The organism is Arthrobacter sp. BF1 (assembly GCF_056680215.1).
In genome coordinates this window covers 1131768-1360243 of sequence record NZ_CM155271.1, presented here as the reverse complement: position 1 = coordinate 1360243, position 228476 = coordinate 1131768, and the positions used below count along the sequence as shown (strand labels likewise).

204 protein-coding genes, 2 tRNA genes, 2 pseudogenes and 1 riboswitch (2 of these 209 cut by a window edge) are annotated in these 228476 nt (G+C 65.1%); of the genes and pseudogenes, 93 read left to right on the top strand and 115 right to left on the bottom strand.

Translation table 11 applies throughout. From position 1 onward, the window contains the following. A protein-coding gene (locus AC1MCD_RS06465; protein WP_498676936.1) for an FAD-dependent oxidoreductase crosses the window boundary here: on the top strand, nt 1–584 show its final stretch. It extends 979 nt beyond the left edge of the window; the window shows 584 of its 1563 coding nt (coding positions 980–1563); the start codon falls outside the window, past its left edge; its stop codon occupies nt 582–584. A 158-nt stretch (nt 585–742) separates the two neighbouring features. Here the strand turns inward: AC1MCD_RS06465 and AC1MCD_RS06460 are convergent, their stop codons facing one another. After that, nucleotides 743–1921 carry a toll/interleukin-1 receptor domain-containing protein gene (locus AC1MCD_RS06460; protein WP_498676934.1) on the bottom strand — a complete coding sequence of 393 codons (1179 nt, stop codon included), beginning with the start codon at nt 1919–1921 and terminating at the stop codon, nt 743–745. 170 nt (nt 1922–2091) lie between these two features. On the opposite strand from AC1MCD_RS06460, the gene AC1MCD_RS06455 reads away from it, so the two are divergent. Next, nucleotides 2092–2787: a hypothetical protein gene (locus AC1MCD_RS06455; protein WP_498676932.1), complete on the top strand. Its 696-nt coding sequence runs from the start codon at nt 2092–2094 to the stop codon at nt 2785–2787. An 18-nt stretch (nt 2788–2805) separates the two neighbouring features. Here the strand turns inward: AC1MCD_RS06455 and AC1MCD_RS06450 are convergent, their stop codons facing one another. Together AC1MCD_RS06450 and AC1MCD_RS06445 are read right to left on the bottom strand one after the other, a co-directional pair. Next, nucleotides 2806–3345, bottom strand: a complete 540-nt coding sequence (locus tag AC1MCD_RS06450; RefSeq protein ID WP_498676930.1) for a flavodoxin domain-containing protein — start codon at nt 3343–3345, stop codon at nt 2806–2808. An 87-nt stretch (nt 3346–3432) separates the two neighbouring features. Then, nucleotides 3433–4851: an NAD(P)H-quinone dehydrogenase gene (locus tag AC1MCD_RS06445; protein ID WP_498676928.1), complete on the bottom strand. Its 1419-nt coding sequence runs from the start codon at nt 4849–4851 to the stop codon at nt 3433–3435. Between the two features lie 116 nt (nt 4852–4967). On the opposite strand from AC1MCD_RS06445, the gene AC1MCD_RS06440 reads away from it, so the two are divergent. Both AC1MCD_RS06440 and AC1MCD_RS06435 read left to right on the top strand, forming a co-directional pair. Then, nucleotides 4968–5786, top strand: coding sequence for a purine-nucleoside phosphorylase (locus tag AC1MCD_RS06440; protein WP_498676927.1), 819 nt, complete (start codon nt 4968–4970; stop codon nt 5784–5786). Nucleotides 5787–5849: 63 nt separating this feature from the next. Further along, entirely contained in the window at nt 5850–7664 is a 1815-nt protein-coding gene (locus tag AC1MCD_RS06435) for a phospho-sugar mutase (RefSeq protein WP_498676925.1), read from the top strand. A gap of 9 nt (nt 7665–7673) precedes the next feature. Here the strand turns inward: AC1MCD_RS06435 and nirD are convergent, their stop codons facing one another. After that, a complete protein-coding gene (nirD, locus tag AC1MCD_RS06430) occupies nt 7674–8048 on the bottom strand; it encodes a nitrite reductase small subunit NirD (protein WP_498676923.1) in 375 nt (124 codons plus the stop codon). A 294-nt stretch (nt 8049–8342) separates the two neighbouring features. Between nirD and nirB the strand changes: the two genes are divergently transcribed. The 6 genes from nirB (at nt 8343) to AC1MCD_RS06400 (ending at nt 15310) form a co-directional block, all read left to right on the top strand. Continuing rightward, nucleotides 8343–10973, top strand: a complete 2631-nt coding sequence (gene nirB, locus AC1MCD_RS06425; protein ID WP_498676922.1) for a nitrite reductase large subunit NirB — start codon at nt 8343–8345, stop codon at nt 10971–10973. Nucleotides 10974–10975: 2 nt separating this feature from the next. After that, nucleotides 10976–12010 (top strand): uroporphyrinogen-III C-methyltransferase, encoded by a 1035-nt coding sequence (gene cobA, locus AC1MCD_RS06420; protein ID WP_498676920.1) that lies wholly within the window; start codon nt 10976–10978, stop codon nt 12008–12010. 14 nt (nt 12011–12024) lie between these two features. After that, on the top strand, nt 12025–13170 hold the full coding sequence (locus AC1MCD_RS06415; protein WP_498676918.1) for a uroporphyrinogen-III synthase: 1146 nt from the start codon (nt 12025–12027) through the stop codon (nt 13168–13170). A 148-nt stretch (nt 13171–13318) separates the two neighbouring features. Continuing rightward, a complete protein-coding gene (locus AC1MCD_RS06410) occupies nt 13319–14179 on the top strand; it encodes an FAD-dependent oxidoreductase (RefSeq protein ID WP_498676916.1) in 861 nt (286 codons plus the stop codon). 109 nt (nt 14180–14288) lie between these two features. Continuing rightward, nucleotides 14289–15014 (top strand): deoxyribose-phosphate aldolase, encoded by a 726-nt coding sequence (gene deoC / locus AC1MCD_RS06405; protein WP_498676914.1) that lies wholly within the window; start codon nt 14289–14291, stop codon nt 15012–15014. A gap of 50 nt (nt 15015–15064) precedes the next feature. Next, nucleotides 15065–15310 carry a hypothetical protein gene (locus AC1MCD_RS06400; RefSeq protein ID WP_498676911.1) on the top strand — a complete coding sequence of 82 codons (246 nt, stop codon included), beginning with the start codon at nt 15065–15067 and terminating at the stop codon, nt 15308–15310. Between the two features lie 80 nt (nt 15311–15390). Here the strand turns inward: AC1MCD_RS06400 and AC1MCD_RS06395 are convergent, their stop codons facing one another. Beyond that, nucleotides 15391–16212 carry a metal-dependent hydrolase gene (locus tag AC1MCD_RS06395; RefSeq protein WP_498676910.1) on the bottom strand — a complete coding sequence of 274 codons (822 nt, stop codon included), beginning with the start codon at nt 16210–16212 and terminating at the stop codon, nt 15391–15393. A gap of 6 nt (nt 16213–16218) precedes the next feature. Continuing rightward, a complete protein-coding gene (gene mfd, locus AC1MCD_RS06390) occupies nt 16219–19899 on the bottom strand; it encodes a transcription-repair coupling factor (protein ID WP_498676908.1) in 3681 nt (1226 codons plus the stop codon). Nucleotides 19900–20117: 218 nt separating this feature from the next. Here mfd and AC1MCD_RS06385 point away from each other — a divergent pair, with 218 nt between their 5' ends. From AC1MCD_RS06385 to AC1MCD_RS06375, 3 genes are read left to right on the top strand one after another with little or no spacing between them, the layout of a single operon-like run. Beyond that, nucleotides 20118–21653 carry an SDR family oxidoreductase gene (locus tag AC1MCD_RS06385; RefSeq protein ID WP_498676906.1) on the top strand — a complete coding sequence of 512 codons (1536 nt, stop codon included), beginning with the start codon at nt 20118–20120 and terminating at the stop codon, nt 21651–21653. A gap of 47 nt (nt 21654–21700) precedes the next feature. After that, nucleotides 21701–22198 carry a DUF2505 domain-containing protein gene (locus tag AC1MCD_RS06380; RefSeq protein WP_498676904.1) on the top strand — a complete coding sequence of 166 codons (498 nt, stop codon included), beginning with the start codon at nt 21701–21703 and terminating at the stop codon, nt 22196–22198. A gap of 4 nt (nt 22199–22202) precedes the next feature. Beyond that, on the top strand, nt 22203–22424 hold the full coding sequence (locus tag AC1MCD_RS06375) for an SCO4848 family membrane protein (protein WP_498676902.1): 222 nt from the start codon (nt 22203–22205) through the stop codon (nt 22422–22424). A gap of 142 nt (nt 22425–22566) precedes the next feature. Here the strand turns inward: AC1MCD_RS06375 and sufU are convergent, their stop codons facing one another. The 9 genes from sufU to AC1MCD_RS06330 form a co-directional block, all read right to left on the bottom strand. Then, nucleotides 22567–23016 carry a Fe-S cluster assembly sulfur transfer protein SufU gene (gene sufU, locus AC1MCD_RS06370; RefSeq protein ID WP_498676901.1) on the bottom strand — a complete coding sequence of 150 codons (450 nt, stop codon included), beginning with the start codon at nt 23014–23016 and terminating at the stop codon, nt 22567–22569. Nucleotides 23017–23041: 25 nt separating this feature from the next. Further along, nucleotides 23042–24367, bottom strand: a complete 1326-nt coding sequence (locus AC1MCD_RS06365) for a SufS family cysteine desulfurase (RefSeq protein WP_498676899.1) — start codon at nt 24365–24367, stop codon at nt 23042–23044. Between the two features lie 445 nt (nt 24368–24812). Continuing rightward, nucleotides 24813–27401, bottom strand: a complete 2589-nt coding sequence (locus tag AC1MCD_RS06360) for a LuxR C-terminal-related transcriptional regulator (protein WP_498678212.1) — start codon at nt 27399–27401, stop codon at nt 24813–24815. A 70-nt stretch (nt 27402–27471) separates the two neighbouring features. Then, nucleotides 27472–30207 (bottom strand): helix-turn-helix transcriptional regulator, encoded by a 2736-nt coding sequence (locus AC1MCD_RS06355; RefSeq protein ID WP_498676898.1) that lies wholly within the window; start codon nt 30205–30207, stop codon nt 27472–27474. A gap of 118 nt (nt 30208–30325) precedes the next feature. Next, the gene (gene pth, locus AC1MCD_RS06350; protein ID WP_498676896.1) at nt 30326–30916 is read right to left on the bottom strand and encodes an aminoacyl-tRNA hydrolase; all 591 of its coding nucleotides are present in this window, start codon (nt 30914–30916) and stop codon (nt 30326–30328) included. Nucleotides 30917–30996: 80 nt separating this feature from the next. Further along, entirely contained in the window at nt 30997–31581 is a 585-nt protein-coding gene (locus AC1MCD_RS06345) for a 50S ribosomal protein L25/general stress protein Ctc (RefSeq protein ID WP_498676894.1), read from the bottom strand. Nucleotides 31582–31798: 217 nt separating this feature from the next. Next, the gene (locus tag AC1MCD_RS06340; protein WP_190988511.1) at nt 31799–32779 is read right to left on the bottom strand and encodes a ribose-phosphate diphosphokinase; all 981 of its coding nucleotides are present in this window, start codon (nt 32777–32779) and stop codon (nt 31799–31801) included. Nucleotides 32780–32782: 3 nt separating this feature from the next. After that, nucleotides 32783–34261: a bifunctional UDP-N-acetylglucosamine diphosphorylase/glucosamine-1-phosphate N-acetyltransferase GlmU gene (glmU, locus tag AC1MCD_RS06335; protein WP_498676893.1), complete on the bottom strand. Its 1479-nt coding sequence runs from the start codon at nt 34259–34261 to the stop codon at nt 32783–32785. Between the two features lie 109 nt (nt 34262–34370). Next, a tRNA-Gln gene (locus AC1MCD_RS06330) sits at nt 34371–34442 on the bottom strand. Nucleotides 34443–34603: 161 nt separating this feature from the next. Here AC1MCD_RS06330 and AC1MCD_RS06325 point away from each other — a divergent pair. Further along, on the top strand, nt 34604–35230 hold the full coding sequence (locus tag AC1MCD_RS06325) for a TetR/AcrR family transcriptional regulator (RefSeq protein ID WP_498676892.1): 627 nt from the start codon (nt 34604–34606) through the stop codon (nt 35228–35230). 295 nt (nt 35231–35525) lie between these two features. On the opposite strand, the gene AC1MCD_RS06320 is transcribed toward AC1MCD_RS06325, so the two are convergent. The 5 genes from AC1MCD_RS06320 to AC1MCD_RS06300 form a co-directional block, all read right to left on the bottom strand. Continuing rightward, nucleotides 35526–37352, bottom strand: a complete 1827-nt coding sequence (locus AC1MCD_RS06320; protein WP_498676891.1) for an ABC-F family ATP-binding cassette domain-containing protein — start codon at nt 37350–37352, stop codon at nt 35526–35528. Nucleotides 37353–37390: 38 nt separating this feature from the next. Next, nucleotides 37391–38353 carry a 4-(cytidine 5'-diphospho)-2-C-methyl-D-erythritol kinase gene (locus AC1MCD_RS06315; protein WP_498676889.1) on the bottom strand — a complete coding sequence of 321 codons (963 nt, stop codon included), beginning with the start codon at nt 38351–38353 and terminating at the stop codon, nt 37391–37393. Then, nucleotides 38350–39222, bottom strand: coding sequence for a 16S rRNA (adenine(1518)-N(6)/adenine(1519)-N(6))-dimethyltransferase RsmA (gene rsmA, locus AC1MCD_RS06310; protein ID WP_498676887.1), 873 nt, complete (start codon nt 39220–39222; stop codon nt 38350–38352). The genes AC1MCD_RS06315 and rsmA overlap by 4 nt, the downstream gene beginning before the upstream one ends. A 184-nt stretch (nt 39223–39406) precedes the next feature. Next, nucleotides 39407–40594 (bottom strand): resuscitation-promoting factor, encoded by a 1188-nt coding sequence (locus AC1MCD_RS06305; RefSeq protein WP_498676886.1) that lies wholly within the window; start codon nt 40592–40594, stop codon nt 39407–39409. A 256-nt stretch (nt 40595–40850) separates the two neighbouring features. Further along, the gene (locus AC1MCD_RS06300; RefSeq protein ID WP_498676885.1) at nt 40851–41756 is read right to left on the bottom strand and encodes a TatD family hydrolase; all 906 of its coding nucleotides are present in this window, start codon (nt 41754–41756) and stop codon (nt 40851–40853) included. Nucleotides 41757–41920: 164 nt separating this feature from the next. Here AC1MCD_RS06300 and AC1MCD_RS06295 point away from each other — a divergent pair, with 164 nt between their 5' ends. The 3 genes from AC1MCD_RS06295 to AC1MCD_RS06285 are packed head-to-tail and all read left to right on the top strand — an operon-like array spanning nt 41921 to nt 46983. Next, nucleotides 41921–43030, top strand: a complete 1110-nt coding sequence (locus AC1MCD_RS06295) for an AAA family ATPase (protein WP_498676883.1) — start codon at nt 41921–41923, stop codon at nt 43028–43030. A 13-nt stretch (nt 43031–43043) separates the two neighbouring features. Then, nucleotides 43044–44513, top strand: a complete 1470-nt coding sequence (locus AC1MCD_RS06290) for a DUF58 domain-containing protein (protein WP_498676882.1) — start codon at nt 43044–43046, stop codon at nt 44511–44513. Continuing rightward, nucleotides 44479–46983 (top strand): transglutaminase TgpA family protein, encoded by a 2505-nt coding sequence (locus AC1MCD_RS06285; protein ID WP_498676881.1) that lies wholly within the window; start codon nt 44479–44481, stop codon nt 46981–46983. The genes AC1MCD_RS06290 and AC1MCD_RS06285 overlap by 35 nt, the downstream gene beginning before the upstream one ends. A gap of 39 nt (nt 46984–47022) precedes the next feature. On the opposite strand, the gene AC1MCD_RS06280 is transcribed toward AC1MCD_RS06285, so the two are convergent. Together AC1MCD_RS06280 and rsmI are read right to left on the bottom strand one after the other, a co-directional pair. After that, a complete protein-coding gene (locus AC1MCD_RS06280) occupies nt 47023–48522 on the bottom strand; it encodes an NAD-dependent succinate-semialdehyde dehydrogenase (protein WP_498676879.1) in 1500 nt (499 codons plus the stop codon). 236 nt (nt 48523–48758) lie between these two features. Further along, nucleotides 48759–49616, bottom strand: a complete 858-nt coding sequence (rsmI, locus tag AC1MCD_RS06275; protein ID WP_498678209.1) for a 16S rRNA (cytidine(1402)-2'-O)-methyltransferase — start codon at nt 49614–49616, stop codon at nt 48759–48761. Nucleotides 49617–49764: 148 nt separating this feature from the next. On the opposite strand from rsmI, the gene AC1MCD_RS06270 reads away from it, so the two are divergent. Further along, the gene (locus AC1MCD_RS06270; RefSeq protein ID WP_498676877.1) at nt 49765–51447 is read left to right on the top strand and encodes a dolichyl-phosphate-mannose--protein mannosyltransferase; all 1683 of its coding nucleotides are present in this window, start codon (nt 49765–49767) and stop codon (nt 51445–51447) included. A 68-nt stretch (nt 51448–51515) separates the two neighbouring features. Then, entirely contained in the window at nt 51516–53348 is a 1833-nt protein-coding gene (locus AC1MCD_RS06265; protein WP_498676876.1) for an AMP-dependent synthetase/ligase, read from the top strand. Here AC1MCD_RS06265 and AC1MCD_RS06260 read toward each other — a convergent pair. The 5 genes from AC1MCD_RS06260 to AC1MCD_RS06240 form a co-directional block, all read right to left on the bottom strand. Then, nucleotides 53345–54577 carry a TIGR01906 family membrane protein gene (locus AC1MCD_RS06260; protein ID WP_498676874.1) on the bottom strand — a complete coding sequence of 411 codons (1233 nt, stop codon included), beginning with the start codon at nt 54575–54577 and terminating at the stop codon, nt 53345–53347. The two genes, AC1MCD_RS06265 and AC1MCD_RS06260, sit on opposite strands and share 4 nt — an antisense overlap. Before the next feature lie 81 nt (nt 54578–54658). Further along, the gene (locus AC1MCD_RS06255) at nt 54659–55897 is read right to left on the bottom strand and encodes a L,D-transpeptidase (RefSeq protein ID WP_498676873.1); all 1239 of its coding nucleotides are present in this window, start codon (nt 55895–55897) and stop codon (nt 54659–54661) included. Nucleotides 55898–55960: 63 nt separating this feature from the next. Continuing rightward, nucleotides 55961–57439, bottom strand: a complete 1479-nt coding sequence (gene ahcY, locus AC1MCD_RS06250) for an adenosylhomocysteinase (protein ID WP_498676872.1) — start codon at nt 57437–57439, stop codon at nt 55961–55963. A gap of 227 nt (nt 57440–57666) precedes the next feature. After that, nucleotides 57667–57942 (bottom strand): Trm112 family protein, encoded by a 276-nt coding sequence (locus tag AC1MCD_RS06245; protein WP_498676871.1) that lies wholly within the window; start codon nt 57940–57942, stop codon nt 57667–57669. Nucleotides 57943–58053: 111 nt separating this feature from the next. Next, on the bottom strand, nt 58054–58443 hold the full coding sequence (locus tag AC1MCD_RS06240) for a DUF3499 domain-containing protein (RefSeq protein ID WP_498676870.1): 390 nt from the start codon (nt 58441–58443) through the stop codon (nt 58054–58056). Nucleotides 58444–58564: 121 nt separating this feature from the next. Here AC1MCD_RS06240 and AC1MCD_RS06235 point away from each other — a divergent pair, with 121 nt between their 5' ends. Beyond that, a complete protein-coding gene (locus tag AC1MCD_RS06235) occupies nt 58565–59080 on the top strand; it encodes a metallopeptidase family protein (protein WP_498676869.1) in 516 nt (171 codons plus the stop codon). A 19-nt stretch (nt 59081–59099) separates the two neighbouring features. Here AC1MCD_RS06235 and AC1MCD_RS06230 read toward each other — a convergent pair whose 3' ends face one another. From AC1MCD_RS06230 to AC1MCD_RS06220, 3 genes are read right to left on the bottom strand one after another with little or no spacing between them, the layout of a single operon-like run. Next, nucleotides 59100–60803, bottom strand: coding sequence for a DUF5719 family protein (locus AC1MCD_RS06230; protein WP_498676867.1), 1704 nt, complete (start codon nt 60801–60803; stop codon nt 59100–59102). Then, entirely contained in the window at nt 60796–64128 is a 3333-nt protein-coding gene (locus tag AC1MCD_RS06225; RefSeq protein WP_498676865.1) for a glycosyltransferase family 2 protein, read from the bottom strand. The genes AC1MCD_RS06230 and AC1MCD_RS06225 overlap by 8 nt, the downstream gene beginning before the upstream one ends. Before the next feature lie 29 nt (nt 64129–64157). Further along, the gene (locus AC1MCD_RS06220; protein WP_498676863.1) at nt 64158–64697 is read right to left on the bottom strand and encodes a WhiB family transcriptional regulator; all 540 of its coding nucleotides are present in this window, start codon (nt 64695–64697) and stop codon (nt 64158–64160) included. A gap of 415 nt (nt 64698–65112) precedes the next feature. Between AC1MCD_RS06220 and AC1MCD_RS06215 the strand changes: the two genes are divergently transcribed. Beyond that, a complete protein-coding gene (locus AC1MCD_RS06215; protein ID WP_498676861.1) occupies nt 65113–65811 on the top strand; it encodes a TIGR03089 family protein in 699 nt (232 codons plus the stop codon). An 87-nt stretch (nt 65812–65898) separates the two neighbouring features. Here AC1MCD_RS06215 and AC1MCD_RS06210 read toward each other — a convergent pair whose 3' ends face one another. Further along, nucleotides 65899–66501: a GtrA family protein gene (locus AC1MCD_RS06210; RefSeq protein ID WP_498676859.1), complete on the bottom strand. Its 603-nt coding sequence runs from the start codon at nt 66499–66501 to the stop codon at nt 65899–65901. A gap of 220 nt (nt 66502–66721) precedes the next feature. On the opposite strand from AC1MCD_RS06210, the gene AC1MCD_RS06205 reads away from it, so the two are divergent. The 4 genes from AC1MCD_RS06205 to manA all read left to right on the top strand — a co-directional run bounded on the left by AC1MCD_RS06205 (nt 66722) and on the right by manA (nt 71443). Further along, nucleotides 66722–67870 carry a 5-(carboxyamino)imidazole ribonucleotide synthase gene (locus tag AC1MCD_RS06205; protein WP_498678205.1) on the top strand — a complete coding sequence of 383 codons (1149 nt, stop codon included), beginning with the start codon at nt 66722–66724 and terminating at the stop codon, nt 67868–67870. Beyond that, a complete protein-coding gene (gene purE, locus AC1MCD_RS06200) occupies nt 67867–68460 on the top strand; it encodes a 5-(carboxyamino)imidazole ribonucleotide mutase (RefSeq protein WP_498676857.1) in 594 nt (197 codons plus the stop codon). Before AC1MCD_RS06205 ends, purE begins: the two co-directional genes overlap by 4 nt. A 9-nt stretch (nt 68461–68469) precedes the next feature. After that, nucleotides 68470–70116: an LCP family protein gene (locus AC1MCD_RS06195; RefSeq protein ID WP_498676855.1), complete on the top strand. Its 1647-nt coding sequence runs from the start codon at nt 68470–68472 to the stop codon at nt 70114–70116. A 70-nt stretch (nt 70117–70186) separates the two neighbouring features. Beyond that, nucleotides 70187–71443, top strand: a complete 1257-nt coding sequence (gene manA, locus AC1MCD_RS06190) for a mannose-6-phosphate isomerase, class I (protein WP_498676853.1) — start codon at nt 70187–70189, stop codon at nt 71441–71443. On the opposite strand, the gene AC1MCD_RS06185 is transcribed toward manA, so the two are convergent. After that, nucleotides 71430–72515 (bottom strand): lipid II:glycine glycyltransferase FemX, encoded by a 1086-nt coding sequence (locus AC1MCD_RS06185; protein WP_498676851.1) that lies wholly within the window; start codon nt 72513–72515, stop codon nt 71430–71432. The genes manA and AC1MCD_RS06185 overlap by 14 nt on opposite strands. Nucleotides 72516–72650: 135 nt before the next feature. After that, nucleotides 72651–73673 (bottom strand): class II fructose-bisphosphatase, encoded by a 1023-nt coding sequence (gene glpX, locus AC1MCD_RS06180; RefSeq protein ID WP_498678204.1) that lies wholly within the window; start codon nt 73671–73673, stop codon nt 72651–72653. Nucleotides 73674–73891: 218 nt separating this feature from the next. Between glpX and AC1MCD_RS06175 the strand changes: the two genes are divergently transcribed. The 5 genes from AC1MCD_RS06175 (at nt 73892) to AC1MCD_RS06155 (ending at nt 79168) form a co-directional block, all read left to right on the top strand. After that, nucleotides 73892–74572 carry a DUF4245 domain-containing protein gene (locus tag AC1MCD_RS06175; RefSeq protein WP_498678202.1) on the top strand — a complete coding sequence of 227 codons (681 nt, stop codon included), beginning with the start codon at nt 73892–73894 and terminating at the stop codon, nt 74570–74572. A 9-nt stretch (nt 74573–74581) separates the two neighbouring features. Further along, on the top strand, nt 74582–75196 hold the full coding sequence (locus AC1MCD_RS06170; protein ID WP_498676849.1) for a carbonic anhydrase: 615 nt from the start codon (nt 74582–74584) through the stop codon (nt 75194–75196). A gap of 76 nt (nt 75197–75272) precedes the next feature. Then, a complete protein-coding gene (locus AC1MCD_RS06165; protein WP_498676846.1) occupies nt 75273–76694 on the top strand; it encodes a class II fumarate hydratase in 1422 nt (473 codons plus the stop codon). A gap of 135 nt (nt 76695–76829) precedes the next feature. Further along, nucleotides 76830–77495, top strand: coding sequence for a TetR/AcrR family transcriptional regulator (locus tag AC1MCD_RS06160; protein WP_498676844.1), 666 nt, complete (start codon nt 76830–76832; stop codon nt 77493–77495). Next, nucleotides 77492–79168 (top strand): MDR family MFS transporter, encoded by a 1677-nt coding sequence (locus tag AC1MCD_RS06155; protein ID WP_498676842.1) that lies wholly within the window; start codon nt 77492–77494, stop codon nt 79166–79168. Before AC1MCD_RS06160 ends, AC1MCD_RS06155 begins: the two co-directional genes overlap by 4 nt. A gap of 78 nt (nt 79169–79246) precedes the next feature. Here the strand turns inward: AC1MCD_RS06155 and AC1MCD_RS06150 are convergent, their stop codons facing one another. Continuing rightward, a complete protein-coding gene (locus AC1MCD_RS06150) occupies nt 79247–79804 on the bottom strand; it encodes a prepilin peptidase (RefSeq protein ID WP_498676840.1) in 558 nt (185 codons plus the stop codon). Nucleotides 79805–79863: 59 nt separating this feature from the next. Here AC1MCD_RS06150 and AC1MCD_RS06145 point away from each other — a divergent pair, with 59 nt between their 5' ends. Beyond that, nucleotides 79864–80658 carry a hypothetical protein gene (locus tag AC1MCD_RS06145; RefSeq protein ID WP_498676839.1) on the top strand — a complete coding sequence of 265 codons (795 nt, stop codon included), beginning with the start codon at nt 79864–79866 and terminating at the stop codon, nt 80656–80658. 50 nt (nt 80659–80708) lie between these two features. After that, the gene (locus AC1MCD_RS06140) at nt 80709–81362 is read left to right on the top strand and encodes a GNAT family N-acetyltransferase (protein WP_498676836.1); all 654 of its coding nucleotides are present in this window, start codon (nt 80709–80711) and stop codon (nt 81360–81362) included. A gap of 335 nt (nt 81363–81697) precedes the next feature. On the opposite strand, the gene phoH2 is transcribed toward AC1MCD_RS06140, so the two are convergent. Next, the gene (phoH2, locus tag AC1MCD_RS06135; protein ID WP_498676833.1) at nt 81698–83122 is read right to left on the bottom strand and encodes an RNA 5'-3' helicase PhoH2; all 1425 of its coding nucleotides are present in this window, start codon (nt 83120–83122) and stop codon (nt 81698–81700) included. 236 nt (nt 83123–83358) lie between these two features. Continuing rightward, nucleotides 83359–84120, bottom strand: a complete 762-nt coding sequence (locus AC1MCD_RS06130) for an isoprenyl transferase (RefSeq protein WP_498678200.1) — start codon at nt 84118–84120, stop codon at nt 83359–83361. 154 nt (nt 84121–84274) lie between these two features. Between AC1MCD_RS06130 and trhA the strand changes: the two genes are divergently transcribed. Continuing rightward, complete coding sequence (gene trhA, locus AC1MCD_RS06125) at nt 84275–84994, top strand: PAQR family membrane homeostasis protein TrhA (RefSeq protein WP_498676831.1); 720 nt, start codon at nt 84275–84277, stop codon at nt 84992–84994. Here the strand turns inward: trhA and AC1MCD_RS06120 are convergent. The 3 genes from AC1MCD_RS06120 to mca all read right to left on the bottom strand — a co-directional run bounded on the left by AC1MCD_RS06120 (nt 84987) and on the right by mca (nt 88645). Then, entirely contained in the window at nt 84987–87197 is a 2211-nt protein-coding gene (locus tag AC1MCD_RS06120; RefSeq protein ID WP_498676829.1) for a thioredoxin domain-containing protein, read from the bottom strand. The two genes, trhA and AC1MCD_RS06120, sit on opposite strands and share 8 nt — an antisense overlap. Nucleotides 87198–87295: 98 nt before the next feature. Continuing rightward, nucleotides 87296–87625 (bottom strand): hypothetical protein, encoded by a 330-nt coding sequence (locus tag AC1MCD_RS06115; RefSeq protein ID WP_498676827.1) that lies wholly within the window; start codon nt 87623–87625, stop codon nt 87296–87298. Nucleotides 87626–87739: 114 nt separating this feature from the next. Further along, nucleotides 87740–88645, bottom strand: a complete 906-nt coding sequence (mca, locus tag AC1MCD_RS06110) for a mycothiol conjugate amidase Mca (protein ID WP_498676825.1) — start codon at nt 88643–88645, stop codon at nt 87740–87742. Between the two features lie 183 nt (nt 88646–88828). Here mca and AC1MCD_RS06105 point away from each other — a divergent pair, with 183 nt between their 5' ends. Both AC1MCD_RS06105 and greA read left to right on the top strand, forming a co-directional pair. After that, complete coding sequence (locus tag AC1MCD_RS06105) at nt 88829–89287, top strand: DUF4307 domain-containing protein (RefSeq protein ID WP_498676823.1); 459 nt, start codon at nt 88829–88831, stop codon at nt 89285–89287. 152 nt (nt 89288–89439) lie between these two features. Beyond that, nucleotides 89440–89934 carry a transcription elongation factor GreA gene (greA, locus tag AC1MCD_RS06100; protein WP_498676821.1) on the top strand — a complete coding sequence of 165 codons (495 nt, stop codon included), beginning with the start codon at nt 89440–89442 and terminating at the stop codon, nt 89932–89934. Nucleotides 89935–89968: 34 nt separating this feature from the next. On the opposite strand, the gene AC1MCD_RS06095 is transcribed toward greA, so the two are convergent. From AC1MCD_RS06095 to AC1MCD_RS06080, 4 genes are read right to left on the bottom strand one after another with little or no spacing between them, the layout of a single operon-like run. Further along, complete coding sequence (locus tag AC1MCD_RS06095; protein ID WP_498676819.1) at nt 89969–90586, bottom strand: rhomboid family intramembrane serine protease; 618 nt, start codon at nt 90584–90586, stop codon at nt 89969–89971. Between the two features lie 8 nt (nt 90587–90594). Continuing rightward, nucleotides 90595–91833 carry a threonine ammonia-lyase gene (ilvA, locus tag AC1MCD_RS06090; protein ID WP_498676816.1) on the bottom strand — a complete coding sequence of 413 codons (1239 nt, stop codon included), beginning with the start codon at nt 91831–91833 and terminating at the stop codon, nt 90595–90597. Between the two features lie 47 nt (nt 91834–91880). After that, nucleotides 91881–93194, bottom strand: coding sequence for an AI-2E family transporter (locus AC1MCD_RS06085; RefSeq protein WP_498676813.1), 1314 nt, complete (start codon nt 93192–93194; stop codon nt 91881–91883). A 40-nt stretch (nt 93195–93234) separates the two neighbouring features. Beyond that, a complete protein-coding gene (locus AC1MCD_RS06080; RefSeq protein WP_498676812.1) occupies nt 93235–94194 on the bottom strand; it encodes an aldose 1-epimerase family protein in 960 nt (319 codons plus the stop codon). Nucleotides 94195–94322: 128 nt separating this feature from the next. Here AC1MCD_RS06080 and galT point away from each other — a divergent pair, with 128 nt between their 5' ends. Together galT and galK are read left to right on the top strand one after the other, a co-directional pair. Next, the gene (gene galT, locus AC1MCD_RS06075) at nt 94323–95486 is read left to right on the top strand and encodes a galactose-1-phosphate uridylyltransferase (RefSeq protein WP_498676810.1); all 1164 of its coding nucleotides are present in this window, start codon (nt 94323–94325) and stop codon (nt 95484–95486) included. After that, nucleotides 95483–96670, top strand: a complete 1188-nt coding sequence (gene galK, locus AC1MCD_RS06070) for a galactokinase (protein ID WP_498676809.1) — start codon at nt 95483–95485, stop codon at nt 96668–96670. The genes galT and galK overlap by 4 nt, the downstream gene beginning before the upstream one ends. Nucleotides 96671–96782: 112 nt before the next feature. On the opposite strand, the gene AC1MCD_RS06065 is transcribed toward galK, so the two are convergent. The 29 genes from AC1MCD_RS06065 to AC1MCD_RS05925 all read right to left on the bottom strand — a co-directional run bounded on the left by AC1MCD_RS06065 (nt 96783) and on the right by AC1MCD_RS05925 (nt 126645). Then, nucleotides 96783–97682, bottom strand: coding sequence for a Bax inhibitor-1/YccA family protein (locus AC1MCD_RS06065; RefSeq protein WP_498676807.1), 900 nt, complete (start codon nt 97680–97682; stop codon nt 96783–96785). A gap of 129 nt (nt 97683–97811) precedes the next feature. Continuing rightward, nucleotides 97812–98525 carry an ABC transporter ATP-binding protein gene (locus tag AC1MCD_RS06060; RefSeq protein ID WP_498676805.1) on the bottom strand — a complete coding sequence of 238 codons (714 nt, stop codon included), beginning with the start codon at nt 98523–98525 and terminating at the stop codon, nt 97812–97814. After that, nucleotides 98512–99444, bottom strand: a complete 933-nt coding sequence (locus AC1MCD_RS06055; protein ID WP_498676803.1) for an ABC transporter ATP-binding protein — start codon at nt 99442–99444, stop codon at nt 98512–98514. The genes AC1MCD_RS06060 and AC1MCD_RS06055 overlap by 14 nt, the downstream gene beginning before the upstream one ends. Beyond that, nucleotides 99441–100685 carry a branched-chain amino acid ABC transporter permease gene (locus AC1MCD_RS06050; RefSeq protein ID WP_498676801.1) on the bottom strand — a complete coding sequence of 415 codons (1245 nt, stop codon included), beginning with the start codon at nt 100683–100685 and terminating at the stop codon, nt 99441–99443. The genes AC1MCD_RS06055 and AC1MCD_RS06050 overlap by 4 nt, the downstream gene beginning before the upstream one ends. Beyond that, nucleotides 100682–101686, bottom strand: coding sequence for a branched-chain amino acid ABC transporter permease (locus AC1MCD_RS06045; protein WP_498676798.1), 1005 nt, complete (start codon nt 101684–101686; stop codon nt 100682–100684). Before AC1MCD_RS06045 ends, AC1MCD_RS06050 begins: the two co-directional genes overlap by 4 nt. Nucleotides 101687–101774: 88 nt before the next feature. After that, nucleotides 101775–103007 (bottom strand): branched-chain amino acid ABC transporter substrate-binding protein, encoded by a 1233-nt coding sequence (locus AC1MCD_RS06040; protein WP_498676795.1) that lies wholly within the window; start codon nt 103005–103007, stop codon nt 101775–101777. 357 nt (nt 103008–103364) lie between these two features. Beyond that, a tRNA-Leu gene (locus AC1MCD_RS06035) sits at nt 103365–103438 on the bottom strand. Between the two features lie 23 nt (nt 103439–103461). After that, the gene (locus tag AC1MCD_RS06030) at nt 103462–104403 is read right to left on the bottom strand and encodes an N-acetyltransferase (RefSeq protein WP_498676792.1); all 942 of its coding nucleotides are present in this window, start codon (nt 104401–104403) and stop codon (nt 103462–103464) included. Between the two features lie 121 nt (nt 104404–104524). After that, the gene (locus AC1MCD_RS06025; RefSeq protein WP_498676790.1) at nt 104525–106015 is read right to left on the bottom strand and encodes an NAD(P)/FAD-dependent oxidoreductase; all 1491 of its coding nucleotides are present in this window, start codon (nt 106013–106015) and stop codon (nt 104525–104527) included. 34 nt (nt 106016–106049) lie between these two features. After that, nucleotides 106050–107426 (bottom strand): S8 family serine peptidase, encoded by a 1377-nt coding sequence (locus AC1MCD_RS06020; RefSeq protein WP_498676788.1) that lies wholly within the window; start codon nt 107424–107426, stop codon nt 106050–106052. A gap of 35 nt (nt 107427–107461) precedes the next feature. Continuing rightward, nucleotides 107462–108409: a Ppx/GppA phosphatase family protein gene (locus AC1MCD_RS06015; RefSeq protein WP_498676786.1), complete on the bottom strand. Its 948-nt coding sequence runs from the start codon at nt 108407–108409 to the stop codon at nt 107462–107464. After that, nucleotides 108406–109089, bottom strand: coding sequence for a DUF501 domain-containing protein (locus AC1MCD_RS06010; RefSeq protein ID WP_498676783.1), 684 nt, complete (start codon nt 109087–109089; stop codon nt 108406–108408). Before AC1MCD_RS06010 ends, AC1MCD_RS06015 begins: the two co-directional genes overlap by 4 nt. Nucleotides 109090–109104: 15 nt before the next feature. Beyond that, on the bottom strand, nt 109105–109800 hold the full coding sequence (locus AC1MCD_RS06005) for an FtsB family cell division protein (protein WP_498676781.1): 696 nt from the start codon (nt 109798–109800) through the stop codon (nt 109105–109107). Nucleotides 109801–109944: 144 nt separating this feature from the next. After that, nucleotides 109945–111225 carry a phosphopyruvate hydratase gene (gene eno, locus AC1MCD_RS06000; RefSeq protein ID WP_190987737.1) on the bottom strand — a complete coding sequence of 427 codons (1281 nt, stop codon included), beginning with the start codon at nt 111223–111225 and terminating at the stop codon, nt 109945–109947. Nucleotides 111226–111358: 133 nt separating this feature from the next. Further along, entirely contained in the window at nt 111359–111937 is a 579-nt protein-coding gene (locus AC1MCD_RS05995; protein WP_498678197.1) for a MazG nucleotide pyrophosphohydrolase domain-containing protein, read from the bottom strand. Nucleotides 111938–111998: 61 nt separating this feature from the next. Continuing rightward, a complete protein-coding gene (locus tag AC1MCD_RS05990; RefSeq protein ID WP_498676776.1) occupies nt 111999–113153 on the bottom strand; it encodes an adenosine deaminase in 1155 nt (384 codons plus the stop codon). Between the two features lie 39 nt (nt 113154–113192). Continuing rightward, a complete protein-coding gene (locus AC1MCD_RS05985) occupies nt 113193–113918 on the bottom strand; it encodes a DedA family protein (protein WP_498676774.1) in 726 nt (241 codons plus the stop codon). Between the two features lie 99 nt (nt 113919–114017). Beyond that, nucleotides 114018–114653: a DedA family protein gene (locus AC1MCD_RS05980; protein WP_498676771.1), complete on the bottom strand. Its 636-nt coding sequence runs from the start codon at nt 114651–114653 to the stop codon at nt 114018–114020. A gap of 5 nt (nt 114654–114658) precedes the next feature. After that, entirely contained in the window at nt 114659–115972 is a 1314-nt protein-coding gene (locus AC1MCD_RS05975) for a thymidine phosphorylase (protein WP_498676770.1), read from the bottom strand. Then, nucleotides 115956–116372, bottom strand: coding sequence for a cytidine deaminase (locus AC1MCD_RS05970; RefSeq protein ID WP_498676768.1), 417 nt, complete (start codon nt 116370–116372; stop codon nt 115956–115958). The genes AC1MCD_RS05975 and AC1MCD_RS05970 overlap by 17 nt, the downstream gene beginning before the upstream one ends. 5 nt (nt 116373–116377) lie before the next feature. Beyond that, on the bottom strand, nt 116378–117703 hold the full coding sequence (locus tag AC1MCD_RS05965; protein WP_498676767.1) for an ABC transporter permease: 1326 nt from the start codon (nt 117701–117703) through the stop codon (nt 116378–116380). Then, the gene (locus tag AC1MCD_RS05960; protein WP_498676765.1) at nt 117700–119067 is read right to left on the bottom strand and encodes an ABC transporter permease; all 1368 of its coding nucleotides are present in this window, start codon (nt 119065–119067) and stop codon (nt 117700–117702) included. The genes AC1MCD_RS05965 and AC1MCD_RS05960 overlap by 4 nt, the downstream gene beginning before the upstream one ends. Further along, a complete protein-coding gene (locus AC1MCD_RS05955) occupies nt 119060–120667 on the bottom strand; it encodes an ABC transporter ATP-binding protein (RefSeq protein WP_498676764.1) in 1608 nt (535 codons plus the stop codon). The genes AC1MCD_RS05960 and AC1MCD_RS05955 overlap by 8 nt, the downstream gene beginning before the upstream one ends. A gap of 175 nt (nt 120668–120842) precedes the next feature. Continuing rightward, entirely contained in the window at nt 120843–121952 is a 1110-nt protein-coding gene (locus AC1MCD_RS05950; protein ID WP_498676762.1) for a BMP family lipoprotein, read from the bottom strand. Between the two features lie 218 nt (nt 121953–122170). Next, nucleotides 122171–123193: an NADP-dependent oxidoreductase gene (locus AC1MCD_RS05945; RefSeq protein ID WP_498676761.1), complete on the bottom strand. Its 1023-nt coding sequence runs from the start codon at nt 123191–123193 to the stop codon at nt 122171–122173. Further along, complete coding sequence (locus tag AC1MCD_RS05940) at nt 123190–123621, bottom strand: organic hydroperoxide resistance protein (protein ID WP_498676759.1); 432 nt, start codon at nt 123619–123621, stop codon at nt 123190–123192. The genes AC1MCD_RS05945 and AC1MCD_RS05940 overlap by 4 nt, the downstream gene beginning before the upstream one ends. A gap of 43 nt (nt 123622–123664) precedes the next feature. Continuing rightward, on the bottom strand, nt 123665–124099 hold the full coding sequence (locus AC1MCD_RS05935; RefSeq protein WP_498676756.1) for a MarR family winged helix-turn-helix transcriptional regulator: 435 nt from the start codon (nt 124097–124099) through the stop codon (nt 123665–123667). Nucleotides 124100–124225: 126 nt separating this feature from the next. After that, nucleotides 124226–125425 carry an amidohydrolase gene (locus tag AC1MCD_RS05930; protein WP_498676755.1) on the bottom strand — a complete coding sequence of 400 codons (1200 nt, stop codon included), beginning with the start codon at nt 125423–125425 and terminating at the stop codon, nt 124226–124228. An 86-nt stretch (nt 125426–125511) separates the two neighbouring features. Further along, nucleotides 125512–126645 (bottom strand): mannose-1-phosphate guanylyltransferase, encoded by a 1134-nt coding sequence (locus AC1MCD_RS05925; RefSeq protein WP_498676753.1) that lies wholly within the window; start codon nt 126643–126645, stop codon nt 125512–125514. 302 nt (nt 126646–126947) lie between these two features. Here AC1MCD_RS05925 and sdhC point away from each other — a divergent pair, with 302 nt between their 5' ends. The 5 genes from sdhC (at nt 126948) to AC1MCD_RS05900 (ending at nt 131303) form a co-directional block, all read left to right on the top strand. Further along, nucleotides 126948–127283, top strand: coding sequence for a succinate dehydrogenase, cytochrome b556 subunit (sdhC, locus tag AC1MCD_RS05920; protein WP_056347392.1), 336 nt, complete (start codon nt 126948–126950; stop codon nt 127281–127283). A 3-nt stretch (nt 127284–127286) separates the two neighbouring features. Beyond that, nucleotides 127287–127748: a succinate dehydrogenase hydrophobic membrane anchor subunit gene (locus AC1MCD_RS05915; RefSeq protein ID WP_498676752.1), complete on the top strand. Its 462-nt coding sequence runs from the start codon at nt 127287–127289 to the stop codon at nt 127746–127748. Nucleotides 127749–127851: 103 nt separating this feature from the next. Beyond that, nucleotides 127852–129651, top strand: a complete 1800-nt coding sequence (gene sdhA / locus AC1MCD_RS05910; protein ID WP_498676751.1) for a succinate dehydrogenase flavoprotein subunit — start codon at nt 127852–127854, stop codon at nt 129649–129651. A 1-nt stretch (nt 129652) separates the two neighbouring features. After that, nucleotides 129653–130435 (top strand): succinate dehydrogenase iron-sulfur subunit, encoded by a 783-nt coding sequence (locus AC1MCD_RS05905; RefSeq protein ID WP_498676749.1) that lies wholly within the window; start codon nt 129653–129655, stop codon nt 130433–130435. Nucleotides 130436–130529: 94 nt separating this feature from the next. Continuing rightward, nucleotides 130530–131303 (top strand): alpha/beta hydrolase family protein, encoded by a 774-nt coding sequence (locus AC1MCD_RS05900; protein WP_498676748.1) that lies wholly within the window; start codon nt 130530–130532, stop codon nt 131301–131303. Here the strand turns inward: AC1MCD_RS05900 and AC1MCD_RS05895 are convergent. The 10 genes from AC1MCD_RS05895 to glyA form a co-directional block, all read right to left on the bottom strand. Then, nucleotides 131257–132306: a YihY/virulence factor BrkB family protein gene (locus AC1MCD_RS05895; RefSeq protein WP_498676745.1), complete on the bottom strand. Its 1050-nt coding sequence runs from the start codon at nt 132304–132306 to the stop codon at nt 131257–131259. The genes AC1MCD_RS05900 and AC1MCD_RS05895 overlap by 47 nt on opposite strands. 37 nt (nt 132307–132343) lie before the next feature. Next, entirely contained in the window at nt 132344–132949 is a 606-nt protein-coding gene (locus tag AC1MCD_RS05890) for a 2'-5' RNA ligase family protein (RefSeq protein WP_498676740.1), read from the bottom strand. A gap of 4 nt (nt 132950–132953) precedes the next feature. Further along, a complete protein-coding gene (trpS, locus tag AC1MCD_RS05885) occupies nt 132954–133994 on the bottom strand; it encodes a tryptophan--tRNA ligase (protein ID WP_498676739.1) in 1041 nt (346 codons plus the stop codon). 18 nt (nt 133995–134012) lie between these two features. Next, nucleotides 134013–134846: an exodeoxyribonuclease III gene (locus AC1MCD_RS05880; protein ID WP_498676738.1), complete on the bottom strand. Its 834-nt coding sequence runs from the start codon at nt 134844–134846 to the stop codon at nt 134013–134015. 10 nt (nt 134847–134856) lie between these two features. Next, nucleotides 134857–135420, bottom strand: coding sequence for a hypothetical protein (locus AC1MCD_RS05875; protein ID WP_498676736.1), 564 nt, complete (start codon nt 135418–135420; stop codon nt 134857–134859). Nucleotides 135421–135501: 81 nt separating this feature from the next. Beyond that, a complete protein-coding gene (locus AC1MCD_RS05870; RefSeq protein ID WP_498676735.1) occupies nt 135502–136332 on the bottom strand; it encodes an ABC transporter permease in 831 nt (276 codons plus the stop codon). Continuing rightward, entirely contained in the window at nt 136329–137153 is an 825-nt protein-coding gene (locus AC1MCD_RS05865) for an ABC transporter permease (RefSeq protein ID WP_498676733.1), read from the bottom strand. Before AC1MCD_RS05865 ends, AC1MCD_RS05870 begins: the two co-directional genes overlap by 4 nt. Further along, on the bottom strand, nt 137146–138105 hold the full coding sequence (locus tag AC1MCD_RS05860; RefSeq protein ID WP_498678193.1) for an ABC transporter ATP-binding protein: 960 nt from the start codon (nt 138103–138105) through the stop codon (nt 137146–137148). The genes AC1MCD_RS05865 and AC1MCD_RS05860 overlap by 8 nt, the downstream gene beginning before the upstream one ends. 150 nt (nt 138106–138255) lie before the next feature. After that, the gene (locus AC1MCD_RS05855; protein WP_498676730.1) at nt 138256–139173 is read right to left on the bottom strand and encodes a bifunctional methylenetetrahydrofolate dehydrogenase/methenyltetrahydrofolate cyclohydrolase; all 918 of its coding nucleotides are present in this window, start codon (nt 139171–139173) and stop codon (nt 138256–138258) included. 3 nt (nt 139174–139176) lie between these two features. Beyond that, nucleotides 139177–140475: a serine hydroxymethyltransferase gene (gene glyA / locus AC1MCD_RS05850; protein WP_498676728.1), complete on the bottom strand. Its 1299-nt coding sequence runs from the start codon at nt 140473–140475 to the stop codon at nt 139177–139179. A 144-nt stretch (nt 140476–140619) separates the two neighbouring features. Beyond that, nucleotides 140620–140706: riboswitch (ZMP/ZTP riboswitch) on the bottom strand. Between the two features lie 42 nt (nt 140707–140748). Here glyA and purU point away from each other — a divergent pair. From purU to AC1MCD_RS05780, 14 genes are all read left to right on the top strand, one after another. Then, a complete protein-coding gene (gene purU, locus AC1MCD_RS05845; RefSeq protein ID WP_498676723.1) occupies nt 140749–141609 on the top strand; it encodes a formyltetrahydrofolate deformylase in 861 nt (286 codons plus the stop codon). A 33-nt stretch (nt 141610–141642) separates the two neighbouring features. Continuing rightward, nucleotides 141643–142089 carry a class I SAM-dependent methyltransferase gene (locus tag AC1MCD_RS05840; protein ID WP_498676722.1) on the top strand — a complete coding sequence of 149 codons (447 nt, stop codon included), beginning with the start codon at nt 141643–141645 and terminating at the stop codon, nt 142087–142089. Nucleotides 142090–142176: 87 nt separating this feature from the next. Then, on the top strand, nt 142177–142695 hold the full coding sequence (locus AC1MCD_RS05835; RefSeq protein ID WP_498676721.1) for a gamma carbonic anhydrase family protein: 519 nt from the start codon (nt 142177–142179) through the stop codon (nt 142693–142695). A 61-nt stretch (nt 142696–142756) separates the two neighbouring features. Further along, on the top strand, nt 142757–143947 hold the full coding sequence (locus AC1MCD_RS05830) for an ROK family transcriptional regulator (RefSeq protein WP_498676719.1): 1191 nt from the start codon (nt 142757–142759) through the stop codon (nt 143945–143947). 133 nt (nt 143948–144080) lie between these two features. After that, nucleotides 144081–145637 carry a multiple monosaccharide ABC transporter ATP-binding protein gene (mmsA, locus tag AC1MCD_RS05825; protein WP_498676718.1) on the top strand — a complete coding sequence of 519 codons (1557 nt, stop codon included), beginning with the start codon at nt 144081–144083 and terminating at the stop codon, nt 145635–145637. 46 nt (nt 145638–145683) lie between these two features. Then, nucleotides 145684–146967 (top strand): multiple monosaccharide ABC transporter permease, encoded by a 1284-nt coding sequence (gene mmsB / locus AC1MCD_RS05820; RefSeq protein ID WP_498676716.1) that lies wholly within the window; start codon nt 145684–145686, stop codon nt 146965–146967. Nucleotides 146968–147015: 48 nt separating this feature from the next. Beyond that, nucleotides 147016–148119 carry a substrate-binding domain-containing protein gene (locus AC1MCD_RS05815; protein WP_498676715.1) on the top strand — a complete coding sequence of 368 codons (1104 nt, stop codon included), beginning with the start codon at nt 147016–147018 and terminating at the stop codon, nt 148117–148119. 279 nt (nt 148120–148398) lie between these two features. Beyond that, entirely contained in the window at nt 148399–149895 is a 1497-nt protein-coding gene (locus AC1MCD_RS05810; protein WP_498676714.1) for an ABC transporter permease, read from the top strand. A 2-nt stretch (nt 149896–149897) separates the two neighbouring features. Then, nucleotides 149898–150587: an ABC transporter ATP-binding protein gene (locus AC1MCD_RS05805; protein WP_498676712.1), complete on the top strand. Its 690-nt coding sequence runs from the start codon at nt 149898–149900 to the stop codon at nt 150585–150587. Between the two features lie 34 nt (nt 150588–150621). Then, a complete protein-coding gene (locus AC1MCD_RS05800) occupies nt 150622–151692 on the top strand; it encodes a Gfo/Idh/MocA family protein (RefSeq protein ID WP_498676710.1) in 1071 nt (356 codons plus the stop codon). A gap of 136 nt (nt 151693–151828) precedes the next feature. After that, on the top strand, nt 151829–152785 hold the full coding sequence (locus tag AC1MCD_RS05795; protein WP_498676709.1) for a hypothetical protein: 957 nt from the start codon (nt 151829–151831) through the stop codon (nt 152783–152785). A gap of 88 nt (nt 152786–152873) precedes the next feature. Then, nucleotides 152874–154325: a beta strand repeat-containing protein gene (locus AC1MCD_RS05790; protein ID WP_498676707.1), complete on the top strand. Its 1452-nt coding sequence runs from the start codon at nt 152874–152876 to the stop codon at nt 154323–154325. 293 nt (nt 154326–154618) lie between these two features. Continuing rightward, the gene (locus AC1MCD_RS05785; protein WP_498676703.1) at nt 154619–155758 is read left to right on the top strand and encodes a serine/threonine-protein kinase; all 1140 of its coding nucleotides are present in this window, start codon (nt 154619–154621) and stop codon (nt 155756–155758) included. Then, nucleotides 155755–156276, top strand: a complete 522-nt coding sequence (locus AC1MCD_RS05780) for a hypothetical protein (protein WP_498676699.1) — start codon at nt 155755–155757, stop codon at nt 156274–156276. The genes AC1MCD_RS05785 and AC1MCD_RS05780 overlap by 4 nt, the downstream gene beginning before the upstream one ends. Nucleotides 156277–156388: 112 nt before the next feature. Here AC1MCD_RS05780 and AC1MCD_RS05775 read toward each other — a convergent pair whose 3' ends face one another. The 3 genes from AC1MCD_RS05775 to AC1MCD_RS05765 form a co-directional block, all read right to left on the bottom strand. Then, entirely contained in the window at nt 156389–158599 is a 2211-nt protein-coding gene (locus tag AC1MCD_RS05775; RefSeq protein ID WP_498676697.1) for a catalase, read from the bottom strand. A gap of 246 nt (nt 158600–158845) precedes the next feature. Next, nucleotides 158846–161065: an NADP-dependent isocitrate dehydrogenase gene (locus AC1MCD_RS05770; protein WP_498676694.1), complete on the bottom strand. Its 2220-nt coding sequence runs from the start codon at nt 161063–161065 to the stop codon at nt 158846–158848. A 224-nt stretch (nt 161066–161289) separates the two neighbouring features. After that, a complete protein-coding gene (locus AC1MCD_RS05765; RefSeq protein WP_498676690.1) occupies nt 161290–161568 on the bottom strand; it encodes a hypothetical protein in 279 nt (92 codons plus the stop codon). Nucleotides 161569–161726: 158 nt separating this feature from the next. On the opposite strand from AC1MCD_RS05765, the gene AC1MCD_RS05760 reads away from it, so the two are divergent. Together AC1MCD_RS05760 and AC1MCD_RS05755 are read left to right on the top strand one after the other, a co-directional pair. Beyond that, the gene (locus AC1MCD_RS05760; RefSeq protein ID WP_498676688.1) at nt 161727–162701 is read left to right on the top strand and encodes a trypsin-like serine peptidase; all 975 of its coding nucleotides are present in this window, start codon (nt 161727–161729) and stop codon (nt 162699–162701) included. Further along, the gene (locus AC1MCD_RS05755; protein ID WP_498676684.1) at nt 162685–162909 is read left to right on the top strand and encodes a hypothetical protein; all 225 of its coding nucleotides are present in this window, start codon (nt 162685–162687) and stop codon (nt 162907–162909) included. The genes AC1MCD_RS05760 and AC1MCD_RS05755 overlap by 17 nt, the downstream gene beginning before the upstream one ends. A 181-nt stretch (nt 162910–163090) precedes the next feature. Here the strand turns inward: AC1MCD_RS05755 and purH are convergent, their stop codons facing one another. Then, on the bottom strand, nt 163091–164791 hold the full coding sequence (gene purH / locus AC1MCD_RS05750) for a bifunctional phosphoribosylaminoimidazolecarboxamide formyltransferase/IMP cyclohydrolase (RefSeq protein WP_498676682.1): 1701 nt from the start codon (nt 164789–164791) through the stop codon (nt 163091–163093). A 182-nt stretch (nt 164792–164973) separates the two neighbouring features. Between purH and AC1MCD_RS05745 the strand changes: the two genes are divergently transcribed. After that, a complete protein-coding gene (locus tag AC1MCD_RS05745; protein WP_498676681.1) occupies nt 164974–166326 on the top strand; it encodes an MFS transporter in 1353 nt (450 codons plus the stop codon). 72 nt (nt 166327–166398) lie between these two features. Here AC1MCD_RS05745 and AC1MCD_RS05740 read toward each other — a convergent pair whose 3' ends face one another. Beyond that, nucleotides 166399–167340: a putative endonuclease domain-containing protein gene (locus tag AC1MCD_RS05740; protein WP_498676679.1), complete on the bottom strand. Its 942-nt coding sequence runs from the start codon at nt 167338–167340 to the stop codon at nt 166399–166401. A 148-nt stretch (nt 167341–167488) separates the two neighbouring features. Further along, entirely contained in the window at nt 167489–168061 is a 573-nt protein-coding gene (gene purN / locus AC1MCD_RS05735) for a phosphoribosylglycinamide formyltransferase (protein ID WP_498676678.1), read from the bottom strand. A gap of 39 nt (nt 168062–168100) precedes the next feature. On the opposite strand from purN, the gene AC1MCD_RS05730 reads away from it, so the two are divergent. Then, a complete protein-coding gene (locus tag AC1MCD_RS05730; protein WP_498676677.1) occupies nt 168101–168529 on the top strand; it encodes a hypothetical protein in 429 nt (142 codons plus the stop codon). 43 nt (nt 168530–168572) lie between these two features. On the opposite strand, the gene AC1MCD_RS05725 is transcribed toward AC1MCD_RS05730, so the two are convergent. The 3 genes from AC1MCD_RS05725 to AC1MCD_RS05715 form a co-directional block, all read right to left on the bottom strand. Next, nucleotides 168573–169067 (bottom strand): hypothetical protein, encoded by a 495-nt coding sequence (locus AC1MCD_RS05725; protein WP_498676675.1) that lies wholly within the window; start codon nt 169065–169067, stop codon nt 168573–168575. Between the two features lie 146 nt (nt 169068–169213). After that, the gene (locus AC1MCD_RS05720; RefSeq protein WP_498676673.1) at nt 169214–170524 is read right to left on the bottom strand and encodes a cell division protein PerM; all 1311 of its coding nucleotides are present in this window, start codon (nt 170522–170524) and stop codon (nt 169214–169216) included. Nucleotides 170525–170595: 71 nt separating this feature from the next. Beyond that, the gene (locus AC1MCD_RS05715) at nt 170596–171294 is read right to left on the bottom strand and encodes a hypothetical protein (protein ID WP_498676671.1); all 699 of its coding nucleotides are present in this window, start codon (nt 171292–171294) and stop codon (nt 170596–170598) included. 132 nt (nt 171295–171426) lie between these two features. On the opposite strand from AC1MCD_RS05715, the gene AC1MCD_RS05710 reads away from it, so the two are divergent. Both AC1MCD_RS05710 and AC1MCD_RS05705 read left to right on the top strand, forming a co-directional pair. Further along, on the top strand, nt 171427–171888 hold the full coding sequence (locus tag AC1MCD_RS05710) for a DUF4383 domain-containing protein (protein ID WP_498676668.1): 462 nt from the start codon (nt 171427–171429) through the stop codon (nt 171886–171888). A 258-nt stretch (nt 171889–172146) separates the two neighbouring features. Then, nucleotides 172147–172992: an HNH endonuclease gene (locus AC1MCD_RS05705; protein WP_498676665.1), complete on the top strand. Its 846-nt coding sequence runs from the start codon at nt 172147–172149 to the stop codon at nt 172990–172992. Between the two features lie 88 nt (nt 172993–173080). On the opposite strand, the gene AC1MCD_RS05700 is transcribed toward AC1MCD_RS05705, so the two are convergent. Continuing rightward, on the bottom strand, nt 173081–173932 hold the full coding sequence (locus tag AC1MCD_RS05700) for a DUF2382 domain-containing protein (RefSeq protein ID WP_498676664.1): 852 nt from the start codon (nt 173930–173932) through the stop codon (nt 173081–173083). 260 nt (nt 173933–174192) lie between these two features. Between AC1MCD_RS05700 and AC1MCD_RS05695 the strand changes: the two genes are divergently transcribed. The 3 genes from AC1MCD_RS05695 to AC1MCD_RS05685 all read left to right on the top strand — a co-directional run bounded on the left by AC1MCD_RS05695 (nt 174193) and on the right by AC1MCD_RS05685 (nt 178999). Continuing rightward, on the top strand, nt 174193–175374 hold the full coding sequence (locus tag AC1MCD_RS05695) for a glycosyltransferase family 4 protein (RefSeq protein WP_498676662.1): 1182 nt from the start codon (nt 174193–174195) through the stop codon (nt 175372–175374). Further along, nucleotides 175371–176762 (top strand): UDP-glucose dehydrogenase family protein, encoded by a 1392-nt coding sequence (locus AC1MCD_RS05690; RefSeq protein WP_498676661.1) that lies wholly within the window; start codon nt 175371–175373, stop codon nt 176760–176762. Before AC1MCD_RS05695 ends, AC1MCD_RS05690 begins: the two co-directional genes overlap by 4 nt. Nucleotides 176763–176836: 74 nt before the next feature. Next, the gene (locus tag AC1MCD_RS05685; protein ID WP_498676659.1) at nt 176837–178999 is read left to right on the top strand and encodes an EAL domain-containing protein; all 2163 of its coding nucleotides are present in this window, start codon (nt 176837–176839) and stop codon (nt 178997–178999) included. Here AC1MCD_RS05685 and AC1MCD_RS05680 read toward each other — a convergent pair. Next, on the bottom strand, nt 178996–179532 hold the full coding sequence (locus AC1MCD_RS05680) for a hypothetical protein (protein ID WP_498676658.1): 537 nt from the start codon (nt 179530–179532) through the stop codon (nt 178996–178998). The two genes, AC1MCD_RS05685 and AC1MCD_RS05680, sit on opposite strands and share 4 nt — an antisense overlap. A gap of 219 nt (nt 179533–179751) precedes the next feature. Here AC1MCD_RS05680 and AC1MCD_RS05675 point away from each other — a divergent pair, with 219 nt between their 5' ends. Continuing rightward, entirely contained in the window at nt 179752–180303 is a 552-nt protein-coding gene (locus AC1MCD_RS05675; RefSeq protein WP_498676657.1) for a dihydrofolate reductase family protein, read from the top strand. A 127-nt stretch (nt 180304–180430) separates the two neighbouring features. Here the strand turns inward: AC1MCD_RS05675 and AC1MCD_RS05670 are convergent, their stop codons facing one another. Beyond that, the gene (locus AC1MCD_RS05670) at nt 180431–181249 is read right to left on the bottom strand and encodes an SDR family NAD(P)-dependent oxidoreductase (protein ID WP_498676655.1); all 819 of its coding nucleotides are present in this window, start codon (nt 181247–181249) and stop codon (nt 180431–180433) included. A 210-nt stretch (nt 181250–181459) separates the two neighbouring features. On the opposite strand from AC1MCD_RS05670, the gene AC1MCD_RS05665 reads away from it, so the two are divergent. Continuing rightward, nucleotides 181460–181861, top strand: a complete 402-nt coding sequence (locus AC1MCD_RS05665; RefSeq protein WP_498676653.1) for a TfoX/Sxy family protein — start codon at nt 181460–181462, stop codon at nt 181859–181861. A gap of 2 nt (nt 181862–181863) precedes the next feature. Then, a complete protein-coding gene (locus AC1MCD_RS05660; protein WP_498676651.1) occupies nt 181864–183132 on the top strand; it encodes a flavin-containing monooxygenase in 1269 nt (422 codons plus the stop codon). On the opposite strand, the gene AC1MCD_RS05655 is transcribed toward AC1MCD_RS05660, so the two are convergent. After that, on the bottom strand, nt 183129–183659 hold the full coding sequence (locus AC1MCD_RS05655) for a gluconokinase (protein ID WP_498676650.1): 531 nt from the start codon (nt 183657–183659) through the stop codon (nt 183129–183131). The genes AC1MCD_RS05660 and AC1MCD_RS05655 overlap by 4 nt on opposite strands. Nucleotides 183660–183780: 121 nt before the next feature. Between AC1MCD_RS05655 and AC1MCD_RS05650 the strand changes: the two genes are divergently transcribed. Continuing rightward, nucleotides 183781–184530 carry a FadR/GntR family transcriptional regulator gene (locus AC1MCD_RS05650; protein ID WP_498676648.1) on the top strand — a complete coding sequence of 250 codons (750 nt, stop codon included), beginning with the start codon at nt 183781–183783 and terminating at the stop codon, nt 184528–184530. Nucleotides 184531–184653: 123 nt separating this feature from the next. Continuing rightward, nucleotides 184654–186399 (top strand): aa3-type cytochrome oxidase subunit I, encoded by a 1746-nt coding sequence (gene ctaD / locus AC1MCD_RS05645; protein ID WP_498676645.1) that lies wholly within the window; start codon nt 184654–184656, stop codon nt 186397–186399. Between the two features lie 8 nt (nt 186400–186407). On the opposite strand, the gene AC1MCD_RS05640 is transcribed toward ctaD, so the two are convergent. From AC1MCD_RS05640 to AC1MCD_RS05630, 3 genes and pseudogenes are all read right to left on the bottom strand, one after another. Beyond that, nucleotides 186408–186995: a hypothetical protein gene (locus AC1MCD_RS05640; protein WP_498676643.1), complete on the bottom strand. Its 588-nt coding sequence runs from the start codon at nt 186993–186995 to the stop codon at nt 186408–186410. Next, nucleotides 186995–187660: pseudogene (locus AC1MCD_RS05635) on the bottom strand (plasmid pRiA4b ORF-3 family protein). The gene AC1MCD_RS05640 and the pseudogene AC1MCD_RS05635 overlap by 1 nt, the downstream one beginning before the upstream one ends. Before the next feature lie 127 nt (nt 187661–187787). Beyond that, nucleotides 187788–187991: a cold-shock protein gene (locus AC1MCD_RS05630; RefSeq protein WP_066274236.1), complete on the bottom strand. Its 204-nt coding sequence runs from the start codon at nt 187989–187991 to the stop codon at nt 187788–187790. A 280-nt stretch (nt 187992–188271) separates the two neighbouring features. Here AC1MCD_RS05630 and AC1MCD_RS05625 point away from each other — a divergent pair, with 280 nt between their 5' ends. The 8 genes from AC1MCD_RS05625 to AC1MCD_RS05590 all read left to right on the top strand — a co-directional run bounded on the left by AC1MCD_RS05625 (nt 188272) and on the right by AC1MCD_RS05590 (nt 197409). After that, nucleotides 188272–189039 carry an alpha/beta fold hydrolase gene (locus tag AC1MCD_RS05625; protein WP_498676640.1) on the top strand — a complete coding sequence of 256 codons (768 nt, stop codon included), beginning with the start codon at nt 188272–188274 and terminating at the stop codon, nt 189037–189039. Between the two features lie 48 nt (nt 189040–189087). Further along, complete coding sequence (locus tag AC1MCD_RS05620; RefSeq protein ID WP_498676639.1) at nt 189088–189354, top strand: type II toxin-antitoxin system Phd/YefM family antitoxin; 267 nt, start codon at nt 189088–189090, stop codon at nt 189352–189354. Continuing rightward, on the top strand, nt 189351–189536 hold the full coding sequence (locus AC1MCD_RS05615) for a hypothetical protein (protein ID WP_498676637.1): 186 nt from the start codon (nt 189351–189353) through the stop codon (nt 189534–189536). Before AC1MCD_RS05620 ends, AC1MCD_RS05615 begins: the two co-directional genes overlap by 4 nt. A gap of 119 nt (nt 189537–189655) precedes the next feature. Further along, nucleotides 189656–191125: a DUF3375 domain-containing protein gene (locus tag AC1MCD_RS05610; RefSeq protein ID WP_498676635.1), complete on the top strand. Its 1470-nt coding sequence runs from the start codon at nt 189656–189658 to the stop codon at nt 191123–191125. Continuing rightward, nucleotides 191122–191751, top strand: coding sequence for a DUF4194 domain-containing protein (locus tag AC1MCD_RS05605; RefSeq protein WP_498676633.1), 630 nt, complete (start codon nt 191122–191124; stop codon nt 191749–191751). The genes AC1MCD_RS05610 and AC1MCD_RS05605 overlap by 4 nt, the downstream gene beginning before the upstream one ends. Next, nucleotides 191748–195152: an ATP-binding protein gene (locus AC1MCD_RS05600; RefSeq protein ID WP_498676632.1), complete on the top strand. Its 3405-nt coding sequence runs from the start codon at nt 191748–191750 to the stop codon at nt 195150–195152. The genes AC1MCD_RS05605 and AC1MCD_RS05600 overlap by 4 nt, the downstream gene beginning before the upstream one ends. Continuing rightward, on the top strand, nt 195145–196449 hold the full coding sequence (locus tag AC1MCD_RS05595; RefSeq protein ID WP_498676630.1) for a Wadjet anti-phage system protein JetD domain-containing protein: 1305 nt from the start codon (nt 195145–195147) through the stop codon (nt 196447–196449). The genes AC1MCD_RS05600 and AC1MCD_RS05595 overlap by 8 nt, the downstream gene beginning before the upstream one ends. A gap of 333 nt (nt 196450–196782) precedes the next feature. After that, nucleotides 196783–197409, top strand: a complete 627-nt coding sequence (locus AC1MCD_RS05590) for a hypothetical protein (protein ID WP_498676629.1) — start codon at nt 196783–196785, stop codon at nt 197407–197409. Between the two features lie 186 nt (nt 197410–197595). Here the strand turns inward: AC1MCD_RS05590 and mgtA are convergent, their stop codons facing one another. The 3 genes from mgtA to AC1MCD_RS05575 form a co-directional block, all read right to left on the bottom strand. Beyond that, nucleotides 197596–200280, bottom strand: a complete 2685-nt coding sequence (gene mgtA / locus AC1MCD_RS05585) for a magnesium-translocating P-type ATPase (RefSeq protein ID WP_498676628.1) — start codon at nt 200278–200280, stop codon at nt 197596–197598. A gap of 50 nt (nt 200281–200330) precedes the next feature. Further along, entirely contained in the window at nt 200331–201032 is a 702-nt protein-coding gene (locus AC1MCD_RS05580; RefSeq protein WP_498676626.1) for a hypothetical protein, read from the bottom strand. Nucleotides 201033–201225: 193 nt separating this feature from the next. After that, nucleotides 201226–201939, bottom strand: coding sequence for a TetR/AcrR family transcriptional regulator (locus AC1MCD_RS05575; protein ID WP_498676622.1), 714 nt, complete (start codon nt 201937–201939; stop codon nt 201226–201228). Nucleotides 201940–202037: 98 nt separating this feature from the next. Between AC1MCD_RS05575 and AC1MCD_RS05570 the strand changes: the two genes are divergently transcribed. Together AC1MCD_RS05570 and AC1MCD_RS05565 are read left to right on the top strand one after the other, a co-directional pair. Next, a complete protein-coding gene (locus AC1MCD_RS05570) occupies nt 202038–202826 on the top strand; it encodes a DUF4386 domain-containing protein (RefSeq protein ID WP_498676619.1) in 789 nt (262 codons plus the stop codon). Between the two features lie 31 nt (nt 202827–202857). Then, nucleotides 202858–203802 carry an NAD-dependent epimerase/dehydratase family protein gene (locus AC1MCD_RS05565; RefSeq protein ID WP_498676617.1) on the top strand — a complete coding sequence of 315 codons (945 nt, stop codon included), beginning with the start codon at nt 202858–202860 and terminating at the stop codon, nt 203800–203802. A gap of 47 nt (nt 203803–203849) precedes the next feature. Here AC1MCD_RS05565 and AC1MCD_RS05560 read toward each other — a convergent pair whose 3' ends face one another. After that, the gene (locus AC1MCD_RS05560) at nt 203850–204212 is read right to left on the bottom strand and encodes a cupin domain-containing protein (protein WP_498676615.1); all 363 of its coding nucleotides are present in this window, start codon (nt 204210–204212) and stop codon (nt 203850–203852) included. Between the two features lie 162 nt (nt 204213–204374). Beyond that, on the bottom strand, nt 204375–205430 hold the full coding sequence (locus AC1MCD_RS05555) for a 2,3-butanediol dehydrogenase (protein ID WP_498676612.1): 1056 nt from the start codon (nt 205428–205430) through the stop codon (nt 204375–204377). Between the two features lie 218 nt (nt 205431–205648). On the opposite strand from AC1MCD_RS05555, the gene AC1MCD_RS05550 reads away from it, so the two are divergent. Together AC1MCD_RS05550 and AC1MCD_RS05545 are read left to right on the top strand one after the other, a co-directional pair. Continuing rightward, nucleotides 205649–206158: a prevent-host-death protein gene (locus AC1MCD_RS05550; protein WP_498676610.1), complete on the top strand. Its 510-nt coding sequence runs from the start codon at nt 205649–205651 to the stop codon at nt 206156–206158. A 124-nt stretch (nt 206159–206282) separates the two neighbouring features. Next, entirely contained in the window at nt 206283–206507 is a 225-nt protein-coding gene (locus AC1MCD_RS05545) for a hypothetical protein (protein WP_498676609.1), read from the top strand. Nucleotides 206508–206582: 75 nt separating this feature from the next. On the opposite strand, the gene AC1MCD_RS05540 is transcribed toward AC1MCD_RS05545, so the two are convergent. Then, the gene (locus tag AC1MCD_RS05540) at nt 206583–207320 is read right to left on the bottom strand and encodes a hypothetical protein (protein ID WP_498676607.1); all 738 of its coding nucleotides are present in this window, start codon (nt 207318–207320) and stop codon (nt 206583–206585) included. A 270-nt stretch (nt 207321–207590) separates the two neighbouring features. Between AC1MCD_RS05540 and AC1MCD_RS05535 the strand changes: the two genes are divergently transcribed. From AC1MCD_RS05535 to AC1MCD_RS05515, 5 genes are all read left to right on the top strand, one after another. After that, nucleotides 207591–209177 (top strand): alkaline phosphatase D family protein, encoded by a 1587-nt coding sequence (locus AC1MCD_RS05535; RefSeq protein ID WP_498676605.1) that lies wholly within the window; start codon nt 207591–207593, stop codon nt 209175–209177. Nucleotides 209178–209522: 345 nt separating this feature from the next. Further along, entirely contained in the window at nt 209523–210257 is a 735-nt protein-coding gene (locus AC1MCD_RS05530) for a DUF5058 family protein (RefSeq protein WP_498676603.1), read from the top strand. Nucleotides 210258–210273: 16 nt separating this feature from the next. Next, the gene (locus tag AC1MCD_RS05525; RefSeq protein ID WP_498676601.1) at nt 210274–211005 is read left to right on the top strand and encodes a hypothetical protein; all 732 of its coding nucleotides are present in this window, start codon (nt 210274–210276) and stop codon (nt 211003–211005) included. 48 nt (nt 211006–211053) lie between these two features. Beyond that, nucleotides 211054–212301 carry an amidohydrolase gene (locus AC1MCD_RS05520; RefSeq protein WP_498676598.1) on the top strand — a complete coding sequence of 416 codons (1248 nt, stop codon included), beginning with the start codon at nt 211054–211056 and terminating at the stop codon, nt 212299–212301. Between the two features lie 98 nt (nt 212302–212399). Further along, a complete protein-coding gene (locus AC1MCD_RS05515) occupies nt 212400–213422 on the top strand; it encodes an Lrp/AsnC family transcriptional regulator (protein ID WP_498676596.1) in 1023 nt (340 codons plus the stop codon). A 3-nt stretch (nt 213423–213425) separates the two neighbouring features. Here the strand turns inward: AC1MCD_RS05515 and AC1MCD_RS05510 are convergent, their stop codons facing one another. The 7 genes from AC1MCD_RS05510 to AC1MCD_RS05480 all read right to left on the bottom strand — a co-directional run bounded on the left by AC1MCD_RS05510 (nt 213426) and on the right by AC1MCD_RS05480 (nt 220926). Then, nucleotides 213426–213875 carry a DUF2231 domain-containing protein gene (locus tag AC1MCD_RS05510; RefSeq protein WP_498676594.1) on the bottom strand — a complete coding sequence of 150 codons (450 nt, stop codon included), beginning with the start codon at nt 213873–213875 and terminating at the stop codon, nt 213426–213428. 301 nt (nt 213876–214176) lie between these two features. After that, the gene (locus AC1MCD_RS05505; RefSeq protein WP_498676592.1) at nt 214177–215406 is read right to left on the bottom strand and encodes a fumarylacetoacetate hydrolase family protein; all 1230 of its coding nucleotides are present in this window, start codon (nt 215404–215406) and stop codon (nt 214177–214179) included. Beyond that, entirely contained in the window at nt 215403–216866 is a 1464-nt protein-coding gene (locus AC1MCD_RS05500; protein ID WP_498676588.1) for an aldehyde dehydrogenase (NADP(+)), read from the bottom strand. The genes AC1MCD_RS05505 and AC1MCD_RS05500 overlap by 4 nt, the downstream gene beginning before the upstream one ends. Continuing rightward, nucleotides 216856–217947: a 2-hydroxyacid dehydrogenase gene (locus AC1MCD_RS05495; RefSeq protein ID WP_498676586.1), complete on the bottom strand. Its 1092-nt coding sequence runs from the start codon at nt 217945–217947 to the stop codon at nt 216856–216858. Before AC1MCD_RS05495 ends, AC1MCD_RS05500 begins: the two co-directional genes overlap by 11 nt. Further along, nucleotides 217944–219212, bottom strand: a complete 1269-nt coding sequence (locus tag AC1MCD_RS05490) for an MFS transporter (protein WP_498676584.1) — start codon at nt 219210–219212, stop codon at nt 217944–217946. Before AC1MCD_RS05490 ends, AC1MCD_RS05495 begins: the two co-directional genes overlap by 4 nt. A gap of 188 nt (nt 219213–219400) precedes the next feature. Further along, nucleotides 219401–220456, bottom strand: coding sequence for a zinc-dependent alcohol dehydrogenase family protein (locus AC1MCD_RS05485; protein WP_498676582.1), 1056 nt, complete (start codon nt 220454–220456; stop codon nt 219401–219403). A gap of 170 nt (nt 220457–220626) precedes the next feature. Beyond that, on the bottom strand, nt 220627–220926 hold the full coding sequence (locus tag AC1MCD_RS05480) for an SDR family oxidoreductase (RefSeq protein WP_498676579.1): 300 nt from the start codon (nt 220924–220926) through the stop codon (nt 220627–220629). Between AC1MCD_RS05480 and AC1MCD_RS05475 the strand changes: the two genes are divergently transcribed. Beyond that, nucleotides 220883–221590, top strand: coding sequence for a DeoR/GlpR family DNA-binding transcription regulator (locus tag AC1MCD_RS05475; RefSeq protein ID WP_498676577.1), 708 nt, complete (start codon nt 220883–220885; stop codon nt 221588–221590). The two genes, AC1MCD_RS05480 and AC1MCD_RS05475, sit on opposite strands and share 44 nt — an antisense overlap. Before the next feature lie 150 nt (nt 221591–221740). Here the strand turns inward: AC1MCD_RS05475 and AC1MCD_RS05470 are convergent, their stop codons facing one another. Continuing rightward, nucleotides 221741–221935 (bottom strand): hypothetical protein, encoded by a 195-nt coding sequence (locus tag AC1MCD_RS05470; RefSeq protein WP_498676575.1) that lies wholly within the window; start codon nt 221933–221935, stop codon nt 221741–221743. Between the two features lie 201 nt (nt 221936–222136). On the opposite strand from AC1MCD_RS05470, the gene AC1MCD_RS05465 reads away from it, so the two are divergent. Further along, complete coding sequence (locus AC1MCD_RS05465; protein WP_498676573.1) at nt 222137–222304, top strand: hypothetical protein; 168 nt, start codon at nt 222137–222139, stop codon at nt 222302–222304. A 232-nt stretch (nt 222305–222536) separates the two neighbouring features. On the opposite strand, the gene AC1MCD_RS05460 is transcribed toward AC1MCD_RS05465, so the two are convergent. Further along, nucleotides 222537–223046 (bottom strand): hypothetical protein, encoded by a 510-nt coding sequence (locus AC1MCD_RS05460; RefSeq protein WP_498676570.1) that lies wholly within the window; start codon nt 223044–223046, stop codon nt 222537–222539. 323 nt (nt 223047–223369) lie between these two features. On the opposite strand from AC1MCD_RS05460, the gene AC1MCD_RS05455 reads away from it, so the two are divergent. The 3 genes from AC1MCD_RS05455 to AC1MCD_RS05445 all read left to right on the top strand — a co-directional run bounded on the left by AC1MCD_RS05455 (nt 223370) and on the right by AC1MCD_RS05445 (nt 226964). Next, nucleotides 223370–224782: an ABC transporter substrate-binding protein gene (locus tag AC1MCD_RS05455; RefSeq protein ID WP_498676569.1), complete on the top strand. Its 1413-nt coding sequence runs from the start codon at nt 223370–223372 to the stop codon at nt 224780–224782. A 153-nt stretch (nt 224783–224935) separates the two neighbouring features. After that, entirely contained in the window at nt 224936–225310 is a 375-nt protein-coding gene (locus AC1MCD_RS05450) for a hypothetical protein (RefSeq protein WP_498676567.1), read from the top strand. Continuing rightward, complete coding sequence (locus AC1MCD_RS05445; RefSeq protein WP_498676566.1) at nt 225294–226964, top strand: caspase family protein; 1671 nt, start codon at nt 225294–225296, stop codon at nt 226962–226964. The genes AC1MCD_RS05450 and AC1MCD_RS05445 overlap by 17 nt, the downstream gene beginning before the upstream one ends. Nucleotides 226965–227046: 82 nt before the next feature. Here AC1MCD_RS05445 and AC1MCD_RS05440 read toward each other — a convergent pair whose 3' ends face one another. Next, entirely contained in the window at nt 227047–227424 is a 378-nt protein-coding gene (locus AC1MCD_RS05440) for a G1 family glutamic endopeptidase (protein ID WP_498676565.1), read from the bottom strand. A 154-nt stretch (nt 227425–227578) separates the two neighbouring features. Between AC1MCD_RS05440 and AC1MCD_RS05435 the strand changes: the two are divergent. Continuing rightward, a pseudogene (locus tag AC1MCD_RS05435) lies at nt 227579–227806 on the top strand (transposase); the annotation flags it as partial. 224 nt (nt 227807–228030) lie between these two features. Here the strand turns inward: AC1MCD_RS05435 and AC1MCD_RS05430 are convergent. Beyond that, nucleotides 228031–228476 carry the 3' portion of a DoxX family protein gene (locus AC1MCD_RS05430; RefSeq protein WP_498676563.1) on the bottom strand. The gene runs 118 nt beyond the window's last position, so 446 of the gene's 564 nt are visible here — the last part of the coding sequence; the start codon falls outside the window, past its right edge; the stop codon is at nt 228031–228033.

The window sequence follows — 228476 nt, the reverse complement described above, 5'->3', positions numbered from 1 at the left end:
TGACGCTGCTGGCCACCGGCACGCAGGACGAAGCCGACGCGCTGGCGGAACTGGCCCAGGAGCAGGCCGGCGTCATTGTCCTCAAGGCCCGTGGCATGAACATGGCAGTGGCCGGGAACAACGCCGCGGATCCGTGGGACGAGGAAGCCCTGACGGCCGGCGCCGTCAACGGCCGCCCCCGCCTGCAGATCGCCCAGTGGGCGGACCCCGAGCACGGCCGCTACGTCAAGATGACCACCCGCGGCGGGGTGCTGGAAGGCCTGGTAGCGGTGGGCATGCCGCGGACCGCTGCCGAGCTGGTGGGCCTGTTCGAACGCGGTGCGGAACTTCCGGCGGACAGGTCCCTGCTGCTTCGGCTCGACGGCCCGGACCAGCTGGCGTCCTCGGGACCGGTCGATCCAGCAGGCACGGTGTGCCGCTGCGCCGGAGTCAGCGGCGCCAAGATCCAGGGCGTCGTGGAGGGCGGCTGCTCCACCGTGGCCGACGTATCCAAGGCAACCCGCGCCGGCACCGGCTGCGGCGGCTGCCACGAGGACATCAAGGGCATGATCGAGAAACACTTCCAGGCGGCCCCCGCCGCCTAAGCTGTGCTGAAGACCGGAAGCCCTGAGATTGCTCAGACACAGCCCAGAAACGCTACGAGCGCTTGGAACACATGTGCCGGTCTACCCCTTTCGTTCCAATCACCAGATGTAGACAGGTTTGCGGGGGTGCGCCCCAAATTTAGCGACCGCTTGATGAGCTATGCCGTCTTATCAGGGATTGTTGGGCTCACCCGGCTCGCCTGCTCTTTCCCCAGCCCGTCTAGGCTCCTCTTCCATCCCGTCACGACTTCGTTAGCCTCAGTTACGAACAGACTCGCCTCGTCCATGACTGCTGCGGCGCGTCTCAAGTTCGGACCGTACTCCTTCCAATCGCGTCCAACTAGGAAGCCAGTGTCAGTGTCAGTCCGCTTCCCGTGGTGGGGGTTTTTGACACCGTCGGCGGGAACATTTTTGCCGACGATAATCTGCAGCATGGCCTCCGAAATCCAACCTCGGGCTTCGTCCAGCAACTCGGATAACCAGGGTTTCTGCGAAATCATTCTGACAGCAGACGCAATATATGGATCAAGCTCAATAGTAAGGCGGTGGTATGTCTGTGCGTCCTCCAGATGCTTGGCCGCCAGCGGCTCTATTTGTACGCCAAGCTTCGTATATACGGACAACAGCGATCCTTTGCGTCCCGGCGCCATAGCAGCCCGCTCTGCGCGCTTTTCAGCTTGCACTACTGCACCATTCCACTGTGCGTGACGGAGGCCGTCCGACTCTACGGCGTCTGCCCAGGCTGGCATCCGATCGTGAATAACGCCGAAGACTTCTTCCAAGGTTGCTGACTCTTTTTCTTCCACGCGCTTCTCAACGGCCAGCATCGACTCGTCAGCTTCCTCTTGCAGTTGCATGATACGTAGTGCAAGGGTATTCACCGCCGTGCGTACTTCTGACGAATCCTCAGCGAGAAGCCGGAGCCGCGTCCATGGCACATACTGCGTCCTGGCTAGAATTGCAAGTACTTCGTCCGGGTTGTTTTCATTAAGGCCAGGGACATCAATGAAAAGTATTGGCAAAAGGAGACGGCTGAAACCACGACTTTCGGCCTGACCGATGAAACTAAGGAGTTCGCGCCGACACTCCGCACTCTTGACAAACTTCGGAGTCACGATTGCAATAAATAGAGGGGCCGTTCCAAGGGCCGCGTCAATTTTCTGCCTCCAGGCGTCTCCCCAATCCAGACTTTGCCGGTCTAGAAACAGGTCGAGGTCGTCACCGCTGGACACTGCATATTCGTTGCCCAGCCGCTTGGCGAGCCTTGTGATGGCGCCGCCCAATCGCTCATCATCCTCATGCGTATAGCTCCAAAACGCACTAGCGGTACTTTCCATTCGGTAAGGATATAGGCTTCATGAAGAGAAACGACCTGTTTTGGTTGTACTTCAAGAGACCCGGTATGACTTGCTCCATTTTGGGCAGGCCGGGCATGTACACGCCCACCGTGGACATGGATGCGTAACGCGAATCGGTATGCCGGCAGGCGGGCGGTAGCATCGGGGCCATGAATGCCGACGACGAAGACGACATCACCGAAGAACTGCTGGCTGACGCGGGCAACCTGACCGGACTGAGCCTGGAACTGCTAGGCCTTGATCCGCACCCGGACGACATGACCGCGGAACAGCTGCTCGAGTTCGCCCCGGAAGACCTGGCCGAAATGGCTGAGGTCACGGCCGAGGACCGGCACAAGGCCGTAAGCCAGACCCGCCTGTTGGCAGGCCTCCTCTGGAACTCGTCTGGCGTTCTGCTCGACCAGCTCTTCCGCGATCTCGAAACCCTGGGCGGGCTGGATGCCGTCACACCGTCCGGCATCGCCAAGTCTTATGTGTTGTCCTCGCTGCCGCCGCAGTTCTCGTCCAGTTACGACGCCGGATTCACGCGGAAGTTCCTGGTCGTCGCCTCCGATGTCGCTGCCTCACTTGGCCGCGGTTGGGCCGCTCCCGGCTGCATCGCTGCCGAACTCGCCGTCCGCTGCCTGCTCGACCAGGCGGAAATCACAGAGGACATCTACGAACTGGACCTGCCGGAGGAATGGCGGGCCCAGGTTGAGGAGGTCCTTCTCGAAGACGCGGACAGCGCAGCGTTGTACGCGGACGGCCCCGACGCTGCCGAAATAGACACCGACAACCTGGGCTTCGAGCAGTGGTTCAAGCCCTTTGCGCCCGGAGACGTGGTGCCGGCCTACGCCCGGTCCTAGACGGTTTACTCCCGGGTCCTAACTGGACGGCCCGGTGACTCCTGCCAGGAAATCCTCGGTGAAACGCTTCACGCCGTCCCACTCCGTGTAGACGTAGTCTCGGGACGTGTCCAGATCCGTGGAGCCCTTGTCCTTGGTGATTCTCTTCATCAGCTGGCGCTTGAGGAAGTTGTACTGCGTATAGAGCAGCGCGCCCGGGAAAATCCCCACGTGGGCGGGATGCCAGCCGGACTGCTCCTCGAACTCCGCCACATAACCCTCGGCGTCGTGTTCGTCTCCGTGGGCGGCCAGGCTCACGGAGATCAGGGCGGACGGGAGCCGCTCGAGGTCCGGCCGGTTCTTGCGGGCAAAGTCGAGTACAAACTTCTCGTGCTTGCCCATGTGCACGGACGCCGCCACGATGTCGGCGTCCTGACCGTCCGGGATGGTGTCTGCGGAGTGCTTGAGGTCCACGGTTTCCGCTTCGTGCCCGTGGGCGCGGATCACGTCGGCAACGTACTCCACAATCTGGGCGGTCTGTCCTTCAACGCTCCCGTAAGGGATGTAGATCTTGGCCATGCTTCAGTGTGTCCGCGCCGTTCCGTAAGGAAGTAGGGCCGAACGTCCCCCGTCCCAGGTGCTGGACGGACACGCCCGGCAGACGGGCTACATATGCACGTGCAGGCGCCTGGCGGCTTCCGAGATGGAGCCGCTCAGGGACGGGTACACGGTGAACGTGCTGGCGACGTCGTCCACGTGGAGTTTCTGCTTCACCGCGATGGAGATAGCGAAGATCAGTTCGGAGGCGTTCGGTCCCACCACCACACCGCCAATCACGGTGCCGGAGCCCTTGCGGGCAAAGATCTTGACGAAGCCGTCCTTGGCATTGCGCATTTTGGCGCGCGCGTTGCTCTTGAGCGACAGCTTGATGACGTCAGCCTGGTACTTGCCGGACTGGATCTCTGCCTCCGAGACACCGACGTTGGCGATTTCCGGGGACGTGAAAATGTTGGACGCCACCTGGTGCAGCTTAATGGGCGTCACGGCGTCGCCCAGGAAGTGGGCAATCGCGATCCGGCCCTGCATGGCGGCCACCGAAGCCAACGCCAGGACACCGGTGCAGTCACCGGCGGCGTAGATGTTCGGCGCGGTGGTGCGGGAGACGCCGTCGACCTTTATATGGCCGCTCTCGCTGAGTTCCACGCCGGCCTCTTCGAGGCCGATGCCGGCGGTGTTGGGGATGGAGCCCACGCAGACCAGGCAGTGGCTGCCGGTGACCTTCGACCCGTCTCCAAGGGTGACCACCACGCCGTCGTCGGTCCGCTCCACGGTTTCGGCGCGGGCGCGGGACAGGACCCGCACCCCTCGGCGTTCGAAGACTTCCTCAAGAACCACTGCGGCGTCGGTGTCCGACCCTGGCAGCACACGGTCGCGGCTGGAAATCAGCGTCACCTTGGAGCCAAGGCCGTTGTAGGCGGAGGCGAATTCCGCACCGGTCACACCGGAGCCCACCACAATCAGTTCCTCGGGAAGCTCATCGAGGTTGTAGATCTGCGCCCAGTTCAGGATGCGTTCACCATCGGGCCGGGCCGTGGGCAGCTCCCGCGGGTGTGCACCCACGGCGAGCAGGATGGTGTCGGCCTCCACAGTTTGCGTGCCGTCCGCTGTCAGGACCTCGATGGTGTGGCTATCCACCAGCTTGCCGGATCCGATCAGGATGCGGATGTTCTGGTGCTGTTGCAGCCCGGAGGTGATGTCCTGTGACTGCTGGCGGGCCAGGCCAAGAAGGCGGTCGTTGATGTGTTTGAGATCAGCGTGCATCACCGGCACAAAGTCGCCGCCGTCGACGTCGAACTTCACTCCCAGCTCCCCCGCCTCCCCAACGCGGGTCATCAGGTCCGCAGTCGCGATGAGCGTTTTGGAGGGAACGACGTCGGTGAGCACGGCCGAACCGCCCAGTCCGGCACGTTCAATGATGGTGACCTGCGCCCCCAGGGAGGCCGCGACCATGGCAGCTTCATATCCGCCGGGGCCACCTCCCAGGATTGCGATCCGGGGTGAGCTGAAATCTGGATGCGTAGTCACAATCAACCATTCTCTCTCCATCTCGCCGGGACACCAACAAAAAGCCCGGATCATGGTGCATGTCACCGGCACCCGTGACGCTGTGCACAAGGGCGGCAGCACGATAACTTGTACCAGTGAGTAATACAGACTTCCTGAACACTGACCCCTTCGACGCCGCGCGCTCCGCCGCTGACTACATTGCCGAGAAGACCGGAGTGGCCAGCCACGACGTCGCGCTGGTTTTGGGGTCAGGCTGGGCCGAGGCCGCCGATCTGATCGGCGAAACCACTGCCACCCTGGCCGCGGACGAGGTCCCCGGCTTCCACGCCCCGGCCGTGGTGGGGCATGTGGGTACCATCCGCTCCGTGCTGACCAAGGAAGGCAAGCGCGCGCTGGTCCTGGGCGCGCGGACACACTTCTACGAAGGCAAGGGGGTCCGTGCTGTAGTCCACGGCATCCGCGCCGCGGCGGCCGCCGGCTGCAAAACCCTGGTCCTTACCAACGGCTGCGGCGGCATCAACGATAGCTGGACTCCGGGCACGCCCGTACTCATCAAAGATCACATCAATCTCACCGGCACATCCCCCCTTGAGGGTGCCACCTTCGTTGATCTGACAGATCTTTACAGCTCCCGCATCCGGGACCTCGCCCGTGAAGTGGATCCTTCGCTGGATGAGGGCGTGTACGTCCAGTTTTCCGGACCGCACTACGAAACTCCGGCCGAGGTGCAGTTTGCCAAGCGGATCGGCGCGGACCTGGTGGGCATGTCCACGGCCCTGGAAGCCATCGCGGGCCGTCATGCGGGCATGGAGGTGTTCGGCATTTCCCTGGTGACCAACCTCGCTGCCGGCATCAGCGCCATGCCGCTGAGCCACCAGGAAGTCCTCGAGTCAGGCCAGGAAGCCGGGCCGCGCATCTCTAAACTGCTGGCCGGGATCATCGCGAAGCTTTAGAACAGCGCACTTGCGGCGAGTGTCCGGGACCGTTCCGCGAGCAATGACGATAGCGTTGACCCCATGACGTCCACCGATGCCGCCTCCTTGCTCAGCCACGCCCGGGAATGGGCGGCCAAAGATCCGGATCCAGCCACGGCCGCCGCGCTCAAAGAGCTGCTGCAACTGGCGGAGGACGGCTCCGCCGCCGCCAACCAGGAACTCGCCGACAGCTTCAGCGGCACCCTTCAGTTCGGCACCGCCGGCCTCCGCGCCGCCCTCGGACCCGGGCCAAACCGGATGAACCGCGTGGTGGTGCGCCGCGCCGCCGCCGGACTCGCCGCCTTCCTGACCGACGCCGTCGGTGAGGCTGCGCCGGGAACCCGGCCGCGCGCCGTCGTCGGCTACGACGCCCGCCATAACTCGGACATCTTCGCCGAGGAGACGGCGGCCATCTTCACCGCTGCCGGGATTGACACCTTCCTGATGCCCGCCGCACTGCCCACTCCCCTGCTCGCCTTCGCCGTGCGTTCCCTCGATTGCGACGGCGGCGTGATGGTCACCGCCAGCCACAACCCGCCGCAGGACAACGGCTACAAGGTGTACCTGGGCCGCCATACCGTGGAGGAAAGCGGACGCGGAGCGCAGGTCGTGGCGCCCTACGACGTACGGATTGCCGCGCGGATTGAGGCCGTGGGGGCGCTGGATTCCATCGCCCTCGCCGCGGACGGCTGGACGGTGCTGGACCCTTCCGTGGCCGCTGACTATGAACGCGCCACGGCGGCACTCGCGGATCCTGTCCTTTTCCCCTCCCGCGACCTGCGCATCGTCCTGACCCCCATGCACGGCGTCGGCGGTGAAACGGCCGTGACAGTGTTGACGGCCGCCGGCTTTGCCGACGTCACGCTGGTGGCTGAACAGGCCGAGCCCGATCCGGATTTCCCCACGGTGAGTTTTCCCAATCCGGAGGAGCCGGGCGCCCTGGACCTGGCACTCGAGACCGCCGCCCGCCTCGACGCCGACATTGTCCTGGCCAACGATCCCGACGCAGACCGTGCCGCGGTGGCAGCAAAGGACCCGGACACCGGCGCCTGGCGCATGCTGCGCGGGGATGAGGTCGGGGCGTTGCTGGGGGCTCATATCGTGGCCCGTCTCGCGGCGGCCCACGGTCTTGCGGCGGGCAGCGCTGGACTTGACGGTGCTGGAGTAGCCGGGGCCGAAACGCCCGACGGCGGCGAATCAGCGGGCGCCGGACCAGCCGGCGTGTTCGCTAATTCCATCGTGTCCTCGCGGCTGCTCGCCCGCATCGCCGCGGCAGCCGGCTACGCCCATGAGGAAACACTGACCGGCTTTAAGTGGATTTCCCGGGTACCCGGGCTGCTGTACGGCTATGAGGAAGCCTTGGGCTATTGTGTGGCGCCGGACCTGGTCCGGGACAAGGACGGCATCTCGGCGGCGGTCCTCATCGCCGAGATGGCTGCCGCCGCCAAGGCTGCCGGCAAGACCATCTTCGACACGCTGGATGAGCTCTACCTCCAGCATGGCCTGCACGCCAGTGATCAGCTGAGCATCCGGGTGGCTGACCTGGGCCTGCTGGACGCCATGATGAACCGCCTGCGCGTCACCCCGCCTGAGTCGTTCGGCGCTTCCGCCGTGGAGACATTTGTGGACCTGGCCGAAGGGAGCGAACACTTGCCGCCCACCGATGGCCTGCTGTACCTGACCCGTGACCAGACCCGGGTGATCATCCGGCCCAGCGGCACGGAACCGAAGCTCAAGTGCTACCTGGAGGTCCTCCATCCGGTGGAGTCAGCAGCCGAACTTCCGGAGGCCAGGCAGGCCGCTCGGCTCGCCCTGGATGCCGTGATCGGCGATGTCCGCGAGGCCCTCGGCCTTTAGCGGTGCCTGCTAGACCTCGACTTCGATAAAGCCGTCAGAAATGCGGGTCCGGAACGTTTCCAGGCGCACGGCCGCGGTACCGAAGCAATCACCGGTTTCCAGGTCGTAAACCTCTTTGTGCAGCGGCGAAGCGATGGTCGGCCTGGTGCCGCGGGATCCCAGGATGCCCCGGGCCATCACGTGGGCGCCGGTTGCCGGGTCCTCGTGTGCCACCGCAAAAACCTCACTGGGGCCGGTCCTGAAGAGGGCTACCTGGCGGCCGGCGATGAGTGCTGCCTCGCCCCAGGCGAGCTCGAGTTCAGCCACAGCGCAAACCCGGTGCCAGCCAATACCGATCTCGATGGTGTCGGCGGCGAGTGCCCCTAATTCCAGTGTTGCCGTCATATCCGGTTCAACTCCCCGTGCTTGTCAGTCTGATTGTCGGGGCCACGTTTGTGTGACCTCATGACCTTCGCGGCCGTACTAACAACGTAGGCACCGGGTGTTTCAACGGCGTGCAGTGAATGTGTCCGATGGGTAAAAGAGAACTCACCCGATCGGAAATGCGTTCGTGATGCAGAAGTTAAGCCCACGAAACAATTGGGAAACTGAAGCGAAACTGCGTCTCCGTAGTCTGAATGGACACCTCGTCAGAGAAGGTCGCAGAATACCGTCTGCGGCCCATGCGAAAGGCCCACAGTGACCGAACAGACTTCAAGCACAGAGAACACGCGCCGCGTCGTCGTCGCCGGTGGCGGCCCTGCTGCCCACCGCTTCGCCGATGCCATGCATTCCCGTGGCCTCGAAGGCTGGCATGTCACGGTCCTCACTGAGGAAGCCCACCTGCCCTACGACCGCGTGGCCCTCTCCAAAGCCCTCACGGACACCGACGTGGACCTGACACTGGGATCAGCTTCCATGTGGGACCACACTTCCCTGGAGCTGAAGACCGGCGAGCGCGTCGTGAAAATCAATCCCGAAGCCAGGACGGTGGAAACCGTAGCCGGCAGCACCTTCGAATACGACCACCTGGTGGTCGCCACCGGCTCGAATGCGGCCCGCCTGCCCATCCCCGGCAACGAACTCACGCACGTCTACCGCACGCTTGAAGACGTGTGGGCCATTAACAAGGCCGTCACCGAGCTCACCGAAAAGCTGGGCCGCAAAGTCAACGCCGTCACCATCGGTGGCGGCCTCCTCGGGCTCGAATCGGCCGCCGGCACGGAACAGCTCGGCGCCAACCCGATCGTCATCGACGGTTCGCAGTGGCTGATGGGCACGCAGCTCGACGAAGGAGCAGGCCAGGCAATGGGCCGGCTCATCAAGGCCAAAGGCTTTGAAGTACACGGCGGCGTCTACCCGTCGGAAGTCCTGTCCGACGACGAGGGCCAGGTCACGGGCGTCCTGATGGCCGACGGCCGCATCATCGATGCAGACATGGTCATCGTGGCCATCGGCGTCCGGCCCCGCGACGAACTCTTCCGCGCCGCCGAGGGCGACGAACAGGTCTTCAGCCTGGGCCAGCGTGGCGGTGTGGTCATCAACGACTACTGCGCCACCGAGGTACCCGGCATCTGGGCCATCGGTGAAGTGGCCAACTTCGAGGGCATGTGCCTGGGCCTGGTTGCCCCCGCGAACACCATGGCAGAGATCGTGGCCGACCGCCTGCACGGCGGCGAGGCCACCTTCCCCGGCTTCGACACCGCCACCAAGCTCAAGCTCTCCGGCGTGGACGTGGCCAGCTTCGGTGACGGCTTCGCCAGGACCGAGCACTCACTCGAGATCGTCTACGCCGACCCCGCCCGTGGGGTCTACCAAAAGATCGTCACCACCGATGATGCCAAGACCCTCCTGGGCGGTATCTTTGTGGGCGACGCCAGCCCCTACACCAGCCTCCGCCCGCTCCTGGGCCGCGAACTGAGCGCCGAGCCCGGCGCGTACCTTACGGCGGCCGGCGGCGGCGACGCCCCGGACACTGAACTGCCGGACGACGCCATCCTGTGCTCCTGCAACAATGTCTCCGCCGGCACCATCCGCGACACCGTCAACGGCTGCGGCGCCTGCGACGGCAACGCCCCCGTCCAGGAACTCGGCGAGCTTAAGGGCTGCACCCGCGCCGGCACCAGCTGCGGGTCCTGCGTGCCGATGCTCAAGAAGCTGCTGGAAACCGAGCTGACCAAGTCCGGCGTCGAAGTTTCCAAGGCCCTCTGCGAGCACATCGAACTCTCCCGCCAGGAACTCTTCGATGCCATCCGCGTCCTGGAACTGACTTCCTTCGAGGAGATCATGGCCAAGTACGGCAGCGGGGCCGGCTGCGACATCTGCAAGCCGACCATCGCCAACATCCTGGCCAGCCAGAACAGTGCCTACGTCCTGGACGCCGGCCGCGGCACCCTGCAGGACACCAACGACCGCGCCCTTGCGAACATGCAGAAGGACGGCACCTACTCGGTGGTCCCCCGCATCGCCGGCGGCGAGATCACCCCCAAAAAGCTCGGCGTCATCGCCGCCGTGGCCGAGAAGTACAACCTGTACACCAAGATCACCGGCGGCCAGCGGATCGACATGTTCGGTGCCCGTCTGGAGGAACTTCCGGAAATCTGGAAGGAACTGGTGGACGCCGGCTTCGAATCCGGCCAGGCCTACGGCAAGAGCCTGCGGACGGTGAAGTCCTGTGTGGGTTCAACCTGGTGCCGCTTCGGTGTGCAGGACTCGGTGGCCATGGCCATCCAGCTCGAACTCCGCTACCGCGGCCTCCGCAGCCCGCACAAGCTCAAGATGGGCGTCTCCGGCTGCGCCCGTGAATGCGCCGAAGCCCGCGGCAAGGATGTGGGCGTTATCGCCACCGCCGACGGCTGGAACCTGTACGTCGGCGGCAACGGCGGTGCCACCCCGGCACACGCCCAGCTGCTCGCCAAGGACCTGGACGATGAGACGCTGATCAAGTACATCGACCGGTACTTCATGTACTACATCCGCACCGCCGACCGCCTGCAGCGCACCGCGCGCTGGCAGGAAGAGCTCGACGGGGGCATCAAGCATGTCGAGGATGTGGTGGTCAAGGACACTCTGGGGATCGCCGAGGAACTCGAAGCCGCCATGGAAAAGCACGTCGACACCTACGTGGACGAGTGGGCCGACACCCTGAAGGACCCCGAGCGCCTGCGCCGGTTCCGTTCCTTCGTCAACGCCCCGGACCAGAAGGACGATTCCATCACGTTCGTCTCCGACGAGCGCGGCCAGATGCGGCCTGCAACGGCGGAGGAGAAGGGCAAGGTCCTGATCGGCGCCTCCATCCCCATGCGACCCCGCGACGAGAACGAGGTATAGCCATGCAGCTCAGCATTGATCTCACCGGCCGTGAAGTCCTGGTCACCGGCTCCGACCACGCCGCCCGCCAGGCGGTCCGCCGCTACGAAGCCGCGGGCGCGGTCGTCTACCGCCTCAGCACCCCGCAGGGTGCCGCGCATGACGGCCCGGTCCCCGAGCGGCCCTTCCTGGTCGCCGCGGTCGACGACGGCCAGCCGGGCTGGGAGGCCCTGCTCGGCCGGTGCCGCGCAACAGGAATCCCGGTAGCGGCCGAACCGGCCGCCGGGCCCGTGGGCCAGGTCACCCTGGTGGGTGGCGGACCCGGCACCACCGAGCTGCTGACCGTCGCCGCCGTCAACGCCCTCCGCGACGCCGATGTGGTGTTCTACGACCGGCTGGCCCCGTGCCAGGACCTGCCGATCCTTACCTCGGCCGAACTCGTGGACGTGGGCAAGAAGCCCGGCCACCACAAGGTCAGCCAGGCTGACATCGAAAAGCTGATGGTGGCTTCCGCCCTGGAAGGCAACAACGTGGTCCGGCTGAAAGGCGGCGATCCCTACGTCTTCGGCCGCGGCGGCGAGGAAGTGGCCTCCTGCGTCGCGGCAGGCGTCCCCGTCCGCGTCATCTCGGGTGTCACCAGCGCGATCTCAGTCCCGGCAGCCGCGGGCATCCCGGTCACGCACCGCGAGGTCAGCCACATGTTTACCGTGGTCTCCGGCCACGCGCCGCTGACCGAGAAAGAGCACACTCACCTGGCAGGCCTGGGCGGCACCATCGTGGTCCTGATGGGCATCGGCACCCTGCACCAGCTCGCAGCCGGGCTCCGCAAAGCCGGCATGCGCCCCGACATGCGCATGGCCGTCGTCGAACGCGGCTACCGCCCCGGCCAGCGCACCACCATCGCTGACCTGGGCACCATCACCTCCGCCGCTGCCGGGTGCAGCAACCCCGCTGTGCTGGTTATCGGCGAGGTGGTCCGGGTGGCCGAAGCCAACCGGGGCCATGCCGAGGCTGCCGCCGACCTCGACAGGCTGGCGGCCTCGCTGCTGGGTTCGTGAAAGGATTGACCCCCATGAACGCACTGGCACCGGCAGAACCTGAGGCAGACGAAGCATCGGACGCCGGAAGCTCTCCGCTGGAGGGTTTCCGCATCGGCGTCACCTCGCACCGGCGCTCCCGGGACCTCATCGAGGCTCTGGAACGCCGCGGCGCGGAAGTGCTGCACGCCCCGGCGCTGAAAATCGCGCCCGTGCAGGAGGACATCCGCCTCATCGAGGACACCAAGGCCATCATCGCCGCCCGCCCGGACATCTGCATCGCCACCACGGCGTACGGAATGCGCCGCTGGTGCGAGGCGGCCGATTCCTTCGGGATCGGGGAGGAACTGCTGGAGACGCTCGGCTCGTGCCGGATGTTCGTCCGCGGCCCCAAAGCACGTGGTGCCGTCCGCGCGGCCGGTCTCGCCGACGTCGGCATCAGCAGCGACGAAACCACTGCAACACTGGTGGACATGCTGCTTACAGAAGGGGTGCGGGGCAAGACTGTGGCCGTGCAGCTCCACGGCTACACGGATGTGCGGCAGCTGGAACGCCTGCGCATGTCCGGTGCCACCGTCCTGACCGTGACCCCTTACCGCTGGGTGAAGCCCGACGGCGAAGACCGGCTTCCGCGCCTCATCGAGGCAGCGTGCAGCGGGAACCTTGATGTACTCACCTTCACGAGCGCGCCCGCCGTTGACGCCATGTGGAGCACCGCGCACGAAATGGGCGTCTATAAGGAGCTGATCCACAGCCTCAAGACCAACGTCACCACGGCTGTAGTTGGCCCCGTGACTGCACAGCCGCTGCTTGACGCCGGTGTCACCCCGCTCATTCCCGAGCGGTTCCGGATGGGTGCCCTCATCCGGCTGGTGTGCGAGCACCTCGCCCTGAACCACGTCCGGCGCCTGAACACCGGCTCCGGCAACATCGAGTTGCGCGGCCGAAGCCTCCGGGTGGACGGGCAGCTTGTTGAGCTGGCCCCGGCGCCGCTGCTGCTGCTGCGCGCCCTGTTGGGGGCCGGCGGGGCGGTACTCTCCCGGGAAGCGCTCTCGGACCTGCTTGAACTGCGGGGCTCAGTCCATGCCCTGGACATGACCGTCAGCCGGCTCCGCTCCTCGCTGCCGGACGGCCGGCTCGTGGAAACAGTGGTCAAGCGGGGCTACCGGATCCGGGTGTGACCCACGCCATTACTGGCGCGTAAACATTGGCGAACGCGCCCCGTTGAACCTGCAATGACGGCGAAACACGCCGGAAAAACGAGCCGCCTACGCTGGCACCATCACGAAGTTCCGGCCGTTCCGCGGCCGCCAGCGAAAGGGCCAGCACATGTCCGCTCCGGCTCCCTCCACATCCACCTCCACCGGTACCCGCATTGTCATCGCAGGCGCGGGGCCCGCCGCCCAGGCGCTCGTCAGCCAGCTGGACCGGGCCCGGTTCACCGGCACGATCACCGTCCTCAGCAACCGCGACGACGTCTCGGCGGAACTCCTGGAACTCGCAGCCCACCCCCAGGTGTCACTCCGGTGCGGCCAGCCCGCCAGCTACATCGAGGCGGAAACACGGACGGTGACCACGGCCGACGGCATGGAATTCGGCTACGACCACCTGGTAATCGCCACCGGTTCGGCACCCGAGCAAGCCCCCGTGGAGGGTTCGGACCACTGCCTGAGCTACTCCACCATCGACGACGCCGCCCGCATTGGATCAGCCGTCAAGGACCTGAGTGCGGAACTGGGCAGGCGGCCGCTGGGAATCCTGGTGGGCACCGGCGCCGCGGCAGGACAGGCAGAGGCTGTGCTGCGCTCCCGCGGCGTCCGGCCCGTCCGCACCACCATGCGACCCGCCGCGGTGACGCCCCGGACGCCCGGCCCGGGACTGCAGTCCGCCGGGATTGTCTTTCCGGACGGCAGCACCATGAACGGCGACCTCGTGGTCCTGGCCGAGGAACGGGTTTCCCTCGACGGACTCGCCGCCACCGCCGGGCTGCGGACAGCGCCCGGCGGCGGGATCGCCATCACCCAGGATTTCCGCACTTCGGTGCCCGGGATCTGGGCAATCGGTGACGCCGCAACGTTCGACGGCGTCAGGCTGGGACTGCTGGTCGCCGCGGCTTCAGCGGCCGGTGCCTGTGCCGCGCAGCTGATGACCGCGTCCTCGGCTGATGCTGCCCTCCAGGCAGCCGCCTGACCGCCTTCCTGCTGGCTGATTGCGGGTGCTGCTATGACAAGATGGTCATCTGAATGGCCACGCACTCCGTGGCTCCAGCGGCCCGCAAGGCCACGAGGAAAGGACCATCATGAGCAACGAAGCCACTTCTGCCGGCCAGCGCGGAGCCGGTACTGACTCAACGCCGGGCAACATCGCGTCCTATATCGACCACACGCTGCTCAAGCCTGAAGCCAGCGAAGCGGACATCCTCAAGGTGTGTGCCGAGGCCGCCGAATATCACTTCAAGTCTGTCTGCGTGAACCCCGTGTGGGTCAAGACGGTCAAGACCGCACTCAAGGGTTCCGGGGTGCTGACGTGCTCGGTGATCGGCTTTCCCTTGGGGGCGACTCCTACGGATGTAAAGACCTTTGAAGCCCGCGGTGCCGTGCTCGACGGTGCCGATGAAATCGACATGGTCATCAACATCGCGGCCGCGCGGGCCGGGGACAAGGGCGCCTTGGTGGATGATATCTCCGCCGTCGCCGAAGCCGTCCACGCCAGCGGCGCCATCTTGAAGGTCATCATCGAGACGGTGTTTCTCTCCGACGACCAGAAGGTCTTGGCCTGCCAGGCGGCAGTTGAAGCGGGGGCGGACTTCGTTAAGACCTCCACGGGGTTCAACGGCGGGGGCGCCACTGCGAAAGACATCACCCTGATGCGCCGGACTGTCGGTCCTGAGCTGGGCGTCAAGGCCTCCGGCGGGGTGCGTTCCCTGGCAGACGCTCAGGCTATGATTGCTGCAGGTGCAACACGTATTGGTGCCAGCTCCGGCATTGCGATCGTCAAGGGTGAACAGGGTTCAGCCGGCTACTAACGCCCCCGGAGCCGCCACAGATTGAGCCCCGCGGGGCCGAGGAGGAACGAATGTCCAGCAAGACCACAGCGTCAGGCAGTGCCAAGGTGCAGACCCCGGAGAACGAAAACAACCTGGCGGGCAGCATCGTCCTGTTCGTGGTCATGATGGCCCTGTTCTTCGGCGCCCTCTACTCGCTCTCCTTCCTCACACTGGGCAACGCATGGCCGATGGCCGTCTGCCTGGTCCTGTTCGCCTTGGCGTTCTGGATCCCGCAGACCGTCACGGGCCGCTCTGACACCGCCGGAGAGAAGTAACAAACGCTTGAGTCTGTCTCGAACGTAAAGGCTGTGGCCCCGGATCAATCCGGGGCCACAGCCTTTTCTTCGGAAACCGGTCAGCCCGTACCCAGCAGGCGGCTGACCGCTGTCTTTCCCAGCGCAGTGGCGGCGGGAAGAGTTGCTTTGGCCACTGCCCAGGCGGCAACGCACATCCCCACCATGGCGTAGGCGCTCACGGGGATCAGCACCAGCCACTCCCGCCGCGACCCGGCGCGGCCCAGCAGCGGCAGGGAAAACGCCCCGTTCGCTTTCCAGACGTCGTTGAGCACCGGCAGCTTGCGCAGGAATCGTGGCGGTTTAATGACGATGGGCCAGAGCAGCGGCACGCCCCCGCTGGTGATCATGTCCCCCACAATGTGGACCACAACACCGGTCAGCATGGACACCGGCAGCCAGGTCCACTGGTGCGGGGCAAACCACGTCACCAAGCCGGCCATCGTCAGGGCGAAGATCCAGTTGGTGATGAATCCCGACTTGGGGAAGAGCTTCAGCGCCTTGGCCGCAATGTTGATCATGAACATGCACAGCAGGCCGGCGCCGATGGACAGCAGGCCCCAGTCGGTCTTCAGCTGGATCTGCCCGGCCATCATGGCGAGCACCACAAAGAATGCCGCCCCCAGGATGGAGTGGGTGCCCTGCCGGTGCCCGCCGCTGGCGTTCTCGATCCCCCGGGCAATGACGTTGGACAGCGGCGGCAGCGAGTTGGCCACGGTGCTGTGGCGGTGGTCCCAGTCGCACACCAGGGCTGTACCCGCCGTCGCCATGCCGCCGATCAGGATTCCGGTGGCATCCAGCGGATACCAGCCCAGGGCGTTGGGGCCGGTCGAGGCAATGGCTACCCACGCCGCGGCTCCCGACGCGGCGTGATGTCCTCCCATCAACGGTCAGCTCACCGCCAGCGGTGCGTCGGAGAAGATGTTGCGGATGACCCCGTTGGCCCATTCCAGGATTTCGGCGTCCTGCAGGTCCCGGCCGCCGATCCTGGCGGTCTTGGGCTTCGGTATCAGCACCGCGTCCAGCGCGGGCTTGGACTGGGAGCCGGGGTACATCCGGGTCAGCCGCATGAGCTTGGACTCCGGCAGTTGTGCCGGCGAGAACTTGATGAAGTTTCCCTGCAGCGCGACATCGGACAGGCTGGCTTCGCGGGCGCCTACCCGGAAGCGGGCCACGGCGATCAGGTTCTGGGCCGGCAGCGGCGGTTCCCCATAGCGGTCCACCAGTTCGGCCAGGACTTCCTCGATGGCTTCGGTGGTCAGCGCGGAAGCCAGCTTTCGGTAGGCTTCCAGTCGCAGGCGCTCCCCCGGCACATAGTCGTGCGGCAGGTGGGCGTTCACCGGCAGTTCGATCTTCATCTCGGCAGCCTTTTCCTCAGCGTCGCCGCGGTAGTCAGCCACGGCCTCGCCCACCAGCCGGATGTACAGGTCAAAGCCCACACCCTGGATGTGGCCGGACTGCTCGCCCCCGAGCAGGTTGCCCGCGCCGCGAATTTCGAGGTCCTTCATGGCCAGCTGCATGCCGGCACCAAGTTCGTTGTGTGTGGCCACGGCCTTGAGGCGTTCCAGCGCCACCTCGCCCAGCGGCTTCTCGGACGGGTAGAGGAAGTAGGCGTAGGCGCGTTCGCGGCCACGGCCCACCCGGCCACGGAGCTGGTGCAGCTGGGAGAGCCCGTACTTGTCCGCGCCGTCCACGATCAGCGTGTTGGCATTGGAGATGTCCAGGCCGGTTTCGATGATGGTGGTGCACACCAGCACGTCGAAGCGCTTCTCCCAGAAGTCCACGATGATCTGCTCCAGCCTGCTCTCGGACATCTGCCCGTGCGCCACCTCCACGCGCGCCTCCGGAACAAGTTCACGGACCTTGGCCGCGGTCCGTTCAATGGTGGACACGCGGTTGTGCACAAGGAACACCTGGCCTTCGCGCATCAGCTCACGCCGGATGGCGGCCGAGGTCTGCTTGTCCGTGTACGGGCCCACGTAGGTCAGCACGGGGTGGCGTTCCTCCGGCGGAGTGGCCAGGGTCGACGTTTCGCGGATGCCCGTCAGGGACATCTCCAGCGTGCGCGGGATGGGCGTGGCACTCATGGCCAGCACGTCCACGTTGGTGCGCATCTTCTTCAGCGCCTCCTTGTGCTCCACACCGAAGCGCTGCTCCTCGTCCACGATCACCAGGCCAAGGTCCTTGAACGCGAAGTCCTTGGACAGCAGCCTGTGTGTGCCGATGACTACGTCCACCGATCCGGTCTTGACGCCCTCCACGGTTTCCTTGGATTCCTTGGCGCCCTGGAAGCGTGACAGGGCCTTGACGCGCAGCGGGAAGCCGGAGAAGCGCTCGGTGAACGTCTCGTAGTGCTGCTGGGCGAGGAGGGTGGTAGGCACCAGGACCGCCACCTGCTTGCCGTCCTGGACCGCCTTGAACGCGGCGCGGACGGCGATCTCCGTCTTGCCGTAGCCCACGTCACCGGAGACCAGGCGGTCCATGGGGATCTCGCGTTCCATGTCCGCTTTGACCTCGTTGATGGTGGTCAGCTGGTCCGGCGTCTCCACGTACGGGAAGGCTTCCTCCAGCTCGCGCTGCCAGGGCGTGTCAGGGCCGAAGGCGTGGCCGCGGGAGGCCATCCGTGCTGAGTAGAGCCGGATGAGTTCGCCGGCGATCTCCTTGACCGCCTTGCGGGCCTTGGACTTGGTGCTGGCCCAGTCCGAGCCGCCCATCTTGCTGAGCACCGGGGTATCGCCGCCCACGTACCGGGTCACCTGGTCCAGCTGGTCGGTGGGGACAAAAAGCCGGTCCCCCGGGGCGCCGCGCTTGGACGGGGCATATTCCAGGACCAGGTACTCCCGGACGCCGTCACCGCCGCCGGCGACCTTGCGCTGGATGAGTTCGATGAACCGGCCAATGCCGTGCTGTTCGTGCACCACGTGGTCACCGGCCACCAGCTGCAGCGGGTCCACGGCGTTGCGCCGCTTGGACGGCATGCGCCGCATGTCCTTGGTGGAACCTGCTGAAGTCCGTCCGAGCAGATCGGCCTCTGTGAGTAGCCCCAGTTTGAGGCTGTCGAGGACAAAACCGCGTCCGACGGCGGCAGTGGTCACCTCGATGATGCCCGCCTGTGGTTCCTTGTCCAGGGTGTCCACGCGGGCACACGGGATATCGGCGTCGTGGAACAGTTCCGCCAGGCGCTGCGCCGGACCGGGCCCCTCGGTGACCACCACAATCCGCCACTGGTCGCGGACGTGCGAGCCGATGAAGTCCATCATTTCGGCGACGTCGCCCTGGTAGCCGCGGGGTTCCCGGGCGTGCAGGTTCAGGACGTCGATCTCGGGCAGGAGCTCCTCGTCGGTGGCCAGTGACGTGATGGACCACCAGGAGACACTGTGGTCCAGGGCAAAGCTGCGCGTCTCGGCGAGGGAGCGGAAGCTGGCGGAGTGCAAAGCCTCGGATGCCTGCGAGCTGAGGTCCAGCGGTGCCGTGCCCCCGTCCGACGCCGTGGACCAGGCAGCCTCCAGGAACTCTTCGTTGGTTGCCGCGAGGTCGTGCGCACGGGTGCGGACCTTCTCGGGTTCGATGACCACGGAAATCGAGCCGGCGGGCAACTGCTCCACAAAGGGAACCATGGCGTCCACCAGCACCGGCGCGAGGGATTCCATGCCTTCCACGGCGATTCCTCCGGCGATCTTCTCCAGCATGTCGGCCGCTGCCGGAAGCTGTGTCTTCAGCGTGGCGGCCCGTGACATCACCGACGGTGTGATGAGGATTTCGCGGCACGGCGGCGCGTGCAGTTCGGTGGGGTGGTGGATGCCGGGGGCTGAGAGCGAGCGCTGGTCCGCCACGGCGAACCAGCGCATCTGGTCCACCTCGTCGCCGAAGAACTCCACCCGGATGGGGTGGTCCTCCGTGGGCGGAAAGACGTCGATGATGCCGCCGCGGACGGCAAACTCGCCGCGGTGGGTGACCATGTCCACTCGCGCGTAGGCGGCATCGGCCAGCCGGCGCACAACGTCAGTGAAAGGGATGTCCTGGCCAACCTTCAGGGTGACCGGAACCAGCTCCCCCAACCCGGCCACGATCGGCTGGACCACCGCGCGGACGGGAGCCACCACCACCCGGAGCGGGGCCGCCGTCGAGCTTTCCGGGTGCGCCAGCCGGCGCAGGACAGACAGCCGTCGGCCCACCGTGTCCGAGCGGGGTGAGAGCCGCTCGTGCGGCAGGGTTTCCCAGCTGGGGAATTCGGCCACTGAGTCGGCCGGCAGGTAGGCGCGCAGCGCGGCGGTCAGGTCTTCGGCTTCACGTCCGGTGGCGGTGACGGCGAGCACCATTGCGGGGATCCCGCCGTCGGGCGTTCCCTCTGCGGCGTCGGCGGCGGCCAGGCCGTCGGCCATTTCGGCGAGCAAGGCGGCCCGGAGTCCTGCCGGTGCGCTGATCTGGTAATCCTGGCCGCGGACCTCGAATCCCCGTTCTGCCTCGGCTTTGACCCTGGCGAAGGTCCGGTCTTCGGCCAGGACCCGGCGGAGTCCAGCAAGCGACGGGCCGGGCTGGGGGGTGCCGGTGCGGGAGGCGCTCGGGCTCATGGCAGAAACTCCTGGGGTGTTCAAGGCCTGTGGGTTCAAGGGGAGCGCAGGCAACACGAAAGCCCGAGATTCACATCGAATCCCGGGTCATCCCAGCCTACTCCTGCCGCGCCGCGCGGCGGACTAAGCTTTCAGGATCCACGGCCGTCCGGATGCTTTGCCGCTCCGAATGGCATAGTGACAGCCACCCCGTATCGGGATGACTGGAAGGAGACAGCATGACCGGCACAACCGAATCCTCACCGCGCACCGAAGCCCGCACCGTCCTGGTAACGGGCGCCACCGGCTACATCGGCGGCCGGCTCGTTCCGCGACTGCTCGAGGCAGGGCACACCGTGAAGGTCCTGGTCCGGACACCGGCCAAAATCGCCGGCGTGCCCTGGCTGGCGGATGTGGAGGTGGTGCAGAGCAGCCTGGACGACGACGGTGCCCTCCGCGACGCGCTTGCCGGCGTCGACGTGCTCTACTATCTGGTCCACTCCATGGCCGCCGGGTCGGGTTTTGAGTCCAAGGAAAAGGCCATGGCCCGGACCGCCGCGAAGGCGGCCGCCGACGCCGGCGTGGACAGGATTGTCTACCTCGGCGGCCTGCACCCCGCCAATGTGGAACTGTCCACTCACATGCGGTCCCGCGAGGCAGTGGGCAAGGTGTTCCTGGACAGCCCGGTGGACGCGGTGGTCTTCCAGGCCGGCGTGGTGATCGGGTCCGGGTCTGCGTCCTTCGAAATGATCCGGCACCTCTCCGAAACCCTCCCGCTGATGCCGGCGCCGAGTTGGGTGCGGAACAAGATCGAGGCGATCGCTGTCCGGGACGTGCTGTATTACCTCGTCAGCGCAGCATCCCTCACCGGACACATTAACCGCACGTTCGATATCGGCTGCCGCCAGGTCCTGACGTACGCGGGCATGATGAAGGAGTATGCGGCCGAGGCCGGACTGCCGTACCGGGTGGTTCTGGCACTGCCGGTTCCCGCGCCCAAACTTGCAGGGTTGTGGGTGGCCCTCACTACGCCCATCCCCCTGTCCATGTCGTTGCCGCTGGTCCAGTCGCTGCAGCACGACGCCGTGTCCCGGGAGCGCGACGTTGACGCCGTCATTCCCGTGCCTGAGGGCGGGCTGACCCCGTACCGGCGGGCAGTTGCCCTGGCCCTGGGCAAGGAGCGGGACGGCCAGGTGGAGACCACTTGGGCCAGCGCCGGCGCCGATGCCGATCCCCTGCCCAGCGACCCGGAGTGGGCCGGCCACACGGTTTTCGTGGACGAGCGCACTTTCCACGGGGACGTTGACCCGGCACACGTGTGGACAGTCATCGAGGGAATCGGTGGCCGCAACGGCTGGTATTCGCTGCCGCTGGCCTGGCGGGTCCGTGGCTGGCTGGACAAGCTCACCGGCGGCGCCGGGCTCCTGCGGGGACGCCGGCACCCCGGCAACCTGGCTCCGGGCGAGGTGGTGGACTGGTGGCGCGTGGAGCGGATAGACCGCGGCAAACTACTCCGCTTGCGTGCAGAAATGCGCGCGCCGGGACGCGCCTGGCTCGAGTTGTCAGTAGAGCCCGACGGCGGCGGCAGCCGCTACCGGCAGCGCGCCATTTTCTTCCCCAAAGGCCTCAGCGGCAGACTCTACTGGCTGGCCGTCCTGCCCTTCCACAGCCTCATTTTTCCGGCCATGGCAAGGAACATCACCACGGCGGCGCGGAAGATCGCCGACGCTGAGCGGGCAGAGGCCGGTTCAAAGAACACGCCTGGTGCCCCGTAGGATGTGGGGAGGAAAAAGCGTATAGACCCCGTATCACTGGAGGATTCATGGCACTGAGTGCAACCACCACCCTTCCGCACGCCGTTGACAGTGTCGCTGCTGTTTTCATCAACGAGGACTTCCAGCGGCACACCAGCGAATACGTCGGCGGCACACTGGAGTCATTTTCCGTGGATGGCGACGTTGCCGGCGCGTTCAGCACCACCTCCGTCCGGACCCTGCCCACCACCCGCCTGCCGGAGATCGCCCGCAAGTTCGTCGGCGAGAACCTCACCGTGACGCAGGTGGAAAACTGGGAAGCCCCCGCGGCTGATGGTTCCCGCCAGAGCAACATCACGCTGAAGATTGCCGGCGCTCCCCTCGACGTGACCGCGGTCCAGCGGCTAGTTGCCGAGGGCGGCAGCACCCGGGTTGAGCTTGAAGGCAACGTGACCTCGTCCGTGCCATTCCTGGGCGGCAAGATCGCTGAGGCCGCCGAACCCATGGTGGCCAAGGCCCTGAACATCCAGTCGCAGCAGGCCCAGGCCTGGCTCGAAAGCCACTGAGTCCATGCAGCTTCCCCTGTTCGCCGCTTTACTGCTGATCATCGCCGGCGCCTGGTCGCTGGTGGTCTGGCCGCAGTTCCTGCGCCGGGTCATGAAGGATCCGCGGGCGCGCGACGCCGACGGCAAAGCAACAAAGTTCCTCACCGTTCACGTGGTGCTGGTCAGCATCTCCATGGTGCTGGGGGCCGCCACCGCCGTGATCGGCGTAATGGGCCTGTTGGGCTGACGCCCCGGGCTGTCTGCACAGGTTCACGCAGGCGCTTCCCCTGCCGCAGAGCAGAGGAAGCGCCTGTTTTGTTTAAGTGGCCCTGTTTTGTTGAGGCGGACCTGTTCTGTTTGAGCGGCCTACATAATGCCAGGGTGCGTGTCTATGCTGCCTGGTTGAGCGCGTCCTCGGCGGCCACCCAGGAAATCATGGCGCACTTGACTCGAGCGGCGTAGCGGGCCACACCCTCGAACGCGGCCGCGTCACCGAGGATCTCCGGATCCGCGTGTACCTTCCCACGGGACCGCAGGACTTCCCGGAAGTTGCCAATGATCGAGTGGAGTTCTTCCACGGTCAGTCCCTCACCGAGCTCGCTGAGGACGGAGGCCGACGCCATGGAGATTGAGCACCCGGCTCCGTCCCAGGAAATCTGCGCCACTTTGCCATCTTCCACTGCGACGCGAAGGGTGACTTCGTCCCCGCAGACGGGGTTCAGCTGGTGTGACTGTCCGGTGGACGCGCCCGCAGGGGCGGCCAGGCCGGCCAGGCCGCTGCCGTGGCGGGCCTTCGAATGGTCAAGGATGATCTGTTGGTACAGCTGGTCAAGGCTCATATTCGGTCTACCTTCGGTGGCCGCGTCAGACGCGGAAGTAGGAGCGGACGCCAGCAACAGCCTCGAGGAAAGCGTCGACGTCGTCGGTGGTGTTGTACAGGTAGGCACTCGCCCTGGTGGTTGCCGTCAGGCCCAGGCGGCGGTGCAACGGCTGGGCGCAGTGGTGCCCCACCCGGACCGCGATGCCCCTGGAATCCAGGAACTGCCCGACGTCATGCGCGTGCACACCCGCGACGTCGAACGCGGCCAGGCCTATCCTCTCCTGCCCGGCGGCGGGCCCCAGGACACGTATTCCGGGAAGGGCTTCAAGGCCGGCCACCATGCGCTGGCCCAGCTCCGCTTCCCATTGGTGCACCCGGGCCAGTCCCGTTTCTGTCAGGTAACTGGCGGCGGCGGCCAGGGCCACGGCCTGGGAGATGCGTTGGGTACCGGCTTCGAAGCGCTGCGGCGAGGGCAGGTACTCGGCCCGTTCCATGGTCACGGTGGTGATCATGGAACCGCCGGTGAGGAACGGGGGCAGCACGTCCAGAAGGTCCTGCTTGCCATACAGCACGCCGATTCCCGTGGGCGCCAGCATCTTGTGGCCGGAGAAGACAGCGAAGTCGACGTCGAGTTCCTTAACGTTCAGCGGCAGGTGGGGCGCGGACTGGCAGGCGTCCAGCACCACCAGCGCTCCGGCCGCCCGGCCAAGGGCCACCAACTCGTTGACGGGGTTGATGGTTCCCAGGACGTTGGACGCGTGCGTGAAGGCGAGGACCTTGGTCTTGCTTCCCAGGACCTCAGCCGCGATGTCCAGGCGCAGGGCTCCGGAGTCGTCGATGGGGATGTATCGCAAAGTGGCGCCGGTACGGAACGCGAGTTCCTGCCAAGGGATCAGGTTGGCGTGGTGCTCCATTTCGGTGACCACGATCTGGTCCCCCGGACCCACGGCCAGATCCTTAAGCCTGCCGTCGCCGCGACCCTGGGCAGACCAAAGGGAGGCATTGGACAGCGCATAGCTGACCAGGTTCAGTCCCTCGGTGGCATTGGAGGTCCACACCGTTTCCGCGTAGTCGGCCCCGATGAAGCCTGCAATGGTCTGGCGGGCGTCTTCGAAGACTTCGGTGGCCTCGACCGCAAGGTGGTGCGCGCCGCGGTGCACGGCGGCGTTGCGCTGTTCGTAGAATTCCTGCTCAGCCTCAATAACGCTCAGGGGATTCTGCGATGTGGCACCCGAATCCAGATACACCAGCGGCCGGCCATTCACCAGCTGGTCGAGCACCGGGAAGTCATTCCTGATTCTCAGTACTTCGGCGTTGTCCATGGCCGGAACGGCATGTTCCAGCGTGGCTGGCGTGGTTACGAATGCCAAAGTGAACTCCTTGAAATGCCAATGGATTGACATTCAATTGTCCCACAACACCACTGTGGCGGCCGCCCGGGGGGCGGCCGCCACGGTGGCTCCGGGCTTCAGCCCGCGGATAAGAGGGCCGGCGACGGCTGGGGGGAGAGCCTCGGTCTCAGAAGACTCTGACGTCGCCGGCCCAGTCTCAGTCCGGCCCGGGGGCCGGAAAGTTTGAATTAAGACGGGACCTGGAAAGTCTGATGGTGGGAGTCGGAGGGCTTTCGCCGCTCCTTGCTCCCGAATCAAGTTAATCGCACGCGGACCCGGACGGCACGAGTAGGCAGTACTCTACTTCGACGGTGAGGCTACCGGGTCGGGCCCGGCTGATACGCGTATTCCAGATGCCGGGACACTCGAAGTCATGACTCGTCGGCGGGGCATGGGTTCAGCGAACGATCGCAGTGCAGAGGACCTAGTGGGCCAAGGCAGTGGACAGTTCGTCGCGGCTCCGCACTCCGAGTTTCACGTACGTGCGGTACAGGTGGCCCTCCACTGTTCGTACGGAGACCATGAGCCGCTGGGCGATTTCGCGATCCGTGAGGCCCTGGACTGCCAGTTCCACGATGTCCTGTTCACGCCGCGTGAGGTGCACCGTGGGCGCTGCGGCGATGAACTGGCCCTCCCGGAACCGCTCGCCAAGTTCGTGGTCGCATTTCTCCCGCAGGGCCACCGCCTGGCGGGACCGGCGGCGTTCACCGTCCGCTTCCAACACGGTGCTTGCCCGCGCGTATGCTTCCCTTGCCACGTTGACGAAGCCCTCGGCTTCAAGCCGGGCCGCCATCTCCATAAGGGCGTCGGCGTCGGCGGATTCCCAATGCTCCGCGAGGCTGAGCAACGCCGCGGCCCAGCGGCCTTGGACGTTGCCTGCCAGGTTGTGCACCAGGGGAATCACCGAATGGTCGCCCAAGTCCCAGCACAGCGCCAACAGTTCCAGCAATGTGCCGCCCCTGGCCGAGACCTCCGGGGTGGTGGCCAGTGTATGGAGCGACGCCAACCCCTTCCCGTCACGGGTCACGTACTCCGCACCTGCCGCGGCGTAGGCCGTTGCGAGCAGATCCTGGCTTGCTGAACCCAGCAGCGAATCCTTGTAGTCCAGCTCGAGCCGGCTGGACTGGGCAGCGTCACCCAGCCTCGCTGCCACATAAAACGCCAGTGCGGATCCGAACCGGAACACCTGCAGGGGATCACTGAGCCTCAGGGTCTCTACCGCAGGCAGCAGCGTCTGGTAAGCGCGTTCGATCCGCCCCTGCCGCAGCAATGAATAGCCGCGTAGCACCTGGATGCTGCCGGCGAAGGCGGCTGCATCCCGCGGCTGATCCGCCGCATAGTCCACAAGCTCCCGTTCCGCTGACTCCCAGTCCCCCACGGACAGGTAGTCAACCACCAGACGGCCCAGGACGAACTCATTGAAGAAAAACACTCCCCTATCCAGTGCAGGGAGTTCCGAAACCGCAAGGAGTCCGGCATCCAGGCCTTGGACGGCGCGTCCGGCTGCAGCACGTGCCTGTGCAAGCAGCGCGGTTCCCACCGTGCGAAGGGCGTGGTCGGTGGGGCCGTCAGGGTTACGGCTACGAAGGTCCTGGACCTCGTTGTCCAGGGCCTCGCAGTTCCCAGCTTCGCCGAATTCCAGCAGGCGCAGCAGCTGTTCCTGCCAGGCCGTGGCCGGGGAGGTTTCAGTTTCAGCCGCGGCGCCGCGGAGCGCTTCACGGTACTCTGCCGCGAACACCGCCAGTGGTGTTCCCAAGGCCTGATGGACAAGGGCCCTGAGCATCAGGGCGGGGGCAGCGGCGGCGCTGGACCCCAGCTGGAGCCAGCATCCGTCCAGAAGCTTTGCCGCGCCAGCGTGATCACCTTCGTTGAACAGAGCCCGCGCCTGAATGGCCTGGGCCTCGGGCACGAGTGCCGGGTCCGTAATCTTTGCCGCCATGGTCCGGGCGCTCCGGCTCCTGAAGTGGGCCAGTGCCGTGCTGGCCGCTTCGAGAAGCTCAGGCTCTCCTGTTTTAACTCCGCATTCAAGCGCCCACTCGACAGCCCTCAACCGGCCTTCTGACCCGGCCGGGGACGTTCCCAGGTGCTCGCGTACCCTTTCCAGAAGTTGCAGGCTCCGCGAAACGGAAATGGTTAACCGGAGGGCGTCGCCGAACATGGCGTTCCAGATCCGGAGATCAGCGGGCGTGCCATGGCTCTCCACCACCATCTGTTGGTCAAGCAGGGAGCGCACCACGTCAGCGCCGCAGATGTCCTCGATCACCTTGCGGCTCACGGGCCCGGCCAGCGCAATGAGTTTCAGTGCTTCCTGTTCTGCAGGCGTGCGGCGCAGCATGTCCTTCACCACGACGTTCGTCAGTCGCGGCCCATCGGCCGGCAACTGCCCCACCAGCATCCAGATCCCGTTCCGTTTGGCGAGCTGGCCTCCTTCGGCGGCGTCATGCAGAAGGGCGTCGAGGATCCGCGGGTTTCCGCCGGAAGCGCTCCAGATGGTGTCAACAGTTCCGGCTGGGACGGTGCCGTCCAGGGCGTGGGCAAGGACTTCCTCGATCTGTTCCCTGTTCAGCGGACGAAGGTCCACGCGATCGGCAAGGCCGTCATACCAAAGCTGCGCCAGAGGCTGGGGCAGGCCGGGCCGCGGCCTGCCAGCTGCCACGACGCTGGCCCAGCCCGCGGAGATCATGTCTGCCACGATGCCCGCCGTAGCCTCGTCCAGATGGTGTGCATCATCCATCACGAGCAGCAGCGGTGCGTCCCTGCCCGCTTTGAGCTTTTCAAAGTAGCTCCAAACGGACCTCAGGACAGCCACCGGTGACACCGAATCCTCGGCCGTCAGCTCCGCAGTGTAGGGGGCAAGGATGCCAAAGGGAACGCGTGAGAGCGAGGAACTTCCATGGATCTGAACAACGATCATGTCAGTGGCCAGCCGCTCGGTAATGGCCTCGGCCAACGCGGTCTTGCCGATGCCCGGGCCCGCCATCAGGAACACTGCCTGGCTGGTTCGGGTCCGGATGATGTTGCAGATCCGGTCCAGCGGCTGCCGCCGGCCCGTGAGCAGGCGGCCCGGTTTAGGTGAGTGGCCGTTAGACGAGTCCAGTCAGATCACCCCTGGACGTAACTCCCAGTTTGGTGAAGACCTGGTAAAGGTGGCCTTCCACGGTGCGGACGGAGACACCCATATCCAGCGCAATGTCGCGGTTGGAGGCACCCCTGCCTGCGAGCCTTGCAATCTGCCGTTCCCTGCTGGTCAGGAGAGGGCTGCCGCTGCTGGGCACGATGGGCAGGCTGGCCACAGTGGCAGCGAGGATGTCCAGCCGCGCCTGGGCAGTCCTTGCTGCGGCCGGGTCGCCGGCCTGACGGGCGTAGTCAACGGCCAGGGCCATACAGCGCGCCTCAACAGCGTCCAGTTCCAGCGTGGCGGCCAGTTCCCCGCCGGCGAGCAAGGTCTTGGCGTCATGGGTCCTGGTTCCCACGGCAATCAAACGCGAAATTTCCGCCAAGGGGCCTTGGCGGTGACCGGCCACTTCTTCGAGCAGGCGGAAGTCAGCCTCTGTACCGTGGACCGTGGCCCCCAACAGGCTGATTCCGGCCAGCGTGTACCTCCCCGCTGCGATGTCGCGGCGGGCAGACTCCTTCAGGCGGTTGACCGCCTCGGTGTCGTTCAGCCACCGCCCTGCCATGTCGGCGCAGAAGTCGGTGATGCTACGGGTGGCATGATCGGCGGCTCCCCCGGTCCGCTGCAACTTGTCCAAATATTTCCGGGACTGACCGGCATTTCCCAACTGCGCATAAGCGAACGCAACAGCTGCGTAAGCTTCCCGGCGGATGCCCTGAGCGGGCCGCAGCTCAAGTTGGGCCACCGCTGACAGCAGCGAATCCAAGGCAACGGCGCCACGCCCCGCAAAGACGTAAGCGATCCCGGCCGCCAGCTCAGTGGCGGCGCTTCGGTAGGGAAGCTGGTGGGTCTCACGGGCTGCGGGATCGAGGAGATCGATGCAACGGTGCCACTGCCCGGCGGTCAACAGGACGTAGTAAGCGCGTTCGGTGAATGTCTCCCGCAGGCCGACGATTTGGCCGGCGTCGGAAATTTGGCCGCCCAACTGCCTCATCAGGCTTAAGGCGTCCATCTCGCGCCCCGTCATGGCCAGGGCGGTCATCAGGATCATGGCGGAATTCATCCGGAACCAAAGATCGGAGTTCAGCCCGGGGTCAGCAGCGGCTTCCAGGCCCGGAATGGCCGCTGCGTAATCTCCCACGAACACCTGGTACTCGAATTCGCTCAGGCTGATCCTGTTGGCTGCAGCGGCAACAGGATCAGGCCATTTTTTCGCGTTGCCTGGTTCTTCTCCGAGCCGCTCCCGTGCCGTCTGCAGGAGGGCCGGTACCTTGTCGGCGTGGTCCGGCAGCCAAACCATGACCCGTGACTTTGCTGCGATGACCTGGGCGTATTCCTGGACATCCAGGCCGTCCAGTTGCGGCTGCGAGATGTCGTCCAGGGCCGCCATCGCCTGGACAGGAAGATCCAGGAGCAGGTAGGCAGCAGCCTTCTGCCGTTGGCCGGCTACCCATTGGGAGTCGTTGCGCCTCAGTGTCTCGGCATATTTGAGGGCGAAGTTCGGGTCAAAGAGCTGCACGGCCGCTTCGGCCGCGGCCAGCGCCATGGCCGGACTCAGCTCGGCTTCACACTCATGGGTCCATGCAGCGAACGCCATCAGCTCTTCCACGGTCATGCTGGCCGGGCCGGGCTCCTGGCCGTCCAGCAGGACACTCCGCAGTTCCCGCCGCCGGGTAATGCTGAGCCAGGAGCGCACAACGTCGCCGAGGTACATTTCGCGCAGTGAAACCCAGCGGCTCTCGGACGCGTCGATCTCCAGCAGCCCTGCATCTTCCATGTCCGCTACGATGCCGGCACCGTAGACAGCAGTAAGCCTTGACAGCTCCACCCGCCGGGCACAGGAAAGCATTTCGATGACTTCCCGCTCCTGGGGAGATTGCCGGGACCAGCGCGACCGCACGATGTCCTCGAGGCTCGCAGCGCCGTCGAGCACTACCTTGTCCCGCAATGTCCAGACCGAGTCCGACAGCACCAGATTTCCGGACTGCTGCTGCTCGGCGACCAGCGCTTTGAGCAGCAGCGGGTTTCCGCCCACCATCGTGTGGAAGGTACTGACCAAGGAGGCGGAGACACGGTGCCCCAGCAGGGTAAGCAACACCTGGCGGGTCTGCAGCTCATTAAGGTTATCCAGCCTGACCTCAGTCAGCCGGCGGTCGGTGAGAAGCCAGTGGAAGTCTGCCGGAAGGTCGCTGATTTTGGGCGCCACGGCAACAATGCGCGCGGTCCCCGTCAGGAGGATGTTGAGCAGGACGCCAGCACTCATGTCATCAATACTGCCGGCGGTATCCAGGGTGATGACGCACTGCCGACCGGCGGCGTCACTCCGGATCAGTGACGTTATGCCACGCAGGATGGCGGTTGGCGAGCCCATGTAGGCCTGGGGAAGACGCGCCAGGAGGAACGCCAGGCAGCCGTATGGGGTGTCGCCCGTCGTGGTCCCGCAGCGCAGCTGTAGCGTCCAGACATCGGGGCCAAGCTCGGACACGGCAGTCCTGGCCAATGATGACTTGCCGACACCGCGGCCGCCTGTGATGACCACTCCGAGGGAGTCGATGCTGGTCAGCGCCGTGCGGACTGCTTCAAGATTGGCACTGCGTGCGGGCGCAGACCATCGCTGCGCCTCTGACACGCCGGCGGTGTCCGTACGCAGCTCAGGGTCCTTGAGTTGCGACCCACGTTCCCAGCTGAGTGGCTCGATTGACATGAACTTATCCCCTACGTCCCAATAAAGCGGGAACAAGCCCCATCGCCCCCCGCTTAGGAAGAAGACTACCCCTAGGCAAGGAAGCCTGAACAGGTATTGGGCGTTTTTAGTCCATTTGCTACTCGTCTGTTTTTGCCGGGTGGAACTTCTGCTGCGCCGCTGTCAGGCCGTCCCTGACCAGCATCTCCACGGCGTCCGCGGCCTCGTCCAGCAAAAACGGCACGTCCTTGCGCTCGGTGGTACCAAAATCACGGAGCACATAGTCGGCAGTATCCATGCGGCCCGGCGGACGACCCACCCCCACCCTGACCCTCAGATAGTCCTTGGTGCCGAGGACTTTGGAAATGTCCCTCAGTCCGTTGTGGCCGCCCTCGCCACCGCCGCACTTGAGCTTCACGGTGTTAAACGCTATATCGATTTCATCATGTACCGCCACCACGTGGTCTGGTCCAATGCCATAAAAATTTGCCAGGGCAGCCACCGGTCCGCCGGAAACGTTCATGTAGCTCAGCGGCTTGGCCAACACCACGCGCGGGCCACCAATCCCCAACCGGCCTTCGAGGACATGGGCCCGGGCTTTATGGGTTTTGAAGTTTCCGCCGAGCCGGCCGGCGAGTTCATCAAGAACCATCTGGCCAACGTTGTGCCTGTTGCCTTTGTATTCGGCTCCGGGGTTTCCGAGGCCGACAATCAGCCAGGTGTCAGTCATTGTTCCATCCTAAGTTGGTCCGGACATGGCTGTGGCCGGACCCCGACGGGGCCCGGCCACAGCTGCAAACTGAGTGGGTGTTACTCGGCAGCGGCCTCAGAGGAAGCCTGGGCCTCTTCGTCGGAGACCTCGGTGGCCTCGGAGATGTTGACAACCAGGGCATCGGCGTCGGCCAGCAGGACGGCGCCCTTCGGCAGGACCAAGTCGGAAGCGTGGATGTGCTGTCCGGCGGAGCGGCCTTCGATGTCTACCTCGATGGCGGTGGGCAGGTGTGTTGCCTCGGCCTCCAGGGAGATAACGGTGAGTTCCTGGTTGTAGACGCTGCCCGGAGCCAGTTCGCCAACGAGGTGGACGGGGATGTCCACCGTGACCTTTTCGCCCTTGATGACGGTCAGCAGGTCGATGTGCTCGATGATCTGCCTGATGGGGTCGCGCTGGACGTCCTTGACCAGGGCGAGGTGGTCTTCGCCGTTGACGTCCAGGGACAGCAGGGCGTTGGCCTTGCGGACTGCAAGCGTGGTGGCCTTGGCGGGCAGCGTGATGTGGATCGGCTCGGCGCCGTGGCCGTAGATGACGGCGGGGATCAGGTTGGCCATGCGGGCGCGGCGGGCAAAGCCCTTGCCGAATTCGGTGCGTACTTCTGCTGCGAGCTTCTGCTCAGACATATGTATCTCCTCGGAAGACTAAATGGTGTTCAGCAAGGGCGGAGGTCTGTTGCGACCTTCAACGCCGGGCGGCCGTGTGGCGCCCTTCCGGAAGGGAGATTCAGACCCAGTCGATAACGGAGACTGCTCTCCCTCGCCAAGGTATCGTAGAAAAGCTTACCAGCGCCGGTCCCGAAAACTGAAAACGGGACCGGCGCCGGGCGCCTTAACTGCGGCTTCAGGCGTTGCCGTCGAACAAGCTGGTGACCGAACCGTCGTCGAACACTTCGTGGATGGCACGGGCGATGAGCGGCGCGATGGACAGCACCGTCAACTGCGGGAAGCGCTGGTGGGAGGCGATGGGCAGGGTGTTGGTGACCACCACTTCACGGGCACCGGATTCCGCCAGCCGCTGGGCGGCGGGATCGGAGAACACTGCATGGGTCGCGGCAATAATGACGTCCTTGGCACCGGCATTCATGAGCACCTGGACCGCTCCGGAGATGGTTCCGCCGGTGTCGATCATGTCATCGATCAGCACACAGGTCCGGCCTTCAACCTGACCCACAACGGTCTTGGAAACGGCCTGGTTGGGGACGGTGAGGTCGCGGCTCTTGTGCACGAACGCCAGCGGAGCCCCGCCCAGGCGCTCAGCCCACTGCTCCGCAACACGCACGCGGCCGGTGTCCGGGGAGACAACCGTGACGTTGTCGGCGCCGACCTTGGTCCGGATGTAGTCGGCCAGGAGCGGGATGGCCATCAGGTGGTCAACGGGGCCGTCGAAGAAGCCCTGGATCTGGGAGGTGTGCAGGTCAACGCTCATGATGCGGTCAGCGCCCGCGGTCTTGTACAGATCCGCCACGAGACGGGCGGAAATGGGTTCGCGGCCGCGGCCCTTCTTGTCCTGGCGTGCATACGGGTAGAACGGGGATACCACCGTGATCCGCTTGGCGGAGGCACGCTTCAGCGAATCGATCATGATCAGCTGTTCCATCAAGTGGTTGTTCAGCGGGGCAGGGTGGGCCTGGATGACGAACGCGTCGGTACCCCGGACGCTCTCGCCGGCGCGCACGTAGATCTCCCCGTTGGCGAAATCGTAGGCGTCAATGGGGAGCAACTCGGTCCCCAACTCCTTCGCGATTTCCCGCGCCAGTTCGGGGTGTGCCCGCCCGGCGGCAAGCACCAGCTTCTTCTCGCCGTGTGCGGTAATTTCGCTCATTATTTACTTGCCCTCTTCTGTTGATGCTGGGGTATTTGAGGAGTCTGACGCAGCAGCCTTGGCCAGCTCCGCGGAGCGCGAGCCGGGACGGTTGGCAACAACCCAGCCTTCGGCATTGCGCTGGGCAGCAACCGACAGGACGAGCGCCCCGGCCGGGACGTCCTTGCGGATCACCGCGCCGGCGCCGCTGTAGGCACCGTCCCCCACGGTGACCGGTGCAACAAACACTGTGTTGGAACCTGTGCGGACACCCGAACCGATCACCGTGCGGTGCTTCTTCTCGCCGTCGTAATTGGCGGTGATGTTGCCGCAGCCGATGTTCGTGTCCTCGCCGATTTCAGCGTCACCGGCGTAGCCGAGGTGGGAAAGCTTGGATCCCCGGCCGATGGTGACATTTTTGGTTTCGTAGAAGGCGCCGATCTTGCCGGTATCGCCAAGCACGGTGCCTGGCCGCAGGTAGGTGAAAGGTCCGACGGCGGCGCCGGCACCGATGACAGCACCGGAACCGTGCGTTCGGGTCACCTTGGCGCCCTCGCCGATGCGGACATCCGTCAGGGTTGAGTCGGGACCGACGACGGCGTCCCTCGCCACGGTGGTGGCGCCGTGCAGTTGGGTGTTGGGGAGGATGCGGACGTCCTCATCAAGGGCGACGGTGGAATCGATCCAGGTGGTGGCGGGGTCAACAACGGTGACTCCGGCCCGCATCCAGGCTTCGACCGTGCGGCGGTTCAGTTCAGCGCCGAGGGCTGCGAGCTGCACGCGGTCGTTGGCGCCCTCCACCTGCCAGCGGTCTTCGGTGACGACGGCGGCAACCCGGCCACCGGACTCACGCGCCAGGCCCAGCACATCAGTCAGGTACATCTCGCCCTGCGAGTTGTCTGTGGTGACGTGGACCAGCGCGTCGCGGAGGACGGCGGCGTCGAATGCGTAGATGCCCGAATTGACCTCGCGGATCAGTCGTTCGGCTTCCGTGGCGTCCTTGTGCTCGCGGATGCCGGTGACGGAGCCGTCATCGCCGCGGAGGATCCGGCCGTAGCCCGTGGCGTCGGTGAGGAGCGCGGTGAGGACCGTGACGGCGTTGCCTTCGCGTTCGTGTGTTGCCACCAGGTCAGCCAGAAGGCCGCCGCTGAGAAGGGGAACATCGCCGTACGTCACCACCACGGTGCCGGAAAGTTTTTCGTGGGCGTCCAAGGCCGCGAGTGCGACTTCGACGGCACGTCCGGTGCCGGGAATTTCGTCCTGGTCCACGATCAGGGCTTCGGGGTCCAGAGCGTTCAGGTGACGGGCAACCAGGTCGCGTTCGTGGCGTACCACCAGGGCCAACCGCCCGGGGTTGATGCTGCGGGCCGCGAGCAGGGCGTGGCCCACCATGGACCGGCCGCCGATCTCATGCAGGATCTTGGGGGTACGGGATTTCATCCGGGTACCGGCGCCTGCTGCCAGAACAATGACGGCGGCTGGGCCGGTATTCTCGGGGATCACGTACGGGCTCTCCTTGCTTGGTTGCGCGTGGCGCTGGGTGCGGTGCCTGGCCGGCTTCAAGCCTTGCGGGGCACCGAGTTCATACTACTGGACGCTCTCGGCACAGCAGTTCCGCCCATAGGATTCGAACCTATACTCCACGGCTCCAAAGGCCGGGGTGCTGCCATTACACCAGGGCGGACCGTGCCAGAGGCGCAAGGCCAAGGCACAAGTAGTTATTTTGCCATGGGTTCAGGGCAGCCCGCGACACGGGCAGGAATCACGGCGCCCTATGTCCTGTCCCGCACGCTCTTCCGGCCGTTTCAACCGCGCCAGTCAACGCCCCTAAGGCATGATGGAAATGTGAGTATCAACCCACCCCGGGCACGGATGACAGGCGTGCAGAGGCGCAGCCAACTGATTGAGGTCGGCCGTGGCCTGTTCGCCGCGCGAGGACTCGACGGCACCACCATCGAGGAAATTGCGGCCTGCGCAGGAGTGTCCAAACCAGTAATCTACGAGCACTTCGGCTCCAAAGAAGGCATGTACACCCAGGTGGTGGACTTCGAGTTCCGGATCCTCCTGGACGCGATTACCGCAGCACTGACCGAGGAAGCGAAGCCCCGCATCCTCGTGGAACGTGCCGCCCTGGCCCTGCTCACCTACATCGAAGACCACACCGAAGGCTTCCGGATCCTGATGCGGGACGCTCCCCCGTCCCAGCCCGAAGGCGCCTTCTCCACCCTGCTCTCCCACGTCACGGCCCGCGTTGAACACATCCTGACCGACGAATTCGACCGCCGCGGCCTCAGTGCCGAAGACGGAGCCATGTACGCCCAAATGCTCGTAGGCATGGTGGCCATGACCGGCCAATGGTGGCAGGACAGCCGCCAGCCCGACAAACAAACCGTAGCCGCACACCTGGTAAACCTCGCCTGGAACGGCCTGACAGGCCTCAAAAAGGACCCCGAACTCCAGTCCGAGGGTTAGCCCGGGTCTCGCCGATTTGGTCACCGTTGCAGGCATCTGTGGTCAGGTCCGCGGCGCAGGAGCCCTTCGCCGTCGCTTAGACACGAGCCATAGGGGCCCAACAGTCGCCCAGCGACCGGAGTGGCCTCCACGCGTCGTAAGCGTCGTCCCGAGGGACCCGACGCGAGCTTGCGAGTGTCGGGAAGGGACCTACGCGCTAAGCGACGCGGAAGGGCCAGCTGCGGCACCCCAGCCGCTCACCCGCCCCAGAGGCGACATCGGCACCCAGACGGCAGCGGCGCCAACGTGGAACGGCTTACTCGCCGAGGACTTCCAGGGCTTCGAGCCATTCGAGTTCTAACGCCTCGCGCTCCCCTGCGAGGTCCTTGAGTTTCTTGTTTTGTTCGGCGAGGGCGTCGAAGTCGGAATCGGCGGTGCTCTTGACCATCTGGTCGTGGACCTTCTTTTCCGCCTGTTCCAGCTTGCCCATTTGGCGTTCGATGCGGTTCTTGGCCTTACGGGCGTCGCGCTTCTCGGCTTCGGAGGCCCCCGGGGCTGCCGGTGTCGAGCTGCCGCTTGCGCCGGTTACGGGGTTGCCGCCGCCGGTGATGGTGGAGCCGGCGAGGGCGGATTCCCGGAGTTCCAGGTACTGGTCCACGCCGCGCGGCAGGGCACGGATTTTGCCGTCGCCCAGGAGCGCCATCTGGTGGTCGGTTACACGCTCCAGCAGGTAGCGGTCGTGGCTGACTACCACGAGGGTGCCGGGCCAGCCGTCCAGGACATCCTCGACGGCGGCGAGCGTGTCCGTGTCGAGGTCGTTGGTGGGCTCATCGAGCATCAGCACGTTGGGTTCGCCCACGAGCAGGCGCAGCAACTGGAGGCGGCGCCGCTCACCGCCGGAGAGGTCCTTGACCGGGGTCCACTGCTTCTCGTTGGTGAAGCCAAGCTGCTCCACGAGCTGGCCGGCCGTGAATTCCTTGCCGCCCACGTTGAAGGATCGCTTCTCGCGCTCGATGACCTCGATGACGCGAAGGTCGGAGACGTCGTCGAGCTCTTTGACTTCCTGGGTGAGTACTGCGGTGACCACAGTCTTGCCGCGTTTGACCTTGCCGGAGCTCGGCTGGATCTCGCCGTTCAGGAGCTTCAGCAGGGTGGTCTTGCCGGCGCCGTTGACGCCCACCAGGCCCAGCCGCTCACCCGGGGCGAGGCGCAGGGTGATGTTGTCGAAGAGCTTCTGGCCGGCGTCACCGCCGAGGAAGTCGAGGGACACGTTCTCGAGGTCCAGCACGTCCTTGCCGAGCCGGGCGGTGGCCATCTTGCTGAGGGCCGTCGAGTCACGCGGCTCAGGGACGTCCGCAATCAGGGCGTTGGCGGCCTCGATGCGGAACTTGGGCTTCGCTGTGCGGGCCGGGGCGCCGCGGCGCAGCCAGGCGAGTTCCTTCTTCACAAGCTGCTGGCGCTTGCCTTCCATGACGTTCGCGGCCCGGTCACGCTCGGCGCGGGCCAGGACGTAGGCGGCGTAGCCGCCGTCGAACGGGTCCATGATGCCGTCGTGGATTTCCCAGGTCTTGTTGCAGACTTCGTCGAGGAACCAGCGGTCATGGGTGACCACCAGGAAGGCGCCCTGGTTGGCCCGCCAACGGGTCTTCAGGTGCCGGGACAGCCAGGCGACGCCTTCGACGTCGAGGTGGTTGGTGGGCTCATCGAGCATAATGACGTCGTGGTCCTCGATGAGGAGCTTGGCGAGCGCCACGCGCCGTTTCTGCCCGCCGGAGAGGGCATGGACGTTGGCGTGCCAGTCGACGTCGGACACCAGGCCGCCCATGACCTCGCGGATCTGCGGGTTGCGGGCCCATTCGTAGTCGGCCTGGTCCCCCACGATCGCGGCCCCGACGGTGAGGTCGCCGTCGAGCACGTCGCTTTGGTCCAGGTAGCCGATGTTGACCTCGCTGCGCTTGGTTACCCGCCCGGAGTCCGGGGTGGACCGCAGGGCCAGCAGGCGCATCAGCGTCGACTTGCCGTCACCGTTCCGGCCCACCATGCCGATCCGGTCACCCTCCTCGAGTCCAAGGGTGATGCCGTCCAGGACGGTGCGCGTTGCGTACGAAACTGTGAGGTTCTCGCCGCCAAGAAGGTGTGCCAAAGGGGACTGCTTTCTGCTGCTGGGTGAGGTTCGGTGCTTTAAAGGAGGGTATCGGAGATGATGCGGGCGCCGTGTACAGGCCCGTGGACTGGAAACGCCGTCAGCCCGTAATGCCGCAGGTCCTCGGCCAGGCTGTCTGCGGCGGCAGGACTGTGGGTCAAGAGCGCCACGGTGGGACCCGAGCCGGAGACAATCCCTGCCAGGGCGCCGAGCGCTTCGCCCCGTCCCAGCGTATGGCGGAGCTTGGGGGCAAGTTCAATGGAGGCCCGCTGGAGGTCGTTGACCAGCACCCGGCTGAGGGCGGCGGCGTCACCCCCGCGGAGTGCCTGCAGGATCCTGGGGTCCACGGCCGTTGGCTCGGCTGCTTCGTGGCCTTCAGCGTCCCGGAGCCGGTCCAACGTACGGAAGACCTCGGGCGTGGCCAGGCCGTAGTCTGCTGCCACCAGGACCCAGTCTGTCTGTGCTTTGACCAGAGCCGGTGAGAGTTCATCGCCCACGCCCAGCCCCACGGCGGTGCCACCCAAGAGGGAAAAGGGGACATCCGCGCCCAGGTCGGCGGCGATATGTGCCAGCTCGTCCTTTGACAGCCCGCTGTTCCACAGCGCGTCACAGGCCAGGAGGGTGGCGGCGGCGTCGGCCGAGCCGCCACCCATGCCGCCGGCCACCGGGACCCGCTTTGTGATCTCCAGGTGGACGCCGGTGGCGTGCTCCGACACATCGGCCATCATGGCCGCGGCCTTGTAGGCCAGGTTGTTTTCATCCAGCGGGATGTCCACCCCGTCCAGGTCCAGGGTGCTCTCCGGGCTGATGCTGACTGTGATCCCGGGCGTCTGCGTGCTGGTGGCCGCAACCTCCTCATAGAGGGAAACGGCCAGGTAGACGCTGGCCACGGAATGGTACCCGTCGGCGCGCAGCGGCCCAACGTCCAGAGAGACGTTGACTTTTCCGGGCGCTTTCACACGGACTGTCCGCGCGGGAAACCGCCCGGCCAGCGCATTCACGCCGTGGCCTCGCGGGCTTCAGCGATCCGTGCGAAAGCGTTGATATCGATGACTTCGCCCCGCGCTGTTGGGTCCACGCCTGCGGCCAGCAGGCAGCGTTCGGCCTCCGCGGCGCCGCCGGCCCAGCCCGCCAGGGCTGCCCGCAAGGTCTTGCGGCGCTGGGCGAAGGCTGCGTCAATCACGGCGAACACCTGCTCGCGGGTGGCTGTTGTCACAGGCGCTTCCCGCCGGGTAAAGGCCACAAGGCCGGAGTGGATCTTCGGTGCGGGCCAGAACACGTTCATACCGATCACTCCGGCCTTGCGCATGCTGCTGTACCAGGCGGCCTTGACGGACGGCACTCCATAGGTCTTCGAACCTGGCCCGGCGGCCAATCTGTCCGCGACTTCGTCCTGGACCATAACCAGTCCGTGCTGCAGGCTCGGGAAGTGCTGGAGCAGGTGCAGGACCACCGGCACGGCCACGTTGTACGGAAGGTTTGCCACGAGGGCGGTGGGCTCAACGGGAAGTGACGTGACCTTCATCGCGTCGGCCTGGACGAGGTGGAAGGAGTCCGCCGCCTCGGGGCGCCACGTCCGTACCGTTTCCGGGAGCTTCGCGGCGAGGACCGGATCAATTTCGACGGCGACCACGGCCTTCGCGGCGTCCAACAGGCCCAGTGTGAGCGAACCTAGTCCCGGGCCAACTTCCAGCACAGTCTCGTCCGCCCCGACGCTGGCCACAGACACGATCCTGCGGATGGTGTTGCCGTCAATGACGAAGTTCTGGCCAAGGGTCTTGGTGGGCCGGATCCCGATTTCCTCTGCCAGCCGGCGTATGTCGGAGGCACCGAAGAGGGGTGCGGGCGCGGCGGCAGTCGGTTCAGTCACGTAGGTATCCTATCCCGGCGGCCATCACGCACCGCCCGCTTCGTGGCGTTCCCGCGCCGTCTTTGCCGTGACCGTTCCCGGTTAACGGCAGTGGCCGGCCCCGGGAATCCCGGGGCCGGCCACTGCTGACTGCGTACCTGGCGGCTGTGGTCAGCTGCCGCCGTCACAGGTGTTTGAGGAGTGCCTAGCTTGTTGCGGCCCAGCCACAGCCCCACGGCTGCAGGCCACGCTGCGCGTATACCTTGTTGGCGATATCGATCTGCTGGGCCTTGGTGGCCAAGCTGGCATTCGGGGCGTATGCGCCGCCACCGGAACCGATCCAGGTGCGGACGTCAAACTGGAGGCCGCCGTAGTAGCCGTTGCCCGTGTTGATGGCCCAGTTTCCGCCGGCCTCGCACTGCGCGATCTTGTCCCACATGGCTTCGTTCATCATGGCCGGGGCCGCCGCACCGGTGTTCGCACCCGCGGCCGGCGCCGCGGGCGCAGCAGGCTTTGCCTTGGTGCCCACGGTAACCTTTTCGGTCACGGGCTGGACCGAAACTGCTTCGGAGACCAGCGTCCGGGAGGCTTCGCGGCCGTCCACCAGCACCAGCTTAAAGGTTTTGTCGACCTTTCCGGCGACGCCTGCCTGGGTGACCTTTTTCTCACCCTTGAGCAGTTCGTCGCTTTCGGTGCTCATGCTGTCAAAGCCCACCTCTTCGGTGGTGGCGGCGGTCTGACTGGTGTCCACGCGGGAAATCTTGACAACCATGTTGTTCACGACGTGCGCGTTGCCGGGCTGGGACGTGCGGTCATCGACTCCGAGAGTGATGCCGGCGTCTTCGAGCACCTGGGCGACGGTTCCCGCCGTCGTGGTGGCCGTGGAGACCTTGCCGTCAGCAACAATGCTGATGCTCTTGGGGGTGGAGATTGAAACATATGAACCTGCCACGGCGAGCTGCGCATCCTTGGGCACGGAAACCGACGAGGCACTCGCTATTCCGAGTTCGGTCACAAGGCCGGCAACGTCAGGTGCAGTGGTGCTGACGGTCTTCTCCGCACCGTCCAGGCTGACCTTGACATCCTTGGCCATGTTGACGTTGATGACAGTGCCGTTCTCCACTTTGACGTCCGCCGAGGGCGAGACGCGGTCAGCCGGCTTCAGTTCCACGTTTGCGCTTTTTACTACTTGGCCAACCGTGCCGCCGAAGGACTGGACCGAAGTCACTTTTCCGTCGACGTTCAGGGTAACGGTTTTGTTATTTCCGACGAAGGCGACGAGGCCTACTACCAGCGCGCAGAGCACCACGAGTTGGGTGCCGATTTTGATAAAACTGAACTTGCCGTCCGTTGTGAAGAGCTTGACCACGATTGCCCGTAACTTTAGATCCATCCGGGCACGGGGAAAAACGCAGTGAAATAGCCGGCGCATGACCCTGGGGACAGCTCCGGGCACCGTTGCGCCGCCACACTTCGCTCCCAGGGCAGGGGGCATCAGATACCTGCCTGGCCTTCTGCGAGTGAAGTGAAATTATCCGAAGGCCTTCCCCGACCCCGGCTAATAATTCTCCACTGTAACCGTAGCGTTATAAAGCAACCAAGAAATCCGCATACTCAGTATGGTGCAGTGGGTCACGAAGAAGCATGCGCTACCCCCATGAGCCGTATGCCCGCACGGTATTTTCGCTGATCCTCGCACAGAGCCCGGAGAGGTCGGTTCCTGTCAATTCGGCCATGGCGCGGACGGTGTAGGGCACCATGTAACTGGCGTTGGGGCGGCCACGGTGCGGATGCGGGGTCAGGAACGGAGCATCAGTTTCCACCAGCACAAGTTCCGGGTCTGCCGCTGCGAGCGCAGCCCGGAGGTTGGCGGCGTTTTTGAATGTCAGCGTTCCCGCAAAGGACATGTTCCAGCCCGCCTGGTTGCAGATCCTGGCAAGCTCCTCATCACCGGAGAAGCAGTGGAACACCACCCGCTCCGGGGCCCCCTCTTCCCGCAGAACCTGCACAACGTCGTCGTGCGCGTCCCGGTCATGGATCTGAAGTGTGAGGTTCAGTCGCTTGGCAATGTCGATGTGCCGGCGGAACGAATAACGCTGGTGGGCCAGGCCCTCTCCCTCCGTGCGGAAGAAATCAAGGCCCGTCTCTCCAATGGCCCGAATCCTCGGATGGGCGGCCAACCGTTCAATCTCAGCCAGCGCTTCCTCCAGCTCGCCGCGCCTGGCATAGTCCGGGGCGTCGTTCGGGTGGAGCGCCACCGCCCCCAGCAACCTGCTGTCCAGGTCGACGGCCTGGACGGTGAACCGGGAGGACTCAAGGTCCGTACCCACCTGGACGGCGCCCCGCACACCGACGGCCTGGGCTGCGTCCAACGCGGCGGCAATGGCCACCGGGCTGCCGCCGCTGGCGAAATCGAAGTGCGTATGGTTGTCCATCACGGGAACCGGCAGGGGTTCCGGGGCCGGCGGATAATCGGGGCGCTTCTGCTGGCCGGAACCGGCTGGAGCGTCGTCCCCCGCCACGCGGTAGGCGGCGGGAATCAGCGAATTGCACATCCTTCCACCCTAGCGCCGCCGGATGCCCGCAGAATTCAGGGAACTCTCTGTCAGCACCGACAGTTGTGTTAGTAGTCTGGTAGCAACAGCTGCGAACGCCCACCGCCGGGCGAAGGCAGGCCGGCTCTCCCGTCCCAGGTGATCCCCGGGCTGAAAGGTTGCAGATGGACCCCCACCGCCGCACCGCAGTCAACGAGGTATCCCCGGCCGGCCGGAACTTCACCGCGGTCGCCGGGCAGATGGGGCACCTCAACGGCCACCGGACGTCCGCCATGGACGCCGCGGAATTCCACGCCGCCAGCCGCCGCATCCTTGACTCGATTAACACCGTGATCGATGGAAAATCCGATGCCGCCAGGCTGGCCCTGACGGTGCTCCTCGCCCAAGGCCACCTGCTTCTTGAAGACGTGCCCGGCGTGGGGAAGACTTTGCTGGCAAAGAGCCTGGCCCGGACCATCGACTGCACAGTGAGCCGGATTCAGTTCACTCCCGACCTGCTGCCCTCGGACGTGACGGGCGTGTCCATCTACAACCAGTCAACGCGCCAGTTCGAATTCCGGCCCGGGGCCGTTTTCGCCAACATCGTGATCGGCGATGAGATCAACCGCGCCTCTGCCAAGACCCAGTCTGCGCTGCTGGAGTGCATGGAAGAGCATCAGGTCACTGTGGACGGAGACTCCTACAAGCTCGAAGAGCCATTCATGGTGGTGGCCACGCAAAACCCCATCGAGATGGAGGGGACCTATCCCCTGCCCGAGGCCCAGCGGGACCGGTTTATGGCGCGAATCTCCATGGGCTACCCGGACAAGGAATCCGAGATCGAAATGCTGGAGACCCACCAGGCAACCTCGCCGCTGGCCAAGTTGTCCGCCGTTGTCACCGCGGCGGATGTGGCCGCAATGATAGCGACCGTCCAACAGGTCTATGTGTCCCACGCGGTGAAGGAATACACCGTTTCCGTGGGCAGGGCGACGCGTGAGAGTCCCCTGCTCCGGCTGGGTGCGAGCCCACGCTCCATGCTCCAGCTGCTCAGGGCCGCCAAAGCCACGGCGGCCCTGGACGGCCGCGACTTCGTGCTGCCCGACGACGTCGTGGGAGTGGCGGAGTCGGTGCTGGCTCACCGCATCATCCTGGACCGCAAGGCTGCGGGTGCCGGTGAGACGCCGAACAGCGTGATCCGGGGGATCCTGTCCCGGCTTCCAGTGAGCCAGGATCCGGCGAAGAGTCAGGCCCGGTCCCCGGCCGCACCGGCCGGGTTGCGGCGGAACCACTAGGCAGGGCATTCCCATGGCGCTGCTTGATCGGTTTCCCCGTCATCTCTTCAGCCAGCGTGGGTGGGGGCTTTTGGCTGCAGGTGCTGTTTCGCTGGCGGCGGCGCAGATCATGGGACGCCGGGACCTCCTGAGCCTGAGTGTGCTGCTGATAGTCCTGCCTTTGGTTGCCCTTGCGGGCATTAGGCTCGTAAAGCCGCGCTTCCAGGTGTACCGGGAATTCCATCCCTCCCCGGTGGAGACCTCCGCGGCCACCACCGTCCGGCTTGCGGTGGCCCGGAGCGGTTCCGGAGGCGGACGGGCGATCATGGCGGAGAGGCTGCCCCCGCGCTTCGGCGAGTCCCCGGCCTTCCGCTTTCCTGCGCGGTCAGCCACCGGCGGGACCAGCAGGTATGAATACCACCTGCACTCCACCAAACGCGGGCAGTACCTGATTGGCCCCGTGACTGCCGAGTTCACGGATCCGTTCGGTCTGTCCCTGCACCGCCAGGCCATCGACGACGGCGACCTCCTCACCGTGACGCCCGCCGCCGTCGAGCTTCCCGTGACGGGCCTCGCGGGTGCCCGCGGCAACGACGGCATCACAGCCACCCGTATCCGCGCGAACCCCAGCGACGACGACGTGATGACCCGTGAATACCGCCCGGGCGATCCGATGCGGCGGGTCCACTGGGCAGCCACCGCCCGCCATGGCGAACTCATGGTGCGGCAGGAGGAATCCGTGACGACGCCGGAAGCCACCATCATCCTGGATCAGCGGTTTGGGGCGTTTTCGGGCGGCTCCGGCCCCGGTTTCGGGGGAACGCCTGACGTGGACGGCTATGAGATGGCGAGCAGCGGCACGTTTGAGTGGGCAGTCGTGGCAGCGATGTCCATCTGCACGCACCTGGCGGAGCGGAACTACGCCCTGCGCCTGCTGGATCCCCGTGGCGAGCCGGCTTTCCTCCGTTCCCCGTCCGCACCCGAGCCGGATGCAGAGGAGTTCTCGGGGACATCGGGCCTCCAGTCCATCGCCGAGAGCCTCGCCGCCATCCACCTGTCCGGACCGCACCACGGCGGGTGGGAACTGCACTCCGGCAGGGAAAAGCGCGCCGCGAGGGACCACGGCGGCCACGACTCAGGTCCCGACGTTTTTGACGACCACCTGATGGACAAGCTGTCAGCGCACCGGATGCGCGGGCCCATCATCGCGGTGCTGGGCAGGATCTCGCCGGCCGAAGCCAGGGCACTGGCGCCGGGTGCAGGTTACGGGGCGAATGCCTTCGCGATCATGGTGTCCGAGCGGCCCGCGGATTCCGAAGAAGCCCTGGAAACACTGCGCCGTGGCGGCTGGCGGGCCGTTGCCGTGCAGGCCAAGGTTGCCGTACCCGTGGCCTGGAGTTACTTTGACGAGGAAGGAGCGGCGCCGGCCACAGCGGCAGCCGACGTCCGCGCGGAGCGGAGGTGGGGCGGTGACGCTGGCACCGGAACAAAACGCCCCGCGTGAACCCCGGTCCCCAGGCGCAGGCGCGGGCACCACGGCGGGCAGCCCGGCACCGGCCCCCGCCCGGGCCCGGGTGGGGGCGTACCCGTGGGCCATGGCCGGTGCAGTCGCACTGTCCGTGGCCGGGGCAGCTTTGTCACTTAACGGCGTCCTGCGGGGGTGGGCCTGGTACCTGCCCGTCCTGACGACCGTAGTGGCGGTGTGCCTGACCCTTGCCGTGCTTCGCGCCTTGCGGACCCATCCGGTCCTGGTGGCGGCGGCCGGCTTCGCGTCCCTGATTGCGATCCTCACCCTGACTTTCTTCCGCAGCACCGGCATTGCAGGCTTCATCCCCTCCGGGGCGACCATGACCGAACTGGACAGGTTCGTTCGCCGCGCCAGCGAGACCGTACTTGCCGAAAGCGCCCCGGTGGCCCCGAACGCGGGGATCGTCATGGTTACCTGCGCCGTCCTGGGCCTGACCGTCATCCTCATTGACGCGCTGGCCGTCCCCCTCGGCATGCCGGCCACAACCGGCCTTGGCCTGCTTGCCATCATGGTGGTTCCTGCCATGGTGAAACCGCAGAGTGTAGGCGTATGGGGATTCGGCGCTGCGGCGGCCGGCTACCTGCTGATCCTGGCCTGCAGTCAATGGTTTTCCCCTGATTCCCGTACCTCGGCGGATAGCGGGCGGGCTCCCGGGCACCTCCGGCGGGCAGTGCTCACGGGCACCGTGGCCCTGGTGGCCACCCTGGCGGTTCCGCTGGCCATTCCGGGTTTCGATCACGGTACGTTCCCTCAGGGCTCCCGCCTGAACCCCTGGGGTGCCGGCACCGGCCTGAATCCCATGATCACCCTCGGCAACAGCCTGCGGGCCCCCGCCGGCTCGGGCCGGATCACCTACGCCACCAACGCGTCGGCGCCGCTGTACCTGCGCTCCGTCACGGTGGACAATTTCGACGGCGAAACCTGGGGACCCGACGACCGGGACGCAGAACGCCGGCCTGTTTCCGGGCAAATCCAGACCGGGTATGACATCACCGCCCCGCAGCAGCGGCAGGTCACCGTGGTGGACACTGGCACTTTTACCAGCCCCTACCTGCCGTTGCCTTATGCGCCGGAATCAATCCGCGGGCTCAACGGGTCCTGGACGTGGGACCCTGCCACCCTGGCCGTCAAGGGGGTCAACACCAACACGCGCGCCCAGCAATATATTGTGGCGTCCACTGTGCCGGAGCTCACCGCAGCCATGCTGCGGCAGTCCTCCCAGGACGTGCGCGGAATCCCGGCCGCATTCACCAGGATTCCCGGCGGCGTGCCGGACATAGTCCGCCGCACCGCCGATGCGGTGACCGGTTCAAGCGATAACGCGTACGCCAAGGCGATGGCCATTCAAAAATATCTGCGCTCGGGAGAGTTCACCTACTCCCTGCAGTCCCCCGTCCAGGGCGGCTACGACGGAAACGGGCTCTCCGTACTGGCCGATTTCCTCACCCAGAAGAGCGGCTACTGTATCCACTACTCCTCAGCCATGGCAGTGATGGCGCGGCTGGAGGGAATTCCCAGCCGTATCGCCGTGGGTTACGCGCCGGGCCGGGCTACGGGAGCCAGCGTCTCTGTTGCCGGGCTGGGGGCGCTCCCGGAGTACGAAGTGGATGCCCGCGACGCCCATGCCTGGCCGGAGCTCTACTTCCAGGGATTGGGCTGGGTGCCCTTCGAGCCCACCCCGTCACGCGGGGTAGTGCCTGGTTATGCCACTGAACCGGTCAGTCCCAGCTCCCCTGACCTCGTTGAAAACAACAATGACCTGCTGCCGAACGCACCATCCCCTGTTCCGACGCCGAGCGCCACGGCGGCGCCCCTTCCGGGCTCCGGTGGCAGCAACGACATCGGCCAGCTGCTCCTGCCGTGGCTGCCGGGCGTGGCCGGTGTCCTGGGGCTGCTGCTCCTCGTGGCGTCGCCACGGCTGGTCCGCATGGGAATCCGCTCCCGGCGGCTGCAGGGGCCAGAACCGGACAGAGGGGACGCCGTTCCGCTGGCTTGGGCTGAACTGCGCGACCTTGGCACCGACTACGGCCTGCCGCCGCAGTCAAGCGAAACGGCCCGGGCCTACTCTGCACGCCTCCGGCGTTCCGCACTGATCGGGGAGCCCGGCGGCATGGAGGACGCCGCTCACCAGGCCGTCCTCACGCTGACCGCCGACTTCGAACGCCGGAACTACGGCCGGCCGGGCAGCCCCGCATCCCCTGCGCAGGAGCCTGAACGGGTTGGGCCGCGCATCTCGGCGGTGCAGCAGTCGCTGCGGGTCAACGCCCCGCTCCCCCGGCGGTTGCGCGCCGACTGGCTCCCGGCATCGGTCCTGGGCCGCTGGGCCCGGCTCCTGGCAGTTCCCTTCCGCGGGATCAGCACGCTGACCCGCCGGGCGGCTGGAGCCGCAGCGCGCTTCTGGTCAAGGGCGCGCGGCGGCTTGTTCCGCCCGGGGCGCGGCTACTGACAAGGCCAGCGGCCCGTCCGGCCAGCGGCACTCCTCTGTTCAGCCTGCGTAAGGGTCAGCGATCCCGATGTACTGGGTGTACAGGTATTCCTCGATGCCTTCGAGGCCGCCTTCGCGTCCCAGCCCGGACTGCTTGACGCCGCCGAACGGCGCTGCGGCATTGGAGATGACGCCCGCGTTGAGGCCCAGCATGCCGGTCTCCAGGCGTTCGCCCATCCGGATCCCCCGGTTCAGGTCCCTCGTGAAGACATAGGCCACGAGCCCGTATTCGGTATTGTTCGCCAGCCGGACGGCCTCTTCTTCCGTGCCGAAGGTGATGATCGGTGCCACGGGCCCGAAAATCTCCTCAGACAGGATCCGGGTTCCTTCGGTGACGCCGGTCAGGATGGTGGGCTGATAGAAGTAACCCGGGCCATCAGCCGCGGCACCGCCCAGGACTGCTTTGGCGCCGGAGGCCAGGGCGTCGGTGACGAGTTCATGGACTTTGTCCCGGCTCTTGGCATCGATCAGCGGCCCCACCTTGGACTCGGGCTCGGTGCCACGGGCCGTGGTCATGTCGCGCATTTTCGCGGCGAACTTTTCGGCGAATTCGTCCGCGACCGATTCGTGCACGATAAAGCGGTTCGCTGCTGTGCAGGCCTCGCCCATGTTGCGCAGCTTGGCCAGCATGGCTCCGGCGACGGCGGCGTCCAGGTCCGCGTCCTCAAACACCACAAACGGGGCGTTCCCGCCGAGCTCCATGGAAGTCCGCAGCACGGTTTCGGAGGCGTCGGCCAGAAGGCGGCGGCCCACTTCGGTGGAGCCGGTGAAGGACAGTTTGCGCAGGCGCTGGTCTTTGATCAGCGGGCCGGTGGTGGCGCCTGCGGTGGACGTGGGAATGACATTCAGGACTCCGGCAGGCAGACCAGCTTCCAGCATGACGGCAGCGAACAGCTGGGACGTCAGCGGCGTCAGGTTTGCCGACTTCAGCACCATGGTGCAGCCAGCGGCCACCGCGGGGGCGATCTTGCGCGTGGCCATGGCCAGCGGGAAGTTCCACGGTGTGATCAGCAGGCACGGTCCCACCGGCTTCTTGGTGACCAGCAGCCGGGACTTGCCGTCAGGCGATACGGAGTAGCGCCCGAATGCGCGCACCGCTTCCTCGGAGAACCAGCGCAGGAACTCCGCCCCATAGGTGACTTCACCCCGGGCCTCCGCCAGCGGCTTGCCCATCTCCAACGTCATCAGCAGCGCGAAATCCTCGGCCCGCTCCGTCACCAGATCGAACGCCCGCCGCAGGATTTCGCCGCGCTCCCGCGCCGGCACCCTCGCCCAGGACTCCTGGGCGGCAGCGGCAGCATCCAGAGCCGCCATGCCATCCTCGGGGCCGGCGTCGGCGATGCTTACCAGCACCTTCCCGGTGGCGGGATCTTCGACGTCGAACGTTTTCCCCGAAGCGGCGGGCCGCCACTCACCGTTGATCAGCAGGCCGGTAGGAACAGAAGCCAGCAGCTCGCTCTCGCGGTCCGCAGTAACGGCTGGCTGTGCAGTGACGGTCACGGTGACTCCCTCGTCAGTAAAATGGTTTGAGCCTGCGGGGCCGTGGGTGGCCCGCCGTGTGGCTGATTCTTTTTCACAGTACTGCTCAGCGGGACCGAGGGTCTACGCCTGAATGCACCACTCGGCCGGCCCCAAGGTGTGCACCTGCACAACCGTGCGTCGGGTTGTTTGCGGCTGATTCACGCCTGTCCCGTGTCTGCCCGCCTGATGCCTCTCGGCCCCCGCAGTTCCGCCACTCAGCGCGCCGCCAGCACCGCTGAGTACAGCTCGCGCTTGCTGACACGCACGTCTTCAGCGACGGCGGCCACTGCCTCCTTAAGCCGGATGCCCTGGGCCATCAACTCGTTGACGGCTGCCACGTGGTCCTCGGGCGTACCCGGCGCCTGCTCGGGTGCACCGCCCAGCACAACTGCGATCTCGCCGCGGACCTCGTTGCTCTCCGCCCAGAGCAACAATTCCCCCACGGTGCCGCGGATAACTTCTTCATAGGTCTTGGTCAGTTCGCGGCAGACGGCAATCCGCCGCTCCGCGCCGAAGCGTTCCCGGAGCGCCCGCAGCATCGCCTCAAGCCGGTGCGGCGCCTCGAAAAAAACCATGGTCCGGCGCTCTGCGGCCAGGTCCGCAAGCCGCGACGCGCGCTCGCCCGCCTTCCGGGGCAGGAAGCCCTCGAAGCAGAAGCGGTCGGTGGGGAGGCCGGACAATGCCAAGGCCGTCAGCACGGCAGAAGGTCCCGGGACGGCGGTCACTGTCAGCCCGGCAGCCACCGCGCCTTCCACCAGGCGGAAGCCGGGGTCCGACACGGCCGGCATGCCGGCGTCAGTGACCATGACCAGCGTTTTTCCCGCACGGACCTGCTCCAACAGCTCAGCTGTCTTCGTGGCCTCGTTGTGCTCGTGGTAGCTGATAACCCGCCCGGCAACCGTAACGCCGAGGCTCTGGACAAGGCGGTGCAGGCGCCTGGTGTCCTCGGCCGCCACGATGTCCGCCGTGCCAAGCAGTTCGATCAGCCGGGCGGAGGCGTCGCCGGTGTTGCCGATCGGCGTGGCCGCCAGGACGATCCGGCCCGGCCCGGCAGCGGCAGGACCGGCAGCCACGTGAGAAGCGGCAACCTGGCCCGCCTCAGCTTCGGGCGAGGGATCGGAAAGGCTGGGATCGGCAGGGCTGGAATCGGCGAAGGTACTGGGGTTAGGGTCCACCCCACCAGCCTACTGCTGGCAGGGGAAGCAGGTGGTAAAAGGTAGCATGGGGCTCGTGACGCAGACCTCGATGCGGCCTGCGGAGGCCAGAGAAACCATTCCCCCAGCCGGCCGCCCGTGGATCGCGCGCCCGGCCGAGGCGTACTCTGCGGCAGCCCTCCGCGAGCGCCTCATTGGCGACATCCGCAGCTGGCGTGATTATCCGCCGTCGTTGCGTATCTGGGTTTGGCTGGTTCCTGCCCTGACAACCCTGATCGGCGGCATCCTCGGGTTTGTGCGGCTGGACAACCCGCACAGCCTGGTCTTCGACGAAACGTATTACGTCAAGGACGCCTACTCCTACCTGGTCAGCGGCTACGAGCGCAATTGGCCGGACAAGGCCAACGACTCCTTCAACGCCGGCAACCCTGCCATCCTGCTGAACAGTCCCGAATACGTGGTCCATCCTCCGGTGGGCAAGTGGATGATCGCCGGGGGCATGTGGCTGTTCGGATCGGATAATCCGTTTGGCTGGCGGTTCGGCGCGGCGTTGACGGGCACCCTGTCCATCCTGCTTCTGACGCTCATCGCCCTGAAACTGTTCCGATCCCTGCCACTGGCCGCGGCGGCCGGACTCCTGCTCGCCGTCGACGGCCACCACCTGGTGATGTCGCGGACATCGCTGCTGGACATCTTCCTGATGTTCTGGATCCTGGCCGCCTTCGGGGCCTTGCTGCTGGACCGCGACGACGGGCGGCGGCGCCTCGCTGCCCGGCTCGCACGGGTGGCAGCGGCGTCGACGACGGGCCTCCCGTCCGGTGGCCAGCTCTTGGCGGGCCCGTGGCTGGGTATCCGCTGGTGGCGGGTCGCTGCGGGCGTCTGCATGGGCCTCGCAATAGGAACTAAATGGTCTGGCCTGTTCTTCCTCGCCGGGTTCGGTATCCTCACTGTCCTGTGGGATCTGAATGCACGCCGGGTGGCAGGCATCCGTGGCTGGATCAGCGGAGGAATCATCAAGGACGGGCTGCCGGCCTTCGCCAGCATGGTTCCCGTGGCCGCCCTCGTTTACACGGCAACGTGGACCGGCTGGTTCCGTTCCGGGGATGCCTACTTCCGCCGCTGGGCCGAGGACAACCCGTCCGCCGAATGGGGCTGGGTACCGGACCCGCTCCGCTCGCTGGCGCATTACCATTTGGAAGCCTATAAGTTCCACCAGGGCCTGGGCTCGGAACACCCGTACGAGGCCAGCGCCTGGAGCTGGCTGGTCATGGGCCGGCCGACTTCGTTTTACTACCAGCAGCCGGGACCGGAGACCTTGGAGTGCGCTGCAGCCCGCTGCGCCTCGGCCATCCTCTCAGTCGGGAACCCCTTGATCTGGTGGAGTGCCGCGATCTCATTGGTGGTCCTTCTCTTCTGGTGGGCCGGACGCCGGGACTGGCGCGCAGGGGCTGTCCTTGCGGGCGTGGGCGCGGGGTATCTGCCGTGGTTCCTGTATCCGGAACGCACCATGTTCTTTTTCTACGCCGTCTCCTTTGAGCCGTTCCTGATACTCGCCCTCGTCTATTGCCTGGGCCTGGTCCTGGGCCGGGAAGGCGACCCGCTCTGGCGCCGGCGTTCCGGACTCTACCTGCTGGCGCTGTTCGTCGCCGCTGCGCTGCTGCTGTCCGCTTTCTTCTACCCCTTGTGGACCGCGGAGACCATTTCCTACGAGGAATGGCGTTTCAGAATGTGGATGCCATCCTGGATCTAAGGCAGGATTGCATCAGACCCTCGAAATAGCCGCGCGCCGCGGTACGGCTGCGGAACGGAGACGCCCCCGTGCGAGAAGCAAGCACCGAACTGCTCGTGGACCTGGACCCGGACAGTAATGTCACTGATCTTCTGCTCCAGCAGGAAGCTGCCAACACTGCCCACCCGCTGTACGCCCGAAAAGGCCCCAACGGCTGGACTGATGTACCCGCGCACAAGTTCCTGCAGGACGTCCGCGCCCTCGCGAAGGGTCTGATTGCCGGCGGCCTGGAGCCGGGAGACAGCGTGGCAGTGATGTCCGCAACCCGCTATGAGTGGACGCTGGTTGACTTCGCCGTCTGGTTCGCCGGCGGCGTGACCGTGCCCGTGTATGAGACCTCATCTGCCGGACAGGTGGAGTGGATTTTGCACGACGCCGGTGCCCGCCACGTGTTCGCCGAGGACCGCGGCAAAGTGGCTCTGATCGCCGGTGTGCTGGAAACCTCGACGGTCCTCCGGGACCGGCTGGTCAGTGTGGTCAGGATGGACTTCGACGGCGAAGCCCCGGACCTCGCCAGCCTCTCGGCCGCAGGCATGGGGGTCACGGATGCCGAACTGGAACGGCACCGCACCGCCGCCGGCCTGGCCGACGTCGCATCCTTGGTTTACACCTCGGGCACCACCGGCCGCCCCAAAGGCTGCGAGATCACCCACGGTAATTTTGCGCTCGTGGCCGTCAATGTGGTGGCTTTCCTGCCCGAGATCCTGAAGCAGCCACATGCGCGCACCCTGATGTTCCTGCCCTTGGCGCACGTGCTGGCCCGCGCTGTCCAGGTGGCCTGCCTCCATGCAGGCGCAACGCTGGGCCACGTTAACAATGCTGCAGCGTTGCTCGAGGGCCTGGGGACGTTCAGGCCGACTTTCCTCCTGGCCGTGCCCCGGATTTTCGAGAAGGTGCGCGCGGGCGCCGCGCATAAGGCGGCCATGGCAGGAAGGTCACGGATCTTCGGGGCCGCCTCTGCAGCGGCCATCCGCTATTCCACCGAGCAGGACAATGCCGCCCGCGGTCAAGGCAGCGGGCCGGGCTTCGCGCTGCGAGCGCGGCATGCCCTTTTTGACCGGCTCGTGTATGCCCGGATCCGCCACATCTTCGGCGGCCGGATGGGCCACATTGTCTCCGGGGCCAGCCCCCTCGCAGCCGACGACGCGCATTTCTTTCGCGGTGCGGGGATCCCGGTTCTGGAGGGCTACGGGCTGACCGAAACCACGGCGCCCTGTACCGCCAACACGATCAGCCGCACCAGGGTGGGCAGCGTGGGCATCCCGCTGCCGGGAACCACCATCCGTGTCGCAGAGGACGGCGAAGTGCTGGTCAAGGGCATCGGAGTCTTCAAGGGATACCACGCCAATCAAGCGGCCAACGCAGAGGCCTTTGTGGACGGGTTTTTCCGCACCGGGGACCTCGGCGAACTCGACCCCGAGGGTTTCCTGACCATCACCGGCCGTAAGAAGGACCTGCTGGTGACCGCCGGCGGGAAGAACGTTGCTCCCGGACCGCTCGAAGAGAAGATCCGAACGCACCAGCTGGTGGACCACGCAGTGGTGGTGGGCGACGGGAAACCCTACGTTGCGGCGCTCGTCAGCCTGGACCCCGCCGGCCTTGAAAACTGGTGCCAGGAAAACAGCGTGAACCTCTTGTCCCTGCCCGAAGCCGCCAGGGACGCCCGCATCCGGAGCGCGATCCAGACTGCCGTGGACCAGGCCAACACGCTGGTGTCCAAGGCTGAAGCCGTCCGCAGCTTCACGATCCTGCCGGCGACGCTAACGGAGGAATCCGGCCACCTGACGCCATCGCTGAAACTCAAGAGGGCCGCCGTCGTCAGTGATTTTGACGCGGAGATTAGCGGGCTGTACCGCAGTTAGGCCGGAACCTCAGCGGGTTCCTGGTCGTCTTTGAGCAGACCGCGACGGCGGCGCGTGGGCCAGGTGAGGATCAGCGTGACCACGGACGCCAGGAAGACAAGCCCGGCGATGACGATGCCCGCATCAATCCAGAACTGCCCGGGGAACAGACGGATCAGGGTGTCCTCAAGGGCGAAAGTCCAGGAACCGCTGGCGAAAAACAGCCGGTGGAACTCTGTGAAGAACTGCTGCCAGCCCAGCACGGCCAGCGCGGCGAGACCCAGGATGATTGCCAGGGAAACGATGGAGCCCGCGAACAGGCCCCGCCGTACTCCCCCGGCACTTCGGCGGCGCAGGTAGGCGATAGCCACGATACTGAGAACGATCAGGAGCGCCCCCGCGGCGAAGGACGAGAGGATGACCAGTTTTACGTCCGCCATGTGGCTGACTTCGCCGTCCTTGAACAGACTGCCGCCGCTGCGGTTCACCAGGTCTCCGAGGTACCGCGGCCCAGCCCAGTTGCTGAGGTAGTCGACGGCGTAGGAGCCGTAGGTCATCCTGTCATCGGTGCTGAAGCCGTACCCGTCGCCGGGAAAACCGGGCCTGTTGTACTCGACCCACAGGAACAGCGGGCTGGTCACTGCACGGACGGCGAGCACCAAAAGGATCACAGGGTAGAACAGGGCCAGAAGGACCTGCCAGATGCGCGGGGCCACCGGTTTTGCGTTGGCCGCGCTTTCCCGCTCCGCGTTGCGGCGCTCCACTTCCTCCTGGGGAGGGCGGACCTGGAGTGCCGAGGTGGGCAGCGGTTCACTGTAAGGGCTGGACTGGTGTCGTGCCGCGCCGGCGAGAGGTGTTTCCCTCCCGGCAGCCACGGCCGAGGACCCGGCAGCCAAGGCGGAGGACGCGCCGGCGGTACGCTCGCCAGCGCGACCGGCATCAGCGCGGTCTGCGTCAGCGCGGTCTGCGTCAGCGCGGTCTGCGTCAGCGCGTCGTGGGGAGGCTTCCTCCCCTGCAGGTTCGTCCCAGACGGGCTCGGCCGCTGCCGGCTCAACGGCAGCAGTTTCAGCGGCTGCGGGTTGAGCGTCAGCAGATCCGACGGCGGCCTCTGCGGCTTTGCGGTCGGCGCGGCTTTCGGGCTGTCCCGTCATCCAGGCGAATGCGGGCTCATCCGAGTCCGAAGAAGCATCAAGGTGCGGATCCGGCTGCGGCTCCGTGCGCTTGGCAGGGGTCGGCGAGTTGTCGTTCACAGCAGCGTCACTTCCGTTGGGGTCCGTGCCGCCCGGCTCTGGTCCGGGCAGCGCAGTGTGTCTGGTCTCGAGCCTAGCGGCCTAGTTGTCATACTGGGCCCAAGGGATGTTCCAGTCCCCATAGCCGTCATCCAAGGCGGCGTAGTCGCCTTCGGTGTTAATGATCTGCACAACATCGCCCGTGGTCATGTTGTCGAAGACCCAGGCCGCGCCGTCGGGGGCGAACCCGATGCAGCCGTGGGAAACGTTGGTGTTGCCGATGTAGGGGTAGGCGGACTCGAGCGCCTGGTGAATGTACGCCCCGCTGAGTGTCAGCCGGATGGAGTATTCCACATCCACTTCACCGTAGTACGCAGGGTCCCCCGGTTTGAGGCCGATGCTCGCGGCGCGGAAGTGGTCATGGCGGTTCTTCTCCATCAGCACGGCGTAGCCGCGGGCAGACGGGAAGCGTTTGTCGCCCATGCTGACCGGGAGGGTCTTGACCACCTGATCGTTGACGCTGAGGGTGAAGGTGTGTGCGGAGGCGTCGGCGATGGCAACTTTCTTGTCACCGAAGCGGATGTTCGCCTTCTTGTTGAAGTTGGCGATTTGGCCATTGCCGAGGTCCACTCCGAAGAGCTGCATGTCCATGGTGACGGTGGAGTTGGCGGCCCAGAAGGCTTCCGGGCGATACCGGACCATGGTGTCGCTGAACCAGTGGAAGGCCCCGGCCTGGCCGGCGCTGGAAGTGACCTTGATGGCCTTCTCCACAGCATCCCGGTTGACCACCGGCTCGCTGAAAACGACCTGAAGTGGCTGGCCAACGCCCACCTTCATGCCGTCCAGGGGGTAGATCGCGGCGTCGGCCTCGTGGGTGCTGGACACCGTATTGAAGGACTGCGTGGTGGTGGTTTCGCGTCCTGCTTCGTCGGTAACCACGTACGTGTAGCTGTATTCAGTGTTGAACTTCAGCGGTGCCGTGGCGGACCAGCTGCTGCCGTCGGTGGCGAAGGTGCCCGGGATTGCTTCGCCCGAGGTGCTGGTGAGCGTGACACTCTCGATCCTGCCGTTGCCCACCTTCACGGAGACCGGTGATGCCGGGTTGACTTGTTTGGCGGCCGCAGCAGGTGTGATGTCCACCTTGACCGGGGCCACCACAGGCGATGCCACGCCCGGTGCCGAACGGACTGCGGAAGCTGCTTCCGGCTCGAGTGCACCGCGGGTGAGGCCCGGAGCGACGGCGGCGAAGACACCGCCTGCAGCAGCAAGCACGCAGACGGCGGCCACGACAAAAACCTTCTTGATGGTCGACATGCGGCGTGGCTTTACTTCAGGCTCCATGCTTCGATCTTATTGGTTGAAGATAACAACCCCGGGCGCGGTCCGCGCCCGGGGAGTCACACCTCAGTAACGATAGTGCTCCGGCTTGTACGGCCCGGCGACGTCGAGGTCCAGGTACTCGGCCTGTTCCTTGGATAGTTCGGTGAGCTCAACGTCGAGCGCGTCCAGGTGGAGCCTGGCAACCTTTTCGTCGAGGATCTTGGGCAGGACGTAGACCTGCTTTTCGTATTCGCGTTCACCTTCGGCCTGGTCCCGCTTGGTCCACAGCTCGATCTGGGCGATGGTCTGGTTGGCGAAGGAGTTGCTCATCACGAAGGACGGGTGGCCGGTGGCGTTGCCGAGGTTGAGCAGGCGGCCCTCGGACAGGACGATGATGGAGCGCTCTTCCGCAGTCCCGGCGTCGAACACCCACTCATGCACCTGGGGCTTGATCTCGACCTTCTTGACGCCGGGGATCCTGGCCAGTCCGGCAATGTCGATCTCGTTGTCGAAGTGGCCGATGTTGCCCACGATCGCTTTGTCACGCATCCCGGCCATGTGCTCGGCCAAGATGACGTCCTTGTTGCCCGTGGTGGTGATGAAGATGTGGCCTTCACTCAGCACGGACTCAAGCTTGGCCACCTGGTAACCGTCCATGGCTGCCTGGAGCGCGCAAATGGGGTCGATCTCGGTAACGATCACGCGTGAGCCCTGACCGCGGAATGCCTCGGCCGCGCCCTTGCCGACGTCGCCGTAGCCGCACACGACGGCGACCTTGCCGCCCATCAGGACGTCCGTGGCGCGGTTGATGCCGTCGGGCAGGGAGTGCCGGATGCCGTACTTGTTGTCGAACTTGCTCTTGGTGACGGAGTCGTTGACGTTGATGGCCGGGAACAGCAGCTTGTCCTGCTCCGCGAGCTGGTAGAGGCGGTGCACGCCGGTGGTGGTTTCCTCGGTGACGCCGCGCAGGCGGGAACCGATCCGGGTCCACCGCTGGGTGTCCTCCTGGAGGGAGGCGCGGAGGACGTCCAGGAAGATCCGTCCTTCTTCGGACTCATCCTCGGCTGCGGCCGGCACAGCGCCGGCGGCTTCGAATTCAACACCCTTGTGGACCAGCATAGTGGCGTCGCCGCCGTCGTCCAGGATCATGTTGGGGCCGAGCTCCGGATCAGCGTCCGCGCCGGGCCAGGTGAGGATCTGCTGCGCAGTCCACCAGTATTCTTCGAGGGTTTCGCCCTTCCAGGCGAACACCGGGACACCCTGGGGGTCTTCAACTGTGCCGCTGCCGACCACAACGGCGGCCGCAGCTTCGTCCTGGGTGGAGAAAATGTTGCAGGAAGCCCAGCGGACCTCGGCGCCGAGCGCGGTGAGGGTCTCGATCAGGACAGCGGTCTGCACCGTCATGTGGAGCGAGCCGGCGATCCGCGCGCCCTTCAGTGGCTGGGTGGGGCCGAACTCCTTGCGAAGGGACATCAGCCCCGGCATCTCATGTTCGGCCAGCCGAATTTGATGGCGTCCGGCTTCGGCCAGCGAAATGTCGGCGACCTTGTAGTCAATTGTCATGGTATTCCTTTGCTCTGTCCGATAGCGGCGACGGCGTTGAAGCGTCTGCGTGCAGTTCGATTTGGGGTAAATGTCGCTTACAGGGAAATCGTTTTAGGGTGGAGTCCGTCTGCGGCGGTGACGGGCGTCCGGGCATCGCCAAGGCGGGAACGGCCGGTTTCTTCAGTCCGATGAGGGACTGGCTCTGCAGCGATGGCTCGCGTCGAACCGCCTCAGAGAGCGCTGCCTCAGATGGCGTTGCCGGACGTTTCGCTGCGTGCGGCCAAGCTGTTACTGGCTGGCGGGGAGGGAACGGAGTCGTGCTGGTCGGAGCCGGCAGCGGTGGCGGCCTGCAGCAGTTCGGGCGGCAGGAGGAGCGGGATGCCGTCCTGGATCGGATAGCGGAGCTTCACGCCCGACTCTCCCGCCGCCGTCGATACAAGCTCTTCGCCTTCCTGGACCAGCGGCGAGCCGGTCACGGGACAGCGCAGGACGGACAACAGCTCAGGACTGATCTTTGCCATGGTTGATGCTCCCGAAATGGCGCGCGTTCGCGCCGGTGGCTGACTGATTAGCAGGTTCAAGCCTACCGCCACATCAGCATGAGCCAGGTGTGCCACCGAGCAGGGTCGCGATCAGGACGGTTCGCGCAGGATACGCAGATGCCCCCGGCGGGTGCCTTCGGCTCCGGCCGGCGCTTCCAGCGCCGAATGCGTGGCACGCTGGGCCTGAGTTGTCTGCGGCTTGGGTGGCAGCGCCGCTGCCTCCCGGACCGCGTTGGCAAGGGCAAGGAGGTCATCCGGGCCCGGCTGCTGCGGGGTGGTGGGCATCGCCAAGCGAAGCACCTCCCAGCCACGTGGAACCGTCAGCGATCCGGCATGCTGCTCGCACAAATCGTAACAATGCGGCTCAGCGTAAGTAGCCAGCGGGCCAAGGACTGCGGTGGATTCCGCGTAGACGTACGTCAAAGTTGCCACCGCTGACTGACGGCAGGCAGATCTTGAACATTGACGGATAGCTCCCACGACATCACAGACTACTCTGTCCGACCGGACTTTCCGCGTATTTGCCGCCCCGGTCGCCGCGCCCCGGACCCTGCCCGCGGTTGGTGTCGCGTAAAACTGCGGCCGGGTTTACAGTCAATGTATGCAGTCATCGAACCATGATTCAGCTTTTTCGGTCCGTTTGGCTGACCCGGACGCCCGAAGCGGCGACGCGGCACCGGACGCACTGGGCAGAAGCTTCGCAATGCGCCGCAGGAACCGCCACGGCCGCGGCCTGCGAGGGGAACTGGTCCTGCCCACGCATCCCGGGTACCGGACGCGTTCCGACCGTTTTGATGACATGGTGCTTGACTCTGCCCAGCGGCTCCACGACATCTGGGGAAAGACGCTGGACGGCGTACGGTTTGCCGTAGACGAGATACCGCCGGACCTGGAGCAGCTGGTGGCCAACGCTGCGCCTCCGCCCATGGGTGCCTACACTCCCGCGACGGAGAAGGAGGGCCCGGTCATCACCCTGTACCGCCGCGTGGTGGAGCAGGGCTGCGGCAGCCGGGACGAACTCCAGGATCTGGTCCACGACGTCGTGGTGGAGCACACTGCCGAAATGCTCGGAGTGGCACCGGAGACTCTCGATCCGGTCTACCGCCGCCGGTACTAAGCAGCCGGCAGAACAGGCCCTAGTAGCCGAGGGCGACGGCCACCTTTTCCTGTCCCGACGCGGCCGGCATCAAGGCCAGGGTCGAGACGTCTTCCCGGCCTTCCAGCTGCAGCAGCAGGGCGCCGTAGGCGGCGTCGCCTGACGCGGACACCACATATGCCACTACGGCTGACTCCTCGACCTTTTCCGGAAGCTTGATGGAGGTGGTGGTTCCGCCGGCGACGTCGGCAGTCGCCGCCGGGCGGATCCGGCCGTCCGCTGTGATGGGCGCGTAGGAGATCGTGGCCCGGTTCTCCAGCACGCCGAAGACCAGACTGCGGTCACCACCCTGCGGCACCGGTACAACATGCTGGCTGCCCAGCCTGACGCCGGAGGCTGCCCAGGCAACATCCGATGCCTTTTCGCCGTTGACGCCGCGCGTAACGCGCGCCGAGGCCACGAATGACACGTCCGAGCTGGTGGATACCGTGTAGTGGCCAGCCGGGACACCGGCCAGCGAAATCTCGGTGACGGACCCTGCCTTCGCCGTGACCACGCCGCCGCCGGGCAGGGCTTTCTGACCGTCCCGGCCGAAGAGCTTGACCTCGACTACTGCGTCGGAGGGGCCGGGGACCGTGATGCTAAGGGCGGGGCCGGCGTCGCCGAAGCCGTCTTTTCCGGTGATTGCGGCAATCCCGCCGGCGTCCTGGATGTCCAGGCCAGTCATGACCTGGCGGGCGGCGGGGGCCGCCCCTGGCACGATGAAGTCCACGCCCCCTGGTGTCAGTCCCCGCAGCACACTCTGTTGAATGGCTGCCGCCACGGGACCGCCGGCGCTGCGGACATGGACGCTCAACTGCGGCTCACCGGGCGCCAGCCCGGCGAGGACGATTGAACGGGTGGTTCCGGGGGCGACCAGCAGACCCCGGCTGCCGGGAGCCTGGATCTGCCCCTTGCTGCCAAACAGCTCAAGGCTCACAGTGGCGGGGGTGCTCGAGGCGTTGCTCAGGACCAGGACGGACGTGCGGCCCACAGTGGTGCTGGCGCCGGCGAGCCAGAGGTCGTTGGCCGGCGGTGTGCAGTTGGCTGCCGCTGAACCTTGCAGGTCGCCGTCCGTGGCCGAATATTTCAGCACTCCGGCCGCTGACGGTTTCTGGCCTGCCATGGCCTCCGCGCCCAGCACGGTGGCGCCATTCACGCTGTGACCGTTGAGCACCCCGGCTTTCAGATCCTGGGGACCGGCCTCCTGAGCCGGCTGGCCGCCTCCCTTGGCTATTTCGACGGCGGGCGTTCCGTTGAGGGCAGATAGCTGGCTGGCGGGCAGGACACCACCGGGAGCGCTCAGCACGGCGCCGGTGACGACGCTTTTGGCCGTCGCGGACTCCGGGCTGAACTGGGGGTCGGTGCCCGCTTCAGTGCCTTCGAGCAGACGGGCCGGCCCCGGACATACCCCCACGCTTGCGCCGGCGGGAACCGACGCCAACGCGGCCGGGATGCCGCGGCTGCCAGCGGGCTGCGGGGCGAAGGAGGTGGCTGCGACGATCCCGCCGGCCGCTGCGACAATCGCCACCGCGGAAACCAGTCCAGCGAGCATTTCCCTGGACGGCGTCCGCCGGGCGGCAGGCCGGGCCGGTTCAGGGGCATTGGCCACCGCCGGCACGCCTGCAGTGGCATCCTGTTCCTGGACCGTGGCCGCCGTAGTGTTTCCGGCCGTCGGCGCGGAGCCTGGAGCGTCCTTATGCATTCTGGTGTTCCTTACGCAAAGATCCCTCGTCCCGTGACAGGCCCGTGTTGGGCCGCCGTGCGGGCATGGGTAGGGCGAGTATCACGGTGAGCGCGAAGACCGTGATCTGCGCGACTCCAGACCACAGGGCCCACGGGGCGTCATACCGGATGGTCAGCTGGCCTGCCGAGGGCGGCAGGGTGAAGGCCTGGGCGAAGCCTGACGTTGTGGACGTGAGTTTCCGCCCGTCGAACCAGGCGCTCCATCCCGGATCCGCCCGCTCGGCCAGCACAACAAGCCGGCCTTCCGGGCCCGCAGAGACGGCGGTGTCGACGTCGTCATATTTGGACGGCACCAGAGCCACGGTGGCTCCGGCAGGGTCCACGATCCGTACGCGGTGGGCGACGTCTGCGGGCTGCAGGGCAGGCTGGTTCAGCGGGGTGATCCGCCAAAGCCAGCCGACGTCCGTCTGGCCTACGGCAACGAGGCCCGGCACGGCGTCCATCCTGCTGGCGGTCAACTGGGCTGCCGTGTCCGCGGAGCGCAGCACCACGAACCCGGCGCCCAGGCGCTCCAGTGCAGGCCTGGGGTCCACTCCCTGCCCGGCCACCAGTGTGGCCACCACACTGCGGAGCGAGGCCGTAACATCGTCGTCGTCCCTGGTTGTCTCCTGGCCGGGTGCGCCCATGATGTTCCGTGCGGCGGCGATGGCCGAAAGGCTGTCCAAGGTGGTTCCTGCACCGCGCATCAGTGAGGCGTCATAGGTGCCGTTCTCGTGGGTGCTGATCAGCAGGGTGCGTGTCTGTTCCGGCCCGGTACCCCGGTCGATCGCCGTAGCGGGGAGCGTCCGCTCATTCCCTGCCTCTACGAGTCGCGGCGTGCCAAGGGCCGGTCCGGCCGGACCTTCGGCAGATTGCGCCGCCGCAGCGGGCCGCAGGATGTTTTGCGCCGACCACACGGCCATGCCGGCCAAGGGACCGGCGAGGAGGATCACCGTGGCGACGGCGATGGCAGAGCGAAGGGCAACGCTGCGCCTGACGTTCAGCGAGGCGGCACGGTCAGCGGCGTCCAGCAGGCGCTCGGCGCCGATGAGTGCCGCCGCAAGGAGTGTGAAGCCGGCGGCCGAAACAGCCGGGCCAGTGAACGGCGTGACCAACGTGTCGGCATTCGCGGCTGTGGCAACATGTCCCGCCAGCCAGCCCCCCGCCAGGATGATCAGGGCCGCCACCCACAGGGCGCGCGCCGTCCGGCTCCGTTTGCCGGGGAGAAAGAGAGCTGCCGCTCCAAGCACCAGGACCGGGACGGCCACCAGCAGCGCCAGGAAGAGTGCCCACGGGATAACCTCCCCGCTGAACCAGGCAAGGCCGTGCAGGCCACCGCCGGGTGCAAAGAGCAGTGGCTGGCCCAGAAGCTGCTGCCACAGCGGTGCCCCCTCGAATCCGAGCGGAACGCCCGGATCCGCCAGGAGCGCCCGCGGCCTGTCCAGGACGGAGAGTCCAAAGGGGAGAAAAAGTGCAGCGCTCGGCAGTAGCGCCCACCACACGGTGCGGCCGCGCCGGCCCAGCATCAGCCCGCACAGCACAATCAGCACCGTGGCCGGGATCAGCAGCGATGGTGCAGAGGCAGCAACCACGGCCAAGGCCAGGCCCGCGGCGGCTGCGGCAGTCCACGAGGGCATGCCGTTGATCCCGGGCCGTGAAGGCGGTTTTTCAGTGAACCGACGCTCGCCCGGGGAGGGCAGGGCAAACCGCCCATGGCCCACAGCGGACCCTGTGGCCCGCAACAGTGCCAAAACCAGTAGCGGGATCATGACGTGGGCAACCAACGCCCCCACCCGGCCTTGGTTGAGGGCCACCTGAAGGGCTGGCGCGGCAGCCCAGAAGAGCGCAGCCACAAAGCGGAAGCGACGCCGGATGGTCACCCCGCCGGAGGCAAACCACGCCGTCAGGCCGGACAGCGGAGCAGCGAGCAGCAGGAGCCAGGCCATGGCCGTATTGGCATCTCCACCGCCAAGAACACCGAGGATCCACAGCACGTAGTCAAAGGGGTCTCCCTTGCCGGGAAGACCAGCCCCCAGGCTGATCCACCAGCTTGAGGCGTGATGCCAGATTTCCCCCAAGGACGCCGACACCGGAATCAGTCCGCCGCCGGAAACAGCTTCGGCCCGGAACAAGCCGCTGAGCGCCATGAGGGAAGCGGCAGACGCGAGGATGATGGCAGCAAACGCGCCGGCCCCCACCCAGCCCCGTTCGGTGGTGGTCAGCGCTGCGAAGTCGTCTGAGGAGTCGCCTGTCGGCTGATCGGCCAGCGGATCATGCAGCAGGCCGTCCGCAGTGGACTTGTCTGCGCCCAAGGCTTCGATCAGGGAGCGGCGGTGGTTCCACACTTCACGGCGGGGAGTCTGCAGCTTCTTGATGACAGAACGCCGGATCCGGCGTGTACTGGCCGCCGTACGGCGCGACTTAGCCAGAGCAGTGGGCCGGGCCAAGGCCGCAAAGGTGGCTAGCAGCTGGGAGAATCCATGCCCCGGGTCCTTGACGGCAACGCTGAGCACGAGTTTGAAGATGCTGCCGAGCAGCGCGCCCACCGCGTGGACAGGCACTTTCCAGAGCGGCGCATGCTTAAGCCGCAGGTGGACCTGCGCTCTGCGGGCTGCTGAGGGGTTTCCTTGGGCGTGGGGCCGATGGGCCACATGGAACATCCGCGCCGTGGGCACCACCACGACACGGTGCCCGGCGAGACGGTTGCGCCAGCAGAAGTCCACGTCGTCGCCGGTTCCCGGCAGCGCGGGGTCAAAGCCCGACAGGTGTTCCCAGATGTCACGGCGCACCAGCATTCCGGCAGAATTCACCGCAAAGGTGTCCGAACGGCCGTTGTATTGGCCCTGGTCGAGTTCGTCGGCATCGATGAGGGTGAGGCGCTCGGCCCACCGGCTGGTGGACAGTCCGACGTCGATCAGGCGGCGTTCGCTGTGCCAGTCCAGTTGCTTGCAGCCGGCGACTGTGACTGAGGGTGCTCGTTCCACGGCACCCAAGAGCTCCGCAAGTGCCTCGGGCGCGGGGGCTGCATCGTCGTGGAGCAGCCAGATCCACTCTGTGGCGGCACGTTCGGACTGTCCTTCCCAGGGTGAGCGCGCGGCGAGCCCGGCGCGCACGGCGCCGCCCATCCCGCTCCTGCCGTGCGGAAAGCCGATGACATTCTCTGCGCCTAAGGCCCGTTCCAGGAGGATCGCGGAATCGTCGCGAGAGCCGGTATCCACTCCGATGACGGAATCGGCGGGCCGCGTCTGGTCCGCGAGGGCGGCCAGGGTCCTGGGGAGATAGGCACTGCCGTTGTGGGAGACCACAACGGCAGTGACATGTACTTCCTGAAGAATTAGACTGCTCGCTTCCTTAGCCGCCGGCGTTCACGCTCGGAAAGGCCACCCCAAATGCCAAACCGTTCGTCATTCGCCAGCGCGTATTCCAGGCACTGTGAGCGCACATTGCATGCGCCGCACACCTTCTTGGCGTCCCGCGTGGATCCGCCCTTTTCCGGAAAGAATGCTTCCGGGTCGGTCTGGGCGCACAGTGCGTCAGTCTGCCAGCCAAGTTCACCTTCGTCATCAAAGTCCTGCTGGAACGGCAATCCGATCCAGACCGGCTGGGTAGTCTCGGGGCCGGCAGTGCGCAGTTCCATGGGCGGATCCAGGTCGTCCTCGTCCTGGTCGTGCCCGCCGTCAAGGAGTGCTTCATGGGCCGCCAGGAACGCTGTGGCCTGGTCCTGGAGGGGGTCCTTGGTATTTCGGTTGTAGCGGTCCGCGGCGTCAGGATCAGCAGGGTCCACGTACCAGTCGCTCGGTACGCCCCGTGCGCGGTATTTAGCCGTTGCCTGGCCGGCGACGGCATCTTCATGGATACGCTCTGCTTGCCCCACGGCGACCCTCCTGAAAGTTTGCAACCACTGCATGGTTCCCATGGACACTCGGTTGAGTGCGGGTATTTATGCAGTCGCTTTCGATATCTAATTACACGTGTGTAACTAGCGGAGAGTCAAGCCGTCGATGGATAATAATCAACTTTCCCGGCGAAACGCCGTCACGCCACGCCCGGGAATTTTCCCAAGGATCGGCGCGCCGAGCGGCGAGCGGCCTCAGCATATCGCCGACAGCCCCCGATTGCCACGAATAACGGCCAAAAGTACAGGCGCCGCTGCAATAAGACAAATAACCTGACAAACAGGCTGTGAGGAACATCACATCAAAAAAAGCGGTTGCAGACCGCCGGTGCGGGTGGCGGGAGGCACTCCCCGGCCAAGGATGTGCCCGGGGCGTCCGTGGCAAGATGGTGCCATGAGCATCCCGGCGATCGAACTGATGACCAACCTGCGTTCCGGCCACGCCACATCACCCCGGCTCACCTGGTACGGGCCGGACTCCGAACGGGTGGAACTCTCCGGCCGCGTCCTGGATAACTGGGTCGCCAAGACCGGCAACCTGCTGCAGGACGAACTGGACGCCGAACCGGGGATGCGGCTGGGCCTTGACCTCCCTGCCCACTGGAAATCACTGATTTGGGCCCTGGCCGCCTGGCAACTCGGCATGGAGACAGTCCTCGATGGAGGCGAGGCTGACTTGCTCGTCACCGACAAGCCGGGAACCGAAGCAGGAAAGCACGACGCCGTTATCGCCGTCGCGCTGCCTGCGCTTGCCATGCGGTGGCCGGGAGAGTTGCCTGCCGGGGTTATCGACTATGCGGCCGAGGTGCGTTCCCATGGCGACGTTTTTATGGCCCACTCAGATCCGTCCGCGTCCGGCTGCGCCATCCTTGACCGCGAGGGGACACGCTACCTCCATGGCGACCTGCTGACCGGTTTCTCAGCCCCGCACGATGAAGGAGTGAGGCTCCTGGTCGCGGCTGGGGAGGGTTTGGAGGCAGCCCTGGCGAACTCCCTTGGCGCTTGGCACAACGGGGGTTCGGTGGTGCTGGCTCACCCCGATGTACAGCTGACAGACCAGCTTCTGGCTACGGAGCGCATCCAAGGAAGGTAGCGGGCCCGGGGCGCCGGCCCAGGTACCGCAGCTGCCCCAGTAAAGTGCAACTGCCCCAGCAGCTGCCGAAGAACCAGGGCTTACCTTCTAGGGCTGCCGGGCACTTCCGGTCGCGTCCGGATCAGGGACCTCCGAGCTGTGGGCGCTGGCCGCAGGTGTTTTCCCGCCCGGGACGGTTGCCGCAGCAGCCTTGTCGTGGTGGTGCCCCTCGATGATCTCGTGGTCGTGGGAGAACTCCGGCTCCTGGTCCAGTTCCTGGTTGAACACAAGGAACCGGTAGGCAAAGAACCGGACCACAGTAGCTACCAGGATTCCTACAACACCTGCGGCGAACAGCATGTTCTTGTCCGTCACGTTGAACGAATATTTGGCCAGGGCAGTGAACCCCGTTGAGATGCCGATGCCGACGCCGTTAATGAGGATAAACATCCCGAATTCGCGGAGCACGTTTGCCTGCCGCCGATGCCGGAACGTCCAGAGCCGGTTGGCGATCCAGGAAAAGACCGTGGCGATGCTGGCGCCGACAAAGCGTGCCTTGGCTTCGCTGTCCGTCATGGGACCGTGCATCAGGTAGTAGGTCAGGCCGTTGTCAATGACGAACGCCACACCGCCAACTGCTCCGAATTTGGCTACCTCGCGCCAAAACAGCGAGGCTAGTCCCCGGATACGATCTGCGAGTGAGTTAATCATGACCCTCCATGGCCGTCCGTTCTATGGGCCACACGGCCAGAGGTTTATTTTAGCCCCCAAAGCTGGGAACCAGCCTGCCAGCCTGGTCCGGCGGTGGCCGGGTTACCAGGTTTGGGGGCGTCGTGGCGCCCGAAAGCCGGGATCCGGCGACCTTTTCTGTAGGCTGGCATATGTGACTTTTCCAGTAATCGGCGTGGTTGGCGGCGGCCAACTCGCGCGCATGATGGCCCCAGCCGCCACCGCCCTTGGTTTTGAACTGCGTGTACTGGCCGAAGCTGAAGACGTTTCAGCCGTCTCAGCCGTCGCCACTTCACCGGTTGGTGACTACAAAGACCTCCAAACCCTCCTCGACTTCGCCGACGGGCTGGACGTCATGACGTTCGATCACGAGCACGTCCCCAATGACCACCTTCGCGAACTCCTGGCCGCCGGCGTCAACGTCCAGCCCGGCCCCGATGCCCTGGTCAACGCGCAGGACAAACTGGTGATGCGGGCTGCCATCGACAGGCTCGGCCTCCCAAACCCGGCGTGGGCGGAGGTCGCTGACGTCGCCGCACTGGTGAGATTCGGCGACGGGATCGGCTGGCCGGTGGTCCTCAAAATGCCCCGCGGAGGCTACGACGGCAAGGGCGTGCGGATCGTCGACTCCGCCGAGGATGCCGCCGAGGCTGCTCCGTGGTTCGAGGCCATGAGCCCGCTCCTCGCCGAAGCAAAGGTTGAGTTCAGCCGCGAACTGTCCGCCTTGGTTGCGCGGACCCCTGACGGTGAAGCGAGGGCCTGGCCGGTGGTGCACACCATCCAGGTGGACGGCGTCTGCGATGAAGTCATAGCGCCTGCCCTGGGCATCCCCCTGGAGGTTGCGGCAGCAGCCGAAGACGCAGCCCTGCGGATCGCCCACGAACTCGGCGTCACCGGTGTGATGGCCGCAGAACTCTTCGAAACACCCGGCACCGGCGCGGGCTTCCTCATTAACGAACTGGCCATGCGGCCTCACAATACCGGCCACTGGACCCAGGACGGTTCAGTCACCAGCCAGTTTGAGCAGCATCTGCGGGCAGTTCTGAACCTTCCGCTGGGGGCCACCGATGTTCTGGGCCCGGTGGTGGTGATGAAAAATTTCCTGGGCGGCGACAACCAGGACCTGTTCTCGGCGTACCCGGCTGCCCTCGCAAGTGAGCCGGCGGCGAAGGTCCACTGCTACGGCAAATCGGTGCGTCCGGGCCGCAAAATCGGCCACGTCAACCTCGTCGGGGACTCCACCGATGATGTGGACTCGGTCCGGCGACGCGCCACGCGGGTGGCAGCCATCATTCGGGACGGCCGGATCCCGGCCGAAGATTCAGCACGGATTTCCGAGGAGAACGCATGAGCAACGAAACCACCCCCGGCACCGGGACTGCCGACACGGGCAGCGGCCCTCTTGTCGGGCTTGTTATGGGTTCAGATTCGGACTGGCCGGTGATGGAGGCCGCGGCTGATGCGCTGGCCGAATTCGGCATACCTTTTGAAGCCGATGTAGTCTCCGCCCACCGGATGCCCACGGAAATGATCCGGTACGGGCAGACCGCCCATGAACGCGGCCTGCGTGTCATCATCGCAGGTGCCGGCGGGGCGGCGCACCTTCCGGGCATGCTCGCCAGCGTGACTCCCCTGCCTGTCATTGGTGTCCCGGTCCCGCTGAAGACCCTGGACGGCATGGATTCCCTCCTGTCCATCGTGCAGATGCCGGCCGGCGTGCCGGTCGCCACCGTGTCCATAGCCGGCGCCCGCAACGCCGGCCTGCTGGCCGTCCGCATCCTCGCCTCGGGCACGGACGCACTGGCGGCCTCACTCCGCGCCGATCTCGGAGACTTCGCCCAGGAGCTCAACGACGCCGCGGCCCGCAAGGGAGCCAGCCTCAGGCAGAAAGTCCGCGAAGTCTTCGCCGACGGCAATGGCGTCCTCCGGGGCAGCCGCTAGGAACCGGACATGTCCAGAAGCGAACCGCAGCACCCCGCCCCCGGCCCGGTCATGACCGACCCCGTACGGTTTCCGTCCGGCGCCTCGTCCCCTGTCCGGACCAAGCGGGCCTTTGTCCTGCTGCTGATGACCCTTCTGGTGCCCGGAAGCGCTCAGATTGTGGCCGGTGACCGTAAACTCGGCCGAACCGCCCTGCGGGTGACCCTGGGCGCCTGGGTGGTGCTGGTGGCAGCAGTGCTGCTGTTTATCCTCAACCGCACCCTCCTGATCAATGTCATCACCGACCCCTTCGCTTCGCTGGTGATCATCGTGCTCCTGGTGGCGCTCGCCCTCGGGTGGGCGTTCCTCTTTATCAACACCCTGCGGCTGATCAGGCCGGTCCTCTTGGCACCGGGGGCGCGTCCCGCCGTCGTCCTTTCCCTTGTTATTGCCTTGGTCCTCAGCAGCGGCACCTTGGGGTACGCCGCTTACCTGCTCAACGTGGGGCGCAATGCCATTGGCAATATCTTCTCGGCCGGACCGGCGATTGACCCGGTGGAGGGCCGCTACAACTTCCTGATGATGGGCGGTGACGCCGGCGACGACCGCACAGGCCGGCGCCCGGACAGCCTTTCCGTCCTCAGCGTGGACGCCAAGACCGGCCAGACCGCCATCATCTCCGTGCCGCGAAACCTCCAGAACGCCCAGTTCAGCGAAAACTCCCCCATGCGCAAGGTCTACCCGGATGGGTACAACTGTGGTGACGAGTGCCTGATCAACGCCATCAACACTGAAGTAACGAATGAGCACGCCGACCTCTACCCGGGTGTAGCCGATCCAGGTGCGCAGGCGACCCTCGAGGCAGTCTCAGGGACGCTGGGCATTACTGTCCAGGCCTATGTTCTGGTGGATATGGCCGGCTTCGCCAAGCTCATTGACGCCATGGGCGGCATCAAAATCAAGGCCGGCGGCTGGGTTCCGATGAGCGGTTACTTCGATGAGGTGACGCGCACCCACGGCATGCCACTGGGCTGGATTCCCGCCGGTGAACAAACACTCGATGGCGAGCACGCACTTTGGTACGGACGGTCCCGCGAATACGTGGACGACTACTCCCGGATCCAGCGCCAGCAGTGCGTCCAGCAGGCCATGCTGAAGCAGTTGGACCCTGCCACGCTGCTGTCCAAATTCGAGGACATCGCGAATGCGGGCACGAAGGTGGTGGAGTCCAACATCTCCTCGTCCCAGCTCGGCAGCTTTGTGGATCTTGCCATGAAGGCCAAGGGGCAGCAGGCCAAGCGGCTCACCATCGGCCCGCCCGACTTCGATGCTTCCTTCTCCACGGTGCCTGACTTCGACGTCATCCACGACAAGGTGGACCAGCTCCTGGCCTCTGCCTCGGGCCCCAAGGCTGCGGCGTTCGTCGACGGCGTGGTGCAGCCTCCCACGACTGGCGGACAGGTGCAGGCAGCCGGACCGCTGCAGGCTGCTTCCGGCCTGGCAGGCGGTTGGCCGGCGCAACAAACTCCCCCGCCGTCGTCGGACTTCACGCCGGTAACCACAACGCCCGACGGCGAACCGATCACCGAGGAGCTGCTGACCCAGCTCAAGCGCGAGGGCAATGAGGAAGCCATCCGCCAGCTCGTGGCCACCAACGGTCAATGCGCGCCCCTGTAAAGGCCCGCTGTTGCCCGGCTGCATAGGCCCCGACGACCCAAAGACCTGAAACCTAGAACGGACACCGGCTGTGCACGAAATTGAGAACGTCCTCCGCGACTACGCCTGGGGATCCACGACGGCGATCGCCGGGCTCCTGGGACGCCCCGAATCCGGCCGGCCGGAAGCCGAAATGTGGATAGGCGCGCACCCGGACTCCCCGTCCGTTGCCCGGCGTCCCGACGGCACGACAGTGCCTCTCGACGACCTCATCGCCGAAGACCCGGAACATTACCTCAGCGCGGAATCCGTGGCCGCGTTCGGGCCGAAGCTACCTTTCCTGACCAAGATCCTGGCGGCGTCCCAGCCCCTGAGCCTGCAGGTCCACCCCAGCCTTGAGCAGGCAAAGGCAGGTTTCGCCCGGGAGAACGCTGAGGGTGTAGCTCCCGATGCGCCACACCGGAACTATCGGGACGACAACCACAAGCCCGAGATGATTTTTGCGCTCACCCCGTTTGAGGCGCTCTGCGGGTTCCGGCCGCCGGCGGCCACCCGGAAGGTCCTGCTGCACCTGGCCGGCTGCTTCGACCTGGTGGACACCGAGGTCCCGGCACTGCTGACCGAACTGCTGCAGCTCCTGGAAAATCCGGATGAGGGCGCCGGCCTGCGGAGCGCCTTCGAACGGCTGATCAATGGTGGCGAAGAGGTTTCCCATGCCACCGCGACGGTGGCCGTCGCCCTGATTTCCGGCGCTCCGCTGGTGCCGTACCAAGCGGAACTGTCCACCGTGGTCAGCCTGAATGAGAAATATCCCGGCGATCCCGGAGTGCTGCTATCGCTACTGCTGAACAGGCTTTCGCTGGCACCCGGCGACGCCGTTTATCTGCCGGCCGGAAATGTCCACGCCTACCTTCACGGTTTGGGCGTGGAGGTCATGGCTTCCTCAGACAACGTGCTCCGCGGCGGGCTGACACCGAAGTTCGTTGACGTCCCCGAGCTCCTGAAGACCATCGAGTTCCGGCCGGTGGATGTTCCGCTGCTCACGCCGGAGTTCTCCGGACTGGGCCAGGAACTGTACCGGCCCCCGTTCCGGGAATTCCAGCTTCAGCGGATCGAGCTGGCCCCGGGCGCCGCACCGGTCCCGCTCGCCCAGGCAGGCGCCGTCGTTGTCATTGTGGTGGAAGGCTCGGTGTACCTCGACTCGCCCAAGGGCGACCTGGAGCTGGCCCGCGGCGGCAGCGCGTTCCTGGCCGCCGCCGAGGCTCCGGTGAACGTCCATGCTGTGGCCGGGGCTACGGAGACGGCGGTGGCGTTCGCCGTCACCACCGGGGCCCTTAGCGCCGCGTAACCCGCTTCAGGAGCTGGCGCGCGGCGGGCAGTCCCTTGCTGCGGGCGGCCGGCAGCGCCTTGCGGGTCGCCTGCAGGCCCTTCCGGGCTGCCTGCAGTCCCTTGCGGGCGGCCGGCATGGCCCGCGCGTACACGGGGTAGAGCGGTGACAGCGGCTTCTCCCACGTTCCCATCAGCATGTTCTCGTGCTTGGCGAACTGCTTCTTGAAGTCGGAGATGCCGTCGTTGAGCAGGCCGTTGAAGTCGTAGCGCCCGCAGCCGTCCTCGCGCATGGCTCGCAGGGCGGCCCACTTGACGCCGTAGTTCACCCGCTGTTTCTGGCCTTCGGCCGAGACTCCTCCGTAGAGCTCAAACGCTGTTGCCCCGCTCCGGGACAGCCAAACGAACGCCAGGAGTTGGTCGCCGTCGAAGGCCCCGATGATGGGTGAACCCTCTCCCAGGTTGGCGGAGATGTCCCGGTAGTACTGGTCCTCGTGGATTCCGAACCCGGCACGGGCAGCCGTTTCGTGGTAAATGCCCAACACCTGCTCAAGCTCAGCGGGGGTCTGGACTTTCCGGAAGTCCACCTCGCTTCGCATCGCTTTGCGGATGTTGGCGCGCGTGGACTTGGACATGTCGGCCATGAGCTCATCATCCGTCCTGGCCAGGTCAAGGATGAGTGTGCGCGGGATCAGCACGGTGTTCCCGGACGGCTTGAAGCCGGCGGCAGCGACTGCCCCTCCGTAGGGGGATTCGGCGTCCCAATCGGGCTCAATGCTCAGCGCCACGCCCCGGTGGCGGGAAGAAGCATAGTTGGCCAACTGTTCCAGGACGGCGGTGGCGTTCTCTGCGGAGCACATGGGACCCCGCGGTACGTAGACCAGTGCCCGGAATGGCAACGGCAGCTTCCGGATCAGCAACTGCGCGCAGCCGAGAATGTTTTCGTCGTCAGTGACCACAACGCGGTCCACGGACCAGCCGTGCATGGCCTTGGTTTCTCCCCAGCCCCATAGCTGCTGAGGATGGCCCTGGAACCGGTCAACATATCCGTCCCAGACGGCGCGGTCAGTACAGGGCACAACGGCAAGACTCATGAATTCCACCCTATACCAAGGCCCTGTTACGGCTGGCCCCGGCTCCGGCCGCAGTCCGCACTGGAAGCCAGGCTGCATGCAGAGAAGCGCCCCACCGCAACTGCGGTGTGGCGCTTCTCTCACTGTGCCGTGGAACTAGTTCTTCCGGGCGTAGCCTTCCCACTTGCTGGCCTGGTGCTCGCCGTCGACAAAGCGGATGGTGCCCGACTTGGAGCGCATCACGATTGACTGGGTCAGGACCTTGTCCTTGGAGTAGCGGACGCCCTTGAGGAGGTCGCCGTCAGTGATGCCCGTGGCTGCGAAGTAGCAGTTGTCGCTCGACACGAGGTCGTTGGTGGACAGCACGCGGTCCAGGTCGTGGCCGGCGTCGAGGGCCTTCTGCTTCTCGTCGTCGCTGGTGGGCCACAGCCGGCCCTGGATAACGCCGCCGAGGGACTTAATGGCGCAGGCGGCGACGATGCCTTCCGGAGTGCCGCCGATGCCCATGAGGGCGTCAACGCCGGTGCCGGAGCGGGCTGCAGCAATGGCGCCGGCGACATCGCCGTCCATGATGAATTTGGTGCGGGCACCGGCCTCACGGATCTCTTCGACCAAGGGGCGGTGGCGGTCACGATCCAGGATCATGACGTTAAGCTGGTTGACCTTTACGCCCTTCGCCTTGGCGATCAAATGCAGGTTCTGCTTCACAGGGAGGCGCAGGTCGACCATGTCGGCAGCTTCCGGGCCCGTGACGAGCTTCTCCATGTAGAACACTGCGGAGGGGTCGAACATGGAGCCGCGTTCGGCCACGGCGAGGACTGCGAGGGCATTGTTGATGCCCAACGCGGTGAGCCGGGTGCCGTCGATCGGGTCCACGGCAACGTCGCACTCAGGGCCGGTGCCGTCGCCAACGTGTTCGCCGTTGAACAGCATGGGGGCTTCGTCTTTTTCGCCTTCGCCGATGACCACAACGCCGTTGAAGTGGACCGTCTGAAGGAAGGAGCGCATGGCATCGACAGCGGCGCCGTCAGCCTTGTTCTTGTCGCCGAAGCCCACCCAGTGGCCGCCGGCGATGGCCGCGGCTTCGGTGACGCGGACAAGTTCGAGTGCAAGGTTGCGGTCCGGCTCATCGATGCCGACGGCGAGCGACGGGGAAAGTGTGGAGTACTTCTGGGTCATGGACGCTGGTGACACGTGAACCTCTTCTTCGAGTGGCGATCATTGGACCCGCTCAGCCGGATTCAGCAGACGCGGTGATTCCTCTGTTACTGATCATAGTCGCGGCGCCACTCCGGAGTGCTGGGATGACGTGCGGACGCAACATGGCCCTCAGAGCTGGGTGCGGCCCCGAGTGTGAGTTGGGCCCATGCATGGGCGACTATAGAGGGGTGAGCGAAATGCAGGAAAAGACAAGCCCCGCGCCAGATCCCTCGGACACCGGACGCGCCGTAGAGGACACGCCCGAGGTGGACCAGCCGGCGGTTAAGCCCGTCATTCCGGCCGCAGCCGCCAAACGCGCCAATGCGTCCGTGATCGGCATGATCGTTGCCCTGGTGGTCAGCATTGCTGCCTTCCTGCCCATCATCCTGATGAATCCGCTTCCCAAAAGCGAGGGGTTCCGCCCGGACATCGACGTCAGCGCCGTGGCACGGAACGCCGCGGATGTGGCGGGATTCACACCCGCCTCCCCCGATACGGCTAACACCTTCAGGCCAAACTACGCGCGGTGGGAGTCAGGCAGCGGCAGCGGCGTTCCCACGTGGGAGGTGGGTTACATCACGCCGAAGGATGCCTTCATCGGCCTGGTCCAGGCCAGGCAGTCCAATCCCACCTGGCTGCTGCAGCAGACCAAAAGCGCCCCGGTCACCGGAACCCGCGACGCCGGCGGCCAGTCCTGGGAACTCCGGGATGCCGGCAAGGGTGAAAAGAGCATGATCCTGGACTACCGCGGCACCACCGTTGTCCTCACCGGTACCGCGCAACTGGACGAGTTCACTGTCCTGGCTGACGCCGTCGTGAAATCCATGGACAGCAATCCTGCCGTAACGGTTTCACCGTCAGCCAGCCCTGCGCCGTAAGGTAGGCCAGTGGCTACATACCTGACTCCTGCCCTCGCCTGGCGCCGGCTGCGCGAAGGCAACGAACGTTTTGTCAACGGCGAATCGTCGCACCCGAACCAGGATGCGTCCCGCCGGTCGTCGCTGGTGGAGACCCAGCATCCGTTTGCCGTGATCTTCGGCTGTTCCGATTCACGGCTGGCGGCAGAGATTATTTTCGATCTCGGCCTCGGGGACGCCTTCGTGGTGCGAACGGCAGGGCAGGTGATTGACGACGCCGTCCTGGGATCCCTGGAGTACAGCATCAGTGTCTTGGGGGTGCCTCTGATCGTGGTGCTCGGCCACGACAGCTGCGGCGCCGTGACCGCAACGAAAGCGGCGGTGGACACCGGCGAGATGCCGGTCGGCTTCATGCGTGACCTCGTGGAGCGGATCACTCCCTCGGTGCTGACGTCCCTGCGGAACGACCAGCATGAAATCAATCAAATGGTGGTGGAGCACACCAAGCAGACGTCACAGCGGCTGGTGGACAGTTCCCGTGTGATCTCCGACGCAGTCGATGAAGGCCGCGCCGCCGTGATCGGTTTGAAGTACAGCCTCGTCGAGGGTCGGGCCAAGTTGGTTTCGGGCATCGGCGAGCTCTAGCCCAAGCCCCTGGCCGCGTCCGTAGCATGCGGTTCACGGTTTTAGCCCCGGGCGCACATCGTCCTAAGCTAGCCCCATGACTTCCACTGAAGAATTCCGCATTGAACACGACACGATGGGCGAAGTCCGCGTCCCCGTGAACGCCCTGTACCGTGCCCAGACGCAGCGTGCAGTTGAGAACTTCCCCATCTCCGGCAAAACCCTGGAGCGGGCGCACATCGAAGCCCTTGCCCGGGTCAAGAAGGCAGCAGCCCAGGCCAACGCAGAACTTGGGGTGCTCGACGGCGAGCTGGCCAAGGCAATTGCCGAGGCCGCCGACGAGGTAGCAGCCGGCAAGTACGACGGCGACTTCCCCATCGACGTCTTCCAGACCGGCTCCGGCACGTCCTCGAATATGAACACGAACGAGGTCCTGGCCGAACTGGCCACGCGCGCCCTCAAGGCTGCCGGCAGCGACAAGGTTGTCCACCCGAACGACCATGTCAACGCCTCGCAGTCCTCCAACGACGTTTTCCCCACGTCAGTCCACGTTGCCGCCACCTCGGCCCTGATCAACGACCTCATCCCCGCCCTCGGCTACCTGGCCGAGTCGCTGGAGCGCAAGGCTGTTGAGTTCAAGGACGTGGTCAAGTCCGGCCGCACGCACCTGATGGATGCCACCCCGGTAACCCTTGGCCAGGAGTTTGGCGGCTACGCAGCGCAGGTCCGCTACGGCATCGAGCGCATCAACGCTTCCCTCCCCCGCGTTGCCGAGGTTCCGCTCGGCGGCACGGCCGTGGGCACCGGCATCAACACCCCGGCCGGCTTCCCGGAGCGTGTCATCGAACTGCTCGCCACCGACACCGGCCTGCCGCTGACCGAAGCCCGCGACCACTTCGAGGCACAGGCCAACCGCGACGGCCTCATCGAAGCCTCCAGCCAGCTCCGGAACATCGCGATCTCCTTCATGAAGATCAACAATGACCTCCGCTGGATGGGCTCCGGCCCCAACACCGGCCTCGGCGAAATCGCCATCCCGGACCTGCAGCCGGGCTCCTCGATCATGCCGGGCAAGGTCAACCCCGTCATCTGCGAGGCGTCCATCATGGTCTGCGCGCAGGTCATCGGCAACGACACCGCCATCGCCTGGTCGGGCACCAACGGCGCCTTCGAGCTGAACGTCGGCATCCCCGTCATGGCCGCCAACCTGCTCGAGTCCATCCGCCTGCTGGCGAACACCAGCCGCGTCATGGCCGACAAGATGATCGACGGCATCACGGCGAACGTGGAGCGCGCCCGCTTCCTGGCCGAGGCGTCGCCGTCCATCGTCACGCCGCTGAACAAGCACATCGGCTACGAAAACGCCGCGAAGATCGCCAAGAAGTCCGTGGCAGAGGGCCTGACCATCCGCGAAACCGTGGTGGCCATGGGCTTCCTGGAACGCGGCGAACTGACCGAAGAGCAGCTGGACACCGCGCTGGACGTTATGTCCATGACGCGCCCGCCGCACAAGGCATAGTTCCCAGCCGCGAGGCTCCCAGCAGTAGTACGACGGCGGCCGACCACCTTCATAACGAAGGCGGGCGGCCGCTGGTGGTTAAGGCCACACTCCGAAATCTTGCACTATTAGTTGCTGAGTGCAAAACTTTACTTTGTGGATAATAGTGCAGAAATCGAGGGTGGTCTCAGGGAGCGCAAGCGCGCCGCCACGCGGGCGGCCCTCACCGCCGTCGCGCGTTCCCTCACTGCCCAGCGCGGCCTGAACGGCTACACGGTGGAGGAGGTCTGCGAGCGCGCCGAGATCTCCCGCCGGACGTTCTTCAACTACTTCCCCACCAAGGAAGACGCCATCATCGGCCACGCCGACGATGAGATCCCCCAGGACGTTGTGGACGAGTTTGTCGCCGGCGGCTCATCGTCGCCTCCCGGGGAAATTTCCCCCACTCTATTTCGGGACCTCATCCGACTCTCGTTGAAGCTGTCCGAACACATGGCTGCTTCCGAAGAGGAGACCCGCCAACTGATCGGCGTCGTCAAAAAAGAACCCCAACTGGTCCTCCGGATCATCGGTGCGACGGAGCACCGGGAAGCGCAGTTCGCCAACGACGTCGCGCATCGCGAGGGCGTGGCCCCTGACCATCCCGTGGTGCAGATGGCTGTTGCCCTGCTGGGCACCATCGCCCGGAAAAGCAGCATGGCGTATTTCTCCGACGGCAACACCCGCCCCTACGCCGAGTTACTGATGGAAAACATCACCGCCGCCAGCCAACTCTTCCCCCAGCATTTTGAAATGCCAGAAACCATAGAAGGACGCCCATGAGCACCACTGTCAGTTCCAAAGCCGCGGCAGGTCCGCTGCTGCTGACCCAGAAGCGCATCTGGATCATCTTCTCGGCGCTCATTGCCGGGATGCTCCTTTCCAGCCTTGACCAGACCATCGTCTCCACGGCCATGCCCACCATCGTGGGGAAGCTCGGCGGAGTGGAACACCAGGCCTGGATCACTACTGCCTACCTGCTGGCCACTACCATCGTGATGCCCATCTATGGCAAGTTCGGTGACGTCCTGGGCCGGCGGAACCTGTTCCTCGTTGCCATTGCGCTGTTTACGCTCGCATCGGTGGGCTGTGCCTTGGCCACGGATTTCTGGGGTTTTGTTATCTTCCGCGCCATCCAGGGGCTGGGCGGCGGCGGCCTGATGATCCTGTCGCAGGCCATCATCGCCGACATTGTTCCGGCCAAAGACCGCGGCAAGTACATGGGCCCGCTGGGAGCGATCTTCGGCCTCTCTGCCGTCGCCGGTCCCCTGCTTGGCGGCTTCTTTGTCGACCACCTGACCTGGGAGTGGGCCTTCTACATCAACATCCCCATCGGCATCGCTGCGTTCGCCATCGCCTGGTTCACCCTGACTCTGCCGAACAAGAAGGCCGGGAAACGGATCGATATCCTGGGCGTGCTCCTCCTGTCCGCCGCCACCACGTGCCTGATCTTCTTCACCGACTTCGGCGGCAAGAAGGACGAAGGCTGGGATTCACCCCTGACGTGGGCGTTCGGCGCCGGCCTGATCCTCACGGCCGCGGCCTTCGTTATGGTGGAGCGCCGGGCCGAGGACCCCATCATCCCCCTGAGCCTCTTCAAGAACCGGATCTTCGTCAACGCCACGGCCATCGGATTCACCCTTGGCCTGGGCATGTTCTCGGCGATCGCTTTCGTTCCCACCTTCCTGCAGATGTCTTCGGGCACCTCTGCGGCCGAGTCCGGCCTGTTGATGCTGCCCATGATGGTGGGTCTGATGGGTACCTCGATCTACTCGGGAATCCGGATTTCCAAGACGGGCAAGTACAAAATGTTCCCGATCCTGGGCGCAGCGTTCACGATGGCCGCCATGCTGTGGATGACCACGCTGACGGCTGCCACCCCGATCTGGGTCATCTGCGTCCAGCTGTTCATCTTCGGCGCCGGCCTGGGCCTGATCATGCAGGTTGTGGTCCTCGTGGTGCAGAACTCAGTCCCGGCCGATCAGATCGGGACAGCCACAAGCACCAACAACTACTTCCGCGAAGTCGGCGCCGCCATGGGCGTGGCAGTCTTTGGTGCCATTTTCACCAACAGGCTCTCCGAGTCCCTGACGAACGCGTTCACCGGCGCCGGGGCGTCGGCGGCGCAGGCCTCCCAGTCCACCAGCTCACTGGATCCGCAGGCTTTGAGCCAGCTCCCGGAACAGCTTCGGGACGCGATCGTCAACGCCTATGCGGAGTCCCTGGCACCGGTGTTCTGGTACCTCATCCCCTTCATCGCCGCCGCGCTGTTTCTTGCCATCACGCTGAAGCAAATACCGTTGTCGGACACCGCCGGTATGGTGGCCCGGGGTGAGGCCGTGGGCGGCGAGGAGGCGGATCGGCTGGAAGCAGAGCGTTTGCAGGGGCTGCGCCAGGACGGGGCGGACACCACAAGAGCTACAGGTGCCACAGAGGTCACGGTCCCGGTGCCATAAACGGCCTGCAGGGGCGCCGCAACATTGGGGGTTGCGGCGCCCCTGTTTTCGTCAGGATAGGTCGATATCGCGGCCGAATCAGGCCGGCAGCAGCATGGCGGCGGCCGCGCCCGCGAGCATGAACGGACCGAAAGGGATAGCCGACTTCAGTGTGCCGCGTCGTGCTGCCAGCAGGGCCAGCGACCAGAGGCCGCCCAGCAGGAAGGCTGCGAAGGTTCCAGCAAACACATGCGCCCAGCCAAGGTAACCCAAATACATCCCCAGGACGCCTGCGAGCTTGACGTCGCCAAAGCCCATGCCGGGTGGGTAAACCAGCCGCAGGACAAAGTAAAACAACCAGAGAACCGCTCCCCCGGCCAGTATCCGAAGGGCGGGTACGCCCCAAAGTTCGGCGCCGCCGTCGGGCGTTCCTTGCACGGCGCCTGGACCGCCAACGACGTGCACTATGGCCGCGGCAAGAAGCAGAACTCCCGCGACGGCGTAGGACGGGAAGACAATCCGGTTGGGCAGCAGATGGTGGCGGACATCGATGACCGTCAGTCGGGCGGCCATCACCAGGAAGTAGGCACACGCAGCAAGTACCAGCCAGAACGCCAGGGGGGTGGCATCCCATAGTCCATCGAGTCGTCGGATCACCCCTCGGATGCTACTGGATTCCGCCACGGCCGCGCAGGGTCCACGCGTAAACTGTGGATATGTCGACCTGGGACACAAGGCGCCGGCCAAACCCGGACAGCAGTGCAGCGGCCACAGACCTGACCGCGACGTTCCGGAACCTGTGCCGTTCTTCCCCCTGGAAATGGCAATCCCTGCGGTTTGAATACTGGGATGAGCCCTTTGCCGATACGCCCGATCCGGCGGCGCCGTTGGTCAGGGCCTGGCTGCGCCGGCCCGGAGCGCTCCGCCTGGAGACCGCCGACCGACTTGTCCTCCACAGCACCACAGGGATCAATGATTCGAGGGACGGCTTGTACGTCAGCTCCACGCGGAAGTCCTGGCTACTGCCGCCGCACCTTGTGGCGCCCGTATACGACGACGGTGGCCTGGTCAGGCGCCGGCCGGAGGCCGCCTACGGCGAACCGGGCTTTGGAAACGGCCGCTTCTCGGCCGCCCTGGATCCCGTGGAGCTTGCCGGCAATGCTCCGGTTCCGTTGGAGTTCCCGGGAACGAATCCGGTCGACGTGGACGGGGTCCGCCGCGTCGAACACCACGGCCGGCCAGCATTGGAGGCGAGAGTTTCTCCCACTGCCTCCTACCGCCCCACGGATTCCGGTGCACCGCTGTGCCTGCCCGGCAGCAACCGCGTGCGAGTCGACCTTGAGACGGGCGTCTGTGTCGCCAGCCAGTCGCTGGAGGACGCGTCGCTGGATCATGGCCATTGGATCCGGATCATAGCGGTCGACGAGTACATGCTCGACGACCTCTTCCTCGCCCAGTCAATGAACCTCACGGACGTTCGCCGCCACATCAGTTGGGACATCCGGGCCTGAACCGAACCGCTTGACAGGCCGGATCTCCAGCCGTCGATTAGGCTTCGCTGATGACCGCGCTGACCTCCATCTGGCCCCTCTTCGGCCTCACACTGACCACACCCAGGCTGGTACTGCGGCCCATCACCGACGACGACATACCAGCCGCTGTCGCAGCGGCCGCGAGCGGCATCCATGATCCCGGCCGGAACCCCTTCAGCAACCCCTGGACGGAACTTCCGGCGGAGACGCTGGGCACCAACATGGCCCAGTGGTACTGGCGCTGCCGCGGCCAGGCCACCCCCGAAGACTGGACCCTGCTCCTCGGCATCTGGCACGAAGACCAGTTCATGGGTTGCCAAGACATCGGTGCCAAAGACTTCGCCACCCTCAAAACCGTCAGCACCGGCTCGTGGCTCAGGCAGTCCGTCCACGGCCAGGGCCTGGGCAAGGAGATGCGCGCCGCCGTCGCGCTGTACGCCTTCGACTGGCTCGGCGCCGAAGTCGCCGAATCGGAAGCCGCAGCCTGGAACGCCGCCTCCCTCGGAGTGTCCCGCTCCCTCGGCTACGAACTCAACGGCACCACCCGCACGGCCTGGGGCGGCAAAGCCGTGGACGTCCAAAAAGTCCGCCTCACCCCGGCAACATTCAAGCGCCCCGACTGGACGCTCCAAGTAGAAGGCCACGAAGCCGCCGCCAGGCTTCTCGGGGCTTCGCTCGTCTGAGTGCCGAGGCGTGGCTGGGTTCGTCCGCCCCGCGCCCTTCGCCGTCGCTTAGACACCTCCCGACGCGCCGCTACGCTAAGCGACCTGCAACGCTTTGGTCGGCGATGCGCTCCTACGCGAAGGACTCGGACCGGACGAGTGCGCGGGCCCGCTTCTCAAGGTGAACGGCACGCTGCAGTCGGGTTGCGGTCCTTCTCGTAGGAGCGCATCGCGGCGCATCGGGACCCAGAGGTCGCCCAGCGACCGAAGGGGCCCCATTGCGACGTGTCTAAGCGACGGAGAAGGGCCGTGGCCCGACGAACGGAACCACGGGCCGCTCACACGGAAACGCCGGCTTAGATCTCAGCCCCCTCCAGGAGTTCCGTGACCAGGGCCGCGATGGGTGAGCGCTCTGAACGGGTCAGGGTGATGTGGCCGAAGAGGGGGTGTCCTTTCAGGGTTTCGACGACGGCGGCGATACCGTCGTGCCGGCCGACGCGCAGGTTGTCGCGCTGGGCGACGTCGTGGGTGAGGACGATCTTCGAGTTCTGGCCGATACGGCTCATCACGGTGAGGAGCACGTTCTTCTCCAGCGACTGGGCCTCGTCCACGATCACGAAGGCGTCGTGCAGCGAGCGGCCGCGGATGTGGGTCAGTGGCATGACCTCCAGCATGCCGCGGTCCATCACCTCTTCCACGACTTCCTGGCTGACCAGGGCACCGAGGGTGTCGAAGACGGCCTGCGCCCAGGGGTTCATCTTTTCCGACTCGGAGCCGGGCAGGTAGCCGAGTTCCTGGCCGCCCACAGCGTAGAGGGGCCGGAAGACGATCACTTTGCGGTGTTCGCGGCGTTCCAGCACCGCTTCGAGGCCCGCACAAAGGGCCAGGGCGGATTTGCCTGTGCCCGCCCGTCCGCCGATGGACACGATGCCGACGGCGGGATCCATCAGCATGTCGATGGCCAGCCGCTGTTCTGCCGAGCGTCCGTGCAGCCCGAACACGTCGCGGTCACCCTTAACGAGCCTGACCTGCTTGTCGGCACCCACGCGGCCCAGGGCTGAACCGCGGTTGGAGAGGAGCACCAGGCCGGTGTTGACCGGCATTTCCGCGGCTGCGGGGATGAAGACCGGCTCGTGGCCGTAGAGGGTATTGACTTCGTCGTCACTGGCTTCCACCTCGGCAATGCCCGTCCAACCGGAGTCCTGCACCAGTTCGTTGCGGTATTCGTCGGCGGTGAGGCCCATGGCGGAGGCTTTGACCCGCATGGGCAGGTCCTTCGACACAACGGTGACGTTCCGGCCTTCGTTGGCCAGGTTCTTGGCCACTGCCAGGATGCGGCTGTCGTTGTCGCCGCTGCGGAACCCGAGCGGAAGCACATCTGCGGAGATGTGGTTCAGCTCCACCATCAGTGTGCCGCCGCTGTCGCCAATGGGAATGGGCTGGCTCAGGCCGCCGTGCTTCACGCGGAGGTCATCGAGCAGCCGGAGGGCCTTGCGGGCAAAGTAGCCCAACTCGGGGTCGTGCCGTTTCCCCTCAAGTTCGGTGATGACAACGATGGGGACGATCACCTCGTGCTCGGCGAAGCGCAGCAGTGCGCGCGGGTCCGAGAGCAGGACGGAGGTGTCAATGACAAAGCTGCTGATGGTGGCTTCCCTTCCGGAGACGGCAAAACCGGCCGCAGCTTTGTTGGCTGCACCGGTTTTTGAGGTAGCTCGCGTGGTGCGAGAGGTAGCTTTCTGTCCTTCGGAAACGACCTCGGGCAGTAGTTCAGAAGTAGCCACATCGACTCCAGCCCCGGGCACATGCCCGGATTTGTTATTGGTGAGGCGGTTCGGCCTGAAGGCCGGACTCGGCCTCCCATACAACCGGTGCGAAAATTCGCTCCATGTACTGGCCTCCCCGAACAGCCGGCGGTTTTGCCTGCTGATGGTTACAACGTAAATCCCCCGCCAGTAATTTCCGGAATCATCCGTTGGCGAGTCCTGTTACTGGCTTGTGAATTCCAGATGAACCGGGCTCAGGTGCCGAAGCGCCGCTGCCGGCCGGCGTAGTCGCGCAGTGCCCGCAGGAAGTCGACCTTGCGGAACGCCGGCCACAGAGCCTCGCAGAAGTAGAACTCGCTGTAGGCGCTTTGCCACATGAGAAAGCCGGACAGCCGCTGTTCCCCGGAGGTCCTGATCACCAGGTCGGGGTCGGGCTGGCCGCGGGTGTACAGGAAGCGGGAAATGTCGTCCACGGTCAGGCTGTCCGCAAGCGCGGAAATGTCGGATCCCTTGGCCACGGCGTCGTGTAGCAACTCCCGTACGGCGTCAACGATCTCCCGGCGCCCCCCGTAACCCACCGCAACGTTGACGTGGATCTTTTCCTGCACCGGCGTCCGGGCCGTCAGCTTGTTGAGCCGCTCGGCGAGGTAGTCGGGAAGGAGCTCGGGTGCTCCCATGGCGTTCACCGAAATGTTGGCGTCCTCGTCGAGCCGGTCCAGGGTGTTGGCGATGATCCCCATCAGGAGATCCAGTTCCTCGCTGGAGCGGCTCATGTTGTCCGTGGAAAGCATGTAGAGCGTGACCACTTTGACGCCGAGTTCCTGGCACCAGCCGAGGAATTCGTGGATTTTGTCGGCGCCGGCCTGGTGGCCTTGGCTGGTGGGCGCGTTGAACTGCTTGGCCCACCGGCGGTTGCCGTCCACCATCACGCCGATGTGCTTGGGGATGCGGCCGCCGGCCAGCTCCCGGAGAAGCCGCCTCTCGTAGAAGCCATAAAGGAACCCGCCCAATTCCACGAGGAGACTCACCTGACTTCCGTTACTGTTCGACGGCATTGCACATCCTAGGCTACCGTCCGCGGGCGGGCCGCTTGCGCCGTCGCGACCCTTCCCGGCCGTCAAAATTGGTTACCGGTGAGTAACTTACGGCGCCGGAGGATATTCTGGAGGCATGAACAGCCAGACTCCCGACGCCGGCCGCGCCCCCGGATCGGACGGCCATAGCCCGGTGGATGACGCCGCGGTACGGCTGGCCGAGCTCCTGATGATCAAGCCGAAGTGGCGCGGCTGGATCCACACCGTCGCGGCACCGCTGGCGCTGGTGGCGGGGATCATCCTGGTGGCCGTGGCCCCCACAACGGACCGCAAGATCACCTCAGCCATCTACGCCGCCACGGGCGTACTGCTTTTCGGAGTCAGCGCCGTATACCACCGGGGAAACTGGTCCCCCCGCGTCAAGATGGTCCTCAAACGACTGGACCACACCAACATCATGCTGGTCATCGCGGGTAGCTACACGCCGCTTGCCTGGTCGCTGCTGGAGCAGCCCAAGGCCGTGCTGCTGCTCTGGGTCATCTGGTCCGGCGCGATTCTTGGCGTCCTTTTCCGCCTCCTGTGGACCGAGGCCCCTCGCTGGCTGTATGTGCCCATCTACATCGCCCTCGGCTGCGGATCGCTGTTCTACCTGCCGGAGTTCTTCGCCGCCAGCGTCCCTGCGGCCATCCTGATCTGCGTCGGGGGCGTCCTGTACATCACCGGCGCCGTGTTCTATGCGCTCAAGAAGCCCAACTTCAGCTACCAGCACTTCGGCTTCCACGAACTCTTTCACGCGCTGACGGTGTTTGCCTTCGGCGCGCATTTCGCGGCAATCCTCATCGCCGTCCTCAGCTGACGGGGCCCGCACCCAGCATTAGCTGGAGCCGCGTCCGCAGGTCCTCGGCCGTGGCCACAGGGCGTTCACACACCATGTTCCGGCACAGATAGGCCACTGGGGATCCCCCCGGCCCGGGGGGCCTGCCCGCCAGCAGCGGGACAGGTTCCCCTCCGGAAGGGGCGTCCGACGGCGGAACGTGCGCGCCGCCGTCGTCCTCCACCGCGATCACCAAGCCTGGACTGGCTGACGTGAGCAGCTCCCGGTGCAGTTCCTCCCTTTCAGGACCGGGCGGCCCCACGACGGCGGCCTCCACGGGGCCTGCGAGGGCTGCCTGCGCGGTCGCCAGGAGCCAGCCGGCCACGCGCGGCGCCCGGCCTGCCAGCGGCGGCAGGAGCGCGAGGACCTGTGAGGCCAGGGCCCGGTTCTCCGCGGACCCCGAAAGCGCCGCGTAGCTGAGCAGGGCGCCGGCGAACGCGGCGGCGCCGCTGGGCGTGGCGTTGTCGAACGGGTCCAGGCCCGACTGGCCGCCCTGCGCCGCCCGGACTTGGCCATCTCCCCCGGCGGTGTCAACCAGGCGGCCGGCCACCACAAAGCGGCTGCCGGCCGTGTCCACGAGCTGCTCGGCAAAGCGGTACCAGCGCGTCCGGCCAGTGACTGCATACAGGGCAAACATCCCCTCTGCGCAGAAGGCGTAGTCCTCAAGCAGCCCCTCCATCCCGCGGGCCGTTCCGGCGTGTGAGACCCGGATCAGCGCGCGGGCGTCAGGCTGCCAGTGGACGCGTTCAAGGTAGACGGCGATGGACTCCGCAGCGCCGACGAAGTCGGGCCGGCCCAGCACCGCCCCGGCTTCGGCCAGCGCGGCGACTGCGAGCCCGTTCCAGCCGGCCACCACCTTCTCGTCCCGGGCAGGCTGGGGCCGCAGTTTCCTGGCGGTGAGCAGAACGGGACGGGCCTTGGCCCAAAGCTCGGCCTCTGCACGGCCCAGGCGCCGTGCCGGGTGCAGCGGCGAGCCGTACCGGGAGACGGTACCTTCCTCCCCGACGTTCATCAGGCGGGCGAGGGCGGCTCCGTCGGCGTCGCCCAGCACCTCCTGGAGGCCCTCAAGGGTCCACAGGTAGCTTGCGCCTTCGTGATGTTCACCGTCCACCACGGAGTCGGCGTCGAGGGATGAGGCGAGCGCGAGGCCTGGGCCGCCTGCATCGCCGACCGGGCCGAGGCCGAGGGACTCCAGCAGCCACTCTGCGGTACTGATGGCCACATCCGCGGCTTCCTCGGCGGGGAACACCTCATTGCCGCCCAGGCGCACCCAGTGCACGTACTCCCGGAGTAGCTGGGCGTTGTCGTACAGCATCTTTTCAAAGTGCGGGACTGACCAGTCCCGGGTGACCGAGTACCGGGCAAAGCCACCGTCCAGCTGGTCGAACAACGCCGAGCGGGCCATGGCCGCCAACGTCCGGGCCGCCATGTCCCGTGCGGCGTCAGCAGTGTCCGAGGGTACCGCGGCGTGCCTGATAAGGAACTCCAACACGGCCGACGGCGGGAATTTCGGTGCGGCGCCGAAGCCGCCGCCGGACACGTCCTCGGAACGGGCCAGGGATGCCACGGCAGCAGGAAGGAGGTCCGGGTCAAGCAGGGGCGGCGGTCCCGAGACCGTCACGGCGGCCGAGAGTTGCGCGTCGCCCAGGCTTTGAGCCAGCGACGCTGCGTTCTGTTCCACCGCGTCGCGCCGTTCCTGCCATGCGTCCTGGACCGCTGCCAGCACCTGCCGGAACGAGGGCCGCCCGGGCATCGGGCGGGGCGGAAAGTAGGTTCCGGCATGGAAGGCAAGGCCCTCGGGAGTGAGGAAAACGGACATCGGCCAGCCGCCCTCGCCGCTGATCGCCTGCGTCGCCGCCATGTACACGGCGTCCACGTCGGGACGCTCTTCCCGGTCCACCTTGATGGATACAAAATGCGCGTTCAAATACTCGGCGGTTTCCTGGTCCTCAAAAGACTCATGCGCCATGACATGGCACCAGTGGCAGGCTGCGTAGCCGATCGACAGGAACACCGGCACATCCCTGGCGGCGGCGGCGTCGAAGGCAGCAGCACCGAACGGCTGCCAGTGGACCGGGTTGTGCGCATGCTGGCGCAGATACGCGGAAGGTTCAGCGCCCAAGGCATTGGTGGCGGGGGCGGGCAGGCTCTCCTCAGAGGGAAGGCCTTGGTTCTCGCTGTCCATCCGTGCCCCTTCGTTCACTGACTGCAGGGAATGTTGCCGGCAGTCCCAGTCTACGGAGGTAGTGACGAGCGGGGCGGTGGCGCGGGAGAGGTGCCCGGCTAGTCCTTCGGGCTGCGCGGGTTGGCGTCTGAGCTGTCCTGGGCGCGGCTCTGGATATCGTCCTCCAACGGATGGCGGACTTCGTCAGCTTCAATGCCTGCAGCCTCGGCGGCCGCCTGGCGTTCTTCTTCCACCTGGCCCCGGTATCGGACCCGCCGGATGCGGCGGACCATGTCCACAATCAGCAGCGTGGTGGCGAGGACAAAAAAGGCCGTCATGATGAAGCCCCACAGGCCCGGAGTGATCTGGTCCTCGGAAATGCCTTCCCGCAGGCTTGGCGTGGGCATGGGCATAGGCGTGGTGGACAAAGCCAGGAGCAAGTGATGCACGGTTTAACCTTCTATGGAAACTGGTGGGCAGCCGGCGACGGTTTCCGCACCCGGGGCCGCTGGACCCGGATCATCCCACTGCTTTTCTACACGGCATAGAATAATCTGCCGCATCTATCTTAGCCCGGCGAACAGGTCCTTCTCCGGAAAGGTGGCCGGAACCCTGGACTCGATCAGCGAGTAGTCTTCCCATGGCCACACCCGGCGTTGCATCTCAGCGGACACAGCGAAGAAGAACCCCAGGGGATCCACTTGGGTGCTGTGCGCCCGGAGTGCGTCGTCGCGGGCCTCGAAGTAGTCGCCGCAATCAATCTGCGTGGTGGTGGTGTGGGCGCCCGGCGGCGGGGTATGGCCCTCGGCGTCGGCTTCGAGCCAGGCGGCAAGGCGCTCCGCGTACGGGGACCGCAGGCCCGCTTCCTCAAGGGCAAAATGCAAAGCACGGAACCGCGCAGGGTTGAAGGCACGGTCGTAGTACAGCTTGCTCGGTTCCCAGGCAGGACCCGTTCCGGGGTAGCGGTCCGGGTCGCCGGCAGCGGCAAAGGCCTCCACGGCCACCCGGTGGGCCATGATGTGGTCGGGGTGCGGGTATCCCCCGTTTTCGTCATAGCTCACGATGACGTGCGGCTTGAAGTCCCGGACCAGGCGCACCAGGGGCGCTGCGGCGCGCTCCAACGGCTGCAGCGCGAATGATCCGACGGGCAAGGGCGGCAACGGGTCGCCCTCGGGCAACCCCGAATCCATAAACCCCAGCCACCGTTGCTTAATGCCCAGTATCCTGGCCGCCTCATTCATCTCCAGCCGCCGCGCCCCCGCCATATCCCGTTTTGGATGGGGCGCATCCTCCACCGCTGGATTCTGGATATCGCCCCGGGAGCCGTCCGTGCAGGTGGCAACCATGACGTCCACGCCGGCCGCAGCGTACATGGCCATGGTTGCCGCTCCCTTGCTGGATTCGTCGTCCGGGTGCGCATGAACGGCGAGCAGGCGGAGTGGAGCCGGGCTTTGGGTGGACGCTGTCATCGAAGGACGGCTCCTTATTCTTCTGGGTCTGGATTCTTGAGGGGCTGGCACTTCGGCCATCTGGCTTAACGGGCTGTGGAAACGTTGACGCCTGCGGTGCTGAATCGGGCGCAGACCCATGCACGGACCGGCTGCATGATCCGCTGGGACGGGCACGGTCCGGATCCGAACTAAACTGGACTGGTGACTTCCCAGGATCAGCCCGCCGTGTCCCCGCCTGCAGACACTAGCCTAGCCAATCGTTATGGCGGCCAAAAGCGGTCCCTTTCGCGGGCGGCCAAACGCGGCATCGCCGTGGCTGGCCTTGCTGTCGGCGTTGGTTTCATGGCTTGGGTCTCCACATCCTCAGCCGTCTCTGCTGTCAGCTTCAAGGACATCGGTTTCAGCACCGTGGACGCCACGCAGGCCGAGATTGATTTCCAGGTCACCAGGGAGCCCGGCACGGCCATTAAATGCGCTGTAAAGGCCCTGGATTCCAAGTTCGCCGTTGTGGGCTGGAAAGTGGTGGACATCCCGCTGGGAGAAGCGGACAAAACGCCCGACGGCGGCCGAACAGTTGCGCAGCGCGTGGCAGTGCGGACGGAATCGCTTTCCGTTTCCGGAGTGGTGGACAACTGCTGGGTTCCGGGTAGCGGAAAGTAACAACATGTGATCTGCGCCGCTTCCCCGTTGGGATATCTCCACAGTTTTGACTACAATGAACCAATACCTTTACCCCGCTGAGCTGGTTACTGAGTTCCACAAGTGGCCACCGTGGCGGGGTCTTTTGCATGTATGACCATTAGGAGAAGTCCGTGTCTACCACCAACAGCGCGCCTGCAGCCTGGCTCACCCAGGAAGCTTTTGACCGCCTGAAGGCAGAGCTGGACCACCTTTCCGGCGCTGGCCGTGCGGAGATTGTCCAGAAGATTGAATCTGCCCGGCAGGAGGGCGACCTCAAGGAAAACGGCGGCTACCACGCAGCCAAAGAGGAACAGGGAAAGATTGAAGCCCGGATCCGCCAGCTGACGGCACTTCTGCGCGATGCCCATGTTGGGGAAGCCCCGGCGGATGACGGCATCGTCGAGGCCGGCATGCTTGTTGTCGCCAAGATCGCTGGTGACGAAGAGACGTTCCTGCTCGGCTCCCGCGAAATCGCCGGCGACTCGGACCTGGACGTGTTCAGCGAGAAGTCACCGCTCGGCGCCGCCATAGTCGGGCACAAAGAGGGCGAGACGCTCAGCTACACCGCTCCGAACGGCAAGGACATCTCGGTTGAGATCATCTCGGCCAAGCCTTACACAGGCTGACATTCCCTAGCCTCAACTTCAACGCCGGCCCCCGTCAGGGGGCCGGCGTTTTGGTGTGCTTGGGGCGCAGCAGCAGAGCAGCGGCTACACCACCGGCCGCGCCGCCAAGGTGGGCCTGCCAGGAGATGAAGCCGCCCATGATCGGCAGCACACCCAGCAGGATGCTCCCGTAGACCATAAAAAGGACCACGGCCAGGAGGATCTGCCGCCAACTGTGGTTGAAGAAACCACGAACCAGGAGGAAGGCGAACAATCCGAAGACCAGGCCGGAGGCGCCCACGGTGATGCCGCCGTCGCCAATCAGCCACACGGTCAGCCCGGAGCCCAGCCAGCTGAACGCCAGCGCCGTCAGGAACACCCGCAGGCCGGACAGGAAAACAAGGAACCCGAAAATGACCAGCGGGAGGGCGTTGGACAGCAGATGGTTCATGTTGGCGTGAAGCAGCGGGAAGGTGAAGATGTCCAGGAGCCCGTCCAACGACCTTGGCCTCAGCCCGAACGTCCGGTTCAGGGCGTGGAGGGTCAGCATATTGACCACTTCAATGACGAAGAGCAGGACCACAAAGCCGCCCGAAACCAGCAGCCCGCCCTTGGCGCGCGAAGCCGTGGTTTCCCTGCTCCGTGGCCTTCCGTCCCCCATCGCATCCAGCATGGCCGCTCCTAATGCACCACAATCGGCTGAAAACCCTCGGCGCGGAGGGCACCCAGGACCTGTTCGCAATGTTCGTGGCCTTTGGTTTCGAGGTTAACGGTGATGGAGACGTCACCCATGCTGATTGAGCCGCCAACCCGCGTGTGGTCCAGCCCGGTCACGTTGGCATCGTTTTCGGCAATGATCCGGGCGATGGTTGCCAGCGAGCCCGGGCGGTCATCGAGCATCATACGCACCGTCATATAGCGGCCGGCGGCGGACAAACCGCGCTGGATGACCTTGAGCATCAGCATGGGGTCAATATTCCCGCCGGACAGGATCACAGCGGTGGTGCCCGGGTTTTCAATCTTGCCGTCCATCAGCGCTGCAACCCCCACGGCACCTGCGGGCTCCACCACCAGCTTGGCCCGTTCCAGCAGGAAGATCAGCGCACGCGCCAGCGAATCCTCGCTGACTGTGACCACATCATCAACCAGTTCACGGATGATGCTGAACGGCAGCTGGCCGGGGCGGCCCACGGCGATGCCATCAGCCATGGTGGAAACTTTCTTCAGCGGAACCAGGGCGTCTGCGGCGAGCGACGGCGGATAAGCGGCTGCATTTTCGGCCTGGACGCCGATGATGCGGATCTCACGCCCAAGCTCCCGGGCTTTTGCCTTGACCGCGACGGCAACGCCGGCCAGCAGCCCGCCACCGCCTACTCCCATCAGGATGGTGTCCACGTTGGGGATCTGTTCCAGGATCTCCAGGCCCACGGTGCCCTGGCCGGACACCACATCCACGTTGTCGAAGGGGTGCACAAAAACCATGCCGGATTCGTCGGCATACCGCTGCGCCTCGGCGAGGGCCTCGTCCACGTTGTGCCCGTGGAGTATTACCTCGGCTCCGTGGCTGCGGGTGGCAGCCAGTTTGGGAAGCGCTACGCCCAGCGGCATGTAGATACGGGCCTTAATGCCTAGCGCTTTGGCGGCCACCGCCACGCCCTGGGCGTGATTCCCCGCCGACGCAGCCACAACGCCGCGCTTTTTCTCTTCCGCGGACAGCTTTGCCATCCGCACGTAGGCGCCGCGGACTTTGAAGGATCCGGCCCGCTGCAGGTTTTCGCACTTGAAAAAGACCTCGCCGCCCACCATGCTGCCGAGGGCCCGCGAGGATTCCACCGGTGTCCGCGTAATAATTCCCTCGAGCAGCTTCTGCGCCTCCAGGACATCGTCCAGCGTGACGGGAAGGGTATCGAGGGTGTTCACGGACTGTTCTCCTTGGGTGGATTCGGCCCCGGTGGCCGGCCGACGGGTCAAGCCTTGCCCTCCGGGTTGGATGCGTCTGTGCTGGCTGCGGCATCCTTGCCACGGAGGGACCGGCCGCCCGGCAACCGGACGTCCCTGATGGTGCCATCAGTGTCCGGGCCTAGCGTCACTGGCCCTTCGGGGGTTACCAGCACTTGTTCATGTTCCCACGTTCTGGCAGCGATGTAGCGAATTGCGGAGTTTGCTACGGCAAGAATGGGCACCGAGAACAGCGCCCCGGGAATACCTGCCAGGTACGATCCTGCGGCCACACTGAGGATGACCGCCACCGGATGCAGGGATACGGCCTTGCCCATCACCAGGGGTTGCAGGATGTGGCTCTCCAACTGCTGGACCAGCAGCACGATGGCCAGCATGATGAGGGCGTTGATCGGACCGTTGGCCACGAGCGCCAGGAGGACGGCGATGGCGCCTGTGACCAGGGCGCCGACCACCGGAATAAAGGAACCAATGAACACGAGCACGCTCAGCGGCAGTGCCAGCGGAACACCGATGATCGCCGCTCCAACGCCAATACCCACCGCGTCCACAAAAGCCACAAACATCTGGATCCGCGCGTAGCTGACCATCGACGTCCAGCCCTTGCGTCCGGCACCAAACGTGGCAGCGCGCGCCTTCTTCGGCAGCAGGCGGACGATGAAGGCCCAGATCCTGTCGCCCTCAAGCAGGAAGAAAATGAGGATGAAAAGGGCCAGCACCAGGCCGGCCGCGAAGTGGCCCGCCGTACTGCCAAAGGACAGTGCCCCGCTGAGGATGCTGCTGCTGTTGTTCTGCAGGGCCGCGGTGGCTTCCTTGAGGTACTGGTCGATCTGGTCCGCCGTCAGGTGCAGCGGCCCGTCGGCCAGCCAGTCCTGGACCTGCTTCACACCGGCCAGCGCCTGCGACCAGAGTTCGCCGAAGCCGGAGACCAGCTGGCGCCCAACGAGGGCGAGGGCGCCAACGATCAGCCCGATGAATCCCAGTACGGTGAGGGCTACCGCGGCGCCGTTTGGCAGCCGCTTGCTCCGCAACCAGCGCACCACCGGACTCAGCAGTCCGGCCAGGAGCGCTGCCACCATAACGGGAATGATCAGGAAGCTGATCCGGCTCAGCAGCCAGATCAGGGCGCCCCCCACCACCAGGATGAGCCCGATCCGCCAGGCCCACGAGGCTGCGATGCGGACCCCGTACGGGATGTCCTGGTCGAGCTCGCGGTCCCCCCGTATGCGGGGCGGGCGGTGCTTTTCAGCAGGCCGGACCGAGTCCGGTACCTGCCGGCCCGGAGTTGAAGTGGATGGGGCGGCGTCCTCGGCTGGCGTCATAGCCTAATACTTCCTCAGCTGCGGCCCTTATGCGAAACGACTACCCGTCATCACCCAACACAGCATCGATCCCCCACGTCATGGTGAAGGATTCTCCCGGCGGGAGCCAGCGCAGCCCGTCGCCCGAGTTGAAGGCGTTGGCGGGACCGGTCATGGGTTCAATGGCCACCGCCCTGGGCCGGCCCGGCAGTTGGGTTGTCACGAAGACGTGGACGTAACCGCAGGATTCGTCCTGCCACAACGTCACACTGCGGCCGTCCGGCGCGGTGAGCGTATGGCGGGCCGCGCCGCCGTCGAACGTGAGGCCTGTCAGTGCCACATCGATGTCAAGGTCCCCGACACGCTGGCCGTCGCGGAAGTCGCTGTCCCCGCTGACAGGCTCCGTGCTGCGCGGAATCAGCCGCTCGTCCGCCACCAGGCGGGTGTCAGCAGCCACAGTCAGCACCAGGTTATCCACGTCCGCGTCGCCGAGCCGGAGGTACGGGTGGGACCCCAGCACGAACGGTGCCGGGGCGATGGAGTCGTTGATCAGGGTCTGACGCACTTCCAGGCCCAGATCCTCCGCCAAGAGGTACTGCACCCGGTGGCGTACCAGGAAGGGATAGCCGTGCTGCGGAAATACCGTCGCTTCGAGGGTCACTGAATACTGGGACTCGTCAACCAGGCTGTAGGCGGCGTTGCGGAGCAGCCCGTGACTGGCGTTGTTCCGCGAGACCTCGGTGATGTCGAGCTGCTGCTTCTTACCGTCGAGGTACCAGACCCCGTCCTCCACCCTGTTTGCCCAGGGGGCGAGCGTGATGCCGGCGGCCCCGGGAGAAATTTCGGCATCGCCGTAGGTCTCTGTGAGCTGCACACCGGCACGGCTGTAGAGCCGGAGGCCGGCCGCCAGCTCGGTAACCACGGCCAGGGCATCAGCCCTCCGGATCTCGTATTGACGTCCGGTGGCGTAAGCCTGAAAACAGGAGGGAGCGCTCGCGTCCGGGGTTGTACTCGAAGTCATGAGCACCACCGTACAGGGGGCGGGCGGCTCCGGCCATCGTCGTTTGTTATGTTTTGTTTGAAAATCTTCCTTTTTGGGCCGATTCTTGGCATGATTGATCCACGCCGCACTTTCTAAGGACCTCAGCCATGACAGGAATCACCAGCACCCGGCTCGCCGATGGCCGGGAGCTTATTTATTTCGACGACGCCGGGTCCCGTCTTGCCGCGTCCCGCGCCCGGGAGGCGGCCCCCGATCGGCGTGAGCTTCCTGAGCGCGCGGAGCCCGGAGAAATCCGCTTCGATGCCCTGACGAATGAATGGGTGGCCGTTGCGGCCCATCGGCAGACACGTACGCACCTGCCGCCCGCCGACCAGTGCCCCCTATGCCCCACCACCGCACACAATGCCTCGGAAATTCCTTCGCCCGACTACGACGTCGTGGTGTTCGAAAACCGGTTCCCGTCCCTGGGCCCTGCGGCCGGCCCGATCCCGGAGGATCCGGCGTGGGGAACCACCGGTCCCGCGAACGGGCGTTGCGAAGTGGTGTCGTTTACGCCCGAACACACAGGTTCATTCAGCGGACTGAGCGAGGCCCGCGCCCGCACCGTGGTGGAGGCATGGGCACACCGAACCGACGCCCTTAGCAAGCTCCCGGGGGTCCGTCAGGTCTTTCCGTTTGAGAACCGGGGAGCGGACATCGGCGTCACCCTGCACCACCCGCACGGCCAGATCTACGCCTACCCCTACATCACCCCGCGGGCGGAAACCCTCGGAGTTGCAGCGCGGAAATTCTATGATGGATCCGACGGCCGGCAGACCCTCACCGGGTCGCTGCTGCGGGCGGAACGCGAAGACGGGAGCCGGATGGTGATGGAAGGCGAGAACTTCAGCGCCTACGTGCCGTTTGCTGCCCGCTGGCCGCTGGAAATCCACCTTGTTCCGCACCGCCAGGTACCTGATCTTGCCGCCCTGAGCGGCGAGGAAAAGGACGAACTGGCTCACGTTTACCTGGACCTCCTGAAGCGGCTTGACGCCTTCTACCCGACGCCGACGCCTTACATTTCGGCTTGGCATCAGGCCCCCCTAGACCACGTGCTGCGCCCGGCAAGCTATCTGCACCTCCAACTGACTTCCCCCCGCCGGGCAGCGGACAAGCTGAAGTACCTCGCTGGCTCCGAGGCCGCCATGGGCGCGTTCATCAACGACACCACACCGGAAAGCGTGGCCGAGCGGCTCCGTGCAGTCACTGTTCCGCAGTCTGCTGCCCCCACTGACCCGCTGGCCGCCCAACCCGAAGGAGTCCACACATGAGCGCAGCCCCTGACCCGCTGACCACACCGGCCCCGGCCGGCGCGGCGGAACTTGCCGCCCGCTTTGAGCGGGAGTTCGGCCGTCTTCCCGACGGCGTCTGGCAGGCACCGGGACGCGTTAACCTGATAGGCGAGCACACCGACTACAACGAGGGCTTTGTGCTCCCGTTCGCCATCGACAAAGCTGCCCGCGTCGCCGTCGCAGTCAGGACGGACTCCACGGTCAGGCTCCTGTCCACCTACGGCGACCAAGGCATGGTGACCGCTGACCTGGCCGCTCTGGCGCCAGGCTCAGCGAAAGGTTGGACCAAGTACCCGCTTGGTGTCATTTGGGCCCTGCAGCAGCGCGGCATCGCGGTCCCCGGCCTGGACCTGCTCCTTGATTCCGACGTGCCGCTGGGAGCCGGCCTGTCCTCCTCACACGCCATCGAGTGCGCTGTCATCACGGCCCTCAACGAACTGACGGGAGCCGGGCTGGGACCGGAGGACATGGTCCTCGCCACGCAGCGCGCCGAAAACGACTTCGTCGGGGCCCCCACAGGCATCATGGACCAGTCTGCGTCACTTCGCGGCGCCAAAGGCCATGCCGTGTTTCTGGATTGCCGGGACCAGAGCGTTCAGCTGGTTCCCTTCGATGCCGAGTCCGCCGGACTTGTCATGCTGGTGATCGACACCAAGGTTTCCCACTCCCATGCCGACGGCGGTTACGCGTCCCGCCGCGCGTCCTGCGAGTTAGGCGCCGAACTGCTCGGCGTCAAGGCGCTCCGTGATGTCCAGACCGGCGATCTGCCGAAGGCGGGCAGCCTCCTGGACGAGGTCACCTACCGGCGCGTCCGGCACGTGGTGACCGAGGACGAGCGGGTCCTGCAGACCGTGGAGCTGCTCAGCAGTAAGGGCCCCGGCGCCATCGGGGCGCTGCTGGACGCCAGCCACGTGTCCATGCGGGACGACTTCGAGATCTCCTGCCCGGAACTGGATCTTGCAGTGGAAACCGCGCGCGCCAATGGGGCCATTGGCGCGCGGATGACGGGCGGCGGTTTCGGCGGGGCGGCCATCGCCCTCACACCGGTGTCGGCCGAGCAGCAGGTGCGCACCGCCGTCGAACGCGCGTTCTCCAAGGCTGGCTACACGGCTCCAGAGATATTCACCGTGACCCCGGCCGCCGGCGCGAAGCGCGTCTCGTAGCCCACGGGCACGGCTGACAGCAACAACAAAAGAGGGCTCCCGCCCCGTGCGCGCTGCACGGGGCGGGAGCCCTCCTGAGTGGATTCGTACGACGGCGAATGCCGCTTGGGTACTAGTCGTCGCCGCGCAGAATGGCGAGCAGGCGGATGATCTCCACGTACAGCCAGACCAGGGTGACTGTCAGGCCGAAGGCTGCGGTCCAGGAGAAGCGCTGCGGAGCGCCACTCTGCACGCCGGCCTCGATGCTGGTGAAGTCCATGATGAGTGAGAACGCCGCCAGACCGATGGCGAGCAGGCCAATGAAGACACCCAGTGGAATGCCGAAGATTTCAACGCTGGTCCGCAGGCCGAAGGGTTCCTGCACCGCACCGGTCCACATCATCACCAGGTTGATCAGCGAGAACACGGCGTAGCCGATGATCGCAATCATGAAGAAGCGCATGGCCTTGGGCGTGGCCCGGACCTTACCGCTCCGGAACAGGACCAGCGTCACGGCAAACACCGACAGCGTGCCGATGACAGCCTGCAGACCGACACCGGGATACATCTGGTCCAGGATGCGGGTAAGTCCGCCGAGGAACAGGCCTTCCAGTCCGGCGTAGGCGAGGATCAGCGCCGGTGAGGGCTGCTTCTTGAACGTGTTGACCATGGCCAGGACGAAGCCGCCCAGTGCACCGACGATCATCAGCATGCTGGCAAGGCCCATGCTGACGAACAGGGTCACGGCTGCGCCGGTAACAACCACGGCAAGGCAGGCAGCGGTCTTGACAATGACGTCGTCGTACGTCATCCGGCCGGTATCCGCAGGACCCGCGGCCGGCTGGTTGTACATCTGCTGCAGCTGCTCAGTGGTCATCGGCTGCTGCTGGCCCCAACCGGCCTGCCCGTCCATCACCTGGCCGGGCGCGCGGCCATACGACTGCTGTCCGTAGGGCGCCTGCGGGACACGCGGTGCCTGCGTTGCTCCACGGAAATTCTTTCCGTTGAAGATCGGGTTTCCGCCAAGTGCCATTGCTGGTGTCCTCCAAATAAAGGTTTGAGAGTCGTGAACTATAAGTCACGCTACCAATATCTACGCGCTCACGCGCCAATAAGTTCCCCTATCGAAGGCGCCGAAACCCAACTGTGATGCTGGCCGGGGTCAGCCCACTCCGAGGTAGGCCTCCTTGATCGCCGGATTCGCCAACAGCTCCTCGCCGGTTCCGCTGTGGGTGATCTCTCCGGTCTCGAGGACAAAGGCTCGGTGTGCGCCCGCAAGCGCCTGGTTGGCGTTCTGTTCCACCATAAGTACGGTGGTCCCCTGGTTGTTGATTTCCCTGATGATCTTGAAGATCTGGCGAATGAATTGCGGTGCCAGTCCCATCGACGGCTCGTCAAGGAGCAAGAGCTTGGGGCCTGACATCAGTGCCCGTCCGATCGCCAGCATCTGCTGCTCACCGCCGGACATGGTGCCGCCGTATTGCTTGATCCGTTCCTTCAACCGCGGAAACAGGTCAAACACCCGCTCCAGGTCCTGCGGCACGCCGCTTCTGTCCTTCCTGCCGAAGGTTCCCATGTCCAGGTTTTCCATGACTGTCATACCCGGAAAGATCCCCCGCCCTTCCGGAGCCTGGGAAATACCCCGGACAACCCGGATATGGGCCTTCATCCTGGTGATGTCCTCACCGGCAAAAGTGATCTTGCCGGCCGTGGGGTTAAGGATCCCGGAGATCGTCTTCATGGTGGTTGTCTTGCCGGCCCCATTGGCTCCGATCAGGGAAACAACTTCCCCCTCGTTGACCGTGAAGGACATGTCCCGGATGGCGCGAATGCGCCCGTAGTGGACAGAAATTCCTTCAACCTCAAGCAACGTCATCTTCGGGCTCCCCCAGGTAGGCCGCAACAACCCGCGGATCTTCACGAATGGCCCGTGGCAGGCCGTCGGCAATCTTCTTGCCGAATTCCAGGACAACAATCCGGTCCGTTACTCCCATGACCAGCTTCATGTCGTGCTCAATGAGCAGCACCGTATAGCCTTCGTCGCGGATGGTGCGAATCAGGGCCATCAGCTCCTCCTTCTCCGCCGGATTGAATCCGGCAGCAGGCTCATCCAGGCACAGCACCTTGGGGTCCGTGGCCAGGGCGCGTGCAATCTCCAGGCGCCGCTGATAGCCGTAGGGAAGGTGTCTGGACAGAAAATGCGCGTGGTCGGCGATTCCCACAAAGTCCAGCAAGGCCATTCCGCGCTCAATAGCGGACTTTTCCTCCCTGATGTGGGTGGGCAGCCTCAGCAATGCCCCGCCGACACTTGTGCGGTGGCGCGCGTCCAAACCGACCACGACATTCTCGAGGGCCGTCATCTCGCCGAAGAGACGGATGTTCTGGAAGGTGCGTGAAAGCCCCAGCCTGGTGATCTTATGCTGCTTCAGCCCGTTGATGACCTGGCCTTCGAGGACCACCTGGCCACTGGTGGGTTTGTAGACCCCCGTCATCGCATTGAAGCAGGTGGTCTTCCCTGCTCCGTTGGGCCCGATCAGCCCAAGGATCTCGCCACGTTTAATGTTGAAGCTGATGTTGTCCAACGCGACAAGACCACCGAATTTGATCGTGAGGTTTTTGACCTCAACAATGTTTTCCCCGACCTTGGCGGCGATTTCCCGGTCCGGAGCCACCATTTCGGCCAGCTCCGGCTCCACCCCCGCGTCGGCCAGCGCAGCCACGTCAGGTCCGGCTTGCGCGGGCGCCTCCGCTTCCTGTGCCTGCGTCGGCTTGGCCGGCGCGTTTTCCTCGCTCATGCCTGCGCTCCTTTCTCACTGTTCGGGCCCGGCCGCGGACCGGCCACCCCGGGCGACGACGGGCCGGTGCTGTCCTTCTTTGCCACCCTGCTGTACGCCGTCCGCCCGTAGGCGAGCAGGCGCTGGCGTGCGGGCAGCAGGCCCTGGGACCGGAAGATCATGATCAGCACCAGGGCAATACCGAAGATGAGGTATTTGTACTCCGCAATTGCAGTAAAACGCAGCGGAATGTAGCTCACCAGGGCACCACCCAAGATGGCTCCGACTTTGTTTCCGGCGCCTCCGAGCACCACCGCGGCCAGGAAGAGGATGGAGGTGGTGACGTCAAACTTCTGGTTGTTCACGAAGCCCACCTGGCCGGCAAACAGGGCCCCGGAGAGTCCGCCGATGGCTGCCCCGATAGCGAACGCCCACACTTTGTACTTGAAGGTGGGCACGCCCATGATTTCCGCAGCATCTTCATCCTCCCGGATGGCAATCCAGGCCCGCCCCACGCGGCTGCGCTCAAGGTTCCCCACAAGCAGCGTGATGATGATGATGATGGTCAGGGTCAGCCAGTACCACGGCACACCGTTGGAATTGGAGAAGATGGGAGTGCCGTCCGCCTCGGTTCCGGGCGGGTGGCCAACATTCTGGAATCCCACCTGACCTTTCATGGCCGGAATAATCGTGGCAAGAATCCGGACAATTTCCCCGAACCCGAGGGTGACGATGGCCAGATAGTCTCCGCGGAGCCGGAGGGTTGGAACGCCCAGCACCACGCCGAAGAACATGGTCACGGCCATGGCAATCGGGATGGTCCACAAGTACGGGATGTGCAGGAACGGCGAGTCCGGGCTCGTCAGCATCGCCGCGCAGTAAGAACCGACGGCGAAGAAGGCAACGTACCCGAGGTCCAGCAGGCCCGCGTAACCCACCACCACGTTGAGTCCGACGGCGATCAGGGCGAAGCGTGCCATGTCGAAGCAGGCGAGGGCGAAGTTGTTGCCCGGCTCTGTGGTGATGATGGGCGGATTGATCAGCGGCAGCAGGTAGGCGAGGACCACAACCACAATCAGGAAGGCCCACTGTTGCTGGCGGGAGAGTGCATTCCATCGCTCACTCCAGGAGCCAAAGATCCCGCGCCCGCGCTTTTCCGGGGTTACGCTGCTTCCCGGTCCGGTGGTCTCCGCCTCCCGCTCCGCAGCAGCCTGGGCAGACGCCGCCTCCGGAAGCGGGGTGGGTCCATCTGTCATGCTCATGCTTTGCTCCTTCCCAGGGCAGTGCCGAGAATTCCCTGCGGTCGCAACAGGAGGACCAGGACAAGGACCACGAAGGCAACGACGTCGGTCCACTGCGAATTTCCGAGCAGGATCTGGCCATAGTTGCCGATGAGGCCAAGGAGCAGACCACCGAGCAGTGCGCCCCGGACGTTGCCGATGCCGCCCAGTACTGCGGCCGCAAACGCCTTGATGCCCAGAACGAAACCGCCGCTGTATTGGACACCGGACGGGATCTTCATGACGTAAAAGAGGGCCGCCGCTCCGGCCAGCAGACCACCGATGACGAAGGTGGTAATGATGATGCGTTCCTTATTGACGCCCATCAACGTCGCCGTGTCCGGGTCCTGGGCCACCGCACGAATGCCGCGGCCGGTCCGCGATTTCCGGATAAACCGCTCGGTCGCAACCATCATGATCACTGCAGCGATAATGATGACCAGCTGCTGGGAATCGATGATGGTCCCGAAGACATCGAAGATGGGGGTCGGCCGGAACATGGTCAATGCCAGCTCCGGGCTCGGACCGCGCCAGAGGTAGATCAGGTACTGAATGGTAAACGATGCACCGATGGCGGTGATCAGGAAGACCAGGCGGGGAGCATTTCGCTTTCGGAGCGGTTTGTAGGCCACGCGTTCCAGGACGAAGGCGGTCAGTGCGGAGGCAATCATGGCGACTACCAGCGCCAGCACCAGGTTCAGGATGATGGCCCAGATGTCCAGCCGGGGGGCCGAAGGGCCGAAACCCAGGCCGCTAAGGGTGAAAAAGACTGCGTAGCAGCCGACGATGAATACTTCGGAGTGCGCAAAGTTGATGAGATTCAGGACGCCGTAGACGAGGGTGTAGCCGAGCGCGACCAGCGCATAGATGGCACCGAAGGTCAGGCCGTCAAACGTTGCGCTCCAGAAGTTTTCCATAAGGGACGGGACGTCGAAGGAAATCCAATCATTTTCCAGCGGCAGGTGGACGAGAAGTGGGAGCATCGGGACTTCCTGTCAGGCGTTAGGTCAGGAAAAGGCTGTGGGGGCCGGCGAATGCTGGCCCCCACAGCCGGTTACTCTAAGGCGACGATTAGTCGCCGATTGGTCCAATGGGAACGATCTTGCCGTTCTCAACTTTGTAACCGTAAACAGTCGGTGCCTGCAGTTCGCCCTTGGCGTCCCACTTGTAGTGCTTGCTCAGGCCGTCCTTGTCATAGGACTTCACCCAGGACAGCAGATCTGCGCGGGACTGCTTTCCAGCATCGATACCCGACAGAAGCACCGTGGCTGCGTCATAGCCCTCAATGGAATAGGTTCCGGGTTCGGTGCCCTTCGAGACCTCCTTGTATCCTGACGCAAAATCAGGAATCAGTTCGCCCGGGATGCACGGGCAGGTGAAGTACGCGTTGCTGGACGCGTCGCCGGCCTGCTTGATGAACTGATCGTCCTTGACGCCGTCAGGTGCGACGAACGTGCCGGTGAAGCCCTTGCCCGAGAGCTGCTGGTCGAACGGCGCGCCCTCGGCGTAGTAGCCGGAGTAGAACACGGCGTCGGCCTTGGCGTTCATGATCTTGGAGATCACTGCCGAAAAGTCCTTCTGGCCGGTGGTGACCTTCTCCGTGCCGACCAGTGCGCTGCCGAGCCCGGCGGAGGTCGACGTGCCAAGTCCGATGCCGTAATCGGAATCGTCCTGGACGAGGTAAACCTTTTTCGCGCCCAGCTTTCCGGTCAGGAACTTGGCCGCAGCCGGGCCCTGCACGGCATCGTTACCCAGACCACGGAAGAAGGTGGTCCAGCCATTCTCCGTCAGGCCGGGGTTGGTAGCCGAAGGCGTGATGTGAACCAGGCCCTTCTGCTCGAAAATATTGCCGGTAGCCTTGGATTCACCCGAGAACGGGAGCCCGATGACGCCTACAATGTCCGCTTCACTGACCAGTTGGGTGACGGGCCCTGTGGCCTTGTTGGGGTCCCCTTCAGTGTCGAACTTCTTGAACTGCACCTGACAGGCAGGATTTGCGGCATTGTGCTGGTTGATTGCCAGCTGGATGCCGTTGAAGATGTTGACGCCGAGCTGGGCGTTCGGTCCTGTCTGTGCTCCTGCATATGCCAACGTCGTTGTTGCAGCGCAGGTAGCCTTGCCGTCGCCCTTCGGCAGGACAGCACCGGAGGGCACATCGACCTTGGAAATTGACGGGATATTCACCTTGCCGGAGGCTCCAGAGGTGTCACTGGTGGTGGGGCCGGCCTGATTGGCACAGCCTGAGAGTGCCAGGGTCAGGGTGGCCGCCGCCGCCCATGCCGTAATGACTTTCTTTCGGTACATTTATTTACCTTCCGAGCCGGATTATCTCGACTGCTGCGGATGACCGAGGCAGCTTACGCGTACTTCCGAAATTGTTTCCTGAGACTACTCCCTAAAGTGTGTCCTGAAACACATTTGAGTTAGGGCGTGGCCAAAACTGGATGACAACGTGGATCAGGGGCTCCTGATTTAGCTTCAAAATAATGCATATATGCTGCGGATATAAGTGACTGAGGTCACATCCTTATAACAGTTGTTGCATATACGGAATCAAGCACGCACAGGGGGTCCTCGGGTGTCAGGACGGCGCACGCCGGGAGGTGGAGGAACGGTGCTGGTTTAGGCGCTCCCGCGAGGCGCGCCTAAAGAGGGAATGTGTACCCCAGGTGGGACTCGAACCCACAACACGCGGATTTTAAGTCCGCTGCCTCTGCCAATTGGGCTACTGGGGCGCCCGGTCAATGGTATCCCGTGATTAGCCTGCCAGTGGTGCGGCATACCGGAACGTGCCGTGCACCCCGCCGGGCCAGAGCGCCAGTGGAAGCAGCTGGAAATGGTCGCCCCAGGCCTCGTCAGGCGGCAGCACGCCGAAAGATGCCGCCGGAACAAAGCCGAACCGGGGGTAATACTCAGTGCTGCCCAGCAGGGCAATGCCGCCCTCCCCCGCTGCGTTGGCCCGGGCGATCGTGTCGTTCATCAGCGCAGTGCCGATCCCGTGGCGTTGCAGCCGGGGCGTGACGCCGATGGGTCCCAGCCCCAGCAACCCGTAATCGCCCACCCAGCCCCGGGTGCTGATCACATGACCAACCACTTCACCGGCCAGCTCCGCCACCACGCTGAATTCAGGCATGTATTCCTCGCATTCGAAGAGTTGGCGGAGCATGTCAACTTCAATCGGCTCGCCCTCCACGGCCAGACCGGTCACTGGCGAGATGGCGAACGCTTCGGATGTCAGAGCGAGGATCGTTTCCCTGTCCGCCGGCGTCTCGTTCCGGAGCAGCAGCTCGGGCCGCGGCTGGTCCAGGCTAGCCGCTGACAGTTCGTGCAGGACTTCGAGGGCGCGCGGCGCGTCCGCTGCCGGCACCAGCAGGTGGTCATGGTGGAAGCCGGCCAGCACGTTGCAGCTGATCCTGGCATCAATCAGGGCTTTCCCCACGGCGGCCGTCAGTCCAACAGCTTCCACTTCAGAATGCACCTGCAGGGTGATCCAGGCACCCACAAAGTCGTAGGGCAGCCCCAAGCTGTCCGCGGTCTCGCGCGGCAGGACCACCGTGAGGCCCTCGGCTTCACGGACCGCGGCTTGGATCCCCGCCTCCAGTGGCCTCCCGTGCGGCCACAGGACGTAGACGTATTCGCCGTCCCGAAGCACGGGATGCAGCGTTGCGAGCAGGGCCTGGAGGTTCGTTTCGCCAGTCATCCTGCCAGTCTAAAAGGAAGACGTGCCTCGCAAGGACGACGTGCCGGGACACGCAAGCGGCGGCCGACCCCGTAAAGGGACAGCCGCCGTCGGGCGTTGCTGCGATGCGGTGCGGTCGGCGCTACTTGGCGTCGGCGGTGACTGACTGCTTCGGGTCCACGCTGGTGGCGGCAGCCGAGCCGGGCTTTGCGGCGGAGGCCTCGGGTGCCGCCGGAGCAGCCGCGGGGGCTGCGGCCGGCCTGGGCGCCGGGGTGGCAGCCGCAACGAACGCGCCGCGCGGGTTGTCCAGATCGATGAGCTGGGTGGTGTCGCGGCCCATGAAGAATGCCAGGATCCAGCCCATGATCACGCGGATCTTGCGCTCAACCGTGGGCATGGCCATGCCGTGGTAGCCGCGGTGTGCCAGCCAGGCCAGCGGGCCCTTGAGTCCGATGCGGCCGATGAGGTTGATGTTGGCGACACCCTTCCACTCACCGAAGCCGGCCACGGCACCAAGGTTCTTGTGCTTGTAGTCCTTCAGCGGCTTGTCCCAGCGGGAAGCCCACAGGTTCTTGGCGAGGCGCTTGGCCTGGCGCAGTGCGTGCTGGGCGTTCGGGACGCAGGTACCGTCCGGCAGGCCGCTGCCTGTGAGGTCGGGCACGGCGGCGATGTCGCCGGCAGCCCAGGCGTTCTCAACAATGCCTTCGTCACCGGCGATACGGAGGTCCGGAAGCACGCGGACGCGGCCGCGCGGCTCCAGCGGGAAGTCGGATGAGCGGATCATCGGGTTGGCCTGCACGCCGGCAGTCCAGACAAGCGTGTCGGCTTCGAATTCCTGGGCCAGGCTCTTGTCCGGGAGGTTAATCAGCTTCAGGGTGCCTTCGGCGCTGTCCAGCGAGGTGTTCAGCAGGACCTCGATGCCGCGGCTGCGGAGGTGCTCCACAACCCATTCAGCCTGGGGAGCGGTGACCTCGGGCATGATGCGGCCCATGGCCTCGACCAGGACGAAGCGGACTTCCTCCTGCTTGATGCGCGGGTTGTTCCGGACTGCGGCGCGGGCCAGGTCTTCCATTTCGGTGATGCACTCGATGCCGGCAAAACCGCCACCGACCACAACGAATGTCAGGGCCTTGGCGCGGGCTGCGGGGTCCGTGATGGTGGAAGCGGCTTCGATCCGTTCCAGCACCTTGTTCCGCAGGGCCACGGCCTCTTCGATGGTCTTCAGGCCGATGCCCTTGTCCGCAAGGCCCTTGATGGGGAACGTGCGGGTGATGGCGCCTGCGGCGACCACGATGTCAAAGTAGGGAACTTCGATGTGTCCGCCGCCATCCGCGGGTGCCACGACGGCGGTGCGGTTCGCGTGGTCGATCGAGGTGACGCTGCCCTGGATAAGTTCGGTCTGCTTCAGGTGCTGGCGGTGGGACACCACTGCGTGGCGGGCCTCGATGTTGCCGCCGGCGACCTCGGGCAGGAAAGGCTGGTAGGTCATGTAGGGCAGTGGATCCACGAGGGTGACGATGCCACCGGCATTCGCGATCTTCTTCTGCAGTTTGAGTGCTACGTACAGGCCGACGTATCCGCCGCCGACGACGAGTACCCTGGGTCGGTCCTGGAGCTCTGGGGTGGTTGCCATGGCTCAAGGATACCGTAGTTTGTGAAAATCTTCACTAACTGTGCTTGCCGCCTGAATCCGCAGTATCGAAGACGCCCGTATCCGGATCGTCGCCCGCCAGGACCGGGTCCCGAGCAGCCCTGCGCAACTGGAAACCGGCCACGGCGATGATCACCACAAACAGCAGGGCTGATCCGATGACGACGGCGGCGCCGATGGCACTGTCACGCTGGGACGGAGCCTTCGCGGCGGGCACCGACGGATCCGGCAGGGTGGGAACGGCGCTGGCCACCTCAGCGCTGGCCACCGGGGCGGGCGTGGCAAGGTTCCCGCGGCGGTGCACCCGGATCCAGTCAGAAATGGAGCCCAAAGGGTTGGCCGCAGTTTCAGGCACCGAATCCTTCAAGGCCGCCTCTGCGTTGAGCACGCCAAAACCGTATAGCGGGTCCTTCCCGGCGGGACCGGCGTCCTTGGCAGTACTGACGATCCGGTTGATGACCTGCTTCGCGCTCATGTCCGGCCACTTCGACCTGATCAGGGCGGCCACACCGGACACAATCGGGGCCGCGCCCGACGTACCGGCCCATTCGGCGTACCCGCCGCCGGGCAGTCCGCCCAGGAGGTTCTCCGCCGGTGCGGCCACGCCGATGCTGATCCCCTGGGAGGACGAATCGACGCTCGCAACCCCTTTGCGGTCCAGCCCGGCAACCGTCAGGACACCGGGAATTGTGGCGGGAGCGCCTACCTGGAGGTTGCCTCCCACCCGGTTACCGGCGGCGGCAACGATCACCACGTCTTTTTGCTCGGCATAAAGGAAGGCAGCGTCCCAGCTCTGGGGCCACTGCGGCGTGGTGCTTCCCAGGGAAATATTGATGACCCTGGCGCCGTTGTCCACGGCCCAGCGGACGGCCTCGGGGATCTGGTCCTGGTCGCTCTTGCCCGCGGGGTTCGCCGAGCCCAGCCAGGTGGAGACGGACAGGATCTCCGCTTCCGGCGCCACCCCCACCATGCCGTCCGGGCCGACCGGTGACGGGGCGGGAGTCGGTGACGGTGACGCCGTGGCCGGCTGGTGGCCGCGGCCGGCCAGCATCGTGGCCACCAGGGTGCCGTGTTCGGGTTTAATGCCGATGGTTTTCTGTCCGTTGGCGGTGCCTGCCCCCGAGGCGTCGTACCCTCCGGTGACAGCACCCTTCAGGTCAGGGTGGCCCGCGTCCACGCCGCTGTCGATCACGGCGACTTTTACCCCGGCACCTTTGGAGACGTCCCAGGCCTTGATGATTCCGGATTCGCCCAGCCAATACTGTTTGTCCCGCACCTCATCCGCCTGCGCGGCGGGCGCCAGCGCCAGGCCTGCGGCAAGGCTGACGCCTGCGAGGGACATCGCCAGGAGCGCTGCGGCGGTCCGGCGGAACCGGGCTGTTGCTCTGGTCATGTGGATTCCCCTGCTTGGTGCGCTGATGCCCGGCGTCAGTTGAGGCTCAGGGCAATTCCATCAAGAATATCGTGCTCGCTGGCGGTGGCTGTGACGATCCTGCCCCCGCTGAGGTCATGGAGCCGGTCCAGGATTCGGCCCCACACCAGCCCGCCGGCGCCCATCACATCTACCCGGCCCGGGTGCATATAGGGCAGTTCCGCACGTGAAGCCCGGGTCATCGCCAGGAGGTCTGCGGCGGCTGCAGTGATAGTGCTGAGGGGAAGTTCAGCTCCGTGGATCGCCTCCGGCGAATATTCCGGCAGCCGCAGGGCGTGCGCCGTGATGGTGGTGATCGAACCGGCAACGCCGACGACGGCGGTGGCACGTTCCAGCGGAACGTCGAGGCCCGCGCGGGTGATGGCGGCGTCGACGTCGGCTTCCGCGGCAGCGATCTGTTCCGCGGTTGGCGGGTCGTCCCGAAGGTGCCGTTCGGTCAGCCGGACGCAGCCGATGTCCACGGATTTGGCGGCCGTGACACCGTTGGCCGTGCCGAGGACGAATTCAGTGCTGCCGCCGCCGAGGTCAACCACCAAGACCTGGTCACCGTCGTGGATGGGCAGGACGCTGCTGGCGCCGGCGAAGGACAGGGCCGCTTCCTCGTCCCCGGAGATGACCTCGGGCTCCACTCCGAGCAGGTCCCGGACTCCGTCCACAAAAACGTGGCGGTTGCGGGCGTCGCGGCTCGCGGAAGTAGCCACAAACCGCACCGACGTGGCGCCGTGTTGACGGATGAGCGCGGCGTAGTCCGCGGTGGCTGCAAAAGTGCGCTCCAGCGCGTCGGGAGCAAGTTCGCCGGTGGCATCCACGCCCTGGCCGAGGCGGACCACGCGCATTTCCCGGACCACGTCCGTGAGCCTGGCAGTGCCGTTACTGCGGTCCACGTCCGCGATCAGCAGGCGGATGGAGTTCGTGCCGCAGTCGATGGCGGCGACGCGGGTCACGGAGTGGCTTCCGGGGTACCCGCTGTTTTCCGGACCGGGGCAGGCCGGCCAACGATCTCCGGCAGGCCCTGGGGTCCGTGGCGGCTCAGGTCCCGCGACGGTGCCTCGCCGTCAGTGTCCCAGGCGCCATCGCAGTAGCAGCGGTCTGCGGTCCACCATTCGCGGATGCCGGCGATGGCTTCATCGCCCAGCGGGTTCACGCCGGGCCCGGCGGCCAGGGAATGCCCCACCAGCACATGCAGGCATTTGACGCGGGAGGGCATGCCGCCGGCGGAGATGCCGTCAATTTCCGGGACTGCACCGATGCCCGCCCGTTCGCCGATGCCGGCCCGGGCAGCGAGGTAGTCCTCGTGGGCGGCCCGGTAGGCGGCCGCCAGGGGCTCGTCCGCGGTGAGGCGCTCATTCATCTCGTTCATCAGGCCGGCAGCTTCGAGCCGGGAGACTGCCGAGGTGATGACGGGGTGCGTCAGGTAGAAGGTGGTGGGGAACGGCGTGCCGTTCCCCAGCCGGGGCGCCGTGGCAGCCACCAAGGGATTGCCGCATGCGCAACGGGCCGGGATTTCGACGACGTCGCGCACCGGCCTTCCCAGTTGCCTGCTGAGTACTTCAAGATCATGTGCTGATGGCTGGCGGGATTTCTCCGGCTCAGGTGCCGTGTGTGCTTCCACTGGCGCGGCCATCCTTCCTCTGGTGGTTCAGTCTGTGGCCGCGCGCCTGACGGACTCCCACAGGGAATCCACCCACGGCAGATCGGCGGGGTCTTGCGCTGCTGCGGCGTTCTGGCTACTGCTTGATCCTGCCGGCAAATCACTGCCGAAGACCCAGTAGCCGGTTTCGCCCGGCATAACCATGTTAATGCGGTCGCGGGCCTGCTGTTTCACGTAGTTGGGATCCTGCCAGCGCGAGATCTGCTGGCGCAGCCTGTCCCCCTCGGCCTGGCGGGCGGCGATATCGTCGCTCAGGGCAGCAAGTTCGGCACGTTTGTCGAAGAAAATCTTGACGGTGGGCGCGAGCATAATGGTGATGGCAATCATCACGACGGCGAGTGCCAGCATGCGTCCGGAGAAGGCCTTGGCCGGTACGGGGTGGGTTTCGTGCAGCGCCTCTCCCTGCGGCGTTCCGCCCGCAGCGGACCTGCCGCTCCCCCGCACTTTCGCGTTGGGGGAACCTTTCGCGGGGGTCCCCTTGGAGGCGGCGGCGGTTTTGGAAGAGGCTGCGGCTTTCGCGGCGGTGCCCTGCGGCTGGCCGGCCTTGCCCTGGGCGTTGCCATCTTTGGTGCCGCCAAAATGGGCGCGGATGACATCTGCGGTGTCGGCGGATTCCTTGGCGTGATCCGTTTTGGCCTGATGCGTGGAAACGGCCTTGGGAACTTTGGGACGGCGGGTAGCCATGACACTCCTGAAACGTGCGGCCTGCCTCGGGCCGCAACTCTGCGCTGAAACAAAATGCCTGCGCTGGTACAGCAGCAGGCCGAAACAAAAACCGGTGGCTATGGTCTTTCAACCATAGCCACCGGTCAGTGGTTTACGCGGCTACTAGCCCTTGAAACGCGGGAACGCGCTGCGGCCGGCGTAGCGTGCGGCGTCGTCGAGTTCCTCTTCGATGCGCAGCAGCTGGTTGTACTTGGCAACGCGCTCGGAGCGGGCCGGGGCACCGGTCTTGATCTGTCCCGCGTTGGTGGCAACGGAGATGTCAGCAATGGTGGTGTCCTCGGTTTCGCCGGAGCGGTGCGAGGTGATGGTGGTGTAACCGGCGCGCTGGGCCAGGGAAACCGCGTCCAGCGTCTCGGTCAGCGAACCGATCTGGTTGACCTTCACCAGCAGCGAGTTGGCGGTCTTGGTGTCGATGCCGCGCTGCAGGATGGCCGGGTTGGTGACGAAGAGGTCATCGCCCACGAGCTGGACCTTGTCGCCGATGCTGTCGGTGAGGGTCTTCCAGCCGTCCCAGTCGTTTTCGTCCAGCGGGTCCTCGATGGACACCAGGGGGTAGTCGGCAACGAGCTCGGCGTAGTAGGCGCTCATCTCAGTGGCGGACAGGGCCTTGCCCTCGAACTGGTAGGCACCATCCTTGAAGAACTCGGAGGAGGCGACGTCCAGGGCCAGGGCGATGTCCTTGCCCGGGGTGTAGCCGGCGTTCTTGATGGCTTCCTGGATCAGGTCCAGCGCGGCGCGGTTGGACGGCAGGTTCGGCGCGAAGCCGCCCTCGTCACCCAGGCCGGTGGAAAGGCCCTTGGCCTGCAGGACGGACTTGAGGTTGTGGTAGACCTCAACGCCCCAACGCAGGCCCTCAGAGAAGGTCTCCGCACCGATCGGGACGATCATGAATTCCTGGATGTCGACGTCGGAGTCCGCGTGGGAGCCGCCGTTGAGGATGTTCATCAGCGGAACGGGGAGGACGTGCGCGTTCGGGCCGCCGAGGTACTTGTACAGCGGCAGGTCGGCGGACGCGGCGGCTGCGTTGGCCACGGCCAAGGAAACACCCAGGATGGCGTTGGCGCCGAGCTTGCCCTTGTTGGGGGTGCCGTCCAGGTCCAGCATGGCCTGGTCGATGCTGCGCTGGTCCGTGGCATCGAAGCCGATCAGGGCCGGAGCGATCTGGTCGATGACAGCGTCAACGGCCTTCTGCACACCCTTGCCGAGGTAACGGCCCTTGTCGCCGTCGCGAAGCTCAACGGCCTCGTGCTCGCCGGTGGAGGCACCGGAGGGAACCGCTGCGCGGCCGATCTGGCCGTCGGAGAGCAGTACTTCAACTTCTACGGTCGGGTTGCCACGGGAATCGAGGATCTCGCGGGCGTGGATGGCATCGATAAGCGCCATGGATTTGCTCCTTGGGGGCGATTTTTGGTGGATCTAACAGCTGAAAATTGGCGGAATCTTTGGGACGTCTTTGTCAGGGACTAGCGTAGTCGAGAGTGGCGGACGTTACGGAACGCTATCCGTCACCCGGACGTCATGATGGCGGCCCGGACCGCCGGCGGATGGCTCCCCGCAGGGCGCGCTCTGCGTCGAATCCCTGGGCACGCGCAGAACCGACGACGGCGAGCAGCAGCTCACCGAGTTCCTCCTCGGAAGTGATCGCCGAGGTTTCGGCCAGCTCACCCACCGGGACGGCAGACCCGGCGCGTTCAGCCCGGTCGAGGAATTTCTGTGCCTTGGCCAGGGCGGGCAGGGCGTCCGGGATCCCGTCTGCTGGCTCGCTGCGTTCGGGCCGCTCCGAACTCTTGACCGCGTCCCATTTCCGGACGATCTCGTCCACCGTTGCCGGGAAGCTGTCCTGGAGCGTGCCGTCGGCCTGGAACACGTGCGGATTGCGGCGGACCATCTTGGCACTCAGTCCGCGCGCGACGTCGTCGAACGTAAACGAGCCGCGCTCCTCGGCAAGCCGGGCGTGCAACACCACCTGGAGCAGCACGTCACCCAGCTCGCCGCGGAGTTCGGTATCATCGGCGCCCGTCTCTATCGTTTCCGCAACCTCGTAGGCCTCCTCCAGGAGGTACTCCACCAGCGAGGCATGCGTCAGGGCACCCATCCATGGGCAGTGCTCCCGCAACTCGGCTATGACCGTGACCAGGCGTTCGGCCGGCGGCTGGTCAGCCAAGGTTGGCGTAGGTGTCGTTGATGTACTCCACCAGCGCTTCCTTCTCCTCCAAGGGAAGGAATGACGCCTCCGCGGCATTCAGGGTGAGCTCCAGCAGGTCGTCGAGGTCGTAGTCGAACGTTTCGACGAGGAGCTCGAATTCGTCCGTCAGCGTCACGCCGCTCATCAGCCGGTTGTCCGTGTTGATGGTGACGTTGAAACCCAGCTGGTAGAGCATGTCCAGCGGGTGGCTCTCGATGCCTTCACCGAATCCGGCGATGGCACCGGTCTGGAGGTTCGATGAGGGGCAGATCTCCAAGGCGATGCCGCGGTCACGGATCCAGCTGGAGAGGTCACCCAGGGTGACCAGGCCAATGCTGTCCTCCCCGCCTTCGGCACCCTCGGTGTCGTCTTCGTCGTCGAATTCCACCAGGATGTCTTCAGCGATGCGGACACCGTGGCCCAGGCGCAGCGCCCGGCCGTCCACCAGGGCGGACTGGATGCTCTCGAGCCCGGCGGCCTCGCCGGCGTGCACGGTTGCAGGAAAGTTGTGCTGGGCCAGGTAGGTGAATGCGTCCTTGAACCGGGACGGCAGGAAGCCGTCCTCGGCGCCGGCGATGTCGAAGCCCACGGCGCCCTTGTTGCGGTGGCGGACGGCCAGTTCAGCGATCTCCTGGCCGCGGTCGGCATGGCGCATGGCGGTGATCAGCTGGCCAACTTGGATTTCGCGGCCGCCTTCCGCGACGGCGCCGACACCGGCCTCGAGGCCTTCCTGCACAGCTTCGACAGCCTCGTCAAGGGACAGGCCCTTCTGGAGGTGCTGCTCCGGTGCCCAGCGCACCTCGCCGTACACCACGCCGTCGTCCGCCAGGTCCTCCACGAATTCCTTGGCGACCCGGAACAGGCCTTCTTTGGTCTGCATTACGGCAACAGTGTGGTCGAAGGTCTCCAAATAACGGACCAGCGAGCCGGAGTCGGCGGATTCGCGGAACCATTGGCCCAGGGCCACTGGTTCGGTGGACGGGAGCGTGTGTCCAACGGCCTGGGCCAATTCAATGATGGTGGCGGGCCGGAGACCACCGTCCAGGTGGTCGTGAAGCGAAACCTTGGGCAGGCTCTTCAGGTCGAAATCGATGGCAGGGGCGGTGTCAACAATGGGCTCAGTCACCTTCCAACCTTAGGGTCGGCAGGCAGCTTATGCCACCCGCTACTTTCCGGGCTCGGCCTCCGCCGGTGCGGGTGCCAGCAGCGGGGAAGCTCCCGTGCGCGGGGGCAGGGAACCTTCCGGGCCGCCGTCGAGCCATTCATCCACAGTTTCAGCGTCCTTGCTGGCCAGGTGCTTGTGCCACATCCGCAGGAGGTGGTCGATCACGATGCCCAGCACAATGGCGAACACCACGGCGATGCCGGCGCTCAGCAGCGGGTTGTGTTCGAGCCAAGGGAAGGAACTGGCAAGCAGGCCGATGCCGATCGAATAGCCCACCCAGGTAAGGCAGGCAAAGGCGTCCAGCAGGAAGAAGCGGCGATGCCCAAAACCTGTACTGCCGGCCACATAGTTGACCGCCACGCGCCCCCACGGAATGTAGCGGGCCGTGAAAATCAGGACGGCGCCGCGCTTGTCCAGCTCATACCGCGCCCAGCCGAAGGCTTTTTGAATCTTGGGCCGGCGCATCCATTTCCAGCGTTCGAGGCCGATCCTCCGGCCGAGCATAAAGGCCATATTGTCGCCGGCGATGGCGCCGACCAGTGCCGTCGCGCCAAGGATCCAGAGGTTGGGTTCGCCGCCGGTCCTGGAAAACGCTGCAAGCGCCACAATGAGCGTTTCGCTGGGCACCACCATGGCGAAGCCGTCAACGAAGAAAAACAGGAGCAGAACGGGGTAGATCCACCATTGGCCCGCCGCATGGAGCACGGCTTCATTAATAAACTCCATGCGGGTGTTGCTCCTAGACGAAAGCTGCAGCTGAAAGTGAGGTAAATCGCTCCTCAGTGTCCCATGTCCGGGACACCCTCCGCTACGCCCGCGGACCCTTCATTCCTGCGCGCCGGGATCCTTCAGCCGCTCCACCACCGGAACCTTGCCACGGACGCGGTTGATGACCAGGTCCACGACGATTCCCAGGCCGACGGCGCAGACAATGGCTATGACAGCGCCGAGGAAATGGTTGTTCTCAAACCACTGGCCGAAAAACAGTCCGATCCCTACCGAATATGCTGCCCAGAGGGTGGCGGAGAGGACCGTCAGGCCAACAAAACGGAGGTGCCGGTAATGCGTCACGCCCGCCGTGAGATTCACTGCGACCCGGCCGATGGGGATAAACCGCGCCACGAGGATCAAGGACGCCGGCCGCTTCCTGAGTTCCTTGCCGGCCCACCGGAACGCGCTTTGCATCCGCGGCCCCCGCATCCATTGCCAGCGCTGAGTGCCCACCCTGCGTCCGATGAGGTAGGCGATGTTGTCACCCGAGAATGCGCCCAGGGCCGCCACGGCCATCAGCAGCCACGGATTGGGAACGTCTGCGGTGGCTGCCACGGCGGCCAGGCCCACCACCACCGATTCGCTGGGGATCGGCGGGAAAAAGCCGTCAATGAGGCAGCAGGCCAACACGAGGAGCAACACCCACGGCTGCCCGGCGGCAGTGAGGATGAAGTCATTGATGGCCTGCATTCTCCCTATGCTATTCGGTCGATGATGAGCCGTTGTGCCGGGCGTGACCCTTCCGGTGCAATCGTGACCGCATGTTCCAGGGATTCCTTGGCGCGCGCGAACTTTTCCGGCGTATCGGTGAGCAATGTCATGAGCGGTTCTCCGGCCCGTACTACCGCGCCGGGCTTCGCATGCATGCGGATCCCGGCGCCTGCCTGCACGGCGTCCTCCTTGCGGGCACGGCCTGCCCCGAGGCGCCACGCGGCGACCCCGACGGCCAGGGCATCGAGTTCCACGAGGGCCCCGTCGGCGGGCGCGTAGATGACTTCCGGCTCTTTGGCCACCGGCAGCTTGGCCCGCGGATCGCCGCCCTGCGCCTCAATCATCCTGTTCCAGACATCCATGGCCCGGCCGTCCTTCAACGCGGCGCCGGGATCGGCATCGTGGACGCCTGCGCAGGCCAGCATCTCTTCGGCCAGTCGAACCGTCAGATCCACCACGTCCTCCGGCCCGCCGCCGGCCAGGACTTCCACTGATTCCTCGACCTCGATCGCGTTGCCCGCCGTCAGGCCGAGGGGCGTACTCATGTTGGTCAGCAACGCCACGGTGTTAACGCCCGCGTCCTTACCCAACGCCACCATGGTTTCCGCCAGCTCCCGTGCCCTGGCCTCGTCCTTCATGAAGGCTCCGCTGCCCACTTTGACGTCGAGGACCAGCGAGCCCGTCCCTTCGGCAATTTTCTTGCTCATGATCGAGGAGGCGATGAGCGGGATGGCTTCCACCGTGCCGGTAACATCCCGCAGGGCGTAGAGCTTTTTGTCTGCCGGCGCCAGTCCGGCCCCCGCGGCGCAGATCACGGCACCAACGTCCTGCAGCTGTGCCATCATTTGGTCGTTGCTCAGGTCGGCCCGCCAACCCGGGATCGATTCCAGCTTGTCCAGGGTGCCCCCCGTGTGTCCCAGCCCGCGGCCGGACAGCTGCGGCACGGCAACGCCGAATACGGCTACCAGCGGGGCCAGCGGGAGGGTGATCTTGTCCCCTACTCCCCCGGTGGAATGCTTGTCGCTGGTGGCCTTCCTGCCGCCGTCGGGCCGCCGAAGGCCGCTGAAGTCCATCCGCTCCCCGGAGGCGATCATGGCGGCAGTCCAGCGGGAAATCTCCGCACGGTCCATGCCGTTGAGCAGGATGGCCATGTTCAGCGCGGCCATCTGCTCATCCGCGATGGCCCCGCGGGTATAGGCATCGATAGTCCAGTCGATCTGCTCCGGGCTAAGGACGCCGCGGTCCCGCTTGGTACGGATGATGTCGACGGCGTCGAACGCTTCAGTTGCCTGTGTCACCGGAGTCCTCCAGATGTTGGGGACCAAATGCGTCGGGCAGCACCTGGTCCATCGTCTTGATGCCGTGCGTGGTCATAAGTTCCATGGCGGGAGCCCGGAACTCGTAGAGCAGTTGCCGGCAGCGGCCGCACGGCATCAGCACATTGCCGGCGGCATCCACGCAGTAGAAGGCCCGCAACTGACCGCCGCCGGTCATCTGCAGGTTCCCCACCAGGGCGCATTCAGCGCAGAGTGTCAGCCCGTAACTGGCGTTCTCCACGTTGCAGCCACTGACCAGCCGGCCGTCGGCGGTGAGGGCCGCCGCCCCCACCGGGAACTTCGAATACGGGGCATAGGCTTTTTTCATGGCGCTTGTTGCCTCCGCCCTGAGCAGATCCCAGTCGATGATGCCCGCTTCCATCGCCGTCATCCCTTGACGTACGGGATGCCGCTGGCCGCCGGCGGCCGAGACCGTCCAACGAGACCCGCGACGGCGAGCACTGTTACCAGGTAGGGCAGCATGGCCATGAACTGGCTGGGCACCGGCGTTCCGATGATGGTCACAATGCTCTGCAGGTTGTCCGCAAAACCGAACAGCAGGGCAGCGAAGAACGCACCGATCGGATTCCACCGGCCGAAGATCAGCGCGGCCAGGGCGATGAAGCCTCGTCCGCCGGAGATCTCCTTGGTGAAGCTGTCGATGGCAACGAGCGTGAAGAAGGAACCGCCGATGCCGGCGATGGCACCGCCCAGGGTCACGTTCCAGAAGCGGGTGGCGTTGACCTTGATGCCCATGGTGTCTGCAGCCTGGGGATGCTCTCCAACTGCGCGGACCCGGAGGCCCCACTTGGTCTTGAAAAGCCCCACCCACACCACAATGACGGCGAGATACATGAGGTAACCCACCACTGACTGCTTGAACAGGATGGGTCCAATGATGGGGATGCCGGAGAGGATGGGGATCTCGACGATATCCAGGCCGGGGGGTGAATTGAACTTGGCCTTGTTCTCCTGCATCACGGTGCTGAACAGGAAGCCGGTGACGCCGGACACCAGGACATTGAGAACCACGCCCACGATGATCTGGTTGACCAGGTACTTGATGCTGAACACTGCCAGCACCATGGACACTGCCGCGCCGGCAACAGCGGCAGCCAGCAGGCCCACGAAGGGGTTCTGGGTAATGCTGGCCACGATGGCTGCTGTGAAAGCGCCGCCCAGGAGCTGGCCCTCGATGGCGATGTTGACCACGCCAACGCGCTCACAGAGCACACCGGACAGCGACCCGAACACCAGCGGAACGGCGAGCGTCACGGAACCGGCGATGAGCCCGGCCAGCGAAATGCTGGGTGTCTTGGCCCCGCCCACAACCCAGATCAGGAAAGCTGCGACAAACAGCACGGTGAAGGTGATGGTCAGCCAGGCCGGTGCCGGCCGGTCTTTGGTTTTAAGGTAAACGGCGTAGGCCGCCAGCCCGAGCATCAGGACCGAGAGCACGATGCCGCCGGCCATGGCGGGGATTTCCAGCGCGGGGAGCTGGAAGAAATCGCCGCCGGTGGAAATACCGAACTTCGCAGTCTGTCCGGAGCCCATCAGCCCGAAGAAAATGAAAGCAACTATTGCCAGGGCGGAGAGCACGACGGGAGTTTTCCAGAGCACCGGCTTACCGGACGCAGCCGGGATCTTGCCGGCTTCGGGCACTGTTCCGGGGCTGCCACTTCCCGGCAAGGGCGATGTTGCTGTTGCGCTCATGCTGCGCCTCCGGTGGTTGCTGCCTGCTGGGATTTGCCGGCTGCGGCCGGCTTTTTGCGGCGGGGGTTCAGCCCGAAGATGGCCCGCACCAGCGGCGGAGCCGCGATGAAGAGGACAATCAGCGACTGAACCACCAGGACAATGTCGATGGGCGTGCCCGTCTGGATCTGCATCTGCACGGCGCCGGCGCGGAAGGCGCCGAACAGCAGCCCGGCGGCGAAGGTACCCCACGGCGTCGAACGTCCCAGCAGTGCCACCGTAATGGCGTCAAAGCCATACGTTGCCGCGACACCGTCGGTCAGGACCTTTTCCGTGCCCGCCACCTGGGCGACGCCGGACATGCCGGCCAGGGCGCCGGCGATTGCCATCACCAGGATGGTGGAGCGCGAGACGTTGATCCCGGCGGTCAGGGCGGCCTTGGGGTTGGCCCCTACAGCCCGGAATTCGAAGCCGACGGTGGACCGGTTCAGCAGCCACCACACCAGGACAGTGGCCGCGATGGCCAGGATGAAGCCCAGGTGCAGGCGGTACTGCGAGCCGAAAATCTGCGGGTAGACGGCGGTGGGATCCAGGATGGGCGAGATCGGGTTGGACTCGCCGGGCCGCTGGAACGCGGGTGTGTTCAGGAGGTACCGCAGGAAGTACAGGGCAATGTAGTTGAACATGATGGTCAGGATGACCTCGTGGGCACCGGTCCGGGCTTTCAGCAGGCCTACCAGGCCGCCCCAAAGCGCACCGCCCACGATGCCGGCCACCAGGACCAGCAGAAGGTGCAGCCCCAGGGGCAGGTGCAGGGCAAAACCGACCCAGGCTGCAAGGATGCCGGCCATGATGATCTGGCCCTGGGCGCCAATGTTGAACAGGCCTGCCCGGAACGCCAGGGCCACGCCAAGACCCGCTGTGATGAGAGGCGTGGCGATGGTGAGGGTTTCCATGAGCGGCGCGAACTGCACGGCCAGGCCGGAACCCTTCGGGTTGAAGACGGAGCCTTGGAACAGGGCAACGTAGGACCGGGTGGCGGCGTTCCACACCGCCGAAAGGAAGTCGGTGGGACGGGCGAACAGGTACGTCGAGGTGGCTGCCACGCGTTCGTCTGTGGCAGCGATCAGCAGGCCGCCGAGGATGAGCGCCAGCAGCACCGCCAGGATTGAGACCACACCGCTGCCGGTGAAAATCTTCCGGAGCAGGGTGTCCGGGCCGCCGGGCAGTTTTCCGCTTTGGGCGGTGGCGGGCACTGCAGATGGGCTGATGGCGCCGCCGGCAGTGTCCACCGCCGCTACGGCGGCAGTTTCTTCCGCCGCCGCGCTTTTTTCGTGTGGCTTGGCGTGCTGGTCGGCGTGTTTTGGGCGATCCTCGTCAGGCATGTTCGCCTCCTTCGGGGCTGGAGGTTGCGCGGCCTTCAGCGGCTGCGGCGTCAGTCTTGAAAGCGTGGTCCGGCTTAGCAGCGTGGTCCGTGCCGGCGTCCTCCTGCGGGATGCCGGCCATCATGAGGCCAAGGACGTCGCGGCCGGTTCCGGCGGGGACGATTCCCACGAGCTTTCCCTTGTAGAGCACGGCGATCCGGTCGGCGAGTTCCATGACCTCATCCAACTCGGTGGAGATGATCATCACCGGCGTGCCCTGGTCTCGTTCAGCGACGATCCGCTTGTGCAGGAACTCGATGGACCCGACGTCCACACCGCGGGTGGGTTGTGAGGCGATGAAGAGGCGCAGCGGCCGGGACAGCTCCCGTGCCATGACCACCTTCTGCTGATTGCCGCCGGACAGGGTGCCGGCGGCCAGGAGGCCTGAAGGGGTGCGCACATCGAACTCATCGATCCGCGATTTTGCGTTCTCCAGGACCTTCGCCGGGCTCATGCTGATGCCCTTGGCGAACGGCGGCTGGTCGTAACGGTCAAGCACCAGGTTCTCGGCGATCGAGAACGTGCCGATCAGGCCGTCAACGGACCTGTCCTCCGGCACGAAACCGACGCCGGAGTTGAGGACGTCCTTGACGCTGCGGCCAACCAGCTCCACGTCGTCCAAGAGAATGGAGCCGTGCACCCGTTCCTGGAGTCCCAGGATGGCTTCGGTAAGTTCCGTCTGCCCGTTGCCCTGGACTCCGGCGACGGCCAGGATCTCGCCGCGGGCAATGTCAAAGCTGATGCCGTCAACGATATGCTGCCCGTTCGGGGCGATGACGGTGAGGTCCTTGACCTTGAAGGTCTTCTCCAACGGCTTGGCGGGGGCCTTGTCCAAGGTCAGGTTAACGGCCCTGCCCACCATCATCGAGGCCAGCGCCGTGGTGGAGTCACCCGGGTTGGCGGAGCCCACAACTTTGCCGCGCCGGATCACAGTGATGGTGTCCGAGACGGCCTTCACTTCGCGCAGCTTGTGCGAGATGAACACGATCGAGGTGCCGTTGGACTTGAGCTGGCGCATGATGTCCAGCAGTTCGTCGGTTTCCTGGGGCGTGAGCACGGCGGTGGGTTCGTCCAGGATCAGGACCTTGGCCTCCCGGACCAGGGCCTTGATGATTTCCACGCGCTGCTGGACACCCACCGGGAGGTCCTCCACGAGCGCGTCCGGATCAACGTCGAACCCGTAGCGGTCCGAGATCTCCTTGATTTTGCGGCGGGTGTCCTCCAGGTTGAGGAAGCCGCCGGCTTTGGTGCTTTCGGCGCCCAGTGCGACGTTTTCTGCGACGGTGAACACCGGTACCAGCATGAAGTGCTGGTGCACCATGCCGATGCCTGCGGCCATGGCATCACCGGGGCCGCGGAAGGAAACGGGTTTGTCGTCAACGAGGATCTCGCCCTCGGTGGGCTCGTAAAGCCCGTACAGCACATTCATCAGGGTGGATTTGCCGGCCCCGTTCTCGCCCAGCAGACAGTGGATCTGTCCGGGTTCAACCACCACATCGATGTGATCGTTGGCGAGCAGGGAGCCGAAACGTTTGGTGATCCCTCTGAGTTCAAGTTTCAAAACTCTGACCAATCTCGAAGCGTCCGTAACCGTACCGGACGGGATATGAGGCTGCAGCACCAGCCTAGTGCCTGCAGTCCCGGGTGGGCTGTTGCGCTGAGGCATGCGGTCCAACGAAAAGCGCCACCGCCCGGCCAGTCGATGACCATCCGGGGGTGGCGCTTAGCGAGGAAAGCTATACCTTGGGGCTAGCCGCAGACTCGACCTTTAGCTTGCCGTCCACGATGTCCTTCTTGATCTGGTCCAGCTCGGACTTCAGCTCGGCCGGAACCTGGGAATCGAAGCCGTGGAACGGGGCCAACTGGACGCCGTCGTTCGCCAGCGTGCCGACGTACGGGGTGTTGGTGAACTTGCCGTCCTTGTCTTCCTTCACAACGGTTTCCACCGCCTCGCCCATTTGCTTCATGACCGAGGACAGCATGATGTCCTTGTAATCGGGAGCCGTGAGGAAGCCGTCGGAGTCAACCCAGATGAGCTTGACGTCCTTGCCGGCCGCCTTCGCCTCATTCAGCGCTGCGCCGGCACCCTTGCCCACCGGACCGGCAACGGGCATCACGATGTCCGCGCCCTGGTCCAGGAAGTTCTGGGTGAGCTGCTTGCCGACGTCCTGCTTTTCGAAGTCGCCGGTAAAGCTGCCGTCTTGTGCAGCCTTATCCCAGCCCAGGACCTTGACGTTCTTGCCCTTTTTCTCGTTGTAGTACTTCACACCGTCGGCGTAGCCGTCCATGAAGATGGTGACGGTGGGGATCTTGATGCCGCCGAAAGTGGCCACGGTACCGGTCTTGGTGGAGCCGGCGGCCAGGTACCCTGCAAGGAAGGCGGCCTGGGCGGTGTCGTAAATGATCGGCTTGACGTTGGCGATCGGCGTGGCGTAGCCGAAGTCGATGATCGCGAAGTGGCTGTTCGGGTTGGCAGTGGCCTGGGCCTTGGTGGCGTCACCGAGGAGGAAGCCCACCGTGATGGTGAGGTCGCAGCCCGCGGTGACCATGGCACGCAGGTTCGGCTCGAAGTCGTTGTTGGTCTTCGACTCCACCTGGTTGACCTTGATGCCCAGGTCCTTCTCGGTCTTCTTCAGCCCTTCGTAGGAGGACTGGTTGAACGACTGGTCATCGAATCCGCCGGAGTCGGAGACGATGCAGCCGCTGTAATCGCTTGCCGTGTTTGTGGTGGTGCTTCCGCTGTCAGGTGCGGCGCCGCAGCCGGTAAGCAGGAGTGCTGTAGCACCTACTGAGGCCACGCCGACCATCGAGCCGCGCTTGAACTTAGTGCGCAGTGTGTTCTTCAAATTTCCTCCAGGGAGAGAGTGGCGCTACGACTCGAATTCAATGAGTGTCCATTTCTACACTGAAATTCTGTTATCACTGACGGCTTCGCAGCACTGCGCCGGAGCGCACTGATAGAAGCAACATTAGTGGTCTGAAGCACACCGATTACCACATCACGGGTTGGATCCCGAAGATTGTTGAGAATTTGTTACCAACGGGTAGAACACCCCCGAGCCGCCTAGAGTCGAACCAGCATCTTGCCGGTGTTGGCGCCCTCAAGCAGATCCATGAACGCCTGCGGGGCGTTCTCCAGCCCGTCCACCACGGTCTCGTCGTACCGGACTGAACCGTCCGCAAGCCAGGCTGACATCTTCTCGAAGAATTCCGCCCGATGCTGGCGCTGTCCGCCCACCAGGAAACCGCGGAGGGTGAGCTGCTTGCCGATGGCGAGCATCAGGTTCCGCGGAGCCGGCGTTGCTTCGGTGGAGTTGTACTGCGCGATGGCCCCGCACATTGCCACGTGTCCGCCCACGTTGAGCTCGGCCAAGGCCGCTTCCAGGTGCTCGCCGCCAACGTTGTCGAAGTAAACGTCGATCCCTTTGCCGCCGGTGGCTGCCTTGAGCTGTTCGCGGACTGGGGCGTCACGGTAATTAAAGGCGGCGTCAAAGCCCAGCTCGAGGAGCCGCGCCACTTTTTCGGGTGTTCCGGCGCTGCCGATCACGCGTGATGCGCCCATGGCTTTGGCGATCTGGCCCACCAGGGAACCTACGGCCCCGGCGGCGCCTGAAACGAACACCGCATCGCCGGGCTTGAATTCGGCAACCTTGAGCAGTCCGGCGTAGGCCGTCAGGCCGGTCATGCCCAGGGCGCCAAGGAAGGCCGACGCCGGGGCGAGGTCCGTGCGGGCAACCGACGATGCGTCGGCGTCCAGAACGGCGTATTCGCGCCAACCCAACTGATGGACGACGACGTCCCCCACCTTGCGCGCGTCGGACTTGGACGCGATGACCTCCCCCACCGCGCCGCCGTCGAGCGCTGCATCCAGCGCGAACGGCGCTGAGTACGATTTGGTGTCATTCATGCGGCCGCGCATGTAGGGGTCTACGGAGATGTAGAGGTTGCGGACCAGGATCTGGCCGTCCCCGAGTTCGGGAAGCGGTGACTCGGCGAGGCGGAAGTTCTCCGGGACCGGGCGTCCTTCCGGACGCGAGGCGAGGCGGATTTCGCGGGTGGACGTTGGCAGTGAGGTGGGGGTGCTCATGCGGCGAACTCCAGGATCTTGATGTCTACGGTGATGTTTCCGCGGGTGGCGTTGGAGTAGGGGCAGATTTGGTGCGCCCTGGCCACGAGGGCTTCCGCGGTGGCCAGGTCCAGGGCGGGAACGGCGATCTCCAGTTCTGCTGCGAGGCCGTAACCCATGCCGTCATCCAAAGCGCCAAAGTGGATTTTGGCCGCCACGGCCGAGTCCGTCAGGTCGGCACGCTCCTTGCGCCCCACGAGGCGGAGTGCCGAGTGGAAGCAGGCTGCGTAACCGGCGGCGAAGAGTTGCTCGGGGTTGGTGCCGTTGCCGTCACCGCCCAGCTCCAGGGGACTGGCGAGGTTAACATCCAGCTTCCCGTCGTTGGTGCGGGCGTTGCCGTCGCGGCCTTCGCCTGAGGCCAGGGCCTCGGCAGTGTAGAGGGTTTTCATAGGGTCCGTTCTGTTGAAGTGGTTAACGGAAATCTGTGGGTGCTCAGTGGGAGCTGTGAAGTGCCTCGGTGAGCCGTTCGAGGGTGGCACGGAGCTGTTCCAGCTCCCCGTCCGACAGCCCCGCGGCCTCCGCCAGCCGCTGAGGAATCGCGTTGGCCTTGCTGCTGAGTTCGCGGCCGGCCGGTGTCAGGTGGACCGCTACGCGGCGCTCATCCTCCCCGGACCGGCGGCGTTCTACCAGCTCCATCGCTTCGAGGCGTTTGAGCAGCGGCGACAAGGTGCCGGAGTCCAGGCCCAGTTCGACGCCGAGCTCTTTGACTCCCTTCGGTTCCGATTCCCAGAGGACCAGCATGACCAGATACTGCGGATAGGTCAGGCCGAGGTCCTCAAGCACGGGGCGGTACACCGCTGTGGCCGCGCGGGAGGCGGAGTAGAGGGCGAAACAGACCTGGCGGTCGAGGCGGGGGGCATCGTTCACACCTAAAACTGTAGGGCACAATTCAATTGTGCACAACTTATCTTGCCGTTGCTGCCCTTCTTTAACTGCGAAACGGACACCTGACAGCCCTTGCGGGGGCCTCAAATGTCCGTTCGCTGCGGCGTTCTAGAGGTCGCGGATGGTCCGGAGGGCTGCGGCTGTGAGGACCTGGATACCCAGGCCCAGGGCACGTTCGTCCACGATGTAGTCCCCCCGGTGCAGGTCGTACTCCTCGCCGCCGGGAGTCTTGGTGCCCAGGCGCACCATGGCGCCGGGCAGTTCGGCAAGGAACCAGGCGAAATCCTCGCCGCCCATGGACTGCGGCGTCAACGTCACTGCGCTCTCGCCGAGTTCGGCGCGCGCCGCCGCCTCAATCAGCGCCGTCTCGTGCTCGGAGTTCACTACGGGCGGCACTCCCCGAGTGTGCTCCAGATGCACGTCCACGCCGTAGGGTGCGGCCACCTGCTGGACCACTTCGTCCAGGAGCTCGCCGGCATCGTGCCAAGCATCACGGTCGAGGCAGCGCATGGTGCCTGCCATGTAACCCGTTCCGGGAATGGCGTTCGGCGCGGATCCGGCGTTGATCTGGCCCCACACCACGGACACGCCGCTGCGGACATCCACCCGGCGGGACAGCACCGCGGGGACGTTGACAGCGATCTGGGCCAGGGCGAACACCAGGTCCTCGGTGAGGTGCGGCCGCGAAGTGTGGCCGCCGCGACCGCTCAGTTCGATCTTGATAGTGTCCGAAGCGGACGTAATGGCGCCGATGCGGGTACCGATGCGTCCGACGTCGATCCTCGGGTCGCAGTGCAGCGCAAAGATGCGCGGCACACCCTCCAGGACACCCTGCTCGATGCAGGACAGCGCGCCACCGGGCATGGTCTCCTCGGCCGGCTGGAAGATGATGCGCACAGTGCCGGCCAACGGTGACTCTTCGTTCATCTTCTGCAGAACAAGGGCGACGCCGAGCATGGTGGCGGTATGGACGTCATGACCGCAGGCGTGCGTGACGCCGTGGTTCTTCGAGGCGAACGGCAGCCCTGTTTCTTCGATGATCGGCAGGGCATCAATGTCGCCGCGAAGTGCCGTGGCAATCGGTCCTTCACCGATATCCACGGTGAGTCCGGTGCCCTCAAGCCGCCGCGGCGCGAGGCCCGCGGCTTCGAGGCGCTCCACCAGCTTGTCAGTAGTGCGGAACTCTTTGAAGGATAGCTCCGGGTGCGCATGAAGATCCCTGCGGAAATCGATCAGTTCCGGCAGGAGCGGCTCCAGCCACGGCCGCACTAATGTGGTGGGCTCGGCTTCAGTAGTGTAATTACGCACTCATTTACTCTAGCGAGCGACCGGGGAATAGCGTCATCAGCGTTGCAGAGTTACAACCCGCGCCCGGCCGGGACAGTCCCGGCCGGTTACAGAACGTCGGTGTCGCCGCTGGCCTTGAGCGCGTCAACAGCGCCCTTGACCCGCTGGGCGTGTTCCTTGGTGGTCACCAACAGGGCATCCCCGGTGTCCACAATGACCACGTCCTTAATACCGATCAGGGCAATCACACGCTTCGTATCGGAAACCACCACACCACTGGCGTTTTCGGTGAACACGCGCGCACCCTCTCCGATGACCGTGACGTCGTCAACTTCCCGCGCACTGTTGAGCCTGCCCACGGAAGCGAAATCACCGACGTCGTCCCAGCCGAAAGTACCCGGCACAACGGCCACGTCACCGGCGGCTGCGGCAGGTTCGGCCACCGCATAGTCGATCGCGATCTTGGGCAGCGTGGGCCAGACCCGGGCCGTGACGGCATCGCGGTCCGGAGTATCCCAGGCCTGGGCGATCTCGAGCAGGCCTTTATATAGCTCGGGCTGGTTGGCTTCAAGGTGCTTGAGCATGAGCGCCACGGGAGCCACGAACATGCCTGCATTCCAGACATACTCGCCACTGTCAACGTACTGCTGGGCAACTTCCTCGTCCGGCTTCTCCACAAACTCCACTACGGCCTGGGCGCTTGGCGCGCCGTCGATGTGGAGTTCCCGTCCGGCCCGGATGTAGCCGAAGCCGGTGGAAGGGTGGGTGGGCTTGATGCCAATGGTTACGATCTTGCCTGCGGCTGCCGTGTAAATGGCTTCGCGGACCGCTGCCTGGAAGAGGTTGTCCGGGCTGATCACCTGGTCCGCGGCGAACGAGCCCATGATGGTTTCCGGGTCGCGCTCGTGCAGGATGGCGGCGGCCAGGCCGATCGCTGCGCCGGAATCCTTAGGCTCGCTTTCGAGGACCAGGTCCGAGTCCTGCACTTCAGGCAGCTGGCGGCACACGGCGGCCCGGTGCGCAGTGCCGGTGACCACCAGGACGCGCCGGCCCGCGAGGGGCTCCAAGCGGTCGTAGGTGGCCCGCAGCAAAGTACTGCCGGACCCCGTGAGGTCGTGAAGGAATTTGGGAGCTGCTGCACGTGACAGGGGCCAGAGGCGGGTCCCCACTCCGCCTGCCGGAATCACCGCGATAAAACGGTCAAGGGGTGAAACCGGGCTTGTCAATTGGTCTGTACTCATCAGGGCCTACTTTAGCCGATCGGCCCCCGGGTCCCCGCTGTGGTGGTGTCATAAGGCGTTCGCCGGGCGGCCGCGTGTGGCCTTTGTCTCAATTAAAACCAAAACCCCGGCATTGCGGGGTCACCAAGTGGTTCCTAAATTGAATAAGCTGTTAGCGAAGCCTACATTTAGGCTCTGAGCTACGAGTGCTCTCGCAGCAGGCGTTCCCCCCGCGTGGATCTCATGCCAGCGCCGCTGTGTTGCAGGGAGGTTTATCAGTGCCGACGAAACCAGCTGGCACCTTGTACCGCGGCCGTGAAGGCATGTGGTCCTGGGTAGGACACCGTATTACCGGTGTAGTGATCTTTTTCTTCTTGTTGGTCCATGTGCTGGACACCTCATTGGTGCGAGTGTCCCCTGAGGCCTACACCGCAGTCATCGGTGCATACAAGAACCCCCTCATGGCCCTGGGTGAAACGGGCCTGGTTGCCGCCATTGTTTTCCATGCCTTCAACGGCCTGCGGATCATCGCGGTCGACTTCTGGAAGAAGGGCGCCAAGTACCAGCGCCAGATGCTGTGGACCGTCCTGGCCCTGTGGGTAGTTGTGATGGTCGGCTTCTCCATTCGCCACCTTTCCCTCGCTCTTGGAGGTCACTAAGACATGACTGCAACTATTGACAGCCCACGCAGCGGGAAGATCTCGCCGCAGTACCGCCGCACCGGCGGTTCCAAGGGCAACTTCGAAATGCTGGCGTGGCTGTTCATGCGTCTCTCCGGCATTGTGCTGGTGGTGCTGATCTTCGGCCACCTCTTCGTAAACCTCCTGGTGGGCGAAGGCATCCATGCCATCGACTTCGGATTTGTCGCCGGCAAGTGGGCGGACCCGTTCTGGCAGGTCTGGGACCTTGCCATGCTGTGGCTCGCCATGCTGCACGGCACCAACGGCGTCCGCACCATCATCAACGATTACGCCGAGAAGGATTCCACCCGCCTCGCGCTCAAGATCGTCCTGTACGCAGCCACTACCGTGATCATCGTCCTGGGCACCCTGGTGATTTTCACCTTCAACCCGTGCCCCGTCGTCGACGGTGTTCCCCTGCCCGGCGGCTTCTGCCCCGCGTAGCCACATCCCGGCCGTCGCCCACGGACCACGGCCTGAGTTTTGCGGTGCAGGTAACGCCTGCCCGTTGTTTTATTGCGAATTTTGAGAGAAAGAGCGCCCAAGTATGCAGGTCCATAAGTACGACGTCGTCATCGTCGGTGCCGGTGGCGCTGGCATGCGCGCCGCGATCGAGTCCGGTCAGCGCGCGCGCACAGCAGTACTGACCAAGCTCTACCCCACCCGCTCGCACACCGGTGCGGCGCAGGGTGGCATGTGTGCGGCCCTTGCCAACGTCGAGGAAGACAACTGGGAATGGCACACCTTCGACACCGTCAAGGGCGGCGACTACCTGGTTGACCAGGACGCTGCGGAGGTCATGGCGAAGGAAGCCATCGACGCCGTGCTGGACCTTGAGAAGATGGGCCTGCCGTTCAACCGCACGCCTGAAGGCCGGATTGACCAGCGTCGCTTCGGTGGCCACACCCGCGATCACGGCAAGGCTCCGGTCCGCCGCGCCTGCTACGCCGCCGACCGCACCGGCCACATGATCCTGCAGACGCTGTACCAAAACTGCGTCAAGCACAATGTGGAGTTCTACAACGAGTACTACGTCCTGGACCTGCTGACGGTCGAGGAAGACGCCGTCCGCGAAGACGGCACGCCGTACAAGCAGAAGCGCGTTGCCGGCGTTGTGTCCTACGACCTCGCCTCCGGTGAGCTGCACGTCTTCCAGGCCAAGTCCGTGGTGTTCGCCTCCGGCGGCGCGGGCAAGGTCTTCAAGACCACGTCCAACGCCCACACCCTGACCGGTGACGGCATGGGCATCGCCTTCCGCCGCGGCATCCCGCTGGAGGACATGGAGTTCTTCCAGTTCCACCCGACAGGCCTTGCCGGCCTGGGCATCCTGCTTTCCGAAGCAGCCCGCGGTGAGGGCGCCATCCTGCGCAACTCCGAGGGTGAGCGCTTCATGGAGCGCTACGCCCCCACCATCAAGGACCTTGCACCGCGTGACATCGTGGCCCGTTCCATGGCCAACGAAGTCCGCGAAGGCCGCGGCTGTGGCCCGAACAAGGACTACGTCCTCCTGGACCTGACCCACCTGGAGCCGGCGCACATCGACGCCAAGCTGCCGGACATCACCGAGTTTGCCCGCACCTACCTTGGTGTGGAGCCTTACACGGAGCCGGTTCCCGTGTTCCCGACGGCCCACTACGCCATGGGCGGCATTCCCACGAACATCACCGCCGAGGTCCTGCAGGACAACGACACCGTGATTCCGGGCCTCTACGCCGCCGGTGAGGTTGCCTGCGTGTCCGTCCACGGTTCCAACCGCCTCGGCACCAACTCGCTGCTGGACATCAACGTGTTCGGCAAGCGCGCCGGCATTGCAGCGGCTGAATACTCCAAGACCGCCGACTTCGTGGAACTCCCCGAAGACCCGGAGGCCTACACCATCGACCTGCTGAACATTGCCCGCAACGGCACCGGCGACGAAAAGGTGGCCCTGATCCGCAAGGACCTGCAGGACACCATGGACGCCAACATGCAGGTGTTCCGCACCGCAGACACGCTGAACCAGGTTCTGCGCGACATCGAGTCCTTCGAAGCGCGCTACAAGAACATCAGCGTCCAGGACAAGGGCAAGCGCTTCAACCTGGACCTGCTTGAGGCCGTTGAGCTTGGCTTCCTGCTGGAGCTGGCGAAGGTCATGACCGTTGCGGCCCTGCACCGTGAGGAATCCCGCGGCGGACACTTCCGCGAGGACTTCCCGGACCGGAACGACGAGAAATTCATGAAGCACTCCATGGCGTACAAGGACGACCACGCACCGGCGGACGGTTCCGCTGAGTCGATCGCGGGCATCCGACTTGCCACCAAACCGGTGGTCTTTACGCGCTACGAGCCGATGGTGAGGAAGTACTAAGATGACCGCTGAACTCGCTGAGCCAGCCTCAAAGATCGAACTGCCCGCCGGCGTCGGCGGGGGCGGGGATATCCCTTCCTTCGACGTCACGCTGCGCGTGCGCCGCTACAACCCCGAGGTGTCCGAGGACGCCACTTGGGATGACTTCAAGGTGACCATGTACGGCACGGACCGCGTGCTGGATGCCCTGCACAAGGTCAAATGGGAAATTGACGGCAGTGTCTCATTCCGCCGTTCCTGCGCCCACGGTGTCTGCGGTTCCGATGCCATGCGCATCAACGGCCGTAACCGCCTGGCCTGCAAGACCCTCCTGAAGGACCTGGACACGTCCAAGCCCATCACCGTTGAGCCCATCAAGGGCCTGCCGGTGGAGAAGGACCTGATCGTGGACATGGAGCCGTTCTTCCAGTCGTTCCGCGAAGTCATGCCCTTCCTGATCAACAAGGGTCACGAGCCCACCAAGGAACGCCTGCAGTCCGCGGAGGACCGTGAGCGTTTCGACGACACCACCAAGTGCATCCTGTGCGCCGCGTGCACGTCCTCATGCCCCGTGTTCTGGACCGATGGCCAGTACTTCGGCCCGGCCGCGATCGTCAACGCACACCGCTTCATCTTCGATTCCCGTGATGACGCCGGCGATATGCGCCTGGAAATCCTCAATGACAAGGAAGGCGTGTGGCGCTGCCGCACCACCTTCAACTGCACCGAAGCCTGCCCGCGTGGCATCCAGGTGACCCAGGCAATCGCCGAGGTCAAGCAGGCAATCCTCTCCCGCAAGATCTAATTTCAGTTTTTGCGTACGACGGCGTCTCTCACCTTTGTGGTGACAGGCGCCGTCGTGGTTTAACTCATGACGGCACCCACGAAAGCAGCACACGATGTCCCGTTCCGAAAAAGTCAGCTTCGAAGGCTCCACCGGTGAAATCCTGTCCGGCATCATCGACGTGCCGGAGGGACCGGTGCGGGGCTGGGGTTTGTTCTCCCACGGCTTCACGCTGGGCAAGGACAGCCCGTCGGCTTCGCGGATGTGCAAAGCCCTGGCTGACACCGGGATAGGCATGCTGCGCTTCGACAACCTGGGGCTGGGCGAGTCCGCAGGCCACTGGTCGGAGGGCTCGTTCAGCCATAAAGTTGCGGACACCGTGAAGGCAGCGGAGTTCATGCGTGCCCAGGGCAAGGCCATCTCCCTGCTGGTGGGCCATTCCTTCGGCGGTGCCGCCGTGCTGTCCGCCGCCAGACAGATTCCCGAACTCGACGCCGTCGCTACCGTGGGTGCCCCGTTCTCGCCCAAGCACGTGGCGCACGTGTTCGACGCCGCCTTGGACAAGATCCTCAGTGAAGGCAGCGCGGAGGTGGACCTCGGCGGGAAACGGGTGGAAATCCGCAAGCACTTTGTGGAGGACCTGGAGAACGCCGACCTCACGGACTGCATCCGGCAGCTGCACAAGCCGCTGATGGTGCTGCACTCCCCCACCGACAACACCGTGGGCATCGAGAACGCCAGCACCATCTTCCAAACCGCGCGCCACCCGCGGAATTTCATCTCGCTCGAAGGCAGCGACCACCTCCTGACCGGCAAAGGCCAGGCGGCCCGCGCCGCCCGGATTATTTCTGCCTGGGCCGACCAATACCTCGACGCCGCGCACTCGTAACAGCACCGGCGTCGTGCTCCACGGGAGTCTTGCCGGGCTGGATGTGGCGGGAGCCCCACAGCGCCTTGTCGTGTCCGGCGGCCACGCTCTTGAGGTCCTCGTCACGGATGGCTGACCAGGCTGCCGAAACCAGGTAGACCTGACTGACGAGGTTGAACCAGATCAGCAGCCCGATGATGATGGCGAACGGCGCCAGGATGGGGTTCCGGCCGGCGCCCGCGAGCAGCTCTGTGCTGAACACCTGAAGGATGGTGGTGCCCACCGCCGCCAGGACGGTCCCCTCAAGCAGGGCACGCCGGGACAGCTTGAGCCCGCCCGCCAGCCGGAACATGACGACGGCGGTCACCCAGCTCAGGACCAGCGGCACACCGATCTTGATCAGCGTGGTCAACGGACCAGCGACGGCAGGGTCCAGCCGCAGAAAGTCGCTGACCCAGCCAGCTGCCGTGCCGAACACCAGGGATGCTCCCGCACTGATGACCAGGGCAACTCCCAGAAGCAGCAGGGTGCCGGCGTCCCGCAGCTTCATCAGGATGATGTTCATTTTAAGCGGCGGTAGTTCCACCACCCCGCGAAGGCCGTCGCGGAGCCCAGCGATCCACCCCAGGGACGTGATGACCGTGACCACAGCCGCGATCACGGCTGTCCAACCCAGTCCGTCCGGGTTCAGCAGGTCCTTGGGATCAACCAGTCCGGCCCCGCCGTTGACTTTTAGAAGGCCGGGCGCACTCTTTGCCACACTGGCGATGATGGTGTCCAGGAGGGCAGGCTGGCCCCGCAGCACCAGGCCGGCAATGGAGAACCCGGTGGCCAGCAGGCCGGTAATGGAGAAGAACATGTTGAACCCGATGCCGGCGCTCATGAGCGGGCCGTGCTGGAGGGTGTAGTGCTGCCACGCGCGCATGGGCCGGAAGGCACTAAGCCGGGCGAGCAGCCATTGGACCATGGCCATCAGGCTGGCCAGCGGGCCGCCGTCGGACCTTCTGACTTTGCCCCAATCCATCCTTTTTTGGATGACAGCCAGCTTCAGGCGGGCCTGTTCAGTGGGAAGCGGTGGCTCCGTTTGCGTCGGCGTCCGTTTTGGTGCCGCGGGTCCCGCCGTCGTCGTCAGTTTCGGTCCCAAAGTCCAACTCTTCCCGTAGCTGCCAGATGCCGTCAGCATCGTGCTCGTAGAGTCCCATGCTAACCACAGGGAAGGTGGCCTTGTAGCTTTCGAGTACCGTTTCGGCCTCATCGAGGCTCTCCGGGGCAACATCGTGGGCGATGGTGACATGGGGATGGTACGAAAACGGCAGATCCCGTTGGAGTGGACCGGTCTGGAGTTTCGCATGCAGGTCCACGCAATCGTCGAAGCCCTCTTCAACCTTGATGTAAACCACCGGGGAGACTGGCCGGAAAGTCCCCGTGCCGGAGATCGTCACCATGAACGGGGCCTGGTTGCGCGCCACTTCGTGGACGTGGGCGCGGGTTGCTTCCCAGTCGTCGGTGGGGGTGGTGGTGACCAGCGTGATGTGGGCAGGGACCACCCCGGCCATCGGATCACCGAACGAGGCCCGCCACCGCTGCAGTTCCGCCGCGATGGCAGGCGGGAACCCGAGAATGACGCCGACGCTCATTCCTTCGCTGACAGTCCGTGCGGCCGGCATGGCTCTAGCGGACTCCGGCCAGGTGCAGCGAGGGCAGGAAGCCCATCCGCTCGTAGACCTGGCTGAGCGTCACGGAGGCGATCTCACGGGCACGTTCCGCGCCCTGGGCAAGCAGCCGGTCCAGCTCGGCCGGGTCCGCCATCAGCTCGTTGGTGCGGTTCCGCAACGGAGTGATGAAGTCCACCATCACCTCGGCGAGGTCCACCTTCAAGTGGCCGTACATCTTGCCCTGGTATTCGGCCTCGAGCTCCGCCACCGATTTGCCGGTGAGGGAGGAATAAATGGTCAGCAGGTTGGAGACGCCCGGCTTCTCTTCGAGGTCAAAGCGGATCTCCGTGCCGGTATCCGTCACCGCCGTCTTGATGCGCTTGGCGGCGACCTTCGGGTCCTCCAGGAGCTGGATGGAGCCGTTGGGCGACTCCCCCGTTTTCGACATCTTGGCGGTGGGGTTCTGCAGGTCGTAAATCTTCGCGCTTTCCTTGAGGATGGTGGCCTCAGGCACGGTGAAGGTCTCGCCGAAACGGGTGTTAAACCGCTGGGCCAGGTTCCGGGTCAGCTCCAGGTGCTGGCGCTGGTCCTCACCCACCGGCACCAGGTCGGTCTGGTATAGCAGGATATCGGCGGCCATCAGGGTGGGGTACGCGAACAGTCCCAGCGTGGCGGCATCGGCGCCGGCCTTCTGGGTTTTGTCCTTGAACTGCGTCATGCGGGAGGCTTCGCCGAACCCCGTGATGCAGTTCAGCGCCCAGGCGAGCTGCGCATGTTCCGGGACGTGGGACTGGACGAAGAAAATGCACTTGTCCGGGTCGATGCCGGCGGCGATGTACTGGGCTGCCACCACGCGGGTGCGGTTGCTCAGTTCCGCCGGGTCGAAGTCCACGGTGATGGCGTGGAGGTCGGGGATGAAAAAGACGGCGTCGTAAGCGGACTGCATGTCCACCCAGTTGCGGACTGCGCCGATGTAGTTGCCCAGGTGCAGGGAGTCGGCTGTCGGCTTCGCGCCGGAAAGGATGCGCTTGCGGCCGTGTGAGGGTGAGCTGGTCATTCGTTCGAACCTTAAGATTTAGAGCCGGTAGTCCACTACCAGCGGGGCATGGTCAGAGAAGCGCGTGTGCCACGAGGGCGCCCGGTCCACAACGGCCGAGAAGGCGGCAGCGGCGAGGTCCGGGGTGGCCAGGTGGTAATCGATGCGCCAACCGGTGTCGTTATCGAACGCCTGGCCACGCTGTGACCACCAGGTGTAGGGGCCGTCCACGTCGCCTGCCAGGCCCCGATGGACATCCTTCCAACCGATGTCTTCGCCGAAGAAGCGGTCAAAATACGCACGCTCGTCCGGCAGGAAGCCTGCCTTCTTGACGTTGCCCTTCCAGTTCTTGATGTCCCGTTCGGTGTGGCCAACGTTGAGGTCGCCAACCACCAGGGCGTGATCGCTGTGCTTGGTGAGCTCCGGCAGGCGGGTGCTCATGACATCCAGGAACCTGTACTTGTCCACCTGCTTGGGGGTTCCCACTTCGCCGGAGTGCACGTAGGCGCTGGCAACGGTCAGCTGGACAGGTGCTCCGCTGGCGTCCGTCAGCCGGAAATCGGCTTCCACCCAGCGGCCGGCGGTGGCGAAGTAGTCATCGCCTATGCCGTTGCGGGTGTACAGGGGTTCTTCGCGGGACGCAATGGCGACGCCGGCGCGGCCTTTGGCTTCCGCCTCGGCGTGCAGGATGTGCCAGCCGTCGCCGAGCAGCTGACGGACGATCGCGTCAGGTGCCCGGACCTCCTGGAGGCAGAGAATGTCCACGTCGCGAGGCTCCAGCCAGGCCGCCATGCCGTTCTTATAGGCAGCCCGGAGGCCGTTGACGTTGACTGATGCGATGCGAAGGTGATCCTTCTTCAATGCCGAACTCACCCGCACCACTCTAGTCGATGATGGTTCCGCTGACCGGGTCCCCGGTGCTGCCGGCGGAGCGGATCATGTCCCGGGCGTTCGTTGCGGTGATCTCGATGGTCTCCAGCGCCCGGCGGATGGTGTCCTGGTCCGCGGCCTCCCCCTTGGCCCGTTCCTGCTCCACCACCCGGATCTGCACCTGCACGATCTTGAAGGAGTGGTCCAGCTTGAGGTCCCGGACCTCGCCCGCCCCGGTCCGCTCGGACACCACCCGGGTGCCGCCGTGGTCAGCAGAGGCCGACGACGGTGCGCGGCCGGCAGCGCTGTTGAAGGCGTTCTGGGCTTCCGTCAGTTTGGCGCCTGCCTTTTTGGCGGCCTTCTGGATGCTGAACACCACGAAGCAGGCGAGCGCCAGCCAGAAGGCGGCAATGACCGCCACAACCCAGCCCACGACGTCGTTCTGGTTGGCGGCGAAGATCACGGCAACCAGGAAGGCGATGATAAAAACCATCATCCCCGGCCCGCTGATCCGGAGCATGGAGAAGCCGCCCTTGGACCGGCCGGACGGAGAGTGAGGGTTACCCAGAGATTGCATGGGTCCATTGTCTCAAACGCCGCGGCCCCCTTTGCGCACCTTCCACCCCCGGCGAACACCCCCTCTCCCCAAGGGCTGGGGCTACTTCAGGAACAGCTTCCGCAGCCGCACTGTGGTGAGCAGCATGCCCAGCGCGATCATCAGCAGGTAATACCCGATATGGATCGCGGTGGCCGGGGTAAACACACCCACGCTGATCTGGCGGAGCAGCTCTACCCCGTGCCAGAGCGGCATGGCCTGGATGAGCCACTGGATGTATTGCGGGTAGACGCTGAGCGGGTAGAAGGTGGCGCTGAAGAGGAACATCGGCAGCATGATGAAGTTGATCCAGTCCATCTGCTGGAAGGTCTTCAGGAAGCTGGTGATGCCCATCCCCAGGCTGGCGAATCCGAAGGCGATGAGTAAGGACGCCGGAATCATCAGGATGGCCCAGGGTGTGGTGATCAAACCCATCAGACCCATCACCGCGGTGAACCCGGTGGCGTACATCAGGCCGCGCAGGAGCGCCAGGAAGATCTCGCCAAGCGCGACGTCCAGCGGGCCGAGGGAGGTGTACAGCATGCCCTGGTAAAGCTTGGCGAAATTCATCTTGAAGAACACGTTCCAGGTGGAGTCGTACACCGCACCGTTCATTGCGGACACGGCCAGCAGCGCAGGCGCAATGTAGGCGGCGTAGCTGATTTCCGTTCCGTCGGGCCCTTGTACGGCGCCCACAATGGCGCCCAGGCCCACGCCCATGGAGATCAGGAACAGCACGGGCTCAAAGAAGCCGGACAGCATCACCAGCCAGTTGGTGCTCCTGGTGGCCATCAGTCCGCGCGAGACCACGGCTTTGGCGTTGCGGGAATACAGCGGACCGAACGTCCTGTTCCGCGCCTCCTCCGTGACGCTGTGGCGGGTGCCGGTGCTCATTGGCCCAACCTCCGGATGAACTGGCGCTTCGTAAGAATCCAGCCGAGCGCCGTGAGGGCCACGAGCACCACAACGTGCACCAGGGTGAGGACCGGCGGTTCCTGATAGCCGTAGCTGACAGCCCGGCCCAGCTCGGTGCCGTGCCAGATCGGTGAGATCCAGCCGATCCAACGGACCCCCAAGGGCAGCGAGTCCAGAGGGAAGAACGTTCCGGAGAAGAGGAAGAGCGGCATCACGATGAAGCGCATCACCAGGGCGAACTGGCCCTTTTCATCCTTGATCGACGCCGAGTAGGCCATCAGCGGCAAGCCGAAGGCCAGCCCGGCGAGGGTGGCCACCGCGATGCCCGCCCAGCCCCAGCCGGACGGCGAGGCTCCAAACAGTGCCACGGCCGCGAAATAGATGGCGGACTGCAGCAGCAAGCGCAGCGTCACAGCCATGACCTGCCCGGCGGCAATTTGTTGCGGGGTGAGCGGGGACGCGTGCGGCCCGTAATAGGTCCGGCGCCATTTGAACCCGTCCATCACAGGGAAGGTGAACTCGTTGGCGGCGGACATGACCGCGGCGGAGACCAGCAGCGCCGGCGCAATGAAGGCCAGGTAGCTGACCCCGCCGAAGGCTCCCGCATCCTCGGCGTCCACCAGCGTGGCCAGCCCCACGCCCATGGCGAACAGGTAGGCCACGGGTTGCCCCACGCTGTACATCAGGATTGACCAGCCGTAGCCCTTCATGACGCGGAGGACCTGTTCCGCGTAGTAAAACGCACCCCAGCGGCGCGCCCTCGCCGCGGAGATCTCCGGTGCGTGAGCCCGTTCAGTCAACGAGGCTCCTGCCGGTAAGACGCAGGAAGACGTCCTCCAAAGACGACCGGCGCACCAAGGAGGTCACCGGCCGGAGGCCACGGGAAGATACCTGCTCAAGGGCGGCCTCACCGTCGTGCGCGTAAATCAGCACCCGGTCCGGGAGTGCCTCGAGGCGGTCGCCGATCCCTTGGAGCTCAGGGCCGATGAGGGCGTTTCGTTCGGAGCCAAAGCGCAATTCCAGCACTTCCCTGGTGGAGTGCTCGCGGATGAGCTGGGCGGGCGATCCCTCGGCCATGATCCTGCCCTTGTCCACCACGATCAGCCGGTCGCACAGCTGCTCGGCTTCATCCATGTAGTGCGTGGTCAGGATCAGGGTGACGCCCTGCTCCTTGAGGCGGAAGAGGCGGTCCCACAGGGTGTGCCGCGCCTGCGGGTCCAACCCGGTGGTGGGTTCGTCCAGCAGCAGGATGCGCGGCTCGTTGATCAGCGACCGCGCAATGGTCAGGCGCCGTTTCATGCCGCCGGACAGCGCGTCCACCTTGGATTTGGCCTTGTCCGTGAGCTGGGCGAACTCCAGCAGCTCGTCAGCCTTCGGCCGGAGATAGCTCATGGGCAGGCCAAAGTAGCGCCCATAGACCAGCAGGTTGTCGCGGACCCGCAGCTCCTCGTCCAGGTTGTCCTGCTGCGGCACCACGCCCAGGAGAGCGCGGACCTCCGGCCCGTGACTGTCCGGATCCAGGCCCATGATGCTGAGTTTCCCGGACGTGCGCTGCGTGACCGCGCCGATCATCTTCATGGTGGTGGATTTGCCCGCACCGTTCGGGCCGAGCAGGCCGAAGGACTCCCCTGCCGGCACGCTGAACGAAATCCCGTCGACGGCGGTGACGTCGCCATACGTCTTACGCAGGTCCTCCGCGGAGATGACCGCTGCCTGCCGGGCGGGAAGGCCGCCGGAAGTGGTGGAGGACACGATGGCTTTGTTGCGCACCCTCCGCAGACTAATGGAGCGCCCATGAATGCGAAAGGGGACCTGCACTTGGTCCCTTAACGGCCGACGGCGGCCCGCACCTCGAGTGAAAAAGGTGCGGGCCGCCGTCGGGCGTTGCTTAGCGCGGCGGAACTACGCGGTTCCGGAACCGCTTTTCTGTGCCAATTGGCGTTCCGCGGCTTCGACCACGTTGGTCATCAGCAGCGCCACAGTCATGGGACCGACGCCGCCGGGGTTCGGCGAAATCCAGCCGGCTACCTCGGCGGCAGCAGGTTCGATATCGCCGTGGACCTTGCTCTTGCCCGTCTCAGTATCGGTTTCACGCGTGACCCCAACGTCGAGCAGCGCGGCACCGGGCTTGACGTCCGCGGCCTTGACGATGTGCTTGACGCCCGCGGCGCCCACGATGACGTCCGCCTCCCGCAGCAGCTCCGAGAGGTTCTCGGTGCCCGTGTGCGTCAGCGTTACGGTGGCGTTCACGGACCGGCGGGTGAGCAGCAGGCCGATGGTACGGCCGACCGTGACACCGCGCCCGACCACCACAACGTGCTTGCCGGCGAGGCTGTAGCCGTTCCGCTCCAGCAGCTCGATGACGCCGCGGGGCGTGCACGGCAGCGGCGTGGTGATTTCGCCGCTGACGTTCAGCACCAGCCGGCCAAGGTTGGTCGGGTGCAGGCCGTCAGCATCCTTGGCGGGGTCAATCCGCTCCAGGATGGCGTCAGTATCCAAATGCTTGGGCAGCGGCAGCTGCACGATGTACCCGTGGCAGGCGGGGTCCGCATTGAGTTCGTCAATGAGGGCCTCCACCTGGGCCTGGGTGGCATCCGCCGGCAGCTCACGCTGCATCGAGTTCATCCCGATCGCCGCTGACTGTTTGTGTTTCATGGACACGTAGAGCTGCGAGGCAGGGTCCGCGCCCACAAGAACGGTGGCAATGCCCGGGACAACGCCTTGGGCTTTCAGTGCCGCGACACGCTCGACGAGCTCAGACTTGATGGCTGCGGAGGCTGCTTTGCCGTCAAGAATCTTGGCAGTCTGGGTCTTAGTCATGGATCACCACTGCTCGTGCTGCGGGTACAGCGGGAAGTCGGCGGCGAGCTTGTCCACGCGGGACTGCAGGGCTTCAACGTCCGTGGCGGAGCCGGCCTTGAGTGCGGTGGCGATGATCTCGGCCACCTCGGTGAATTCCGCTGCGCCGAAGCCGCGGGTGGCCAGGGCGGGGGTGCCGATGCGCAGCCCGGAGGTGACCATCGGCGGCCGCGGGTCGAACGGAACGGCGTTGCGGTTCACGGTGATGCCCACGGAATGTAGGAGGTCTTCTGCCTGCTGGCCGTCCAGCTGCGAGTTGCGCAGGTCCACCAGGACCAGGTGCACATCGGTGCCGCCGGTGAGGACCGAGACGCCCGCTTCGGCGACGTCGGCCTGGTTGAGGCGGTCCGCAATGATCTTGGCGCCTTCGAGGACGCGCTCCTGGCGTTCCTTGAACTCCTCCGTGCCGGCGATCTTGAAGGCCACGGCCTTGGCGGCGATGACATGCATCAGAGGGCCGCCCTGCTGGCCCGGGAAGACGTTGGAGTTGATCTTCTTGGCCCACTCCTGCTTCGCCAGGATCACACCTGAGCGCGGACCGGCGAGGGTCTTATGCACGGTGGAGGTAACGACGTCGGAGTGCGGAACCGGGCTCGGGTGCAGGCCTGCTGCAACCAGACCGGCGAAGTGCGCCATGTCGGTCCAGAGCAGCGCGCCCACCTCATCGGCGATGGAGCGGAAGGCTGCGAAGTCAAGGTGGCGCGGGTACGCGGACCAGCCGGCGATGATGACCTGCGGCTTTTCGGCGATGGCCTGTTCGCGGAGCTTGTCCATGTCCACGCGGAAGTTGTCTTCCTCCACCTGGTAGGCAGCCACGTTGTACAGCTTGCCGGAGAAGTTCAGCTTCATGCCGTGGGTCAGGTGGCCGCCGTGGGCCAGGGACAGGCCCAGGATCTTGTCACCGGGAGTGATCATGGCGGACAGTGCTGCAGCGTTGGCCTGCGCACCGGAGTGCGGCTGGACGTTGGCATATTCGGCGCCGAACAGTGCCTTGACGCGGTCGATCGCCAACTGCTCGGCGATGTCCACATATTCGCAGCCACCGTAGTAGCGGCGGCCCGGGTAACCCTCGGCGTACTTGTTGGTCAGGACCGAGCCCTGGGCTTCCATCACAGCGCGCGGCGCGAAGTTTTCGGAGGCGATCATTTCCAGGGTGCCGCGCTGGCGGCCAAGTTCCTGGTCGAGGACTGCAGCGATCTCGGGATCCAGCTCGGCCAGCGACTGATTGCTGACGGCGGTTGTTGTGGTGGCGGTAGTAGTCACGAAAAACTCCTGGCTAGGGATACGGGCACTGCTAAGGTCAGGCTACCGGCTGGCGCGCACAACCGCCCCTAAATGACAGGGCGTGAAAGTGCGGGAAAGACGCTGTTTCCCCAAAGGGCTGCAGCACTTGTCCGGCAAGACATGACCCTCGGCCCAGGCGTACGATCCGTGGTCTTCGTGATTGCCGCTCCCTGGTGGTTAAGCCACCCAACGCCAGTTGCGACCTGCCAAGACTACCAAAACCTTCGGTGACGCGCGGGTAGGCTAATTGTCGTGAGTGATGAGCAGCTGAACAAAGCGTATGTACTAACACTGTCCTGCCCGGACCGGCCCGGAATCGTCCACGCCGTGGCCGGCGCCCTGCTGGTGGCGGGCTGTAATATTTTGGACTCGCAGCAGTACGGCAGCCCCGCCACCGGGAACTTCTTTATGCGCGTCGAAGCCACGACGACGGCCTCCCGGGCAGAGCTCCAGGCTGCCCTTGAGCCCGTGGTGGCGGCCTTCGGCATGCAGTCGAGCCTTAACGCCGTTGGCCAGAAAGTGCGGACCCTCCTGATGGCCAGCACCTCAGCACACTGCCTCAACGACATCCTCTTCCAGCAGCGCTCCGGCACCCTGCCGATCGAAATCCCCGCCATCGTCTCGAACCACCAGGACCTCGCCGGCCTTGCCGAGTTCTATGGCATTCCGTTCCACTACATCCCGGTCACGCAGCAGACCAAGGCGGAAGCCGAGGACAAACTTCGCGCCCTGATGGCCGAACACGATATTGAACTCACCGTGCTGGCCCGCTACATGCAGATCATTTCCGATGACCTCTGTGCGGAGCTGACCGGCAAAGCCATTAACATCCACCACTCGTTCCTGCCCTCGTTCAAGGGCGCCAAGCCGTACCACCAGGCCCACGCGCGCGGGGTGAAGCTGATTGGTGCCACCGCCCATTACGTCACGGCCGCCCTGGACGAGGGCCCCATCATTGAGCAGGAAGTCATCCGGGTGGACCACGCCCGGACCCCGGAACAGTTTGTGCAAATGGGCCGGGACGTCGAGGGCCGGACACTAACCCAGGCGGTCCAGTGGCACGCCGAGCACCGGGTGCTGCTGGATGGCAACCGGACCGTGGTCTTCAACTAGCAGCCACCGCCTGACTGGGTGCGGCGCAACGACATGGAGCATCCGACAGCAACCGGGCGGGACGCGCAGCGCGGTCGGTTCATCAGCCTGCTCAAGGCGGAGGGCCGGCACAACGTCCTGGAGGTGGACGCCGGCCAAGGCCACGACGGTGTGCAATTTGTCCGCGCCGGCATCCATTACACGGGAGTGGACCCCTCGGAAGAGAACGTCCATCTGGCCCGGGCCAAGGGCCTGGACGTCACCGTGGCAGATGCCCGGCACCTGCCCTTCGCGGACGGAACGTTCTCTTCCGCCTGGACCACGAGTGCGCTGCTGCACAGTCCCGCTACGGACATCGATGCCGTCCTGCGCGAACTGGTGCGCGTGACGGCACCCGGGGCGCCCATCGGCGTCGTCCTCTCTTCAGGTGAGGATGACGAGCCTGCCCGGACGCAGCACCACCACTTCCTGCTCCTCCGCACCCCTTCCTCCCCCAAGTAAGTAGCAGTAGGTGTCGTTTTGACGGCTCAAAACGACATTTACTGCTACTTAGTTGGGGCCGGGGGCAGATGTCCTAGGCTTGGCCGTATGGCTCCTCTTCACACTTTCGCCGGCCATGCTCCGGCCGTCCACGAAACCGCGTTCATCGCCCCCACCGCGTCCATCATCGGCAACGCCTCCCTCGCCCGGGATTCCAGCGCCTTCTACGGGGTGTCCGTCCGGGCCGACACAGCGGCCATCATGGTGGGCCCGGGCAGCAACCTGCAGGACAACGTGGTGCTGCACGCCGACCCGGGATTTCCCTGCACCGTCGGCGCCGGGGTCAGCGTGGGTCACGCGGCCGTGGTGCACGGCTGCACCGTGGAGGATGACTGCCTGATCGGCATGGGCGCCACCATACTGAACGGCGCGGTCATCGGCACCGGCTCGCTGGTGGCGGCCGGCGCTGTTGTTCTCGAGGGGACCGTTGTGCCGCCCCGCTCGCTGGTGGCAGGCGTTCCGGCCAAGGTGCGCCGGGAACTCACCGACGAAGAATTCGAGGGCGTGAAACAGAACGCCGCGCGCTATGTGGAACTCTCCCGCGCTCACCGCGACATTCACGGGTAGGTTACCTCGACTTGCGTTAACTTCTTGACCGCAACCGCCACAGTAGGGCAATCTTCTTTCTATGTCCCCCACACCGCGCTCGACGAAGAGCAGGCCAAAAAATCCGGGGTCCCAGTCCGCCCTCAGGCAGCTCAACCAGCAGCGGATCATCGAGACCCTGATGAGCGGCCCGTCCACCCAGGCCGAGCTTGCACGGCAGACCGGGCTGTCCACCGCCACGGTCTCCAACATCGTCAAAATCATGCAGGACGCGGGCCTGGCGTCCACCGAGCCGATCACCAGTTCCGGGCGCCGGGCGCTGAACGTCCGGCTTAACAGCAACGGCGCCGTGGCCGTCGGCATCGACTTCGGCAGGCGGCATCTGCGCGTCGTCCTGGCGTCCCTGAGCTACCACGTGATCGCCGAAGAATCAGTGCTGCTCCCGCTCGGCCACCAGTCCGAAGAAGGCATCGACGCTGCTGTCCTGCTCCTGGACAAGCTCTTGCTGGAGAGCGGCGTGGACCGTGCCGCCGTGGTGGGCGCCGGCGTCGGAATCCCGGGCCCTATTGACCGGCGGACCGGAACTGTAGCGCAGGGCGCCATCCTTCCAGAATGGGTGGGGATCAACATCCTGCAGCACCTTGAAGAGACCCTCGAAATGCCCGTGTTCGTTGACAACGACGCCAATTTGGGCGCTTGGTCGGAGGTTACCTGGGGGCCCCATACCGGGGTCAGCAACCTGATGTTCCTCAAAATCGGATCGGGCATCGGCGCAGGCCTGATCCTCAACGGCGCACCGTATTACGGCACTGTGGGCATCACCGGCGAAATCGGCCATGCCACCATCCACGAGCACGGCCTGGTGTGCCGTTGCGGGAACCGCGGCTGCCTCGAAACCATCGCCTCCACCACCACCATGATCGAACTGCTTAGCCGCGGCGAAGACCCTCCCGCCAGCCCCGCGGACATTGTGCGGAAAGCATTGGGCCGCGATCCTGCCACCCTGCGCGTGGTGGACGACGCCGGCCTGGCCGTCGGACGTGCCCTGGGGAACGTGGCCAACCTGATCAACCCCGAAGTGATCGTGGTGGGGGGCCCCCTGGCCGGCCTCGGGGACCTGCTTCTTGACCCCATCAGGCGGGGCCTGATCCGCCACGCCGTGCCCGTGGTCGGCGAGACCACCACCCTGACGATGTCCTCGCTCGGGGACCGCGCAGAAGCCCTGGGAGCAGCGGCGCTGGTCTTCCGGCATGCAGGGATCCGCAGCGCGTAGACCATTTCGTTATCCGCCAATTGCGTTAAAGACTTGACGACAACCGGTGTGATCCAGTTTACTTTTTCATCAGACGACCCCTGCGCTTTGCGGGGGCGGACAAAGAAGTCACGTATTGGAGGCGTAAGGGCACATGACGTCCCATCCCACGCACACAGACCCCGTAATTCTGGAGATGCGCTCCATCACCAAGGAATTTCCCGGCGTTAAGGCTTTGTCGGAAGTAAGCCTTCGAGTCAAAGCAGGCGAGATCCACGCCATCTGCGGTGAAAACGGCGCCGGCAAGTCCACCCTGATGAAGGTGCTCTCGGGTGTTTACCCGTACGGCAGCTACGACGGCGACATCGTGTACCAGAACGAGGTCCAGCAGTTCCGGGACATCCGGGCCAGCGAGCAGGCCGGGATCGTGATCATCCACCAGGAGCTGGCACTGATCCCCGAACTGTCCATCATGGAGAACATCTTCCTGGGCAACGAACCCACCAAACGCGGGGTTATCGACTGGGCCGAAGCCCGGCTGCGCTCCACCGAGCTGCTGGCCAGGGTGGGCCTCCGGGAAAACCCGGACACCCCCATCAAGGAAATCGGCGTCGGCAAGCAGCAATTGGTGGAAATCGCCAAGGCCCTGAACAAGTCCGTGAAGATCCTCATTCTTGACGAACCCACGGCGGCTTTGAACGAATCGGACTCCCAGCACCTGCTGGACCTGATGCTTGGCTTGAAGGGCAAGGGCATCACGTCGATCATCATTTCCCACAAGCTCAACGAGATCGAGCAGATCGCCGATTCGATCACCATCATCCGAGACGGCAAATCGATCGAAACCCTTGACGTCAAGGCCGACGGTGTGGACGAAGACCGCATCATCAAGGGCATGGTGGGCCGTGCCCTGGAATCCCGCTTCCCGGAACACACTCCCAAGATCGGCGAGGTGTTCTTCGAGGTCAAGAACTGGAACGTGGCCCACCCGCAGATCCAGGACCGCATGGTCTGTAAGAACTCGAACTTCTTTGTCCGCCGCGGCGAGATCGTCGGATTTGCGGGCCTCATGGGCGCCGGCCGCACCGAACTGGCCCGTTCCGTCTTCGGCCGGTCCTACGGGCACTTCGTCTCCGGTCAGGTCTACATGCACGGCAAGGAAGTGAACCTCAAGAGCGTGCACCAGGCCATCGACGCCGGGCTCGGCTACGTCACCGAAGACCGGAAGTCCCTCGGCCTGAACCTGCTCGATGACATCAAAACGACCACGGTGTCAGCCAACCTGGAGAAAATCAGCAAACGCAGCGTGGTGGACACGAACAAGGAGTTTGCGGTCGCTGAGGAGTACCGGAAGTCCCTGCGGACCAAGGCCCCATCGGTGCAGGAAGGCGTGGCCAAGCTGTCCGGTGGGAACCAGCAGAAGGTTGTCCTGGCCAAGTGGATGTTCACGGACCCGGAGCTGCTGATCCTGGATGAACCCACCCGCGGCATCGATGTTGGAGCCAAGTACGAGATTTACGGCATCATCCAGCAACTGGCCAACCAGGGGAAAGGCGTGATCGTGATTTCCTCCGAACTGCCTGAACTGCTGGGACTCTCGGACCGCATCTACACCATTTTCGAGGGCGCCATCACGGGCGTACTCAACAAAGAGGAAGCGAGCCAGGAAAGCCTGATGAAGCTCATGACCTCCGCCCGAAAAGCCGCCTAATCCTCTGGAGCCTTCCAGAACCTTCCAGATACGAGGACCGAAAACAATGAACGCGCTCAAGAAACTCTTCGGTGGCGACACCCGCCAGTTCGGGATGATCTTTGCCCTCGTGGCTCTGATTGTCCTCTTCCAGTGGCTTACAGGCGGCATCACCCTCACCCCGGGCAACGTCATCAACCTCTTCAACGGGAACTCCTACATCCTGATCCTGGCCATCGGCATGGTGCTGGTCATCATCGCCGGGCACATCGACCTCTCGGTGGGCTCTGTAGCCGCCTTCGTGGGCATGGTGGTGGCCATCTGCATGCGGGACTGGCACCTCCCCTGGTTCGTTGCCATCCTGCTGGGGCTGGGCCTTGGCGCCCTGATCGGCGCGTGGCAAGGCATGTGGACTGCGTATGTAGGCATACCGGCGTTTATCGTGACCCTGGCGGGCATGCTGATCTTTCGCGGGGCCCAGCAGTTTGTTGGCCAGTCCAACTCGATTCCCGTCCCGAGGGAATTCCAGTACATCGGTGCCGGCTACCTCCCGGAGGTCGGGCCGGACACCGGCTTCAACAACCTCACGCTGCTCCTGGGCCTTGCGGGCGTCGCGTTCGTGATCTATAGCGTGCTCCGGCGCCGCCGCACCAACAAAGCGCTCGGCGCGGACGTCGAGGAAACCTGGGTCACCGTTCTCAGGCTCGTCCTGGTCTGCGGCGCCATCCTCTACGCAACGTACCTGTTCGCCACCGGCCGGCCCGGCACGTCCTTCCCCATTCCGGGCCTCATCCTCGCCGTCATGGTTTTGGTCTACGGCTTCATCTCGTCCAAGACCGTGGTTGGCCGCCACGTCTACGCCGTCGGCGGCAACCGCCACGCGGCGGAACTCTCCGGTGTGAAGTCCAAGAAGATCAACTTCCTGGTCATGATGAACATGTCCATCATCGCCGGACTGGCCGGCATGATCTTCGTGGCCCGTTCCACCTCTGCGGGCCCCTCCGACGGCACCGGCTGGGAACTTGACGCCATCGCCGCTGTCTTCATTGGCGGCGCGGCTGTCACCGGCGGTGTGGGTACCGTCATCGGATCCATCGTCGGAGGCCTGGTCATGGCTGTGCTGAACAATGGCCTGCAGCTCCTCAGCGTAGGCGCCGACTGGCAGTCCATGATCAAGGGCTTGGTGCTGTTGGTGGCCGTAGCTATCGACGTCTACAACAAGTCGCAGGGCCGGGCCTCGATCATCGGGCTGATGATGAAGAACTTCAACCGGCCGTCGGGCGGGCCCGGCACACCGCTGCAGCCGGATGAAGTCACCTCCACCAGAGAAACCATTTCCCGGGAAGCCTGAGCATTCAGCTTCCTGACCCAACACCCCCAAAAGAAAGTGGACACAGAAATGCGAATGTTTGGCAAAGCAGGAAAGGCAGCAGCGATAGCTGCGATCGCAGCATTGGCGCTGACGGGCTGCGGACGTTCCGAACCAAGCACCCCGGGCGGCGGTGCCAGCGGGGGAACCGCCGGCTTCCCGCAGGACTCCGCGATCGGCGTCGCACTTCCCAAGAAGACCAGCGAAAACTGGGTACTGGCGGAAAAGCTCTTCAACGACGGCCTTACAGGTGCCGGATTCAAGCCGACCGTCCAGTTCGCCAACAACGGTGTGGCTGAGCAGCAAAACCAGATCAGCGCAATGATCGCCAAGGGCGCCAAGGTGATCATTGTGGGCGCCCTCGACGGCTCCCAGCTGGGGACCCAGCTCCAGCAGGCCAAGGACGCAGGCGCCACCATCATCGCCTACGACCGCCTCCTGCTGAACACCGCCAACGTGGACTACTACGTGGCTTACGACAACTTCAAGGTCGGCGTGCTCCAGGGCCAGGCCCTGTTGGACGGCATGAAGGCCAAGAAGGCCACGGGTCCGTACAACATCGAGCTCCTGGCGGGTTCACCGGATGACGCCAACGCGAAGGTCTTCTTCGACGGCGCCATGTCGGTGCTCAAGCCGAAAATTGACGACGGCACGCTGAAGGTACTCTCCGGTCAGACCACGTTCGAGAAGGCTGTCACCCAGGACTGGAAGGCTGAGAACGCCCAGCGCCGCATGGATACCCTCCTTACCGGTTCCTACGGGTCGGCCTCGCTGGACGGTGTCCTCTCACCCAACGACACCCTCGCCCGCGCTGTCATCACCTCTGTCAAGGCGGCCGGCAAGCCTATTCCGGTCATCACCGGACAGGACTCCGAGGAGGAATCGGTCAAGTCCATCCTTGCAGGCGAGCAGTACTCCACGATCAACAAGGACACCCGCAAGCTCGTTGAGCACGCGATCGTCATGGTCAAGGATCTTCAGGCAGGCAAGACGCCTGAGGTCAACGATGACAAGTCCTACAACAACGGGACCAAGACCGTTCCCGCGTATCTGCTTCCGCCGGTCATTGTGACCGCGGCCAATGTGAAGACGGCTTACGTGGACGATCCGGCCCTCGGCCCGCTCACCAAGTAGGACTGATCACCAAGTAGGACCGATCATCAAGTAACCAGCAACACCGGGCCCCGGCCCGCCGGCAACGGCGGACCGGGGCCTTTTGCTGTCCACGGACGCTCTCTCACTTAATGCGGGTTTTCCGGCAACCCTCTCTCACTTAACGCAGGAATTTCCCAAACGCTCTCGCACCGGTGGATTCACAGCCCCTGCATAGGAATGCCACCGCAGGTGCACAGCAGAGCTCAGCACTGTGGGAGCAGAGGCCCGCACCAAGCAGGCCATGTCCCGAGGAGTACAGTGAGCGTCCTTGCCCGGAGTGTTGGCAACGCCTTCAGAAACAAAGTCCGAACAGCTGCGGTGGTAGCGGTCCTGGCCGTCGCCATCGGACTTGCCCTGGCCATGCTGGTGGCCAATCAGGCCGTCGGCGCGAAAGTCCAGGAGCTGAATGCCTCCGTGGGAACCGTCCTGACCGTCAACCCCGCCGGCGGCCAGGGCTTCGAGGGCGGCGGCGAACCGCTGACGGCCGAGCAGGCCGCAACCGCAGCCGCCGTCCCCAACGTGAGCTCCGTCGTCGGGACCAGCTCCCTGCGGCTTCGGAACGCCACCGAAGCCGCGGCACGGGCAGCCGCGCAGGGGGCAACCGGCACACAGGCCGGCCCCGGCGGAGGGCAAGGTGCCGGGCAGGGCGGCGCCCAAGGCGGCCCCTCCGCGGCGACCCTGACCACCAGCCTCACCGCAGCCATCGATGCCGGCACGCTCGGCGGCCGGAACCAGGCCGCGAACGGCACCACCGGGTCCACCGGCACCACCACGGCGCAACCGGCCCGCTCGCTTCCCGTCAGCGCCACCGGCACAGGCGGCGAAGTGGACAGCACAGGCAAAGCCTTGACCATCACCGAGGGAACCGGGCTGGGCGACTACACGGCCGAATCCGCCAACGCCCTCGTGGGCACCACCCTGGCCCAAAAGAACGGCCTCACCATCGGGTCCACCTTCACCATCAATGACCGGACATTCACCGTGGCCGGCCTCTTCGACGCAGGAACCACGTTCGGCAACAACGCCCTGTACGTCACCCTCCCCACGGCGCAGACCCTCGCGGAACTTCCCGGCGAGCTGTCCTCCATGATCGTCACGGTCAACAGCCTGGACAACGTCGGGTCAACCAAGACCGCGCTCCAGTCCGCGCTGGGAACGGACACCGCCGACGTCACCCAGGGCCAGAACCTCGAATCGGCCGTCAGCTCCCTCGGCAGCGTCAAGAACATCTCATTCATCGCCTTCGTAGCGGCCCTCGGCACCGCCGGGCTGATCATCCTGCTGATCATGGTGATGCTGGTCCGCGAGCGCCGGCGCGAAATCGGCGTCCTGAAGGCCATCGGCGCACCCAACCGCACCATCGGCCTGCAGTTTGTGCTGGAGGCGCTGGTACTCGTGGCCATGGGCAGCGTGGTTGGTGCCGCCGTCGCGTCCTTCGCCAGCGGGGGCATCGCTTCCGCGCTGATCAGCACCAACACGAGTACGACGACGGCGGCCACCGTCGGTCGCGCGGCCGGCGGTCCGGGCGGAACCGGTTTCCCCGGCGGCGGAGCGGGAATGCCCGGCGGCGCGTTCCCCGGCGGGAATCCGCTGGGCGGGGCGTCGCAGTTGCTGACCTCGGTCACGGCGAGCGCCTCCCCCGGTGTCATCGCCGCCGGCATCGCCGCGGTGTTCGGTGTGGCCATCATCGGCGCGCTGGTCCCGGCACTGCTCACTGCGCGAATCCGTCCCATCGAAGTCCTGCGAGGAGAATAACCATGATTGAAGTCAAGAACCTGGTCCGCACTTTCAACTCGGGCGACCGCACCATCAAGCCCGTCAACGATGTCAGTTTTGTGCTTGAGCAGGGCACCCTGGCGTCCATCGTGGGCAAGAGCGGCAGCGGCAAAAGCACCCTGTTGTCCCTCCTCGGTGCGCTGGACAAACCCACCAGTGGAGACGTCGTCGTGAACGGCGTGAGCCTGGCCGGAATGCCGGACGGCAAGCTGACCGAATATCGGCGCCGGGACATCGGTTTTGTTTTCCAGCAGTTCAACCTCATCCCGAACCTCTCCGCGGTGGACAACGTGATGCTCCCCATGGAGTTCGCCGGTGTCCGGAAGTCCGAGCGGCTGCAGCGGGCGAAGGACCTGCTGGAACAGGTGCAGCTGGACCCGGAGAAGCAGGTGCGGCGCATCAACCGGTTGTCCGGCGGCGAGCAGCAGCGGGTGGCGATTGCCCGCGCACTGGCCAACGAACCGAAACTGATCCTCGCGGACGAGCCCACCGGCAACCTCGATGAGCAGACCGGCGACCACATCATCGAGCTCCTCAACGCGCTCAGCCGTGATCACAACACCACCATCCTGGTGGTGACGCACGACAGGGCACTGGCCAATAGGACGGACCGCCGCTTCAGGCTCCAGCAGGGCAGGCTTACGGAAGAAACGGTCCGGGCCATGGTCTGACGCACGGGCTGGCCGGGGTGAGAGGATGGGCACCATGAGCGCGCCAATTGCCACGCCGTGGTTGTCCAGCCAGTCTGATCAGGATCCCCGGTCCGCTACCGGACGGCCGCTGCGCTGGGGCGTCATCGCCACCGGCGGCATTGCCCGTTCGGTGTCGCGGGACCTGGCACTGCTGGCGGACGCCGAGCTCTACGCTGTCAGTTCCCGCGGCCGGGACACGGCGGAGAGCTTCGCCACCGCGTACGATTTCGCCCGGGCGTACTGGGACGACGGCGGCGTCTCCGGCTACCAGCATTTGCTCGCCGATGATGCGGTGGACGTTGTCTACGTCGCCACGCCGCACGCGCAGCACCACCAGATCGTGCTTGCGGCGCTGAATGCCGGCAAGCATGTCCTGTGCGAAAAGGCCTTCACCATCAATGCACGTGAGGCCAGCGAGCTGGTGGCCGTGGCGCGTGAACGGAAGCTCTTCCTGATGGAGGCCATCTGGAGCCGGTTTTTGCCCGGGATGCAGCGGGTCTTCGAGATCGCCGCATCCGGCGAACTGGGCGATGTGCACTGGGTTACGGCCGACCTGGGCTTCCCCGCCCCGTACTCCCCGACCTCGCGGCTGTGGGCGCGGCAGGACGGCGGCGGTGCCCTCCTGGACATCTCGGTGTACCCGTTGTTGTGGGCCGTGGGGACGTTGGGGTTCCCCCAAACGGTCAGTGCCACAGGCTTTATTAATGACGACGGCGTGGACGCCCAGAATGCGTTGACGCTCGGCTACAACCACGGTGCCCAGGCTCAGCTGACGTCCTCGCTCCTAGCGTTTGGCCCCCGGACCGCCACGGTGGCGGGAGGCCTGGGCTACCTGCAGAGTGTGGGCTCCATCAACAACCCGCGGGAACTGGTGATCGGCATCGGCCTTGGCGAGCTGCGGACGGAACCGTTCGACGTCGTTGGCCTCGGCTACACCTACGAGCTCCGCGAGGTGACGCGCTGCATCCAGCAGGGCCTCACTGAAAGTCCGGTCATGCCATTGGAGGATTCCCTCAAGACCATGCGTCTCTTTGACGGGGTCCGCGGGCAGCTGGGGGTCAGCTACCCAAACGATGCCCACTAGCCGAGGGTCAGCCGGCAACACGGCGGATTAGTAAGTTTGCTTTATTTATTTTCCGATTTCCCTAGACGCGCTGCAAGGAGCGGTCTTAGGCTGTAGCCATCGTCGGTCTCAACGGTATGTACTGGGGGTGGTACGCGTGGCAAAGGTTCGTTCGCCATGGCGTCTGCTCCGCCCGCTCTTCCTGGCAGGAGCGGTAACCGCGACCTGGCTGACACTTTCTTCGTCCGCCGCAATGGCGGACAGTTCCACGGATTCCGGTTCCCTGCTGGGCGGCGTCACGTCCTCTGTTTCGTCGCTTACGGCTCCGCTGACTGGCATTACTCCCCCCGCGGAAACCAAGGCTCCTCTTGCCTTGGCCAGTCCCGCTGCGGCGCCCACCGGACTCTTGCAGCCGTTGGTTGGCAGCCTGGCAAACACCACGGATCAGGTCGTGGCAGCCGTCCCCGTTGTGAGCAACATTGTTCCTTCAGGAGCTGTGTCCGCGGTGGCCGTTCCCGTTGCCGCCGTTGCCGATGGTGCCGTGGCCGGACTCGTGGACGTCGCCGTTCCGCCGCTGGTCGAAGCGGTTCCCATTCTTGAACCTGTGGTGCAGCCTGTTGCCGACCTCGTAACGGGCGCAGCTCCTCTGCCTGCTGTTCTGCCCGGTGTCCTGAATGCCTCAGGCGATCTCGCCGAGGCGCCGGCGCCGGATACAGAGGCGCCCACGGCGGCCCCTGATGTGACGGGCTCTGAAGCATCGGCAGCCGCCGTTCCGGACCATGCGGACACTGCCGTCGATGAGGCTAGAGGTTCTTCAGGACCATCACTGGCCCTTACCGGTTCCCCCGCGGCAGCAGCACCCGGCGCATCTCTCCATCAGGCCGCCACTCGGGCACCGTTGGATGAAGACCCGTCGCCCTCACCGGTTCCGGTCCCGGCGGCTCCGGGTTCGGGTGCAGGAGGCGCGACATCGCCGTCCGGCCCGTCAGGCGCTGCCGCGTGGCTCAATGACTTTGATCTTGGCCTGCCACTGTCGGGTACCTACCCGATCAGTGGAGCATCCGAGCATGCCCCCTCGCCGGTGTCATTCGACCCCGGTTCCTCTCCTGACTAGTTGAGCCCCCTCTGCCTTCTTCACGGCAGAACACGGCCATCGGGTTGCTGCAATGCGGCCCCCATCAACTTGTCAGGAGACAACCATCATGCATTCCAATCTACGCAGAGGGCTGCTTGGCACCCTCTTTGCCGGCGGCCTCATAGCCTTCGGCGCCACCGCAGCCAACGCTGCGGACACAACCAGCGGACCGGACCTCACGGCCTCCGCACTGGTCTCAGCGGCGGCATCCGCAAACACGACGACGTTGGGCCTGCTGGGTGGCCCAACGCAGTCGGACACCACGGATGTCGCCGCTGCGCTCGACGTCAACCTCGGTGGCACGGACGGCCTCCTCGGCAACACCAACGGCGCCACCAACAACGGGACCGTCGCTGACGTGGCAGCCGCCGTGGACGTCAACCTCGGCGGCACCGACGGCCTCCTCGGCAACACCAACGGCACCGCCGACAACGGGACCGTCGCTGACGTCGCGGCCGCAGTGGACGTCAACCTCGGCGGCACCGACGGCCTCCTCGGCAGCACCCACGGCAGCGCCGACAACGGCACCGTCGCTGACGTCGCAGCCGCCGTCGACGTCAACCTCGGCGGCACCAACGGCCTCCTCGGCAACACTGACGGCACCACCGACAACGGCACCCTCGCTGACGTCGCAGCCGCAGTCGACATCAACCTCGGCGGCACCGACAGCCTCCTCGGCAACAGTGACGGTGGCACCCTCGCTGACGTGGCAGCCGCAGTCGACGTCAACCTCGGCGGCACCGACGGCCTCCTCGGCAACAGTGACGGCACCGCTGACGGTGGCACCCTCGCTGACGTGGCGGCTGCAGTGGACGTCAACCTCGGCGGCACCGACGGCCTCCTCGGCAGCACCAACGGCGCCACTGACGGTGGCACCCTCGCCGACGTCGCAGCCGCAGTCGACGTCAACCTCGGCGGCAGCGACGGCCTCCTCGGCAGCACCAACGGCACCACTGACGGTGGCACCCTCGCCGACGTCGCAGCCGCAGTCGACGTCAACCTCGGCGGCACCGGCGGCCTGCTCGGCAGCACCGACGGCGGCCTGGATGCCGCAGTTGATCTCGGTGTGAGCCTGGATGCCTCCGGCCCTTTGAATGACGCTGTCGTGGGTGTCGGTGGTTCGGTGACCATCGGCGGATCCGCGGATGGCACTGACACCCCGGGCACGACGGATCCGGGCACCACAGATCCCGGAGTCACGGACCCGGGAACCACGGACCCGGGAACCGGCACGACGGGTGGCACGGACACCCCGGCTGACGGAACGGATATGCCGGGCAACGGAACAAACACAGCCGACACTGCAGTGTCTGCAACAACAGACATCACCGTTACTCCTGCCGGAACCATCACCCGTCTGGCAACCACGGGAGCAGCAGGAACGGTAGCAGCAAGCGACAGCGCTCAGGGCGGCAGCGAAACGCTGGCCAAGACCGGCCTCGACGCCTCACTGATCCCGCTCGCGCTGATCCTTCTGGTAGCCGGCGTGCTGCTGCTCAGGCGCCGCCGGACCTCCTAGGGTCCTACCTTTGACGGTCCTCCCCGGAGGACCCTAGGACGCACGAACCGATCCGTTCGCCGTCTAACCGTTCGCGCTACACGTGAGCGGCCCTGAAAGGAGGTGGGCCACCGCAGAGCCCTATCACCAGCACTCATCCTTGTTACCGAGGGTCCGGCTGGGAAGTCCCTACAACTTCCCAACCGGGCCTTCGGTGTGCAATACGAGCAAAAGGACAGTAGCCTTAGCTTCCCGGTTCACCGGTATAATTTGACGTACAACAGTGCCGCAGCGCACACCGGGAGGAACGGGTCATGGGGGCGGAATCGCCTAGCTCCATCAAGGATGAAGTGGTCGGCGGACGGTACCGTTTGGGCGAAGTGGTCGGCCGCGGCGGCATGTCCACCGTTTACTGTGCCCATGACGAAAACCTTGGCCGCGACGTGGCCCTGAAGCTTTTCGCACCGCAAGCCCCGGATGCAGACGAGCTGAAACGCCAGGAAGCGGAAATCCAACTTCTCGCCACGCTCAACCATCCCAGCCTGGTCACCCTGTTCGACGCCGGAATCGATACCCGAATCACGGACGAACCCAGGCCGTTCCTGACCATGGAACTGGTGGAGGGGCAGGACCTTCGCAGCCGCATCAGGCACAGCCCTGTCCCCCTGGACGAGCTCGCCGTGATCGGGGCCGGCATAGCCGACGCACTGGCCTACGTGCACGGCCTGGGCGTCATCCACCGTGACATCAAGCCGGGCAATATCCTCCTCGTTCAGGTCCGCCCGGGCGAGCCTCTGCGGCCCAAGCTGACGGACTTCGGCATAGCCAGGATCGTGGACTCGACACGGCTGACCGCCACAGGAACCATGGTGGGCACCGCGGCGTACCTCAGCCCGGAGCAGGCCCTGGGCTCGCCGCTATCTCCAGCCACGGACATCTACTCCTTCGGGTTGGTCCTGCTGGAGTGCATCAAGCAAACAGTGGAGTTTCCGGGCAACGCTGTGGAGTCTGCCGTGGCAAGGCTGCACCGCGCGCCGGAAATTCCGGAGGATCTCCCTGTCGAATGGGCTGAGCTGATCCGCTCCATGACGGCAATCGAACCCCTGGAGCGTCCTGCCGCTGCCGGCGTCGAAACCGTACTCCGCCAGGCACTGGTTTCGCCGGCATCCACCCCTGGTGAACTCACCACCGAGACCACCCGCGTGCTGCCTGCCATGCCTTTCAGGCCGCCCTCCATAGCCATCACCGCCGAATCTGAGCTGCCCCGCGTGCACCGCGGGGGAAAGCGTTTCTGGCTCGCTGTTGTGCTGGGGCTTCTCGCCATCGTGGCTGCCGCAACGGCACTGACCGTCGGACTCGCCTCACAGCAGACGCCCGACGTCGCCCCCTACCCCACCGTAACCGGCAACTTGGGTGACCACCTTCAAGAGCTTCAGAAGAGCGTGGAACCATGACGGTGGATCGGAACGGCCGCTGGGGCCGGGGTGCCTTCCGCTGCGTGTCAGCGGCGGCGGCAGCACTTCTGCTGGCAGGGTCGTTAGCCGCATGCGGCCCTGCAGACTCGGGCCTGAAGAAGGACACCGCGGCGCAACTCCAGCAACGCGTCCTCGACGTCAGCCAGGCGGCCGCAGGCAATGACCCAACCGGCGCCCTGACCGCTTTGGCTGCCCTAGAGGAGGATCTGGCGGCAGCGACCAGCAACGGGACCGTGTCCGATGACCGCCGGCGGTCGATAGTGACCGCGGTTGCGGCCGTCCGCGCAGACCTGAATGAAGCCGTGGCAGCAGCCGCAGCCGCGAAGGCCGCTGAGGATGCCGCCGCGGCACAACGGCAGGCCGAAGCAGATGCGGCCTCGGCCGCGGCTGCCGCCGCGGCCGAGGCAAACAATGTCGCTCCAGCACCGGTTGCGCCCGTCCCGGCGCCGGCGCAGAACAATGGCAAAGCTGGCAAGGGGAAGGGCAAGGACAGCTAACGGTCACAAAGCCTGGGCCGCCCCATCTTGATCCTGCACCGCCCACAACAGAGCGGCGCCCCGTATCCAGGGCGCCGCTCTCTATTTCCGAGCCTCAGAGGCACGATCCTTTTTAGTTAGCCGGAAAGCGTTCCCAAACGCGGTGGCTCGCCATCAGTTCGGCGAGTTGAGGAACCAGCTCGCCTGCTGTGTCTGCCGCAACAACACCGGCAGCGCCCAAAGCGATCCCTGCCGCGTTAAGCGTCGCAGAATTTTCGCCCAACACGCCAAGCGCCTTGGCATGCCGAAACGCCTCTGAGAGCAGCAGCACAACCCGCGGGTCCAGTGAAGCGCCCGTTTCGCCGGCCTTGGCGTCACGGGCCGTTTTGGCATCCGGAGCCCGCGTTGCTCCGCCGGCAACAAGGACTGCATCGAACTCGGTCGAGCGGGCGGTGAGGTATGTCCGTTGGACGGGGACGCCACCGTCGCCCTCTTCCCCCAGGTATCCGCCGGCCGGTGCGATGACCAGCGGCACGATGCCCAAAGCGTCCAGGGCCTTGCGTGCGGCGTTGACCTCCGCAAAGTCACTGCTCTGATCTGCCACGATGCCCACGACCCGGCCGGCCACTGGCCAGGTCTTGCCCAGCTGGGACAGGGCGGGGCTGGGTTCGGCGTCTGCAACGTCCTCGGTGGCGGCCGGCGCGGGCAGGCCCAGGCCCTTCGCCACGGCTGCGCACAGGTCCCTGTCCACATTGGCCAAGGCGAGCAACTGCCGCTCCCGGATTGTCTTCTCGTAGCACTTGCCCAGTTCGAATGTGTACGCCTGGATGACGTGGTCCTGCTCCGCGGGGGTGAGGCTGCGGAAAAACAGGCGGACCTGGCTGTAGTGATCGTTGAAGGATGCGGGATTCTTCCGCTCCTTAATGGCCGCGGCAAGCTCCTCAGGAACGTCGATGAAGGCACTCACATCCTGGCCGGCAAGGAAAGGGCAGCCGCCGTCCAGGGAATTGGGGTGGTATGGTGCCGCCCCGCCGTGCACCGCCTGCTGGTGCATGCCGTCGCGCAGCATGTCATTCACCGGTGCTTGGGGGCGGTTGATCGGGATCTGGCCGAAGTTTGGGCCGCCGAGCCGAGAGATCTGGGTGTCAAGGTAGGAAAACAGCCTGACCTGCAGCAGCGGGTCGTTGGTAACGTCGATGCCAGGTACCAGATGCCCGGGATGGAAGGCCACCTGCTCGGTCTCCGCGAAATAGTTGGTGGGGTTGGCGTTAAGCGTCATGATGCCGATGGGCTGGACCGGGGCCAACTCCTCGGGAACGAACTTGGTGGGGTCCAGCAGGTCGATGCCCTCGAACATCTGATCCTCGGTGTCCGGGAAAGTCTGCACTCCCAGTTCCCATTCCGGGAAAGCGCCGGATTCGATGGCGTCGGCCAGGTCTCGGCGGTGGAAGTCCGGGTCCATCCCGTTGATGATCTGGGCCTCTTCCCAAACCAGCGAGTGGACGCCCTGCTTCGGTTTCCAGTGGAACTTCACCAGGGTGGTATTTCCCTCCGCATTGACGAAGCGAAAGGTGTGGACGCCGAAACCTTCCATGGTGCGGAAGGAACGCGGGATCCCCCGGTCGGACATGTTCCACATGGTATGCGCCTGCGCCTCGGTATGCAGGGAAACAAAATCCCAAAAAGTGTCGTGGGCGCTCTGGGCCTGCGGAATCTCCCGGTCCGGGTGGGGCTTTCCGGCGTGGATGATGTCCGGAAATTTGATGCCGTCTTGGATGAAGAAGACCGGGATGTTGTTCCCCACGAGATCGTAGGTGCCTTCATCCGTGTAGAACTTGGTGGAAAAGCCCCTGGTATCGCGGACAGCGTCCGCAGACCCGCGCGAACCCAGGACCGTTGAAAACCGCACGAATACCGGCGTTTCCACATCCTTGGCCAGGAACCCCGCACGGCTGATCTTGGCGGCGGTCCCGTAAGACCTGAACACCCCGTGCGCGCCTGCGCCACGGGCATGCACCACACGCTCCGGGATGCGTTCGTGGTCAAAATGCGTGATCTTTTCCCGGAGGTGGTGGTCCTGCAACAGGATAGGTCCGCGGGGACCGGCCTTCAGGGAATGGTCCGTGTCGCCAAGCCTCAGCCCCTGCGCCGTGGTGAGGTATTGCCCGGACTGGGCACGCGCCGTCAGGGGTGCCCCAGTTGGGCTCCCCGTGGGTGAGACTGCCTCCGGGCCCTGCTGGTCCGGCTTGGGCGGCAACGGCTCACGCGGAGTGGCGGGTTCGTTCAGGCTCGCGGGTTCACTGGCGGGAACACCGGGGATCTGGATGTTGCTTTCTTCACGCACGGATTCTTCTCCTCTGGGTGGGCAACCTCAGCAGTCATCGGCTTCCGCCGAGATACTAAGTGTACTTAGCACCATAGGCAAGGATGCCTCTTGCCACAACCCGGGTTCCGGTATCCGGGCCACGAATACTTCGCATCCACAGGCTCGAGGTCTTGGCGCCGCAGAAGAACGGCCGAACAAAAACGCGGCGCCCCGGTTTCCCGGGGCGCCGCGTCCGTGTACCGCGCCTCTGAGGCGCGCTGCCTCTTAGTTCAGGGTGGCGATGACCTTGTTCAGCGTGGCCGAGGGGCGCATGACAGCAGAGGCCTTGGCCTCATCGGGACGGTAGTAACCGCCGATATCCACCGGCGAGCCCTGCACTGCCGCGAGTTCGCCAACGATGGTTTCCTCGTTGGACGCCAGTTCGCCTGCAACAGCGGAGAACGATGCTGCGAGCTCAGCATCCTCGGTCTGCTGGGCAAGTTCCTCAGCCCAGTAGCGGGCCAGGAAGTAGTGGCTGCCGCGGTTGTCCAGCTCTCCTGCACGGCGGCTCGGGGACTTGTTCTCGAGCAGGAAGGTTCCTGTTGCCTTGTCCAGGGTGTCGGCCAGCACCTGCGCACGGGCGTTGTCCGTGGTGGTTGCCAGGTGTTCGAAGCTCACTGCCAGGGCCAGGAACTCGCCCAGGCTGTCCCAGCGCAGGTGGTTTTCCTTCAGCAGCTGCTGGACGTGCTTCGGGGCTGATCCGCCGGCGCCGGTCTCGAAGAGTCCGCCGCCGTTCATCAGCGGAACCACGGAAAGCATCTTGGCGCTGGTTCCGAGTTCCAGGATGGGGAACAGGTCCGTGAGGTAGTCACGCAGCACGTTGCCGGAAACGGAGATGGTGTCCTCACCCTTGCGGATGCGTTCCAGGGTGAAGGCGGTGGCCTTCTCCGGGGACATGATCTGGATGTCCAGGCCCTCGGTGTCGTGGTCCTTGAGGTAATCGTTGATCTTGGCGATGAGGTTGGCATCGTGGGCACGGGTCTCGTCAAGCCAGAACACTGCAGGGGTCTTGGAGGCACGCGCACGGGTCACGGCAAGCTTGACCCAGTCGCGGATGGGGGCGTCCTTGGTCTGGCAGGCGCGCCAGATGTCGCCGGGGGCAACGTCGTGTTCAATCAGCACGGCGCCGGAACCGTCCACGATCTGCACCGTGCCGGCTTCCTGGATTTCGAACGTCTTGTCGTGGCTGCCGTATTCCTCGGCCGCCTGGGCCATAAGGCCGACGTTCGGGACGGTGCCCATGGTGGTGGGATCGAATGCGCCGTTGGCACGGCAGTCGTCCACCACCACCTGGTAGATGCCGGCGTAGGAGCTGTCCGGGAGGACTGCCAGCGTGTCGGCTTCCTTGCCGTCCGGGCCCCACATGTGGCCGGAGGACCGGATCATGGCCGGCATGGACGCGTCCACAATGATGTCGGAGGGCACGTTCAGGCTGGTGATGCCCTTGTCCGAGTCCACCATGGCCAGGGCGGGGCCATCTTCGAGGCCCTTCTGGATGAGGGACTTGACGCCTTCGCGGACGTCCTCGGGAAGGTCCTCGAGGCCGTTCAGGATGGCGGCCAGGCCGTTGTTGGGGCTCAGGCCGGCGGCGGTGAGCTGCTTGCCATAGGTTTCAAAGAGCTCGGAGAAGTACGCCTTCACCACGTGACCGAAGATGATGGGGTCCGAGACCTTCATCATGGTGGCCTTCAGGTGGGCGGAGAACAGGACGCCTTCTTCCTTGGCGCGGGCAACCTGGGCTGCCAGGAATTCGTCGAGCGCGGCGGCGCGCATCACGGTGCCGTCGATGACTTCGCCGGCCAGGACCGGGAAAGCCTTCTTGAGGACCTTGACGGAGCCGTCTTCGCGGACCAGCTGGAGAGCGATGGTGCCGTCGGCGTCGATGACCACGGACTTCTCGTTGGAGCGGAAGTCGTCCTTGCCCATGGTGGCGACGTTGGTTTTGGAGTCCGCGGACCAGGCGCCCATGGAGTGCGGGTTCTGGCGGGCGTAGTTCTTGACGGACAGCGGCGCACGGCGGTCCGAGTTGCCTTCACGCAGGACCGGGTTCACGGCGGAACCCTTGATCTTGTCGTAGCGCGAGCGGATGGCCGTCTCCTCATCGGAGGAAGGGTTGTCCGGGTAGTCCGGCAGGTTGAAGCCCTGGCCCTGGAGTTCGGCGATGGCGGCCTTCAGCTGCGGGATGGATGCACTGATGTTCGGCAGCTTGATGATGTTGGCTTCCGGCGTCTTCGCCAGTTCACCAAGCTCAACAAGGGCGTCACCGGTCTGCTGCTCCGGGGTGAGGTAGTCACCGAACACGGAGATGATGCGGCCTGCGAGCGAAATGTCACGGGTCTCCACCTCCACACCTGCAGTCGAAGCAAACGCCTCGATGATCGGCAAGAACGAATAAGTAGCCAGCATCGGCGCTTCGTCGGTGTGGGTATAGATAATCTTGGACATGCGCGGGCGTCTCCCTAGAGGTCGGCTGTGGAAATTTGGTCTATTTCACCACGCCTAACTTACCCGAGGACACGGCTTTGAGCCCTACCCGGGACGGTCGAAGGCCCCCGTATTACCGCAGGTTTGGGGAGCGCTGGGCAGCGCACGACGGCGGCAGGCACCGCGGTGGGGCCCGTCGCCGTCGCGCATTACTTCCGGCAGCAGCCGGCAGCGACGTGCGTCAGTCAGCGCCGCTTGTGGGGAATGTCACTAGGCCAGAGCTGCACGTACTTCGGGTCTTGGCGGCGCAGCTCTTCGGTGGCGGTGAACGTATGGACCGGATCGACGTCCCGCAGCTGGAGAGCCGCGGTGAAGGCCTCCATGTCGGGAACAGCGGTCTCCGCTCGCCCGTCGGCGGCAAAATGCCTGCCGTTGGCTGCGGATTTTTTGGCGGATTTCCAGAATGCAATCACGATGGGGCCCCAACTTCGCTCGGAGTCCGGAGCCCAGATCGGACAAGTCATTGATAAGAGAAAAGTACCCGTTGACCTGAGCTTTTACCAGAGTGACGCGCCACTCGAGACGGTACTACTATTTACAAAAGTCGTGTTGCATCGGTAGGTTCTACTGGTCACGGGCGGGCTCTCTGAGGCCGCCCTCTACCCGTTCAGACAGGACAATCATGACGCGTACCAGGTCCCTGGCGGCCAGTCTCCTCAGCCTTTCGGCGGCTGCCATGTTGGCGCTGGTTGGCGCCGGAACCGCGAATGCCGCTCCGGCGGCGTCGGACGATAATACAGCCCCCGTAGTTGCCAGCGTCAAGGTGGACAGTACAGGTGCAGCGGAATACTGGACGGCGGACCGCATGCGCGCCGCGATTCCCGGCGACGCCCTGGCGGGCGCTACGCCCGAACGCCTTACTACTGCCAGTGTCGCCGTGGCTAAGGGCAAGAACACCAAGGTCAAGCCGAGCAAGGCGAGCAAAGTCAACAGCAACAGCCCCAAGTTCGCCCGGGAGGCAGACTCGGTGGACCACATCGGCAAGGTGTTCTTCACCATGGGCGGGTTCAATTACGTGTGTTCGGGCAATGCCGTCTCCTCCGCGAACGAAAGCACCGTGGCCACAGCCGGCCACTGCGTCAACGAAGGTCCCGGCGCGTACGCTACCAACTTCATCTTTGTTCCCGGCTACGACAATGGCGACGAACCCAACGGCAGGTGGACGGCAAAGAGCCTGCTCACCACACCCCAGTGGAAGGACAAGGGTGATATCGCCTTCGATACCGGCTTTGCTGTTATGAACCTTAATGCGGCGGGCGAGACCCTCACCGACGTGGTCGGCGGATCAGGGGTTGAATTCAATGCGCTGCGCGGCGTGCAGTACACCGCTTATGGCTACCCTGCCTCCGCGCCGTACAACGGCGAACAGCTTTGGAGTTGCAAGGGCAAGGCGTCGGACGACACCAAGCACCCTGAGTTCAAGACTCAGGGAATCCCGTGCACCATGACGGGCGGCTCCTCCGGCGGCCCGTGGTTCCTCAGCAGCGGCTTGCAGAACTCCATCAACAGCTACGGCTACAACGACTCCAACGTGATGTACGCCCCGTACTGGGGCACTGACATCCAGAACACGTACAACAGTGCCCAAGCAGCCTAAAAAGTCCCCTGCCCCGGCGCCCGGTCCTGGCCTTCATCGGGGCGACAGCGCCGTCAGCCACAGCGAATCGGACCAGACGCAGGAGGAGATTCTCGCCTACTGGACTCCGGAACGGATGGCGGAGGCGAAGCCCCGCGAGCTACGGCTTCCGGACCCCGGTCCACGTCCCGCGCACGACGACGAGGACCGGGCGCAGACCGATTCCTGAATCCCCGTTAACGCCCGACGGCGCCTCTCCCCTCATCGGGGACAGGCGCCGTCGGGCGTTCTAAACCCTGGGCCCACACCGGGTTCCCTGACCGTGGGCCCCCATCGGCGAAGGACCCGGACCGAGCGAAGCGAGGTTTGGGAGCCGATGGGGACTTGCGAGGTGAGGGAGCCGGTGGGGATTAGTGGAAGAAGTGGCGGGCACCCGTGAAGTACATGGTGATGCCGGCCGCGTTCGCTGCGGCGATGACTTCCTCGTCCCGGACGGACCCGCCCGGCTGGACCACGGCGCGCACGCCGGCGTCGATCAGGATCTGCAGGCCGTCGGCGAACGGGAAGAACGCGTCGGACGCAGCCACGGCGCCGCGTGCACGCTGGGGTGCACCGCTCGCGCCCGTTTCTGTCGTCCCCACGTTCGACGCACCGCCGGCACCGTCGACGTCTGACTCCACCGTGACGCCGAGCGTGTTGGCCCTCTCCACGGCGAGGCGGCAGGAGTCCAGGCGGTTGACCTGGCCCATGCCGATCCCCACGGCAGCGCCGTTGTCCGCGAGCAGGATGGCGTTGGACTTGGCGGCGCGGCAGGCGGTCCAGGCGAAGGAGAGGTCAGCGAGGGTCTTTTCGTCCGCGGCGTCACCGGCGGCGAGGGTCCAGTTGGCGGTGTTGTCGCCGTCGGCGTCCACCTTGTCGGTGGCCTGGACCAGCATGCCGCCGGAGACCTGGCGGAACTCCGTGGGGTACCGGCCGTAGCCCTCCGGGAGGGCCAGCAGGCGGATGTTCTTCTTCTTGGAAAGGATTTCCACGGCTTCGGGTTCGAAGGCCGGGGCGATGACCACCTCGGTGAAGATGCCGGCCACGGTGCGGGCCATGCCGGCGGTCACGGTGCTGTTGGCAGCGATGACGCCACCGAACGCGGAGACCGGATCGCAGGCGTGGGCCTTGGCGTGGGCGTCGGCGATCGGGTCTTCAGCATCGGCCGACCCCACAGCCACCCCGCATGGGTTGGCGTGCTTGATGATGGCGACGGCGGGCTCGGTGAAGTCGAACGCTGCGCGCAGGGCGGCGTCGGCGTCGACGAAGTTGTTGTAGCTCATGGCCTTGCCATGCAGCTGGTCGGCCTGGGCGATGCCGGCCGGAGCGGCCTTGTCCACGTAGAGCGCGGCCTGCTGGTGCGGGTTTTCGCCGTAGCGGAGGACCTCGGAGCGTTCCAGGGACAGCCCGGCGTAGGCGGGCCAGTCGATGATGCCGTCGCCGTCCTCATCCTTGAACTGGCTGGCCGTCCACGTGGCAACTGCGTTGTCGTACGCGGCGGTGTGGGCGAACGCCTTGGCGGCCAGCCGCCGTCGCGTCTTCAGGTCAAAGCCGCCCTCAGCCGCGGCGGTGACCACCTGGCCGTAGAAGCCGGGGTCCACCACAATGGCGACGGCGGCGTGGTTCTTCGCTGCCGAACGCACCATGGCGGGGCCACCGATGTCGATCTGCTCCACCACGTCATCCTGCGCGGCGCCGGATTTGACCGTCTCCACGAACGGGTAGAGGTTCACCACCACGAGGTCGAAGGTCTCGATCTCCATGCCGGCGAGGGTTTCCATGTGCGCCGGGACGCGGCGGTCAGCCAGGATGCCGCCGTGGACCCGGGGGTGCAGGGTCTTGACGCGGCCGTCCAGCATCTCCGGGGAGCCGGTGACTTCCTCGACTTCCTGGACGGGGATGCCGGCCGCGGCGATCTTCTTGGCTGTTGAGCCGGTGGAGACAATCTTCACGCCTGCTGCGTGCAGTCCCTTGGCGAGCTCCTCCAGACCGGTCTTGTCGTAGACCGAGATAAGGGCCCGGCGAATGGGAACACGGTCGATGGATACACGTTCAGGCTGCGTGAAGCTCACAAAAAGTCTCCGTCTTATGTCGCGGACCAGTGCCGCGGGTGGTGGGGATAGGGCCAGTTTATCGTGTTGTGCCTTGCCTCCGTTTGCGGGGGCCGGCCCTGCCGGCCCCGGACGCACGAATCGGCGCAGAGCGGGGCCGTCCGCAACTGCGCATGCCTCTAAGATTTAGGCAGGAGGCTGCGATGAATATTTACACCACTGTGCCCAGCGGCGAACAGGTGGTCCAGGAACTGCCGTGGCGGTGGAAGGTCCAGGGCCGGATCTTCGTGATCGGCGGCTTCGGCTTTATGTTTGACGCCTGGGACGTGACGCTCAACGGCATCCTCATCCCCCTGCTCTCCACCCACTGGGCCCTGTCGGCCGGTGAAGTCGCCTGGGTGGGTACCGCCAACCTGATCGGCATGGCGCTGGGCGCGTTTGTGTGGGGAACCATCGCGGACACCATCGGGCGAAAAAAGGCATTCACGGCCACGCTGCTGATCTTCTCGCTGTTCACCGTGCTGGGCGCCTTCTCCCCCGACTTCGTCTGGTTCTGCGTGTTCCGGTTTATGGCCGGCTTCGGTTTGGGCGGCTGCATTCCCGTTGACTATGCGCTGGTCGGCGAGTTCACGCCTCGGAAGCAACGCGGCAAGGTCCTCACCGCGATGGACGGCTGGTGGCCGGTGGGCGCTGCCCTGGCCGGCTTTGTATCCGCTGGGTTGGTGGGCATTTACGGTGACTGGCGGCTGACCATGCTGGTGATGGTGCTGCCGGCGCTCCTGGTGTTCTGGATCCGGCGCAGCGTTCCGGAGTCTCCGCTGTTCCTGATCCGGAAGGGCCGCCGGGAGGAAGCAGCCAAGGTCATTGATGATCTCGTGGCAGCCACCGGCGCCGAACCCCGCGCCTACAGCCTGCCCGACGCGCAGGACGTTCCGCGGCTGTCCGCCGGCAGTGCATGGCATCAGCTGCGCCTGGTGTGGCAGTTCAACTGGAAGATCACGACGACCGCGTGGGCCCTGTTCTTCAGCATCCTGCTGGTCTACTACCTGTCCCTGACGTGGATGCCGAGGATCCTGATCGGTGCCGGCTTCGCCGAGTACAAGGCCTTTGTGACCACTGCGTCCATGTCGGCTGTGGGCCTGTTGGGCGTAGTGGTGGCGGCCCTGCTGGTGGAGCGTGTGGGCCGCAAGTGGATCCTGGCCATCACCGGCCCGCTCGCCGCCCTGACCCTGGTGATCGTGGCGTTTGTGGTGGATATCCCGTCGGCGGCGATCTTCTGGCTGCTCGTGTTCGGCTTTGTGGTCCAGGTGGCCATCCCGGTGCTCTACGCCTACGTGTCCGAGCTGTACCCCACGGAACTGCGCGGCACGGGCTTCGGCTGGGCCTCCACGTTCTCCCGGCTGGGTGCAGGCTTCGGGCCGCTCATATTCGCCAACTACTTCTGGCCGGAGCTGGGCCTGGCCACATCCTTCGCCCTGGCCGGCGGCCTGGTCCTGGTGGCGGTGCTCTGGATGGCGTTCTTCTCCCCCGAGACCAGGCTGCGCCGCCTCGACTAGGCCTTCTCCCCTCCTCCCAACTAAGTAGCGCTAACTGTCGTTTTGGACGCTCAAAACGACAGTTAGCGCTACCTACTTGGGCCGCCAGCCGCGGTTCAGCAGCGCTGTGCGGACCTTGGCGACGGCGGCCCGCGCGTCGTTCTGCATGTGGCGCTTTGAGATCCTGACCGGCAACCAGCCAGCCCGCACATAGTCTTCCTCTCGGGCTATGTCCCTGACGATCTGAGCCACCTCAGAGTGCCCCTCGCCGTCATATTCCACCGCAACCTTTTGTTCCGGATAGGCGAGATCGGGTTGACGTACGACGCCGACACTCAGCTCCGTGGGCACGTTCAGTTGCGGTTCCGGCAGCCCCGCGTACTCCAGTGCCAGCCTAAGCTTGGTCTCCGGGGCGGAATCAGACCCTATCCGTGCCTGTTCAAGAGCAAGTCGCGCCTTCCGGATTCCCGGGGTCCCCTTGTGCCGGTCCAGCATGTCTGCCAGATCGTCCGTCGTTGCGAATGGCTTGGACCTTCCCTCGAAGTCTGGCCGCGGAATCCTCAACAGGTGATCCGCGACCACAGTCAGTTCGTCAACGCTCATCTTGCGTGAACAATCGAGCCACGTCCGGGTTCGGGACGTAATGAACAGGCCGTCGTGGGCGACAATTTCGTCTGCGAAGAACTGGCCCCTGTGACCCTTCACACCCGGACGGCGCATGATGGCTACGGTGTCTGGGCGCGAGACATGGATCAGCAGATCATCGCTCCCCGGCAGGAACCCGGGGAATTGCCATAGCCGGAACGCAGAAGCGTGGGACGCTGCAGCAAACTCCGTTACCAAGGTGTACGGCCGGATGTTGGGCGCCAGACCTGGGATGATTAGCTCGTCCGCCCTCGGCACACGGATTCCACGGGTGGGCCGCGCCAGACCTGGGTGACGTAACTGCCGTTCCGTGATCCCGGCGTCGGCCGCTTCTCTCAAGGTGAACGGCAGAACATCCAGCGGCTTTGGAAGAGAACGGGGAACCTTCATGTGCCCATGTTGGCAGCCCCAAGATATCGCCGCTGGAGTTATCCACAGGATCGTCCCCGCCAGCCCAAGTAGGTAGCGCTATCTGTCGTTTTGGGGGGTCAAAACGACAGATAGCGCTACCTAGTTGGGGAGGGGGGACGGGGAAGGGTCAGGCGGAAGGGGTGGCGGCGAGGGCTGCGAGCGTCTGGACCAGGAGGCGGCGCTCCACCACTTTGATGCGCTCGTGCAGGGTTTCTTCGCTGTCGGCCGGCTCGATAGTGACGGCTTCCTGCGCGACGATGGGGCCCGTGTCCACACCGGCGTCGGCCCAGTGCACCGTGCAGCCGGTGACCTTCACGCCGTAGGCCATGGCATCGCGGACGCCGTGGGCCCCGGGGAAGGCAGGCAGCAGGGCGGGGTGGGTGTTGAGGTACCTGCCTTTGAAGGCATCGATGAAGTCCGCGCTGACAATCCGCATGAACCCGGAGGAGACCACAACATCCGGGGCGTAGGAAGCCACCTTCGCGGTCAGCGCGGCATCCCATTCGTCGCGGGTGGGGAACGAGTTGAAGTTGACCACGAAGGTTTCCAGCCCCGCTTCGGAGGAACGCTCGACGCCGTAGGTCCCCTCGCGATCGGCACCCACCGCCGCGATTTCCACGTCCAGCTCCCCTGACTTAACGGCGTCGATGACGCTCTGGAGGTTGGAGCCGGTTCCGGAAACGAGGACTACGATGCGCATGGGTCTAGCTTATGGGCAGGCTCGCGTAGGCTGGAATCCATGACTACTCCCCCGGAACCAGCTGGCCAGCAGCGGACAAAACCGCAGCTCAGCGAGGCCGCCAAGACCTCGCTCAGCAAGACCCGCAACCTGTTCCGGATCTTCATCCTCACCGTTCTCGGCGCCTTTTTCGTCTACCAGCTGGACGTCGGCTACCTCTGGCTTACCGGCATCCTGACCGTCGCAAGCTTCGTCCTGGGAATCGTGCTGCTGGTCCGGTCGGCAAAGCTGAAGGAGTCCAAGCTGGTCCTATTCGGCACCATCGCGGGCTTGGTGGTCTCCCTCATCATGCTGCTGGTCATCCTGGCGTCGGCGGTGTTCTTCAGCCAGGTCCAGGAGTTCCAGGCCTGCCAGCGGCAGGCCCTGACGGACCAGGCGATGTCCAGCTGCCGCGTCCAGTTGGAGCAGTCACTGCCCGGCATGCGCTAGGGGCTCCAACCCGCGTGGGGCTCGAATCCGCGCCGGTACTCCGCTACCGGTACCAGCCCACCGCGCGATCGTAGCGGCACTCAAGCGAACCAGTGCCGGGTTCGACGCCGCCGCCGGCAGGAAAGTAGATGGCACCGAAGTCGGCCCCCTCGGCCTCGATCCGCCCCTTCGCCCAAATCTGAGCCTGCTCAAGATCCTTTTCCGGGATGGACTCGCGGGTGCTGTGGTCCGCGCTGAGGTGGATGTCCAGCTGGTACTCCCCCGGCTGGGACGTCCCGGCGTGACTTGCGGGGTCACCCTCATCGCGTCTGCTGATCAGGACCTGCGCAGAAGCATGAAGAATGGACGGCTTGCTGGCGGGGGTGCCCTGCTGCTGCTGTTTGATCCGCAGACCCGACGCGACGCTCTCGACGGTGTCGTCGTCGGTCACCGCGTAGGCGGATCCACTGACGTCAGCTTCTGAACCCCCTACGCTGATCAAGTGCTGGCCGAACTGCTCTGAGCTGGATTGACTGGAGCTGGATTGACTGGAGTTCATGCACCCTCCCTGAGGGTATTCGCGGCGGTTGCCGACCTATGCAACACTAGCCCCAAAACGCCCGGCCAAACCGGCTCGCTCCGGAATAACTTTCGCCGCCGAAACGCGAGTCTCCAGATGGTGGCGTGCACCTGCCACCCCTAGGGCTAGGCGACCAGTTCCGAGTCCTCTTCCACCTGCTGCTGGCGTTCCAGCCACGGCCCCGCCGCGTAACCGATCACGACGCCGATCCCCACTTCCGCTGCCAGCCAGAGTCCCAGCCACACGGGGTCGGGTCCGATGTCGGTGAGGCGTCCGAGTCCCGCAGAGCCACCGGCCAGCCAGGCCAGTCCGGCCGCCAGCAGGCCCGACACGGCGCCGATCAGAACCCCGAGCGCCAGGGTGGACGCGGCGGCGGTGAACCAGCGGGCGTGCACTTTGATGGACAGCCATTCATCGAAATGGTTCTCCCCTTCGCGCAGGAACCACCAGCCGGCCAGCACACCGGCCAGGACCGGAACCACCAGAGCCACAAATCCGTAGTCGAGCGGGCCCGACGGGATCGCGGCGAAAACAGGGATAGCGGGCAGAGGGCCGGTTGCGGTGCCCAGCGGCCCCACTTGGGAGCCGAGGCCCATGGCGAAACCGGACCCGGAGATCCAAGACAGCGCAAAGACCGCGAGGTTGGGCAGGTAGCCCAGCTGCGCGATGGTGAGCGCCGCACCCCCTACCGCTCCGGCGTCGACCGCTTCATACACCGCCAGCACCAGGTTCCAGTGGATGAAGACGTCCACGGCCAGGAGCACACAGGCGAGCGTCAGCGCAGACACCAGGGCCAGGAAGCCGGCCTTCGCGGCGGACCCAAGGTAGGACCCCGCCCAGCGCGAATGCTGGCTGGTGCGGGAGATCCAGTCCACGGCGTCGACGCCGATCAGGCGGCTCCACGAACCGGCCTCGCGGCGCGCCCCGATGGCCATGCCCAGGGCGAACGGGATCAGCGGGATCACCATGGCGTGCCAGATGTTAATGGCGACGTCCGGCGTGCGGCACACAAAGCCGGTAGCGGCGCCGAAGGCCGAGTAGACGAGCCAGGAACCGAGCAATGCCTGCCAGAGCTGGTCCGTATACGAGGCCCGGGCCAGCCGCCGCCCCGCCCGCCAGGCGAGCAGGAACGGGATCAGGGTGAGCCCCAGCGGAATCAGGCTGAGCACGCCTGAGTTCGCACTGCCGGCCGCACCGGTTCCGACGTCCGCCAGTTCCAGCGGGACGCCGTGGATCAGGAGCCAGGCCTGGCCGGCGAGCCTGGCCAGTGCGTCGAACGCGGTGTTGCGGAAGCCGCCCGTCGCCCAGACAGCGACGATCGGAACGAGCACCAGGAGCGCCGAGATGATGGCCGCCTGCGCCGTTTCGAGGGCGCCCTGCAGCCACAAGGGCATGGGAAGGCCACGGTCTCCGGTCTGATCAGCGCGCAGTTTCATCGTGTCCCATGGTGTCACGGCCGGACCCGCCAGCCGCTCTGCGACAGGCTCATTCGGCTAGGAGACGCGCCTCACCAAAGTTCATAGCCCGTGGCGCTGATCACGAACCCGTGTCCGGTGCGCACGTGGGCGCACACCATGGCTGCCGGCTCCCGCGAACACACCATGTTGCCGATCCGCACCGTTTGGCCGTCCTCAATCCACGGCCCCGGGAACGCCGGCCCGGCCACGGACTCCGCTTCCATCGGCGAGACGCCGTCCCCGCAGAGGCCGTACTGCGCCCCGCCGTCCAGCGTGACCACCGCGTAGCCGCCGAAGTACTCGCTCAGCCCCCTGCACTGGCCCTTGACGTCGGCGGGCCTTGGCGCCACCTCGTTGAGCAAGTGGCACGCGGCGGCGTCGGCCCCGATGGAACACTGCATGTCCTTGCCCACCGACTGCACCACCACCGGCAGCGTGGCCCGCCAGGGCTTGACGTTCACCTTGGGCAGGAGTTCCTCCGCCCGGTTCAGCGCGAGGCCGGACGCCGGGCCGGCGGGAGCGGGGGCGGCAGGACCCTGAGCAGCCGACGACGACGGCGGGGCTGGCGCCGCCGGTGCGGGCGCCGTCGTCGGGAGTTCAGCGGGTTGCGGAGCCTCGAGCGGGCCGGTCACCACCAGAGCACCGACGGCCGGTGCCCGGCCTTCCGGGACCGTGACGCTGCAGCCGGGGGCGAGCAGCAGCACGGCTGCCGCAAGGGCGAGGCGGGCGGGGAGCGGGGCAGTTTGCATAAGGGTTCCAGTCCAACAGAATGGGTCCGTTCTGTCGCTGGGCAGAAGTCCCCATCAGGGCTCATCCGGCGCTTTTTCCACAGCTCCGCCGTAAAATTGGATTGTCCGCAATCAGTGGTTGGAGGCAGAAAAATGACTACCGCATCCCCACATGCACACGGCATTCATTTCGGGCGCGCAGACGTCCAGAATGCGGGCATGGGTGTAGGTATCCTCATGTTGGTAGTGGGTGTCCTGGGCTTTGTCCCCGGCATCACCACCCGGTACAGCGAATTGATGTTCCTTGGGCCTGATTCCCACGCCATGTTCCTCGGCGCGTTCCAGGTGTCCATGCTGCTCAATATTGTGCAGTTGGCCATCGGTGCCACAGGCTGGGCGATGTCCCGGAGCGAACACGGTGCGCGCAATTTCCTTATGGGCGCCGGTGCGCTGTACATCATCCTCAGCATTTTCGGTCTGAGTGTCGGTGTCGGGTCGGCGGCCAATTTCCTGTCGCTGAACATGACGGACAACTGGACCCACCTGGTGCTGGGCGTAGCGATGATCGCTTGCGGCTGGCTGCTGTCCCGCAACAGGACCGGGGACAGGGCATAGCCCGGAAAGACAAGCCGGGACATAGGAGCCGCGCATGAGGAATGATCCGTAAATTCTGAATATTCGTCCTACTCGCCGGTGCAGTTGGCGCGGTCCCGCGAACGCTGCACCGGCTTCTTTGTGCCCGGAAATTCATACCCGGGCCGCCGAGCCCACCGGAACGGCCCGGGCCTGGAGAAAGTCCAACTGAGGGAGCGGCCTTTTGTTGTCCGGCCCCTCCTGCGGCTGCCCGGGCCGCGCCGCTGGAACAATGGGCCCATGAGCGCCGTCATCCTGGGCTGGGACCCTGCCCGCTGGAACCATTGGAACTACTCGGCTGTTGTTGAACAGGTTGGCGTTTCAGGGCTCCACCTGGAGCCTTGGGGCGTGACCCGGGGTGTTGCCGCCGGCAGTGATGCGTGGTTGCTTCTCCGGGGGGTGCACGGTCCCGGCCTTCTCGGCCATGGCATCGTCCTTTCGGGCCAGCAGGAGTCCGCAGACCAGGACGCCACGAAGATCACTGTGCAGGTGGCGTTCGATGCGCTCCTGCCCTTGGGCGACCACGTGCCTGCAGAGATTCTCAGCAAGGCAGTGCCTGGCGTCACGTGGGACAGCACTGACGTCGAGGGCCTGGAGGTCGCCCCCGGTAATGCGGCGGCCATCCGCAGTCTGTGGGCCGAACTCGGACCGGGCCAGGGACCCGACCCCACCGAGCCAGCACCCGGCACTTACCCTGCGAGCGCCGTCGCCCACGTTGCCGTGAACCGGTACGAACGGGACCCCTCAGCGCGGCGGGCCTGCATCGCGCACCGCGGCACTACCTGCGCGGCCTGCGGGTTCTCTTTCCAAGTGGCCTACGGCGAAATCGGCGCGGACTTCATCCACGTCCACCTCACGGTGCCCGTGGCGCAGCTAGGCAACGACTACCAGCTGGACCCGCTCACCGATCTGGTGCCGCTCTGCGCCAATTGCCATGCCATGGCCCACTACGGGGTGACCACCGCGAGGACTGAAGTGGAACTCCGCCGTGCCATCGCCAACGCCGGATACCTGGCGGGAGCAGTGGTGACCCCCGCGGATCTGGAGGCACAGCGGGTGGCCCGGGAAATCCTTGGCCCGGATTAACCGATTAACGCTGATTAAAGCCAGCGACGCCGGGAACCCCCAAGGCTCCCGGCGTCGATGCTGATTATTGATTTATTGATGGAGATGGTTACCGGCGGGTCTCGTCGATGCCGTCAGTTTCGATGCGTTCCTTGCGGACTTCCTCGTTCACGGTGACGTCCTCCGTCACGGTGTCCTTGTCCAGGCGTACACGCTCCACCGGGACGGTCTCCTTGTCCACCACCGGGCGCTCCTCGTGCAGAACAACTTCGTGCTCTTCATCGCTGAGATCCGGGCCGGACAACGCCGCGCCACGGTTCTGCTCCGTGATGGGTTCACGCTCCAGGCGGACTTCCTCGCGCTGCACCGGAACCGTCTTGGTGACGTTTTCGGTGGTGACGTACTTGCGCAACCGGACGCGTCCGGTGGCTTCCTTCTCGGTGCCCACCTTGAGGCGTTCCTCGGAGCGCGTCATGGCGTCATCCGTGGTGGGGCCTGAAGTGTCATGGCCCACTGCTCCCACAGTGGTGCCCGTGCCGGTCCGGGCGCCCAGGCCCGCACCGGTACCCGCGTTCAGATCGGAATCGCCGCGGTGGTCCGTGTCCCGGAGATCCGAGTCGTCGCGGACTTCGGAGTAGCTCCGGGCGCCCCTTTCGTAGTGGGTGTACAGACGGTCCTCCTCCTCGGGTTCGAGGTGTCCGTCTGTGTCCACCCGCGGGGCGTCCTTGACGTGGTCCTTGGTGTAGGGCACCACCAAATCTTCGCCGTCCACCCGGGCCTCCTCGACCGGGACAAAGGACTGGGACGTACCGAACAGCCCGGTCTTAACCGTCACCCATGTGGGCTCGCCGGTGTCGTCGTCGGCGTAGAGCTGGCCGATCGAACCGATCTTGCTGCCGTCCGAGCCGACGACGTTTCCGCCCTTGGTGAGCAGGTTTTCAATGTTTTCCCTGTTCTGCATGAGGTCTCCTACATGTGTTGGGGATTGGGGCTTGCATTGGCCCACGGTTCCGGTGGCTCCCGCTTCCGGATCGCTTGGCGTTCGCCCCGTCTGCTTGAGGCCCAGCTACAGCTGCCCCACTACCGTAAGCATGCTTATCAATTAAAGCAAAGGGTACTTAGCAATTTTCTTGAGCATTTCTTTCCCGAGTTCACCCAAGCTTTCCCTCCCCGTCACGCCCCCTCCCCCGCATCGTCAGGCGGCGGGAGCACCTTGGAGGCGTGAGGATCGCAATTGTTGCCGAATCATTCCTGCCATTGATGAACGGGGTGACCCACTCCATCCTGCGGGTGCTGGAGCACCTGGAGGGCCAGGGTCACGACGTGCTGGTCATTGCCCCGTCAACCCACGCGGTGGCCGATGCCATGGCCGAGTTTGTTGGGCCTGCCGAGGTGGTTTACGGCGCGAAGGTGCACCGGGTCCCGGCGGTTCCGTTGGCGGGTTATACGAACGTCAGAGTGGCGATGGGCGGTGTGTATCGGGTCAAGCGAATCCTTGCCGACTACGCTCCGGACGTCGTCCACCTCGCTTCGCCGTTTATCCTCGGCTGGCGGGCAGTGCAGGCCGCGCATCAGTTGCGGATCCCCACCATAGCCATCTACCAGACCGAGGTGCCCAGCTACGCGGCCCGGTATGGCGTGCCGTTCCTGGAGAACTGGGCGTGGAACCGGGTGGAGAACATCCACCTGCTGGCCACCCGGACCCTCGTGCCTTCCACGTTCGCGCTGAACCAGTTGCGCGGCCGCGGAATCCCGCGGGTGGGCATGTGGCGGCGCGGGGTGGATACCGCTCGGTTTTCGCCGGAAAAGCGCGACGCCGGGTGGCGGGCTGCCGTGGCGCCAGGGGGTGAGCGGATCATCGGTTACGTCGGCCGGCTGGCCGTCGAAAAGCAGGTGGAGGACCTCGCCGCGCTCGCCGGTGTCCCGAACTCCAAGCTGGTGATTGTAGGCGACGGTCCGCAGCGGGCGGCCTTGCAGGCAGCACTGCCGGACGCCCATTTCACGGGGTTCCTCGGCGGCGAGGACCTCTCGAAGGCGGTGGCGTCGTTCGATCTCTTTGTCCATCCCGGCGAGTTTGAGACCTTCTGCCAGACCATCCAGGAGGCCATGGCCTCGGGTGTTCCCGTGGTGGCCACCGGGCGCGGCGGGCCCCTGGACCTGGTGGAAAACTCCCGCACCGGCTGGTTGTACCAGCCCGGGGACCTGACAGGTTTCCGCGCCCACGTGATGGACCTGATGGGCGATGACGCCAAGCGCCGCGCGTTCGCCACAGCAGCGCACGCCTCGGTCCAGGACCGGACATGGCCCGCGCTGTGCGCCCAGCTTGAGGAGCAGTACGGCGAAGTTGTTGCAAGCCATCCGGTCATCCGGCCGGCCGCGTACAAACGAGGAGTGTCCCTGTGAAAATATCCGTGATCGGCTGCGGCTACCTTGGCGCCGTGCACGCCGCCACCCTCGCGTCCATGGGCCACACGGTGGTGGGCATCGATGTGGACGCCGCCAAGGTGGACCAGCTGGGCCGCGGCGTGGCGCCCTTCTTCGAGCCGGGCCTGGACGAACTCCTGCGCGACGGACGGACCACCGGCCGCCTGACGTTCTCCACGGACTTCGCTGCCGCCGCGGGTGCCCAGGTCCACTTCCTGTGCGTCGGTACGCCGCAGTCCAAGACGTCCGACGGCGCCGACCTCACCTTCCTGGTGGCCGCCACCGAGGCGCTGCTCCCGCACCTGGCGAGGGGCGCCGTCGTCGTCGGTAAATCAACGGTGCCCGTGGGCACGGTGGACATGCTCAGTGAAGCCCTGGCGGGGCGGCCGGACGTGCAGCTGGGCTGGAACCCGGAGTTCCTGCGCCAGGGCACCGCGGTGAAGGACACGCTGGTGCCGGACCGCCTGGTGTACGGCGTGGCGGGCGGCCGGGCCGCAGCTTTCAACCCTAAAAACGGTGCGCCGCGCGGGGTGACAGCGGCCCTGGATGCCGTCTACGAGCCCCTGCTGAACGCCGGCATTCCGCGCCTGGTGTGCAACTTCGCCACGGCGGAGCTGATCAAGTCGGCCGCCAACGCGTACCTGGCCACCAAGGTCAGCTTCATCAACGCCATCGCCGAACTGTGCGACGCGTCCGGGGCCGATGTGGCCGAACTCAGCGAGGCAATGGGCATGGACCCCCGGATCGGCAGCCGCTATCTGCATGCGGGGCTGGGCTTCGGCGGCGGGTGCCTGCCCAAGGACATCCGCAGCCTCAGCAGCCAGGCCGCCGCGCTGGGGGTTGACGCGGTCAACGACTGGATGGGTGTGGTGGACGCAATCAACGTCCGCCAGCGGACCCGGACCGTGGACCTCTCCGCCGAGCTCTGCGGCGGGGCCCTTTCCGGGCGCGCCATCACCATCCTCGGCGCCGCCTTCAAACCGGAAACGGATGACATCCGTGACTCCCCCGCGTTGGACGTCGCCGTCAGGCTCGCAGCTGCCGGCGCGCACGTGACCGTGACGGACCCGAAAGCCGTGAACCACGCGTGGCTGCGCTTCCCGCAGCTGCGGTTTGAGGCCTCCACGTCCCGGGCGCTGGAAGGCGCCGAGCTGGTGCTGCTGCTCACCGAGTGGGATGAGTACCGGCGTCTGTCCCCCGCCGTTGCGGGCGGACTCGTCCGACGCCGGGTGGTGCTGGACGCGCGGAACGTCCTGGATGCTGCCGCCTGGCAGGCGGCGGGGTGGGCGGTCCGCGGGCTGGGCACGAACTCCGGCAGTTTGCTGCAGGATGTCAGAAGCGCGGATTTCCGGGCAGGAGTTTTCTGAAGGGGCGCAAAATCGGGCATTTTCGTCCCGTGATCCGCGCAGGCACTTTATGATGTGCGTGGGGGTGGTTGCGCATGGGGGGAACCAGGCGGCAGAACAAGGTTTTAGCGGCACCGACTTTTGGCGCGCTCCTTGATGCCAGTCCGGACGCGCTCCTGGCACTGGACCCTGACGGCATCATCAGGCTCGCGAACACAGCATCCACCAAATTGTTTGGATACACGCGCGACGAGTTGCTGGGCAGCGACCACTCGCGGCTCCTCTCCGAACCGTTCCGAACCGAAACCCGCCAGCTGCTGGAAGGCCTGAAGGCAGGCCCCCGCCAGCCCGCGCCGCCGCGCGAGGTGCGCATGCTTCACGGGGACGGCACGGACTTCGCCGCCGAAATGGCCGGCTCGCTGATCGACGACGGCGGCCCGCAGCTGCTGCTGCTCTCTTTCCGCGGCACCTCCCATCGGAAGCCGGCAGACGCGGAGCTGCGCGAAGCGATGTCCCTGCTGACGGCCACGCTGGAGTCCACGGCTGACGGGATCCTCGTCATCAGCGCCGAGGGCAAGATTGCCGGGCTCAACGACCAGTTCCTCACGATGTGGGGCATACCGCCCGAATACATGGAGGCCGGTTCAGACGAGCCGGCCATGCAGTTAATCCTCGCCCAGGTGAAGGATCCGGAGGACTTCCTGGCCCGGGTGTCTGAACTGACACAGGACCCGACCGCGGAAAGCCACGATGTGGTGGATTTCCTGGACGGACGCACCTTCGAACGGTATTCGCGGCCGCAGCGGGTGGGCACCAAGGTAGTAGGCCGGGTCTGGAGCTTCCGGGACGTGACACCGCGCCGGCAGGCCCAGGAACTTGCCCAGCAAGCCCAGGAGCAGGCGCAGCGGGCCCTCCGGGAGCTCGCCTCCCAAGCGGAGCAGCTGCGGGCCATGGCGTACACGGACCCGCTGACCGGCCTGGCAAACAGGGCGGTATTCAACGAGGAACTCTTCTCCGCGCTGAAGGAGCCGCGGCTCAAGTCCGTGGATGTATTCCTGATTGACCTGGACGATTTCAAAGAGGTCAACGACATTCTTGGCCACCACGCGGGCGACGTGATGCTGGTGGAAGTTGCCCGCCGGCTGCGGGGCTGCGTCCCCACCGCGGATGTGGTGGCCAGGCTGGGCGGTGACGAGTTTGTGGTCCTCCTGACGGCTTGCCCCAATGCGGAAGCCATCGCCGAGTGCATTGTCCGTTGCCTGCATGTGCCGTTCTCCATCGAGGGCACCATGCTGCGCCCCAGCTTGAGCCTCGGGCTCGCCTCAATGGGCAGATACGCCCGGGGCGCTTCGGAGCTGCTGCGCGAGGCCGATATCGCCATGTATGCGGCCAAGGCGGCGGGCAAGAACCGGTTCCTTCGCTTCCACCCGGACATGATGACCGCCCTGGTCAAGCGGACCGACCTGGAAGCCGGCCTTCAGCTGTCCGTGGCCCGCGGCGAGATTTCCGTGGAATTCCAGCCCATCGTGTCACCGCGGATGGGCCGCGTGGTCAAGTTTGAGGCACTGGCACGCTGGGACCGCGGGAACCAGCGTGTCCCGCCCGGACTTTTCATTCCCCTGGCCGAACGCAGCGGCCTCATCAACGAACTCGGCGGCGAAGTGATGGCGCAAAGCCTGAAGCATCTCGCATCGTGGCAGTGCGAGGACCCGTCGCGGTCGCTGTCCATGAACGTCTCCGGCGTCCAGCTGCAGGAAACCGACTTCGCCGAAAGTGTCCTGCGGCTTGCCGGAAAATTTGGCGTGGAGGCCTACCAGCTGGTGCTTGAGGTCACCGAGAGTGTGTTCTTCGACGCCGACTGCAACGTAATCAAACAGCTGAGCCGGCTCCGGGCGGCCGGGGCGCGGGTGGCGTTGGACGATTTCGGCACCGGTTATTCATCGCTGGGACGGCTGCAGGAGCTGCCGGTGGACATCATCAAAATCGACAAGACCTTTGTCTCCATGGTGCGCACCGGCAACGAACGCCTGCCCATCCTCAGCTCCATGATCAACATGGCGCACAGCCTTGGGCTGACCGTCACGGCCGAGGGCATCGAAACCGAGGAGCAGGCGAACTACCTCATCGGGCTGGAATGCGATTCGCTGCAGGGCTATCTGTTCTCGCACCCGGAGCCGGCCGCCAACTTCGAGCAGGCGCTGAATAATGCAGGACAGGCGCTCGACGCATTGTCGAGCCGCTCCGGCCTCTTCGGCTAAGCAGCCGTCTTACGCTGCTTGGGCTCGGTCCGCTGCTTGGCGGGCTGTTGAGTGGCCGGCCGCTGCTGGACCGGCTGCGGAGCGGCGGACTGCCGCGGAGTCTCAGGGGCGGCCTGCTCGGGCGCTTCGGGGGCGGCGGCCTGCGGGTCCTGCCCCAGTTCTCTTTCGGGAACCTCGTCCGGCGCCACTTCCTGGTCAGCCGGTTCGGTTTCGGCAACCACGTCCGGCGCCAGTTCGTCGTCGGCCCATTCATACTCGGCCAATTCATAATCAGCCAATTCGTCCTGCGCGTACTGGCGGTTGCGGCGCCAGCGTCGGATCAGGTCTCCGGCGGCGATGGCACCCGCCAGTGGGGTCAGGACTGCCGCGCCGTAGACGAACAGCATCCAGGTCAGGGTGGCCATGGGCGGCTGATTGTTGTGCAGGAGGGAGAGACCGCCGAACATGGCGATGGTCCAGAACAGCACCACGACCGTCAGCACAGCTGCCGCCGGAAAATACTGGTTGCTCACGATTTTTTTCAGGGTTTCCACGCACTTCCTCCTGCCTGGCCGGGGCGCAGCGCAAGGCCGCATAGAGACAAGTATGAGCCTGCCGGGCCGTGGAATCGCGCAACACGCAGGCAGTGGTGATGAACATAACTTGACCAACCGCCCGTTGACGCCCTTCCCCAATGGCGGGCTGCAGAATACCGTGGACTTGTCCGGCGCGTCAGCCGGCCCGCACTGCAGTCAGAGCCCTTGGAGGTCCTTATGCGTAAAGTCACGTCTGGCCTGTTCCACTCCGTTGACGGCGTCGTGTCAGACCCGAATCTTTGGCAGTTCGACAGCTTCGATGACGATCTGGGCAAGGGCCTGAATGGCGTGATGGAGCGTGTGGATACCGTGGTGTTGGGACGTGTGAGCTACCAGGAGTGGGCAGGCTACTGGCCCACCGCATCCGTGGACAACGAGTTCGCCCGCTTCATCAACCCGATTGAGAAGTTTGTGGCCTCCCGGACCCTCAAGGAGCCGCTGGAGTGGCAGAACTCGCACCTGATCGAGGGACCATTGGAGGACTTCGTGACCGGCCTGAAAGAGCGCGACGGCGGTGAGATCGCCGTCATGGGCAGCATTTCCCTGGTGCGCCAACTCCTCTTCGCCGGGCTGCTGGATGAGCTGACCCTCATGACCCACCCGGTGGTGGCAGGCAGCGGCCGGCGCCTGTTCGAAGCCGGAGACCCCACCACCCGGCTCAGCCTGACGGACCAGTACCGCACCGCCAAAGGCAACGTCGTCAGCACCTACAGCCTGCTCGGCGAGTAGCGCGCCAGGCCCCGCCTGCCAGACCTTAGGTACCGACCCAACTAGGTAGCAGTAACTGTCGTTTTGAGGGCTGAAAACGACAGTTACTGCTACCTACATGGGATTTTGAACGGGCACTGCCAGAGACTCAGCGCGCGACGAGCGCCTCACTGGCCTCCCACAAACCCTGCGCCAGTTCGGCGTCGTAGGCCTGGGCGTTGGCTTTGGCGAGGGCCCGTTTGGCGTAGTAGGCGCCGGAGACCCAGTCGGTGCCGGCGCTGCCGTTGATGAGCCAGAGAAGTGTGTCGGCACCCTGGTCCGGGGTGAGCATAAAGCGGTTGAGGAGCGTCTTGTAGGCGTGCCGCATGGGGCTGGTGGAGTCCGCCGCGAAGTTGGTGCGGACCACGCCCGGGTGGAACGCCGCCGTCGTAATTCCCTGCTCACCGAAACGGCGGTGCAGCTCGCTGGTGAAGAGGATGTTGGCCAGTTTGGCAGTGCCGTAGGCGCGGTTGGTGGAGTAGCTGTGCTCGGCATTGAGGTCGAAGAGGTCGATTTTGCCGAAGTTGTTGGCGCCGCTAGAGGTGTTGATGACCTTCGCTTTGCTGGCGGTCAGGACGTCCATGAGCTCGGTGGTCAGCAGGAACGGCGCCAGGTGGTTGATCTGGAACGTGGATTCGTTGCCGTCCACGGTGAGCTGGTGCTTGCCCATGATGCCGCCGGCGTTGTTGGCCAGGACGTCGATCCGTTCGTAGTCGTCCCGCAGCTGCGCGGCGAGCGTGCGCACCTGGTCCAGTTCGGCGAAGTCACTTACAAAGTAGTCGGCATTGAGCTCCTTGGCGAGCGCGCTTGTCTTCGCCTCGGAACGCCCGACGACGACCACCCGGTCCCCTGCCGCGGCAAGTGTCCGTGCGGCTGCCGCGCCGATGCCGTCGCTGGCGCCGGTGATCACGATGGTGCGAGGAGTCAAGGGGTGTCCTTTGGTCGAGGGGCGGTGCGCTCGGGTGGCACACGCTGCCTCTGGCACAACGACGGCGGAGCGGCCGGTGTTCCCCGGGGGCCCGGCACCCGGCCAGCCAACCCCGCCGGCCACCAGGCTGATCCCGCCCTGTACCCGCCGCCCCCGCGGGCATATCCTGCACTCAGATCCTCCATAAATTCTCATCGGAAGAGGACAACCATGGAAATGCCCAAGGCCTCAAACGAAGACAAGGAGCGGTTCCGTGCCGTGGTGCCGGGTCATCCGGACGTCACCATCAAACCGATGTTCGGCAACCTCGGCGCCTTCGTCAACGGCAACATGTTCGCCGGACTCTTCGGCCCCACCATCGGTGTCAAGCTTGCCGAGGCCGACAAACGGGAGCTTGAGGACACCGAGCGGACCGTCCCGTTCGGCCCGCCGGAGCGGCCGATGGGCGGCTACACCGGGCTTCCGGAAGTGTGGAACGCCGAAGGTGACGGCGACGACGCCCGGGCACGGGCCTGGGCGGAGAAGGCCTACGCCCACGTCTCGGCGCTCCCGCCGAAGGCACCCAAAGCTGCAGCGCCGAAGGCCACGGCTCCCAAGGCCACGGAGAAGTAGCCGTGTCCGATCAGGCAGGCACACACCGCGAGGTGGACACGCTGGTGATCGGGGCCGGCCAAGCCGGCCTGGTGATGAGTTACTGGCTCACGCACGGCGGCGCGGAGCATGTGCTGCTGGAGCGGCGCCGCACGCTGGGCGGCGCCTGGCTGGATCGGTGGGATTCGTTTTACCTGAACACGCCCAACTTCGCCCTCAGCCTTCCAGGCTTGCCCTACGAGGGGCACGACCCGGACGGTTTCATTCCCCGGGACGCCGCCGTCGAGTTTTTCCGGAACTATGCGGAAAGGATTGCCGCGCCCGTCCAGCCGGAAACTGAGGTCACGCGGGTCGCCCGGGACGGGGCCCGCCTTACCGTGGAGACCAATCAGGGCACATGGTCTGCCCGGAATGTGGTGTTGGCAAACGGCGCCTTCCAGGAGCCCCGTGTTCCCGCGGCCGCCCGGAAGATCCCGCAGCACGTCCTTCAGTTACACAGCCATGGCTACCGCAGCCCGGAGCAACTGCCCGCCGGCGCCGTCTTGGTGGTGGGGACAGGCCAGTCGGGCGGGCAGATCACCGAGGACCTGCTGGACGCCGGCCGCGAGGTGCACCTCTCGGTCGCGATGTGCCCCGAAGCCCCGCGGCGATACCGTGGCCGGGATGTTTTCCATTGGATCCTGCAGGTCAACCTGCACGGCCCGGAGTATGGCATCAACGGCCTGATGGTGGACCACCTGCCTTCGCCCGCCGCGCGGTTCGCCTGCAACCCGCTGCTCTCCGGGAACGACGGCGGGCACAGCATCCACCTGAGGGATCTGGGGCGCCGGGGCGTGCAGCTCCACGGGCATCTGGAGACGGCCGACGACGGCAACCTTCTCTTCACCGATGACCTGCCCGGCCGCCTGGCGATGGTGGAGGCCGGATTCGGGCAACGGCTCAAGCTGATGGCGGACGCCTACATCGCCGCGGCCGGCATCAACGCGCCTGAGCCCGACGCTCCGACGCAGGACGACTGGCTCCCCGAAACGCAGAGCTCACGCCTCAATCTGGATGCCGAGAACATCACATCGATCATCTGGGCCACCGGGTACGGGCTGGACAACAGCATTGTGGACATGCCTGTGCTGGATGAATGGAATTATCCGCGCCACACACGTGGCGTCACCGAAGTGCCCGGGCTGTACGCCGTTGGCCTGCCCTGGCTCACCCGGCATGTTTCGGCCGCTCTTCCCGGGGTGGGCCCGGACGCTGAATTCATTGCGGAACACATCGCCGGCGGCCGCGGCTAGGACTGCGTCTGAGCCTGGAGAGCTTCCACCACGGCGTGGACCAGCTCTTCAGGTGTCCGCGAAATATCCAGTCGCATGCTTCCGCCCGCCAGTTCCTCCACGCTCAGCGGTTCCAGGGTGGCAAGCTGGCTGGGCAGGAGCGTCGGCGGCATGAAGTGACCCTCCCTCCCCTGCATGCGTTCGCTGATCAGGCGGGCGTCGCCGTCGAGGTGCACAAGGACCACTCGGCCCCGAGCAGCGGACAGCAGGTCGCGGTAGGTCTGTTTGAGGGCGGAGCAGGTCAGGACTGTGCTCTTTCCGGCGGCGGCCTGGGCGCTCATCCAATCCTGAATTTCCTGGAGCCAAGGCCACCGGTCCTCGTCCTGCAGCGGGATTCCTTGGCTCATTCTGTCGATGTTGGCCTGGGGATGGAATTCGTCTGCCTCCGCACAATCCCAGCCAAGCTGCTCGGACAGGGCGGCGGCGATGGTGGATTTGCCGGTTCCGGAAACTCCCATGACCACCAGGTGCGTGGGGGGATTCTGCATGTCGGCCTCCGAATGTGCTGTGCGGCGATAAGGTATCACCATTAGATGGATAAGATACTACCTTCTGCTGATACCAGTCTTTACCTTTATTGCGCGCCGGGTTCTCTGACTGCGCCAGACCATGATCGGGACAGAAATGCACAACGCGGGGAAGCACCACCTCAAAGAAGCGGACGACGGCGGCGCCAACCTCGCGCCCGCTGGCCGCGTCTTGGAGGCGGTTGGGGTTGCCATCGCTTCCGGGAGCCTTCCGCCGGGAAGCCGGCTCACCCTGGAGGGCATCCAGCAGGAACATGGCGTGTCCCGGACGGTTGCCCGGGACACCATGAAAGTGCTTGAGTCCATGAACATGGTCTATTCGCGGCGCCGCGTAGGCATCGTGGTCCAGGAGCGCAGGCTGTGGAACGTCTTTGACCCGCAGCTTGTCCGGTGGCGACTCGCTTCGGGCAGGCGCGAGGTCCAGTACGGCAGCCTCACCGAGCTGCGCATCGCCGTCGAGCCCATTGCCGCCGCGGGGGCCGCCCGCCGAGCAAGCGCCGCCGAGCGTGCACGGCTGGTGGAGCTGGCTGCAGAGCTGCGGCGCCTCGGCGAGGCCGGCGACCTCGACGCCTTCCTGGCCGCCGACATCGAGTTCCACTGCCTCCTGCTGCGCAGTTGCGGCAACGAGATGTTTATGGCGCTGGAAGGGATGGTGGCCGAGGTCCTCACCAGCCGCACCCAGCAGGGTCTCATGCCGTTCAAGCCCGAGGACGAAGTTTTGAAGGCCCACGAGGACGTGGCCATGGCCGTTGCCGGCGGGGATACCGCCCGCGCCGAAACAGCCATGCACCATATTTTGGAGGAGGTTCGCACCGCAATGGGCCTGCACTAAACCGCCCCGGCGGCGGAGCTGGGCGCAGCCTCTTCCCGGACCCCGATTTCCTGAGTAGCCTGCAATTAGGGGCTCATGTAAGGGGCCCATTAGTGCAGGGCAGAAGTATCTGGAAGGTGAAAGATGGCCATCACCGGACAATCGCGCATAGGGACCGAAGCCCCTGAGGTAGTACCGCGGCGCAAAGGCAGCATTGTGGTCAAGTGGATTACCACCACCGACCACAAGACCATCGGGTACATGTATCTGATCACAGCGTTTGTGTTTTTCTGCCTGGCCGGCGTCATGGCGCTCCTGATCCGCGCGGAGCTCTTCCAGCCGGGCATGCAGATCCTGCAGACCAAAGAGCAGTACAACCAGCTGTTCACCATGCACGGCATCGCAATGCTGCTGATGTTCGCGACCCCATTGTTTGCCGGGTTTGCGAATTTCGTCATGCCGCTACAGATCGGCGCCCCCGACGTCGCTTTCCCGAGGCTCAACGCACTGGCCTTCTGGTTCTTCCTTTTCGGTTCCACCATTGCAATGTCCGGCTTCATCACGCCCCAGGGAGCGGCGTCATTCGGCTGGTTCGCCTACGCGCCGCTGAACAACACCACGTTCAGCCCGGGCGTCGGCGGTGACTTGTGGATCTTCGGCCTGATTCTGTCCGGTTTCGGCACCATTCTTGGTGCCGTCAATTTCATCACCACCATCATCTGCATGCGGGCCCCCGGCCTGACCATGTGGCGGATGCCCATCTTCACCTGGAACACGCTGATCACGTCCATCCTGGTGATCATGGCCTTCCCGCCGCTGGCTGCGGCGCTGTTCGCTGTGGGAGCGGACCGACGGTTCGGCGCACATATTTACGATCCCGAAAACGGCGGTCCCGTCCTATACCAGCATTTGTTCTGGTTCTTCGGCCACCCAGAGGTCTACATCATTGCACTGCCGTTCTTCGGCATCGTTTCGGAGATCTTCCCGGTGTTCAGCCGCAAGCCGATCTTCGGGTACAAGGGCCTGGTGTATGCCACCATCTCCATTGCCGCGTTGTCCATGACGGTGTGGGCGCACCACATGTATGTCACCGGTTCAGTGCTGCTGCCGTTCTTCGCGTTCATGACCATGCTGATTGCCGTGCCCACCGGGGTCAAATTCTTCAACTGGATCGGCACCATGTGGCGAGGGTCCCTGACCTTCGAAACGCCCATGCTGTGGAGCATCGGCTTCCTGGTCACGTTCCTCTTCGGCGGGCTGACCGGCATCATCCTTGCCTCGCCGCCGCTGGACTTCCACGTTTCGGACACCTATTTTGTGGTGGCCCACTTCCACTACGTGGTGTTCGGTACCGTGGTCTTCGCAATGTTCGCGGGGTTCTATTTCTGGTGGCCCAAGTTCACGGGTTCCATGCTCAATGAACGCTTGGGCAAGATCCACTTCTGGATGCTGTTCGTGGGCTTCCACGGAACGTTCCTCATCCAGCACTGGCTCGGCGTGATGGGCATGCCCCGGCGGTATGCGGACTATCTGGTGGAGGACAACTTCACGTGGATGAACCAGTTCTCCACGATTTCCTCCATGCTTCTGGGCGCCTCGCTGATTCCGTTCCTCTGGAACGTTTACATCACGGCGCGCAGATCCGAGAAGGTGGAAGTGGATGACCCGTGGGGCTTTGGCGCCTCCCTGGAGTGGGCCACGTCCTGCCCGCCGCCACGCCACAACTTCACGTCACTGCCCCGCATCCGTTCAGAGCGCCCGGCGCTTGACCTGCACCACCCGGAGCTCCGCATCCGTGAACACGACACAACGCACAGTCCCGCAGCCGCCGTGCTCGGCGCTGCCGATATTGGCGACAGGGACGTCCGGAACCCGGACCCCGACGAGTAGCTGGCGATTTATCCCTGCCGCCCCATAGCGCGGACCTCGAGAAGAAACTTCACGCCGCCGTCGGTAAGTATTGCTCGGCCCCAACGCTCCACTTTGGGCGCCAGCAGGTCCAGGCATTTGAAAGTCCAGCGCACTGTGTAGTTGATCTCGACTGCCCAGTCCCGAGGGATGGGGTGCCCGGACCGGGTGACAAAACCGGCCGCCTGCAGCGCCTGCATAATCACTTCCGGCCGCTCTCCCGACGGGGGTGCGATGCCGCTGAGGTGCCACTCCGCGTAGAGTCCGGTGACCAGCCTGACGGCGTCGTGCTCCGGCCGGCCAACGGATTCCACGAGGTGTCTCCACAGCTCCGCAGGCCGTTCCAGGCCACGTTTGCCGAGAGGTGTGAGCAGTAGCCTGCCCTTGTACTTCCGCAGCAGCTTCCAATCCATGAGATGCTCGCGGAGCTCGCGAACGGGCACCGCATTGGCTTCCCGGTTTCCCTTGCCCATGATGGGATCGCTCCAACCGAGCTCCTCCATGGCGCGCTGGACCGTGGCGGGCTTCAAGTAGCCGTCCTTGGTGAGCTCCAGGCCGTCGGGCGATGCGTTTTCCATCAACCAACGGACCGGGCGCAGAACGCGTCGCGTTCCTCGTCGCTGAGTGGCTGCGGCCACCACTGCAGGCTGAGAAGCCGGAGTCTGCGGTTGACGGCATGGATATCGAAGGCCGCGGGATCGAAGTTGGCGCCGAACTCGCCTGCCATCCTGTATATCCAGAACTTCACTTCCTGGTGTTCCGGATGCTGGGGGTCCGCGACGATCTGCAGCAGCCTCGCGTAGCCGTGGGGGCCGCCGGAGTCTTCAAGGGGACCCCGGCTGGCACCGTCGACGCACATCAGCTCGCCAGCTCCGAGTTCCGCCGGGCCAAGCAGCTCCACGCGGTGGCTCCAGCTGTCGCCGAAGTCGTATTCGTATTCAAATGCGGTTCCCGGCGTCCGGGCGTCCAGCAGCTGGGAAAGTACGACGCCGGACGCGGGCTCCGCGTCTAGATCTTCCGTTGCGTCGTCGGGGCCAATGACCGTGCGCAGCTTTCCAGCGGGGTCCATGCACCGAACCGCGTAGAGGTGAGCGTTTTCCCACCCGAATGCGGCCTACACGGCAAGGTGAAACTCGGGAACCGACAGTGTGGTGGGCACCTGCAACCTTCGCCAAATCAGCGGTTTGGTGTCTTCGATGCTGATCCGGAGGTCATGGGCGGCAACAGTTGCGGGTTCGGGCATGCAGGCCATTGTGCCAGAGCCGCCACAGCGTTGAGATCACGCTGGGGTTAACAAAAAAGCAGGGCCGGTCAGAAGACCGGCCCTGCTTTGAAATATGAAACCCTAAGGCCCCAGAATCTCTAAAGAATTAGAGGGACTGGATGTTTACGGCCTGGGGACCCTTGGGGCCCTGCTCGGTTTCGAAGGAGACCTTCTGGTTCTCTTCGAGTGAGCGGAAGCCGGAGGAAGCGATCGCAGAGTAGTGTGCGAAAACGTCCTGTGAGGAGTCATCGGGGGAAATGAAGCCGAAGCCCTTTTCAGCGTTAAACCATTTGACGGTACCAGTAGCCATTATTTTTGTCCTTCGTGAAGGTAGAGGAAAAGTCCCGACTTTCGGGTCCTCCGGTGTGGGGTGTTCAAAACCGCTACTTCAGAAGAACGCGGACTTTCGACCGCGCGTACTGCCTGAACTACCAACTGCATAAACACAACAACAGGATCAACAGTACAGGAGTTTTCGGGCGTTATTTACCAACAGCAACCAAACGCGGCCCGGGCCGGGCAGCTGAGGCTGCAGTCGCCCCGATAAACCGGTGGTTGAGCCGGCCCAAAGCCAGGCGTAGCGTTCTTTCATGGGACCGATTCGGGCCATTCTTCTGCCGGGGGCCGGCCTCCCCGCTCACGCCGCGTACGCCGAACTCATCACAGCCCTCGGGGCAGAGGTCGATGCGGTCGCCAAAGATCTCGAGCTCTACGCCGAGGACGAGTTGCCAGTGGACTGGAGCTTGGACACAGAGATCGACGGAGTGCTCCGCGAAGCCGACGCCCTTGGATGGGAGCGGTTTCACTTGGCGGGCTATTCAGCCGGTGGCACGGTGGCGCTGGCCTTCGCGGCAAAACACCCCGGCAGGCTGCTCAGCCTGTCGCTGCTAGAGCCCGCCTGGGCCGGCAAATGGGACTGGAGCCATGCTTATGCGGAGCTCCGGAAGCAGTACGAGCAGCTGGAGAAACTCCCGCCGGAGCAGTTCCTGCCAACCTTCGCGAGGCTGGGAGTTAAGCCCGACGTCGTCATCCCGCCGCCGCCGGATCCCTTGCCTTCGTGGATGGTCAATCGGCCGGCCGGCATCAAGGCGTTTCTGCGTGCCTTCAAAACCTATGACCTGGAGAGGGGGCGCTTGGCCGCTTTCAGCCGGCCCGTCTTCTTCGCCCTCGGCGGCCACAGCAATCCCGACGACTTCGGCGACATCGCCACCAGGCTGTCGCGGGTCTTCTTCCCGGACTACCACCTCGAAGTGTTCCCGAGATGCCACCATTTTGACCCGCCACACCGGATCGAACCGGAGCGGTTGGCCGAGATGCTGAGGCGGCACTGGGGTCAGGCCGAGGGCTCCGGCAGTTGAGCCTGCCGAAACCCAGCTTTTGTTGCTCCGCTTGCTACGGAGGCAGTCATGACAACCATTCCACACCGCGAGTTGCGCAATCAGAGCAGCAAGATTCTGGAGCGCGTCAAAAATGGCGAGACCATCGAGGTGACAAACAACGGCGAAGTAGCTGCCACGCTCATCCCACCCTCGGTGTCTCCTTTTGAACGGCTTTTGCTGGCTGGCCAGGTCCGGCCAGCCGTCACCGGGCCCATCGATTTCCTGTCTTTGCCTCGTATCAGGTCCGAGGCGAGCACCGCCGAGATCATGGCTGACCTGCGTGGAGACCGGTGATCATTTCCCTGGACACGTCGGCAGTCCTCAAACTCGTGGTGGAGGAAGAGGAATCCGTCAGCGCAGCCGAGTATCTCTCCGCCGCCACAGCCCAAGGCCATCATTTAGTGGCTTCAATGCTGCTGTTCGCAGCGCCGATGCCATTCACCTGGCCGCCGCCATCCGTCTGCAGTCCGACTTGATGGTGGCTTACCACGCAGAACTCCTGGCTGCCGCCGTCGACTCCGGCCTTAGCGTCCTGTCCCCCGACGGCTGAGTCTGTGGTCCCCGCAGATTGTCGGCGGCTCCGTGTAGCTTAGGAATGACCGCCACCCTGTATGAGGACGCCATGGATTTCTACGCCATCAACGCTCTGCGTGAGAACCACGCAGGCTGGTCCCTGCTCCGCGCTCAGCATGCCCCGCTGGCCGTTAGCTTCTTCATCAGGGCGTTCACCGGGCCTAACCAGCGCGACATCGGCCGCCAGGAACTGATCGACCACCTCGACGACGTCCTGTTCGGCCTCCGTGAAGTCTTCGGCGAGGACAGGTTCCCGCGTCCGGCCGGCGAGTACCTGGACGAATGGGCCGCCCCGGAACGGGCCTGGCTGCGGAAGTATTACGTGCCGGGCCAGGACGAGCCCCGCTACGACCTGACGGCCGCCGCGGAGGACGTGGTCCGCTGGGTGGAGAGCCTGAGCGGGCGGGACTTTGTGGCCACCCAATCCAGGCTGACGAGCATATTCGCAGTCCTGAAGGCGCTGGTCCAGCAGTCAGAAACCGATCCGGAAGTCAGGCTGGCCGAGCTCCAGCGCCAGAGGGACGGGATCGACGCCGAGATGCAGCGCATCCGCGACGGCAACATCCGCGTGATGACCGCCCCGGAAGCCTTGGACCACTTCCAGCAGCTGACCACCCTGGCCAAGGATCTGCTCTCTGATTTCCGGGAGGTGGAGCAAAACTTCCGGAAACTGGACCGGCAGGTCCGTGAACAGATCGCCACCTGGGACGGGACGCAGGGTGAGCTCCTGGCGAGCATCTTCGCCAATCAGCAGGACATCAGCGGTTCCCTCCAAGGGCGCACCTTCCAGGGATTCTGGGATTACCTGATGTCCCCGCAGCTGCGCACCGAGCTCCGGGACCTGCTTCAGCGGGCCACCCGGATCGAGGCCCTTGGCAAGCTGGACAACCTGCACGCGGTAACCAACCTGCACCAGGACTGGCTGCCCGCGGTCGAGCAGACCCAGGCCACTGTCCGCCAGCTCTCGCAGCAGATGCGCCGGCTCCTGGACGACAAGGTTTTCCTCGAGAACAAGCGCATCATGCAGCTCATCAGGAGCATCGAATCCGCCGCGCTCCGCACCCGGGAGGCGCCGCCGTCGGGCGTCTTCATGGAGATCGCGGCACAGACCGTGGACGTGGCGCTCCCCTTCGAACGGCCGCTGTACGAGCCGAGCCGGCGGATCATGGTGGACGACGTCGTGGTGGCGGCAAACGATGCCGACGTGGACGCGGGCGCCCTGTTCAGCCAGTTCCACGTGGACACTGAGCGGCTGAAGTCCAACATCGACGACGTCCTGGCCGGCGCCGAGCAGGCCACCCTCGGGGACGTTGCGGCCGCCCATCCCCTCTCCCAGGGACTGGCCGAGATCGTGGCCTACTACCAGCTCGCCACCGAATCGGATTGGGCATCCATCAACCCTGACGAGTCACAGCAATTGTCCTGGCAGCTCCCGGACGGCAGCATCCGGGAAGCCACCGTCGAACAGATCATCTTCGTGAGGCCCGCATGACCCCCATCGATGCACCCGAAACACACACTCCCGAGGAACTTCCGGGCGTTGTGACCAGGCTCTTCAAAGGAGTGGTGTACGCCGATTCAGACGAAAAAGCCTGGCAGTCGCTGCTGGGTCTGGCCTCCCACGTCCGCGACTACGTGGCTGTACTGGGCCTTGACCTGATCCTGGACGAGTCCGAAGGTTACGCCTTCCTGAAATCGCGCGAGGATCCCGACGGCACGCTGCCGCGGCTGATCCCACGCCGCCCGTTGACGTTCAATGTCAGCCTCCTGCTGGCCCTGCTGCGCGGCAGGATGCTCGAGTTCGATACCAATAGCAGCGAACTGCGCCTGATCATGACGGAGCAGGACATCGCGGACATGGTCTCCGTCTTCCTGCCGGAGTCCAGCAACCAGGCGCGGATCCTTGATCAGCTCGGCACGAACATCAAAAAAGTCGTGGAACTGGGCTTCCTTCGGAAGCTGCGCGGCCAAGTGGGGACCTACGAAGTGGCACGCATCCTGAAGGCCTACGTGGACGCCCAGTGGCTCGAGGAATTTGAGGCGCGGCTGGCCGATTACCGTGCCACGCTCGCCGGCACCGCTGCCGGCACCGGCAGCACAGATAAGGACCGCGCATGAGCACCGAAACCACCACTGACCAGCAGGAGATGCTGTTCAGCCTGGATGAAAAAGCGGACGACGCCGGCACTCCCCCGGGCTTCCGGCTGCATCGTCTGGAACTGCTCAACTGGGGCACGTTCCACCAGGAGGTGCGCACGTTCCGGCTGGACGGTTCCAACAGCCTGCTGACCGGTGATATCGGCTCCGGCAAGTCCACGGTGGTGGATGCCATCACCACGCTGCTGCTGCCGGCCAACAGGATCGAATACAACAAGGCCGCGGGCGCGCAGAAGAAAGAACGCACCCTGATGTCTTATGTGCGGGGCTTCCACAAGAGCACCCGCAGCGCCGGCGGCGAATATTCCAAACCCGTGGCGCTCCGCGGCACGGGCAAGCTCACGGTGGTTCTGGGTGTCTTCCACAACGCAGTCCTGGGCAAGTCGGTCACGCTGGCCATCACCCTCTGGGCCACGCAGGAAGCCGGCCAGCCCAACCGCTTCTACTCGCTGATGGAAGGCGAGCAGTCCGTCGCAGGAGACTTCGCCAACTTCGGCCAGGATCCCGCAAAGCTGAAGAAGCAACTTAAGGCCGCGGGCGCTTCCGTCCATGAAACCTTCGAGCCCTACGCGGCGGCGTTTAAGCGGCAGTTCGGCATCAGCGGCAACCAGGCCATGGAGCTCTTCCACCGCACGGTGTCCATGAAACAGGTGGAAAACATCACCAATTTCGTGCGGACCAACATGCTTGAGGAGGACGACGTCGAGGCCCGGATCGGCAACCTCGTCCACCACTTCGACGACCTGAAAAAAGCCCACGACGCCGTCCTCCGCGCCAAGGACCAGATCGCCCTGCTCACCCCCATCACAGAGGGCGCCTCCCAGCACGCCGCGCTGAGCCGGGATGAGGAGCTTGCCCGCCAGCAACGGGACCAGCTCCACCCGTGGTTCACGGACCAGAAATTGCAGCTGAGCATCGAGCACCAGGGGGAACTGCAGAAGACCGGGCTGCGGCTGCAGGAGGACGGCGGCAAGCTGGCCACCGAAATCACCCAGCTCCGCCTCGACCTGGCCGCCGTCAAGGAGGACATCCGCAGCAACGGCGGCGGGCGGCTGGCCGCCATCGAGGCCGAGGCTGCGCGCCTCGGCGAGGAGTCCAGGTCGCAGCGTGTGCGGTTCGAAAAGTACGCCGAAGCGGCCGGGGACCTTGGCCTTCCGGCCCCCGCGGACCGCGTCCAGTTCGATGCCAACAGGGCCCGGCTCGCCGACGTCGAAAAGGAATTCGCCGCCAGCGCCAACGAGGTCCAGGACAGTCGCACCGAGCTGACCATGACGCACACGGTGCTCACCGGCCGCGCTGCGGACATCGCCGCGGAGTTGACGAGCCTGCAGGCCCGCCCCAACCTGCTTCCGCGCCCCCAGGTGGAGCTCCGCCGTCGGCTCTGTGACGGGACCGGCATCGCCGAGTCCGAGCTGCCCTACGCTGGTGAGCTTTTGCGGGTCCGCGGTGGCGAAGCGGCTTGGGAGGGCGCCGCCGAACGCACCCTGCGCGGCTTTGCATTGTCGTTGCTGGTGCCCTCGCAGCACTACGCGGCGGTGAGCGGCTGGGTGGATGGCAACAACCTGCGCGGCCGGCTGGTTTACTTGAAGATCGGCGAATCGTACGCGCCAAAGCCGGCCGAGGCGGGCACGCTCACAGCAAAGATCGCCATCAAGCAAGGCACCCCGTTCCGCAATTTCCTGCTGGACGAGCTCAGCAGCCGCTTCGACTATTTCTGCTGTGACACCTTGGACGATTTCCGCCGCCGCTCCAAGGCCCTCACCGCCAACGGCCAGCTGAAGGGCGGCCGCGGCCGGCATGAGAAGGATGACCGGCAGGACATCGCCGACCGGCGGAACTACGTCTTGGGCTGGGACAACCTGGACAAAATCAGCCGCTTCCGTGCCGAACAGGATGAGGTCCAGGGCCAGCTCAGCGTGCTTGCCGGCCAGTTGATGCGGGTCAACGATGCCTTGGGTGCTATCGGCCGGCAAAACCAGCAGTTGGGCATCATCGGAGCGGTATCCGATTTCGCCGAGCTCAGCTGGCAGCTGACCGCGCGGCGGATCGAGGAGCTCAAGGCTGAGAAGGCCCAATTGGAGTCCACCAGCGACGTGCTGCGGCAGCTGACGGCGAAGGAAACAGAGCTCACCGGAAAGCTGGACCGCCTCCAAACGAAGGCCGATGACGTGCAGCGCCGGATCGGCTCCAACGGCGGCGCCGCCAAGGACATCGCCGAGGCGATCGAGGACTGCCGCGACGTTCTGAGGGAGACCCCTTTGATGGACGACGCAGGCGTACTGGCCGCCGTCGCACAGCTCGCCGCCGCGGAACTCGCCGGCAAACCGCTCACCTACAAGAACACCGGCACCATCGAAAGTGCGGTCCGGAACGGGCTGACCGATTCCATCGACGCACTGTCCAAGCAGATCGGACGGACCGCCGAGAAGACCGTCAGGCTCATGGCTGAGTTCCGGAACAAATACCCGAACGAGACCACGGAGATCGACGCCGCCCTGGAGGCCGCCGCGGACTTCGGGACGCTGCTGGAGCGGCTAGTCAGCAACGATCTTCCACGGTTCGAGGCCCACTTCAAGGAGTCGCTGAACCAGAACACCATCCACGAGGTGGTGGCGTTCAACGCGTTCCTGGACAGCCGCCGGCAGGACATCGTAAACCGGATCGGCGAAATCAACGTGTCCCTGGCCGGAATTGAGTACAACACCGGCCGGCACATTCAGCTGGAGCACCAGAACAGCAGCGACCTGGACGTGCGGCAGTTCGGCATGGACCTGCGGGCCTGTTCGGAGGGCACCATCGGCGACGATGACCAGTACTCCGAACAGAAGTACCTGCAGGTGGCGCGCCTGATCGAGCGGTTCCGTGGCCGCGACGGCTACACCACGCTCGATGAACGCTGGACCGCAAAAGTCACTGATGTCCGGAACTGGTTCACGTTTTCCGCCTCGGAGAAATGGACCGAAACCGGGGAGGAGTTTGAACACTTCACCGACTCGGGCGGCAAGTCCGGTGGCCAGAAGGAGAAGCTGGCCTACACGATTCTCGCGGCGGCCCTGGCGTTCCAGTTCGGGCTGGCGTCCGGCAAAGGTGCCGGCAAGAACGCCGGCAGCGGGCGGAGCTTCCGCTTTGTGGTGATCGATGAGGCGTTCGGCCGCGGCTCGGACGAGTCAGCCCGGTACGGCCTGGAGCTGTTCCAGCGGATGAAGCTGCAGCTGCTGATTGTCACGCCGTTGCAGAAGATCCACGTCATCGAGCCCTTCGTCTCGCACGTGGGGTTCGTGGCCAACACCAACGGCGACGATTCCCAGCTGCGCAACATGACCATCCAGGAGTATCGCGACGAGCGGGACCGGCGTGCCTGAGCCGCGTGCGGCTGCCAGTACGCGGGCGGGTCAGGCACAAGGCTGGACCACGCTGGCTGATCTGCGGGCGCAGTCGCTGAAGGCCTGGGGCAGCGGTTCGCTGCTGCGCGAGGTGCTGGACCCCGGCGGACTGTATCCACGCCGTCGTCCGTTAAAGCGTCCGACGGCGGCCGCGCTCCTCCGGGAATTCGCTGCGGCCCGCGCATGGGCAGACGAGCTGTTGGGCGCCGCCGGTCCGTTCAGTATGGAAACCTCGGAGGTGGGGCGCACCACGGTGGGGGCGAACCAGTTGCCGGCAGCGGCCGTGTTTGCCTCCGTGGAAGATGAGATCGCGTTTGTGGGCAAGGCCAAGGACGCGGCCCGGTTCGTTGAACTCGCCGACGGGCTGCTGGCCCTTCACCCGTCGTTCCGCGAGTGGGCGCTGCGGCGGCCGCTGAAGCTGCTGGAGTTGGGCACAGACGCGTTGACCGCCGGCCGGGTGGCACTGTGGCTGCAGGCCAATCCCGAGCCCCGCATCTACGTCCGGCAGCTGAGCCTTCCGGGCGTGCACACCAAATTCGTCGAAAACCACCGGGCTGTGATCAGCGAGCTCGCCGCCGGGCTACGATCCCGGCCCGACGCCGACGAAGCCGCTGAACCCCTTGCCGAGGTGCCTGCGGAACCCGGTTCGATGCTGGGGCTGACGCCCGCCCGGACGCCGGCGGCGCGTTTCGCTGCGCGGCACGCCTTCCTGCACCCACCCGAACTGGTGCGGTTCCGCCTGCTGGATCCGGACATTCCGCTGCTCGGCCAGGCGCGTGATCTCACCGTCACCGCAGCCGCGTTCAGCACGCTGAGCCTGCCCGTCACAACAGTGCTTATCACTGAAAACCTGGTCAACTTCCTGGCTCTTCCGGAGCGTCCGGGCACTCTGGCGATCTATGGTGCAGGCTACGGGTTCTCGTCCTTGCGGGACGCTGGCTGGCTGCGGGACTGCGAAGTCCTGTATTGGGGGGACCTGGACACTCACGGGTTCCGGATCCTGGACCAGCTGCGCTCAGTGCACCCGCATGTGGTGAGCCTGTTGATGGACGAGGCCACCCTGCAGGCTCACCGCGAAGCCTGGGTCACGGAGCCCTCGCCGTCCAAGGCTCCGCTCAGCCGGCTGACGGCACAGGAGTCAGCGCTTTATGAAGGACTCCGCACCGACGCCTTTGGGACGGCTGTCAGGCTGGAGCAGGAGCTGATCAGCTGGGACTGGGCGACCCGCTACATAGGCTCGTCGAAACCCTCGAACCCGGACCGTTCGAAACCCTAAGCTTGGGGCATGACCACGGCTGACCCCGTCCCAAAGGACTAGCGGGCCTTGATCTTCGCTCCTCGCGGACCTTGCCCTTGCGGGTCCTCGGTCGGCTGGTGCGGTGGTTCCTTAGCTAGCTGCAGTTCGACTGCCGTGAAAGCGCTGGCGGGGACCTTCGACCGGAGACGGACCCTTGCGGGCTGGCCTGATCGGGCTGGGTGCCCTGTCTTCATTTCCAAGAGGACCACGAGGTTTAAGTGCGACACAATTGAGTGCCCGCCTCTTTGCTGATTGCCGTCAGGTAGCCTGACGACCGAAGAAGTAATTGCGCTAAGGAAGGACCTCCAGACAGTGGAAACAAGCAAGGCTCTTCCGATCATCATTTCGTCGCTTGCCTTAGCAGCGTCTATAGGTGCGCTAGTTGTAAACAACAACGCAGTGGAAGTTCAAAAGCAGTCGCTGGCAGCTGCCGAAGAGCGGTGGCAGGAGGAAAGTGCCGGTTTTGCCCTGAGTAGTTCACTGAGCATCTATGACACTGCGAAGGAGGAAATGTTCGAAGTCTCACGCGGGAGCAACATAGCAGCGGATGCAACGACGGCACCGAAAGAGTTGTACGCCAGGGTCGACGTCACAAACTCCGGCCGTTACTCCGGCGCTATTGAGGAAGTTGGTTTTTACAAGTCTGCGTCTGAACGAGTGGCGGTACCCACTGTATTTTGCCTTTCGTTGCCCGCACAGCCGGGGAGGAATGAGACAGAGAACTGCCCAATGCCGCGAAAGATAGACGTGGCAGGTTCAACTCGGCTTTTCCTCGTCTTGACTCCATTTTTGAAAAATGAATTTCAATGCAACCCGTACCTGAACAGCGGACTCAAATTCTACGTTCGGGGAGTCAACGGTGTCGTCTACGACGTCGATTCAGGCACAGGCGTAAGTCATTCCAGCTACTGTCCTACGCTGGCTCCAACAGCGCCTTAGCTTCTCCCAAACGATTTTATGCACCCAGCGGGACTGCTCTGAGCAAGGCCATCGCCTACGCCATCCAGCATCTGCCGGGCGCGATGCTGCTGGCCCGCGGCATCGACTTCCTCATCGCCGATCCCTTGCACCCCTACATGGAGGTGGGCATGCTTCGCGGCACCAAGCAACGCACGGAAGGGAACCTCAGGCCGCGGCGCGGCTCCGCCGCAGCCGGCGCAGGTGCCGCGGCGCCACCGGGGCGCTGAAGCGGAAGGCGCGGCGGGCCAGGTGGTGGTTGGGCGTGCGACGGCGGACGGCCACCGGTCCGGCGGGCAGCGCCTGCGCGTCGCGGGCGAAGAACCACTGCTTGGCGAATTCCACCAGCACCAGGTAGACCACGATCATGCCCAGCAGGGCCAGGAAGAACGGGACCGGGAGCGGGTCGAAGCCCAGCACACCGGCCACCGGTGAGAGCGGCAGGAAGATCCCCAGTGCCACCACACCCAGCGAGGCAACGAGCAAACCGACGGAGGGCCGGCTGCGCAGGAACGGCACCCGCCGGGTCCTGATGGCAAAGATGATGAGGGTCTGGGTGGCGATGGACTCGATGAACCAGCCGGCCCGGAACTCCCCCGGCACCGCATCGAACACGAACAGCATCAGCGCGAACGTGCCGAAGTCGAACAGCGAACTGATCGGCCCGAACAGGAACATGAACCGCCGGATAAACGCGATGTTCCAGTGCGACGGCGCCCGAAGCTGTTCCTTGTCCACGCGGTCGCCCGGGATGGCCAGCTGCCCGGAGTCGTACAGCAGGTTGTTGAGCAGGATCTGGCCAGGCAGCATGGGCAGGAAGCTCAGCACCACCGACGCGGTGGCCGCACTGAACATGTTGCCGAAGTTGCTGGACGTGCCCGTCAACACGTACTTGATGGTGTTGGCGAAGATCCGCCGGCCCTCCATCACCCCTTCGGCCAGGACACCCAGGTCCTTGTCCATGAGCACGACGTCGGCGGCGTCCTTGGCGACATCGGTGGCGCTGTCCACGGAGATGCCGATGTCCGCCTTGTGCAGCGCCAGGGCATCGTTGACGCCGTCACCCATGAAGCCCACGGATCCGCCGCTCAGGCGCAACAGGGCAATGATGCGGGCCTTCTGCTCGGGGGAAACGCGGGCGAAGATGGTGGCGGTCCGGGCGGCAGCGGCGAGCTCGGCGTCGGACAGCTTCGCGATCTCGGCTCCAGTCAGTGTCCCGCCGGACAGCACGCCGACCTCCGCGCAGACTTTTTCGGCCACCTTGGCGTTGTCCCCGGTGGCGATCTTCACCGAGATTCCCAGCGCCTCCAGCTGGTCCAGCGAAGCCTTGGCGTTGGCTTTGGGCCGGTCCAGGAAGATCAGGAAACCGGCCAGAACCAGGTCGCGCTCGTCGGCGGCGGTCAGCGCGCTCAGCCCCGCGGCGGGGCGGGTGGCCACCGCCACCACCCGGGAGCCGGCGTCGAACTGTTCATCCAGCGTCGCCTGCACGGCAGGCGGGGTGGGCCCGCAAAGCGCCAGTACGTCCTCGGGGGCACCTTTGGTGACCAGCCGTGCGGGGCCGCCGGCCTCCCGGACCAGCACGGTGGTGCGGCGGCGCTGGTGGTCAAAGTCGATCAGGTCCAGCCGTTCGAACCGGGCCGGGTCGAAGGCGGCTGCGCCGGGGCTTTCCCACAGGGCCGCGTCCAGCGGGTTCTGCCCGGCGGAGGAGAGCTTGGCCTCCGTGTAATCCGCCTCGGTGGCCAGCAGCCCCAAGGTGAGCAGGCCGCCGTCGGACGTTTCCGGGGTGACCGGAAGGGCTGCGGTGAAACTGATCCGCCCCTCGGTCAGGGTGCCGGTCTTGTCGGTAACCAAAATGTCCATGTCACCGAGGTCCTCGATGCAGACCAGCCGTTTGACCAGCACCTTCCGCTTGGCCAGCTGTCGGGTGCCGGTGGCAAGGGACGTACTGACGACGGCGGGGAGCAGCTGCGGCGTGATGCCCACGGCGATGGCCAGGGAGAACAGCAGCGATTCGATCAGCGGGCGCTGCAGCAGCAGGTTGGCGATGAAAATCAGGGACGTGAGCCCGACTGCCACCTGCAGCAGCAGGAAGGAGAAGCGCTTGAGCCCGAGCTGGAATTCGGTCTGCGGCTGCCGTTCGCCCAGGCCCAGGGCGATCCGGCCAAATTCGGCGCGCCCGCCGGTGGCCACCACCACGCCGATGCAGCCGCCGGACTGGATCACGGTGCCCATAAAGGCGCAGGAGGCGAGGTCGCCCAGGGACGAGCCGGCGGCCACGGGGGCCGGGTCCTTGGCTGCGGGCAGCGACTCTCCCGTGAGGATGCTTTCGTCGCAGAGGAGGTTCTTGGTGCTGAGCAGCCGGAGGTCCGCGGGGATGATGGCGCCGAGGGAGAGATGGACGACGTCGCCGGGCACCAGCGCGGTGACGTCCACTTCCCGGGTGGTTCCGGCGCGGAGCACCACGGCGCGATGGGTGACGCGGGAGTGCAGGGCCTCGGAGGCCCGCTCGGCGCGGAACTCGTTGGTGAAGCCGAGACCCACGCTGACCAGCAGGATCACGCCGATCACGATCGAGTTGGTGGCGTCGCCCAGGAAGAGGGACAGCCCTGCGGTGATGAGCAGCAGGATCAGGATGGGGCTGGCGAACTGCCGGCCCAGGACCGCCCAGCCGTTGGCGCGGTGGGTGCGGACGGCATTGGGCCCGAGCATGGCCAGGCGGGCGGCGGCTTCCTCCTCGGAGAGGCCTTCCGGACCCGAGCCCAAACGTTCCAGCACCTGTTCGGCGGACAGGCTCGCGGCGTCGGTGATGGGCAGTTGGAGGGAGGTCCGCTCCTGGACGTTCAGCTCTGGCATGCGGATCCGTTCGGACACGTCGATCTTGGGAGGTAGGCCTGCGGCGTGCACTACTTGAGGCTGAGCACCTCGTCGATCGGGCGCCCATTGACGAACACCTGGGCGCTCGTGGCATCGGACGCGGCCATGGCGGTGTACTCCAGCTGTGCCTTCGCGCGCGGGATGTCGCACACGCCGCCCAGCATGAACTGCCCGGAGAGGTAGATGGTGATGGTGCTGCCGTCCAGCTCGCCGCCGAGGTACGTCAGGTTCGACTGGTACAGCACGTTCACGAGTCCGGACATGCCGACGTCGCGGCTCTTGTTCGCGAGCAATGCCCCAATGCTGGGACCCACCTGGTCCGTGAAGCGGACCGGGGCCGTGGTGGTCGCGACGAGGCTGTCGCCGCAGCCGATCTTCGGCCCGGATATGCCGTTGTCACCGACGGCGACGTAGTAGACCGTCAGCGGGGCCACCTGCTCCGGGAACCCCGTAAAGGCAGGCTCCGGTGCCGGTGTCGGGCTCGCGGGGGTGGACGACGGCGGGGTCGTCGCCGTGGGAGATGCGGTCACCGGCGCGCTGGTCGACGCCGTCGGGCCCGGCGTCGCGCTGGTGCTTTCCGTGGGGCTCGGCGCGGCGGATTGGGTCGATGACGTGGTGGGGGCGGCCGAGCTACTCGTGGGCGCCGGGGCCGGCGGGCCGAAACACCCTGCGAGCGCGAACAGGGAGCAGACCCCAAGAACGCTGAATGCCGAAAGCCTGGGCCTGGTCATGATGCCCCCTTGAGTGCGGGCACCGCATTTCGGGCCCGCCTTCAACCTACGCCTGAGCTGCCCTTCGAAACAGGGACTTAAGTCCGAGGTTGATAGCGTCGATGACGGTGGCCGGCAACCGCCGGATCAAGATCGAACCGGCAAAAGTGACCATGTGCAGTGTTCCTCCCCGGACAGGGCAATGACGGGTAACTTACGCGTCTGTAGGAAGCCCGTCCACAACGGCGCCCGCAGCGATGCCGTCCAATACTCTGCGCAGTCCCCAGAGGTATTGGTCAGTGGAGATGTAGCCGGCCATGACTCCCGCGGCCGCAGCGGATATCGGATGGGTTGCGGCCGGGATGGCGGCAAAGCCGGCCTGCCGTGCCGTGATCCGCTCGGCTTCCGGCGCCAAGCTGTGAGTGCCACCGGACTCCGCCACTTCCAGTGCTATCGAACCGAAGACGTAGACGATCAGCAGATAGGCCGCCCTGGCAGCGTCCCCCGGCGTGAGGCCGGTTTCCACGAGGATGCCCATGAGACGTTCGTTCAGGGTGAGTGCATTGGGCCCCTTCATGGGCCCGCCGATCATTAGATTGACCGCACCGGGATGCGCTGTGAGCCGGTCGCGCAGCTCCAGGGCGAGGGCTTCAATTCTTTGGCGCCATGGCATGGCGCGGTCCGCGAAGACCGCGTGGTCCACCAGCCCGAGCAGGTGCTCCACAATCGCCTGGACCACCGCCGCCTTGTCAGGAAAGTACGTATAGACCGCGTTCGGTGCCACGCCCACCCGTGCAGCGATCCCCCGGATGGACGCTGCCTTCATGCCGCCCTCATCCAGAAGGGTCAGTGCGGCCTCCAGGATCTCCGCTTCCGAGAGGGCGCGGCGGGGACCGGGCCGGAAAGTCCGGGCTGGTGACGTCGTCAAATTCAGATCCTCTCTTGACAAGCTCCCGCCCGTCGTCCAATCTTTGTACATCGTACAGTATCTGTACATCGTACAAATATCCCCGAGAGACGGACACCATGGCAATCACCCATCCCCACAAGAGGGTTCTTCGAACGGCTGGCGCGTTGTTCGTGGTGAGTGCGCTGGCGTTCGCTGCGGCAGCCACCACCCTGTCGGTGACGTTCGACTGGCCGGACATCCTGCGGGAGCCGGCCAGCGTTGTGCTGCCCGCCTTCGAAGCTGGCGGACCCGGGCTGGTCTGGACCTGGTTTGCCACGGCCTGGACCTACGGCCTCCTGGCCGTGCCCGTACTGCTGCTGCCGGCAGCGCTGGGCCTCCGCGATCATCCGGCCATGCGGGTGGCCACCCATGTGGGTGCCGCTTCGGTGCTCCTGTCCCTGATCGGGTTCCTCCGCTGGGTGTTCGTGGTCCCGCCTCTGGCAGCTTCATATGTGACAGGAGACGCCACGGTACGCGCCGCAGTGGACGTCGCATGGACGGCCCAGCACCAGTTTGGCGGCGCGCTGCTGGGAGAACACCTGGGACAGCTGCTTGTCATTGGCTGGTCGGTGACTCTGAGTGTGATCATTCTGCGCAGCAGGATCCTTCCGGCCTGGCTTGGCGCAGCGGGAATCCTCGTCAGCATCCTCTACCTGCTGAACCAGGGCGACATCCTGGCCACCGCCGTTCCCGGATTCCCGGTCTGGGACCTGGCAGGTCTCCTCGGCAGCACCGGCTGGGGACTGTGGGTGGCCGCGCTGGGTGTGTGCATCCTTGTCCGCTCCGCCGACCGGACAGGACAGGCCACCACCGACTCCCCCGCTGCATCGGATGTATCAGCACCGACAGATTCCCTTCCCCTGTGAGGTCCGCCAGCGGCCCCTTTCCCGGTGCGGCATGAGTCCGGGACTGCACGTCATCTTCGGCACCGGTGCCATCGGACTCGCCACGTTCGAAGCACTGCGGCGCCGCGGAGCCACCGTGCGGCTCGTGAACCGGTCAGGACGCGCGCACGTTCCCGACGGCGTCGACGTTGCGGGAGGTGACGCCGCCGATCCCGCTTTCGCCGCGCACGCAGCCCGCGGTGCCGCCGTCGTCTATCAGACACTGAACCCGGCCTACTCCGAATGGACCGCCCACTTCCCCGCGCTGCAGGCAGCAGTTCTGAGTGCCGCCGAAAGCACCGGCGCCCGGCTGGTCAGCATGGAAAACGTCTACATGTACGGGCGGCCGGACGGGCACCCACTCACCGAAGACCGCCCCCACAATGCCCACACCAAGAAGGGGCAACTCAGGTCACGGATGTCAGAAGAACTTATGGCGGCACACCGCGCCGGCCGGGTCCAGGTGGCCATCGGCCGCGCTTCGGACTACTTCGGCCCCCGCGGCGGCGCCCAATCCAACTTGGGCGACCGCGTCTTCCGCCCAGCCCTGGCCGGCAAACCGGCCCAGGTGCTCGGTGACCCGGACCAGCCGCACGCCTACACGTACGTACCTGACATCGGTGAAGGCCTCGCCGTTCTTGGCGAACACCCGGACGCTCCCGGCGAGGTCTGGCATCTGCCCAACGATCCCGAAACCCGCACCACACGGGAACTCGTGGACATGGTCTTCCGCCTTGCCGGACAGCCCCGCAGCAGGCTCCGAAGGCTGCCGCCGCTGCTCCTGCGCGGCCTCGGCCTCTTCAACCCCACCATCCGTGAACTCCTCGAAATGCAGTACCAGTTCGAGGAACCGTTCATCGTGGACAGCAGCAAAATCGCGGCCCGGCTGGGGATCTCCGCAACTCCGCTGGCTTCGGCCATCGCCGAAACCCTCGAAGCCTATAAAGCCGGTGGTTGAGCCCATCGAAGCCCCGGGCGAACTCGAGCTTCCGCTTTGAGCGCGTTTCAGCGTTTGGCGTAGTCGGCGAACCCCTGCCAGTCGATGACCACGCAGGGCTCGTCTCCCAGGATCCAGGCATCATGCCCCGGGGCCATGGTGGCGAAGTCGCCGGGTCCGTATTCCATCTCTTCGCCGTCGTCCATGACCACTTTCATCCGGCCGGACACGAAGTACCCCATGTGGGATGCCTGGCAGCTCTCCGTTTTCGCGATCGGCTTCACGTGCTCGGACCAGCGCCATCCGGGCAGGAACGTGGCGCGGCCGACGGCGCCCTTTTCCATGTTGACGAGTTGAAGCTGGCCGGTATCACCTTCGAAGGGGCGGGTCTCCTCCGGCGAATCCAGGCTCATGCGTACTAGATTTGGCATTTCATCTCCTGTGGGACGGTGGTTGCGGGTGCAACTGAAACAACGCCGGCGGGGCCTCGATGCCCACGGCGGGGAAGGAGATGGAACCCCGCCAGTGAGGCCATTCTCCGCCTCCGCGTGGACCCCCGCAAGCGCACGCGGAAACCAGCTTTTGTGCTGGCCCTACGGATGCACCAGCACCTTGACCGCCGTGTCCTTGTGGTTGATGAGGGTGTCGAAGCCCTGCTCCACCAGGTCATCCAAGGCGATCCGCCCGGTGATGAACGGCTTCAGGTCCACCTTGCCCTCCTGCACCATCTTGATCACGGCCGGGTGGTCGCGGACGTAGGCGATGGTGCCGCGCAGGTCGATCTCCTTCAGCACCAGCTTCTGCATGTCCACGCTGGCGGGAGCGCCCCAGATGGATACGTTGACCACCACGGCGCTCGGCCGGACGGCGTCGAGCATGGTGTCCAGCACGGCGTTCACGCCGGCGCACTCAAACGCGACGTCCGCACCGGTTCCGCCGGTGAGCTCCCGCACCCGCGCCGGAACGTCCTCCTGGCTGGGATCGAGCACATGGTCCGCCACCCCGCTGGAGGTCGCCTTCTCTTTCCGCGCCGCGGTGAGTTCGCTGATGATGGTGGTCACACCCATGCCTTTGAGGACGGCAGCGGTGAGCAGCCCGATGGGCCCGGAGCCGCCCACCAGGGCAACGTCGCCGGCCTTCGCCCCGCTGCGGGCCACCGCGTGGTGCGCCACGGACAACGGCTCGATCAGGGCCGCCTCGTCCAGGGGAACGTCCCCGATGGGGTGCACCCACCGCGCGTCCACCACGATCTTCTCGCTCAGGCCGCCTCCGCCGCCTGCCAGCCCGATGAAGCCCAGCTGCCGGCACATGTGGTAGCTGCCCGCCTGGCACATGTCGCAGTCGCCGTCCACGAAGTACGGTTCGACGACGACGTTGTCCCCCACCGCGAGCCCCTCCACGCCGTCGCCGACTTCAGAGACAGTCCCGGAAAATTCGTGCCCAAGCGTCACCGGCGGTTCCTCGTGGGTAAGTGGGTGCGGATGCCCGGGCGCGGGGACGAAAATGGGGCCTTCCAGGTATTCGTGCAGGTCAGTGCCGCAGATACCGCACCACGCGACGTCGATCTTCACCGCCCCTGCCCTGAGTTCAGGTTCCGGAATATCGTCGATGCGGATGTCCTCGCGGCCATGGAAACGTGCTGCCTTCATGATGGATCCTTCCCTTCGGTGAACGTGAATGTCCTCGCAGGACCGGGACCCCAGGGGCAGCCGGGCCGCATCCGAACATCCTCGCACCGGGGCCGGAAGTCCGGTAGGGACCTTTGGTTGGTATGGGCAAAATCAGGGCTTGATCGAAGCGCCATTCGGCCATTTCAGTCAGTCGGCCTTCATAGACTTCAGAACACGTTCTGAGTTAGTGTGGATGCATGAGCGCAGCAACAAAACCTCGAAAGACCTCGCAGTCTTCCAAAACTTCAGACACACCCCAGCCCGTGAAGACCCGGACGTCGTTCCAGTCGTCTGAACTTAGTCGCTCCTCCGCTGATGTTTTTGCCGCAGCGGCAGATCACCCTGTCCGGGTCACTCGCCGTGACGGCGAGTCCCTCGTACTAATGTCCGAAAGCGCAGATGCGGCACGCATTTCACTTCTCGAACTGGCAGCACAACTCGTTGCAGTCTCAACAAGCACGGACGGGTCGCTTGCAGCCCGCATGAGCGACCGGTTCCCGTGGATGCTTGCCCTGGGCCCATCTGACCGGGAGTCTTGCGCCAATGACGTCCTGGCGGCAGCGAGGGCTTCCTTCGCCACCAATCAGCCCCATTTGGCTATCGCAGAACTGACTTCATGGCGTGAGACTGCCACGGCCATCGCAGCCGGCCTTGGCAAGGAACCCGTGGAGTGGCTCGACGGCTCCGAAGCCGTCGAGCGCCCGTAGAGCATGGCGAAGATCGAAAAGGTTGAGAGGGCCCACGAAGAAGAGCGAGTACGAACTTCGGTTTGCTTCTGTCCAGGCGCGGCGTGGCTGGACAGATCTGAAAGCTACTATCAGGAATCCGATAGTGGACACTTGGGATTTTCTGACGCAGACCCCTGAGCAGATAACACCGCTCAACTACCCTCTACGGGGTGAGTTGGGCCTTGTGATCCGCGGCGGGGCGACCCATAAGCGGTGGCAGCACAAGCCCACACTTAAGGGCGATGCCCGCATCTGGTTCTATGTAGTGGATCAAGTGGTCTTTCTTGAGCAGGTACATAAAAGCCATCCCAACCAGACCAAAAGTTGAGGGATCACGCACAGCAGGACGTGGCGGGCAGCCGGCGATATGCCATTCGCCCGTCGACGTTCTGAGATACTCCGTCTACGGGACGCCGGCCGCCCGTTCCGCCTCGGCCAGGGTCTGCGAAAACCAGTCCACCGCCAGCTTGTAGCCTGCAGCATTGCCTGTCGTTCTCTCGTGATCGGCGGCGCGCATGGCCCTGATCATCGCCACGGTCGTCGGTAGTGCCATATCGGACATGGCGGGGAAATCGAACTGCAACTGCGGGTCCACCTCGTAGGTGAGCCACCGCCGCTTCAGCAGATCGTGTCGGTCGGCGGTCCGCCCGTATTCGTTGACATCGGCCAGGGAAAGGTGCGCCAGCAACCCGGCGTCAGCGCCCGCACCCCGGGACACTGTCCTGACTCCCTCAGACTGGCGGCCTAGAGCTTCTTCGGTCCCCAGCTCCAAAGGGGTAACGCCCTTCTGGATGAACTGGACGTTGTACTGGTAGGCCCGGATCTCTTCCGGCGTCATGTAGTCCAGTTCGCCGGGAGATTTCCTGGCCACGCCCCTGGAGCCGTAGCGGCTCGCCACGCTGCTGCGCGGGACCGGGAAGAGGTACTTGCCGACGACAAACCCGACGGCGATGGCAATCCAAAACGCCAAGGTAGGAAAATCCAACCATGACGCCACAACTGCTGCACCCACGGTGCATGCCGCATGGCCACCGGAAAAGATGACCTTTGTCCTGCCGAGCCGGTACACACGGCGGGGACGATCCAGTTGCTTCTCGTGGAATGCCTTGAGCGTGGCAGTCCATTCACCGGCGTTGCTCACCAGTCACTCTCCTCAGTCATGATGACGGCGTCATTGCCGTCGGGCGCTGACACCGGAGACGTGCTGCTGCTCGGCCTGGCCGCGGGCAAACCCGGACACCGGTGTAGGACTTGACCGGTACGGCCCCCCTCGCCAAAGATACCCTTTCGGCGGAGGGCGCAGTGGATGATCCTAGGCATCAAGCCAAATCGACATCTCTTGTCACGCAGTTAACCGTCCATTCACATCTTCCTCAGAACCTGTCCAACCGGCCTCCCTACGGTCGAACACATGGATAACATTTCACGCAGATCCCTCCTCACCGCCGGCCTTGGGGCCGGCCTCGTCGCCGCCCTGCCGGGTGCCGCGTACGCTACGTCAACCGCGGACGACGCCGGTCTCCGCACCGATCCGTTCATGCTGGGCATCGCCTCCGGCGAGCCGTGGCCGGACGGCTTCGTGATCTGGACCCGCCTCGCCGTTAACCCCGTGGCAGAGGACGGCCTGGGCGGCATGCCCTCCCGCAACGTCGCAGTGCAGTGGGAAGTGGCTGAGGACGCAAGCATGCGCACCGTAGTAGCCCGCGGCGTCGAGCACGCCCGGATCGAAACCGCGCACTCGGTGCACGTGGAACTGAAGGGCCTGCGCCCGGGGCGCGAATACTTCTACCGCTTCCGCACCGGCAAGCACATCAGCCCGGTGGGCCGCACTCTCACCAGCCCGGCGCTGCACGAGACGCCGGCGGCGCTGGCCATGGCGTTCGCCAGCTGCGCGCAGTACGAGCACGGCTACTTCACCGCCTACTCGCGGCTGGCGCAGGACCACCCGGACCTGGTGCTGCACCTGGGCGACTACCTGTACGAGTACAAGAAGGACAGCTACGTGATCGGCGGCGGCAACCCGCGCGACCACGCCGGCCCGGAGACCGTCAGCCTGGCGGGCTACCGCCAGCGGCACGCGCAGTACAAGGCCGACGCCGATCTCCAGGCCGCGCACGCGATCGCGCCGTGGCTGGTGGTCTGGGATGACCACGAGGTGGACAACAACTGGGCGGACGACGTCCCGGAAAACACGGACGCCGGCCAGCTGAACGACACCACCGAGCGTTTCCGCCAGCGCCGGAGCGCCGCGTTCCAGGCCTACTACGAGAACATGCCGCTGCGGTCCTCCTCGGTGCCGGCGGGAGCCGACATGAAGATCTACCGCACCCTGCAGTGGGGCCAGCTGGCCAACTTCCACATGATGGACACCCGGCAGTACCGCGACGACCAGCTCGCCGGCGACGGCTGGAAGAAAAACGTCGCCGAGCGCCTGGCCGAGGACCGCACCATCACCGGCGCCGAGCAGGAGAAGTGGCTGCTGGACGGGTTCAAGAACTCCACCCAGCGCTGGGACATCCTGGGCCAGCAGGTCTTCTTCACCGAGCGTGACCGCAATAAGGCGCCCGAGATCGACGACGTCTCCATGGACGGCTGGGACGGCTACGCTGCCTCGCGCCGCCGCATCACCCAGGGCTGGGTGGACGCCAACGTGCGCAACGCCGTCGTCCTCACCGGCGACGTGCACCGCAACTGGGCCAACGACGTCAAGGTGGACTACAAGGACCCCGCCTCCCCCGTGGTCGGTTCCGAACTGGTCTGCACCTCCATCACCTCCACCGGCAACGGCAACGGCTCAACGGTCGATCCCGTGATGGCCTGGAACCCGCACCTGAAGTTCTACAACGACAACCGGGGCTACGTGAACACCCGCATCACCAAGGATGCGATGACCGCTGACTTCCGGACGCTGGACTACGTCACGACGCCGGGTGCTCCCGTATCGACGAAGGCATCGTTTGAGATCCGGGACGGGGTGGCGGGGCTGGTCGCCAAATAGAACCTGCTGACGCTCCGTCAGTTGAGCCTGTCGAAACCCCCGCCCGAGTCTGCTCGGCCGGGGGTTTCGCTGCGTCCACCCAAGTGAGAGAGCGTCCGCCGAAAACCCACATCAAGTGATAGAGCGTCCGCGGGAAACCCGCATTAAGTGAGAGAGCGTTGAAGGGGCGGCCTCCACCACCCGCAGTAGTGACTCTTTCGTCGATATCGACAGAAAAACGACAAAACACTTGACTTATGGACATCTCAGGGCGTTTCATGGAAGAAATCAGTAATGATGTAGATCACAGAGGCGTTAGATCGACATCACACCTGAGCCAACCCATGAAACCCCCAAGGAGTGCGGATGCACCGCTTCGCCGTCGACCCGGGTTCGACCGACATCAGCCCCGTGTCTTTTCACCCCTTCCTCTGGATCTGCGCCGCAGCCGTCTTCGCGGTCATCGTGCTCCAGTCCGTCATCTACCTGCGGGCCATCCGCAAGGCCGCCGGCTCGGTGAACCTCACGGACAAGCAGGTCATCGGCTCAGTCCGCCGCGGCGGCATCGCCGCGATCGGCCCCTCGCTCGCCGTCGCCCTCGTCGCGATCTCGCTCCTGCCGCTCTTCAGCACGCCAGCTGTCCTGACCCGCATCGGCCTCGTGGGCTCCGCGGCGTTTGACGTCGCCGCGGCCGGCCTGGCGGCCCAGTCGCAGGGTGCACAACTCGGCGGCCCCACCTACACCCAGAAGGTCTTCGCCATCGGTTTCGCCGCGATGACCCTCGGTGGCCTGGTGTGGATGCTCACCGCGCTCATCCTCACCCCCATCCTGGCCAAGGGGGACAAGACGCTGCGCAAGGTCAACCCGGCCGTCATGACCGTGGTCCCCACGGCCGCGATCCTCGCCGCCTTCTTTACGCTCGCGCTCACTGAGACCACCAAGTCCGGCGTCCATGTCCTCACGCTGCTCGTCTCGGCGGTGGTGATGGGCTTGTGCATCGCCGCCGCGAAATTCTTCGACAAGCCCTGGCTGCGCGAGTGGGGCCTCGGCATCGCGATCTTCGTGGCCCTCGCCGCCGCCTTCCTCGTCACAGCCAAGTAGCCCAGGAGAACCGCTCATGTCCTCTAAGACCGCATCCCTCGACGGGCTCGCCCAGTTCGAGCGCACCACGTCCATCTGGGGCCCCATCACCCTGGGGCTCGGCTTCCTCGTCTCCCTCGCCGCCGCGCTCTTCGCAGCGTTTGGCACCGGCCTCGGCATCACCGGCCAGGAGGTGTGGACCGCGTTCGGCATCGTCTTCGCGACGTTCGGCATCATCGCCGTTGTCGAGCCGATCTCGTACTACCCGATCCTCGGACGCTCCGCCATGTACCAGGCGTTCATGATCGGCAACATCGCCAACAAGCTGCTCCCCTCCGCGCTGATTGCCCAGACCGACCTCGGCGAGAAGCCGGGCACGCGCCGCGCCGAACTCATTGCCGGCGCTGCGATCATCGGCGCGGCGGCTGTCCACATCCTCTCGCTCATCATCTTCGTGGGATTCCTCGGCACGTGGCTTCTCGGCCTCCTGCCGGCGGGACTCATTGCCGTGGCCCGCCTGTACATCCTCGCCGCGGTCTTCGGCGCCGTGACGGTCCAGGCCGTGGTGACCATGAAGAACGCGCGGACCACCATCATCGCCGCCGTGGTCTCGGCCATCGTCGTCTACGGCGTGATCCGGATCGCACCGGCCCTGACGAACTATGCAACCGCGGTTGCGGTCGTCGCTGTCATCCTCGTCGCCTGGTTCGCCCGGAATCGCAGCGTCGAGCCCACATCCTCCGAGGCCCCGTCCTCCATCGGACACTAAGCTCCGCCTGCAGAACAGCACCGAACCTGACTGACCCGAAAGGCCCCCATGACTGACACCGCCACCACCGCCACCCTCGCCAACGGCATCGAGGTCCCCGCGGGCTTCGTCGCCGAACACGTCGAGATGTACAAGGGGTACCACCGGGCACCCGAGCTGTCCTCGGTGGAGCACCGGACAGCCGAGGCGATCGAGGCCCGGCTGACCGAGCTGGGAGTTGAGCATTTCCGCTCCGGCGGGACCGGCGTCGTCGGTCTCCTGACCAACGGTGAGGGCCCGGTAGTCGGCTTCCGCGCGGACACGGACGGCCTGCCCATCGAGGAGGCCACCGGCCTGGACTACGCGAGCACCGCCACGGGCACGCTGCCCGACGGCAAAGAAGCGCCCACCATGCACGGCTGCGGCCATGACACCCACATCACCGCAGCCCTCGCCGCCGCCGCCTACCTCACCGCGAACCGGGACAAGTGGCACGGGACCGTTGTGTTCCTCTTCCAGCCCGGCGAGGAGACCGCGTGGGGTGCCAAGGCAATGGTCGACGACGGCCTCTGGGACCGTGCGCCGCGCCCCGAGGTGGTCCTCGCCCAGCACGTGATGCCCGTGGAGGCTGGAAAGTTCTGGCTGCGTGCCGGGAACATGGCGAGCCTCGCCGACTCGTGGCGGATCACGGTCCGCGGGCGCCAGGCACACGGGTCCCAGCCGGAGAAATCCCTTGACCCGATCGTCGCCGCGGCAGCCATGGTCCTGCGCCTGCAGACGATCGTCTCCCGCGAGCTCGCCCCGATCACGCCGGCCGTGGTGACTGTCGGCACCTTCCACGCGGGCCTGAAGGAAAACATCATCCCGGAGACGGCGGAGTTCTCCGTCAACGTGCGCACCCCCGACGAGGACGTCCGCGCCCAGGTCCTGGGCTCGATCCGCCGTATCGTCGCCGCCGAGGCCGCCGCCTCCGGCATCGACGAACCCGCCATCGTGGAGATCAACCGCTTCCCGCGCCTCTTCAACGACGCCGAGCACACCGCACGCGCCACGGCGGCGCTCCAGGCCGGTTTCGGACCCGACTCCGTCATCGCCGCGCCGCTGGGCATGGGCTCGGAGGACGCCGGCTGGCTGGGCGACGCGATCGGCGTTCCCGTGGTGTTCTGGGCGTTCGGCGCGTTCCCGGCCGCGGCGTTCGCCGACGGCCGGGCGCCGGCCGGCAACCACTCCCCGCAGTTCGCGCCCGACGCCGAGCTCGCCGTGGTCAACGGCACCGGTGCCGCGCTTGCGGTGCTGCTCGAGTACCTGGCCAAGTAGGTGAGGAACGACGGCGGGTTCCCACCCGCCGTCGTACTTCCGCCTTAAGCGGGGAAGGCTGCCGGGACCGCGGCCCGGGACATGGAAGGATAAAGCGCATGCTCGACGACCTCGACCGCCAGATTGTGGCAGCCCTTATCCGCAATGGCCGCGCGCCCTGGAGACTCATTGCCGAGGTGCTTGGGCAGCAGGAGCGGACTGTTGCCCGCCGGGGCAATCGGCTCCTCGCCTCCGGGGCGGTGCGGGTGCAGTCGTTCCCGAGCCCTGCGGCGTTCGGGAACGTGGACCTCTATATGCTGCGCGTCGCTGCCGCGCCGTCCGCTGTCACGACGGCGGGGATGTGGTTTGCCGAGCGGCCCGAGACGCACTGGGTCAGCGCGCTGTCCGGGGCGAGCGAGTGCGTCGTGGAGCTCTTCCTGGAACGGGACGCCGTGGGCGGGTTCCTGTACGGGGAGCTGGCCGCGCTCAAGGGCGTGCGGGACTTCTCGCTGGACCCGGTCTTCGAGTACTACCGCACAGTCTCCGGCTGGCGGCCGGACGTGCTCAGCCTGGAGCAGTACGACGCGCTCAGCCCCTCCGAGCTCCCCCATTTCGCCACGGGGTACGCCGAATTGGGGATGCAGCTCCTCGACGAGCCGAACCGCGCCCTCGCCGACCTCCTGCGTGCCAACGGCCGCATAACCATCGAGGAGCTGGCCGCCGGTCTCGGGGTGTCCAAAGCGACCGCGAGCCGGCGGCTCGAGACACTCATCGCCAACGGTGCCGTGTACGTGCGCGCGATCCTCGACCCGGCGTCGATCGGGTATCCCGTGGAGGGCCTGCTGACCGTTCGCGCCGAGGCTCCCGCGCTGGACGCCGCCGGGCGGTACATCGCGGATCTGCCAGCAACACGTTGGGCCGCCAACGTCGCGGGCCGCATCCTCGTCCAGACCGCCACCCGGAGCCTCGCGGAGCTGCGCGCGGTCATGGCGGGCATCGCGGCGCGTCCCGGCGTGAACGGCGTGGGCGTCTCGCTGTTCGCCGGGATCTTCAAGCGCAGTACCGTTGCCTACCGCGACGGGAAGCTCCCGCATGTTGGGGAGGAAGCTGGCAAGGAAGGGAAGAGGCCACTAAGTGCCTAGGGATCAAAGCCTCCCGTTCTCGGGGCTATCGTTCCGAGGGAGCTTTGCCACGCGGCGTGGCCGGCCGCTGCGCAGGTGGCCACCCAGGAATCCGCTGGCCAGCAGCAACACTGCTCCTGCCCGTGCCAGGCCTATGCCAAGCTCGTGGCGGCCGCGCTCACGTGCCGCCCACGAGGCAAGGTACACCAGGAGGGCCGCGGCATTAGCGGCGGCGTGGACGATGCCGACGCGCTTCGTGCCTTGATCCTTCATCGACCACTGCGCCCAGCCGGAGAGAGCGGTGGGAACTGCTGCCACGACGCCGAGGCCCACCAGCCGTTTTGCGGCGTTCCGCGAGCCGTCGTCCTTGTAGAAATCGAGGAATATCGCCGACCACCAGGCACCAAAAGGAGCGTCGGTCAGGATGCCGTGCAGGGGGATGCCGATGGCATCCCCGCGAAAGAAACTTCGCATTCCCGGACTGGCCGTAAGGCGGCCGGCCAAGGGTTCAATTCCTTTGACGATTGTGCCCAGGGGCTTTGCCCCTTCAAGCCAGCCAAGGAGCCGCGCATAGCGGCCACTGCTGCCGGTATCGGTATGCGGGCGGCCGGCCAACGGTGCTAGCTTTTCCCTCGCGAGGCCATCAGGTGCGCTGGATGACAAGTGCATGTAGCTCAAAATACTCTTGGCGCATCGCAATTGCACCGCCTTTGGTTCGGCGAGCGGCAGCCGGGCACGCTGCTTGGCTGACTACAGCGTGCCGGGCCTCCAGCCGCTACGGTACGGGCACTGCGGCGGCCATGGCATTCAACCGGCCGCTCTCTGCCCCCGCCTCCAACCCCGACAGATATTGGAAGAGGGCACTGATCCCGAAGGTCCACGGCTCCATGTCCTCGGTCCTCCGGGTCCGGTTGACGAGCGTTCCAAGCTGCGGGCTGCTGATGGTAACCACGTCGCCGGGTTTGTGCGTAAACCCGAGTCCTTCGGCGTCCCGGTCCTGCGTCGGCGCGAAAAGTGTTCCAGTGAAGAGGGCGAAGCCGTCCGGGTATTGGTGGTGACGGCCCCAGGCAGCACTGATGAGCTCCTCGAACGGACGGCTGATGCGGGCCAGGCTGTTGCGGCCTTCCAGCCGGTAACCGTCCGTTCCTTCAACCGTGAGGCTGATTTCCTCCGCCCGGAGGGACTCCAGGGTGAAGTCCTCGTGGAAGAGCCGGATCAGCGGGCCGATGGCGCAGGATGCGTTGTTGTCCTTTGCCATGCCCAGGAGCAGGGCGCTGCGGCCTTCCACGTCACGGAGGTTGACGTCATTGCCCAGTGCCGCACCCCTGGCGTTTCCGGCCGAGTCGACAATAAGCACCAGCTCCGGTTCGGGGTTGTTCCATGACGAGAAGCCGGGTATTCCCACTCCGGCGCCGAAACCCACGGAGGACAGGACGGGAGCCTTGGTGAACACCTCCGGGTCGGGACCAAGGCCCACTTCAAGGTACTGCGACCACATCCCCCGGGCTGACAACACCCGCTTGACTTCCCGCGCCTGTTCCGAGCCGGGGCGCAGCGTGTCCAGGCTTCCACCGAGCGCCTCGAGGACCGTCCTGCGGGCCTCCGCCGCGCGGTTGGAATCCCCACCGCAGCGCTCTTCGATGACCCGCTCCACCATGCTCTCCACAAACGTCACTCCGCACGCCTTGACCACCTGGAGGTCAATCGGGGACAGCAGATGGGCGCGTGCCCGGTCCCCCGCCAGTGAAGCCTCGATCAGGTCGGCAAGGTTCCACCTGGGAGCACCACCGGAGTGCAGCACGTAGTCCGCAGGGTTTTCCTGCTCCAGGAGCCCGGCCACAGTGCGGGCTTTGTGGGTGAGGTCGAAGACCTCGTCGCCACGGACGCCCACCACCCGCGGCCCGCTCGACGCCGGATCCCACACGCGGCCCACCAGGACCGCGGCTGCCCCTTCTGTGGGGAGAACTTGTGCGGGGAGAATCTGCTGGGGATCGGTTGCTGTCATTTGCTGGCCTCTCGTTGCCCGGCCGGTTGCCACTCGCCATCCACCCGGCGTCGAATTTGCCAGGCATTCCCGTCGCGCAAGGGAACAGGCAATTGCGACGGCGGGAAGCTGTCGTAAGCGACGGGGCGCATAAAGCGGCCGATGGAAGCGGTCCCCACGGATGTGGTGGCGGCCGTGGTGGCGGGGTATGGCCCGCCGTGGTGCTGGGCGTAGGTCACGGTGACGCCCGTCGGCCAGGCGTTCCAGAGAAGGCGGCCGGCCCGTTCCCGCAGCTCCGTCAGCAAAGCGGACACGTCTTCCTCAGGCTCCGCCTGGACGGTTGCTGTCAGCTGCCCGTCCAGCAGCCGGGCCAGGTCCGCCAAGTCATCGCCCGGGTTGTAACCCACCACCAGTGTTGCCGGACCGAACATCTCCTGCTCGAGGACTTCGGGGTGGTGACGGACGTTCCCGGCAGTGATGAACAGCACCGTTGGTTTGGGCGCTTCTGCATCATCCCCGGGCACCAGGACTTCGACGCCGGCCGCTGCCTGGACGGAGTTCAGCGCCTTGCCGAACCCTTCCCGCAAGGCGGGGCTCAGGAGCGGGCTTGGCTGTTTCGAAGCCAACTCCCGACGCAGGAGCTCACTGATCTCGCCGGGATCCTGCACCGGCGCGAACAGCTGCCCCGGCTTGGTGCAGAACTGGCCCATACCCATCGTGAAGGAGGCGGCATAGCCGGTCAGGATTTCCTCGCGTCTGGCCTCCCAGGCCTTTTCGGTGACGAAGACGGGATTGATGCTGCCCAGTTCGCCATAGAACGGGATCGGCGTGGGCCGGCCGGACGCCCGGTCGAAGAGTGCCCGGCCGCCGGCTGTTGACCCGGTGAAGCCGATCGCCGTGACCAGGGGATGGTCCACGAGACGTTCGGCCGCCTCCCTGCCAACCACCGTGGAAAAGAGGCACTGGGGAGCGCCGGCCTTTGCCAGGGCCGCCGTGACCACATCAGCTGTGCGGATGCCCAGCCGGAGGTGCCCGTCGTGGATTTTGTGCACCACTGCGCATCCGGCCGCGAGCGCCGAAGCACTGTCCCCGCCCATCACGCTGAAGGCGAAGGGGAAGTTCGAGGCGCCAAAGACGCCCACCACACCCAACGGCACGTTGACGCGCCGGATGTCCGGCCTGGGGCCCATCCCCCACGTGGGATCCGCGTGGTCGATGGTCGCATCGAGGTGTTCCCCGCCGACAATTTCCCCGATGAACAGCCGGAGCTGAAAAACGGACCTTCGCAGCTCGAAGCGGAGCCGGGCCTCGTCCAGGTGGGTTTCCTCCTGCCCCAGTGCCACGAGCTCATCGGCATGGGATTCCAAGGCCGAGGCGACTTCCTCCAGCCACCGTGCCCTGACGCGCGGCTCAACGTCCCGGCCGCACTCGTAGGCCTGATGGGCTGCAACTATACGGCTGTCGGCCTGATCAGCTGTCACGGTTCGTCCCCTGTTTGGCGGCGAGTTTGGCGGCGAAGGCAGTCGTGCCAAACACCTCGGGGTTGAGCACGTTGAGCGGCTCCTCCCCCGCGGCCATGGCAAGGATCGAACCGATGGCACCCGCGGAGACGTCCCGGGTGAAGTCCTCGGTCCAGCACAGTGAATGCGGTGAAAGCACCACGTTGTCCAGGGTCAGCAGCGCGTCGTCGGGAAGCAACGGCTCGGGTTCGAAGACGTCCAGTCCGGCACCGGCGATGACTCCCGTTTGCAGGGCGTGGCGCAGGGCGTCGGTGTCCACCAGTTTTCCCCGGCCGATATTGATGAGGTGGGCGCTTGGCTTCATCCGTGCCAGGGCGTCCGCGCCGATGAGGTTTTCCGTCTCCGGGGTGAGCGCCGCACACAGCACCACGTAGTCGGAACGTTTAAGCAGCTCGTCCAGTCCGAGCAGCTCCACCCCCAGGCCGGCGGCCTCCGGGTGGCGGCCGCTGCGGTTGTTGCCCACCACTTTCATGCCCAGCGGGGCCAGGAGCCGGGCGAGCTCGGCACCGACGCTGCCGAAGCCCACGATGCCCACCGTCTGGCCGACGATCTGGTCCCCGCGGTAGCGTTCGCGGGCAGCCCAGTCCGAGGTCCGGGTGAGACGGTCTTTGGCCAGCAGTTTGTGCGCGAGAGCCAGCAGCAGCGTCAGGCCTGCCACTGCAAGCGGCCGCCGGATGGCGTCCGGCGTGTTGGTGACCACCACGCCGGCCCGGGTGCAGGCCTCGAGATCGATCGTCTCGAACCCGGCACCGAACCGGGCAATCAGCCGAAGGTCCGGCGCATGGTCCAGTGTCCGGGCGTCGAAGGCGATGTGGCCGAGCGACAGCACGGCGTGGACGCCGGTGAGATCGACCGGCGGAATCGGGTCCGTGTAGCTGGGCAGGACGTGCCACTGAACGCCCTGCTCGGTGAGCCGCCGGAGGCCGAGGTCTCCGTGAATGGAACTGCCATCGGGCTTTGCGGCGTCTGCCGTGACCGCGACGGTGAACGGAGCACGCACGGAGGTTCCCGGCGTCGTCAATTCATTGGTTGCGGTGCTCATGCCGAGGCTCCGGCGGGTGCTGCGTCCTTTTCCCGGATGGGTTCCCGCACCAGCACCGTGTAGGCCACCGCGGCCATTGCGGCGATGATGCCGCCGATCACGAACGACGGCGCGTAGGAGCCGGTTGCGTCGGCGATCACGCCGGTCAGGAGTGGTGCGAAGGCGCCGCCGAAGTAGCCGCCGAAGTTCTGGATGGCACCCACGGATGCCACCTGGGAGTTGTCAACGATGTCTCCGGGCATGGCCCACGCGGCGGCCTGCATGGTGGCAACGAAGCCGAGGGCCAGGGTCATCACGGCGATGGCGAGCGGGAGGGAATCGACGAACGGGATGAGGCAGATCAGGATACCGGCGACGACGGCCGCAACGGACATCACGTGGCGTTTGGCCTGCAGCGGATCGCGGCCGGATTTCTTCGAGTAGCGGGTCATCACCCAACCGCCGGTGATGCCGAGGATGGCCGCGCCGAGGTACGGGACAGCCGCGAGCCAGCCGGAGTTTGCGATGCTGGCGCCGCGCTCTTCCTGCAGGTAGAGCGGCAGGAAGACGATGAAGATGTTCCAGATCCAGATGACGCAGAAGAACCCGGCCATCATGCCCCAGATCTGGCGGTGCTTGAAGAGCCCGAGCCAGGAAACCTTCTTGGCAGTCAGCTGCTGCGTGGTCCGCTGGCTTTCGATGTACTCAAGTTCCTCGGCACTGGCGCGCTTGTGCTCTTCCGGCGCGCGGTAGTAGATGAAGAAGGCAAGTGCCAGCACCAGGCCGGCGACGCCGAGGAAGATGAAGATGGCCTGCCAGCCGAAGGCCAGCATGATGGCGGTGAGGATGGGCGGCGCGATGGCCGGGCCCCACTTGGAACCGCTGTCCCAGATCGCGGTTGCCTGTCCGCGCTCTGACCGGGGGAACCAGTCGGCGGTGAGCTTCGCGGACGCCGGCCCGTTGGGAGCCTCCGCAACGCCGAGCAGAAAACGGAACGTGATGAACTGCCACATCCGGCTGCCCATCGCCATCAGCGCGGTGGCGATGCTCCAGCCGGCGATGGCCAGGAAGTACATCCGGCGGGCGCCAAGCTTGTCCACGAGCCAGCCGGCCGGGAGCTGCGCAAAGGCGTAGGTCCAGGAGAAGACTGTTCCAAGCAGGCCAATGTCCGTCCGGCTAAGGCCGAATTCCTTGATCAGTTGGGGCGCCGCAATGGAGATGGCGCTTCGGTCCATGTAGTTGATGATCCCGGCGGCCAGCGCCCAGCCAAGGATCCACCACCGCAAATTCTTGATAGTACGCCGCGTAGCCGACTCTTTTGGCTTCGTAGCAAAAGTCTCAGTCTGCACTTTTCACTCCCTCGTGATCTCCTCGCAGCTCCGCGGCTGCACAATCCTAGATCCTATAGGGTATTTGATTTGTTTGTGAAGGGGCTCACACTTAAGGAATCGGCCACGCTGGGTTTTTGGCCCGGCTAGGGGGTCAGCAGGACTTTGATGGCGCGTCGTTCATCCATCGCGCGGTAGGCCTCGGGTGCTTCCTCGAGTGGCATGACGACGTCGAACACCCGGCCCGGGTTGATGCTGCCAGCCAGGACATCGGCAAGCAGCTCCGGGATGTAGGTCCGGGCCGGGGCCATGCCGCCTCCGATGGTGATGTTGGTGTCGAAGAGGTAGCGCAGCGGAATCTCGGCACCGCCCGTGGGAACCCCGACAAAGCCCAAAGCCCCGCCCGGGCGGACACTGTGCAGCGCCTGCTCCATGGATTCCTTGGTACCGACGCACTCCAAGACTGAATCGGCCAGGACCCCGCCGAGGAGTTCACGGACCTTCGCCACGCCCTCATCCCCGCGTTCCTCCACGATATCCGTGGCGCCAAATTCCCGGGCGATGGCCTGCCGGTCGGCATGCCGGGACATGGCAATAATCCGTTCGGCACCCAAACGCTTGGCTGCCAGCACCCCGCACAGGCCCACGGCGCCATCGCCGACCACAACGACGGTTCGGCCGGGTCCGGCCTTCGCGGCGAGGGCCGCGTGGTGGCCGGTGGCCATGACATCAGAGAGGGTCAACAAGCTGGCGCGCAGAGCATCGTCAGGCTCAGTGATTCCAGGGACCCTGACCAGGGTCGATTCGGCCAGCGGGACACGGACCGCCTGGCCCTGACCGCCGTCGATCGCTAGTCCGGCGTCGTCCTTGCCGCCCCAGCCAGCCAAGTGGTCGCAGGCAACGGTGACGCCGTTGAGGCACTGTGCGCACTTTCCGCAACTGACCACGAACGGAGCGATGACCAAGTCTCCCACGGCCAAATCGGTTACGGCGTCGCCGATGCTTTCCACAAGACCGATGAATTCATGCCCGATCGCAGTGGGGTTGTGGGTGGGCTTCACGCCGCGGTAGGGCCAGAGGTCGGAGCCACAAACGCAGGAGGCGGTGACCCTCACGACAGCGTCTGTGGGCTGCATGACGGTGGGGTAGTCGCGGTCTTCGACCCGGATGTCGCCGGGGCCGTAGATGATGGTAGCGCGCATGAAGATTCCTCGGGTCGTGGACAGGGCCGAGGTCGAGCTTAGTTCCAATCGGTCGCGCCGGTCGGAAATTATTGCTTCGAGAGAGCGTACGCCCAAAAGCCAATCACGTGAGAGAGCGATCCCCGAAAAGCCGCGTTAAGTGAGAGAGCGTTCGGTGGGGTGGTTGAGGTTTAGAGGGAGGCTCCCCCGCAGATGACGTAGTTTTGGCCGGTGATGGACTTGCCGTGCGGGCCCAGGAGGAAGGCCGCCAGGGCGGCGACGTCCTCTGGGTCCACCAGGGCACCGAGCGCCGGCATCTTCACGGGGGTGGCGGCACGGCCGGGGTCGTTGAGCATGGGGGTGTCGGTCGGGCCCGGGGACAGCACGTTGACCGTGATCCCCCGCGGCGCCAGCTCCTGAGCCCAGGTCAGCCATGGCCTGGCCTCCGTGGAGGACCTGTCCGCCCGGTTCGAGGTGACGGCCTCCACCATCCGCCGTGACCTGGCGCTGCTGAACGGGCAGGGCCGGCTGGCCCGCACCTACGGTGGGGCGATGGCGATGGGCGCGCACCCGGAGGCGTCGCTGCGGCAGCGCACCGGCGAGGCGTTTGAGCAGAAGCACGCGATCGCCCGCTGGGCGGCGTCCGTGATCGTGCCAGGGGAGAACATCCTGCTCGACGCCGGCTCCACCGTGGGTGCCCTGGCCCACGAACTGCGCGGCTTCGACCGGTTGTCCGTGACGACGCCGGGCATCAACACCATGCAGGAGCTCGCCGAGTCCGAGGGCATCGAGGTGGACTGCCTGGGCGGCCGGCTGCGCAGCGTTTCACAGAGTTTCGTGGGGCCGCTGGCCGAGGCGGCGCTGGAGCGGATGAGTTTTGACCGCGTGTTCCTGGGCGCCGACGCCGTCACCGCCGAGGACGGCATCTGCGAGGCCGACCACGCCCAGACCCGGCTCAAGGAGCTCATGGCCCGGCGGGGCCGGGAGGTGTATGTGCTGGCGGACTCGTCCAAGCTGGGCCTGCGGCCCTTCCACGCGTGGGCGCGTTTGGCTTTGCCGTGGACTTTGGTGACGGACGACGGCGCCGACCCCGGGCAGGTGCGCAAGTTCCGGGAGGCGGGGGTTGAGGTTGAGGTGGCTGTGGTCCGAGATTAGGCCGTCTTCGCTGGCGCGGGTCCTGCGAGCTTCGAGCATGAACTGCCTTGCACGGCCTGCGCATGGAGCGGTGATTCATACTAAATCGCACTACAGCTTTCAGATGCCTCTGTCAGTGCCGTAACGTCTGCTCCGCTGCAACCAGGTTAGTTAGCCCTCCGCGGCGATATGGACCAATGCAAGACCTGAGTCAGTCCCGACGAGTACGGCGTGTTCGTCGACTGGGCAAACTGAGATGATCGGCGCACCCAGGCCGGCCTCGGCGATGAGCCGCCGCTCGGGGAACCGCCAGGCCCGGAGCAGTCCGCCCCACCCTGCTGTGAGAAGCACATCGCGGCCGAGCATCTCGACGTGAGTGGTCTCAGTGCCGTTCGCCGGCCACTCTGCGTGGTCTCCCCGATCGGACCAAGTCTCAACGGCTCCATCCTTTCCGGGCGGAAAGTAGACGGTTGCCTCTGGGGACCTCCACGCACAAAAGGTACTGGCGATTGTGTTGGAAGCCTCGACATAGAAAACAGGGCGAGAAACGACGCTGGCCAAGTCACGTTGACCTCGGACGCGGACTTCGACGTCGTCCCCGACCCGAACTGGCCCGCGAGCTCAATAGTCATCATCGGCACCGCTTCCGGGAAAGTCATCGAAGATTTCCTGGTTGACGAAAGAGGGACGCCCATCATCTTCGATGAGAAAGGGCGGCCCCTCCGGATACCCTAATTCCCGACTGGAAGCTGAAACCGGCCGTTGAGAACTCCGAGTTTAGCGCCATCTCGGAGTAACGGTTCCACGGTCCTGGCCTGGCTGTTGACCACCGGGCCGGTTATTGTGAGTGCGTGCTGGTCCCTCGGGTTGCTGCCCGGCCAGAGCTCTTGCCGGTATAGGTTCATGAGGATGTGGTTGACATGGTCAGCCAGTAGGCTTCCACGGACCTGGGTTTCGTTCGCCCCGGTTACGGCCAAGGATGCGGCGAAAGCTTCCTGGCGTTCCGCTGAGCCGTAGTCAGCCGCAGACATGCTTTCCGTTTTGAGGCCCTGGTCTTTGAGTCGGCGGCTGAGGTTACTGGTGACGCGGTTCTCGATCTCGTGGCCGACACTTTCGATGCGGGCGAAGAGTTCCTTTTCGGCTGGTGCGTACCGCTGTTCCACGGGCGTCCGTTCGGACCCTGCGAAGCCTCCTCTCCCAGGAGTTTGGCTTCGTGCATCTCCTTAGCTGCTTGAACGAACGCGGGACCCTCGAAGCGTGAATCTCCGGCGCCGTTGACGTTCGCGGTGGCCTCTTTGCGGAGCTGGTCAATGTCGGGACCGTTGATGCCGTCCTTGCCGATGAGGAACAGGCGTTCCTGCACAGTAGCGTCGGCGGCCGCCACTGCTGCAGGGGTCTTGGCCGTGTGTGCAGTCTGCAATGCCTGGGCCAGTTCGGGGTTGGCAAGGTACTCAGCGGGTACTTCGTGACGTTCCATTTCCGGGGCCAGTTTCGCCGCCTGCGCGCGGAGTTCTTCGGCGCGAGCCCCTGTCCTCGCCACACTTAATTAGCGTTGGGGGCGGGCCAGTACCGGACTCGAGGCGAGGAAGGCCTACGCGCGAAACCGAAAGGCCGGCCCATGACCAAACCAGTGACCCCAGCGCGACATCAAACAGGTGCTCGAGTGCGTCACTCGGAGACACAACGCTCAGGGGCCCTCGGTCCCTTTATTTTCAAGGGCAAGTTGCACTATTTTGAGCAGGTAACAGCAGCGCTGGAACACGTGCAACAAAGCTGTTGTACTTCTAGTAGGAGACTAAAATGGTTGTTTCCCCGCACACATCGCGGTCTCTTCGCATAAGGCTGGCGCTTTGCATCAGCCTGGTACTTGCAGTGGCCTCGTGCGGGACTTCCCCTCATTCAGTTGCCGGTCCCAAGGGCCCGAGCGCCTCGGCAGAGCCAAACGGCACGACAGGGACAGTCCCCGGGTCGGCTCCTTCTGGAGATGGGGCAATCCCCGATTGCACCTCGGTAGTCTCGATTCCGGATTCAGCCGCTTCAGACGCGGGGGCCGTCCCTTCTTCAAGCATCACCACGCCTACGCCGCTAAAAATCGGTACCCTCCTGCCCGCAACAGGGTCGCTGGCGCACTACGGTCCACCTTCAACAGCTGGCGTCAACCTCGGCATCAAGGAGATCAACGACGTAGGCGGTGTACTGGGCAAGCCAGTTGAGGTAATCCACCGCGATTCTGGGGACACCTCATCGGACATTGCAGCGCAGTCAACACGGGAGCTGCTGAACGGTGGCGTCAGCGCCGTCATTGGCGCTGTTTCGTCAGGCGTGTCAAAGAACGTCATCAACCGGATTACCGGCGCCGGGGTCATCCAGCTTTCGCCCGCAAACTCGTCCGCCGACTTCAGCACATGGGACGATAAGGGCCTCTATTGGCGCACTGCCCCCTCTGACGTCTTAACGGGCAGGACCCTTGGCGGCTACATTGCTGCATGCGGGGCAAAGACCCTCGGAATGATAGTCCTGAATGACCCGTACGGTACCGTCCTCGCGGATAACGTCAAGGCCGCGTTCGAGGCCACCGGCGGAAAAGTGATCTCGGAGGAGCTTTTTAACACTGGCGATTCGGAGTTCAGCAGCCAGGTCGACAAGATTGCCGCCACCAAACCTGACGCCATCGCCCTGATCACCTTCGATCAGGCTAAAAGCATCATCCCTTTAATGGCAGACAAGGGCATAAAAGGAAGCCAACTATTCTTGGTCGACGGAAACACAACGGACTACAGCAGAGACCTCCAAGCAGGCATTCTGAAGGGCGCCCAGGGCGCCCTTCCGGAATCGATTCCCAATGATCTTTTCAGGAATCGACTGCTGACGATTGACCCAGCGCTAACGTATTTTGGCTACGCGGCCGAGTCCTACGACGCTGTCAACCTGATTGCCCTTGCAGCTGAGTCCGCCAAAAGCACCAAGGGCACCGACGTTGCCACCCACCTCAAGGCCGTGTCGGAAGGCGGCAACAAGTGCCACAATTACGCAGCTTGTGTCTCGTTGCTTCGCGAAAACAAGGACATCGATTACGACGGCCAATCGGGGCCGGTGGCCTTTTCTGAGGCCGGTGACACCACAGAGGCCCACATTGGCATATTTGAGTACCAGGAGGACAACACTCTCAAAGCTTCCAAAGAAATACTCGGCAAGATGGCGCCCACCTCATAGCAGCCGATGCAGCAACTAGCCGGCACGGTCACGTCGCTTATTTTGCGCAACAGATCGATGCTGACGGCCGGCATGGGCTCTGGTCCCGGCGTTCCACATAGGAGTAGCATCGACGCCGAGAGCCTCACATCATTGCGGCGAAGGAGCACGGTCATGGATGCATTGGGCGTACGGCTAAATGATCCTGACCTGGACGATGAAGAACTCGATTCCCTTGCGAAACGCCTCCGTGCCGAACTTCTCGATCTCGACGTCTATGACGTGGTGCCATTTGACGCTGTAGGCCATATCCCAAGTGGAGCCAAAGGTCTTGAAGTTACCGTTATCGGTTCACTTTTGGTGAAGCTCATATCCAAAGTCGACGTTGCAAAAGTCGTATCCGCATTGAAGGATTGGCTGATCCGTCAGCGCCTGCGTTCCATCGAAGTCACGGTCGATGGGGACACATTGAAATTGACAAATATCTCTTCCGAGGAGCAGGAACGTCTGGTCGAATTGTGGGTATCCCGGCATGCAAAGCCAGACTAATGCCCCGCGGCGTATTGCCCTCATCATCGCTACCTCCACCTATGAGGAAAGCACGCTTGCTCATCTGCGGGCTCCCGGGACGGACGCGCATGATTTAGCAGAAGTCCTTTCGGACTCCAAAATTGGGAAATTCGACGTTCATACCTTTCTCGATACCCCCCATGACCGGTTGATGCGAGGCGTGCTGGAAGTCTGCGCCAGCGTGGGCCCGAGCGATCTTATCCTTGTCTACCTTTCTTGCCACGGAGTGCTGGATGATAAGGGGAGGCTTTACTACGCAACCACGAATACGGAACGCAGGCTCTTGGCTGCCACCTCGCTTGCGGCCGCTTGGCTGAATGATCAGTTGGAAGACTGCCGCGCACGTAGCCAGATTCTTGTGCTTGATTGTTGCCACAGCGGGGCTTTCGCGAAGGGTGCGAAAGGGGACGAAGCCCTCGCCTTGCAGGATAAGTTCCCCGGCCGTGGAAAGGTTGTGCTGACAGCGTCCCGTGCGACTGAATATTCGTTTGAAGGAACGGAAATTGTCGGAAACGGGGTTAGGTCTGTTTTCACCAAGGCTATTGTGGATGGACTGAAGACGGGAGCGGCTGACGTCAACGGTGACGGTGATGTGACGGTTGCTGACCTTTATCAGTATGTTTTCAACAAGGTCCGCCAGGAAGAGCCCCGGCAGACACCTATGATGTGGACCTTCGGTTCAGAGGGAGACCTCTTAGTAGCCCACAGTGTCCGCAAACGGGAAATACGCCCTGCACCACTACCAGCCGACATCGTTCTTGCGATAGAAAGCTCACGGCCGCGTGTTCGAGCGTCCGGAGTGGCAGAGCTTGCCGACCTGCTGGATAGTGGACCACCGGAACTGGCGTTGGCCGCAGAGAACGCTCTCACGAGGATGGCGGAGAACGAGGTGCCAAGTGTCGCGGAACTGGCGAGGGCTGCCCTGAATTCGGCTCAGGGCAACGCCCGTCACGCTGTAGCGGACCGAAGCCAACGTGAAACCACCCTCGCAGTCAGTACCGAGGATGCGGAGCCACTACCAGTCGGGTCAAGTCAGGCTATCCCGAAGCCGGCCCGCAAGCTGCCTCCGCAAAGCACGCTTTCCGCCGCGGGACTGATCGCTATCAAGCCGCCTTACCTTTGGGCCAGCGGAACGTCGCTGATAGCTGCCGGCTTCGTCCGCGCCGTCGGGCCCTGGTCGACAAGCCCATCGACCGCCCTTAGTTGGTTTTTCCTTTTCCTGGTTTCGGCCCAGATACTTTTGATCCTGTCGGGCTTGGCGGGACGGTCTAAAGCAGTGCGCCAGCTTCTATGGGCGGCGATCGCGACCGACCTGGTTGTATGGGTCCTCGAGGTGGCAGTCGCGTCAACCTCACCGCTGATGGTCGTCCTCACGGTGGTTCATCTGGGCTGCGGGATTTCAGCGGCTTTGCTATCACACTCCACTCAGCAGCGAAGAGGAATGGCACGATGGCTGCTGGCTTCGCTGTATGTCCCTCAGGCCCTGGCATGGCTTCTGCAGTTCCTTCAGGTACCTACTGCCGTATCCGTCACGATCATCACTGTTTCGCTTTTGACGCCCGGCATACTTTTACTCTATTTCGGCATGCGGCTGACACAACAGAACACTAACCAACACAGCATTGTCGGCTAGGGCGTTGTCTCCTAAATCAAAGGTTTGCTGATTGGAACGCTTGAGCGATGTCACAAACGTCTATTGTGAGCGATGATCAGTGTTAAGCCCAGTCCAACCATTGGACGATGGCGATGCTGCCACTTGCGATTGTCGTTTTGGTATGAAGCTCGCCAGGATCATTTCCCATGATCTCATTTGAAAATCCCGATGGTTTCAGGTCGAATGTTGTGTTCTTGGTGCCGGCGCTGCAGTTCGTGAATGTCACGGACGGGACGAAAACCGGGAGCCCGGTCCCGATCGGCTCGACAATCCATTCGGCTGTCAGGCCTCTGGAGATGATTTCGTGGGGCGTAGGGATGTGGACACTGGTGTACTTCCCCGTCGTGATGTTTTGTATGCAGGCGTACCCCTGGTTCGGGTTGGACGCACAGACAAGGACTGAGACGGTATCCCCAGTTGTGATAGGGAAGTCGTCCATCTTAAGTGGGGGATCCTTATATAACGGTCGGTCCACCATTCAGTCCAAGCCCACCATTCGAACTCCCCCGCCGGTCCCCAGGGACCCGGCGAACGCGGCCACCGGCTCCGTGGGCCGGCGCCTGCCGATGCCGGACTCGTTGATGGCGACCGATTTGCCGATCTACTTCTGCGACCCACATTCACCCTGGCAGCGCGGCAGCAACGAAAACACTAACGGCCTCCTCCGCGAGTACTTCCCGAAAAGCACCGATCTATCGTTCCACGGGCCCGGAATCCTCGAAAACGTCGCAGCTGAACTGAACCGCCGGCCCCGCAAACGACACGGCTACCGAACGCCCGCAGAAGTCCTCGCCGAGCTAGTCTCGAACCCAGTCAACTAAATCCCGTGTTGCAGGCACCACTGGAATTCGCCATTCATGTCCGTGACGTTGTGAGGCAGCGCCTGCGGTGTCGCAACACGCTTGTATGACAGAACCACGGCGGGAATCCCCAGTCCCCCAAAAGCTCCGTCGGAGGCGGCCAGACATGGACGAATCGGCGCTGAGAGTTCAACGCGCGGGTAGGGATTACTGAGGATCACCGCCAAGGCATATCGGGAAAGGGTTCAGTCTTCTTCCGCCACCGTGACTGGAGCCTGAGCGATAGAGTCGCTGGCCAGAGCTTTACGCCGGCGATAAATCTGGATTGCAATGGCTGTGGGGATCACGGCTAAAGCGGTCGCCCGCATCCAAGGTCGGTCCAGGACATGATCGGTGAGGGCATCGACGGACAAGGGTCCGGAGCCTCCGATGGTGAACGATGCTGCGGCCAGGCCCAGCACCGCGGGATATTCGAAACCGCCCTCAGTAGCGAAAAAGCCGTTGGGTGCGTGGACGCTGGCCGCGACGCCCATCGTGGTTGCAGCGGCGGCGCCGGCGGCAGGGGTGGCGAGCCCCAAGGCCAAGGCAAGACCTGCTCCAGCTTCACCCACGCCGGCGAGGACGGCACTGGGTTTCGCGGGGCGGAAACCCATGGCGTGCATACCCTTGCTGGTACCTTCAACGCCTCCTC

Coding starts and splice junctions, on each gene's coding strand:
- AC1MCD_RS06460 (WP_498676934.1), bottom strand. CDS start 1,921: ATGGAAAGTACCGCTAGTGCGTTTTGGAGCTATACGCATGAGGATGAT.
- AC1MCD_RS06455 (WP_498676932.1), top strand. CDS start 2,092: ATGAATGCCGACGACGAAGACGACATCACCGAAGAACTGCTGGCTGAC.
- AC1MCD_RS06450 (WP_498676930.1), bottom strand. CDS start 3,345: ATGGCCAAGATCTACATCCCTTACGGGAGCGTTGAAGGACAGACCGCC.
- AC1MCD_RS06435 (WP_498676925.1), top strand. CDS start 5,850: ATGACGTCCACCGATGCCGCCTCCTTGCTCAGCCACGCCCGGGAATGG.
- nirD (WP_498676923.1), bottom strand. CDS start 8,048: ATGACGGCAACACTGGAATTAGGGGCACTCGCCGCCGACACCATCGAG.
- cobA (WP_498676920.1), top strand. CDS start 10,976: ATGCAGCTCAGCATTGATCTCACCGGCCGTGAAGTCCTGGTCACCGGC.
- AC1MCD_RS06415 (WP_498676918.1), top strand. CDS start 12,025: ATGAACGCACTGGCACCGGCAGAACCTGAGGCAGACGAAGCATCGGAC.
- AC1MCD_RS06410 (WP_498676916.1), top strand. CDS start 13,319: ATGTCCGCTCCGGCTCCCTCCACATCCACCTCCACCGGTACCCGCATT.
- deoC (WP_498676914.1), top strand. CDS start 14,289: ATGAGCAACGAAGCCACTTCTGCCGGCCAGCGCGGAGCCGGTACTGAC.
- AC1MCD_RS06400 (WP_498676911.1), top strand. CDS start 15,065: ATGTCCAGCAAGACCACAGCGTCAGGCAGTGCCAAGGTGCAGACCCCG.
- AC1MCD_RS06395 (WP_498676910.1), bottom strand. CDS start 16,212: ATGGGAGGACATCACGCCGCGTCGGGAGCCGCGGCGTGGGTAGCCATT.
- mfd (WP_498676908.1), bottom strand. CDS start 19,899: ATGAGCCCGAGCGCCTCCCGCACCGGCACCCCCCAGCCCGGCCCGTCG.
- AC1MCD_RS06385 (WP_498676906.1), top strand. CDS start 20,118: ATGACCGGCACAACCGAATCCTCACCGCGCACCGAAGCCCGCACCGTC.
- AC1MCD_RS06380 (WP_498676904.1), top strand. CDS start 21,701: ATGGCACTGAGTGCAACCACCACCCTTCCGCACGCCGTTGACAGTGTC.
- AC1MCD_RS06375 (WP_498676902.1), top strand. CDS start 22,203: ATGCAGCTTCCCCTGTTCGCCGCTTTACTGCTGATCATCGCCGGCGCC.
- sufU (WP_498676901.1), bottom strand. CDS start 23,016: ATGAGCCTTGACCAGCTGTACCAACAGATCATCCTTGACCATTCGAAG.
- AC1MCD_RS06355 (WP_498676898.1), bottom strand. CDS start 30,207: ATGTCAATCGAGCCACTCAGCTGGGAACGTGGGTCGCAACTCAAGGAC.
- pth (WP_498676896.1), bottom strand. CDS start 30,916: ATGACTGACACCTGGCTGATTGTCGGCCTCGGAAACCCCGGAGCCGAA.
- AC1MCD_RS06345 (WP_498676894.1), bottom strand. CDS start 31,581: ATGTCTGAGCAGAAGCTCGCAGCAGAAGTACGCACCGAATTCGGCAAG.
- AC1MCD_RS06340 (WP_190988511.1), bottom strand. CDS start 32,779: ATGAGCGAAATTACCGCACACGGCGAGAAGAAGCTGGTGCTTGCCGCC.
- AC1MCD_RS06305 (WP_498676886.1), bottom strand. CDS start 40,594: ATGGATCTAAAGTTACGGGCAATCGTGGTCAAGCTCTTCACAACGGAC.
- AC1MCD_RS06300 (WP_498676885.1), bottom strand. CDS start 41,756: ATGTGCAATTCGCTGATTCCCGCCGCCTACCGCGTGGCGGGGGACGAC.
- AC1MCD_RS06295 (WP_498676883.1), top strand. CDS start 41,921: ATGGACCCCCACCGCCGCACCGCAGTCAACGAGGTATCCCCGGCCGGC.
- AC1MCD_RS06290 (WP_498676882.1), top strand. CDS start 43,044: ATGGCGCTGCTTGATCGGTTTCCCCGTCATCTCTTCAGCCAGCGTGGG.
- AC1MCD_RS06270 (WP_498676877.1), top strand. CDS start 49,765: ATGGGGCTCGTGACGCAGACCTCGATGCGGCCTGCGGAGGCCAGAGAA.
- AC1MCD_RS06255 (WP_498676873.1), bottom strand. CDS start 55,897: ATGGAGCCTGAAGTAAAGCCACGCCGCATGTCGACCATCAAGAAGGTT.
- ahcY (WP_498676872.1), bottom strand. CDS start 57,439: ATGACAATTGACTACAAGGTCGCCGACATTTCGCTGGCCGAAGCCGGA.
- AC1MCD_RS06245 (WP_498676871.1), bottom strand. CDS start 57,942: ATGGCAAAGATCAGTCCTGAGCTGTTGTCCGTCCTGCGCTGTCCCGTG.
- AC1MCD_RS06235 (WP_498676869.1), top strand. CDS start 58,565: ATGCAGTCATCGAACCATGATTCAGCTTTTTCGGTCCGTTTGGCTGAC.
- AC1MCD_RS06230 (WP_498676867.1), bottom strand. CDS start 60,803: ATGCATAAGGACGCTCCAGGCTCCGCGCCGACGGCCGGAAACACTACG.
- AC1MCD_RS06215 (WP_498676861.1), top strand. CDS start 65,113: ATGAGCATCCCGGCGATCGAACTGATGACCAACCTGCGTTCCGGCCAC.
- AC1MCD_RS06210 (WP_498676859.1), bottom strand. CDS start 66,501: ATGATTAACTCACTCGCAGATCGTATCCGGGGACTAGCCTCGCTGTTT.
- AC1MCD_RS06205 (WP_498678205.1), top strand. CDS start 66,722: ATGATGGCCCCAGCCGCCACCGCCCTTGGTTTTGAACTGCGTGTACTG.
- purE (WP_498676857.1), top strand. CDS start 67,867: ATGAGCAACGAAACCACCCCCGGCACCGGGACTGCCGACACGGGCAGC.
- AC1MCD_RS06195 (WP_498676855.1), top strand. CDS start 68,470: ATGTCCAGAAGCGAACCGCAGCACCCCGCCCCCGGCCCGGTCATGACC.
- AC1MCD_RS06185 (WP_498676851.1), bottom strand. CDS start 72,515: ATGAGTCTTGCCGTTGTGCCCTGTACTGACCGCGCCGTCTGGGACGGA.
- glpX (WP_498678204.1), bottom strand. CDS start 73,673: ATGACCCAGAAGTACTCCACACTTTCCCCGTCGCTCGCCGTCGGCATC.
- AC1MCD_RS06175 (WP_498678202.1), top strand. CDS start 73,892: ATGCAGGAAAAGACAAGCCCCGCGCCAGATCCCTCGGACACCGGACGC.
- AC1MCD_RS06165 (WP_498676846.1), top strand. CDS start 75,273: ATGACTTCCACTGAAGAATTCCGCATTGAACACGACACGATGGGCGAA.
- AC1MCD_RS06155 (WP_498676842.1), top strand. CDS start 77,492: ATGAGCACCACTGTCAGTTCCAAAGCCGCGGCAGGTCCGCTGCTGCTG.
- AC1MCD_RS06145 (WP_498676839.1), top strand. CDS start 79,864: ATGTCGACCTGGGACACAAGGCGCCGGCCAAACCCGGACAGCAGTGCA.
- AC1MCD_RS06140 (WP_498676836.1), top strand. CDS start 80,709: ATGACCGCGCTGACCTCCATCTGGCCCCTCTTCGGCCTCACACTGACC.
- trhA (WP_498676831.1), top strand. CDS start 84,275: ATGAACAGCCAGACTCCCGACGCCGGCCGCGCCCCCGGATCGGACGGC.
- AC1MCD_RS06120 (WP_498676829.1), bottom strand. CDS start 87,197: ATGGACAGCGAGAACCAAGGCCTTCCCTCTGAGGAGAGCCTGCCCGCC.
- mca (WP_498676825.1), bottom strand. CDS start 88,645: ATGACAGCGTCCACCCAAAGCCCGGCTCCACTCCGCCTGCTCGCCGTT.
- AC1MCD_RS06095 (WP_498676819.1), bottom strand. CDS start 90,586: ATGCTGGATGCGATGGGGGACGGAAGGCCACGGAGCAGGGAAACCACG.
- AC1MCD_RS06085 (WP_498676813.1), bottom strand. CDS start 93,194: ATGACGCCAGCCGAGGACGCCGCCCCATCCACTTCAACTCCGGGCCGG.
- AC1MCD_RS06080 (WP_498676812.1), bottom strand. CDS start 94,194: ATGACTTCGAGTACAACCCCGGACGCGAGCGCTCCCTCCTGTTTTCAG.
- galT (WP_498676810.1), top strand. CDS start 94,323: ATGACAGGAATCACCAGCACCCGGCTCGCCGATGGCCGGGAGCTTATT.
- galK (WP_498676809.1), top strand. CDS start 95,483: ATGAGCGCAGCCCCTGACCCGCTGACCACACCGGCCCCGGCCGGCGCG.
- AC1MCD_RS06065 (WP_498676807.1), bottom strand. CDS start 97,682: ATGGCACTTGGCGGAAACCCGATCTTCAACGGAAAGAATTTCCGTGGA.
- AC1MCD_RS06060 (WP_498676805.1), bottom strand. CDS start 98,525: ATGACGTTGCTTGAGGTTGAAGGAATTTCTGTCCACTACGGGCGCATT.
- AC1MCD_RS06055 (WP_498676803.1), bottom strand. CDS start 99,444: ATGAGCGAGGAAAACGCGCCGGCCAAGCCGACGCAGGCACAGGAAGCG.
- AC1MCD_RS06050 (WP_498676801.1), bottom strand. CDS start 100,685: ATGAGCATGACAGATGGACCCACCCCGCTTCCGGAGGCGGCGTCTGCC.
- AC1MCD_RS06045 (WP_498676798.1), bottom strand. CDS start 101,686: ATGCTCCCACTTCTCGTCCACCTGCCGCTGGAAAATGATTGGATTTCC.
- AC1MCD_RS06040 (WP_498676795.1), bottom strand. CDS start 103,007: ATGTACCGAAAGAAAGTCATTACGGCATGGGCGGCGGCGGCCACCCTG.
- AC1MCD_RS06030 (WP_498676792.1), bottom strand. CDS start 104,403: ATGACTGGCGAAACGAACCTCCAGGCCCTGCTCGCAACGCTGCATCCC.
- AC1MCD_RS06025 (WP_498676790.1), bottom strand. CDS start 106,015: ATGGCAACCACCCCAGAGCTCCAGGACCGACCCAGGGTACTCGTCGTC.
- AC1MCD_RS06020 (WP_498676788.1), bottom strand. CDS start 107,426: ATGACCAGAGCAACAGCCCGGTTCCGCCGGACCGCCGCAGCGCTCCTG.
- AC1MCD_RS06010 (WP_498676783.1), bottom strand. CDS start 109,089: ATGGCCGCGCCAGTGGAAGCACACACGGCACCTGAGCCGGAGAAATCC.
- AC1MCD_RS06005 (WP_498676781.1), bottom strand. CDS start 109,800: ATGGCTACCCGCCGTCCCAAAGTTCCCAAGGCCGTTTCCACGCATCAG.
- eno (WP_190987737.1), bottom strand. CDS start 111,225: ATGGCGCTTATCGATGCCATCCACGCCCGCGAGATCCTCGATTCCCGT.
- AC1MCD_RS05995 (WP_498678197.1), bottom strand. CDS start 111,937: ATGGGTGCCCTGACGCATGCCTCGCTGGTGGAGTACCTCCTGGAGGAG.
- AC1MCD_RS05985 (WP_498676774.1), bottom strand. CDS start 113,918: ATGGAGTTTATTAATGAAGCCGTGCTCCATGCGGCGGGCCAATGGTGG.
- AC1MCD_RS05980 (WP_498676771.1), bottom strand. CDS start 114,653: ATGCAGGCCATCAATGACTTCATCCTCACTGCCGCCGGGCAGCCGTGG.
- AC1MCD_RS05970 (WP_498676768.1), bottom strand. CDS start 116,372: ATGGAAGCGGGCATCATCGACTGGGATCTGCTCAGGGCGGAGGCAACA.
- AC1MCD_RS05965 (WP_498676767.1), bottom strand. CDS start 117,703: ATGAGCGCAACAGCAACATCGCCCTTGCCGGGAAGTGGCAGCCCCGGA.
- AC1MCD_RS05960 (WP_498676765.1), bottom strand. CDS start 119,067: ATGCCTGACGAGGATCGCCCAAAACACGCCGACCAGCACGCCAAGCCA.
- AC1MCD_RS05945 (WP_498676761.1), bottom strand. CDS start 123,193: ATGAGCACCCCCACCTCACTGCCAACGTCCACCCGCGAAATCCGCCTC.
- AC1MCD_RS05940 (WP_498676759.1), bottom strand. CDS start 123,621: ATGAAAACCCTCTACACTGCCGAGGCCCTGGCCTCAGGCGAAGGCCGC.
- AC1MCD_RS05925 (WP_498676753.1), bottom strand. CDS start 126,645: ATGAGTACAGACCAATTGACAAGCCCGGTTTCACCCCTTGACCGTTTT.
- sdhC (WP_056347392.1), top strand. CDS start 126,948: ATGTGGTCCTGGGTAGGACACCGTATTACCGGTGTAGTGATCTTTTTC.
- AC1MCD_RS05915 (WP_498676752.1), top strand. CDS start 127,287: ATGACTGCAACTATTGACAGCCCACGCAGCGGGAAGATCTCGCCGCAG.
- sdhA (WP_498676751.1), top strand. CDS start 127,852: ATGCAGGTCCATAAGTACGACGTCGTCATCGTCGGTGCCGGTGGCGCT.
- AC1MCD_RS05905 (WP_498676749.1), top strand. CDS start 129,653: ATGACCGCTGAACTCGCTGAGCCAGCCTCAAAGATCGAACTGCCCGCC.
- AC1MCD_RS05900 (WP_498676748.1), top strand. CDS start 130,530: ATGTCCCGTTCCGAAAAAGTCAGCTTCGAAGGCTCCACCGGTGAAATC.
- AC1MCD_RS05895 (WP_498676745.1), bottom strand. CDS start 132,306: ATGGATTGGGGCAAAGTCAGAAGGTCCGACGGCGGCCCGCTGGCCAGC.
- AC1MCD_RS05890 (WP_498676740.1), bottom strand. CDS start 132,949: ATGCCGGCCGCACGGACTGTCAGCGAAGGAATGAGCGTCGGCGTCATT.
- trpS (WP_498676739.1), bottom strand. CDS start 133,994: ATGACCAGCTCACCCTCACACGGCCGCAAGCGCATCCTTTCCGGCGCG.
- AC1MCD_RS05875 (WP_498676736.1), bottom strand. CDS start 135,420: ATGCAATCTCTGGGTAACCCTCACTCTCCGTCCGGCCGGTCCAAGGGC.
- AC1MCD_RS05870 (WP_498676735.1), bottom strand. CDS start 136,332: ATGAGCACCGGCACCCGCCACAGCGTCACGGAGGAGGCGCGGAACAGG.
- AC1MCD_RS05855 (WP_498676730.1), bottom strand. CDS start 139,173: ATGACTAAGACCCAGACTGCCAAGATTCTTGACGGCAAAGCAGCCTCC.
- AC1MCD_RS05840 (WP_498676722.1), top strand. CDS start 141,643: ATGGAGCATCCGACAGCAACCGGGCGGGACGCGCAGCGCGGTCGGTTC.
- AC1MCD_RS05835 (WP_498676721.1), top strand. CDS start 142,177: ATGGCTCCTCTTCACACTTTCGCCGGCCATGCTCCGGCCGTCCACGAA.
- AC1MCD_RS05830 (WP_498676719.1), top strand. CDS start 142,757: ATGTCCCCCACACCGCGCTCGACGAAGAGCAGGCCAAAAAATCCGGGG.
- mmsA (WP_498676718.1), top strand. CDS start 144,081: ATGACGTCCCATCCCACGCACACAGACCCCGTAATTCTGGAGATGCGC.
- mmsB (WP_498676716.1), top strand. CDS start 145,684: ATGAACGCGCTCAAGAAACTCTTCGGTGGCGACACCCGCCAGTTCGGG.
- AC1MCD_RS05815 (WP_498676715.1), top strand. CDS start 147,016: ATGCGAATGTTTGGCAAAGCAGGAAAGGCAGCAGCGATAGCTGCGATC.
- AC1MCD_RS05805 (WP_498676712.1), top strand. CDS start 149,898: ATGATTGAAGTCAAGAACCTGGTCCGCACTTTCAACTCGGGCGACCGC.
- AC1MCD_RS05800 (WP_498676710.1), top strand. CDS start 150,622: ATGAGCGCGCCAATTGCCACGCCGTGGTTGTCCAGCCAGTCTGATCAG.
- AC1MCD_RS05790 (WP_498676707.1), top strand. CDS start 152,874: ATGCATTCCAATCTACGCAGAGGGCTGCTTGGCACCCTCTTTGCCGGC.
- AC1MCD_RS05785 (WP_498676703.1), top strand. CDS start 154,619: ATGGGGGCGGAATCGCCTAGCTCCATCAAGGATGAAGTGGTCGGCGGA.
- AC1MCD_RS05780 (WP_498676699.1), top strand. CDS start 155,755: ATGACGGTGGATCGGAACGGCCGCTGGGGCCGGGGTGCCTTCCGCTGC.
- AC1MCD_RS05770 (WP_498676694.1), bottom strand. CDS start 161,065: ATGTCCAAGATTATCTATACCCACACCGACGAAGCGCCGATGCTGGCT.
- AC1MCD_RS05765 (WP_498676690.1), bottom strand. CDS start 161,568: ATGACTTGTCCGATCTGGGCTCCGGACTCCGAGCGAAGTTGGGGCCCC.
- AC1MCD_RS05760 (WP_498676688.1), top strand. CDS start 161,727: ATGACGCGTACCAGGTCCCTGGCGGCCAGTCTCCTCAGCCTTTCGGCG.
- AC1MCD_RS05745 (WP_498676681.1), top strand. CDS start 164,974: ATGAATATTTACACCACTGTGCCCAGCGGCGAACAGGTGGTCCAGGAA.
- AC1MCD_RS05740 (WP_498676679.1), bottom strand. CDS start 167,340: ATGAAGGTTCCCCGTTCTCTTCCAAAGCCGCTGGATGTTCTGCCGTTC.
- purN (WP_498676678.1), bottom strand. CDS start 168,061: ATGCGCATCGTAGTCCTCGTTTCCGGAACCGGCTCCAACCTCCAGAGC.
- AC1MCD_RS05730 (WP_498676677.1), top strand. CDS start 168,101: ATGACTACTCCCCCGGAACCAGCTGGCCAGCAGCGGACAAAACCGCAG.
- AC1MCD_RS05725 (WP_498676675.1), bottom strand. CDS start 169,067: ATGAACTCCAGTCAATCCAGCTCCAGTCAATCCAGCTCAGAGCAGTTC.
- AC1MCD_RS05720 (WP_498676673.1), bottom strand. CDS start 170,524: ATGAAACTGCGCGCTGATCAGACCGGAGACCGTGGCCTTCCCATGCCC.
- AC1MCD_RS05715 (WP_498676671.1), bottom strand. CDS start 171,294: ATGCAAACTGCCCCGCTCCCCGCCCGCCTCGCCCTTGCGGCAGCCGTG.
- AC1MCD_RS05710 (WP_498676668.1), top strand. CDS start 171,427: ATGACTACCGCATCCCCACATGCACACGGCATTCATTTCGGGCGCGCA.
- AC1MCD_RS05705 (WP_498676665.1), top strand. CDS start 172,147: ATGAGCGCCGTCATCCTGGGCTGGGACCCTGCCCGCTGGAACCATTGG.
- AC1MCD_RS05700 (WP_498676664.1), bottom strand. CDS start 173,932: ATGCAGAACAGGGAAAACATTGAAAACCTGCTCACCAAGGGCGGAAAC.
- AC1MCD_RS05685 (WP_498676659.1), top strand. CDS start 176,837: ATGGGGGGAACCAGGCGGCAGAACAAGGTTTTAGCGGCACCGACTTTT.
- AC1MCD_RS05675 (WP_498676657.1), top strand. CDS start 179,752: ATGCGTAAAGTCACGTCTGGCCTGTTCCACTCCGTTGACGGCGTCGTG.
- AC1MCD_RS05665 (WP_498676653.1), top strand. CDS start 181,460: ATGGAAATGCCCAAGGCCTCAAACGAAGACAAGGAGCGGTTCCGTGCC.
- AC1MCD_RS05655 (WP_498676650.1), bottom strand. CDS start 183,659: ATGCAGAATCCCCCCACGCACCTGGTGGTCATGGGAGTTTCCGGAACC.
- AC1MCD_RS05650 (WP_498676648.1), top strand. CDS start 183,781: ATGATCGGGACAGAAATGCACAACGCGGGGAAGCACCACCTCAAAGAA.
- ctaD (WP_498676645.1), top strand. CDS start 184,654: ATGGCCATCACCGGACAATCGCGCATAGGGACCGAAGCCCCTGAGGTA.
- AC1MCD_RS05640 (WP_498676643.1), bottom strand. CDS start 186,995: ATGGAAAACGCATCGCCCGACGGCCTGGAGCTCACCAAGGACGGCTAC.
- AC1MCD_RS05630 (WP_066274236.1), bottom strand. CDS start 187,991: ATGGCTACTGGTACCGTCAAATGGTTTAACGCTGAAAAGGGCTTCGGC.
- AC1MCD_RS05625 (WP_498676640.1), top strand. CDS start 188,272: ATGGGACCGATTCGGGCCATTCTTCTGCCGGGGGCCGGCCTCCCCGCT.
- AC1MCD_RS05620 (WP_498676639.1), top strand. CDS start 189,088: ATGACAACCATTCCACACCGCGAGTTGCGCAATCAGAGCAGCAAGATT.
- AC1MCD_RS05610 (WP_498676635.1), top strand. CDS start 189,656: ATGACCGCCACCCTGTATGAGGACGCCATGGATTTCTACGCCATCAAC.
- AC1MCD_RS05605 (WP_498676633.1), top strand. CDS start 191,122: ATGACCCCCATCGATGCACCCGAAACACACACTCCCGAGGAACTTCCG.
- AC1MCD_RS05600 (WP_498676632.1), top strand. CDS start 191,748: ATGAGCACCGAAACCACCACTGACCAGCAGGAGATGCTGTTCAGCCTG.
- mgtA (WP_498676628.1), bottom strand. CDS start 200,280: ATGCCAGAGCTGAACGTCCAGGAGCGGACCTCCCTCCAACTGCCCATC.
- AC1MCD_RS05580 (WP_498676626.1), bottom strand. CDS start 201,032: ATGACCAGGCCCAGGCTTTCGGCATTCAGCGTTCTTGGGGTCTGCTCC.
- AC1MCD_RS05570 (WP_498676619.1), top strand. CDS start 202,038: ATGGCAATCACCCATCCCCACAAGAGGGTTCTTCGAACGGCTGGCGCG.
- AC1MCD_RS05565 (WP_498676617.1), top strand. CDS start 202,858: ATGAGTCCGGGACTGCACGTCATCTTCGGCACCGGTGCCATCGGACTC.
- AC1MCD_RS05560 (WP_498676615.1), bottom strand. CDS start 204,212: ATGCCAAATCTAGTACGCATGAGCCTGGATTCGCCGGAGGAGACCCGC.
- AC1MCD_RS05555 (WP_498676612.1), bottom strand. CDS start 205,430: ATGAAGGCAGCACGTTTCCATGGCCGCGAGGACATCCGCATCGACGAT.
- AC1MCD_RS05550 (WP_498676610.1), top strand. CDS start 205,649: ATGAGCGCAGCAACAAAACCTCGAAAGACCTCGCAGTCTTCCAAAACT.
- AC1MCD_RS05535 (WP_498676605.1), top strand. CDS start 207,591: ATGGATAACATTTCACGCAGATCCCTCCTCACCGCCGGCCTTGGGGCC.
- AC1MCD_RS05530 (WP_498676603.1), top strand. CDS start 209,523: ATGCACCGCTTCGCCGTCGACCCGGGTTCGACCGACATCAGCCCCGTG.
- AC1MCD_RS05525 (WP_498676601.1), top strand. CDS start 210,274: ATGTCCTCTAAGACCGCATCCCTCGACGGGCTCGCCCAGTTCGAGCGC.
- AC1MCD_RS05520 (WP_498676598.1), top strand. CDS start 211,054: ATGACTGACACCGCCACCACCGCCACCCTCGCCAACGGCATCGAGGTC.
- AC1MCD_RS05515 (WP_498676596.1), top strand. CDS start 212,400: ATGCTCGACGACCTCGACCGCCAGATTGTGGCAGCCCTTATCCGCAAT.
- AC1MCD_RS05510 (WP_498676594.1), bottom strand. CDS start 213,875: ATGCGAAGTTTCTTTCGCGGGGATGCCATCGGCATCCCCCTGCACGGC.
- AC1MCD_RS05505 (WP_498676592.1), bottom strand. CDS start 215,406: ATGACAGCAACCGATCCCCAGCAGATTCTCCCCGCACAAGTTCTCCCC.
- AC1MCD_RS05495 (WP_498676586.1), bottom strand. CDS start 217,947: ATGAGCACCGCAACCAATGAATTGACGACGCCGGGAACCTCCGTGCGT.
- AC1MCD_RS05485 (WP_498676582.1), bottom strand. CDS start 220,456: ATGCGCGCTACCATCATCTACGGCCCCGGCGACATCCGGGTCGAAGAC.
- AC1MCD_RS05480 (WP_498676579.1), bottom strand. CDS start 220,926: ATGGTGGAGGCCGTCACCTCGAACCGGGCGGACAGGTCCTCCACGGAG.
- AC1MCD_RS05470 (WP_498676575.1), bottom strand. CDS start 221,935: ATGCTCGGCCGCGATGTGCTTCTCACAGCAGGGTGGGGCGGACTGCTC.
- AC1MCD_RS05460 (WP_498676570.1), bottom strand. CDS start 223,046: ATGGAACGTCACGAAGTACCCGCTGAGTACCTTGCCAACCCCGAACTG.
- AC1MCD_RS05455 (WP_498676569.1), top strand. CDS start 223,370: ATGGTTGTTTCCCCGCACACATCGCGGTCTCTTCGCATAAGGCTGGCG.
- AC1MCD_RS05450 (WP_498676567.1), top strand. CDS start 224,936: ATGGATGCATTGGGCGTACGGCTAAATGATCCTGACCTGGACGATGAA.
- AC1MCD_RS05445 (WP_498676566.1), top strand. CDS start 225,294: ATGCAAAGCCAGACTAATGCCCCGCGGCGTATTGCCCTCATCATCGCT.
- AC1MCD_RS05440 (WP_498676565.1), bottom strand. CDS start 227,424: ATGGACGACTTCCCTATCACAACTGGGGATACCGTCTCAGTCCTTGTC.